General features: G+C 56.5%; 218 protein-coding genes and 1 pseudogene (1 of these 219 running past the window's edge). 115 read left to right on the top strand and 104 right to left on the bottom strand.

Annotation, left to right across the window (positions count from 1 at the left end; genetic code table 11):
• Positions 1-47: 47 nt before the first annotated feature.
• Positions 48-1,643: an ABC transporter substrate-binding protein gene (locus AC6I8C_RS09620; RefSeq protein ID WP_497822316.1), complete on the top strand. Its 1,596-nt coding sequence runs from the start codon at positions 48-50 to the stop codon at positions 1,641-1,643.
• 238 nt (positions 1,644-1,881) lie between these two features.
• Here the strand turns inward: AC6I8C_RS09620 and AC6I8C_RS09615 are convergent, their stop codons facing one another.
• Positions 1,882-2,796: a LysR family transcriptional regulator gene (locus AC6I8C_RS09615; RefSeq protein ID WP_497822315.1), complete on the bottom strand. Its 915-nt coding sequence runs from the start codon at positions 2,794-2,796 to the stop codon at positions 1,882-1,884.
• A gap of 140 nt (positions 2,797-2,936) precedes the next feature.
• On the opposite strand from AC6I8C_RS09615, the gene AC6I8C_RS09610 reads away from it, so the two are divergent.
• Positions 2,937-4,358 carry a M20 family metallopeptidase gene (locus AC6I8C_RS09610; RefSeq protein WP_497822314.1) on the top strand — a complete coding sequence of 474 codons (1,422 nt, stop codon included), beginning with the start codon at positions 2,937-2,939 and terminating at the stop codon, positions 4,356-4,358.
• Positions 4,355-5,623: an MFS transporter gene (locus AC6I8C_RS09605; RefSeq protein ID WP_497822313.1), complete on the top strand. Its 1,269-nt coding sequence runs from the start codon at positions 4,355-4,357 to the stop codon at positions 5,621-5,623. Before AC6I8C_RS09610 ends, AC6I8C_RS09605 begins: the two co-directional genes overlap by 4 nt.
• A 418-nt stretch (positions 5,624-6,041) precedes the next feature.
• On the opposite strand, the gene aldA is transcribed toward AC6I8C_RS09605, so the two are convergent.
• Complete coding sequence (gene aldA, locus AC6I8C_RS09600) at positions 6,042-7,478, bottom strand: aldehyde dehydrogenase (RefSeq protein WP_497822312.1); 1,437 nt, start codon at positions 7,476-7,478, stop codon at positions 6,042-6,044.
• Between the two features lie 196 nt (positions 7,479-7,674).
• On the opposite strand from aldA, the gene AC6I8C_RS09595 reads away from it, so the two are divergent.
• Positions 7,675-7,941, top strand: coding sequence for a DksA/TraR family C4-type zinc finger protein (locus tag AC6I8C_RS09595; protein ID WP_013357929.1), 267 nt, complete (start codon positions 7,675-7,677; stop codon positions 7,939-7,941).
• Positions 7,942-7,944: 3 nt separating this feature from the next.
• Here AC6I8C_RS09595 and AC6I8C_RS09590 read toward each other — a convergent pair whose 3' ends face one another.
• On the bottom strand, positions 7,945-8,043 hold the full coding sequence (locus tag AC6I8C_RS09590) for a YoaK family small membrane protein (RefSeq protein WP_497822311.1): 99 nt from the start codon (positions 8,041-8,043) through the stop codon (positions 7,945-7,947).
• 43 nt (positions 8,044-8,086) lie between these two features.
• Entirely contained in the window at positions 8,087-8,410 is a 324-nt protein-coding gene (locus AC6I8C_RS09585; protein ID WP_497822310.1) for a hypothetical protein, read from the bottom strand.
• A gap of 358 nt (positions 8,411-8,768) precedes the next feature.
• Here AC6I8C_RS09585 and rhaT point away from each other — a divergent pair, with 358 nt between their 5' ends.
• Positions 8,769-9,803 carry an L-rhamnose/proton symporter RhaT gene (rhaT, locus tag AC6I8C_RS09580; protein ID WP_095707163.1) on the top strand — a complete coding sequence of 345 codons (1,035 nt, stop codon included), beginning with the start codon at positions 8,769-8,771 and terminating at the stop codon, positions 9,801-9,803.
• Positions 9,804-10,089: 286 nt separating this feature from the next.
• Here the strand turns inward: rhaT and rhaR are convergent, their stop codons facing one another.
• Positions 10,090-10,956 carry an HTH-type transcriptional activator RhaR gene (gene rhaR / locus AC6I8C_RS09575; RefSeq protein WP_497822309.1) on the bottom strand — a complete coding sequence of 289 codons (867 nt, stop codon included), beginning with the start codon at positions 10,954-10,956 and terminating at the stop codon, positions 10,090-10,092.
• Between the two features lie 11 nt (positions 10,957-10,967).
• Positions 10,968-11,789 carry an HTH-type transcriptional activator RhaS gene (rhaS, locus tag AC6I8C_RS09570; RefSeq protein ID WP_497822308.1) on the bottom strand — a complete coding sequence of 274 codons (822 nt, stop codon included), beginning with the start codon at positions 11,787-11,789 and terminating at the stop codon, positions 10,968-10,970.
• Positions 11,790-12,080: 291 nt separating this feature from the next.
• Here rhaS and rhaB point away from each other — a divergent pair, with 291 nt between their 5' ends.
• Genes rhaB through rhaM form a run of 4 tightly spaced genes read left to right on the top strand, consistent with a single transcriptional unit; the run spans position 12,081 to position 15,959 of the window.
• Complete coding sequence (gene rhaB / locus AC6I8C_RS09565; protein WP_497822307.1) at positions 12,081-13,553, top strand: rhamnulokinase; 1,473 nt, start codon at positions 12,081-12,083, stop codon at positions 13,551-13,553.
• Complete coding sequence (locus AC6I8C_RS09560) at positions 13,546-14,802, top strand: L-rhamnose isomerase (RefSeq protein WP_095707166.1); 1,257 nt, start codon at positions 13,546-13,548, stop codon at positions 14,800-14,802. Before rhaB ends, AC6I8C_RS09560 begins: the two co-directional genes overlap by 8 nt.
• A 10-nt stretch (positions 14,803-14,812) precedes the next feature.
• Positions 14,813-15,655, top strand: a complete 843-nt coding sequence (gene rhaD / locus AC6I8C_RS09555) for a rhamnulose-1-phosphate aldolase (RefSeq protein ID WP_418162110.1) — start codon at positions 14,813-14,815, stop codon at positions 15,653-15,655.
• A complete protein-coding gene (gene rhaM / locus AC6I8C_RS09550) occupies positions 15,645-15,959 on the top strand; it encodes an L-rhamnose mutarotase (protein WP_497823330.1) in 315 nt (104 codons plus the stop codon). The genes rhaD and rhaM overlap by 11 nt, the downstream gene beginning before the upstream one ends.
• A 610-nt stretch (positions 15,960-16,569) precedes the next feature.
• Here the strand turns inward: rhaM and AC6I8C_RS09545 are convergent.
• Complete coding sequence (locus AC6I8C_RS09545; protein ID WP_497822306.1) at positions 16,570-17,220, bottom strand: TetR/AcrR family transcriptional regulator; 651 nt, start codon at positions 17,218-17,220, stop codon at positions 16,570-16,572.
• A 308-nt stretch (positions 17,221-17,528) separates the two neighbouring features.
• Between AC6I8C_RS09545 and bhsA (AC6I8C_RS09540) the strand changes: the two genes are divergently transcribed.
• Together bhsA (AC6I8C_RS09540) and bhsA (AC6I8C_RS09535) are read left to right on the top strand one after the other, a co-directional pair.
• Entirely contained in the window at positions 17,529-17,786 is a 258-nt protein-coding gene (gene bhsA / locus AC6I8C_RS09540) for a multiple stress resistance protein BhsA (RefSeq protein WP_013357919.1), read from the top strand.
• A 37-nt stretch (positions 17,787-17,823) separates the two neighbouring features.
• Positions 17,824-18,081: a multiple stress resistance protein BhsA gene (bhsA, locus tag AC6I8C_RS09535; RefSeq protein ID WP_013357918.1), complete on the top strand. Its 258-nt coding sequence runs from the start codon at positions 17,824-17,826 to the stop codon at positions 18,079-18,081.
• Between the two features lie 78 nt (positions 18,082-18,159).
• On the opposite strand, the gene AC6I8C_RS09530 is transcribed toward bhsA (AC6I8C_RS09535), so the two are convergent.
• From AC6I8C_RS09530 to ynfM, 3 genes are all read right to left on the bottom strand, one after another.
• Positions 18,160-19,344: a sugar transporter gene (locus AC6I8C_RS09530; RefSeq protein ID WP_497822305.1), complete on the bottom strand. Its 1,185-nt coding sequence runs from the start codon at positions 19,342-19,344 to the stop codon at positions 18,160-18,162.
• 286 nt (positions 19,345-19,630) lie between these two features.
• Positions 19,631-19,891 carry a hypothetical protein gene (locus AC6I8C_RS09525; protein WP_497822304.1) on the bottom strand — a complete coding sequence of 87 codons (261 nt, stop codon included), beginning with the start codon at positions 19,889-19,891 and terminating at the stop codon, positions 19,631-19,633.
• A gap of 159 nt (positions 19,892-20,050) precedes the next feature.
• Complete coding sequence (gene ynfM, locus AC6I8C_RS09520; protein ID WP_497822303.1) at positions 20,051-21,301, bottom strand: multidrug efflux MFS transporter YnfM/SxtP(Kp); 1,251 nt, start codon at positions 21,299-21,301, stop codon at positions 20,051-20,053.
• A 95-nt stretch (positions 21,302-21,396) separates the two neighbouring features.
• Here ynfM and AC6I8C_RS09515 point away from each other — a divergent pair, with 95 nt between their 5' ends.
• From AC6I8C_RS09515 to AC6I8C_RS09500, 4 genes are all read left to right on the top strand, one after another.
• Positions 21,397-22,290: a LysR family transcriptional regulator gene (locus tag AC6I8C_RS09515; RefSeq protein ID WP_497822302.1), complete on the top strand. Its 894-nt coding sequence runs from the start codon at positions 21,397-21,399 to the stop codon at positions 22,288-22,290.
• Positions 22,291-22,420: 130 nt separating this feature from the next.
• Complete coding sequence (mlc, locus tag AC6I8C_RS09510; RefSeq protein ID WP_497822301.1) at positions 22,421-23,638, top strand: sugar metabolism global transcriptional regulator Mlc; 1,218 nt, start codon at positions 22,421-22,423, stop codon at positions 23,636-23,638.
• Between the two features lie 113 nt (positions 23,639-23,751).
• Complete coding sequence (gene bioD, locus AC6I8C_RS09505; protein WP_497822300.1) at positions 23,752-24,450, top strand: dethiobiotin synthase; 699 nt, start codon at positions 23,752-23,754, stop codon at positions 24,448-24,450.
• A 180-nt stretch (positions 24,451-24,630) separates the two neighbouring features.
• Entirely contained in the window at positions 24,631-26,007 is a 1,377-nt protein-coding gene (locus AC6I8C_RS09500) for a nucleobase:cation symporter-2 family protein (protein WP_497822299.1), read from the top strand.
• Between the two features lie 271 nt (positions 26,008-26,278).
• Here the strand turns inward: AC6I8C_RS09500 and osmV are convergent, their stop codons facing one another.
• From osmV to AC6I8C_RS09480, 4 genes are read right to left on the bottom strand one after another with little or no spacing between them, the layout of a single operon-like run.
• Positions 26,279-27,415 (bottom strand): osmoprotectant ABC transporter ATP-binding protein OsmV, encoded by a 1,137-nt coding sequence (gene osmV / locus AC6I8C_RS09495; protein ID WP_013357910.1) that lies wholly within the window; start codon positions 27,413-27,415, stop codon positions 26,279-26,281.
• Entirely contained in the window at positions 27,415-28,062 is a 648-nt protein-coding gene (gene osmW, locus AC6I8C_RS09490) for an osmoprotectant ABC transporter permease OsmW (protein WP_497822298.1), read from the bottom strand. The genes osmV and osmW overlap by 1 nt, the downstream gene beginning before the upstream one ends.
• 9 nt (positions 28,063-28,071) lie before the next feature.
• Complete coding sequence (locus AC6I8C_RS09485; RefSeq protein ID WP_497822297.1) at positions 28,072-28,983, bottom strand: glycine betaine ABC transporter substrate-binding protein; 912 nt, start codon at positions 28,981-28,983, stop codon at positions 28,072-28,074.
• A gap of 17 nt (positions 28,984-29,000) precedes the next feature.
• Positions 29,001-29,717 (bottom strand): ABC transporter permease, encoded by a 717-nt coding sequence (locus tag AC6I8C_RS09480; protein ID WP_013357908.1) that lies wholly within the window; start codon positions 29,715-29,717, stop codon positions 29,001-29,003.
• Positions 29,718-30,109: 392 nt separating this feature from the next.
• Between AC6I8C_RS09480 and AC6I8C_RS09475 the strand changes: the two genes are divergently transcribed.
• On the top strand, positions 30,110-31,576 hold the full coding sequence (locus tag AC6I8C_RS09475) for an MDR family MFS transporter (RefSeq protein ID WP_497822296.1): 1,467 nt from the start codon (positions 30,110-30,112) through the stop codon (positions 31,574-31,576).
• A 39-nt stretch (positions 31,577-31,615) separates the two neighbouring features.
• Here AC6I8C_RS09475 and AC6I8C_RS09470 read toward each other — a convergent pair whose 3' ends face one another.
• Entirely contained in the window at positions 31,616-31,912 is a 297-nt protein-coding gene (locus AC6I8C_RS09470; RefSeq protein ID WP_497822295.1) for a DUF1161 domain-containing protein, read from the bottom strand.
• Positions 31,913-31,957: 45 nt separating this feature from the next.
• Positions 31,958-32,281, bottom strand: a complete 324-nt coding sequence (locus AC6I8C_RS09465; RefSeq protein WP_013357904.1) for a DUF1283 family protein — start codon at positions 32,279-32,281, stop codon at positions 31,958-31,960.
• A 133-nt stretch (positions 32,282-32,414) separates the two neighbouring features.
• Here AC6I8C_RS09465 and AC6I8C_RS09460 point away from each other — a divergent pair, with 133 nt between their 5' ends.
• Complete coding sequence (locus tag AC6I8C_RS09460; RefSeq protein ID WP_041457218.1) at positions 32,415-32,741, top strand: YnfA family protein; 327 nt, start codon at positions 32,415-32,417, stop codon at positions 32,739-32,741.
• 31 nt (positions 32,742-32,772) lie between these two features.
• Here AC6I8C_RS09460 and ydfG read toward each other — a convergent pair whose 3' ends face one another.
• Entirely contained in the window at positions 32,773-33,519 is a 747-nt protein-coding gene (ydfG, locus tag AC6I8C_RS09455; RefSeq protein ID WP_033733008.1) for a bifunctional NADP-dependent 3-hydroxy acid dehydrogenase/3-hydroxypropionate dehydrogenase YdfG, read from the bottom strand.
• Between the two features lie 401 nt (positions 33,520-33,920).
• Here ydfG and guaD point away from each other — a divergent pair, with 401 nt between their 5' ends.
• The 5 genes from guaD to dcp are packed head-to-tail and all read left to right on the top strand — an operon-like array spanning position 33,921 to position 41,910.
• Positions 33,921-35,249 carry a guanine deaminase gene (gene guaD / locus AC6I8C_RS09450; RefSeq protein ID WP_497822294.1) on the top strand — a complete coding sequence of 443 codons (1,329 nt, stop codon included), beginning with the start codon at positions 33,921-33,923 and terminating at the stop codon, positions 35,247-35,249.
• Positions 35,246-36,688 carry a xanthine dehydrogenase small subunit gene (gene xdhA / locus AC6I8C_RS09445; RefSeq protein ID WP_497822293.1) on the top strand — a complete coding sequence of 481 codons (1,443 nt, stop codon included), beginning with the start codon at positions 35,246-35,248 and terminating at the stop codon, positions 36,686-36,688. Before guaD ends, xdhA begins: the two co-directional genes overlap by 4 nt.
• Positions 36,678-39,044: a xanthine dehydrogenase molybdopterin binding subunit gene (xdhB, locus tag AC6I8C_RS09440; protein ID WP_497822292.1), complete on the top strand. Its 2,367-nt coding sequence runs from the start codon at positions 36,678-36,680 to the stop codon at positions 39,042-39,044. The genes xdhA and xdhB overlap by 11 nt, the downstream gene beginning before the upstream one ends.
• Positions 39,031-39,807 (top strand): xanthine dehydrogenase accessory protein XdhC, encoded by a 777-nt coding sequence (gene xdhC, locus AC6I8C_RS09435; RefSeq protein WP_266305926.1) that lies wholly within the window; start codon positions 39,031-39,033, stop codon positions 39,805-39,807. The genes xdhB and xdhC overlap by 14 nt, the downstream gene beginning before the upstream one ends.
• Positions 39,808-39,867: 60 nt before the next feature.
• Positions 39,868-41,910 carry a peptidyl-dipeptidase Dcp gene (gene dcp, locus AC6I8C_RS09430; protein ID WP_497822291.1) on the top strand — a complete coding sequence of 681 codons (2,043 nt, stop codon included), beginning with the start codon at positions 39,868-39,870 and terminating at the stop codon, positions 41,908-41,910.
• 43 nt (positions 41,911-41,953) lie between these two features.
• On the opposite strand, the gene hpxO is transcribed toward dcp, so the two are convergent.
• The gene (gene hpxO, locus AC6I8C_RS09425; protein ID WP_033783138.1) at positions 41,954-43,111 is read right to left on the bottom strand and encodes an FAD-dependent urate hydroxylase HpxO; all 1,158 of its coding nucleotides are present in this window, start codon (positions 43,109-43,111) and stop codon (positions 41,954-41,956) included.
• Positions 43,112-43,739: 628 nt separating this feature from the next.
• On the opposite strand from hpxO, the gene AC6I8C_RS09420 reads away from it, so the two are divergent.
• The 5 genes from AC6I8C_RS09420 (at position 43,740) to AC6I8C_RS09400 (ending at position 47,430) form a co-directional block, all read left to right on the top strand.
• Entirely contained in the window at positions 43,740-44,921 is a 1,182-nt protein-coding gene (locus tag AC6I8C_RS09420) for a glycosyltransferase family 4 protein (RefSeq protein WP_497822290.1), read from the top strand.
• A gap of 67 nt (positions 44,922-44,988) precedes the next feature.
• The gene (locus AC6I8C_RS09415) at positions 44,989-45,234 is read left to right on the top strand and encodes a hypothetical protein (protein WP_033783134.1); all 246 of its coding nucleotides are present in this window, start codon (positions 44,989-44,991) and stop codon (positions 45,232-45,234) included.
• 30 nt (positions 45,235-45,264) lie between these two features.
• On the top strand, positions 45,265-46,419 hold the full coding sequence (gene ampC, locus AC6I8C_RS09410; RefSeq protein ID WP_497822289.1) for a class C beta-lactamase: 1,155 nt from the start codon (positions 45,265-45,267) through the stop codon (positions 46,417-46,419).
• 88 nt (positions 46,420-46,507) lie between these two features.
• On the top strand, positions 46,508-46,960 hold the full coding sequence (locus AC6I8C_RS09405; protein WP_013357893.1) for an Xre family toxin-antitoxin system antitoxin: 453 nt from the start codon (positions 46,508-46,510) through the stop codon (positions 46,958-46,960).
• On the top strand, positions 46,960-47,430 hold the full coding sequence (locus AC6I8C_RS09400; protein WP_497822288.1) for an RES family NAD+ phosphorylase: 471 nt from the start codon (positions 46,960-46,962) through the stop codon (positions 47,428-47,430). Before AC6I8C_RS09405 ends, AC6I8C_RS09400 begins: the two co-directional genes overlap by 1 nt.
• Before the next feature lie 34 nt (positions 47,431-47,464).
• Here the strand turns inward: AC6I8C_RS09400 and AC6I8C_RS09395 are convergent, their stop codons facing one another.
• From AC6I8C_RS09395 to AC6I8C_RS09385, 3 genes are all read right to left on the bottom strand, one after another.
• The gene (locus tag AC6I8C_RS09395) at positions 47,465-49,282 is read right to left on the bottom strand and encodes a glycoside hydrolase family 15 protein (RefSeq protein WP_497822287.1); all 1,818 of its coding nucleotides are present in this window, start codon (positions 49,280-49,282) and stop codon (positions 47,465-47,467) included.
• Positions 49,283-49,374: 92 nt separating this feature from the next.
• Positions 49,375-50,268 (bottom strand): SDR family oxidoreductase, encoded by an 894-nt coding sequence (locus AC6I8C_RS09390; protein ID WP_497822286.1) that lies wholly within the window; start codon positions 50,266-50,268, stop codon positions 49,375-49,377.
• A 263-nt stretch (positions 50,269-50,531) separates the two neighbouring features.
• Positions 50,532-51,566, bottom strand: a complete 1,035-nt coding sequence (locus AC6I8C_RS09385; RefSeq protein ID WP_497822285.1) for a LacI family DNA-binding transcriptional regulator — start codon at positions 51,564-51,566, stop codon at positions 50,532-50,534.
• A 222-nt stretch (positions 51,567-51,788) separates the two neighbouring features.
• Between AC6I8C_RS09385 and AC6I8C_RS09380 the strand changes: the two genes are divergently transcribed.
• The 4 genes from AC6I8C_RS09380 to AC6I8C_RS09365 all read left to right on the top strand — a co-directional run bounded on the left by AC6I8C_RS09380 (position 51,789) and on the right by AC6I8C_RS09365 (position 56,998).
• The gene (locus tag AC6I8C_RS09380) at positions 51,789-52,811 is read left to right on the top strand and encodes an ABC transporter substrate-binding protein (RefSeq protein WP_497822284.1); all 1,023 of its coding nucleotides are present in this window, start codon (positions 51,789-51,791) and stop codon (positions 52,809-52,811) included.
• A gap of 88 nt (positions 52,812-52,899) precedes the next feature.
• On the top strand, positions 52,900-55,125 hold the full coding sequence (locus tag AC6I8C_RS09375; RefSeq protein WP_497822283.1) for an ABC transporter permease: 2,226 nt from the start codon (positions 52,900-52,902) through the stop codon (positions 55,123-55,125).
• Complete coding sequence (locus AC6I8C_RS09370; RefSeq protein WP_497822282.1) at positions 55,122-56,183, top strand: ABC transporter ATP-binding protein; 1,062 nt, start codon at positions 55,122-55,124, stop codon at positions 56,181-56,183. Before AC6I8C_RS09375 ends, AC6I8C_RS09370 begins: the two co-directional genes overlap by 4 nt.
• Before the next feature lie 23 nt (positions 56,184-56,206).
• Positions 56,207-56,998 (top strand): inositol monophosphatase family protein, encoded by a 792-nt coding sequence (locus tag AC6I8C_RS09365; protein ID WP_497822281.1) that lies wholly within the window; start codon positions 56,207-56,209, stop codon positions 56,996-56,998.
• 33 nt (positions 56,999-57,031) lie between these two features.
• Here AC6I8C_RS09365 and AC6I8C_RS09360 read toward each other — a convergent pair whose 3' ends face one another.
• Complete coding sequence (locus AC6I8C_RS09360; protein WP_497822280.1) at positions 57,032-57,469, bottom strand: GNAT family N-acetyltransferase; 438 nt, start codon at positions 57,467-57,469, stop codon at positions 57,032-57,034.
• A 180-nt stretch (positions 57,470-57,649) separates the two neighbouring features.
• Here AC6I8C_RS09360 and hipB point away from each other — a divergent pair, with 180 nt between their 5' ends.
• From hipB to AC6I8C_RS09335, 5 genes are all read left to right on the top strand, one after another.
• Positions 57,650-57,898, top strand: coding sequence for a type II toxin-antitoxin system antitoxin HipB (gene hipB, locus AC6I8C_RS09355; RefSeq protein ID WP_497822279.1), 249 nt, complete (start codon positions 57,650-57,652; stop codon positions 57,896-57,898).
• Positions 57,898-59,211 carry a type II toxin-antitoxin system HipA family toxin gene (locus AC6I8C_RS09350; protein WP_497822278.1) on the top strand — a complete coding sequence of 438 codons (1,314 nt, stop codon included), beginning with the start codon at positions 57,898-57,900 and terminating at the stop codon, positions 59,209-59,211. Before hipB ends, AC6I8C_RS09350 begins: the two co-directional genes overlap by 1 nt.
• A gap of 103 nt (positions 59,212-59,314) precedes the next feature.
• Positions 59,315-59,521 (top strand): type II toxin-antitoxin system MqsA family antitoxin, encoded by a 207-nt coding sequence (locus AC6I8C_RS09345; RefSeq protein WP_013357880.1) that lies wholly within the window; start codon positions 59,315-59,317, stop codon positions 59,519-59,521.
• A 221-nt stretch (positions 59,522-59,742) separates the two neighbouring features.
• On the top strand, positions 59,743-61,125 hold the full coding sequence (locus AC6I8C_RS09340; RefSeq protein WP_497822277.1) for a M24 family metallopeptidase: 1,383 nt from the start codon (positions 59,743-59,745) through the stop codon (positions 61,123-61,125).
• 114 nt (positions 61,126-61,239) lie between these two features.
• A complete protein-coding gene (locus tag AC6I8C_RS09335) occupies positions 61,240-63,285 on the top strand; it encodes an FUSC family protein (protein ID WP_497822276.1) in 2,046 nt (681 codons plus the stop codon).
• 344 nt (positions 63,286-63,629) lie between these two features.
• On the opposite strand, the gene AC6I8C_RS09330 is transcribed toward AC6I8C_RS09335, so the two are convergent.
• The 7 genes from AC6I8C_RS09330 to AC6I8C_RS09300 form a co-directional block, all read right to left on the bottom strand.
• Positions 63,630-63,965, bottom strand: coding sequence for a gamma-glutamylcyclotransferase family protein (locus AC6I8C_RS09330; protein ID WP_497822275.1), 336 nt, complete (start codon positions 63,963-63,965; stop codon positions 63,630-63,632).
• A 232-nt stretch (positions 63,966-64,197) separates the two neighbouring features.
• Positions 64,198-64,977: a fimbrial assembly chaperone gene (locus AC6I8C_RS09325; protein WP_230299994.1), complete on the bottom strand. Its 780-nt coding sequence runs from the start codon at positions 64,975-64,977 to the stop codon at positions 64,198-64,200.
• The gene (gene stbD, locus AC6I8C_RS09320; protein ID WP_497823329.1) at positions 64,880-66,232 is read right to left on the bottom strand and encodes a fimbrial usher protein StbD; all 1,353 of its coding nucleotides are present in this window, start codon (positions 66,230-66,232) and stop codon (positions 64,880-64,882) included. Before stbD ends, AC6I8C_RS09325 begins: the two co-directional genes overlap by 98 nt.
• Entirely contained in the window at positions 66,210-68,792 is a 2,583-nt protein-coding gene (locus AC6I8C_RS09315) for a fimbrial outer membrane usher protein (RefSeq protein ID WP_497822274.1), read from the bottom strand. The genes stbD and AC6I8C_RS09315 overlap by 23 nt, the downstream gene beginning before the upstream one ends.
• Positions 68,743-69,474, bottom strand: coding sequence for a fimbria/pilus periplasmic chaperone (locus AC6I8C_RS09310; protein WP_497822273.1), 732 nt, complete (start codon positions 69,472-69,474; stop codon positions 68,743-68,745). The genes AC6I8C_RS09315 and AC6I8C_RS09310 overlap by 50 nt, the downstream gene beginning before the upstream one ends.
• A gap of 71 nt (positions 69,475-69,545) precedes the next feature.
• Positions 69,546-70,091: a fimbrial protein gene (locus AC6I8C_RS09305; protein WP_497822272.1), complete on the bottom strand. Its 546-nt coding sequence runs from the start codon at positions 70,089-70,091 to the stop codon at positions 69,546-69,548.
• A gap of 20 nt (positions 70,092-70,111) precedes the next feature.
• Positions 70,112-70,726 carry a LuxR family transcriptional regulator gene (locus AC6I8C_RS09300; protein WP_497822271.1) on the bottom strand — a complete coding sequence of 205 codons (615 nt, stop codon included), beginning with the start codon at positions 70,724-70,726 and terminating at the stop codon, positions 70,112-70,114.
• A gap of 1,245 nt (positions 70,727-71,971) precedes the next feature.
• On the opposite strand from AC6I8C_RS09300, the gene AC6I8C_RS09295 reads away from it, so the two are divergent.
• Positions 71,972-72,232 (top strand): hypothetical protein, encoded by a 261-nt coding sequence (locus AC6I8C_RS09295; RefSeq protein ID WP_497822270.1) that lies wholly within the window; start codon positions 71,972-71,974, stop codon positions 72,230-72,232.
• Here the strand turns inward: AC6I8C_RS09295 and AC6I8C_RS09290 are convergent.
• Together AC6I8C_RS09290 and AC6I8C_RS09285 are read right to left on the bottom strand one after the other, a co-directional pair.
• Complete coding sequence (locus AC6I8C_RS09290; protein WP_497822269.1) at positions 72,225-72,740, bottom strand: O-acetyl-ADP-ribose deacetylase; 516 nt, start codon at positions 72,738-72,740, stop codon at positions 72,225-72,227. The two genes, AC6I8C_RS09295 and AC6I8C_RS09290, sit on opposite strands and share 8 nt — an antisense overlap.
• Positions 72,741-73,054: 314 nt before the next feature.
• Positions 73,055-74,218 (bottom strand): DsbA family protein, encoded by a 1,164-nt coding sequence (locus AC6I8C_RS09285; protein WP_497822268.1) that lies wholly within the window; start codon positions 74,216-74,218, stop codon positions 73,055-73,057.
• Between the two features lie 365 nt (positions 74,219-74,583).
• On the opposite strand from AC6I8C_RS09285, the gene uraH reads away from it, so the two are divergent.
• Positions 74,584-75,006, top strand: a complete 423-nt coding sequence (uraH, locus tag AC6I8C_RS09280) for a hydroxyisourate hydrolase (RefSeq protein ID WP_033732693.1) — start codon at positions 74,584-74,586, stop codon at positions 75,004-75,006.
• 14 nt (positions 75,007-75,020) lie between these two features.
• On the opposite strand, the gene AC6I8C_RS09275 is transcribed toward uraH, so the two are convergent.
• Positions 75,021-75,944 (bottom strand): LysR family transcriptional regulator, encoded by a 924-nt coding sequence (locus AC6I8C_RS09275; protein WP_497822267.1) that lies wholly within the window; start codon positions 75,942-75,944, stop codon positions 75,021-75,023.
• Between the two features lie 152 nt (positions 75,945-76,096).
• Here AC6I8C_RS09275 and AC6I8C_RS09270 point away from each other — a divergent pair, with 152 nt between their 5' ends.
• Both AC6I8C_RS09270 and AC6I8C_RS09265 read left to right on the top strand, forming a co-directional pair.
• The gene (locus AC6I8C_RS09270) at positions 76,097-76,846 is read left to right on the top strand and encodes an SDR family oxidoreductase (protein ID WP_497822266.1); all 750 of its coding nucleotides are present in this window, start codon (positions 76,097-76,099) and stop codon (positions 76,844-76,846) included.
• 180 nt (positions 76,847-77,026) lie between these two features.
• Entirely contained in the window at positions 77,027-78,127 is a 1,101-nt protein-coding gene (locus tag AC6I8C_RS09265; protein WP_497822265.1) for an NADH:flavin oxidoreductase/NADH oxidase, read from the top strand.
• 42 nt (positions 78,128-78,169) lie between these two features.
• On the opposite strand, the gene AC6I8C_RS09260 is transcribed toward AC6I8C_RS09265, so the two are convergent.
• On the bottom strand, positions 78,170-78,754 hold the full coding sequence (locus AC6I8C_RS09260) for an NUDIX domain-containing protein (protein ID WP_497822264.1): 585 nt from the start codon (positions 78,752-78,754) through the stop codon (positions 78,170-78,172).
• An 83-nt stretch (positions 78,755-78,837) separates the two neighbouring features.
• On the opposite strand from AC6I8C_RS09260, the gene AC6I8C_RS09255 reads away from it, so the two are divergent.
• Complete coding sequence (locus AC6I8C_RS09255; RefSeq protein ID WP_497822263.1) at positions 78,838-79,587, top strand: DeoR/GlpR family DNA-binding transcription regulator; 750 nt, start codon at positions 78,838-78,840, stop codon at positions 79,585-79,587.
• On the opposite strand, the gene AC6I8C_RS09250 is transcribed toward AC6I8C_RS09255, so the two are convergent.
• Positions 79,580-80,248 (bottom strand): glutamate racemase, encoded by a 669-nt coding sequence (locus AC6I8C_RS09250; RefSeq protein ID WP_497822262.1) that lies wholly within the window; start codon positions 80,246-80,248, stop codon positions 79,580-79,582. The two genes, AC6I8C_RS09255 and AC6I8C_RS09250, sit on opposite strands and share 8 nt — an antisense overlap.
• A complete protein-coding gene (locus AC6I8C_RS09245; RefSeq protein ID WP_497822261.1) occupies positions 80,230-80,628 on the bottom strand; it encodes a VOC family protein in 399 nt (132 codons plus the stop codon). The genes AC6I8C_RS09250 and AC6I8C_RS09245 overlap by 19 nt, the downstream gene beginning before the upstream one ends.
• A gap of 408 nt (positions 80,629-81,036) precedes the next feature.
• Between AC6I8C_RS09245 and curA the strand changes: the two genes are divergently transcribed.
• Positions 81,037-82,068, top strand: coding sequence for an NADPH-dependent curcumin/dihydrocurcumin reductase (curA, locus tag AC6I8C_RS09240; RefSeq protein WP_497822260.1), 1,032 nt, complete (start codon positions 81,037-81,039; stop codon positions 82,066-82,068).
• Positions 82,069-82,322: 254 nt separating this feature from the next.
• Here curA and AC6I8C_RS09235 read toward each other — a convergent pair whose 3' ends face one another.
• Positions 82,323-84,680: a membrane-bound PQQ-dependent dehydrogenase, glucose/quinate/shikimate family gene (locus tag AC6I8C_RS09235; protein ID WP_497822259.1), complete on the bottom strand. Its 2,358-nt coding sequence runs from the start codon at positions 84,678-84,680 to the stop codon at positions 82,323-82,325.
• A 665-nt stretch (positions 84,681-85,345) separates the two neighbouring features.
• On the opposite strand from AC6I8C_RS09235, the gene AC6I8C_RS09230 reads away from it, so the two are divergent.
• Together AC6I8C_RS09230 and AC6I8C_RS09225 are read left to right on the top strand one after the other, a co-directional pair.
• Complete coding sequence (locus tag AC6I8C_RS09230; RefSeq protein WP_497822258.1) at positions 85,346-86,350, top strand: GT-D fold domain-containing glycosyltransferase; 1,005 nt, start codon at positions 85,346-85,348, stop codon at positions 86,348-86,350.
• 190 nt (positions 86,351-86,540) lie between these two features.
• Complete coding sequence (locus tag AC6I8C_RS09225) at positions 86,541-87,863, top strand: MFS transporter (RefSeq protein ID WP_497822257.1); 1,323 nt, start codon at positions 86,541-86,543, stop codon at positions 87,861-87,863.
• A 111-nt stretch (positions 87,864-87,974) separates the two neighbouring features.
• On the opposite strand, the gene AC6I8C_RS09220 is transcribed toward AC6I8C_RS09225, so the two are convergent.
• Positions 87,975-89,405: a purine-cytosine permease family protein gene (locus tag AC6I8C_RS09220; RefSeq protein WP_497822256.1), complete on the bottom strand. Its 1,431-nt coding sequence runs from the start codon at positions 89,403-89,405 to the stop codon at positions 87,975-87,977.
• 235 nt (positions 89,406-89,640) lie between these two features.
• A complete protein-coding gene (locus AC6I8C_RS09215; RefSeq protein ID WP_135908821.1) occupies positions 89,641-90,096 on the bottom strand; it encodes a winged helix-turn-helix transcriptional regulator in 456 nt (151 codons plus the stop codon).
• Positions 90,097-90,223: 127 nt separating this feature from the next.
• Here AC6I8C_RS09215 and AC6I8C_RS09210 point away from each other — a divergent pair, with 127 nt between their 5' ends.
• On the top strand, positions 90,224-91,435 hold the full coding sequence (locus tag AC6I8C_RS09210) for an MFS transporter (protein WP_497822255.1): 1,212 nt from the start codon (positions 90,224-90,226) through the stop codon (positions 91,433-91,435).
• Positions 91,432-92,316, top strand: coding sequence for an EamA family transporter (locus AC6I8C_RS09205; protein WP_497822254.1), 885 nt, complete (start codon positions 91,432-91,434; stop codon positions 92,314-92,316). The genes AC6I8C_RS09210 and AC6I8C_RS09205 overlap by 4 nt, the downstream gene beginning before the upstream one ends.
• Positions 92,317-92,327: 11 nt before the next feature.
• Here AC6I8C_RS09205 and AC6I8C_RS09200 read toward each other — a convergent pair whose 3' ends face one another.
• From AC6I8C_RS09200 to AC6I8C_RS09185, 4 genes are all read right to left on the bottom strand, one after another.
• Complete coding sequence (locus tag AC6I8C_RS09200; RefSeq protein ID WP_497822253.1) at positions 92,328-92,960, bottom strand: DapH/DapD/GlmU-related protein; 633 nt, start codon at positions 92,958-92,960, stop codon at positions 92,328-92,330.
• 632 nt (positions 92,961-93,592) lie between these two features.
• Positions 93,593-94,894 carry a PQQ-dependent sugar dehydrogenase gene (locus AC6I8C_RS09195; protein ID WP_013357849.1) on the bottom strand — a complete coding sequence of 434 codons (1,302 nt, stop codon included), beginning with the start codon at positions 94,892-94,894 and terminating at the stop codon, positions 93,593-93,595.
• A 12-nt stretch (positions 94,895-94,906) separates the two neighbouring features.
• The gene (locus AC6I8C_RS09190) at positions 94,907-95,314 is read right to left on the bottom strand and encodes a DUF2231 domain-containing protein (RefSeq protein ID WP_013357848.1); all 408 of its coding nucleotides are present in this window, start codon (positions 95,312-95,314) and stop codon (positions 94,907-94,909) included.
• A gap of 165 nt (positions 95,315-95,479) precedes the next feature.
• On the bottom strand, positions 95,480-96,595 hold the full coding sequence (locus AC6I8C_RS09185) for an ABC transporter substrate-binding protein (RefSeq protein ID WP_497822252.1): 1,116 nt from the start codon (positions 96,593-96,595) through the stop codon (positions 95,480-95,482).
• 347 nt (positions 96,596-96,942) lie between these two features.
• Here AC6I8C_RS09185 and AC6I8C_RS09180 point away from each other — a divergent pair, with 347 nt between their 5' ends.
• The 6 genes and pseudogenes from AC6I8C_RS09180 (at position 96,943) to AC6I8C_RS09155 (ending at position 103,345) form a co-directional block, all read left to right on the top strand.
• Complete coding sequence (locus AC6I8C_RS09180) at positions 96,943-98,097, top strand: mandelate racemase family protein (RefSeq protein WP_497822251.1); 1,155 nt, start codon at positions 96,943-96,945, stop codon at positions 98,095-98,097.
• A gap of 192 nt (positions 98,098-98,289) precedes the next feature.
• Entirely contained in the window at positions 98,290-99,816 is a 1,527-nt protein-coding gene (locus AC6I8C_RS09175) for an ABC transporter substrate-binding protein (protein WP_497823328.1), read from the top strand.
• On the top strand, positions 99,813-100,844 hold the full coding sequence (locus AC6I8C_RS09170; protein ID WP_497822250.1) for an ABC transporter permease: 1,032 nt from the start codon (positions 99,813-99,815) through the stop codon (positions 100,842-100,844). Before AC6I8C_RS09175 ends, AC6I8C_RS09170 begins: the two co-directional genes overlap by 4 nt.
• On the top strand, positions 100,841-101,746 hold the full coding sequence (locus AC6I8C_RS09165; protein WP_497822249.1) for an ABC transporter permease: 906 nt from the start codon (positions 100,841-100,843) through the stop codon (positions 101,744-101,746). The genes AC6I8C_RS09170 and AC6I8C_RS09165 overlap by 4 nt, the downstream gene beginning before the upstream one ends.
• The gene (locus AC6I8C_RS09160; RefSeq protein WP_033784580.1) at positions 101,718-102,584 is read left to right on the top strand and encodes an ABC transporter ATP-binding protein; all 867 of its coding nucleotides are present in this window, start codon (positions 101,718-101,720) and stop codon (positions 102,582-102,584) included. Before AC6I8C_RS09165 ends, AC6I8C_RS09160 begins: the two co-directional genes overlap by 29 nt.
• Before the next feature lie 10 nt (positions 102,585-102,594).
• A pseudogene (locus tag AC6I8C_RS09155) lies at positions 102,595-103,345 on the top strand (ABC transporter ATP-binding protein).
• A 68-nt stretch (positions 103,346-103,413) separates the two neighbouring features.
• Here the strand turns inward: AC6I8C_RS09155 and AC6I8C_RS09150 are convergent.
• Positions 103,414-104,052 carry an RpiB/LacA/LacB family sugar-phosphate isomerase gene (locus AC6I8C_RS09150; protein WP_442798276.1) on the bottom strand — a complete coding sequence of 213 codons (639 nt, stop codon included), beginning with the start codon at positions 104,050-104,052 and terminating at the stop codon, positions 103,414-103,416.
• Positions 104,053-104,191: 139 nt separating this feature from the next.
• Between AC6I8C_RS09150 and AC6I8C_RS09145 the strand changes: the two genes are divergently transcribed.
• From AC6I8C_RS09145 to AC6I8C_RS09135, 3 genes are all read left to right on the top strand, one after another.
• On the top strand, positions 104,192-104,521 hold the full coding sequence (locus AC6I8C_RS09145) for a cupin domain-containing protein (protein WP_497822248.1): 330 nt from the start codon (positions 104,192-104,194) through the stop codon (positions 104,519-104,521).
• Between the two features lie 265 nt (positions 104,522-104,786).
• On the top strand, positions 104,787-105,026 hold the full coding sequence (locus tag AC6I8C_RS09140) for a hypothetical protein (protein WP_497822247.1): 240 nt from the start codon (positions 104,787-104,789) through the stop codon (positions 105,024-105,026).
• A 307-nt stretch (positions 105,027-105,333) separates the two neighbouring features.
• Positions 105,334-105,828: a P-loop nucleotide/nucleoside kinase family protein gene (locus AC6I8C_RS09135; RefSeq protein ID WP_497823327.1), complete on the top strand. Its 495-nt coding sequence runs from the start codon at positions 105,334-105,336 to the stop codon at positions 105,826-105,828.
• 12 nt (positions 105,829-105,840) lie between these two features.
• Here the strand turns inward: AC6I8C_RS09135 and AC6I8C_RS09130 are convergent, their stop codons facing one another.
• Positions 105,841-106,734: a dihydrodipicolinate synthase family protein gene (locus AC6I8C_RS09130; protein WP_497823326.1), complete on the bottom strand. Its 894-nt coding sequence runs from the start codon at positions 106,732-106,734 to the stop codon at positions 105,841-105,843.
• 144 nt (positions 106,735-106,878) lie between these two features.
• Here AC6I8C_RS09130 and AC6I8C_RS09125 point away from each other — a divergent pair, with 144 nt between their 5' ends.
• The 5 genes from AC6I8C_RS09125 (at position 106,879) to AC6I8C_RS09105 (ending at position 110,742) form a co-directional block, all read left to right on the top strand.
• A complete protein-coding gene (locus AC6I8C_RS09125; RefSeq protein WP_497822246.1) occupies positions 106,879-107,193 on the top strand; it encodes an antibiotic biosynthesis monooxygenase family protein in 315 nt (104 codons plus the stop codon).
• Position 107,194: 1 nt separating this feature from the next.
• A complete protein-coding gene (locus AC6I8C_RS09120; protein ID WP_497822245.1) occupies positions 107,195-107,578 on the top strand; it encodes an amino acid-binding protein in 384 nt (127 codons plus the stop codon).
• A gap of 4 nt (positions 107,579-107,582) precedes the next feature.
• On the top strand, positions 107,583-108,293 hold the full coding sequence (locus AC6I8C_RS09115; RefSeq protein WP_497822244.1) for an ArsR/SmtB family transcription factor: 711 nt from the start codon (positions 107,583-107,585) through the stop codon (positions 108,291-108,293).
• 321 nt (positions 108,294-108,614) lie between these two features.
• Positions 108,615-109,922 (top strand): MFS transporter, encoded by a 1,308-nt coding sequence (locus tag AC6I8C_RS09110; protein ID WP_095707729.1) that lies wholly within the window; start codon positions 108,615-108,617, stop codon positions 109,920-109,922.
• A gap of 10 nt (positions 109,923-109,932) precedes the next feature.
• Complete coding sequence (locus AC6I8C_RS09105; RefSeq protein WP_497822243.1) at positions 109,933-110,742, top strand: substrate-binding domain-containing protein; 810 nt, start codon at positions 109,933-109,935, stop codon at positions 110,740-110,742.
• Here the strand turns inward: AC6I8C_RS09105 and psrA are convergent.
• On the bottom strand, positions 110,717-111,616 hold the full coding sequence (gene psrA / locus AC6I8C_RS09100; RefSeq protein ID WP_497822242.1) for an L-proline-binding transcription factor PsrA: 900 nt from the start codon (positions 111,614-111,616) through the stop codon (positions 110,717-110,719). The genes AC6I8C_RS09105 and psrA overlap by 26 nt on opposite strands.
• 14 nt (positions 111,617-111,630) lie before the next feature.
• A complete protein-coding gene (locus AC6I8C_RS09095; protein ID WP_497822241.1) occupies positions 111,631-112,125 on the bottom strand; it encodes a MarR family winged helix-turn-helix transcriptional regulator in 495 nt (164 codons plus the stop codon).
• A gap of 73 nt (positions 112,126-112,198) precedes the next feature.
• Between AC6I8C_RS09095 and AC6I8C_RS09090 the strand changes: the two genes are divergently transcribed.
• Positions 112,199-113,140: a quinone oxidoreductase family protein gene (locus tag AC6I8C_RS09090; protein WP_497822240.1), complete on the top strand. Its 942-nt coding sequence runs from the start codon at positions 112,199-112,201 to the stop codon at positions 113,138-113,140.
• Here AC6I8C_RS09090 and AC6I8C_RS09085 read toward each other — a convergent pair.
• The 8 genes from AC6I8C_RS09085 to AC6I8C_RS09050 all read right to left on the bottom strand — a co-directional run bounded on the left by AC6I8C_RS09085 (position 113,124) and on the right by AC6I8C_RS09050 (position 118,470).
• The gene (locus AC6I8C_RS09085) at positions 113,124-113,576 is read right to left on the bottom strand and encodes a thiol-disulfide oxidoreductase DCC family protein (protein ID WP_497822239.1); all 453 of its coding nucleotides are present in this window, start codon (positions 113,574-113,576) and stop codon (positions 113,124-113,126) included. The two genes, AC6I8C_RS09090 and AC6I8C_RS09085, sit on opposite strands and share 17 nt — an antisense overlap.
• The gene (locus tag AC6I8C_RS09080) at positions 113,545-114,168 is read right to left on the bottom strand and encodes a P-loop nucleotide/nucleoside kinase family protein (RefSeq protein WP_497822238.1); all 624 of its coding nucleotides are present in this window, start codon (positions 114,166-114,168) and stop codon (positions 113,545-113,547) included. The genes AC6I8C_RS09085 and AC6I8C_RS09080 overlap by 32 nt, the downstream gene beginning before the upstream one ends.
• Complete coding sequence (locus tag AC6I8C_RS09075) at positions 114,165-114,602, bottom strand: PTS sugar transporter subunit IIA (protein WP_033783053.1); 438 nt, start codon at positions 114,600-114,602, stop codon at positions 114,165-114,167. The genes AC6I8C_RS09080 and AC6I8C_RS09075 overlap by 4 nt, the downstream gene beginning before the upstream one ends.
• A gap of 9 nt (positions 114,603-114,611) precedes the next feature.
• Entirely contained in the window at positions 114,612-114,881 is a 270-nt protein-coding gene (locus AC6I8C_RS09070) for a hypothetical protein (RefSeq protein ID WP_497822237.1), read from the bottom strand.
• Between the two features lie 94 nt (positions 114,882-114,975).
• On the bottom strand, positions 114,976-115,818 hold the full coding sequence (locus AC6I8C_RS09065) for a class II fructose-bisphosphate aldolase (protein ID WP_497822236.1): 843 nt from the start codon (positions 115,816-115,818) through the stop codon (positions 114,976-114,978).
• A complete protein-coding gene (locus AC6I8C_RS09060) occupies positions 115,805-117,172 on the bottom strand; it encodes a PTS sugar transporter subunit IIC (RefSeq protein WP_033732644.1) in 1,368 nt (455 codons plus the stop codon). Before AC6I8C_RS09060 ends, AC6I8C_RS09065 begins: the two co-directional genes overlap by 14 nt.
• On the bottom strand, positions 117,165-117,479 hold the full coding sequence (locus tag AC6I8C_RS09055) for a PTS sugar transporter subunit IIB (protein ID WP_013357820.1): 315 nt from the start codon (positions 117,477-117,479) through the stop codon (positions 117,165-117,167). The genes AC6I8C_RS09060 and AC6I8C_RS09055 overlap by 8 nt, the downstream gene beginning before the upstream one ends.
• A 10-nt stretch (positions 117,480-117,489) precedes the next feature.
• On the bottom strand, positions 117,490-118,470 hold the full coding sequence (locus tag AC6I8C_RS09050) for a 6-phosphofructokinase (RefSeq protein WP_497822235.1): 981 nt from the start codon (positions 118,468-118,470) through the stop codon (positions 117,490-117,492).
• A gap of 589 nt (positions 118,471-119,059) precedes the next feature.
• Here AC6I8C_RS09050 and AC6I8C_RS09045 point away from each other — a divergent pair.
• The gene (locus AC6I8C_RS09045) at positions 119,060-119,962 is read left to right on the top strand and encodes a pyridoxal-phosphate dependent enzyme (protein ID WP_497822234.1); all 903 of its coding nucleotides are present in this window, start codon (positions 119,060-119,062) and stop codon (positions 119,960-119,962) included.
• 56 nt (positions 119,963-120,018) lie between these two features.
• Here AC6I8C_RS09045 and AC6I8C_RS09040 read toward each other — a convergent pair whose 3' ends face one another.
• The 9 genes from AC6I8C_RS09040 to AC6I8C_RS09000 form a co-directional block, all read right to left on the bottom strand.
• Positions 120,019-120,603, bottom strand: coding sequence for a YceI family protein (locus AC6I8C_RS09040; RefSeq protein WP_013357817.1), 585 nt, complete (start codon positions 120,601-120,603; stop codon positions 120,019-120,021).
• Between the two features lie 116 nt (positions 120,604-120,719).
• Positions 120,720-122,990: a pyrroloquinoline quinone biosynthesis protein PqqF gene (gene pqqF / locus AC6I8C_RS09035; RefSeq protein WP_497822233.1), complete on the bottom strand. Its 2,271-nt coding sequence runs from the start codon at positions 122,988-122,990 to the stop codon at positions 120,720-120,722.
• A complete protein-coding gene (gene pqqE / locus AC6I8C_RS09030; protein ID WP_497822232.1) occupies positions 122,990-124,156 on the bottom strand; it encodes a pyrroloquinoline quinone biosynthesis protein PqqE in 1,167 nt (388 codons plus the stop codon). Before pqqE ends, pqqF begins: the two co-directional genes overlap by 1 nt.
• A complete protein-coding gene (gene pqqD, locus AC6I8C_RS09025; RefSeq protein ID WP_098050560.1) occupies positions 124,119-124,397 on the bottom strand; it encodes a pyrroloquinoline quinone biosynthesis peptide chaperone PqqD in 279 nt (92 codons plus the stop codon). The genes pqqE and pqqD overlap by 38 nt, the downstream gene beginning before the upstream one ends.
• A gap of 3 nt (positions 124,398-124,400) precedes the next feature.
• Complete coding sequence (pqqC, locus tag AC6I8C_RS09020; RefSeq protein WP_010245074.1) at positions 124,401-125,156, bottom strand: pyrroloquinoline-quinone synthase PqqC; 756 nt, start codon at positions 125,154-125,156, stop codon at positions 124,401-124,403.
• A gap of 3 nt (positions 125,157-125,159) precedes the next feature.
• The gene (gene pqqB / locus AC6I8C_RS09015) at positions 125,160-126,077 is read right to left on the bottom strand and encodes a pyrroloquinoline quinone biosynthesis protein PqqB (RefSeq protein ID WP_497822231.1); all 918 of its coding nucleotides are present in this window, start codon (positions 126,075-126,077) and stop codon (positions 125,160-125,162) included.
• Between the two features lie 54 nt (positions 126,078-126,131).
• A complete protein-coding gene (gene pqqA, locus AC6I8C_RS09010; RefSeq protein ID WP_010245082.1) occupies positions 126,132-126,203 on the bottom strand; it encodes a pyrroloquinoline quinone precursor peptide PqqA in 72 nt (23 codons plus the stop codon).
• Positions 126,204-126,346: 143 nt separating this feature from the next.
• The gene (locus tag AC6I8C_RS09005) at positions 126,347-127,363 is read right to left on the bottom strand and encodes a dipeptidase (RefSeq protein ID WP_497822230.1); all 1,017 of its coding nucleotides are present in this window, start codon (positions 127,361-127,363) and stop codon (positions 126,347-126,349) included.
• A 161-nt stretch (positions 127,364-127,524) separates the two neighbouring features.
• Positions 127,525-128,397, bottom strand: coding sequence for an NAD(P)-dependent oxidoreductase (locus AC6I8C_RS09000; RefSeq protein WP_497822229.1), 873 nt, complete (start codon positions 128,395-128,397; stop codon positions 127,525-127,527).
• A 182-nt stretch (positions 128,398-128,579) separates the two neighbouring features.
• Here AC6I8C_RS09000 and pqqU point away from each other — a divergent pair, with 182 nt between their 5' ends.
• Complete coding sequence (gene pqqU / locus AC6I8C_RS08995) at positions 128,580-130,700, top strand: TonB-dependent receptor PqqU (protein ID WP_497822228.1); 2,121 nt, start codon at positions 128,580-128,582, stop codon at positions 130,698-130,700.
• 51 nt (positions 130,701-130,751) lie between these two features.
• Here pqqU and AC6I8C_RS08990 read toward each other — a convergent pair whose 3' ends face one another.
• The 3 genes from AC6I8C_RS08990 to AC6I8C_RS08980 form a co-directional block, all read right to left on the bottom strand.
• Positions 130,752-131,312 carry an isochorismatase family protein gene (locus tag AC6I8C_RS08990; RefSeq protein ID WP_497822227.1) on the bottom strand — a complete coding sequence of 187 codons (561 nt, stop codon included), beginning with the start codon at positions 131,310-131,312 and terminating at the stop codon, positions 130,752-130,754.
• 15 nt (positions 131,313-131,327) lie between these two features.
• Positions 131,328-131,753 carry a MarR family winged helix-turn-helix transcriptional regulator gene (locus AC6I8C_RS08985; RefSeq protein WP_013357804.1) on the bottom strand — a complete coding sequence of 142 codons (426 nt, stop codon included), beginning with the start codon at positions 131,751-131,753 and terminating at the stop codon, positions 131,328-131,330.
• A 66-nt stretch (positions 131,754-131,819) separates the two neighbouring features.
• Positions 131,820-132,377 (bottom strand): helix-turn-helix domain-containing protein, encoded by a 558-nt coding sequence (locus tag AC6I8C_RS08980; RefSeq protein WP_061062426.1) that lies wholly within the window; start codon positions 132,375-132,377, stop codon positions 131,820-131,822.
• Between the two features lie 122 nt (positions 132,378-132,499).
• Here AC6I8C_RS08980 and AC6I8C_RS08975 point away from each other — a divergent pair, with 122 nt between their 5' ends.
• From AC6I8C_RS08975 to AC6I8C_RS08960, 4 genes are all read left to right on the top strand, one after another.
• The gene (locus AC6I8C_RS08975; RefSeq protein WP_497822226.1) at positions 132,500-133,672 is read left to right on the top strand and encodes a benzoate/H(+) symporter BenE family transporter; all 1,173 of its coding nucleotides are present in this window, start codon (positions 132,500-132,502) and stop codon (positions 133,670-133,672) included.
• 171 nt (positions 133,673-133,843) lie between these two features.
• Entirely contained in the window at positions 133,844-135,247 is a 1,404-nt protein-coding gene (locus AC6I8C_RS08970) for an SrfA family protein (RefSeq protein WP_497822225.1), read from the top strand.
• 2 nt (positions 135,248-135,249) lie between these two features.
• Positions 135,250-138,213: a virulence factor SrfB gene (locus AC6I8C_RS08965; RefSeq protein ID WP_497822224.1), complete on the top strand. Its 2,964-nt coding sequence runs from the start codon at positions 135,250-135,252 to the stop codon at positions 138,211-138,213.
• Positions 138,210-140,576: a virulence factor SrfC family protein gene (locus AC6I8C_RS08960; protein WP_497822223.1), complete on the top strand. Its 2,367-nt coding sequence runs from the start codon at positions 138,210-138,212 to the stop codon at positions 140,574-140,576. Before AC6I8C_RS08965 ends, AC6I8C_RS08960 begins: the two co-directional genes overlap by 4 nt.
• Here the strand turns inward: AC6I8C_RS08960 and AC6I8C_RS08955 are convergent.
• The 3 genes from AC6I8C_RS08955 to AC6I8C_RS08945 all read right to left on the bottom strand — a co-directional run bounded on the left by AC6I8C_RS08955 (position 140,573) and on the right by AC6I8C_RS08945 (position 141,701).
• Positions 140,573-140,836, bottom strand: coding sequence for a barstar family protein (locus AC6I8C_RS08955; protein ID WP_013357798.1), 264 nt, complete (start codon positions 140,834-140,836; stop codon positions 140,573-140,575). The genes AC6I8C_RS08960 and AC6I8C_RS08955 overlap by 4 nt on opposite strands.
• A gap of 2 nt (positions 140,837-140,838) precedes the next feature.
• A complete protein-coding gene (locus AC6I8C_RS08950; protein WP_497822222.1) occupies positions 140,839-141,273 on the bottom strand; it encodes a ribonuclease domain-containing protein in 435 nt (144 codons plus the stop codon).
• Positions 141,274-141,359: 86 nt separating this feature from the next.
• Positions 141,360-141,701, bottom strand: a complete 342-nt coding sequence (locus tag AC6I8C_RS08945) for a helix-turn-helix domain-containing protein (protein WP_013357796.1) — start codon at positions 141,699-141,701, stop codon at positions 141,360-141,362.
• Positions 141,702-142,002: 301 nt separating this feature from the next.
• On the opposite strand from AC6I8C_RS08945, the gene AC6I8C_RS08940 reads away from it, so the two are divergent.
• Both AC6I8C_RS08940 and oqxB read left to right on the top strand, forming a co-directional pair.
• Positions 142,003-143,157 carry an efflux RND transporter periplasmic adaptor subunit gene (locus tag AC6I8C_RS08940; protein ID WP_497822221.1) on the top strand — a complete coding sequence of 385 codons (1,155 nt, stop codon included), beginning with the start codon at positions 142,003-142,005 and terminating at the stop codon, positions 143,155-143,157.
• Between the two features lie 12 nt (positions 143,158-143,169).
• Positions 143,170-146,322 carry a multidrug efflux RND transporter permease subunit OqxB gene (gene oqxB, locus AC6I8C_RS08935; RefSeq protein ID WP_497822220.1) on the top strand — a complete coding sequence of 1,051 codons (3,153 nt, stop codon included), beginning with the start codon at positions 143,170-143,172 and terminating at the stop codon, positions 146,320-146,322.
• 68 nt (positions 146,323-146,390) lie between these two features.
• Here oqxB and AC6I8C_RS08930 read toward each other — a convergent pair whose 3' ends face one another.
• The 5 genes from AC6I8C_RS08930 to AC6I8C_RS08910 form a co-directional block, all read right to left on the bottom strand.
• A complete protein-coding gene (locus tag AC6I8C_RS08930) occupies positions 146,391-146,744 on the bottom strand; it encodes a type II toxin-antitoxin system HicB family antitoxin (protein ID WP_497822219.1) in 354 nt (117 codons plus the stop codon).
• A gap of 178 nt (positions 146,745-146,922) precedes the next feature.
• On the bottom strand, positions 146,923-147,348 hold the full coding sequence (locus AC6I8C_RS08925) for a type II toxin-antitoxin system HicB family antitoxin (protein ID WP_497822218.1): 426 nt from the start codon (positions 147,346-147,348) through the stop codon (positions 146,923-146,925).
• A gap of 22 nt (positions 147,349-147,370) precedes the next feature.
• Positions 147,371-147,553 (bottom strand): type II toxin-antitoxin system HicA family toxin, encoded by a 183-nt coding sequence (locus tag AC6I8C_RS08920; RefSeq protein WP_010245321.1) that lies wholly within the window; start codon positions 147,551-147,553, stop codon positions 147,371-147,373.
• Between the two features lie 196 nt (positions 147,554-147,749).
• The gene (locus AC6I8C_RS08915; protein WP_013357792.1) at positions 147,750-148,244 is read right to left on the bottom strand and encodes an RrF2 family transcriptional regulator; all 495 of its coding nucleotides are present in this window, start codon (positions 148,242-148,244) and stop codon (positions 147,750-147,752) included.
• 207 nt (positions 148,245-148,451) lie between these two features.
• Positions 148,452-149,651, bottom strand: coding sequence for an MFS transporter (locus AC6I8C_RS08910; RefSeq protein ID WP_497822217.1), 1,200 nt, complete (start codon positions 149,649-149,651; stop codon positions 148,452-148,454).
• Positions 149,652-149,838: 187 nt separating this feature from the next.
• On the opposite strand from AC6I8C_RS08910, the gene tus reads away from it, so the two are divergent.
• Positions 149,839-150,768: a DNA replication terminus site-binding protein gene (tus, locus tag AC6I8C_RS08905; RefSeq protein WP_497822216.1), complete on the top strand. Its 930-nt coding sequence runs from the start codon at positions 149,839-149,841 to the stop codon at positions 150,766-150,768.
• Between the two features lie 40 nt (positions 150,769-150,808).
• On the opposite strand, the gene fumC is transcribed toward tus, so the two are convergent.
• Positions 150,809-152,206, bottom strand: a complete 1,398-nt coding sequence (gene fumC / locus AC6I8C_RS08900) for a class II fumarate hydratase (RefSeq protein ID WP_061062412.1) — start codon at positions 152,204-152,206, stop codon at positions 150,809-150,811.
• A 195-nt stretch (positions 152,207-152,401) separates the two neighbouring features.
• Here fumC and manA point away from each other — a divergent pair, with 195 nt between their 5' ends.
• From manA to add, 3 genes are all read left to right on the top strand, one after another.
• Entirely contained in the window at positions 152,402-153,577 is a 1,176-nt protein-coding gene (gene manA / locus AC6I8C_RS08895; RefSeq protein WP_497822215.1) for a mannose-6-phosphate isomerase, read from the top strand.
• Positions 153,578-153,709: 132 nt separating this feature from the next.
• Positions 153,710-155,209: a YdgA family protein gene (locus AC6I8C_RS08890; RefSeq protein ID WP_497822214.1), complete on the top strand. Its 1,500-nt coding sequence runs from the start codon at positions 153,710-153,712 to the stop codon at positions 155,207-155,209.
• 180 nt (positions 155,210-155,389) lie between these two features.
• Positions 155,390-156,385 (top strand): adenosine deaminase, encoded by a 996-nt coding sequence (gene add / locus AC6I8C_RS08885; RefSeq protein WP_497822213.1) that lies wholly within the window; start codon positions 155,390-155,392, stop codon positions 156,383-156,385.
• A 373-nt stretch (positions 156,386-156,758) separates the two neighbouring features.
• On the opposite strand, the gene AC6I8C_RS08880 is transcribed toward add, so the two are convergent.
• From AC6I8C_RS08880 to AC6I8C_RS08860, 5 genes are all read right to left on the bottom strand, one after another.
• Positions 156,759-157,805: an oxidoreductase gene (locus tag AC6I8C_RS08880; RefSeq protein WP_497822212.1), complete on the bottom strand. Its 1,047-nt coding sequence runs from the start codon at positions 157,803-157,805 to the stop codon at positions 156,759-156,761.
• 101 nt (positions 157,806-157,906) lie between these two features.
• On the bottom strand, positions 157,907-158,824 hold the full coding sequence (gene araC, locus AC6I8C_RS08875; RefSeq protein ID WP_003853440.1) for an arabinose operon transcriptional regulator AraC: 918 nt from the start codon (positions 158,822-158,824) through the stop codon (positions 157,907-157,909).
• 76 nt (positions 158,825-158,900) lie between these two features.
• Positions 158,901-159,884: an L-arabinose ABC transporter permease AraH gene (araH, locus tag AC6I8C_RS08870; protein ID WP_013357784.1), complete on the bottom strand. Its 984-nt coding sequence runs from the start codon at positions 159,882-159,884 to the stop codon at positions 158,901-158,903.
• A gap of 12 nt (positions 159,885-159,896) precedes the next feature.
• Positions 159,897-161,417, bottom strand: a complete 1,521-nt coding sequence (araG, locus tag AC6I8C_RS08865; RefSeq protein ID WP_033783010.1) for an L-arabinose ABC transporter ATP-binding protein AraG — start codon at positions 161,415-161,417, stop codon at positions 159,897-159,899.
• Positions 161,418-161,516: 99 nt separating this feature from the next.
• Positions 161,517-162,500: an arabinose ABC transporter substrate-binding protein gene (locus AC6I8C_RS08860; RefSeq protein WP_013357782.1), complete on the bottom strand. Its 984-nt coding sequence runs from the start codon at positions 162,498-162,500 to the stop codon at positions 161,517-161,519.
• 365 nt (positions 162,501-162,865) lie between these two features.
• On the opposite strand from AC6I8C_RS08860, the gene AC6I8C_RS08855 reads away from it, so the two are divergent.
• From AC6I8C_RS08855 to AC6I8C_RS08845, 3 genes are all read left to right on the top strand, one after another.
• On the top strand, positions 162,866-164,551 hold the full coding sequence (locus tag AC6I8C_RS08855; protein ID WP_497822211.1) for a ribulokinase: 1,686 nt from the start codon (positions 162,866-162,868) through the stop codon (positions 164,549-164,551).
• Between the two features lie 8 nt (positions 164,552-164,559).
• The gene (gene araA / locus AC6I8C_RS08850; RefSeq protein WP_497822210.1) at positions 164,560-166,059 is read left to right on the top strand and encodes an L-arabinose isomerase; all 1,500 of its coding nucleotides are present in this window, start codon (positions 164,560-164,562) and stop codon (positions 166,057-166,059) included.
• A 595-nt stretch (positions 166,060-166,654) separates the two neighbouring features.
• Complete coding sequence (locus tag AC6I8C_RS08845; RefSeq protein ID WP_497822209.1) at positions 166,655-167,122, top strand: GNAT family N-acetyltransferase; 468 nt, start codon at positions 166,655-166,657, stop codon at positions 167,120-167,122.
• Between the two features lie 36 nt (positions 167,123-167,158).
• Here the strand turns inward: AC6I8C_RS08845 and yjfF are convergent, their stop codons facing one another.
• The 4 genes from yjfF to ytfQ form a co-directional block, all read right to left on the bottom strand.
• The gene (gene yjfF / locus AC6I8C_RS08840; RefSeq protein WP_150009964.1) at positions 167,159-168,145 is read right to left on the bottom strand and encodes a galactofuranose ABC transporter, permease protein YjfF; all 987 of its coding nucleotides are present in this window, start codon (positions 168,143-168,145) and stop codon (positions 167,159-167,161) included.
• Positions 168,142-169,158, bottom strand: a complete 1,017-nt coding sequence (ytfT, locus tag AC6I8C_RS08835; RefSeq protein ID WP_497822208.1) for a galactofuranose ABC transporter, ATP-binding protein YtfT — start codon at positions 169,156-169,158, stop codon at positions 168,142-168,144. The genes yjfF and ytfT overlap by 4 nt, the downstream gene beginning before the upstream one ends.
• Positions 169,151-170,671, bottom strand: coding sequence for a sugar ABC transporter ATP-binding protein (locus AC6I8C_RS08830; RefSeq protein WP_497822207.1), 1,521 nt, complete (start codon positions 170,669-170,671; stop codon positions 169,151-169,153). The genes ytfT and AC6I8C_RS08830 overlap by 8 nt, the downstream gene beginning before the upstream one ends.
• A gap of 76 nt (positions 170,672-170,747) precedes the next feature.
• Positions 170,748-171,704, bottom strand: a complete 957-nt coding sequence (gene ytfQ / locus AC6I8C_RS08825) for a galactofuranose ABC transporter, galactofuranose-binding protein YtfQ (RefSeq protein ID WP_497822206.1) — start codon at positions 171,702-171,704, stop codon at positions 170,748-170,750.
• 684 nt (positions 171,705-172,388) lie between these two features.
• Between ytfQ and ydgT the strand changes: the two genes are divergently transcribed.
• The 12 genes from ydgT to AC6I8C_RS08765 all read left to right on the top strand — a co-directional run bounded on the left by ydgT (position 172,389) and on the right by AC6I8C_RS08765 (position 183,891).
• On the top strand, positions 172,389-172,604 hold the full coding sequence (ydgT, locus tag AC6I8C_RS08820) for a transcription modulator YdgT (RefSeq protein WP_033782999.1): 216 nt from the start codon (positions 172,389-172,391) through the stop codon (positions 172,602-172,604).
• Positions 172,605-172,714: 110 nt separating this feature from the next.
• Positions 172,715-173,158 carry a DUF2569 domain-containing protein gene (locus AC6I8C_RS08815; protein ID WP_497822205.1) on the top strand — a complete coding sequence of 148 codons (444 nt, stop codon included), beginning with the start codon at positions 172,715-172,717 and terminating at the stop codon, positions 173,156-173,158.
• Positions 173,159-173,281: 123 nt separating this feature from the next.
• Positions 173,282-173,863: an electron transport complex subunit RsxA gene (gene rsxA, locus AC6I8C_RS08810; protein ID WP_003853423.1), complete on the top strand. Its 582-nt coding sequence runs from the start codon at positions 173,282-173,284 to the stop codon at positions 173,861-173,863.
• Positions 173,863-174,441: an electron transport complex subunit RsxB gene (gene rsxB, locus AC6I8C_RS08805; protein WP_010245386.1), complete on the top strand. Its 579-nt coding sequence runs from the start codon at positions 173,863-173,865 to the stop codon at positions 174,439-174,441. Before rsxA ends, rsxB begins: the two co-directional genes overlap by 1 nt.
• Positions 174,434-177,037, top strand: coding sequence for an electron transport complex subunit RsxC (rsxC, locus tag AC6I8C_RS08800; protein WP_497822204.1), 2,604 nt, complete (start codon positions 174,434-174,436; stop codon positions 177,035-177,037). Before rsxB ends, rsxC begins: the two co-directional genes overlap by 8 nt.
• Complete coding sequence (gene rsxD / locus AC6I8C_RS08795) at positions 177,038-178,096, top strand: electron transport complex subunit RsxD (protein WP_135908924.1); 1,059 nt, start codon at positions 177,038-177,040, stop codon at positions 178,094-178,096. It abuts the gene before it with no gap.
• A 3-nt stretch (positions 178,097-178,099) separates the two neighbouring features.
• A complete protein-coding gene (gene rsxG / locus AC6I8C_RS08790; RefSeq protein ID WP_497822203.1) occupies positions 178,100-178,732 on the top strand; it encodes an electron transport complex subunit RsxG in 633 nt (210 codons plus the stop codon).
• Positions 178,725-179,429: an electron transport complex subunit E gene (locus AC6I8C_RS08785; protein WP_497822202.1), complete on the top strand. Its 705-nt coding sequence runs from the start codon at positions 178,725-178,727 to the stop codon at positions 179,427-179,429. The genes rsxG and AC6I8C_RS08785 overlap by 8 nt, the downstream gene beginning before the upstream one ends.
• Positions 179,426-180,058 (top strand): endonuclease III, encoded by a 633-nt coding sequence (nth, locus tag AC6I8C_RS08780; protein ID WP_003849001.1) that lies wholly within the window; start codon positions 179,426-179,428, stop codon positions 180,056-180,058. Before AC6I8C_RS08785 ends, nth begins: the two co-directional genes overlap by 4 nt.
• A gap of 208 nt (positions 180,059-180,266) precedes the next feature.
• Positions 180,267-180,986: an HPP family protein gene (locus AC6I8C_RS08775; protein WP_497822201.1), complete on the top strand. Its 720-nt coding sequence runs from the start codon at positions 180,267-180,269 to the stop codon at positions 180,984-180,986.
• A gap of 240 nt (positions 180,987-181,226) precedes the next feature.
• Positions 181,227-182,570, top strand: a complete 1,344-nt coding sequence (locus tag AC6I8C_RS08770; protein WP_497822200.1) for an MFS transporter — start codon at positions 181,227-181,229, stop codon at positions 182,568-182,570.
• Positions 182,548-183,891 carry an enolase C-terminal domain-like protein gene (locus AC6I8C_RS08765; RefSeq protein ID WP_497822199.1) on the top strand — a complete coding sequence of 448 codons (1,344 nt, stop codon included), beginning with the start codon at positions 182,548-182,550 and terminating at the stop codon, positions 183,889-183,891. The genes AC6I8C_RS08770 and AC6I8C_RS08765 overlap by 23 nt, the downstream gene beginning before the upstream one ends.
• Positions 183,892-183,931: 40 nt before the next feature.
• Here the strand turns inward: AC6I8C_RS08765 and AC6I8C_RS08760 are convergent, their stop codons facing one another.
• Positions 183,932-184,627 carry a CTP synthase C-terminal region-related (seleno)protein gene (locus AC6I8C_RS08760; RefSeq protein WP_497822198.1) on the bottom strand — a complete coding sequence of 232 codons (696 nt, stop codon included), beginning with the start codon at positions 184,625-184,627 and terminating at the stop codon, positions 183,932-183,934.
• A 678-nt stretch (positions 184,628-185,305) separates the two neighbouring features.
• Here AC6I8C_RS08760 and dtpA point away from each other — a divergent pair.
• Positions 185,306-186,787, top strand: a complete 1,482-nt coding sequence (dtpA, locus tag AC6I8C_RS08755) for a dipeptide/tripeptide permease DtpA (protein ID WP_497822197.1) — start codon at positions 185,306-185,308, stop codon at positions 186,785-186,787.
• A gap of 161 nt (positions 186,788-186,948) precedes the next feature.
• Positions 186,949-187,554, top strand: coding sequence for a glutathione transferase GstA (gene gstA / locus AC6I8C_RS08750; RefSeq protein ID WP_013357762.1), 606 nt, complete (start codon positions 186,949-186,951; stop codon positions 187,552-187,554).
• A 32-nt stretch (positions 187,555-187,586) separates the two neighbouring features.
• Here gstA and pdxY read toward each other — a convergent pair whose 3' ends face one another.
• From pdxY to AC6I8C_RS08730, 4 genes are all read right to left on the bottom strand, one after another.
• The gene (gene pdxY, locus AC6I8C_RS08745; protein WP_497822196.1) at positions 187,587-188,447 is read right to left on the bottom strand and encodes a pyridoxal kinase PdxY; all 861 of its coding nucleotides are present in this window, start codon (positions 188,445-188,447) and stop codon (positions 187,587-187,589) included.
• A 56-nt stretch (positions 188,448-188,503) separates the two neighbouring features.
• A complete protein-coding gene (tyrS, locus tag AC6I8C_RS08740; RefSeq protein ID WP_497822195.1) occupies positions 188,504-189,778 on the bottom strand; it encodes a tyrosine--tRNA ligase in 1,275 nt (424 codons plus the stop codon).
• 140 nt (positions 189,779-189,918) lie between these two features.
• Positions 189,919-190,575: a pyridoxamine 5'-phosphate oxidase gene (gene pdxH / locus AC6I8C_RS08735; protein WP_013357759.1), complete on the bottom strand. Its 657-nt coding sequence runs from the start codon at positions 190,573-190,575 to the stop codon at positions 189,919-189,921.
• Positions 190,576-190,600: 25 nt separating this feature from the next.
• Positions 190,601-190,915 carry an MliC family protein gene (locus AC6I8C_RS08730; RefSeq protein WP_497822194.1) on the bottom strand — a complete coding sequence of 105 codons (315 nt, stop codon included), beginning with the start codon at positions 190,913-190,915 and terminating at the stop codon, positions 190,601-190,603.
• Positions 190,916-191,105: 190 nt separating this feature from the next.
• Here AC6I8C_RS08730 and AC6I8C_RS08725 point away from each other — a divergent pair, with 190 nt between their 5' ends.
• The 4 genes from AC6I8C_RS08725 (at position 191,106) to AC6I8C_RS08710 (ending at position 192,851) form a co-directional block, all read left to right on the top strand.
• Positions 191,106-191,309 carry a hypothetical protein gene (locus AC6I8C_RS08725; RefSeq protein WP_013357757.1) on the top strand — a complete coding sequence of 68 codons (204 nt, stop codon included), beginning with the start codon at positions 191,106-191,108 and terminating at the stop codon, positions 191,307-191,309.
• 370 nt (positions 191,310-191,679) lie between these two features.
• Positions 191,680-191,913 carry a YgdI/YgdR family lipoprotein gene (locus tag AC6I8C_RS08720; protein WP_010245442.1) on the top strand — a complete coding sequence of 78 codons (234 nt, stop codon included), beginning with the start codon at positions 191,680-191,682 and terminating at the stop codon, positions 191,911-191,913.
• A 15-nt stretch (positions 191,914-191,928) separates the two neighbouring features.
• The gene (locus tag AC6I8C_RS08715; RefSeq protein WP_010245445.1) at positions 191,929-192,159 is read left to right on the top strand and encodes a YgdI/YgdR family lipoprotein; all 231 of its coding nucleotides are present in this window, start codon (positions 191,929-191,931) and stop codon (positions 192,157-192,159) included.
• 419 nt (positions 192,160-192,578) lie between these two features.
• Positions 192,579-192,851, top strand: a complete 273-nt coding sequence (locus tag AC6I8C_RS08710) for a hypothetical protein (protein ID WP_497822193.1) — start codon at positions 192,579-192,581, stop codon at positions 192,849-192,851.
• Here AC6I8C_RS08710 and AC6I8C_RS08705 read toward each other — a convergent pair.
• Positions 192,848-193,081, bottom strand: a complete 234-nt coding sequence (locus AC6I8C_RS08705) for a hypothetical protein (protein WP_497822192.1) — start codon at positions 193,079-193,081, stop codon at positions 192,848-192,850. The genes AC6I8C_RS08710 and AC6I8C_RS08705 overlap by 4 nt on opposite strands.
• Between AC6I8C_RS08705 and ycgZ the strand changes: the two genes are divergently transcribed.
• Positions 193,080-193,319: a regulatory protein YcgZ gene (gene ycgZ, locus AC6I8C_RS08700; RefSeq protein ID WP_013357752.1), complete on the top strand. Its 240-nt coding sequence runs from the start codon at positions 193,080-193,082 to the stop codon at positions 193,317-193,319. The two genes, AC6I8C_RS08705 and ycgZ, sit on opposite strands and share 2 nt — an antisense overlap.
• A gap of 30 nt (positions 193,320-193,349) precedes the next feature.
• Here ycgZ and AC6I8C_RS08695 read toward each other — a convergent pair whose 3' ends face one another.
• From AC6I8C_RS08695 to umuD, 5 genes are all read right to left on the bottom strand, one after another.
• Entirely contained in the window at positions 193,350-193,490 is a 141-nt protein-coding gene (locus AC6I8C_RS08695) for a hypothetical protein (RefSeq protein WP_230299962.1), read from the bottom strand.
• A gap of 148 nt (positions 193,491-193,638) precedes the next feature.
• A complete protein-coding gene (locus AC6I8C_RS08690; protein ID WP_497822191.1) occupies positions 193,639-194,253 on the bottom strand; it encodes a TetR/AcrR family transcriptional regulator in 615 nt (204 codons plus the stop codon).
• A gap of 197 nt (positions 194,254-194,450) precedes the next feature.
• Positions 194,451-194,714 carry a hypothetical protein gene (locus AC6I8C_RS08685; protein WP_497822190.1) on the bottom strand — a complete coding sequence of 88 codons (264 nt, stop codon included), beginning with the start codon at positions 194,712-194,714 and terminating at the stop codon, positions 194,451-194,453.
• A 150-nt stretch (positions 194,715-194,864) separates the two neighbouring features.
• On the bottom strand, positions 194,865-196,133 hold the full coding sequence (umuC, locus tag AC6I8C_RS08680) for a translesion error-prone DNA polymerase V subunit UmuC (RefSeq protein WP_497822189.1): 1,269 nt from the start codon (positions 196,131-196,133) through the stop codon (positions 194,865-194,867).
• A gap of 2 nt (positions 196,134-196,135) precedes the next feature.
• Positions 196,136-196,555 (bottom strand): translesion error-prone DNA polymerase V autoproteolytic subunit, encoded by a 420-nt coding sequence (umuD, locus tag AC6I8C_RS08675; RefSeq protein WP_061062375.1) that lies wholly within the window; start codon positions 196,553-196,555, stop codon positions 196,136-196,138.
• Between the two features lie 337 nt (positions 196,556-196,892).
• Between umuD and AC6I8C_RS08670 the strand changes: the two genes are divergently transcribed.
• Positions 196,893-197,144, top strand: coding sequence for a hypothetical protein (locus tag AC6I8C_RS08670; RefSeq protein WP_033779254.1), 252 nt, complete (start codon positions 196,893-196,895; stop codon positions 197,142-197,144).
• Between the two features lie 85 nt (positions 197,145-197,229).
• Here the strand turns inward: AC6I8C_RS08670 and AC6I8C_RS08665 are convergent, their stop codons facing one another.
• Entirely contained in the window at positions 197,230-197,454 is a 225-nt protein-coding gene (locus AC6I8C_RS08665) for a hypothetical protein (protein WP_497822188.1), read from the bottom strand.
• Between the two features lie 550 nt (positions 197,455-198,004).
• On the opposite strand from AC6I8C_RS08665, the gene AC6I8C_RS08660 reads away from it, so the two are divergent.
• From AC6I8C_RS08660 to AC6I8C_RS08650, 3 genes are all read left to right on the top strand, one after another.
• Entirely contained in the window at positions 198,005-198,262 is a 258-nt protein-coding gene (locus AC6I8C_RS08660; RefSeq protein WP_497822187.1) for a biofilm development regulator YmgB/AriR family protein, read from the top strand.
• 289 nt (positions 198,263-198,551) lie between these two features.
• Positions 198,552-199,400, top strand: a complete 849-nt coding sequence (locus AC6I8C_RS08655; protein WP_161732501.1) for a manganese catalase family protein — start codon at positions 198,552-198,554, stop codon at positions 199,398-199,400.
• A 64-nt stretch (positions 199,401-199,464) separates the two neighbouring features.
• A complete protein-coding gene (locus AC6I8C_RS08650) occupies positions 199,465-200,328 on the top strand; it encodes a glucose 1-dehydrogenase (RefSeq protein WP_497822186.1) in 864 nt (287 codons plus the stop codon).
• Here the strand turns inward: AC6I8C_RS08650 and AC6I8C_RS08645 are convergent.
• Complete coding sequence (locus AC6I8C_RS08645) at positions 200,321-201,331, bottom strand: apurinic/apyrimidinic endonuclease family protein (RefSeq protein WP_497822185.1); 1,011 nt, start codon at positions 201,329-201,331, stop codon at positions 200,321-200,323. The two genes, AC6I8C_RS08650 and AC6I8C_RS08645, sit on opposite strands and share 8 nt — an antisense overlap.
• 101 nt (positions 201,332-201,432) lie before the next feature.
• On the opposite strand from AC6I8C_RS08645, the gene AC6I8C_RS08640 reads away from it, so the two are divergent.
• Positions 201,433-201,798: an MmcQ/YjbR family DNA-binding protein gene (locus AC6I8C_RS08640; RefSeq protein WP_110331864.1), complete on the top strand. Its 366-nt coding sequence runs from the start codon at positions 201,433-201,435 to the stop codon at positions 201,796-201,798.
• Between the two features lie 65 nt (positions 201,799-201,863).
• Here AC6I8C_RS08640 and zinT read toward each other — a convergent pair whose 3' ends face one another.
• Positions 201,864-202,514: a metal-binding protein ZinT gene (gene zinT, locus AC6I8C_RS08635; RefSeq protein ID WP_497822184.1), complete on the bottom strand. Its 651-nt coding sequence runs from the start codon at positions 202,512-202,514 to the stop codon at positions 201,864-201,866.
• Between the two features lie 387 nt (positions 202,515-202,901).
• Here zinT and katE point away from each other — a divergent pair, with 387 nt between their 5' ends.
• Entirely contained in the window at positions 202,902-205,166 is a 2,265-nt protein-coding gene (katE, locus tag AC6I8C_RS08630; RefSeq protein ID WP_497822183.1) for a catalase HPII, read from the top strand.
• Between the two features lie 251 nt (positions 205,167-205,417).
• On the opposite strand, the gene AC6I8C_RS08625 is transcribed toward katE, so the two are convergent.
• On the bottom strand, positions 205,418-207,076 hold the full coding sequence (locus tag AC6I8C_RS08625; protein ID WP_497822182.1) for a methyl-accepting chemotaxis protein: 1,659 nt from the start codon (positions 207,074-207,076) through the stop codon (positions 205,418-205,420).
• 224 nt (positions 207,077-207,300) lie between these two features.
• On the opposite strand from AC6I8C_RS08625, the gene AC6I8C_RS08620 reads away from it, so the two are divergent.
• A complete protein-coding gene (locus AC6I8C_RS08620) occupies positions 207,301-208,557 on the top strand; it encodes a mechanosensitive ion channel family protein (RefSeq protein ID WP_497822181.1) in 1,257 nt (418 codons plus the stop codon).
• A 58-nt stretch (positions 208,558-208,615) separates the two neighbouring features.
• On the opposite strand, the gene AC6I8C_RS08615 is transcribed toward AC6I8C_RS08620, so the two are convergent.
• On the bottom strand, positions 208,616-208,912 hold the full coding sequence (locus AC6I8C_RS08615) for a hypothetical protein (protein WP_497822180.1): 297 nt from the start codon (positions 208,910-208,912) through the stop codon (positions 208,616-208,618).
• Positions 208,913-209,341: 429 nt separating this feature from the next.
• Here AC6I8C_RS08615 and treZ point away from each other — a divergent pair, with 429 nt between their 5' ends.
• From treZ to budC, 4 genes are all read left to right on the top strand, one after another.
• Positions 209,342-211,126, top strand: coding sequence for a malto-oligosyltrehalose trehalohydrolase (gene treZ / locus AC6I8C_RS08610; protein ID WP_497822179.1), 1,785 nt, complete (start codon positions 209,342-209,344; stop codon positions 211,124-211,126).
• The gene (gene treY / locus AC6I8C_RS08605; protein ID WP_497822178.1) at positions 211,123-213,651 is read left to right on the top strand and encodes a malto-oligosyltrehalose synthase; all 2,529 of its coding nucleotides are present in this window, start codon (positions 211,123-211,125) and stop codon (positions 213,649-213,651) included. The genes treZ and treY overlap by 4 nt, the downstream gene beginning before the upstream one ends.
• A gap of 58 nt (positions 213,652-213,709) precedes the next feature.
• Positions 213,710-215,785 (top strand): glycogen debranching protein GlgX, encoded by a 2,076-nt coding sequence (glgX, locus tag AC6I8C_RS08600; RefSeq protein ID WP_497822177.1) that lies wholly within the window; start codon positions 213,710-213,712, stop codon positions 215,783-215,785.
• A gap of 126 nt (positions 215,786-215,911) precedes the next feature.
• Positions 215,912-216,676: a meso-2,3-butanediol dehydrogenase gene (budC, locus tag AC6I8C_RS08595; protein ID WP_497822176.1), complete on the top strand. Its 765-nt coding sequence runs from the start codon at positions 215,912-215,914 to the stop codon at positions 216,674-216,676.
• Positions 216,677-216,774: 98 nt separating this feature from the next.
• On the opposite strand, the gene AC6I8C_RS08590 is transcribed toward budC, so the two are convergent.
• Positions 216,775-217,050 (bottom strand): hypothetical protein, encoded by a 276-nt coding sequence (locus tag AC6I8C_RS08590; RefSeq protein ID WP_497822175.1) that lies wholly within the window; start codon positions 217,048-217,050, stop codon positions 216,775-216,777.
• 543 nt (positions 217,051-217,593) lie between these two features.
• Here AC6I8C_RS08590 and AC6I8C_RS08585 point away from each other — a divergent pair.
• Complete coding sequence (locus tag AC6I8C_RS08585) at positions 217,594-218,130, top strand: TetR/AcrR family transcriptional regulator (protein WP_497822174.1); 537 nt, start codon at positions 217,594-217,596, stop codon at positions 218,128-218,130.
• Entirely contained in the window at positions 218,130-219,278 is a 1,149-nt protein-coding gene (locus AC6I8C_RS08580; RefSeq protein ID WP_497822173.1) for an MFS transporter, read from the top strand. Before AC6I8C_RS08585 ends, AC6I8C_RS08580 begins: the two co-directional genes overlap by 1 nt.
• 148 nt (positions 219,279-219,426) lie before the next feature.
• Here AC6I8C_RS08580 and AC6I8C_RS08575 read toward each other — a convergent pair whose 3' ends face one another.
• On the bottom strand, positions 219,427-219,660 hold the full coding sequence (locus AC6I8C_RS08575) for a hypothetical protein (RefSeq protein WP_497822172.1): 234 nt from the start codon (positions 219,658-219,660) through the stop codon (positions 219,427-219,429).
• A gap of 286 nt (positions 219,661-219,946) precedes the next feature.
• On the opposite strand from AC6I8C_RS08575, the gene AC6I8C_RS08570 reads away from it, so the two are divergent.
• The 3 genes from AC6I8C_RS08570 to AC6I8C_RS08560 all read left to right on the top strand — a co-directional run bounded on the left by AC6I8C_RS08570 (position 219,947) and on the right by AC6I8C_RS08560 (position 222,246).
• Positions 219,947-220,468 carry a GNAT family N-acetyltransferase gene (locus tag AC6I8C_RS08570; RefSeq protein WP_497823325.1) on the top strand — a complete coding sequence of 174 codons (522 nt, stop codon included), beginning with the start codon at positions 219,947-219,949 and terminating at the stop codon, positions 220,466-220,468.
• Positions 220,469-220,572: 104 nt separating this feature from the next.
• Positions 220,573-221,784 carry a diguanylate phosphodiesterase gene (locus AC6I8C_RS08565; protein WP_497822171.1) on the top strand — a complete coding sequence of 404 codons (1,212 nt, stop codon included), beginning with the start codon at positions 220,573-220,575 and terminating at the stop codon, positions 221,782-221,784.
• Between the two features lie 228 nt (positions 221,785-222,012).
• A complete protein-coding gene (locus AC6I8C_RS08560; protein ID WP_013357724.1) occupies positions 222,013-222,246 on the top strand; it encodes a DUF4060 family protein in 234 nt (77 codons plus the stop codon).
• Positions 222,247-222,294: 48 nt separating this feature from the next.
• Here the strand turns inward: AC6I8C_RS08560 and anmK are convergent, their stop codons facing one another.
• Positions 222,295-223,416 (bottom strand): anhydro-N-acetylmuramic acid kinase, encoded by a 1,122-nt coding sequence (anmK, locus tag AC6I8C_RS08555; RefSeq protein WP_497823324.1) that lies wholly within the window; start codon positions 223,414-223,416, stop codon positions 222,295-222,297.
• A gap of 282 nt (positions 223,417-223,698) precedes the next feature.
• Between anmK and slyB the strand changes: the two genes are divergently transcribed.
• A complete protein-coding gene (gene slyB / locus AC6I8C_RS08550) occupies positions 223,699-224,166 on the top strand; it encodes an outer membrane lipoprotein SlyB (protein ID WP_013357722.1) in 468 nt (155 codons plus the stop codon).
• A 40-nt stretch (positions 224,167-224,206) separates the two neighbouring features.
• On the opposite strand, the gene slyA is transcribed toward slyB, so the two are convergent.
• Positions 224,207-224,644, bottom strand: a complete 438-nt coding sequence (gene slyA, locus AC6I8C_RS08545) for a transcriptional regulator SlyA (protein ID WP_010245551.1) — start codon at positions 224,642-224,644, stop codon at positions 224,207-224,209.
• Positions 224,645-224,794: 150 nt separating this feature from the next.
• Here slyA and AC6I8C_RS08540 point away from each other — a divergent pair, with 150 nt between their 5' ends.
• The 3 genes in view from AC6I8C_RS08540 to AC6I8C_RS08530 are tightly spaced (at most 5 nt apart) and all read left to right on the top strand, a layout consistent with a single transcriptional unit that may run on beyond the window.
• Positions 224,795-225,031: a DUF1656 domain-containing protein gene (locus AC6I8C_RS08540; protein WP_013357721.1), complete on the top strand. Its 237-nt coding sequence runs from the start codon at positions 224,795-224,797 to the stop codon at positions 225,029-225,031.
• A gap of 5 nt (positions 225,032-225,036) precedes the next feature.
• Positions 225,037-225,894, top strand: a complete 858-nt coding sequence (locus AC6I8C_RS08535; RefSeq protein WP_497822170.1) for an efflux RND transporter periplasmic adaptor subunit — start codon at positions 225,037-225,039, stop codon at positions 225,892-225,894.
• A protein-coding gene (locus AC6I8C_RS08530; RefSeq protein WP_497822169.1) for an FUSC family protein crosses the window boundary here: on the top strand, positions 225,891-226,041 show its start. It continues 1,850 nt past the right edge of the window; 151 of the gene's 2,001 nt are visible here — the first part of the coding sequence; its start codon is at positions 225,891-225,893; the stop codon falls past the right edge of the window. The genes AC6I8C_RS08535 and AC6I8C_RS08530 overlap by 4 nt, the downstream gene beginning before the upstream one ends.

Genomic DNA, 226,041 nt, shown 5'->3' with positions numbered 1-226,041 from the left:
ATTTAGATATTGTGATCACCGGAAGTCAATACAAAGCGAGGATGATAATGAAAATCAAGATAGCCACCTTAGCGCTTGTTACGGCTGGGATAGCGCTGGCTGGCAGCGTTAACGCCAAAACGCTGGTCTACTGTTCTGAGGGATCGCCAGAGAATTTTAACCCTCAGCTCTATACCTCGGGAACCAGTGTCGACGCCAGTGCAGTGCCAGTGTTTAACCGGCTGGTGGACTTCACGCCCGGCACCACCGATCTGGTGCCCAGCCTGGCAGAACGCTGGGAGATCAGCCCGGATGGCACCGTCTACACCTTCCATCTGCGCAAAAACGTGAATTTCCAGAGCAACAAACAGTTCAGACCCAGCCGCGACTTCAATGCCGACGATGTGATCTTCTCCTTCATGCGCCAGATGGACCCCAAAAATCCCTACCATAATGTCTCTGGCGGCACCTATTCCAACTTCGAAAGCCTCGAGCTTTCCACGCTGATTAAAAGTATCGACCGGGTGGATGACCACACCGTGCGCTTTACGCTCGCCCATCCTGAAGCGCCGTTCCTTGCCGATCTCGCGTGGTATTTCGCGTCGATTCACTCAGCAGAATATGCCGACGCCATGCTGAAAGCGGGGACGCCGGAGAAGGTCGATATGAACCCGATCGGCACCGGCCCGTTTGAGCTGGTGCAGTACCAGAAAGATTCCCGCATCCTCTACAAAGCGTTCCCGGACTACTGGCAGGGCAAGGCGAAGCTGGATCGCCTGGTGTTCAGCATTACGCCGGATGCTTCCGTGCGTTACGCTAAGCTTGAGAAGAACGAGTGTCAGGTGATGCCATTCCCGAACCCCGCCGATCTCGACAAGATGCGCGCCAACCCGAATATCACCCTGGAACAGAAGGCGGGTCTGAACACCGGCTTCCTGGCGTTTAACACCACTAAAGCGCCAACCGACAACGTTAAAGTGCGTCAGGCGCTGGCGATGGCGATTAACAAACAGGCGATCATCGAGGCGATATTTAAAGGCACCGGCACGGTCGCGAAAAATATCCTGCCGCCTGGCGTCTGGAGTGCGGACAAAGATCTGAAAGATTACGACTACGACCCGGAGCAGGCCAAAGCGTTGCTGCAACAGGCGGGCGTGAAACCCGGCACCGAGATTGCGCTCTGGGCGATGCCGGTTCAGCGGCCTTACAACCCGAATGCACGCCGCATGGCGGAGATGATTCAGTCGGACTGGGCCAAAGTCGGCATTAAAGCCAGTATCGTCAGTTATGAGTGGGGCGAATACCTGAAACGTGTGCGCAGCGGCGAGCATCAGGCGGCGCTGATGGGCTGGACCACCGCGACCGGCGATCCTGACAACTTCTTTGGCCCGCTTTACAGCTGCACCTCTGCGCAGGGCGGTTCTAACTCCTCAAAATGGTGCTACCAGCCTTTCGAGAAGTTAATCACCGAAGCCCGCGCCGAGCCGGATCAGGGAAAACGTACCGCGCTCTATCTGCAGGCGCAGCAGATAATGCATGACCAGATGCCTGCCGTGATGATTGCGCACTCCACCATCTTTGAGCCAGTGAGCAAATCGGTCAGCGGTTATCAGGTCGATCCGTTCGGCAAGCATATCTTCTATCAGGTGGATATTAAGCAGTAAGCGATTGCCACAAACCCAGAGGCCTACTCCGTAGTTAGTCTCTGCTTGTGCACCAAAGTCAGGATAGATCTGACAGCAATAAATAAGCTCAACGCGAAGGGAACACGACCCGATCGGAAAGTCGCAAAAGCCGCCATCCATGGCATGCTCGGCCCACGCCGTCCTGGCGTGGGACGCTTTCCTCTTCGGGTCGTGTTCCCTTCGCCATCACTGTCTTATAGCAAATATTTGCAGACCCTTACCCCATCCTCACCTGCTGATCCATCTCCGTCAGCCGCTGCTGCAAAAACTCCAGAAACAGCGTCAGTGCTGCGTTGCGCTGACGACCCGACACCGTCTGAAGCTGCAACGTACGCTGACTCAGCTGATCCACCCCCAGCGATCTCAATACCAGATTTTGCGACTCGCGCTCAAACAGCAGGGTAAATGCGCTGCAGATGGTCACCGCCTGTGGCGTATGCAGCAAAAAGTGATAGAGCGTGGCGAAATAGTCGCAGGTCAATACCGGTTCAACCACGCAGTCATTCATCTGACAGGAGAGATCAAACAGCTGCCGCACGGTCGTGTGATGGCCCGGCAGCGCCAGCGGCCAGCGATGCAAATCGCCCAGCGTCACCTCGCGTGACGCCAGCGGATGTGACTGATGCATCGCCAGTAACACCGGGGCAGGCCATGAGCCGAGTACCTCGACGCTGCGCTCAGGTTGCAGACTGAACTGCAGCGCCACATCGCATTCACCCGCCCTGACGCATGCCGCCACGCCCTGCGAGTGCGTCACGTTAATCGCAAACAGTGCGCCGGGATTCGCCAGTCGAAACGCCGCCAGCAGGCCAGGCAACAGACTGAACGCCATGCCATCCGTGCAGGCGATGCGGATCAGGCTACGGCGTACCGCTTTCAGGCCCTTAATCTCGGCAAGCGCATACTCCATATCAAGCTGACTTTTACGCACGTGATGCGCAAAAATTTCTCCCGCCTCATTCAGCACCATGCCGCGCGCATGCCGTTCAAACAGCGGCACACCGACCTGCGTTTCCAGCCGCTGAATCTGACGGCTGATCGCCGACACCGCCACGAACAGTTTCTCACTGGCGGCGCTCAGCGAGCCGCTCTCGACGACCGCCAGGAAATAGCGGATCTCGCTGCTTAACATGGTCACTCCAACAAAACGCATCATAAAAGGGCAGCAAAGCCTTGCTTTAAAAGCAACACTCACTCGATAAATTGATAATTGTGGCAAAGATGGAAGTTTGTCAAAGATAAAGCACGATAAAAATAACAGACAGGGCAAACATGACAGAGCAACAGGCAGTTAACCAGGCAATGCACTATTTCGATAGCGGTGAGTTTCAGCAACTGCTGGCACGGCGCGTTGCCTGCGTGACCGAAAGCCAGCACGCCAGCAGACGGACAGAGCTGGACCACTATCTGCAGCAGGAAATTGGCCCGCAGCTGGCGGCGATGGGATTCACGCTACACCCGTTTGACAATCCGCAGTCCGGCAGCCCGCCGTTTCTGATCGCCACCCGTATCGAAGATCCGTCAAAACCCACGCTGCTCTGCTATGGCCACGGCGATGTAGTGTTTGGTGACGATGAAAACTGGCGCGAAGGGTTATCGCCGTGGCAACTCACAGCTGAAGGCGAACGCCTGTATGGACGTGGCAGCGCGGATAATAAAGGCCAGCACTGTGTGAATCTCGCGGCGCTGGAGCAGGTGTGGCAGGCACGCGGCGGTGCGCTGGGCTTCAACTGCAAAATCCTGTTCGAAATGGGTGAAGAGATCAGCTCGCCAGGGCTGGCTGAGATCTGCCAGCAACAGCAGGCGCTGTTAAAGGCCGATCTTTTTATCGCCTCGGATGGCCCACGCCTTAATGCGCTGCGGCCAACACTGTTTCTGGGTTCACGTGGTGCGGCGAACTTTCGTCTGACTATTCGGGCGCGTGACAACGCCTACCACTCCGGTAACTGGGGCGGACTGCTGAGCAACCCTGGTACTCAACTGGCCAGTGCGATCGCCTGCCTGGTGAATGCGCAGGGCGTATTACAGGTTGGCGCGCTGAAACCAGACTCCCTGACCGACGCCGTGCGCGCCATCCTCAGTGATATTGATGTGGGCGGCATGCCAGGCGACCCGGCGCTGGCGGAAGGCTGGGGCGAGCCTGGCCTGACGCCTGCCGAACGCCTTTACGGCTGGAACACCCTGGAGGTGCTGGCCTTTGAAACCGGTAATCCGGCACGACCCATGAACGCCATTCCGGGCAGCGCTTCGGCGGTATGTCAGCTGCGTTTTGTGGTCGGCACCGACTGGGAAAATCTGGTGGGGCATGTCGAACGTCACCTGCATCATCATGGCTTCGATAACGTCAGCGTGGAGTTTCTGCGCGGTTCACCGGCAACACGACTCGATCCGCAGGATCCTCTGGTGGACTGGGCGCTGGATACGCTGGCCCGCAGCAGCGGCAAAAAACCGGCGCTGCTGCCCAATCTCGGCGGTTCACTGCCCAATGAGGTCTTTGCCGATATCCTGGGCCTGCCGACGCTGTGGGTGCCACATTCTTATCCCGCCTGCGGCCAGCATGGCGTTAACGAACATATGCTCACCTCAATTGCACGCGAAGGCCTGGCGATTATGACCCGGCTGTTCTGGCAACTGGGCGAAGAGGGCGAACAGCTAATGACGCGCCACCATCAGTGGCGGAGAGGTGAACAATGAGCAGCATCGCGCAAAGTGCCCCGCAGGTAAAACCGAGCCTGCATAAAACGCTGTTCGCCACCTGCATCGGTAACGCGCTGGAGTGGTTCGACATCGCGGTTTATGGCTTTTTTGCCAGCTACATCGCCCACGTTTTCTTTCCGGTCAGCGATCCGTCGGTGTCGCTGCTGCTGACCTTTGGCAGTTTCGGAATCTCTTTTCTGATCCGCCCGCTGGGTGCCATCGTCCTGGGTAACTATGCCGACCGGCATGGCCGCAAAAAGGCGCTGCTGCTGTCGATTAATCTGATGATGCTGGGCGGGGCGATCATCACGTTTATGCCGGGTTACGCCACCATCGGTCTGGCGGCACCGCTGCTGATTATTCTGGCGCGGCTGATACAGGGCTTTTCTGCCGGTGGTGAATTTGGCAGTTCGACCGCCTTTCTGGTGGAGCATTTTCCCGAGCGCAAAGCGTTCATCGCCAGCTGGCAGTTCGCCACCCAGGGTGCCAGTACGCTGATGGCATCGGCTTTTGGTCTGGGGCTGACACAGTGGCTGAGCGAAAGTGAGATTCAGGCGTGGGGCTGGCGCATCCCGTTTGCTTTCGGTTTGCTGATTGGGCCACTGGGGATTTACATCCGCCGTCATGTGCAGGAACCCGCCAGCTTTGCGTCGCAGGAAAAGGAAGCCGCACCGCTGAAAACGCTGTTCGGGCGGCAGAAAGCGCTGATCACGCTGGCGATTGGCGTGATGGTGATTTCGACCGCAGTCAACTACATGCTCAACTACATCCCGACCTACGCCACTAAAACGCTGCACCTGCCGGGATCCGTCGCCTTCACTGCCACGCTGATAGCGGGGATCATCCTGACGGTGGTGACTCCCATCATGGGGTTGTGGGCGGAGCGGATTGGGCGGTTGCCGCTGATGTGGGGATCGTTGCTGTTGCTGGTGGTCACTATCTATCCCGCGTTTAAATGGATGGTCGATCACACCACGTCCACCACGCTGATCCTGCTGGTGGCCTGGATGGCACTGCTGAAGTCGATCTACTTCTCGACGGTGCCATCGGTAATGGCGGATCTGTTCCCGGCGACCACCCGCGCCAGCGGGATGGCGATCAGTTACAACGTGGCCGTAACGGTATTCGGCGGGTTTGCGCCGCTGATTTGCAGCATGCTTATTGCCGCCAGCGGCAGCAGTCTGGCACCAGGCTACTACCTGATGGCAGTGGCAGTGCTGAGCGGTATCGCGCTGCTGCGCTGCAGTAAGCGGGTGTCATAGCAAATCAGGCCAGTTCATTGGCCTTTTCAGGCAGCTGACATAGTCACATCAGGCTCTGGCAGCAATAAAAAAGCTCAAAGTGCAGGGAACGGGGTCAGAGGAGGAAAGCGTCCCGCCGTCCGGAAAAAAACGCCAGGCGTTTTTGATCAACGCGAAGCGTTGGCCCGACAACGGGCGCACCTCAGGGATGAGGTGCGTACTAAAAACGCCGGGAGCGTTTTTAAACAACGCAACGCGTTGGCCCGACAACGGGCGCACCTCAGGGATGAGGTGCGTAATTGCGCGGGCCGGGCATGCCAGGGATGGCGGATTTTGCGACTTTCCGATCTGACCCTGTTTCCTGCGCAGGCGCGATCTCAACTGTAAAACGAACCAGCCAGAGTTATCAATCTCAGCGGGCCGTTGAACCGACCTGCTTTTAACTGAACTGTAAATAGGCAACATGGGTCTGCAGATACTCCTCCAGACCATGTTTTCCATCGGCTCCGCCGACACCCGACTTACGCCATCCGGCGTGAAAGCCCTGCATCGCCTCAAAGTTCTCACGGTTCACATAGGTTTCGCCAAACTTAAGTTTTCGCAGCGCAATCATGGTGGTATTGAGATTCCGGGTATAAATTGAGGAGGTCAGTCCATACTCGCAATCGTTAGCCAGCGCAATCGCCTCATCCAGCGTTTTAAAGGTCATTACCGGCAGCACCGGGCCAAAAGTCTCCTCCTGCATAATCGCCATCTCCTGACGCACATCGGTCAGCAGCGTAGGCTGGAAGAAAAAGCCTCTCTCTCCGGCGCGCCTGCCGCCCAGAACGACTTTTGCACCTGCGGCAACGGCATCGGCCACTTTCTGCTCGACCCGATCCCGTGCTGCGGCATTAATCAGCGGTCCCATATCGATATCACTGCGTTCGGCGGGATCGCCAAACGTCACCTGCTTAAACGCGGTAGTCAGTGCGCTGATAAACCGATCGTAAATGCCTTCCTGCACATAGACGCGCTCCACGCAGTTACAGACCTGGCCGCTGTTGATCACGCGTGAGCTGATAATGGATCGCACCGCCAGATCCAGGTCGGCATCCTCCATCACGATGGCGGGCGCTTTGCCGCCCAGTTCCAGCGACACTTTAGTCACATTTTTAGCCGCGGCTTCCATGGTGGCGATACCTGCGCCGACGCTGCCCGTCAGACTCACCAGCCCGACCTTTGGATTGGCCGCCAGTTCCTGTCCCACTTCCGGTCCCAGACCATAGACAATGTTAATGACGCCAGCTGGCAGACCCAGCGTCTGGATAATCCCGGCAAACAGTGCGGCATTGTTCGGCGTCAGCTCGCTGGGTTTAATCACAATCGTGTTGCCGGTGATCAGGGCAGGCGCCGCTTTGCGGGCGATCAGGAAAAAGGGAAAGTTCCACGGTAAAATCCCGGTGGTGACGCCAATCGCTTTTTTAAACAGAAAGATGTTTTCGTTGGGCCGGTCGCTGTTGATGATCTCGCCTTCATAACGCCGTGCCCACTCCGCCATATAATCGAGATAGTCGGCGGTGAACAGCACTTCCGTCTTCGCCAGGCCCTGGGTTTTGCCGCCTTCCGCCACGATGGTCGCCGTCAGTTCAGGCTCGCGGTCGCGGATGGCGCTGGCGATTTTGTGCAGCCAGACACCGCGTTCAACCGCAGGCAACGCTTCCCACGCCGGCTGAGCGGCTTCGGCGGCATTGATCGCAAGGCTGGCATCCTGACGGCAGCCTTGCGGAATGCGTGACAGCAACGCTTCAGTGGCCGGATTGATGACTTCAATCCACTGGTCACTCTGATGGGCGACAAACTCGCCATTAATGTAATGTTGATGATGTGTTGTCATTCGCTTGGCTCTCCGCTATCAATACGTTGCAGTAATGTGATAGCAGGGTGAAGCAGATCGCTAAGCGTGACCTTTAGCTTATTGCCAGCTTGCGCGTCCGGCTGGCAGCCAATCACAGATATCGGTGAGTTCTGCGGCAAAAACGTCAATCTGTTGTAGATTTAAAGGGGTGAAATCGTGAAAAAGGGGTTAAATAATGGCAAGCGGATGGGCAGGAGACGGCGCAGTACAAGAACAGATTGATAGCACCGTTAACGACGGGATTGAGCGGGTCAGACAATCGCTCGGGCAGGGCGAAAGCGCCACCGAATGTGAACTCTGCGGCGAACCGATTCCTGAAGCGCGCCGTCAGGCACTCAAAGGGGTGCATTACTGCGTGGCGTGTCAGGAAAAAATCGATAAACAGCAGCAGACCAGCAGCTTATATAATCGTCGGGGCAGTAAAGACAGTCAGCTACGCTAACGCTCAGGAGCCTGGCATCGCCAGGCCGCTGCCAATAAACCACGCCAGAAAGCCCATGCCCGCCACGATGATGGCGATCGGAAACAGAATTCCAATTCTCATATTCAACCTGCTGCAAACAGCGATTTCAGGGAGCGCGATCTTATCATGAGATCTGGAGGACTGCGCGGTGGGTTTTCAGCAGGGTGAAAAGCTGGAACTGGGTTGCCTCGTTCTCCTCACGGAGCACCTCGCCTTTTTTATAAATAATATGGTGAACATGGCCGAGCTGACGCCAGACCACAATCGCTGAGGCGATCAGGGCGCAATGTTGCTCCGCCTGCACACACTCAATGGTGGCATAGTGTGTTTCATCCAGACCATTCACAAACACCTTTATCGCATCTGCAGGTAGTATCGCCCGGAGATCATCCAGCATCACCCGGCTGACTGGCTGCGAAAGAAACAGTGTTAACCACTTCGTTGTCATTCCAATCCCTGTTCCCATCAATTTGCCCCAGTTTATACGACCTTGTCTGCGGTAAAGAAGGCTTCTTTGCCCTTTTGCCACCATACCAGTTTAAATGGCAGTCAGTTTAAAAGTGTGCTGCGCCACACAGCAAAACGATAAAAAAGTCAGAATAATAAGATACTTACCTTATTCATTGTCCGGTTATCTGACAACTGTGAAATTGTGATCCTTAACGTTAATAACGGGTAAATATTGCCACTCCGCTGCGGCTTCCGGCATTTATCCAAAGGCTGAGGAATTCCTGCAAAACGTAGACTGCCTGCTGAACGGAAGCTGACAGGTTTCCGACAGGCCTCAACCTAACCGGGGAATAACAATGAACAGCGCCATTATTGCAGGTATCTTCTGGCATTTTGTCGGTGCTGCCAGCGCCGCATGTTTTTACGCGCCTTTTAAACAGGTGAAAAGATGGTCATGGGAAACCATGTGGTCCATTGGCGGCCTGATGTCGTGGCTTATCCTGCCGTGGGCGGTCAGTGCCATTTTACTGCCAGACTTCAGGGCCTATTACAGCAGTTTTACGCTGTCGCAACTGACGCCGGTTTTTCTCTTTGGCGCGATGTGGGGCATAGGCAATATTAACTACGGCCTGACCATGCGTTACCTTGGCATGTCGATGGGGATCGGTATCGCGATTGGCATTACCCTGGTGGTCGGCACGCTGATGACGCCACTCTTGCAGGGCCGTTTTGGCGAACTGTTTGCTTCGGCAGGGGGCCGGTTAACCCTGCTGGGCGTGCTGGTGGCGCTGATTGGCGTTGGGATTGTGACGCGTGCCGGGCTATTAAAGGAGCGGGCGCTGGGGATAAACGCCGAAGAGTTTAATCTCAGAAAAGGACTGCTGCTGGCGGTGATGTGCGGCATTTTCTCAGCGGGTATGTCCTTTGCGATGGACGCGGCGAAACCGATGCATCAGGCCGCCGCTAATCTGGGCATCGATCCGCTCTATGTGGCTTTACCCAGCTACGTCATCATCATGGGCGGTGGGGCACTGGTGAATCTGGCCTTCTGTTTCTGGCGGCTGGCCACCCGGCCTGAGCTGTCGGTACGTAAAGACTTCTCTGTCGGAAAGTCGCTGCTGATTGCCAATACCGCTTTTGCGGTGCTTGGCGGAACCATGTGGTATCTGCAGTTCTTCTTTTACGCGTGGGGCCATGCCAGAATCCCGGCGCAGTATGACTACGTCAGCTGGATGCTGCACATGAGCCTTTACGTCCTGTGTGGGGGGCTGGTAGGCCTGCTGATGAAAGAGTGGAAGTCAGCAGGGCGTCGCCCGGTGAGCGTGTTATCGATCGGCTGTGTGGTGATTATCATTGCCGCTAACATCGTCGGGCTGGGTATGGCGGCCTGAATGCGAATATAAAGACAGTGTCTTTATAAAGAAGGCCCTTAGAGTTAGCAGAATGGCGGTCAGATCGTGCCCGCTCAGGGAAAACGGTCAGATAGGAAAGACGCAAAAGCCGCCATCCATGGCCTGCTCGGCCCGCGACGTCCTGTCGCGGGACGCTTTCCTGTTCTGGCCGTGTTCCCTGCGCTTTTTAGCATAATCATTGCTGCTAATAATTCATTGGGGGAATTTCAGTGCGCTAAATTGCTTGCCGGAAGGGTGTTGAATGGGCCTGCTATGCAGGCCCTTTTTATTCAGACTCGATACTCTTAAGCGCCTGCCGTGGCGCAATAAATCGCTGACGCCAGGCGGTGGGCGTTAAACCGGTATCGCGGGTGAAGACCACCGAGAAATAGTTACTGTCATCAAAGCCACAGCGGGCGGCGACCTCACTAATCAGGCAATCCTGGGTGCGCAGCAGATATTTTGCCTGGCAGAGCTGCAACTGGCGCAGGTAATGACCAATGGTCATCCCGGTCTGCTGACGAAAAAGCTGCCGCAGCGCCCGCTCGCTGAGCTGATTCTGCTGACAAAATGCCGCCAGATCGAAGGGACGGGCAAGGGCACCCTGTAAGGCTGACATCAGCAGATCAAGCTGTTCACCCTCCGGCAATGCCCAGGGACGATCGGCGGCGTAGCCATGGCGGCGCAGAATCAATGCCAGCTGTAAAAACAGCGCCTCAGAGAGCTGTACTGACAGCGGATCGCTTTTGCGGCTTTCACGCTCCAGCTGGCTGATAACGCCACGGGCCAGTGACATGCCGCGCGTGGTCAGACGCCAGCAGCCGGGCGTGTCCGGTCCCTGTTGAGGCAGCAGCTGATTCCAGTCAAGGCCAAGGCCAAAGCGGTCACGGCAGTAGAGGATATTATCCAGCACCAGATTGTTGACGCTATCGTAGCTATGGCAGTCACTGTCGCGGATATAAAAAACGTCGCCGCAGGTTATCAGCCAGGGACGATCGTTGAGGACATGCAGGCCGTTACCGCGCCAGACAATCACGATTTCACTGAACTCGTGTTGATGGGGCGGAAAGGAGGGTTGGGGCATCCTTTCGGCAACCGCCACCGGTAAACTGGTAGCGGGAAAATAGTCATCCCGACTGAGTATCAATGCCATACGTTGCTCCTTTACAACATCTGCTGGCGCTCCGCTCGCGGTGCGCAGCCAAATTCGCGCCTGAACAGGGTTGAGAAATGGTTACTGTCACCAAATCCACACTGGAAGGCGATATCGGTAATTCGCATATCACTGTGACGCAGCAGATGACGAGCCTGTAACAGCCGCAAACGGTTCAGATAGCGCTGCGGCGTACTGCCGGTTTGCTGCTTCATCTGCCGATGCAGGGTTCGCAGCGACAGGGAGAAACGATCAGCCAGTTCCTCCCAGACAATCTCGTCACTGTAATGGTCGCCAAGCCAGTCGAGCAGGCGATGCAATCGTGCTTCCTGATCCTGACTCTGCCCGTCAATACAGGCTTCCCGCAGCAACACCAGCAACTGCAAAAAGAGCTGTTCCTGGTGCGCCTGTTTCTCCAGCGACCAGGTATCATCCTGCTGCATCTTCGCTGTCACACTCAGCGCCTGCGCCATCACTTTATGATTGATACGCCAGTGAGAGGTGTATTGCCCGTCCTGATCGCAAGGCAACAAAGCCTGCAGCCCGGAGAGAAAGCGAAACGCGACGGGACTGCGATAAAGCACATTGGTCAGGCAAAGATTTTCGGTCTGCTCATAAAGATGACGATCGTGATCGCGCACAAAGCAGACACAGCCCGCACACAGCGTCTGCGGCTGACCATTAAACACATGAATGCCGGAGCCTTGCTCCACCAGTACAATTTCATGAAAATCATGATGATGTTCCGGAAAAGCTGCCTGCGGTATGCGGGGTTCAATCGCTATCGCGTAATCGCCTTCGGGAAAAAAATCTGCACTGTGCAATATGGTCATCGTCGTCTCTCGCTGCTTAACAAAACCGTAACGCAGTCTAATCAGGACGCCGTTACCTTACCTTGAATTTTCAGCTGGACTCAGCAGGAATCATGCTGATTTTTCAAGAAATCCCCGGCAGTTAACAGATTTGCGGCAGGGGTCACATCGCCTCTGCTGCCATCTCTGTGATCTCCCTCACGAAGTTCTTTGCTCATCTGCCAGCCACTTACGCCTGCTGGCATTCTCGGGAAGGTGACGTCCAGGCAAGATTTTTACTCTGTGACCACTTAATCACAGGGAAAAGTCGCCATGACCAGGAGAAACATTGTTGCTATCGATCTCGGCGCATCCAGCGGACGGGTCATGCTCGCCAGCTGGGATGCCGCGCAGCGCCAGCTGGCACTGCGTGAGGTCCGGCGCTTTAAAAACAAGCGCCAGCGTCGTGCCGGTTATGACTGCTGGGATCTGGCTATGCTGGAGCAGGAGATACGCGCCGGGCTGGCTCAGTTAGATGATGAGGGCGTCGTCCCTGACAGTATCGGCATCGACACCTGGGGTGTTGATATGGTGCTGCTGAATGCAGAGGGTGAGCAGGTGGGTGAAGCGGTCAGCTATCGTGATGCGCGCACGCACGGCCTGATGGAGCAGGCACAGCATGAGCTGAGCCTCAGCGCCATTTATGCCCGAACCGGCATTCAGTTTCTGCCGTTCAATACACTCTATCAGATGCGCGCTCTGCATCAGCAGCAGCCAGACTGGCAGGCCCGCGTGGCGCATGCGCTGATGATACCTGACTACCTGCATTATCGCCTGACCGGTAATCTCAACTGGGAATATACCAACGCGACCACCACGCAAATGCTCAATATTCACAGCGGTGAGTGGGATCGCGATTTGCTCGCCTGGGCGGGCGTTGACACGCGGTGGTTCGGTCAGCCGCAGGCACCCGGCAATACCGTCGGTCACTGGATCAATCGCGCGGGCACGGCGGTTCCGGTGATCGCCGTCGCCACTCACGACACTGCCAGCGCAGTTCTTGCAACGCCGCTGATGCAGGACGACGCCGCTTATCTCAGTTCAGGAACCTGGTCGCTGATGGGCTTCGAAAGTCTGCAGCCCTATGCCTGCGATACGGCACTGCGCGCCAACATCACCAACGAAGGTGGCGCTGAGGGGTATCGCGTACTGAAAAACATTATGGGGCTGTGGCTGTTGCAGCGTATCTGCAGCGAACTGCAGATTGACGATCTCCGCATGCTGATTGAAGAGACAGCCCGTCAGCCCGCCTGTTTATCACTCATCAGTCCCAATGATGCGCGCTTCATCAATCCGGACAGCATGGTTAATGAGATTCAGAACGCCTGCGCAGAGCAGGGCATGCAGGTGCCCCAATCTGCCGCTGCGCTGGCTCGCTGCATATTTGACAGCCTCGCGCTGCTCTACCGTGAAGTCATTCACGAACTGGCTCAGTTGCGCGGCAAGCCTTTCAGCCAGTTGCACGTGGTAGGAGGCGGCAGCCAGAACCGCTTTCTTAATCAGCTCTGCGCCGATGCCTGCCAGATCCCGGTACTGGCAGGCCCGATTGAAGCCTCCACGCTGGGTAACGTGGGTTGCCAGCTGATTGCCCTGGGCGAACTGACCGATGTGGCTGATTTCCGCTGCAGCGTCATTAACAACTTCCCACTCGAAAAATTCGAACCGCAAACACACAGCGTCTTCAGTGCCAGTCAGGCACGCTTCGCGACGCTGAGTCAACCCGCTAAGGAACCCGCTTATGACTAAGCAGATTGAACAGGCTTTTGAACTGGCTAAACAACGCTACGCTGATAATGGGGTTGATGTTGAACAGGCCATGCGCCAGCTGGACCGCATTCCGGTCTCCATGCACTGCTGGCAGGGTGATGATGTCCGGGGATTCGAGAACCCACAGGGCGCACTGACCGGCGGCATTCAGGCGACCGGCAACTACCCGGGACGGGCACGGAATGCCAGTGAACTACGCAGTGATATCGACAAGGCTATGTCGCTGATTCCTGGCGCGAAACGTCTGAACCTGCACGCTATCTACCTTGAAAGCGACAAGCCGGTAGACCGGGATGCCATTGAACCTGCCCATTTCGCCAACTGGGTCGCCTGGGCCAAAGAGAATAAGCTGGGCCTCGATTTTAACCCAAGCTGCTTCTCGCATCCAAAAAGCGCGGACGGCTTTACGCTGTCGCACAGTGATAAAACCGTCCGTCAGTTCTGGATCGACCACTGCAAAGCGAGTCGCCGCATCTCTGCCTCATTTGGTGAGCAGCTGGGCACGCCGTCAGTGATGAATATCTGGGTGCCGGACGGCATGAAAGATATCACCGTGGATCGACTGGCCCCGCGTGAGCGCCTGATGAGTGCGCTGGATGAAGTCATCTCAGAAAAACTCAATCCGCAGCATCATATCGATGCGGTTGAGAGCAAGCTTTTTGGCATAGGCGCTGAGAGCTACACCGTAGGCTCTAACGAGTTTTATCTCGGCTATGCCGCCAGTCGCCAGACGGCGCTTTGCCTGGATGCAGGGCATTTCCATCCAACCGAAGTGATCTCCGACAAAATTTCCGCCGCCATGCTCTATGTGCCGCGCCTGCTGCTGCACGTCAGTCGTCCGGTGCGCTGGGACAGCGACCATGTTGTGCTGCTGGATGATGAAACCCAGGCTATCGCCAGTGAGATCGTCCGTCATCAGCTGTTCGACAAAGTGCACATTGGCCTCGACTTCTTCGACGCCTCAATTAACCGGATTGCCGCTTGGGTTATCGGCACCCGTAACACCAAAAAAGCGCTGCTGCGTGCCTTGCTGGAGCCAACCGACCGTTTACGCCAGGCCGAGAACAGTGGCGATTACACCGCACGGCTTACCCTGCTGGAAGAGCAAAAATCACTGCCATGGCAGGCGGTCTGGGAAGCGTGGTGCCTGCGCCATGACGTCCCGGCTGATGCCAGCTGGTTAGGCGATGTCCGTCATTATGAACAACAGATCTTGAGCCAACGTTAAGGATTTCACTATGCAAAGCATTCTTTCTTCCGGGTTTGTTAAGGGAATGGTCAAAGCGACCAGCGACATGTGGCTGAAGGGCTGGGACGAGCGTAACGGCGGTAACGTCAGCCTCCGTCTGCTGGAGGAGGAGGTGAAACCCTTTGCCGCCGATTTCTATAAAGAGCCGCGCTGTATTGAGCTGACCCAGCCTGCGCCAGCGCTGGCAAACGACTGGTTTCTGGTGACCGGGTCAGGAAAATTCATGCGTAACGTCCAGCTCGATCCGGCGGATTGTCTGGCGCTGCTGCAGGTCGATGACAAGGGACTTTCCTATAAAATTCACTGGGGCCTGTCGAATGGTGGTTTGCCGACCTCTGAACTGGCATCACACTTTCAGTCTCACGCAGTACGTAAAGCCGTCAGTAAAGGCGCAGATCGGGTGATTATGCACTGCCATGCGACCAACTTTATGGCTCTGAGCTACGTGGTTGAGATGGACTCTGCCCGCTTTACCCGTTTGCTGTGGGAAGGCAGTACCGAATGTCTGGTGGTCTTCCCGGATGGCGTGGGTGTGTTGCCATGGATGGTTCCTGGCACCGATGAAATCGGCACAGCGACTGCCGGACAGATGCAGTCTCACACCCTGGTGATGTGGCCATTCCACGGCGTCTTTGGCACAGGCCCGACACTCGATGAAACCTTTGGTCTGATTGATACGGCGGAAAAATCGTCAGAAGTGATCGTCAAAGTGCTGTCGATGGGCGGAATTCGTCAGAGCATCACCACCGAACAGCTGATCGCACTGGGTGAGCGCTTTGGCGTGAAGCCGTGGCAACCGGCGCTGGATGTGGGCCCAGCCAATGCTGCGTAAAGCCTTTGTGATGCAGGTGAATGCCGACTGCCATGCAGAGTATGAGCGTCGTCATTCCCCAATCTGGCCTGAACTGGCTGAGACACTGAAGGCACACGGCGCGCATAACTATGCCATCTGGCTGGACGTAGAGCGGAATCTGCTGTTCGCCAGCGTTGAGATTGAATCTGAAGCACGCTGGGAAGCGGTGGCAGAAACGGAGGTGTGTCAGCGCTGGTGGGCGTCAATGAAAGATCTCATGCCGACTAATGCAGATAACAGTCCTGTCAGTCAGCCGTTAAAACCAGTGTTTTTCCTGAACTAGATGACGAAAAGGGCGGCAATGCCGTAATGCTGGTCAGTTAAGCGACAGGTGATAACGCAGACTGGGGCCGGGCAGGGGCTGGCGGTCCTCGCGCCGCTGCGCGGTTCCTTCACTTCATTCGCCTGCCTGACGGACCGCCGGGGATGGCACATCCTGTGCCGCCCCGCCTTTCGCCCGCGTCCTGCGGGCTCTCCTGGCAGACTCATTCTGTTCAGCGCTGCGGATTGCCTGCCCCTGCCCGGCCCCTGCCTGCTCTGAAGCTTCTGGTGCGTATTGTTAAAAAGGGCACGAGAGTGAAGGCCTGAGCGCCTCTGCTGCTGAAAGGGCTATCCGCAGCGCTGAGGCGTGACGGCGGGCCAGAAGTCCACGCCGGGAAGCGTGGACAGTTCGGGGCCGGCCAGGGAAGGCCGATCCCCGAACGGTTCGTCGGCACGACGTCAAAGCCGAAGGTACCGCGTGAGCGGCGCGAGGACGGCCCGGCAGCAGCAGAGGTGCTCAGGCCAGCACTGCGGCTCCCTCGCCCATAAAAAAAGCTGCCACGTCTGACCGTGGCAGCCTTTACAAATCTAATCTTAACAGACCAGCATTACGGCAATGCCGCCCTGTTTTTCTAGCCCCTGGCCTGACACAAGCCGGTCAGCGTTGGCCACATGGCCATCAGCGTATCAATAATACCCTCAAGATCGTCACGCTCTGCGCCTTCACGGGCCCGCACCGACATGCCCTGCAACATACAACCCAGATAACGTGACAGCGCCGGAATATTCACTGCTACACTCAGTTCTCCACGCTGCTGGCGCGCCAGCAGAAAATCACTCAGCACATGCTCCTGCGACTGATGCTGCTGTTGCAGCATGGCGGCAATCTCTGCCGAAGCCGCCGACAGGGCCGTTGAGGTACAGATAAAGAAGCATCCGCCGGGAGAGTCGCGCTCGGTAAAACAGGCCGCAGTAGAGCGGAAATAGGCCTCAATGGCCCGATCCACCGGTAACTGATCATCGCCTAATGCTGCTTCACGCCATGCGCTGAACTTCTCTACATAACGCTCCATCGCTGCGCGAAACAATCCCTCTTTATTCACAAACTCTGCGTAGAGGGTTGGCGCTTTTGCGCCAGTGGCAGCGACCAGATCGGCGAGAGAAGTTCCCTCGTAACCGTGTGTCCAGAACAGGGTCAGAGCTTTATCGAGCGCAGCTTCGCGATCGAACACTTTGGGACGGCCGCGGCATTTCTTTATATCGCAATCCTGAACCTGACTCATACACCCTCACAGACAGTCAAACACCCTATTAAATTACCGATCATTATAAAAATGTGCAAGGCCCACTGGAAATGTCAGCCGCAAGCGTTGTCATTTTGTGCGCCAGCGCATTTTTACCGCCCCTATGGTTAAGTCATAAAAGGGGCTGAAGCCCATAATCACGCCACTTCGCGAATAAAATAACGCTCATTAAATAAATATTGACGACGAACCAGATCGAGGTCTATCATTTATTTAACGGTCGTTAACTAAATAGCGACAACCCAATTCAGACACACCGAATTCAAATACCGAACAGAGAGAATATTATGAAAACCATCAAAACCACCCTGGCAGCACTGGCACTCACTACCCTGGCTTTTGGCGCATCTGCCGCTGATCTCGTCACCAGCGAACCGGCTAATCAGCAGCCCGTTGGCACCATCTCAGTACTGGGTGGCACCAACCTGAGTTCTGTTGAAGCACAGCTGAGTGCCAAAGCGGATGAAGCCGGTGCGAAATCATTCCGCATCACTTCAACCAGCGGTCAGAACAAACTGCACGGCACGGCTGTGATCTATCAGTAACAGGCAGTTCATCAGATAATGTGAGAAGGGGTTCGTTATGAAACGTATCAATATGATGGTGGCGGCGGCGGTGCTAAGTGGCCTCTCCTTTGCCAGCGTGGCGGCCCAACAGGTGAGCAGCACCCCGTTGGATCAGCAAAAAATCGGTGTCATCAGCGCAACGGGCAGTACGAATCTGACCTCGCTGGAGCAGCAATTGTCAGAGAAGGCCAGCGATGTCGGCGCAAAGTCTTTCCGCATCACTTCGACCTCTGGCAGCAACAACCTGCATGGCACAGCCATTCTTTATAAGTAACAGGCGCTATAAATAACCTTAAACAGGCTTCAGATAAACCCACTTATCTGAAGCCTTTTTTATTTGGTTTGGCGCTGATTATCCGTTGCTGCGTAACTGCGGATAGCGCCGGAAAATATAAACACACCACAGCAACGCCACCAGACCAATCATCCCACCGACATTCCCCACTTCCGCCATGCTCAGATGGATACTGACCTGATTGCCCAGCAGCGCGCCCGCGCCAATACCAATATTGTAGATGCCGGACATCAGGGACATCGCGACATCCGTGGCATCCGGTGCCAGCGAGAGCACCCGCACCTGCATACCCAGCCCGATCATCATCATCGCCACTCCCCAGACAACGCACAGCGTGGAGATAGCGGCAGGGCGAACGGCGGCAAAGATCAGCAGGCCCATGCAAAGGGTGATCAGCGCAATGGCGGCAATCAGCAGGGCGGAAGGAAATTTGTTACCCAGCGTACTGAAGAGCAGGCTGCCGACAATGCCCGCTGAACCAAACAGCAGCAGCAGCAGGGTTGTGAAATTGCCGCTGGAGTGGGCAACGGTCTGCATGAATGGCTCGATATAGCTGTAGGCGGTGTAATGTGCGGTCACCACCAGCGTCACCAGTAGGTACATGCTGACCAGCGCCGGACGGCGAAACAGCATCGGCACACTGCTCAGCGAGCCGGTATGCTCACTTGGCAGGCGCGGCAGAATACGCACCAGCATGATCATCAGCACCAGTGCCGACAGACCAATCGCGCCGAAAGTGGTGCGCCAGCCAAGATACTGACCCACCACGCGGCCTATCGGCACGCCCAGCACCATCGCCAGCGCGGTACCCGTCGCCAGCATACTCAGCGCCTGGGTTTTCTTACCCGCCGGGGCAACACGAATCGCCAGCGAGGCGGTGATCGACCAGAACACCGCATGAGACAGGGCGATGCCGACGCGCGACACCATCAGCGACCGGAAATCCCAGGCGACGGTTGAAAGCACGTGGCTGACGATAAATATCAGGAACAGCACGCCCAGCAGCAGCCGTCGCTCAATATTGCGGGTCAGCAGCATCAGCGGCAGTGAAAGCAGCGCGACGACCCAGGCGTAGATGGTCAGCATGATCCCGACATCAGCCGTCTGCATTGAAAAGTCAGCAGCGATATCAGATAACAGGCCAACCGGCACGAACTCGGTGGTATTGAAAACAAATGCGGCGATGGCCAGCAATACCACGCGTAGCCAGGCAGTTTTACGTGAAACAGTTGTTGGTTGCATGAGGAGTCAAGTCAGTCAGTACAGCGAAATCGGATGTGGCAGAAACATCCAGCGAAAGTGACCTGCGTCACAAATTACTGACCATTGTAGTGAATAAAGCGGGAAGCGAAACCTTATAAACGCCTTTTATTGCTGATTTTTTATTATCGCCCTGTGACAGGGCGATAGCCTGAGGTTATCAAGTTCGATGCGGTGCAGACATCATTCAGAGCAGGGGGTTTCCTTCAGGCAGAATGTAATTGAACAGCACAGCGGGAAGCGTTTTACCTCCGGGCTGTCCTGCCGATTAACGCGATGGCGGAGTATGTTTCAGGGCCACGCTGAGCTGACTGGCCTGCGGGTCGCTGTGATTAAGCGGACAGCAGTTTTCGCAGCCGATGGCACCCGCATAATATTTTTTGGCCTGCAGAATAGCGGCATTCACATGATAAAAACTGCCCAGAAACAGTCGGTTATCCATGTCGGGAAGATGGGGGCAGCCCGCAGAATGAACAACATGATTATCGTTATATCCCGATTGTTTATTAACGTAGTAGTAGATAGCCACAGGCGTTCCTTGTTGCCGTGTTAAAAGGCAAAGCAGATGATTTATTACAATAAAAAGGATTATAGCGGGAAAAGCACGATTTGTTTGTTATGGATCTGAAGGGGTTGTTCAGCGTGACAAGCTGCCAGGCCTGCCTGGGCCTGGCATGAGAGAAATCAGTCAGAGTCTTTTACTATGCAGACGCCAGGCAACCAGCAGCGCCAGGATTAACAGGACGCTGATAAACAGCGTGATTCCGCTCCAGCCAAAATTATGCCAGAACAGACCGCCCAGCGTGCCCGCCACGCTGGAACCCACATAGTAGCTGAACAGATAGAGTGACGAAGCCTGCCCACGCGCCCGGCGTGCACGGGGACCAATCCAGCCGCTGGCGACCGCATGGGCGGCAAAAAAGCCGGCGGTGAACAGCATCATTCCGGGCAGAATCAGCCAGAGCGAGTCGAAGGCAGTGACCAGCAAACCCAGCAGCATGATGGCTGTCGCGCCCAGCATCACCGGCCCACGTCCCAGGCGACTGGTCAGCGCACCGGCTTTAGGTGAACTCCACGAGCCGGTGAGATAGACCACCGACAACAAACCCACCACGGCCTGACTGAGATGCCGGGGCGCATCCAGTAAACGGTAGCCAATATAGTTAAACAGGGTGACAAAGGCACCCATCAGCAGAAAGCCCTCGGCAAACAGCCAGGGCAGGCCCGGATCGCGCCAGTGCAGCCGGAAGTTAATCAGCAGATTGCGCGGGCGCAGCGTAATAGGGCGGAAATGACGCGATGCAGGCAGGATTTTCCAGAACATCAGTGCTGAAGCCAGCGAAAAACAGCCAATCACCGCCACGGCGATGCGCCAGGAGAAGAGGTCGGTCAGGACACCGCTTAACAGACGCCCGCTCATCCCGCCAATGGAGTTACCGCTGATATATAACCCCATCGAAAAGGCGACCACACGCGCATCTATCTCTTCGCTAAGATAGGTCATACCGACCGCCGCAACACCGCTGAGCGACAGTCCCATCAGCGCCCGCATAATCAGAATGCCGTGCCAGCCGGTCATGGTGGCGGAGATCAGCGTACAGATGGCCGCCAGCATCAGAGCGGTCACCATCACCGATTTTCGCCCGATGGCATCAGAGAGCGGCCCGGTCACCAGCAGGCCCAGCGCCATCAGGCCGGTAGAGATAGAGAGCGACAGACTGCTGGTCGCTGGAGAAACACCAAACTGCTGTGACAGCACCGGCAGAATCGGTTGCACACAGTAGAGCAGGGCAAATGTCGCCAGCCCGGCAGAGAAAAGCGCCAGCGTGACGCGCATAAAAGCGGGTGTTCCCCGCCGGATATAACCTGCTGCGGCAACGGACGCCTGCGGTTCAGTCACCGCTTTCTCATCCACTGTTGCCTGTATTGAGCGACTCACACATCTTCCTCTCAGTCAGAAAATCTGTCGTCAGCTTAGGAAAGCGGCATTATGCTGTCTAATATATTAATAATCTCAAATAAGACGTTTAAAATATGAATATCGAACTGCGTCATTTGCGCTACTTCATTGCGGTGGCGGAAGAGCTCCATTTCGGGCGGGCAGCCCAGCGTCTGAATATTTCCCAGCCGCCGCTCAGTCAGCAGATTATTCAGCTGGAAGCGGAGACCGGCGCAAGGCTGTTCAATCGCACCAACCGCAGCGTGCAGCTTACCGCTGCCGGACAGCAACTGCTGAGTGATGCCCGCACGATAATCCTGCAGGTTGAGCAGGCCGCCGATCGTGCTGCCCGGCTGCATCGTGGTGAAGAGGGAGAGCTGCGTATCGGCTTTACCTCGTCGGCACCCTTTACCGCTGTCGTTTCTGATGCGCTCTTCCGGTTCCGGCAGCGCTGGCCACAGGTGCATATTCAGATGCAGGAGATTAATACCCGCCAGCAGCTGGCCCCGTTACATGACGGACGGCTCGACCTCGGCGTGATGCGCAACACGCCGCTGCCCGCCGACCTGCGTCATCAGCTGCTGCTGAGCGAGCCGCTCTATGCTGTGGTGCACAAGGCGCATCCGCTGGCTGAGGCTGAAAAGATCGCTGTGGCGGCGCTGGCGGCTGAACCCTTTGTCTTTTTCGATCCTCAGGGCGGAACCGCGCTCTATAGCGACATACTGGCACTGCTGCACCGCTACCACATCAAGCCATACATCACCCAGGAGGTCGGTGAGGCGATGACCATCCTGGGGCTGGTGGCAACCGGTTTAGGCGTTTCCATTCTGCCCGCCTCTTTTCGCCGGGCGCGGCTGGCCGATCTGGTCTGGCTGCCGTTAACGGAAGAGGATGCGATTTCAGAACTCTGGCTGGTCTGGTCAGCCGGACGCGAAATAAATGCACAGATGGAGAATATGATGACGTTGCTGCGGGAAAACCGGGCCTGAAGCGAGCGCGGCACAGCATCAATCTGTGCGATAAATCACATTTCTAATCAAATATTTGACGCTGTCGCCTGATCTGCCTCACCATGGCGCATGTTTATTTAGAAGCGCGAAAATAACCGGGAGCAGGGTTGTGAATCCGGACAGTCAACCTGGCCACATTGACCAGATCAAGCAGACCAATGCAGGTGTCGTATATCGATTAATTGACCGTTACGGTCCCATTTCGCGTATCGAACTTTCCCGCCGTGCTCAGCTTGCTCCGGCCAGCATAACCAAAATTGTGCGTGAGATGCTGGATGCGCATCTGGTGCAGGAGACCGAGTTTCAGGATCCCGGCAGCCGTGGCCGTCCGGCAATTGGCCTGATACTGGATACCGACGCCTGGCACTATCTGGCGATTCGTCTGCATCGCGGCGCCATGACCTTTACGCTGCGCGATCTCAGCAGCCGTGAGCTGGCAGAAGAGAGTCTCCCGCTGCCCGATGAGTCTACACAGCCCTTACTGACCTCGCTGATTGAACAGGTCGATGCTTTCTTTATTCGTCATCAGAAGAAGCTGGAACGTCTCACGGCCATCGCCATTACGCTGCCGGGGTTGATCAATGCTGCGTCAGGCGTGGTGCATCGGCTGCCGGGTTATCAGGTACGCGATATGCCACTGGGTGATGCACTGGCGGCGCGAACCGGCTTGCCGGTGTTTGTACAGCACGACATTTCAGCCTGGACGCTGGCGGAGTCGCTGTTTGGTGCCTCGCGCGGTGCCCAGGATGTGATTCAGATTGTGATTGATGAAACTGTGGGAGCTGGCGTCATCAGTGGCGGTCAGCTGCTGCATAAGAGCGGCCGGGCGCTGGTCGAGATTGGCCATACTCAGATCGACCCTTATGGTCAGCAGTGTTACTGCGGGAATCATGGTTGTCTGGAGACGGTAGCCAGCACCGGCAGTTTGCTGGCGCTGGCGGCGCAGCGTCTGCCTGCCCAGCCTGACAGCCTGCTCAATAACCAGCCGCTGACGCTTCAGTCACTGTGTGCGGCCGCGCAATCGGGCGATCGTCTGGCGCGTGACACTATTGCCAGCGTCGGGCATCACGTTGGGCGGATCCTGGCAATGATGGTCAACATCTTCAATCCACAACATATTCTTATCGGTTCTCCTCTTAATGCCGCCGCTGATGTACTGTTTCCCGCGGTAAGCAACACTATTCTGCAGCAGTCACTGCCTGCCTACAGCGCCGGCATTCAGCTGGCACCCACTGAATTCAGCGAGCCTGGAACGCTGGGCGGTGCCGCGTTGATCAAAGACGCACTCTACAACGGGCACCTGTTAGTGAAACTGTTGCAAGGTTAAGCAGACCTGAACTTGCGCTAACGCAATCCATTCTCATCCTTCATTCCTTAAAATGCCGTTTCGCAGCAAGGTTAATTACCGATTAACCGCAACGGTTCGAGAGGAGAAGTTGTGTGAACAGATTATTTGTTACCGGCACCGACACCGCAGTGGGCAAAACGGTGGTGTCCCGCGCGCTGTTACAAAGTTTTATCCAGACCGGACAGAGTGCTGTGGGCTACAAGCCCGTCGCGCGCTGTGCCATTAAAACCGCTGATGGCCTGCGTAACAAAGATGCACAGGTTCTGCAAAGTTCGTCATCTATCGACTTACCCTATCTGGCGATCAATCCGCTGGCTTTCCAGGAAGAGGAGATCTGCACCCATCCGGGGCAGATTATCGATTACGGATTGCTGACCCGGGGATTAACCAGCCTGACGCAGCAGGCCGCGCGCGTGGTAGTTGAGGGCACAGGCGGCTGGCGCAGCCTGATGAACGACGGACGTCCGCTCTCCTGCTGGGTCGTTGAGCAGCAGCTTCCGGTGGTGCTGGTGGTCGGCATCCAGTCGGGTTGTATCAGTCATGCTCTGCTGACGGCAGAGGCGATAGCGCGGGATGGACTGCCACTGGTGGGCTGGGTTGCGAACCGCATCAATCCGGGACTGGCACAATACAGCGACATTATTGAAGTGCTGCAGGATAAAATTGCTGCGCCACTGCTGGGAGAACTGCCTTATCTGCCACGCGCTGAACAGCGCGATCTCACGTCCTGGGTCGATATTTCACTGCTGGAACAGGATGCTTTGCACGCTCTGAGTGCAAAGATCGCCTGATTAAGAAACAAAACAAACCAACTGAGTCCGGGGTGAGCCTAAAGTTTCAGGCCCATCCCGGACTGTCTGCAACTATTTCTGTTTAAATTTGAAAGACCTGGATCGACTGTCGCGAAACCCTGACGTCATGGCGCAGAAAATGCATTAACTCCGCTTATCACACAGAGCCGGAGCACCACCATGTCGCACTCGCACGAGAAAGGTTTGTTATATGGGCTTGAAGCCCGCATTGGCCCCGTCCCGGCGTTCTTTGCCGCGCTGCAACATCTGCTGGCCAGCGTGGTGGGCATTATCACACCACCGCTGATTATTGGCTCGGTTCTGGGATTGCAGGCCTATATTCCTTATCTGATTAGCATGTCGCTGTTCGTCTCCGGTTTAGGCACGTTTATGCAGGCCCGACGTTTTTATGGCATTGGCGCGGGCATGATCTGTCTGCAGGGAACCAGTTTCGCATTTCTGGGCGTGATTCTCTCCGGTGGCCTGATGGTAAAAGGGCGCGGCGGCTCGCCGGAAGAAATTATGGCGATGCTGTTTGGCTGTAATCTGGTCGCGGCGCTGATCCCGGTTCTGATCAGTCGCTGCGTTGGCACGCTGCGCAAAGTGCTGACGCCGGTGGTGACCGGTACGGTCATTACCCTGATAGGCATCAGCCTGATTAAAGTCAGCATCACTGACTGGGCAGGTGGTCACAACGCCACAGATTTTGGCTCACCGGGGAATCTGACGCTGGGCGCACTGACGCTGCTGGTTATCGTGGCGCTGAACCGCTCACGTAACCGCTGGGCGCGACTGATGGCGGTGGTGGCTGGCATTGCGGTGGGATGTATTACAGCAGCCTTAACGGGTCATCTGCAACTCAGGGCCGCGCCGGAGAGCAGCTGGCTGGTGCTGCCAGCTTTCTTCCGGTTTGGTTTCGACTTTGACTGGACCATTTTTCTGCCGATTGCGCTGGTGTCTGTGATTGCGGTGATTGAAGCGGTCGGGGATCTCACCGCTAACTGCCTGATTTCACAACAGCCGATTACCGGCAAACCTTTTCAGCAGCGGTTGCAGGGCGGCATTGTTGCCGATGGCCTGAGCTGCGTGCTGGCCGCAGTCTTTTCTGCCTTTCCTAACACCACGTTTGCGCAAAACAATGGCGTGATCCAGATGACCGGTGTTGCCAGTCGTTATGTCGGTATGCTGCTGGGGATTATGCTGGCGCTGCTGGGGCTCTTTCCCTATGTCGGGTCGCTGTTGCAGCAGATCCCTCCGCCCGTGCTGGGCGGGGCGACAGTGGTGATGTTTGGCAGTGTAGTCGCTGCCGGTATCCGGGTGATGACGCAGACGCCGCTGGGCCGTCGCGAGATGCTGATTGTCGCGATCTCATTCGGAATTGGACTGGGGGTGGAAGCGGTGCCGGAGGTGCTGAAGCAGTTCCCGCCGCTGATTAACAATTTATTTGGTCACGCGGTGACGACCGGCGGCATTCTGGCGATTGTGCTCAATCTGGTGCTGCCAGACGAGGCACACGTAGTGGACGAGGTTGAGGCGGAAACGCTGACTGAAAGTTAAAAGCAGATAATCAGGAAGTTTAGAAACACAGAAGGATCAATGTATTTCTTACCGACAACACAGAAATTAAAGCGATGGGAGCATACGCCAGTAGCAAAGCATAGCGGGCCAGGGACAAAAATGCCGGGAGCGTTTTTGTCCATGGCGCGGGACGCTTTCCTCTTCTGATCCAGTTCCCTGCGCATTAAACTTTTGTATTGCTGTCAGTTTCACCTAGATTAGGGTTTCTCTGCGATTGAAAGGGCCATGGCGGCCCTTTCGTCTGACTGGACTATGGATTCAGACGACGACGGGTTCGACCCGAGCTTAGATAATCCGCAATATAATCCTGAGAAATCTCCCCACTGTAGCGACCCTCTTCATCGACAATCGGCATCCAGACCGTGTTGTGCTCATAGAGTTTCGACAATACCACACGCAGGTTCTCTTCGGCTTTACCCGTGACCTTAAAGGTGTGCAGCTTCTCTTCACAACGGCCGCTGACGTTACGTGCTTCACGACGCTTCACGAAGCCCAGCGGTTTGCCATCCTCATCGACCACGGTAATCGACCGCATATCGTTCTCATCCATGGTGCCAAAGGCTTCTTCCAGCGGCGTCGAGCGGCGCACGGTAATAGTCGGCTGCTGATCGGTTACGTCGCCCGCCTGCACCAGTAACAGGCGCTTAAGCGTACGGTCCTGACCCACAAACGAGCCGACAAACTCATTGGCCGGGGTAGCCAGCAACTCATCCGGGCTGGCGCACTGCACGATTTTACCCTGACCAAATACTGCGATGCGATCGCCGAGCTTCAGCGCCTCATCAATATCGTGACTCACCAGCATCACGGTTTTCTTAAGCTGACGCTGCATGTCGAGAAACTCATTCTGGATCACTTCACGGTTAATCGGGTCGACAGCACCGAACGGCTCATCCATAAGCAGTACCGGTGGATCCGCGGCCAGTGCACGAATCACGCCGATACGCTGCTGCTGACCGCCGGACATCTCACGTGGATAGCGGTGCAGGAACTTTTTAGGGTCCAGCGCAACCATGCTCATTAACTCTGTAGCACGCTCATGACACTGCTTCTTATTCCAGCCCAGCATGCGCGGCACGACGGTAATGTTCTCCTCGATGGTCATGTTGGGAAACAGACCAATCTGCTGGATCACATAGCCAATGTTGCGGCGCAGGGTGGTTGTGTCCTGCGTACTGGTGTCTTCGCCATTAATCAGGATCCGGCCACTGGTGGCCGGAATCAGCCGGTTAATCATCTTCAGCGTGGTGGTTTTACCGCAGCCCGATGGACCCAGCAGCACGCACATCTCACCGGCTGGCACATGCAGGCTGACGTTATCGACGGCTTTATTGGTGGTGCCGTTTTTCTGAGTAAAGGTTTTCGTCAGGTTTTCCAGCGTAATCATTATCGAATCCCCTTTGGAGTCAGCGCCTGCTGCAAACGATGCAGCAACCAGTCAAGAAAAATAGCCAGCAGACAAATCATCAATGCCCCGGCAATTAACATACGAATATCACTGCCGCTGATGCCATCCAGCAGCAGCTGGCCCAGACCGCCCGCGCCAATCACGGCGGCAATCGCCATCACGCCAACGTTCATCACCACGGCGGTACGGATGCCGCCGAAAATCACCGGCAGCGCCATCGGGATTTCAACCCAGCGCAGACGCTGCCAGAAGGTCATGCCGATGCCGCGACCCGCTTCACGCAGACCGTCCGGCAGATTCTCCAGCGCGGTGTGGGTGTTACGCACAATCGGCAGCAGCGAGTAGAGGAACACGGCGGTAATGGCTGGCAGCGCACCGATGCCCTGACCGATCAGCGAAAACAGCGGGATCATCAGACCAAACAGCGCAATGGTCGGAATAGTCAGTACTACGGTAGCGATACCGAGAATCGGCGTTGCCAGCCATCTGACGCGCACGATCAGAATGCCCAGCGGCACGCCAATTACAATGGCCAGACCAACCGCAACCAGCACCAGCCAGCTGTGCTGCCAGCTCAGGGTGAGCAGGGAGCTCCAGTTATCCATGATGTAGTGAAGGGTATCCACAGTGCCTCCTTACAGCATGTTTTTGGATTGAAGGAAATCACGTGCCACTTTTTCCGGTGACTCATGGTCGATATCGACCCGCTTGTTCAGCTCGGTAATCGCCTCATTGGTGATCTGTGCAGAGAGCTGATTAAGCGCGGGTTCCAGCCCTGGATGGCTCGCCAGCACATCCTGACGCACGACCGGCGTCACGTTGTAGCTCGGGAAGAAGTGTTTATCATCCTCCAGCACTTTCAGATTAAAGCCCTTAACCCGGCCATCGGTGGTGTAGATCAGACCGGCATCCACAAATCCGTCGCGAATGGCGTTATAGACCAGACCCGGATCCATCTGACGGATCTGCGGGCGATCCAGCGCCAGGTTGTAAGTCTTCTGCAGCGGTTTCAGGCCGTCTGAACGCCCCGCGAACTCCAGGTCCAGCCCCAGCCGCCAGTTGTGGTCCGGGTCAGACTGACGAACCTGTTCAACTTTCGCGACCAGCTGTGACATCGTATTGATGCCCTCTTTTTTGGCCCGTTCCTGAGTCATGGCAAAGGCGTAGGTGTTGTTCATCGGCGCCGGGTTCAGCCAGACCAACCCCAGTTTGCCGTCCAGCTGTTTCACCGTCTCATACGCCTGCTGTGAAGACATCGGCTGGCTGATGTGGTTGAAGATAATCAGTGACGTACCGGTATACTCCCAGACCATATCAATCTGCTTATTCAGCAGCGCGTTACGGCCAATGGTGGTGGCGATATTGCGTTTAGGGACCACCTCGAAACCTTTCTTTTGCAACCAGAGTACCGTCATGGCTGACAGGATATGCTGTTCGGTAAAACTCTTGGTTGCCATTACCAGCGGGGCAGCCGCCTGTGCCGTCTGGCTGAGCAGCAGCGTCGCGGTCAGCGCGACAGCGCTTTTCTTAATCCACTTCGTTAGCATTGCAAAGCTCCTTGTGGTCAGGCCGCAGCGTGCGGACTCAGAAAGCGGCCCAGCGCGGCCAGCATCATATCCAGAACCAGTGCCACCAGCGCAGTCGCAACGGCACCCAGAATCAGGGTCGGGAAGTCATTCAGATAGATACCCGGGAAGATCAGCTCGCCAAAACTGCTGGCACCAATCAGGAAGGCCAGTGGCGCGGTGCCAACGTTGATAGCGGTGGCGATACGCACGCCAGAGAGGATCACCGGCATCGCGTTGGGCAGCTCAACCTGACGCAGACGTTGCCATTTGGTCATGCCGATGCCGTTGGCGGCCTCAATCAGCGACGGAGGAACCGCGCTCAGACCCGAGAAGGTATTGCGGACGATGGGCAGCAGCGACGCCAGAAACAGCGCAATCAGCGCCGGACGGTCGCCAATTCCGATAATAACCATCGCCAGTGCCAGCACCGCGAGCGGTGGCAGGGTGTTACCGACATTGAAAATCTGCATCACATACTCGGCCCAGCGACGCGCAAACGGGCGACTAAGCAGGATGCCGCTGGGAATACCGACCAGCAGGGCGAACAGCATTGACCAGAAAACTAAGAAAAGGTGTTGTTGCCCGAGATAAAGCAGATCGACTTTACGTGCGACCAGCTGATCCCAGCCTAAGCCCCAGATCAGCACCGCGATCACCGCGACCACTGCAAGCAGTGCCAGACCGGCGCGTCGGGCCAGTGAAGCATTTTGCATAGGAGAATCTCCCTGATAACGATCTCAATTGTTATAACAACCATAAACAGCCCGACAGGTACGGCAAAAACTGCCGCCGCGCCCAATACCGAAACTGCGATAAAATGTAGATAAAATGACTGTTTATCCACTCTTTTTCAGTGAATACCGAATAAGATGGTGTAATGCTATAGCAGGCCTTTTTTACACAAGCCAGCTTTTAAGCCATATATCAGGTAGATAGGAACAGGTTAAAAGCGTGTTAAAGCCGCGTAGCCGCTGGGCTAATGCGACAATAAAAAAAATTCATCGACTTTATGTTACACCGTCACAGATGGCGCAGAAAAGGCGCACACGTGGGAAACTGCACTGGCTGTTTTTCAGCTAGCCTTGCAGATTAAAAAAGGAACCCTATGACTGACAGCGCACAACTCCAGACCAGACATCGCCACTGGATCTTAATCGCCTGCATGCTGGCGATGTTTATGGCGGCCATTGAAGTCACGATTGTGGCCACCGCGATGCCGACCATCATTGCTGACCTTGGCGGTTTTTCGCAGTTTGGCTGGGTCTTCTCCATCTATCTGTTGACTCAGGCGGTCAGCGTGCCGCTCTATGGGCGGCTGGCGGATATGGTGGGGCGCAAAACGATGTTTTTTGTCGGCACCTCGATTTTCCTGGTGGGATCGGTGCTGTGTGGCTTCGCCCATACCATGACCTGGCTGATTCTTTTCCGGGCCTTTCAGGGCCTTGGCGCGGGTGCCATCATGCCACTCAGCTCCACCATCGTGGCCGACATCTATTCGCCGCGTGAACGCGCCAGCGTGCAGGGCTGGCTCTCCAGTGTCTGGGGTGTGGCGGCGATCGTGGGGCCGCTGACGGGCGCCTGGCTGGTGCAGCACTTTAGCTGGTCGGTGATTTTCTGGGTCAATCTGCCGATTGGCCTGATCAGCATGCTGATGCTGGCACGCTGGTTACCGGCGCATCAGAAAGAGGAGTCATCGCAGCCGCTGAACCTGGCGGGCAGCAGCTGGCTGATGCTTTGCGTGACGGCCCTGTTGATTGCACTGTTGCAGGCGGAACAACTGGGCCTCTGGCTGGTGCCGTTCCTGCTTTTCTCTCTGTTCGCGGGCTGGCAGCTTAAGCGTCACGAGCAGCGTGCTGCGGCACCGTTGTTTCCGCTGGTGATCTGGCGCAGCCGGCTAATTGTGGCAGGCAATGCGGGTAACCTGATTATCGGGGCGGCGATGATGGGCATCAGCGCGTTTCTGCCCACCTGGATTCAGGGGATCAGCGGCGGCTCACCGTTACAGGCGGGCAGTGTGCTGGCAATGATGTCGATTGGCTGGCCGCTGGCCAGCACGCTGAGTGGCAGATTGATGCTGCACACCTCCTACCGCTTTACTGCCCAGCTCGGCGCGCTGCTGCTGGTCGCCGGCAGCGCCCTGTTGCTGTTCCTGCAGCCCGCCAGCTCCCTCTATCAGGCCGGCTTCACGGCGTTTCTGATTGGCACCGGCATGGGGATGACCAGCACCACCTTCCTGGTCTCCGTGCAGAACCAGGCGGACTACCAGATTCGCGGCATCTGTACCGCGTCTATCATGTTCAGCCGGATGATGGGTTCGGCGGTGGGGACGGCGATTATGGGGGCGGTGCTGAATCTTAATCTGCAGTGGCGTCTGCCGCAGGTGCAGGATCCGGTGCAGCAGATTATGTCCGAGCCCAGCCGCCAGCAGTTGCAGCTGGAAAACCTGCAGCAGATGGTGGCGGCGATAGCGACATCACTGCACTGGGTGTTCGTCGTGGCACTGGTGATTGCGCTGTTTGCGGTGGGTGTGGCATGGATGATGCCGCGTCAGCGGCCGGAACAGGCGGACTAGCAGGCAGGGCGACAGGATGTCGCCCTGATTTGAATTTGACTACTGTGCAGGCGCGTCCTGAGAACTGCCGGCACTGGCTGGGACGCTGGCTTCATCGTCACGGCCTGTACGCTTGTAAACAATCTTTTGTGTGTCGTTTTCACAATGTCCGACGACCTGACCGCCCGCCTGATCAACCTGATCGTTGGCGACAACGTCGAGACTAAAACCTGATTCAGGTACACCGTTCTGAATGATTTTCTGGCTGATATCAGCTTTCACCGATTCACAGGATGCCTGTGACATCAGCGGCAGAGCTAAAAACGCCGCGCTTAACAAAACCCTCTGTAGCTTCATCTCGTCTTCCTTATGTTAGTCGTCCGTCATTACTATAGCTCAAATTTACGGCGCTACCGGGCGACCTGAACGGCGATCCAGACAACGCAGGGTGTTAGGTTCCCAGTACGCGTTGAGATTGAGGCTCTGCTCGCACTTGTCGCGGGTGTCAAAGGCGCGATCGGTTTTATCAAACTCTTTTTCGACGCGGGTGTTCACTTTGTTGCGCAGCATACGCGTGTCATTCCATTGCTCTTTGTCCTGACGCGCTGCTTCATTGCTCAGCGCAGAACTGCCATCTTCAATGATCAGACGATTAGTATTCGCAGTGGCAGTCAACGCCGCTGTGGAGAGCAGCACCATCAGCACGGCAGGGATCATTTTTTTCATCACAATTTCCTTTAGTTAACGCAAACATCGCCATCCGGGACGGCTGTTGCAGCGAGTACTCATAGTATATCATCGCCGTTTCTTTGCTCACCAGCGGTGAGTCGTTTGTTTACGTTCAGGAGAGGTAAGGGTGCTGATTAAGACCGCCTTGCTGTTTTTTATTACCGCGCTGGCGGAGATCACCGGCTGCTTTCTGCCGTGGCTATGGCTGAAAAAAGGCGGATCGGCGTGGCTGTTACTGCCCGCCGCGGCGAGTCTGGCGCTGTTTGTCTGGCTGCTGACGCTGCATCCTGCCGCCAGTGGACGGGTCTATGCCGCCTATGGGGGTGTCTATGTGCTGACCGCACTGCTCTGGTTACGGGTGGTGGATGGCGTGAAGTTAAGTGCGTGGGACTGGAGCGGTGCATTGATTGCCTTCAGCGGCATGCTGATCATTGTGCTGGGCTGGGGACGCGGCTAGCGCCAGCCGTGATGGCTGGCGCGGCAGAGGCTTACGGCTTATGCACTTTCAGGCCCGCCAGCGTCTGGCTGACCGGCATCATTTCCAGGCTATTGATATTGACATGCTTAGGCAGTGTGGCGACCCACCAGACCGCTTCAGTCACATCTTCCGGCGTCAGGGCGGTAGCGCCCTCATAGACCTGACCTGCTTTGTCATCATCGCCTTTGAAGCGCACGTTGGAGAACTCAGTGCCACCAACCAGACCCGGCTCAATGTCGGTCACACGCAGCGCGGTGCCGTGTAAATCGGTACGCAGGTTCAGGCTGAACTGACGCACAAAGGCTTTGGTCGCCCCATAAACGTTGCCACCGGCATACGGCCAGCTGCCGGCAATGGAACCGATGTTGATAATATGACCCACATCCCGTTCCACCATCTGAGGCAGCAGGGCGCGGGTCATATAGACCAGCCCCTTGGTGTTGGTGTCGATCATATTTTCCCAGTCTTCGACGTTAGCCTTGTGTGCAGGCTCAATGCCCAGCGCCAGACCGGCGTTGTTAACCAGCACGTCAATATTGCGCCATTCTGCCGGTAACTGTGCCACCGCCTCTTCTATAGCGGCACGGTTACGCACATCCAGCTGCACGGTATAGAGGCTGTCGCCCAGCTCATCCTTCAGCGCTTTCAGACGTTCAGCGCGGCGTCCGGTGGCGATCACTTTATGACCGTTCTCAATAAAGCGGCGGGTGATGCTTTCACCAAAACCGGCGGTCGCGCCTGTGACAAAAATAATCATCTCACTGTTCCTTATGCCATTTTCAGAGTCGATGGCTTCACCATAGCATTTCGTTTCTGCTTCTGCGCGTGGAAAAGCAGACTGGCCTGTAAACGGATTTTAACGGGTATCCCGCTGCGCCTTTTCAGGGCAGCCTGCACCGTAAAAGGGCAGATTGTCGGGTGGCAGGCCATACTCAGGTTAACCTATCGGCGCGATCTCGAATCGCAACCGTTTGCATCGGATCCGCAAACGGTTGCGACGCTGCCGGAGGCCACTTTTGTTGCGCAACGCACTCTTTTTTTATTAATTTACTGATATTTAAGGTTTTTATTTCATTCCAGATCTGGCACGCAGGTTGCAGGGTTTTTAACAGAGATTCCTCTGCAGATAATCAATCGCGCTTTCAGAAAGGACATACCATGCTATCAGCAACCGATACGGCGATACGCGCCAGCTTCTTTGACTTCACTGGCGTGGTGGATCATCCCGACGATTTGACCGGAAAGGCTCGCTATCTGGAGGATGGGGTGTTGCTGCTGCGTGACGGACACGTAATTGGGCTGGATAGCTGGGAGAACAGCGAGGCGAAGCTGGCAGGTCATACCGTGACCGATCTGCGCGGCAAACTGATTGTGCCGGGCTTTGTCGATACCCATATTCACTATCCGCAGACGGAGATGATTGGTGCCTTTGGCGAACAGCTGCTGGAGTGGCTGAATCACTACACTTTCCCGGTTGAAGCGCAGTATCACTGCCCGGATCACGCGGCAAAGATGTCCGCCTTTTTCCTGCATCAGCTGCTCTCCAACGGTACCACCAGCGCGCTGGTGTTTGGCACAGTGCATCCGCAATCCGTCGACGCGCTGTTCAGCGCCGCCGAAGCCCTGAACATGCGGCTGATTGCCGGCAAAGTGATGATGGATCGCAATGCGCCCGACAATCTCATCGAAACCCCGGAACAGAGCTACCAGCAGACGCGAGCGCTGATTGAGCGCTGGCACAAACGTGGACGGCTGAATTATGCGCTGACGCCGCGCTTTGCGCCGACCTCATCCCCGCAGCTGCTGGAAAAAGTGCAGCAGCTGCGTCAGGCGTTCCCGGATACCTGGCTGCACACTCATCTTAGCGAAAACCCGCAGGAGGTTGCCTGGGTGAAAGAACTGTTCCCGGAGCGCGAGGGTTATCTGGATGTTTATCATCATCACCAGCTTACCGGTCGCCGCAGCGTCTTTGCGCACTGCCTTCATCTGGAAGAGCAGGAGTGGCAGTGTCTGCACGATACCAATTCCTCCATTGCCTTCTGTCCCACCTCAAACCTGTTCCTCGGCAGCGGCCTGTTTAACATCAAACGCAGCTGGCAGCAGGGTGTGAAAGTGGGGATCGGCACCGATGTCGGCGCAGGCACCACTTTTAATATGCTGCAGACACTGGGCGAAGCCTACAAGGTGGGCCAGCTGCAGCACTACCGGCTCAGCGCTGCCGAAGCCTTTTATCACGCCACGCTGGGCGGGGCGCGTGCGCTGGATCTCGACCATGAAATCGGTAATTTCAGGGTTGGCAAAGAGGCGGACTTTGTGGTGCTCGATCCGGCGGTTTCTGCGTTGCAGCAACTCCGCATCGGCAACAGCAAAGATATCTGGGAAAAGCTGTTCGTATTAATGACGCTGGGCGACGACCGCAACATTGCCCAGACCTGGGTCGGCGGTCGTCCGGTCTGGCAGCGCGATGCACAGGAGCAAGCCGCATGATCCAGTTTCTGTTAAACAATCAGCTGGTCAGCGAAGACGCGCTCGACCCGAATCTCACCGTGCTTAACTATCTGCGCACCCGTCAGCATCGGCCTGGCACCAAAGAGGGCTGTGCCTCCGGCGACTGCGGTGCCTGCAGCGTCACGCTGGGCAAAGCTATTGAGGGAGAGATGCAGTATGAAACGGTCAACAGCTGCCTGACGCTGGTCTCCGCCTTACAGGGCAAGCAGCTGATCACGGTTGAGGATCTGCGTCACGGTCGCGCAATGCACCCGGCGCAGCAGGCAATGGTTGACTGCCACGGTTCGCAATGCGGGTTCTGTACGCCAGGCTTTGTGATGTCGCTGTTCAGCCTGCAAAAAAAAGCAGCGGGCTGGGATCGGCATCAGGCGGAAACCGCACTGGCCGGCAACCTCTGCCGCTGCACCGGCTACCGGCCAATCATGGCAGCCGCAGAACAGCTCTGCTCGCAGCCGGTCAATGACCAGTTCGATCACAGTGCTGCCAGCACCGTACAGCGGCTCGAGGCGCTGGCCACCCCGGAAATGCAGGAAATAGGCGATGAGGGCCATCGCTGCTTTCTGCCCAAAACCCCGTCCCAGCTGGCGGCAATCTATCAGGCGCATCCCGACGCGAAGCTGATTGCGGGCGGCACCGATCTCAGCCTGCAGATCACCCAGCAGCATAAAAAAATACCGCTGCTGATTGCACTGGAGCAGGTCACTGCGCTGAAAGTCTGCAGCGAATTTGATGATCACTACCTGCTGGGTGCAGGCGCCTCGCTGCAGCAGGTCAGCGAGTTTCTTGCCAGCCGCATTCCCGGCGTCAGTGAGATGCTGCAGCGCTTTGCTTCACTGCAAATCCGTTTACAGGGGACACTCGGCGGCAACATTGGTAACGCCTCTCCGATAGGCGACGCCTCGCCGGTGCTGCTGGCCCTCAATGCCAGCCTGCTATTGCAGCACGGAGAGCAGCAGCGCAGCCTGCCGCTTGACCAGTTCTTTACCGGCTATCGCCAGACGAAGCTGGAAAAAGGGGAGTTTATCCGCGCGATTCGCATCGATAAAGTGACGGTGTCACCTGATTTCGTGGCATGGAAAATCTCGAAGCGGCTGGATGATGATATCTCTGCCGTGTTCGCTGCCTTTAACCTGCAAATGGAACAGGGCATTGTCAGTTCCGCCCGTATCGCCTTTGGCGGCATGGCAGCCACACCGCAACGTGCCCGGCACTGTGAAGAGGCGCTGGTCGGTCAGCCGCTGAATGCCGTGACCGTGTCACGGGCAGCCGCCGCGCTGGCTGAAGATTTCCAGCCGCTTTCTGATTTCCGCGCCAGCAGTGACTACCGCCTTCAGGTGGCACGCAATCTGCTTCGCCGCTACTGGCATCGCCATAACGGCGAAATAACCTGTCTTGAGGTCTCCCGCTATGTCTCATAACCGTCCTGAACTCAACGAAGAGGTGATTAAGGCGCAGTATGCCGCGGATTTACAGAGCGGCGTGGGTCACAGTCACCGTCATGAGAGCGCGGAAAAACATGTCTCCGGCGAAGCGCGTTTTATCGACGACAAGCCTGAACTGCCGGGTCTGCTGCACCTCTGTCCGCGCCTGAGTGAACATGCGCATGCGCGCATCCTGCGCATAGATGTGCAGCCCTGTTATGCCATTCCTGGCGTTGTCAGCGTCTTAACCTGGCAGGATGTGCCGGGCATTAATGATGTTGGCCCGCTGGAGCCGGGCGATCCGCTGCTGGCCCATGACAAGGTGGAGTATCTGGGGCAGATCGTGATCGCTGTGGCGGCGGAATCGCCGGACGCTGCACGTCTTGGCGCAGCCGCGGCGGTGATTGAGTATGAGGTGCTGGAACCGCTGCTGGATGTGGAGCAGGCGCTGGCGCAGGGCAGCTTTGTGCAGGAACCGCACATCCATCAGCGCGGTGACGTGGACGCGGCACTGGCGCGTGCGCCGCATCGGGTCAGCGGATCGTTTCATATTGGCGGTCAGGAGCATTTCTATCTGGAAACCCAGACGGCGATGGTCGTTCCTGGCGAAGATCAGCAGTTGCAGGTTTTCTCCTCGACTCAGAACCCCACCGAAGTGCAGAAGCTGGTGGCGGAAGTAATGGGCATCAGCCTGAATCAGGTAACCATCGATATGCGCCGGATGGGTGGCGGCTTTGGCGGCAAAGAGACGCAGGCAGCGGGGGTTGCCTGCCTCTGCGCTATCGTGGCGCGCCAGACCGGGCGGGCGGCGAAGATGCGACTTTCACGCCGTGACGATATGCGCGTGACCGGCAAACGGCATCCGTTCTTTGTGCGCTACGACGCGGGCGTGGAAGAGGACGGGCGTCTGTGCGGCATCAAAATCGATCTGGCCGGTAACTGCGGCTATTCGCTGGATCTGAGCGGATCCATTGTCGATCGTGCCATGTTCCACGCCGATAACGCCTATTATCTCGGCGATGCGCGGGTAACCGGCTACCGCTGCCGCACCAACACGGCCTCGAACACTGCCTATCGCGGTTTTGGCGGGCCGCAGGGCATGGTGGCGATTGAACAGATTATGGATCATGTCGCCCGCGAGCGTGGGCTGGATCCGCTGGCGCTGCGCAAGCGTAATTATTACGGCAAGCAGGAGCGCAACATCACCCATTACCACCAGCAGGTAGAGGACAATCTGCTGGATGAGATCACTGAACAGCTGGAGCTGAGCAGCGACTATCAGATGCGCCGCGCGGAAATCACGGCGTTTAACGCCCGCAGTCCGCTGCTGAAACGCGGCCTGGCGCTGACGCCGGTAAAATTCGGCATCTCCTTTACCTCCAGCTTCCTCAATCAGGCGGGCGCGCTGATCCTGATCTACACCGATGGCACGGTGCAGCTTAACCACGGCGGCACCGAGATGGGCCAGGGCCTCAACACCAAGGTGATTCAGATTGTCGCCGAAGTGCTGCAGATTGAGACCGATAAAATCCAGATCACCCCCACCGACACCGGCAAAGTGCCCAACACCTCGCCGACGGCGGCCTCCAGCGGCGCTGATCTCAACGGTAAAGCGGCGCAGAATGCCGCGGAAATCCTGCGCGACCGTATGACCGCCATGCTCTGTAAGCTGCATCAGTGCGATGCGTCATCGGTGAGCTTCCGCAACGGAGTAGTGCGGGCTGGCGAAAAGCATTACACCTTTGCCGAGGTAGCAAAGCTGGCCTGGCTCAATCAGGTGCCGCTCTCCGCCACCGGCTACTATCGCGTGCCGGGCATTCATTACGACCGGCTGGCCGGGCGCGGCACGCCGTTCTACTACTACGCCTTTGGGGCTGCCTGCTGCGAGGTGGTGATCGATACCTTAACCGGCGAATCCCGCCTGCTGCGTGCCGATATCCTGCATGACGTCGGCGCCTCGCTGAACCCGGCTATCGACATCGGCCAGGTTGAAGGGGGCTTTGTCCAGGGCGTCGGCTGGCTCACCTGCGAAGAGCTGGTGTGGAGTGACAAAGGACAGCTGCTGACCGATGGTCCGGCGAGCTACAAAATTCCTGCCATCAGCGATGTCCCGGCTGATCTGCGGGTGACGCTGGTGGAGAACCGCAAAAACCCGAAAGACACGGTGTTCCACTCCAAGGCCGTTGGCGAACCGCCGTTTATGTTAGGGATAGCCGCCTGGTGCGCGCTGCAGGATGCGGTCGCCAGCATTGACGATTACCGTCAGCACCCGGGGCTGGATGCGCCTGCTACGCCGGAGCGGATCTTCTGGGGCGTACAGCGCCTGATGGGAGCCATTGATGATCTACCATGACTGGATCGGCGTGCTGCATCAGCTGCGTGAAAAACGCCAGAGCTGCGTATTAATTACCGTGCTCAGTGAGCATGGTTCGGTGCCGCGTGATAGCGGCAGCAAAATGGTTGTCACGCAGCAGGAGAGCTTTCTCACGATCGGGGGCGGTCATCTGGAGTTTGCGTGCATTGCTCAGGCCAGAGCGATGCTGCAAAGTGGAGCAACTGCGCCACACACCGAGGATTACAGTCTCGGCGCGCGGCTCGGACAGTGCTGTGGCGGCAAAACCACGCTGCTGTTTGAGCCGCTGCTACAGGCACAGCCGGAAATCTATCTGTTTGGCGCGGGCCACGTCGGACAGGCGCTGGTGAATCTGCTGGCAACGTTACCCTGTCACATAAACTGGATCGACAGTCGTCCGGATCAGTTCAGCCACGTTCCGTCTGGCGTCGTCACACTGCAGCCGGACGACCCGCTCGACTGTGTCGCCCAGGCGCCTGCGGGCAGTTACTTCATCATTATGACCCATCATCATCCGCTCGACTTTGAACTGTGCGAAGCGGTGCTGAAACGCGGCGACTTTCGCTATGCCGGCGTCATCGGTTCAGCGACGAAAAATCAGCGTTTCCGCTACCGGCTGGCGGGCAAGGGTGTGGCCAGCGAGCCGCTGGCGCGCCTGCGCTGTCCGATTGGCCTGCCGGACGTTAAAGGCAAGCTGCCCGCCGAGATTGCGGTGGCTATTGCCGGTGAAATCATCAGCGTGTATCAGCAGCAAATCGCCTGAGTTGCGCTTTCGCGGCAACCTGTCAGGATAAGACTTTGCGATGCCCATCAGGAGCGAACCATGAACGCCCGTCAGAATCCCTTCTTTAGCGTCAGCACACTGCCTTATCAGGCGCCTCCCTTTGACCAGATTGAGGAGCAGGATTTCCTGCCCGCGCTGCAGGCGGGCATTGAGGAGAAGCGTCAGGACGTTGAGGCGATCGCCCTGAACAGCGAAGCGCCCACCTTTCTCAATACCTTTGAGGCGCTGGAGAAGAGCGGACAGCTCCTCAATCGGGTGAATCTGGTCTTCAGCGCCATGACCTCGGCCCATACCAGCCCTTATCTGCAGCAGGTAGATGAGGAGATTGCGCCGCAGCTTACTGCGCTTAACGACGACATCATGCTGAACCGTCCGCTGTTTTCACGGCTCGATGCGGTTTATCTGCAGCGCGCCAAACTGGATGCCGAATCAAAACGGCTGGTTGAGGTGATCTGGCAGCGTTTCCAGCTGGCGGGGGCCAATCTCCCGGAGGCGCAGAAGCAGCAGCTTAAAGCCCTGAATCAGGAAGCGGCGCGCCTCAGTACCCGTTTCACCAATAAACTGCTGGCCGCCACCAAAGCGGGCGGACTGGTCGTTAATGATCTGCAACAGCTGGCGGGACTGTCACCGGCCGACCTTGCAGTGGCCCAGGCGGAAGCGCAGGCGCGCGGACTGGAAAAAAGCTGGCTGCTGGTGTTGCAGAACACCACGCAGCAACCGGCGCTGCAGAGCCTGGCCGATCGCGCAACCCGGGAAGCGCTGTATAAAGCGGGCGTAACGCGCACGGAAAAAGGCGATGAGAACGATACCCGTGAGCTGGTATTACGGCTGGCGCAGGTCAGGGCGGAGCAGGCCCGGCTGCTGGGTTTTACCAGCTATGCCGAGTGGAAGCTGCAGGATCAGATGGCGAAAACCCCCGATGCGGCGCTGGCCTTTATGCGCAACATCGTGCCCGCCGCGCGCGCCCGTGCGGAACGTGAAGCGGCGGCCATTCAGCAGACCATCGATAAGCAGCAGGGCGATTTTACTCTGCAGGCATGGGACTGGCGTTTTTATGCCGAACAGGTACGGCGTGCCCGCTACGATCTCGATGAGAGCCAGATTAAACCTTACTTTGAGCTGAACTCGGTGCTCCGGAATGGGGTCTTCTGGGCGGCGACGCAGCTTTACGGCATCCGCTTTACACCGCGCCAGGATCTGCCGGTTTATCATTCCGACGTGCAGGTGTATGAGATTTTCGATGCCGACGACACGCCGCTGGCGCTGTTCTATACCGACTTCTTCAAACGCGACAGTAAAGGCGGCGGTGCCTGGATGAGTAACTTCGTCAACCAGTCAACGCTGCTCGACAGCAAACCGGTGATCTACAACGTCTGTAACTACACCAAACCACCCGCCGGGGAACCGGCGCTGCTGAGCTGGGACGACGTCATCACGATGTTTCATGAGTTCGGCCACACGCTGCACGGCCTCTTTGCCAGCCAGCGCTACCCGAGCCTGTCGGGCACGGAAACCCCGCGCGATTTCGTTGAGTTTCCTTCGCAGATCAATGAGCACTGGGCCAGCGAGCCCGCGGTGTTCCGCAACTACGCCCGCCACTATCAGACTCAGGCGTTAATGCCTGCTGAGCTGCATGAAAAGATCGTCCGGGCCGCAACGTTCAACAAAGGCTATGAGATGAGCGAGCTGCTGGCTGCCGCGCTACTGGACCTGCACTGGCACAGCCTTAACCGTGATGCCGCGCCGCAAAGCGTGGAAGGGTTTGAGCAGCAGGCGTTACAGAGCGACAATATCGCGCTGACGGCGGTGCCACCGCGCTATCGGTCCAGCTATTTTCAGCACATCTGGGGCGGTGGCTATGCCGCAGGGTATTATGCCTATATCTGGACGCAGATGCTCGCCGACGATGGCTATCAGTGGTTTGCGGAGCATGGTGGACTGACGCGTGAGAACGGTGACATCTTCCGGCAGAAGATTCTGTCACGAGGTAACAGCAGCGATCTTAAAACGCTGTATGAAAGCTGGCGGGGCGCAGCGCCTCAGTTGGAGCCGATGCTGAAAAATCGCGGTCTGGCGGATTAATAATAAAAAGGGCTGTCGCGATGACAGCCCCTGTTTTTCTGGATTAGCCCAGCGGGCCGCCTTCAATGGTTTCGCACATTCCGGCCAGCACCCGCTCACCGGTTTCGTTTTTCAATGACTGATACCACTCCGCCGTAACCGCCGGGTCGCGCGCATGGGTCACATCACAGCGTTTACGCGCTTTCAGCACCAGATCTTTTACCCGCTCAACCCGTCGAGCCTGATAGCGCAGCAGGGCATCTTCGATGCCCAGCGAATGCGAAGCCAGCGTCGCGGCCAGCACCACGGCATCTTCCATCGCCGCACAGCCACCCTGACCAATATCGGGCGTGGTACTGTGGGCGGCATCGCCAAGCAGCGCTACACGCCCTTTGACAAAGCGGCTGAACGGTTCGATGTCGTGGATCTCCACCCGGTTAGTGGTGTCAGGATGAATTGCCGCAATCAACTGCTGCACTGGCTCCGCCCAGCCCTGGAAGTAGCCAGTTAAGTCCGCTTTCACGGTGCTGCGATCCTGCGGCAGTCCCTTCGGCAGCGGCACATCAAAGAAGAAGTAGAACCGATTGCCGCTGACCGGCATCAGTGAAACTCGCTTGCCGTCACCGACAAAAGTGGTCCACTGATCGGCGGGCGCAATGCGCTCATCAATGGTAACCAGACCGTTCCAGTTAACGTAACCGGCATAACGTCGTTCCAGCTTCTCTTCCAGCACATAGTCGCGGACGACGGAATGAGTGCCATCGGCGGCAATCAGAAAATCGCCGTGCGCCTGACTGTTATCAGAGAAGGTTGCGATGACGCCATTTTCAGTCTGTTCGACCTGGATCACGCGCTTGCCAAACTGCACCCGTTCACGTCCGAAGGTGTCAATCAGCATCGCCTGCAGTTCTGCCCGCGCCACAGGACAGGGATATTCGCCCACCTGCTGTACCAGCGGTGCCATGCTGAAGCGGGTCAGGGGTGTGCCTGTTGCGCCGTCGTGATAGGCCATATAGGCCATATTGCCGCCCAGCTCACGCAGCGCGGTTTTCATTCCCAGCGCATTCAGGCATTTAACACCGTTGGGCCAGATGGAAATGGCCGCGCCGACGGGCTTCATCTCCTGAACGGCTTCAAAGACCTCAACGTCGATTCCGGCTTTCTCCAGCGCAATCGCGCTGCTCATTCCGCCAATACCGCCACCAATTACGATTGCTTTCATAATGCTCTCCTTTCTGCATAGAGAGACTCCTGCAACTTTTGTACCAGCGACATGGCTAAGCTAGATGTAATTATTAAATTCAATAAAAACAACGAATTATAAGTATCCCGGCGAAGTGAGACGAGCATGTCCTTTCTGACGCGATGCACTTAAATGTCGCAAATCAGGGCGCAATAAGGGTGCAAATGTGAGCAGGCTGCATCTTTTGTTTCATCATTTGTTTTATTATTGCTGCCAGGTTTCGGGGGCACTCATCAGCCATTAAGCCCCGTCCTCCCATTATCCCGTGCAGTTAATTACTTTAAAAGTTATTAACTAAAAAACCGCTTCGCTTTGATATCATTGCTGACAAATAATTAAACATAGACATAACAACTGGCGTGAATATTGCCCGGAAATTTCTAGCTCTATTCAACAAGGAGTTAGGGTGACACAATTAAACACACCTGTTAATAAATAACGCAGATTCATAATCAGACACAACTGTGACCGTTTTCTCACCGGTCGAAATCATTAGTAAAACTGTGCAAGCCGCATCAGAAAAGGCTTTTAGGATATTGCTCAAACGTATCAGCCGCGATCGCGTGATATAGATCACTCTGGACATAAAGGACTCTGGAAGACGATCATGAAAATTGGAATTACGAATAACCAGTATCCGGAGCAACGTAATATCTTAGTTAATCCGGATAACGAATATATAAATCTGAAAAAGAGCAATCTGTTCTATTTTATTAATCCTTTACGCACCCGATTACTTAAAAAGAATAAAACCTTTGTCTTTCAGCCTGTGCCTTTTTCCGGGGCATCGCGGGTTGACATCCTTCACCTGTTCAACGAAGTTGCGATTACTCAGCAGAAGTGGGTTGCCTCGTTTGAAACTGAACTGCCGCGCGTGCTGCCGGTGGCGGGTGTTGCCAAGCAGGACAATCCCGAGCTAAAGCGGCTTATTCCTTATCTGTTAAAAGATAACTGTCTGGGGCTGATTGCCATCTCAGACGCCACGCTGAACATCCAGATGAAACTGTTCAAACCGGATGTTGCGCAGCAAATCCGCCGTAAAACCCTGGTGCTGCATCCGCCCCAAAAGCTGTTCGTTCAGCAAAAAACGCCGCGTCAGCCAGGTGTCCTGAAGCTGATCTTTGCCGGCAATGAGTTCTACCGTAAAGGCGGGGCGGAAGTGGTGCTGGCAATCAGTGAGCTGATTGAAGAGCACCGGCTGGATGAGTCGCAACTGGACCTGCAGCTGATTGGCGATCTCACCAAACGTCGCAACGTTGCTCATCGTCAGTTCCAGGATGATGATGCTTTCTGTCGCGACATTGAGAACCGCATCAAGCGCTATCGCTGCATTACGCATCATTCACAGATGGAAAACAGTGCGCTGATGCAGCTGTTCCGTCTGAGCGATGCCGGACTGTTACCGACCTGGCAGGAGACTTACGGTTTCTCTGTGCTGGAGATGCAGGCCAATGGCTGTCCGGTCATCACCAGCAACGTGCGTGCGCTGCCGGAGATCAATCCTGCCAATGCGGGCTGGGTGATTGCGAGTCCGCTGAACGCCGATCGCGAATACAGCATCACCTCGGCAGAGCAAAAATCGCAGCTGCGCCGGTCGCTGGTCGACGGGCTGAAATCGACGCTGCTCGCCATCATTGAACGTCCTGAAATATTGCAGGAGAAAGGGGAAGCGGCCATTCTGCGCATCAAAGAGCATCATGACACCCAGCGTTATATCGCCCGGCTCAACGATATCTACAGTCGTGGCGTGATGAATGTCACTCAACACCCTCCTGTTGTCTCAATTTGATGAGATTTCTCTGACGGCACGCGCCAGACTGGCCATACTTAGTGCTGCGTACCTCAGGAGAAATGTTATGAAAATTATCCTCACTCTGCTGCTGTCCGGATTACTGGGCAGCAGCGCCTTCGCTCAGCCTGCACCGCTTTTTCCGGCCCGCGCGCCGCTGGCGCAGCTGACACCCGTTGCTGACCGCTGCGATCTCTCCACCTGTCAGACCAACTGCTACGTCGAGCAGTCCCACTGCAACACCCGGGATAGCGGTGCCTGTAGCTCAAAGGCTCAGATGTGCGTACAGGCCTGCTCCAGCCAGTGTAAATAATTCGATTCAGTGAAGAACGCTTAGTTAACAATGAAAAAGTCCCTGTTTTACCTTGCTTTATTTTCTCTCTCTGCCAGCTGTGTTGCCGCCGATCTCTCCTCACAGCAGGTCACTTCTCTGGTTAAAGCCGCGATCGAACCGCTGATGGAGCAGCAGGCGATCCCCGGTATGTCGGTGGTGGTGCTTTACAAGGGCCGGGCGCAGTTTGTGAACCTCGGCGTGGCCGATCTTGAGTCACGCCGCCGGGTCACGGAAAACACGCTGTTTGAACTGGGGTCGGTGAGTAAAACCTTTACCGGCACCCTGGCCGGGATCATGATCCGCAACGGCGAAATCCGTCTTAACGATCCGGTACAGAAAGTCTGGCCGCAACTGACCGGTGAGCAGTGGCGTCCGGTGCGGATGCTGCATCTGGCGACCTATACCGCGGGCGGCCTGCCTTTACAGCTGCCCGATGAGGTAACCGATCAGGCTTCGCTGCTCCGCTTTTATCAGAACTGGCAGCCAGAGGCAGCACCAGGTTTGCAGCGCCAGTACTCTAACGCCAGTATCGGTCTGTTTGGCTCGCTGATGGTGAAGGGCGATTATGAGCAGGCGATGGAGCGACACGTGTTTCAGCCACTGCGCCTGACGCGCACTTACATTACCGTGCCGCCGTCGATGATGCTGAATTACGCCTGGGGCTATAAAAGTGGCCAGCCGGTTCGGGTGTCCCCTGGCATGCTGGATGCCGAAGCCTATGGCGTCAAATCCACCGCGCGTGACATGCTGACTTTTATGCAGGCCAATGTCGATCCCAACCGTTTATCGGCGGGCAATGCCGTACTGCGCAATGCCATCCGCACCGCGCAGTCGCGCTATTTTAAAGTCGGGAGTCTCTATCAGGGGCTGGGCTGGGAGATCTACGACTGGCCTGTCGATGCTGAGACGCTGCTCAAAGACAACGATAATGGCATGGCGCTGAAACCGCGTCCGGCGACCCTGATCAATCCGGTCGGGCCGTCGCAGAGCGCCAGCTGGGTGCATAAAACCGGCTCCACTAATGGATTTGGTGCCTATATCGCTTTTATTCCTGAACAGAACAGCGGCATCGTGCTACTTGCCAACAAAAATTACCCCAATCCGCTTCGCATCCGCGTAGCGTGGCAGATTCTGCAGGCGCTTCAGCAGGGTACGGCTGAATAATGTACCTTACGCCTGCTCAGCCCGGAGCAGGCTGGCACCCTCTGTTCATTTGCGCTAGAATAAAAATCAAATGAACAGGAGGGCTGCTATGTCCATCGCCATCTACACACCCGCTCAGCATCAGCATAACCGTTCGCTCCTGCACGCCCTGAATCTGCCGGAAACGCTGCCTGATGCACACCAGCGTATCGCAACAGGATTCAGCAGCGGCGTGCTGAAACGCACCGCGTCATTGTCCACCTTTGACGAGGGCTGGCTCTGCCGTCTGGCGGGCATCGATCGCACCACATACAACCGCAAAGTTAAAGACCCGCAGCAGACCTTTTCGCCCGATCAGAGCGGACGGATCTATATGCTGATCCGCGTTCTTTCTGCCGCCAGCAAACTGTTCCGTGATGACAGAGAGCGGCTGGTACAGTGGCTGGAAACGCCCGCCAAAGCGCTGGGCGGTAAAAAGCCGGCCGAGATGACTACCACGGTGGCCGGTGCAGAAGCGGTGATTAACCTGATTGGTCAGCTTGAGCATGGCGTGATCACCTGATGGCGGTGCCTTTCTTTCGCCTGGTAAAGCGTGAGTATGCGATGACCGCCTTTGATGGGTTTGGTGCCCGCACCTATGGCGGGCGCTGGAATTCTGTGGGAACGGTCTGTGTCTATATGGGATCGAGCCGGGCGCTCTGCGTGCTGGAGGCGCTGGTGCATCTCACCATTCAGGATCTGGCACACGACTACGCAATGCTGGCGGTTAATGTGCCTGAATCGCTGATCACCGAGCTTTCGCTGGCGGCGTTACCTGCTGACTGGCAGGCCGATCCTGCGCCATCGTCCACCCGGCAAATTGGTGATGACTGGCTCGCCAGCCCGGACAACGGGCTGGTGCTGAAGGTGCCGAGCACGCTGACGGGTGAATGGAACGCACTGTTCAATCCCCGTCACCCGGCGGCGGCTGGCATCATCAGTAAAGTGGTGGCAGAACCGTTTTTCTTCGACCCGCGCTTCCGTCTACAGTAGGGCAGTGAGGCGCTGATATCCTCACCTCCTCAGCTCACGCCTGTGATTCTGATAACGCCTGCGCAGCGCAAATCAGCGCCAGATGGCTCAGTCCCTGCGGCATATTGCCGCGCCAGCTCTGACTGCGGACGTCATACATCTCATTGAATATATCGACGTTACCCTTGCCGTTCAGCATCGTCAGAATCTCCTGCATCGCCTGTTCCGCCTGGCCGGTCTCGCCCATCTCAGCCCATGCTTCTACCAGCCAGAAGGCGCAGGCGAGAAAGGTACTTTCTTCCTCTCTGACGCCGCTGTAGCGATAGAGCATGGCGCTGCCATCGCCCAGCTCCAGCTGGATTGCGCGGTAAGTTGAGAGCATCCGTTGCGGATTAACCGCGTTACCATAATTGTGAACCAGCGCCAGCGACGCATCGAGTCCCTCGTCACTGCCGGCGTAGAAGAGATAAGCCTTTTTCTGCTCTGACCAGCAGTGCGACTCAATCCAGTCGCGAATGCGATCACGTTCCCGCTGCCAGCGCCCCAGCCACGTCGGTTCGATATGCTGGCTTTCGGCCAGGGCGACCGCCCGGTCCAGCGCCATCCAGCAGGCCATTTTGGAGTGGGTGTAGTGTTGCAGCTCCGGCAGTTCCCAGATGCCGCAATCTTTCTGCCGCCAGTGATCGGCGCAGCAGTTTGCCAGCTCACCCAGCATGCGCGAGGTGGTGATATCCAGCACGTGTCCCGCTTCAATAAAGTGCTGTGCAGTGACCAGCATGTCGCCATACATGCTGAGCTGCAGCTGGTCGCGGGCATTGTTGCCGACCCGCACCGGCTGAGAGTTTTTATAGCCGCTCAGCGGCGGATAACGCTCGGCGGGCACCTCATCGCCGTTCAGGGCATAGCAGGCCCGCAGCCTGACACCGTGACGCATAATGGTCTGCGACAGCCAGGAAAAGGCCGCCTTACAATCTTCCAGCGCCCCGATATAGACGAACGCTTTAATAATCAGGCAGGCGTCGCGCACCCAGGCGTAGCGGTAATCATAATTTTTCTCGCCGCCGATCCCTTCCGGTAAAGAGGTGGTTGCGGCAGCGGCCAGCGCGCCAGTCGGCGAGTACCAGAGAAACTTCAGTGACAGGGCAGAGCGCTTCACCAGTGCCGGATAGCTGCCCGCGTAGCTCAGGCTTTCCACCCAGCTGGTCCAGCCGGTGTGACTGGTTTCAATCCGCTGATCGATAGCTTCCAGTGGCGGCACCGCCAGCGGCTCTTTTTCGGTTACCAGTAACGCGCAGAGCGATCGGGACCCGGCCGTCGTGCGCAGCGTGGCGCTGACATGCTCATCGTCCAGCTCGGTTATCTGGATATCGACGCTGGTGCGGAACATCGCCATGATCTCCGCGATGTGAAATACCTTGCCTTTCTCATTGTCAGCCACCCAGGGCGAACGGGTTTCGGCGGCAGTGCCGAAGCGCAGGGTGATCGCTAATTCCACCTCACCGCTGACCCCTTCAATGCGACGCGCCAGTTCACACCACGGCAAACGGCCCGCCAGCGTGCTGTTAATTGATTCCGTCAGCAGCACGCTGCCGCTGTCCGTTTCAAAACGGGTCTCCAGCACATTGCTATTGTCACGGTAGCGGCGCGAAACCTGATAGGGCGTACGCGGCACGATCTGAAAGTAGCCACCGAGTCCGGCATCAAGCAGGCGATCAAACAGCGGTTTCGCATCGAGATTAGGCGCGCACCACCAGTCAATCGCCCCATCCGGCGCGATCAGCGCCACCGAGCGGCCTTCACCTATGGCGGCATAATCACCCAGACCCGCAAAGCCATCTTCTCTGACCGGCGAATGAAAGATCGGGTTTTCCATGGTCTGCTTCCTTATTTCACGGTAACGAGAATTCTTCTGTGGGCAAAAGCGGGACAAAAAAATGGCCGCGCTAAGCGGCCATCAGAGTGAAATTACAGCGTGCCGGTGCCGCCATCAGAACACCAGACCTGACCGGAGGAGTAGCTGCTCTCGGTTGAGGCCAGGGTAACGTAGAGCGGGGCGATCTCAACCGGCTGACCGGGACGGCCCATCGGTGAATCGGCACCAAACTGTTTCACTTTTTCCATCGGCTGTCCGCCGCTCGACTGTAGCGGTGTCCAGTATGGGCCAGGTGCTACGGCGTTGACGCGGATACCGTCGCCACCCAGCTGCTTCGCCAGCGATTTGGTGAAGGCAACAATAGAGGCTTTGGTCTGCGCATAGTCGAGCAGAATATCGCTGGGTTTAAAGGCCTGTACTGACGAGGTATTAATAATCGATGCACCGCGAGGCAGATATTCCAGCGCTGCTTTGGTGATCCAGAACATCGCATAAACGTTGGTTTTAAACGTCGCGTCAAAATCTTCCGTACTCAGGGTACGAATCGATTCATTAAATTGCTGACGACCAGCGTTATTAACCAGAATATCCAGACCGCCTAATTTATCCGCAGCCTCTTTCACCAGCTGCTGACAGAATTCTTCAGAACGAATGTCGCCAGGAATAGCGAAAACTTTACGGCCTTCCGCTTCGATTAATTTAATCACTTCATCAGCGTCGGGCTGTTCTTCGGGCAGGTAGTTAATCACTACGTCTGCGCCTTCACGGGCATAAGCGATAGCCACTGCGCGACCAATACCGGAGTCACCGCCCGTAATCAGCGCCTTACGGCCGGTCAGTCGGCCAGTACCGCGGTAGCTGGTTTCACCGTGGTCGGGAACCGGGATCATCTTGCTGGCCAGGCCTGGTGCCTGTTGTGGCTGGTCCTCAAACGGAGGCTTAGGAAAGTGATCCAGATCGAGCGTCTTGTTAGTTGGTGTAGCCATTGTATGCTCCTTGAACAGAGTTATCTGAGACATTAAGCCTGGCACAAATGTGATGTTTGTCACATCTGACTTCTGATTCATTGAGCAGATAAAACCAGAAGAACTTAATAATGCAGATAAAGCGTAGTCAGGAAATCGATATTGTGTGCTGCACTGTCCGATTATTTTCAATGGAGGCAGGTAATAATTAAAGCGAAGCGTAAAACCGGCTGGGGATTATTTCAGTACGTGAAATGTTCCGGCTGAAAATAAAAACAGGGTGGTTAACCACCGCGTACTGAACCGCGCCAGACCACATCAACCGGATATATTCTCCGCTCCTGCTGCTGTTCATTTTTGGGTGTGAGTGTTTCCGGTTGCGCTTCCGTCTTCACCAGCCAGTCAATGGCATCGCGGGCAAACTGCTCCACCGGCTGCGCAAAGGTGGTGAGGTTGTACGAGGACCAGCCCGACTGCGGAATGTTGTCATGTCCCATGATGCAGAGATCCTCCGGAATGCGCAGTGCAAAGCGGTGACGCGCCTCATCCATAAAGCCGCAGGCGAGCAGGTCGGTGGCGCAGTAAACCGCATCCGGACGAATGTTACGCGTCAGCAGACGCTGGGCCAGAATCTGGCCGCTTTCATAGGAGGTCGAGCCGAACCGCTCTACCTGAACCGTGACGCCCGCGTTCTGCGCTGCCGCCAGAAAATCGGCTTCGCGCTTCAGCAGACTCGGCGTGCCCGCCAGCGAATTGACAAAGGCGATGCGATTGCAGCCCGCCCGGACAAAGGCGTTAACCGCCATTTCGGCGGCAGGGCGGGAGTCGAGATTAATATTGAGCGTGCCGGGCAGGGACTCGTCGCGGTTAATCAGCACCAGGTGCTGACCATGTTTGTAGCAGAGCCGGGTAATGCCGCTGTCCGGCATGCCGGAGAGAATGATCGAGGCGTCGGCACGGAAATTAATCGCCTGCTGCAGTGCGTCGGAAACCCGTGCATCCGAGCGATCGGTGTTGATCAGCATAGCCACTTTTCCCGCTTCCTGCAGATACTGGGTCATCCAGCGCACCAGGCTGGCACGGTAGGGCGTGTCCACCTCGGAGGCGATTAAGCAGACAATGCCGCTGCGGTTGCGTACGAGGCCGCGAGCCAGATGATTGACGTGATAGCCCAGCTCTTCAGCCGCTTTCATCACCCGCTGACGGGTAGACTCTGACACGCTGGCCCCTTCTGTAAAGGTGCGTGAGACCGCTGATCGGGAGACGCCCGCCCGGTCAGCCACATCCTGCGCACTCACTACCGCTTTAAGCTGCTGCATCCTGTTTCCTCGCCCCTGAGTTGCCTGCACTGAGTCTGCCTGAATTTGCAAGGCTGTGCAAAGAAAGCCTGCACACCGAATGTTTCAAATTTGTGACAGAGCCTGACAATTGTATAACAACCCAATTGACAGTGCCGCCGGGTCACCGTACTACTTTACTCATACCTTTGCACACATGTGCAAAAGCTGGCGCACCTGCGTCATCCAGCCCAGGAGAACACCATGCGTTATCCCTCTCTGCTCGCTGCTGTCATCGTCTGCCCTGTGGTGCCGTTTGCTGCCCCGGCGGCGGGCCTTAATATGATCTGCTCTGCTGATGTGGTGGTGTGCGAACAGATGACAACGCTGTTCAGCCAGAGTCATCCCGACATCAAACTCAGCATGGTGCGGCTCTCTGCCGGTGAAGCCTATGCCCGTATCCGCAGTGAAGCGCGCAATCCCCGTACCGATATCTGGTGGGCGGGCACCGGTGACCCGCATATGCAGGCCGCCGAAGAGGGCTTAACCCAGGCCTACAAGTCACCCCTGCTCGATCAGCAGCAGCCCTGGTCACAGAAAGTGGCGGAGATCTCCGGGTATCGTACCGTGGGCGTCTATGCCGGTGCGCTGGGCTGGGGCTACAACACGAAACTGCTGGCGGAGAAAAAGCTGAAGGTCCCGGCCTGCTGGGCGGATTTACTCGACCCTGGCTTTAAAGGAGAAATTCAGATCGCCAATCCCAACTCCTCCGGCACGGCCTATAACACCCTGGCGACGCTGGTGCAGATCATGGGTGAAGACAAGGCCTTTGACTACCTGAAGAAGCTCAACGCCAACATCTCGCAATACACCAAGTCCGGCTCTGCACCGGTCAAGGCCGCCGCGCGCGGTGAAACCACCGTCGGCATTGTCTTTATGCATGATGCCGTGGCGATGGAGGTGGATGGCTTCCCGATTAAGCCCGTCGCGCCCTGCGAAGGCACCGGCTATGAGATTGGTTCGATGTCGATCATTAAAGGCGCGCGCAATCTGGCAAACGCCAAAGCCTGGTATGACTGGGCGCTCAGTGCGGAGGCGCAGTCGCACATGAAAGAGGCGAAATCGTTCCAGCTGCCTTCCAACCGCAAGGCGGAGATCTCTGAATACGCGCCGCGCTTCGAGAACATCAAACTGATCGACTACGACTTCAAAACCTATGGCGACTCGGCAAAACGCAAGGCGCTGCTGGGCCGCTGGGATAAAGAGATTGGTGCCAGCGCGCAATAACGGGGGTACCAGCCCGGCCGCCTGAGCCGGGTCTGTGCCAGACCGCGGTGGCGTAAGCCTGATGTCCGCTTCCTGATGGAGGTGATTTATGAATGCGCATAATCGTCGCTTAACCGGTGCGCTGCTGGCAGGTGCCGTCGCGCTGACGCTACTGCCCTGGTATAGCCTGGAGCAGGGCGTCCTCAGTGGTGACTGGCTGTTCAGCTTCTGGCGTGATGAGAACAACGCACCAGCGCTGGGACAGCTGGCGTTGCACAGTTGGCTAGGCATCGCCGTGGCGCTGTGGCTGCTCCCTGCGGCCAGCGTCTTCCTGCCGCCAGGCCGCTCCCGCAGCACGCTGCTGCTGCTATTCAGCGTGGCGGGCCTTCTGTTTCTGGTGCTGGAAGGACATGCCATCGGGTTTAGTGGCTGGAACTGGCTGTGGCTGGAAAATCTCTTTGGCCCGCTCGCCCAAGGGCAACCGGCGATGGGTGCGGGCGCACTGCTGCTGTTGACCGTTTTTCTGCTGATCTTCGCCTTTGCCCTGGCAGAGCGCGGCGTGCTGAAAGGCGATGCCTTTGTGGTGGCGTCGATTGTGCTGCTGGTGGCGCTGGTGGCGACCTTTGTGCTCTATCCGGTGCTGAGCCTGTTTGTCGCCTCAGTGCAGGATAGTGACGGCAGCTTTAAACCGGATGGACTGATTGCCAATATGCAGGACCCCGCCATCTGGAGCCTCGCCTGTTTCATCGGCGGCACCTGCGGCACAGCCTGGCGCACGCTGGGACTGGCGCTGATGACCGCCAGTGGTTCCACGCTGCTGGGACTGGCGTTTGCGCTGGCGGCCACGCGCACGGCGCTGCCATTTAAAAAAGCGCTGCGGATGCTGACCATTCTGCCGATTATCACGCCGCCGTTTGTTATCGGTCTGGCGCTGATCCTGCTGTTTGGCCGCTCTGGCGTGGTGACAGCATTGCTGGCGACGCTGTTCGGCATCGAGCCGGGGCGCTGGCTCTATGGCATGACCGGCATCTGGATTGCCCAGGTGCTGTCGTTTACTCCCATTGCGTTTCTGGTGCTGATTGGCGTGGTTGAGGGGGTCAGTCCGTCACTGGAAGAGGCGTCGCAGACTCTGCGCGCCAGCCGCTGGCGCACCTTCTCCCGCATCTCGCTGCCGCTGATGGCGCCAGGTCTGGCCAACGCGTTCTTAATCAGCTTTATCGAAAGCATGGCCGATTTCGGTAACCCGATGGTGCTGGGTGGCAGTCACGGCGTGCTCTCGACGGAGATCTTCTTCTCCGTGGTTGGCGCTCAGAACGACCCGAGCCGCGCGGCGGTGCTGGCGATGATCCTGCTGGGCTTTACCCTGACTGCATTTCTGGTGCAGCGCGTCTGGCTCTCCGGCAAAAGCTTCGCCACCGTGACCGGCAAGGGCGACGGCGGCCGTCATGTGATGCTGCCGCGTCCGGTACGCTACAGCGTTTATGGCATGGTGATCCCGTGGGGACTCTTCACCCTGGTGATCTACGGCATGATCATGATTGGTGGCTTTGTGCAGTCGTGGGGTCTGAATAACAACCTGACGCTGGAGCACTACATCCGCGCCTTCAGCATCAGCGTGAATCATGGGCAGCTGGTGTGGAGTGGCGTCGCCTGGAACTCCTTCTGGACCACGCTGGAAATCGCCCTGATTGCCGCACCGCTCACCGCCATTGTGGGGCTGCTGACCGCCTGGCTGATCGTGCGGCAGAAGTTTGCCGGCCGTCAGACCTTTGAATTCATGCTGATGCTGAGCTTTGCCATTCCCGGCACGGTGATAGGTGTGAGCTATGTGATGGCCTATAACCTGCCGCCGCTGGATATCACCGGCACCGCGATGATCCTGATCGCCTGTTTTGTCTTCCGTAATATGCCGGTCGGCGTGCGGGGCGGTATCGCAGCGATGAGTCAGCTGGATAAAAGCCTGGATGAAGCGTCTCTGACGCTGGGCGCCAACAGTTTCCGGACGCTGCGCAAAGTGGTGCTGCCGCTGCTCAAACCGGCGATCAGCGCCGCGCTGGTCTACGCCTTTGTGCGGGCGATTACCTCGATCAGCGCGGTGATTTTTCTGGTCAGCGCGCAGTACAACATGGCGACCTCATACATTGTCGGGCTGGTGGAGAACGGAGAGTATGGCGTCGCGATTGCCTACTCCTCGGTCCTGATCGTGGTGATGCTGCTGATCATTGGCCTGTTCCAGCTGCTGGTGGGCGAACGCCGCCTGCGCCGTGCAGCCCAACCGGCGGTGATCGTTGCCGCACCCTCTGTATCCACGCTGACTCAGGAGAGAGCCGTATGACGACCATTAACGCCGGATCGGTGGTGTTTGAACATGTCGCAAAGCGTTTTGCCGGTTTTACTGCGGTGCCGGATCTGTCGTTTACCGTAGAGCCGGGCACGCTGGTCACGCTGCTCGGGCCATCCGGCTGCGGCAAGACCACCACGCTGCGGCTGCTGGCCGGGCTGGAGCATCCCACCTCCGGGCGAATTCTGATTGGCGGCAAAGAGGTGACCCATCTGCCCGCCAACGAGCGCGACGTGGCGATGGTGTTTCAGTCCTACGCGCTGTTTCCGCATATGAACGCCCTCGACAACATTCTGTACGGACTGCTCTCCGGAGGCATGAATAAACGCGAGGCGCAGGACAGGGCGCGCGAAGGGCTGAAGCTGGTGGGGCTGGAGAGTCAGGGCCAGCGGCTGCCGTCCGAACTGTCTGGCGGACAGCAGCAGCGTATTGCGGTGGCGCGTGCGCTGGTGCTGGAACCGCAGGTGCTGCTGCTCGATGAGCCGCTGTCGAACCTTGATGAGCGTCTGCGCCGTCGGGTGCGCACCGACATTCGTGATCTGCAGCAGCGGCTCGGGTTCACTGCTGTCTACGTGACCCATGACCAGGAGGAGGCGCTGGCGGTCTCCGATAAGATTATTGTCATGAAAGAGGGAGATATTGCTCAGCAGGGTGCGCCGGAGACGCTTTACCACTCGCCCAACTCGGTCTTTATCGCGGACTTCATGGGGGAAGCGAACATTCTGCCCTGTGAAGTGGAACAGGTGGATGCGGATGACGCGCTGGTGCGGCTGGGAAATCAGCGCTTCCGGGTGTGGGGTACCGGTGCAAAAACCGGTAGTGCCCAGCTGGCGGTGCGACCGCAGTTTATTACGCTGTCCGGCGACGGTCAGGGCGCGTTGCAGGGTGAAGTGATCCACAGTACCTGGCTGGGCGATCATATCGAATATGAAGTCGCTACCGAGCTTGGCGCGCTGTTCATTATCGATCCGCAGATGGAACAGCGTCTGCCGCTCGCCGCCACGGTTGGCGTCAACTTTAAGTCGCAGGGTTTAGCCCTTATAGCCCGTTAATCTGATTAACCTGAGGAGTTCGCATGGAATCGCAGGAAAGAGTGGCGCGACTGGCGTTAGCGGAAGCTGTGGCCCGCGAAGGTGGCGCGACCGCGCTATCTTACTTCAACCGCCGCGACACGCTGGTGGTAGAGACTAAGTACGATTTGCAGGATGTGGTGTCGATTGCCGACCGTGAAGTCGAGCAGCTGATCGCCAGCCGCATACGGGCTGCGTTTCCCGATGATGGCTTTCTTGGCGAGGAGACGGGACTGCAGACGGGAACCTCTGATTACACCTGGGTGGTCGATCCCATTGATGGCACCAGCCCGTTTCTCAATGGAATGCCGAGCTGGTGTGTGTCGGTTGCGGTGCTGCGTGACGATGTACCGGTCATCGGGGTGATTTTTGCGCCCACCTATGAGGAGTGCTATGTTGCGGCACTGGGGCAGGGCGCGACGCTGAACGGGCGTCGTCTGCAGGTCGATCCTGCGCGCACGCTGCAAAACCACGTCACCGGTTTTGGTGCTAACAGCTATGTCAGTCCACAGCAGGTGGGCGAGATTGTGGCGGCGCTGCTGTCGGCGGGCGGTAACTTCATCCGCATCGGCTCCGGCGCGCTGATGCTGGCCTGGGTGGCGGCTGGTCGGGTCGTGGGTTACTACGAACCCTGTATGCACGCCTGGGATTGCCTGGCGGGTTACTGCCTGGTGAAAGAGGCGGGCGGCTGGTACCACCCGTTTAACATCGAAGGCGACCGCATCACTAAAGGAGCGCAGGTGCTTGCAGTGGCACCCGGCGCCGAAGCGGACCTCCGGCGTATTGCTGGTTTGTAGCTCAGTGACCCTGTCACGCTGGCTGCATCAGGGTCAGCGTGATTCCGCAGGTCGTAGCGTTTTCGTCAGATAGTGGCGCTGCATTCCGTCCTGCGGAAAATCGGGCAAGGACATCTGCTGCTGATAACCCTGTTTCTGATAAAACGGCAGCGCCTGAAAACTGAAGGTATCCACCAGCGCAAACAGACAGCCCAGTTTAACCGCTTCCTGCTCTGCCGCTTTCATCAGCGCACGACCCAGGCCACTGCCACGCAGCATTTCATCCACCCAGAGATAATCAATGCAGAGCCAGTTTCCTTTGCGCGAGGCAATCAATCCACCGCGTAATACACCTTCTGTATCCCGGTGAGAAACCGACAGCGGCCCCCAGTTCTCCCGACTGATAAATTGCCGGTTGTAAGCCCCTAATCCTGCCAGTAACTCTTCCCGGTCGTCGTCGTTTTGCTGATGGGTAAGGTTAAATGTGCTCATCCTGTTCCTCTGCTATCCGCGTATTGTCTTCATCCCTTACAAAGGATAATTCCTGTACTATCCTCTTGAGGGTATAATTTGTATATTATCCCCTGAAGGGTATAGAATGTACTTTATACCCTATCGGGGATAACCCCTCTGCGCTATGCTTACAGCCTGTGATCCTGAAGGAGTCACCCCATGATATACAGCCCGCTACAGCTGGCAAACCGGCTAAAGCTTATCCGGCAGCGCAACGGCTGGACCCAGAGTGAACTGGCAAAAAAGGTGGGCCTGAAACAGGCCACCATCTCTCACTTTGAAAATGCGCCTGACAGTACTTCGCTGGCCACGCTGTTTAAGCTTTTACAGGCGCTGGAAGTGAGTCTGGGCGTAGTGGAAAAAGAGGAGGCCAGTGCGCCTCAGTTGCATGATGAGGATGACTGGTAATGCAAAGGCTGATTGCGTGGATGAACGGTGAGCGGGTAGGCGTGCTTACCCGGCAGCGGAATGGCGCTCATGAGTTTCAGTATGACACCGGCTGGCTGAGTAACCCGCTCTCCAGGCCGCTGTCACTTTCTCTGCCGTTGCAGATTAAGGCGATCACCTCACACGCCGTAATTAACTTCTTCGACAACCTGCTGCCGGATAGCCCGTTGATTCGTGACAGGATCGTGGCGCGTTACCAGATTAAATCCCGCCAGCCGTTTGACCTGTTGCAGGAAGTGGGACGTGACAGCGTCGGGGCGACCATGCTGTTGCCGCCCGATATGCCGCTGCCCGCACTGCAGGCTCGCTATGAGGTGCTGGATGAAGCCCGGCTCGAGAGCGTGCTGTCAGCCTATCAGTCCGATATTCCGCTGGGGATGCTGCGCGAAGAGACCGATTTCCGCATTTCGGTGGCGGGCGCACAGGAGAAAACGGCGCTGCTGCTGACCGAAGAGGGCTGGAGCATTCCTGCCGGCGCCACGCCCACCTCGCACATTATCAAGCTGCCAATCGGTGAGATTAAACAGCCAGCCGCGACGCTGGATATGCGTGAAAGCGTAGAGAACGAATATCTCTGTCTGGCGCTGGCGCGCGCACTGGGTATTGATGTGCCGCAGGCGACGATTATCCGGGCCGGTAAGATGCGCGCTCTGGCCGTTGAGCGCTTTGACCGCCGCTGGTCGCGCGACCGAACCCGGCTGATTCGTCTGCCACAGGAGGATTTCTGTCAGGCGCTGGGGCTGCCATCCTCGACTAAATATGAGTCGGATGGCGGGCCGGGCATCGCAGAAATAATGCAGATACTGATGGGATCGAGCAATGCCATCGAGGATCGCTATCGCTTTATACTGTTTCAGGTATTTCAGTGGCTGATTGGTGCCACCGACGGTCACGCTAAAAACTTCTCACTGTTTATTGAGCGCGGTGGCAGTTACCGCCTGACTCCCTTTTATGATGTGATCTCCGCTTATCCGGTATTGGGCGGAACGGGTCTGAATAAGCGCGCGCTGAAGCTGGCGATGGGGCTGCGTGCCACTAAGGGAAAGAAGACAGAAATCGACAAAATCTTTCCGCGCCATTTTATCGCCACGGCGAAGCAGGTGAATTTTGATCGTGACAGTCTGCAGCAGATCTTTGACTTCTTCGTCCGTGAGTTTCCAAAGGCGGTAGTCTTAGTGCGCGAGGCCTTACCGGCCGATTTCCCGCAGCACATCGCGGATGCAATATTCAGCCATTCACTGATTATGCTGGAGCGGTTACGGCATAACGATTGATGGCGGGTTTGAGCTGGCACTATCCTGAAAAGTCCCTCTCTACTCTCTGGCAAACCGCCTGTCAGCTATGCTTATCTGACAGGCTTATCAAGGGAGTAAGGGTATGAAGTGTCCGGGATGTGAAGGAGAGGCGTTTGTTTATGCCACGCGTGACGTCAGTCTTAATACGGGTAATCCCGATGATGTCGTGCCGGATGTGAAGGGCGATCACTGTATCCGCTGTGGCGCGGTGATTATGAACGCCGGAACGTCGGAGTTGTACCCCGAAAAGGCGGAAGCGCTGGAGAATGCAGGCGTGCCTGTTAAATGATAAAAAGAGCCCGCTTAGTGCGGGCTTTCGTTATCTTGCTCAACGCAGCGGCGCGTCACAAATAAAAAAGCCTGCACAAGGCAGGCAAAATCGTTACAAGGGAATGTCCATCTTTTGATAACACGCAACGAGTAAGTTGTGTGATGGTGGCACCGTACAGGAGAAACATCAGGTTTACCCTGGGAACGGAAATCACATCAATCTGGCTGCTGGAGTGCGTTATGGATGCCAATCGCTATGCCCTGAAAATAATCCCTTCACCGCCGACTTTTCCCGGTGCCGCCAGCCCGGTAATGTCTGATGACACACTGCATCGCCGTCTGGCTGCCATTATTCAGCGGATGCAGCAGCAGCAGATTACGCAGTTGATTATCTATGCCGACAAAGAGCACGGCAGTAACTTTGAGTACCTGGCGGGATTTATTCCGCGTTTTGAGGAGGCGCTGCTGGTGGTGAATCAGCAGGGCGGGCTTACCTATATCATGGGCAATGAGAACCTCAAGCTGGTGCCTTTTGCCCGCAATCCGGGACACTGTCTGCATGCGCCGGTGTTTTCGTTGCCCAATCAGCCGATGCATGGGGAGCAGCCGCTGGATCAGCTGTTGACAGAGGCAGGCATTAAGGCGGGTGAACGCACCGGACTGGTGGGCTGGAAGCTGTTTACCGGCAGTCAGCATGAGTTATTTGATCTGCCGCAGTTCGTTTATACCGCAGCGGCTCAGGCGGCGGGTGGCGATGTGCATCTGGTTAACGCCACCGGATTGTTTATTTCGCCAGACCTCGGTGCGCGTTGCGTTAACTGCGCCGATGAAGTCGCCTTTTATGAGGCGGGCGCCAATCTGGCGTCAACCGCGATGCTGGCAGCGCTGGATAGCGTGCAGCCGGGCGTCACAGAGAAGGCCTTGGGCGCACGGCTGAATGCAGAAGGGCAGTCAAACAGCGTCGTCACTATCGCCGCAACGGGCGATCGTTTCGCCCATGCCCGGCTCTATCCGTCAGACAAACAGATTTCAACTGGCGACAAACTTTCACTGACGGTCGGCTACAAAGGCGGCCTGACCAGCCGCTCTGCGTATGTCGTCAGTGAGGCTCCTGAGTTACAGTGTAACGTTTCTGACTGGTTAACCCGGCTGGCGATCCCCTATTATCATGCAGTAGTCAGCTGGCTGGAGCAGTTGCGAATCGGGATCACCGGCGGCGAACTCTATAGGCTTATCGAAACGGTATTGCCCAAAGCGCAGTATGGCTGGCATCTCAATCCGGGGCATCTGGTGGCTGACGAAGAGTGGCTGAGCTCGCCCATCCATCCCGATTCAGCGGTGACCCTGAAGAGCGGAATGCTGTTGCAGATTGATATCATCCCATCAGTACCGGGTTATGGCGGCTGCAGTATCGAAGATACGGTCGGACTGGCAGATGCGGCATTGCGTGACGAGCTGGCGAGCCGTTTTCCGGAAGTCTGGCAGCGTATGATCCGCCGCAAAGCCTACCTGACAGACGTACTGAAAATCCGGTTGCAGGATGAGGTGATTTTGCTCTCGAACACGGTAGGGTATCTGCGCCCTTTCTTGCTGGATAAGCAGCGTGCGCTGGTGCGGCAGTAGAGGATTAACCGGCCGCCTCAGGCCGGTAATAATTTGTAAAATTTAACTGAGAGTAAAACCCAGGCGCTTCTGTCAGGATACGCGACTAAGAAAGTTCCTGGTTGCTCTCATTCGATGAAATGGTTTACCAAAAACGCGGTTTTGTTTGCCTGCAAAACCTCTCTTGCCGCGTTTATCGCACTCTCTGTGGCGCTGTTACTTAACTTCGAAAAACCGGCCTGGGCGCTGACCACCGTGTTTGTCACCTCACAACTCTATGCCGCCTCGACCGTCTCGAAATCGCTGTTTCGTCTGATGGGCACGCTGCTCGGCGGCATCTTTATTCTGCTGATCTATCCTGAAACCGTGCAGTCGCCGGTGCTGTTCAGCCTCTGTGTGTCGCTGTGGGTGACGGTCTGCCTGTATCTTTCTCTGCATGACCGCACGCCGAAGAGTTACGTCTTTATGCTGGCGGGTTACAGCGCGGCGATTATGGGCTTTCCTGACGTGGATACGCCGTCGGCGATCATCAACACCGTGATTTCACGTATTGAGGAGATCACGCTGGGGATCCTCTGCAGCACGCTGGTTCACCGGCTGGTGTTTCCGGTGTCGATGCACCATCTGCTGGGGCAGAGCGTCAATCTCTGGTTTCAGAACGCGCGCAAACTCTGTGATGAACTGATCAGCGGGATGGCAAAGAACAAATCGCTGGAGCGGGAGGATATCCTGATTCAGATGGCGGGCTATCCGCTGAATGTTGAAACGCTGCTGACCCACTGCGTCTATGAGGGCGAAGCGGCGCGAAATGTCATTCGTCTGGTCAGCGTGCAGTATCAGCATCTGACCTATCTGCTGCCAACCCTGACCGCGATTGAGTCTCGGCTGGGCGTGCTGGCCGAACTGAATATCCGTTTTCCGCAGTGCGTCACCGATGTGTTTCAGGCGTTTCTGCTGTGGCTGCATCACGATCGCATTAACGATATTGCCGGACTGCGTGAGGCGATTGCCGCCAGTCAGACCACCCTGGAAAATCAATGGCGGGCAGGGCAGTTGGCCACCGAAGAGAGCCTGCTGCTGATCGGCCTGCTCGAGCGGATGGCTAACTTTGTCCGTATTGCCGATGCCTTTGAGAACGTCAGTGCGAGAGCCGGGGATCTCTATAGCCACGGGGATGGGGCGGCGATCCGCAATATCCGGGAACACCGGCACATCGATAAGGGGCTGCTGAGACTCTCTGCGCTGACCGCTTTTCTGGCGACCTTTCTCTCCAGTCTGTTCTGGATTGGCAGCGGCTGGGCTGACGGCGCAAATGCGCCTCTGATGGCGGCGATCATCAGTTCATTCTTTGCCGGTGTTGACTCCCCGGTAACACCCATGAAACTGTTCGTGAAAGGGGTGATGGTTGCGCTGGTAGTCAGTCTGTTCTATATCGCTTTCCTGATCCCGCAGGCCAATACTTTGCAAGCGCTGATGATCTGTCTGCTGCCGGGTCTGATGCTGCTGAGTCTGATCATCGCTAATCCGGCGACCAATATGGTGGGGCTGAGTGTCGCTATTCAGATCCCTGGCTTTATCGGCCTGAGCCATCACTATGTCCCGAATCTGATCGTCACTCTGAATGCAGCCATCTCATCGATGGTGGGGATTATGTTTGCGGTGGTGCTGACGGCGCTGATCCGTAACAAACGACCGTCCTGGATTGCCAGAAGAGCGGTGCAGCGGGGACTGCGCGATCTGTTAGGGTTTATCAAAATGGTGGAGCGCAATTCCGCCACGCTGCTGTCACGCCAGCAGTTTATTGCGCGGATGCTCGACAGGGTAAACGTGATTCTGCCGCGCAAACGGCTCGATCCGGTGCCGGATATCGTGGTGGGGGGCTATCTGATTACCGAAACCTGGCTGGGTGCTAACTGCTATGATTTCTATGCGCGCTATCGTGAGGTGCTGGAAGGGCATCGGATTGATAGCGGGCAGATGTTTCACGAGCTGGCGCTTTATCTGAAGCGTAAAATGAAGAGGCTACAGCTAACGCCGCATCAGGATCTGCTGGATGAGCTGGACCTGTTACTGCTGCGGCTGGAGTCGATTGCGCGACAGGAGAGTGTTGCAGTCGCACCGTTAATCCATCTGTTTAATATTCGTGTTTCTCTGTTTCCACATCAGCGCTGGCCGGAGTAAAGCGTAAAAGAGTCGCTGGTGGCGTAGAGAGAGACGTGAACAGCGGCCGGAAGATATTAAGGAAGTGCATTTTAGTTACATCATACATTGGCTACTTAGTTTGAAAAGTAGCAGGCATAGTGCCTGTTTATCTGGTCTGTCAGTAAAAAAGGCAGGGCTGAGGGAAAAAGCAAAGATAACGGCGCGGTTGTTTAACCTGCCATTATACCGATTTAAAATCAGTGTGTTGCATACTATTTCCTGTGAGCAAGACACCGATATTATCCTGGGTATTCAGGTACAACGCGCATCCCGCTGCGCCTGAAGCCAGTAATAAGAGCAGGGCACACATATCTTTGAGCGGGCTAACTGTTTCCCTGTGACTGGAGCTGATAAATCCACGCAGTGTAATGCTGACTATCTTCGGCAGAGACGCGAACTTCGACGCGATCGTAGCCCTCTTCAAACGCATCCAGCATCGGCCAGTGCGCATCCAGCTGGTCAGAGACAAACAGATAGCCCGGCACATCGGGGCCATGCTCATCCAGAACGATGCCAGGGAAATCGGCCGCCGCACCCCAGCCACGCTCATAGAAGGTGCCGTTCACCGAACCGGCCAGCCATTCTCCGCCAATGTTTTCCAGAATATGGGCATTTTCGCGGCCCGGGCAGAGCGTGCCATAGACAAATAAACGTTTCATTTTCTCTCATTGTGGAATCCGTCGAAGCCAGCAACTTTAACGTGCCGTCATCCGGTTGTCTCGCAGAACCTCGATGCTGCCCGACAGAGTCAGCCAGTAGCAATCCCTGGTTAAATTCTGCCAGCTATCAGACACACCTGATGCGCAGAATTCACGTAGCGGCGTCTGTGACAATCGCAAAGTGTGACTTTTGGGTGTTCTGAATGTGTTAGCTGACGGCACTCGCGTGCCATTACTTAAAGACAGTCGCGTAATTAACCGGAATACCCTGGTCATTGATCACCGCATAGCTCACAGAATCCCCGGGTTTCAGCGTGGCGTCACTGTTCAGTTGCAGATCGGACTGTGGGGCAATCATCAGGTTTTTTATAGATTGATGGCCTTTGGGATTGACGTTCATGCTCATAAACCACGGCGTTGGGTTTGTTATCGTGATTTTATTTCCCGACACCGCGAAACGGATCTTTTCCGGATCGATGGTCAGCGGGGCATTGAGTCCTGCAGGTCGGACAAAGATTTTCAGCCGGATTCTCAGCGGCAGCACCACTTTGCGCTCAGCCACGCTTAACGCTTTTTTCAGTGCCGGAATCTGGTAAATATTTAACCAGAAAAGGCTCTCTTTATTTGCGGGTAACGTCTGCCGCGATGTGAGCATCAGACGCAGCGAACGCATTTCTCCGGGAAACATTTTTACCACCGGCGGAATAACAATAATCGGCGTGATGCTGGCATCAGGTGAAAGGGTAAGGTCACCATCGTCTGTCCAGATTTGCAAAAAAGTTTCGTTCTGGCCGCTGTTAATAACATTAATTGACTGGGTCAGATCCGAGGGATTAAAAACGATCCGGGTTTTATCTACATTAACCACCGCCCACACGCTGGTTGAGAGCAGCAGGCCAGATAATACGATGAGATTACTGAAAACTAACCACAACCTGTAATTGTGCATTGACTGTTCCTGCTGTAATCGTTTGTCCACTGATTGCTTCAAGTGAAGCCGTAAAATCGCCACTGTAAATATCGCTGCCGCCTGAAGAGATTTGCGACGTTAGATCTTTATAGGCATACCAGCCACGGCCATTACCTGTGCCGGTCAGGGTTCTGTCAGGCAGTAAATTCAGCACCATATTATGGCTGTCATAAATCTTTATCCCGACGCCGGCGGCGGCAGCGCTGCTGCCATAATGTGAATCCAGCAGCCAGGTTAATCCGCCGCCAGCAGTCGTCAGCCCCAGACTCCTGGCCTGCGTCACCGCATTTGACTGGTTAACGAGAAAGCCCATAGCGACATTTGCCGAGGTGGTTGTCGAGGTCGAGGTGCCGGATAGGGCGCCAGATTCACACTGGATGGTGACGGTAAACGGGGCCTGACTTTTTCCGCCAGCGGCGAGCGTGTTCACGCTTACGGTAGGCAGCAACACCACCGACGGATAATCCAGAACTTCGCACAGCGCACCGCGCACATAGGTGACATTCGAGTAGGTACTCCATGCGGCAGGCCAGTTACGGTACCAGCCATACCAGTATGAGAGACTGTCCTGACCCACCTTCAGATTATTGGTATCCAGGCCCGGCCCCTTAAAAGCAATATAACCGCGAGGTTGTGTCCAGGTGTCCACATAACGATTACTATTGCTGGCGTAATAGCGGGTAGAATCTATTTTAAACATCTCATACAACACATTGCTGAATGCACTGGCCGGAATATAGATATAGGTACCATCGGAATACCAGTCACTGGCCGTCAGCTGCCGGGCTTTCCAGTAGCGACTGTAATACTCACCGGTTGAAAGGTTAGTCAGCCTTACGGCAACGTTGGCGGCCACATCATAATAAGCGCCATCCACTTCAGACGTAATATATTGCCCAGCATAGGGACTGTCGCCATTAGTGGCATACATTTCATACAGACTGTCTGCATCTGCCACGGCGCAGCGATAAAGAATCTGGTTAGCCGAGTAGGAAACATTGCTTGCAGATGTCAGAAAGCTGCCCACTGAACTGGCCAGTAACGTGCCGGAGGGCTGAAAAGTCTTTCCGCTATTGATACTGATCACGGAAGGCAGCCCCACATTACCTGAGCAGGTATCGCAGGCGCCGGTCCAGTAAGCGGCGGTATAGCCTGCCGCAATCGCGCTCTGAGAAAGGGCGGAGGTGGCGGTGACAACACTGCAATTGGCCCAGGCGGAGATAGTAAACAGTAATAAAAAAACAGGCAGAAGTGATTTTTTGATTCTCACACAATTAACCCTTGCGGCAGATGGCATCCAGGCGAACAATATCCTCATTCACCCGACCGGTTATTTGATAATTAACAAAGCAGGTTTTATTGCCTTTGTATTGCCAGTTGATTTTTAAGGTTCCCGAGTCATGCGGAACACGTGCATATAACTGACCACCCTGACCGATAATCCCTATTACGGTATTATCAGCATCAAGAACCTCTGTACCCATTGGCGGAATATCATCATCTTCATTCTTGAGTGCGATCAATACCGCTTTACCCTGCAAGGTGGCGAAATTAATACGTGTAACGGAGCCGGCATAAGGCACAACGCGCTGACTGCCGCCGCTTAATTCAGCATTAGCATTCATATAACGCGTGTCCAGACTGACAGTATTGGCCTGATAAGGGGTCAGTGAAGGCAGGATGGCATAGCCGAACCGATCAATAACGGCACCCTGTCCATTGCGCACGCTGGCTCCCTGAGCGCCTTCCGCATGAATAAGTGCAAAGGTGTCGCTGGTATAGGGCCCGGCAGTGACGCCGCCTGGGTGGATCAGTAACGTACCAGAAAGCCCTAATCCCGCCTGGCGGTAATTGTCACCCTGACCATAATTCGCTCTGATTCCACCCATACGCGTGTTCTGCTGAACATTTCCGCCGAACGAGGCACGGTAACTGCCGCTATTTTGGGTCTGTTCGGTCCCCCCATAGAGAGACCAGGAAAGCTGATTATTCTCGCCAGACGAACCAGTCAGAGAGAGGGTAGAATTACGCGTTTCTTTAGACTGATTGTAATTATAAGCAACTGAGGCCGTGTTATTACCCCAGTTAAGCGGAACCGAGACATTCAGGGCAACGGTATTTTCGGTATATTTTTCCCGCCAGGTGTTATCGCCGTCATCCAGCCTGCCACCATAACGATCGTAGTTCCAGGTTGTGCGCTGTCGGGCGACGTTGAGGCCATAACTGATGTTTTTCCAGCTGTTGTTATAACCAAGCTGAAGCTGAGTAATACGTGAACGGTTATTATAGTAATCCGCCGTGCTGGCGCTCAGGCTGATTAAGCCATAATTCTCCATTGACTGACTCAGGGTCACGGAGAAGTTATTACGCTGATGCAGCGTATCTGAGTAGTAACTGATGCCATTGTCCTGCTGACGCCGGACACCCAGCACATCCTGCAGGTCGCGGTAACCGCTGGTTGAATAACGATAAGCCGCCAGCACAAGGTTGGTTCCGGTCGCAAAGGTTTTACTGTAACTCAGCTCGGCGCGCCATCCTGTGGCGTTGCTGTTTTGAGCGACCCTGGCATCGGAAAAGATGGTGTTCAATCCCACAGCACCCGCCGAAGAGGTCCAGACACCGCCAAGCAGCCAGGCCTGATAGTCCTGAGCCAGTCGCGAACCCGCTGTTGCAGTCAGGCGGTTACTGATACCACGCTGTAAAAGCCCCTCGAAGAACGTGTTATTCACCGAGTAGAACTGACGCACCCGGCCTAATGCCACAGAGTAATGCCAGTTTCCCGGCCTGACCGAGTCAGGAACAGAGGCATAGGGAACGGTAAATGATGACGTTTTTCCATTGGCCTCTGCCACCTCAACATCAAGATCGCCCTGACTGCGGGTGTTATACAAATCATTGATAACAAAAGGACCGGGCGCAACGCTGGTCTCATAGATAACGCGATTCAATTGCCGGACAATAATCCGGGCACTGGACGAGGCCATGCCACGAATCTCGGGCGCATAACCACGCCGGCTCTGGGGACGCATTCTTTCATCGGTGGTGAGTTTAATACCGTTGTAAGCCAGACTGCCAAACTGTGAGCTCTCTGTGTAGCTGTCGCCTAAGGTCAGCAGACTGTCCAGCGGTTCAATGGGGCGCTGCAGCCAGGTTCTGACACTAGTGTAGCGAATATCGCTGCCGGTCACGTTATTGTCGACAAACCGGAGATTGCCCTGGTGTCGCAGTTGCCAGTTATCAATATTGGTACCCGCCGTTATACCACTCCAGAGATACTGATACTGGTAGCCGGATACAGTATTTTTGGTCCAGTTGTAGTTCGTATTGTGCCGGATGAAGAGGGCTGTAATCCCTTTGTCCCATTCGGCGACGGGGATAGTCCCGCGAGGAAGATGGATTAATTCAGCATCCGGAATAGTTAATTGCAGCCGCAGTGAAGCCTGATCGAATTGCCAGTGCGCTGACGATGACCAGTGATTTAAAGGCTGACAACCATCGCTGGCTGTGTATTTTTTTAGTGACCTGAGCCGCAACGATTCTGCCACCGCAGGGGAAAGACAGGGTTCAGCAGGCTGACCATTTTCTTTCGGAAAAAAGGTGAGGGTGATGCCACTTTTAATCAGCTTATTATTAACATAGATATCCACATAATAATTGCCAGGAGTGATATTGTGCTGATTAAATTGATCGATGTTCTGACCAAAGGCAGAACCTTTAAACAGCGAAGGATCAAAATAGTATTTTTCCGCGTGTCCAGACATTGAAAAAGTGAATGATGCACAGAATGGTAAAAAAAGGAGGCGAATATTACCAGGCTGAAATCGGATACTTTTCACTGACTTTTGCTCCCTGGTCATTCATCGCTGAAAGAGAAACCACGCTGTTATTGGATGGAAACTGAATTGCGCTTTTACACCTGACTGTTTTTTTAGAATAAGGGGCAATCATGTCAGCATCGCAGACAATTTCTTTGCCTGCTGTTTTTATTGCAACGTCTGTAAGCGAAAGATACCAGGGTCGAATGTTATTGATCTCAACCCCGTCTTTTTTTATTGCCATCTTAAGTCCTTCGAAAATATTATCGGGCTGACCAATCCCTTTTGGCCGATAAAAAATCTTCATCCGGTTACGTAACATTAAAACCATGCTATTACGGCCTGATTCACCCTGAATATTGGCAGGGGGGATCTGCAGAGAGTTAAACCAGAAGACTGTCTCACGATCCTGGGGCAATGAGGTTTCAGGCATGAACCTGATTCTTAAAACCTGACCGGTAAGAGGCTGAATCCGAAACACCGGGGGTGTCACAATAAAAGGCGCATCACTTTTTTCGCCTGGTTGCGAATCCATATTGCCGTTATCAAACCAAGTCTGAATGACATAAGGAATTTTATCGTTGTTCTTTAACTGAATATCGACGGAGATCGCGTTACCCGGGTAAATTATACGGCTACCAAGAATAGTGACGCTCGCCTGGACTTTATCGGAAATAAACGTGATTAAAAAAATGATAATTACAAATCTTAATGGAAACAACATAATGCGCGAACCATATCGAATATTTCAAGCGTGGCGTGCGTATCCGGTTTATCAGATACGCACGGAAAATATTACTGGTAAGTCACGGCATATTGCAGTGATGCGGTTACCGTCCCTGCAGTGGGTGTGCCTGCGGCGTAGTAGCGGGCAGAGTAGGTGGCTGAGCCTGAAGTTTCGCCCGCCTGTAGCGTCATATCGCCGCTGCCGGCGTAACCACTGGTCAGATTGATGACCGCGTCCTTTGGATCGAGGATTTGTACTTCAACATTTTTTGCTGTGCCGGTATTTGTTAAGTTACCGGCAGAACTGACATTATTTCCGACAAATACCGTCGAGATTTTCGTCGTCTTAGTGCTGTCACCGGTACAACCGCTCACGCCCACGGTGAAGGTGGTATCACCCGCAGTTGCGCCAGACGTTGCAAGGTCCGACGTGCTCACCGTTGGTAGCAGAACGACAGGGGATGCATTATTACCGTTTACCGACACTGAACAGGTTTCAGCGGTGACTTCGCCCTGAAAATTGATGGTGTTATCTGAGGCGGCGAATACGCTTCCCGACACCAGTGCAGAACTGACCAAAGCAGCAAGACTGCGCGATCTGATTTTCATCTTCATGTAACACTCCTTTATCTTCTTTATGCGGAAAACAATTGATTCAGGCTGATGCCCATTTTCCTGCGAATAGCATCTTTGATGTTATAAACGCGCTTCTTTTCAACACCCATTTCACTGGCAATAATCGTCAGTGAAAGCCCGCTTACCGCCAGGTCAAGAAACTGAACTTCATCCTGATTGAGTGGATTAACTCTTTTCCTGATTGCAGCTTTCAGACCGAAATAACAGCCATTGATTTGTTTGCTTATCTCGTCAAGAGACTGGTCTGCACTAATAACAGTTTGTATTCGTAGATCTTCTTTTTGCCAGTACGCCGCAAGCGGTTCCATAAAGCGATCGCTGACGACAATGAGCATTAACCCGGTGTTTTTTAAATATTCAATCCAGTTACTGTTAGTAAAATACCTGACATTTCCCCTGGAGAAGTCAACGAAGACGCATCCTCTGCAAAAGATACTTTCATATTTTCCAGCCACCATATTCAGCAGGGATGAAGAGAAAAAATGATTGCTTCCGGGCCAGGTGGTAATTTTTTGCAACGGACATCGGTTATAAATGTCTGATGCGCGATGGGTGAGATCACAGCCATATTTACAAGTGGCGCAGCGAATTTCCTCTCTGGTTATCTTTTTCATAATATTCTGATGTGGTTGCGAGAGTTGTGATTATTTTATCGATAAAAATCTCCGCATTTCAAGGCGATGAAAATTATCCGCTATTTTGTGCATTCGGATTTTTCTTAAGGAGTAACCTCCATGTCTGAGCGTAAGATTTGTTGAAAATTCGGGACAAAAAAGGATTGCTATCCCTTAGCATCGCTGCGGGACCAGGAATTTTTTACGTCCATTAGGAATATTTGGCAAATAAGGCCACTTTGATCAATAAAAATTCCGCACTCAGAGCTAAATCTGCGTGAGTTTTGACCAGTGCATTTTTTGTATTTAGCAGCCTGCAAACAGGTGCTGTTAAATAAATATAGGGTTAACTTTTCTTGTGCTGCCTCCTTATCTCATTTTCGATGACGCAACATTAATCCGGCTTGATAAAATTTGATGTTGATATTTAATCGCTAACAAATCACTTTAATTAAGAAAACTCCTGGTAAAAATTATGTTAATTGAGCCCTCTGGCATAAATATTGATCTAAATCAGTTAGTTAGCATAAGAATGCATCGCTATTTTTAACTATGTCATTAAAAGAAAAGAGAGATAAAGTTATTTTCTGATCGCGGGGCATTATTCAGGTTTTGTATAAAACAATGGATTGTACCGCGTGAACATTTACGCTTTTATTTACTGACACACTGAAATGAAGCGTGAGCACCGGCTTGATAGTCAGGCAGAGCAGGGACTTTTTGCCTCTTGTTTGCGTGACATTGATAGTGCTGAATCAGTCAGCATGCGACTGCCAACAAAGTCGTTTCCTGGCAGCAAGGTTACACAGGTTTTTTCGATTGTTTCAGGATTTACGTAGCGACCTGCGGAGTAAACAGAGCGTGATTGTGCATCGGCGTGTTTAAGGCCATTTTTTTAACGTTGCCAATGCGAGAGTATGTGGAGACGCATCTACAGCATTTCTGTGACCATCAGCAAGGGTATTGGGCGATAACTTTTGCGTAGCGACGTCATGTTACAAAGGCAAAATGCATTTATAAGATGAAATCGGTGATAACGGTCTGGTACACCAGGCGTTCGAACAGGCAGCAGTCTCTGAATGAGCCTGAGCAATGCATTCGGTCAGTTGCAGAAGGTAAAGCTTGTTGTCGGCCTGCAAATCTCAGGCAGCAGAGAGAACTGATAAGAAGCGCGCGAGGAGTCGTTGCAGAAACTGTGCCGGGAGGAAAGCCAGTAAACCTTATGATCGTCGCGGACCAGAGAGCGTGGCGCTGAATGCTCAGGCGGGTGTCGTGATGCTTTCAGACAGATTTGCTGCAATGTGGCTAACAGCCAGAATCAACAGAAATGGAGAGCGGGCCAGACAAAATACCGCCAGACTTCAGGATGTAACAATCATGCGCATAATGTATATTATGTTAAATAAGGTATTTAATTCCTTCTTTCAGCCTGCATCTCTTCTGGCAGATTTAGATGCTCTGACGAAAGACGCCTCCCCTGACTTTCGCATGCGAATGATCAGTTAAGCAGCTTAAGATAGAGATCGTAATTCTCTGCATCGAAACAGACTAAGTTAACGTTTTCGAGTGTGTGGTTCTCAGCAATGCAATGTTTAATGACATCTAAGGCAATCGCCGCGGCACGTTCTTTAGGAAAACCATAAATCCCCGTGCTGATATTGGGAAACGAGACCGTTTTAATACCGTGATAGTCGACAAGTTTAAAACAGCTCAGGTAAGCACGTTTTAAAAGTGCATCTTCGTCATGTCGTCCATCGCTCCAGCGTGGGCCAACAGTATGGATGACATAATCCGCAGGCAAATTACCTGCGCCAGTTATAACGGCATCACCGACTTTGCACCCACCCTGACGGTTACGGATCAACTGACACTCCGCCAGAATCACAGGTCCGCCTGCGCGATGGATTGCGCCATCTACACCACCGCCGCCCAGCAACGAAGAATTGGCTGCATTAACAATCGCTTCTGCGGAGACCTTAGTGATGTCACCCTGAATTACAGTTATTTTTTTCATCTGATCCCACCTGTTTACTTTAGTTATATGACCGAACCTGCTGACGTTGCATTTCTCTGTCGTCATCACTGAAAATTTGCAACGCATTCGAATATAGCCTGAATCTGCTGAAGCGAGGCCCAGCCAGTTAAGACGATTTTGTCAACAACTCAGGCACGCAACATAACCTGGCAAATTGATTAAGGGATGCATTGCCAGCGGCCTGTCAATGATGCCAAAACTACGCGGGCTTTCTCAGTCAGCAAAAAACGAAAAATAAAAAGATGCCGCAAGGATTATCACCCTCCTTCCGGCATCCTGATGCGGCCAATGATTTAGTCTCCTGCCTGACCAAAGGCTTTATTAATCGCCGACTGCAACATCTCTTCCATCGCACCGCCCGGGTAAATTGTCACCGTCTCTACGGTCGCACCTGACAGAGGCATAACAATCATTGCCGGCGTTCCCTGAAAACCGGTATTTTTCGCCAGGATATCCGTGTGGGATAATGTGCCAAGCATATCATTGCTTTTTAACTTACCGGCACCGGCTGCAGACACTGCCTTAGTGATATCTTTCTGTGTCAGCGCGCCCTCGACATGACCACTGGCAAAAAGCGCATTGTGGTACTTCATATAGGCATCGCCGCCCTTCTGCTGCCAGATTCGTAATCCGGTTTCGGCCGCCTGGAAAGAGGGTTTCCAGCGATAACCAAAAATGGGCCACTCTTTGAAGATAAAGCGTACCTGAGGATTATTTTTCATCAGCGATTGAATGATGGGCGCCTGTCGGGCACAGACGCTGCATTGATAGTCGAAAAATTCGATAACCGCGACTTTCGCGTCCTCCGGCCCGATGGCAGGCACGGTTTTATCATTCAGCAGTTCGTCCTGATGCTGAATGGCTGCTGTGGTCATCGCTTTCATCTGCTCATCATACTGAATTTTCTGTAGTTTCTGATCCACTTCTATCAGTAATTCAGGATGTTTCAACAGATAAGCTTTCGCCAGCTCACCAATACGCGTTTCCTGTTCTGGCGTAAACGGTGGTTCAGCAGCGGGCGTCTGCGCGGATTTTTGCGTGGCATTCCTATCGGTTACTGCTGGCTGTGGCTCACTCTTCTCTGCCACGGAAGCTGCCTCAGCAGGCGGATTAACAGCCGGTGAAGGCAGATTGCTCTCAGGCTGTGGCTGAACCGGCGCAGAAGCCGCAGCTTCCTGCGATACCGGAGCGGCGCTCGCTTCTGGCACAGCCGCATCGGATGGCTGCTCTGCCGAATCCGGATTGGATGGCGGTGTCGCCACAGAATCATCCGCTTGCTGCGATGCCTCATAAGTTGCTGTAACGGCTGGCGCTTCAGAACTGGCAGGCTGCTGATCAGGCTGGATAAGGGTATTCATAGCGGGATCGGCAGCCGCTGATTCTGCCGCTATTGCCATCGAAACACTGGTAGCTCCAGCCAGTAACATCATGGCCAGCGCCAGTTTATTTATAGTCATTAATTTTCGTCCTGAATGTGGGATCGCTCATTTGTGATGGCGATGTCGGCAGCGCCGCGCTGGGTATTTTCATTAGTGGGTTCTGTAACTCATTGACTTACGTCATATAAAACCGATTTAAGCCCGCTGCCGCCCTGCTTTCTTTGTTGGATTTACAGAAAATTCAAACTGGTGCCTTCGTTTTCTGGCTAGCTATCACCGCACGGATGTCGAGTACTCAATTAATAGAATATTTGTATGATGTAACTAATCTCATCTTTCTCAGAAATTTCACATTTCCCTCGACGAATTATCCCTTTGACCTCAGGCACATTACTCTCTCAGCACTGTCAGCCGACCTCAAACAGTCAATAAAGGAAACATTGATGAAAACTTCATATGCTTTGATTGCTACATTACTGATGACCTCTGGCGCATCCGCTATCGCAGCCCAGCCGGCTGCCGCGAAAAACCCGCTGAGCGTGCATGTTCTTAATCTGCAGACGGGCCAGCCAACAGCCGGTATTGAAGTTGAACTGGATCAGAAACAGCAGGATAACTGGGTGAAGCTGGCGTCAGGCGTCACCGATAACAACGGTCGTATCAGCGCCCTGTTCCCGCAGGACAAAACGGCCAGCGCAGGCAGCTACCGCGTCGTATTTAAAACCGGTGACTTCTATAAAAAGAGCAACCAGAAAACCTTCTTCCCGGAGATCCCGGTTGAGTTCAACATGGAAGCGAACGGCGAGCATTACCATATTCCGTTACTGCTGAGCCCATTTGGTTACTCAACCTATCGCGGCAACTGATGACAGTCCGGCACTCAGGTGCCGGATTCCCACTCTCCCGCGACACGTTCCGGAAAACTGGCCACCAGCCAGTCAATGAAGACCCGTAACCGTTGCGTCACGTGCCGGTTTTGCGGATAGACCAGATGAAACGGATAACCCGCGGGACGCCAGTCGCGCAGGATCTCCACCATCTCACCCCGCCGCAGAATCGACGACAGCGAATAGCTGAACGTCTGAATAATCCCCAGCCCTGCCAGTCCCGCGGCCAGATGCCCGTTACTCTCATTGACGCCAATGCGATGCGCACTGGTGATCTCAACTTTCTCTCCCTGCCGTTCGAACCTTAGTGGAAAGGGTTTACCGGTTAGCGGCGAAAGATAACTCACCAGCCGGTGCCCGTTACGCAATTCATCAGGATAGGCAGGCACGCCAGACGCTTTCAGATAGGCGGGTGTCGCGCAGGTGATCAGCGTGGCGTGACCAATCAGTCGGGCGACCAGTGAAGAGTCAGCCAGAGGACCGCCACGGATCACACAGTCAACGTTACCGCTAATCAGGTTAACCGGGCGATCGGAGACGCCAAGGTCGAGCGTAATGTCAGGATAGCGGGCAAAGAAGTCAGGCAACATCGGGATCAGGATATCCCTCGCGGTCGATCCGCCGATATCGACACGTAAATGCCCGCGCGGCTTACTGCGCAGCGCATTGAAGCAGGCATCGATATCCTCCAGATCGTGCAGGATACGCAATGCCTTCTCATAGTATTCCCGCCCCTCCGCGGTAACGGTCACGCGTCGGGTCGTACGCTGCAGGAGCCTGACGGAGAGATGCGCTTCCAGCTCCTGAACCAGCTTGCTCAGCGTGGCTTTCGGCATGTTCAGCGAGTCCGCCGCGCGGGTAAAACTGCCGCTTTCCACTACCCGTGAAAAGGCTTTAATCGCCAGCAGCTGATCCATTTATGTCCCCTATTATCCACCAGCGTGGATAGTCATTTTCATTTTTGCGGATTTATCCGTCAATCCTGCTCTTTTACAGTAGCCATCAGTCCGGCAGCCCCGCTGACCGGTAAGAGATAAATCTGTCAATGCAACCATTCGGAGAAACGCTAATGAACGCAACACTTGCAGGAAAAATTGCGCTGGTAACAGGCGGAACCAGCGGAATTGGCCTGGCCACCGCACGGGAACTGGCGGCACAGGGCGCGCAGGTATTTATTACCGGCCGGCGTCAGGCGGAACTGGATGCTGCGGTCGCTGAAATCGGCGGAACCGTCAGCGGTATCCGGGCCGATGCCTCTCAATTGCACGATCTCGACAACGTTTACTCCCGCATTGCGGCGCAGGCCGGACGGCTGGATATTCTGTTTGCCAACGCCGGAGGCGGCGACATGCTGCCGCTGGGCGCGATTACTGAAGAGCACGTTGATCGGATCTTTGGCACCAACGTGCGCGGCGTGCTCTTTACGGTGCAGAAAGCCCTGCCTCTGCTGGTTGATGGCGCGTCAGTCATTCTGACCGGGTCAACCGCTGCTTCGCAGGGTACAGCGGCCTTTAGCGTCTACAGTGCCAGTAAAGCGGCGGTGCGCAACTTTGCCCGTTCGTGGGCGCTGGATCTGAAAGATCGCGGCATCCGGGTTAATGTCGTCAGTCCCGGCCCGATCCGCACGCCAGGTCTGGGCGATCTGGTGAGTGAAGATCAGCGTCAGGGCCTGTTTGATGCGCTGGCAGCACAGATACCGCTTAGCCGTCTGGGAGAACCACAGGAAGTGGCCAGCACCGTTGCTTTTCTCGCGTCTGATGCCGCCAGCTTTATCAATGCAACAGAGCTGTTTGTCGATGGCGGAATGGCGCAGGTCTGAGTGCTGATAAAAGACCCTGTTGCGACGGCAGCGGGGTCTGCATCCCGCTGGCTAAGCGCAGCGGTGTACTCAGCTAAGCCCAGCCGCAGTCATAAAAAGTCACGTTGCAATCATCCCGCCCGGTCAATCCCCCGCTATAGTTATTGCCTGTCACGTCCGTCATAACACCATGGAGATAACATGAGCCAACTTTTTTCTTCTGTCTCACTGGGCGAACTTACGCTGGATAACCGCATTGTGATTGCGCCGATGTGCCAGTACTCCGCTGAGGCAGGCAATGCCACTGCCTGGCACCGGATCCATCTTGGCCAGCTCTCGTTTTCCGGCGCGGGTTTGATGATTATCGAAGCCACTGCCGTCGAGGACATTGGTCGTATCTCTCCCGGCGATTTGGGCTTATGGAATGATGACAATGAAGCCGCGCTGAAAACGGTGCTGGAAGATGTGCGCCGCTACTCCTCTATTCCGGTGGGTATTCAGCTTGGCCATGCGGGCCGCAAAGCGTCGTGTGCCGTGCCCTGGGAAGGCGGTAAGCAGATTGCGCCGGATGCCGGCGGCTGGCAGACCGTGGCGCCGTCAGCTGTGAGCTACAGCGAGGGTGAAGTAAAACCGCTGGCGATGAGCATTGACGATCTGCAGCGGGTAAAACAGGCCTTTGTCGACAGCGCCCATCGCGCGGTACGCCTGGGCATTGAGCTGATCGAAGTCCATGCCGCACACGGCTATCTGCTGCATCAGTTCCTGTCGCCGCTGTCGAATCAGCGTAGCGACGAATATGGTGGTTCGCTGGAAAACCGTATGCGCTTCCCGCTGGAGGTGTTCAAAGCCGTCCGTGAAGCCGTACCCGCGTCCGTGCCAGTAGGCGTGCGCATTTCCGCTACGGACTGGGTCGAAGGCGGCTGGGAAATCGAGCAGTCGATCGCCTTCTCACGTGAGCTGGAAGCGCTGAACTGCGCCTATATCCACGTCTCAAGTGGGGGGCTGTCGGAAGATCAGAAAATCAGCGTCGGGCCAAACTATCAGGTGCCGTTCTCTCGCGATATCCGTGAACAGGTGTCGATTCCGGTGATTGCGGTTGGCCTGATTACTGAACCGCAGCAGGCGGAAGATGTGCTTCAGCAGGGCGATGCCGATCTGGTCGCTCTGGCGCGTGGTATTCTCTACGATCCGCGCTGGCCGTGGCATGCTGCTGCCGCACTGGATGGTAAAGTTCAGGTTCCGCCGCAGTATCTGCGTTCTGAACCGCACGATGTTAAAGGCATTCTGACGCAGGATCAGTAAGCTTTACGGGCAGAACGCATAAACGGCGCTCTGCCCGCTTTCTTATAAAATGCCTTTGAGGCGCAGATGCTGCAGCAGCATGATGGTCTTAGCATCCACAATCTCACCCTGGTCTATCGCCTGCAACGCCTGGTCTAAACCGATCTCCAGCACCTCGATATCCTCACCCTCTTCCGCTATCCCGCCGCCTTCCCCGCTGCGCTGCTGGTCGTCATACTCAGCAATAAAGAAGTAGAGCTTCTCCGTCACCGAACCGGGGCTCATAAAGGCTTCAAACACCTTCTCAACGCGGCTGACACGAAAACCCGTCTCCTCTTCCGCTTCAGCAACAATGCGCGCTTCCGGTGAGGCGTTATCCAGCAGGCCCGCAGCCGCTTCAATCAGAAAGCCATTATGTCCGTTGAGGAAAACCGGAAAGCGAAACTGCCGGGTCAGCACTACCGTGCGTTTGTCACGGTTGTAGAGCAGGATGACCACGCCGTTTCCCCGGTCATATGCTTCACGGCTCTGCTCCTGCCACTGGCCGTCACGGCGCAGCAGCGAGAAGGTATATTTCTTCAGGGTATACCAGTTATCTGACAGCAACTGCTCACTGATGATGCGCACTCGGGATTGGTTCGGCTGCATGGTGCTCTCCAGGATAAGTAGACAGCCCACACGCTATCATGCACAATCGTGCATATTCAAGAAAAAACACGCAAAGGACAGAGATGCTATCCAGCCAGCGTAAACAGAAAATCCTTGCCCTGCTCGCTCAGGAAAAACAGGTGCAGTCGCGCGACCTCAGCCAGCGTTTTAACCTCTCTGAGGACTCTATCCGCCGTGACTTGCGTGAGCTGGCGGCGGAAGGTTTATTGCAGCGGGTGCATGGCGGTGCACTGCCGGTTTCCGCTGCGCTGGGCACCTTTGAAACACGCAAAAGCGTGCAGACTGCGTCAAAGCAGATCATTGCCCAAAAGGCGGTTTCGCTGATCCAGCCGGGACAGATCGTACTGATTGATGGCGGGACCACCAGCGCGGAACTGGTGCGACAGTTACCCGCAACGCTGAGCTTTACCGCCGTCACCCACAGTCCCAGCGTGGCGCTGGCATTAGCCGATCATCCACTGGTGGAGATCATACTGGTTGGCGGACAGCTCTATAAGCATTCAGTGGTGACCGTGGGCGCGGCGATGCTGGAGTCGATCAACCACATTAATGCCGATCTCTTTTTTATGGGCGTGACCGGTGTGCATCCGGCTGCCGGACTGACTACCGGCAATTTCGAAGAGGCGACGGTGAAGCGTGCGCTGGCAGGACGTGCAGCAGAAACCGTGGTGCTGGCGTCAGCCGAAAAGCTGAATTCTGCCTCAGCTTTTGCCATTGGCGACTTGTCGCTGGCCAGCACGCTGGTTGTAGAAACGCAGCCGGACGACGCGCTGCAACAGGCTCTGAGCAAGCATAACGTAACGATCATCTGAGATCGTAGCAAGCCTGCAAAGCCAGATGCGGACCGGTCAGCGGGCGCCGGGGCGCGGGAAACTGCCGGGCAACAGGCGTCATTGAGCTTTGCGCCAAAGCCACCGCAACGGCGCCCTGCTGATACGCCTGCTCTGCGGCTGCCGCAATCAGGGCAAAATAGCGTGTTGTGTCCCCCGCTTTAAACGCCGCCCATGCGTCCTCCACCAGCGCAATCTCTGTCTGGCTGCCGTGCTGGCAGAAGAGCGCCCGCGTCGCCGCCAGCGTTGATTCTGCCGCACAGAGCGCCACCGTCGGCCCCGTATGACGCTGCAGCGCCGCCGCTAACATGCCGTCGGTGCGCATGACACGATCCTGCACGGAGAAATCATCGGCAACCGGTCCCAGCGTGGAACAGGTAATCAGTACGGCATCAAACTGCGGCAGCATTGCTTTGATCAGTTGCGCGATACGGCAGCGTAACTCCGCCGTCATCCCGCCGCTGCGTTCCGCCTCGGCCACCAGCGAAGGCATCACCAGGTGATTTAGCGGCGAGTTGTCACGTCCTAATGTTGTGGCGGCATCATCAAAGATCGCGATATTGCTGGCAGCGGTGTGGAAGCAAAGAATATTCAGGGTGAGTTCCTTTTCTGATGGGTGCAGGGTCAGCGTGTGGGTTGCCACAAGCCATGCTGGATAACGACACGATAACCATCCTTGTCGATAAATGTCACGCCCCGCTGATCCCAGTAAGGATTAAAGGATGGCACTCTTTGGAAGCCTGCGTCATCCATACAGGTACAACGAAACAGCCAGTCTGGCTGGTGGGGAATGTAAAGCACCAGCAGATCGTCTTCCGTTGGCGCTGGCCGGACGGGATGGGTATGACAGAGTGTGAATTCGAGATGCCAGCCCAATCCCTCCGCGCCCAGCATCACACCACTAAAACCCTCATGATCGGTAAACTCACCGATTTCCTGCAACCCCAGCCCGTGGCAATAGATCTGACTGCTTTGTTTCAGATCAGTCACGGGTCGGGCAATACGCAAATGCTGAATAGTCATGGTTCTCTCCCTGTTCAGTTCACTGATCTTTATCACACTATTCAGCGCTTCCTGTGATCCTGGATGCTAACAACCGCCCAGGCAGTTCCATCAAACGACCGTATTTGCAAATGACGCATTGCTTCCGCTTTACGCTCAGTGGTGTTCACTTCGTACACTCTGTCATGAGGCGGATGCTGTAAAACCCGGTCACAGAATCGTTTTAACTTTTCTGTTTCGGCAATCGCAAAACAGGCCCTTGCCCGGTAAATGTTGTGATGACGCGTAATCAGGAGCTTCAGCCAGCTCATCCGCAAAATCGGCTTACCGCTCACAGCGCTAAACGCAATATCACCGCAGTCATCTACACTTTCCCGGTATTCATACGGCAATGCCCTGTGCATCGCCCGGCTATAAAAGGAAGACAATATGACTGAACAAGCAACCCAGAACCATGCCTGGTTACTGGCTTCACGCCCTCACGGTGAGCCGACCAAAGAGAATTTCCGCCATGTGGCGCAGCCCATCCCGGAAATCAAAGAAGGCGAAGTGCTGCTGAAGACTATCTACCTCTCACTCGATCCCTACATGCGTGGCCGGATGGACGACGGTAAATCTTACGCCGCGCCGGCAGAGCTGGATCAGCCAATGGTCGGTGGCACCGTCTGTCAGGTCGTCGAATCGAAAAACAACGATTTTAAAACCGGTGACTGGGTACTGGCGCAGAGTGGCTGGCAGGAGTATGCCGTCTCCGATGGCAAAGAGATTGCGAAGCTGGGCAACGATCTGCCGCATCCGTCATGGGCGCTGGGCATTCTCGGCATGCCAGGCTTTACCGCCTATATGGGTCTGATGGATATCGGTCAGCCGAAAGCGGGTGAAACCCTGGTCGTCGCCGCGGCAACCGGTCCGGTAGGCGCAACAGTGGGTCAGTTAGGTAAGCAGAAAGGCTGTCGTGTCGTCGGTGTCGCAGGCGGTGAAGAGAAATGCCGTTATGCGGTCGATACGCTGGGCTTTGATGCCTGCCTCGATCACCACAGTGCCGACTTTGAAGAGCAGCTGAAAAACGCCTGCCCGGATGGCATCGATATCTACTTCGAAAACGTCGGTGGCAAAGTGTTTGATGCCGTGTTCCCGCTGCTGAACACCGCGGCGCGCGTGCCGGTCTGTGGCCTGGTCTCCGCTTACAGCCAGCGCGAACTGCCTGAAGGCCCGGACAGAACCTCACTGATCATGGCGGGCATTCTGAAGCGCCGTATCCGTATGCAGGGCTTTATCATCTTCCAGGATTACGGCGACCGTTATCCAGAGTTCCTGGAGGCGATGCGTCCTATGGTGGAGAGCAAAAAAATCCACTATCGCGAGCACATGATTGAAGGGTTAGAGAACGCACCACAGGCGTTTATCGATATGCTGAATGGCAAAAACTTCGGTAAAACCGTGGTGAACGTCGGCGCATAATGGTTAGCGTGCCACGTCACTGACGTGGCACGCTGCGTTGAATGCAGTATCCCTATACCCGCAGTGTGACCTCTCCGGCCTCAGGCCCGCGCGTAGCCCAAAGACTCTCCCGCAAATCAGGCACGCCTGTCGCTGACGACGCTTAGCATTAAATGTATTCAGAAAATAAAAGTGAAGATGTGATATCGCAGGAAAGTTAGCCAGGAGAACGCGTAATAACGCTGAGCGCCAGGGCGGCGCTCAGCAGGTCATAATTACTTCAGACGGAACGCGACAACGCTGTCGCCCGCCGTGGTGCCAAGCGAGCCGTGGCCACCTGCGGCAATCACCACATACTGCTTACCATCTTTGCCCATAAAGGTAGATGGCGTGGCCTGTGCACCCGCGCTCAGTTCCGTCTGCCACAGTAGCTCACCGGTAGTGCTGTCGTAAGCACGGAAGAAGTTATCTGCCGTTGCGCCGTGGAACACCAGATCACCCGCCGTCAGCAGCGGTCCGCCGTGCGCCACCATCCCCATAGGGAAACCGAGCGGGAAGCGGCCAGGCAGGAAGCTGGTCTTGAGGTTTTTGGTGGTGCCAACGCGACGCAGCCATTCGGTTTTGCCGGTGGTCAGATCCACACCCACCATCCGTCCCCACGGTGGCGCGATGCAGGGAATACCCAGACCCGACGCCATCTGCTGAATGTGGATAGCGTAGTCACCGTGGAAATTCTCATTCCAGTACGGTGTGCCATCTTTGGTGAAGGTACGCTGGGTTTCGGTTTCCGGCGTGCGCTTGATCAGGTTGTACTTGTAGGCCAGGCGCACCGGTGCCGCAATCAGCATCTGACGCTGCGGATCAACAGCCACGGAACCCCAGTTAAACACCCCGATATTGCCCGGGAAGATCAGCGAGCCTTTCTCGGTTGGCGGTGTCCACGGGTTACCGTCATAACGCAGCTCACGGAAGGTCGTGCGGCAGGCCATCTGGTCAAACGGCGTAATGCCCCACATCGACTTCTCAGTCAGCGGCTGCGGAATGAAGTTCAGGCTGGAGACCGGCTGGGTCGCCGCGTACTGCTCGCCCTTAATGCCATCGGTAGAGACCTTAACCTGCTCTACCGGGTAAACCGGCTCACCGGTCAGGCGGTTCAGCACAAACAGATTGCCGGTTTTGGTCGGCAGGATCACCGCCGGTTGCGGTTTGCCCTGATAGTTGATGTCTACCAGCGACGGCTGTGATGGGTTATCGCGATCCCACAGGTCGTGGTTCGAACTCTGATAACGCCATTTGAACGCGCCGGTTTTCAGATCCAGTGCCACCAGCGCATCACGGAATTTTTCGGTGTTGCTGGCAGGATCGCGTTCAATCCCCACTTCATCCGGCGAGGCGTTACCAAACGGCACATAAACCAGGCCGTTTTTCAGGTCGGCGCTAAGGGTGGCCCAGGCAACCGGGGTATCCTGCGGATACGTTGCGCCTGCGGCGACCGGTGCGGTGTTATCCGGATTTGCCGGATCGAAGTTCCACACCAGATGACCCGTAACGGCATCATAGGCACGGATCACACCCGATGGGTTGCCGCTGTTGAAGCCGTTATCCATCACCGAACCGCCAACGATCACCAGATTGCCTGCCACCAGTGGCGCGGCAGTCTGCATCAGCGCGTGCGGACGCACCTCGCCCATGTTGGCGCGCAGGTTTACCACGCCGTTGTCACCAAAGTCAGCACACGGCTTGCCGGTGTCGGCATCCAGCGCCAGCAGGCGGGCATCGGTGGTCGCATTAAAGATCCGTTTACGGCAGATAGCCGGGGATGCGCCTGCCTGCTGCTCCGCCTGCTGACCGGCATCAAAGTAGCTCACGCCACGGCAGGTCTGGTGCTGCTGCAGGTAAGAGCGGTTTTTATCCGGCGCTGTTTTCCACTTCACCGCACCGGTTTCCGGATCAAGAGCATGAACCTCGTTATGCGGTGTACAGAGGTAGAGCATGCCGTTGGCTTTCAGCGGCGTCGCCTCAAAGGTGTACTCGGTTGCATCATCACCCTGGCGCAGATCGCCGGTGTGGTAGGTCCAGGCCACTTCCAGATCTTTGACGTTATCTTTAGTGATCTGCTTCAGTGCCGAGAAACGCTGGCCATCGGTGGTCCCGCCATAGGCGTTCCACTCTTCAGCAGCACCGCCGGTCGCGGAACTGTTACGTTGGGTATTGATGGTGCCCTGTTGCGGTAGCGGATCGTAGAAGCAGAGGCCAATCACCAGCAGCACCATCAGCACCACGGAGCCGCCAAGGAAAGGATGGAAGCGACGCTGTCCCTGATAGAGAGGACGAACCACCCACGGCAGAGCCAGCCAGAGACCCAGCACGCCAAACAGGTCGCCGCGTGGGATCCACTGCCACTTATCGAAGCCCACTTCCCAGATCGTCCAGAACAGCGTAACCCACATCAGCAGCGCATACAGCGTCAGTGCACTGCGTTTGTTCATCATCAGCAGAATCGCGCTGAGCACAACGCCCACACCCATCAACGCATAGAACGCGCTGCCTCCTGCAAGCAGAAGTTGTCCTCCCATATAAATCAGGGCGATAGCCAATATCACCATGATTACACTGGTTATTTTATTTATCATGATCCATCCTCGGGTCATTAGCGGTCATCAGAAAGTTAAACTGGAAACATAAATTCAACGAGATCTTAACTTACGTGAGAAATATGTAAAAACGTGTATAAGCGTAACCCATTAAAAATATTTATTAATAATGTCGACTGCAGGGGCGATGAGACCGCTTTATTTACTTTCCTAAGGGGCAAATACGCGATATTCATCACAAAAAATTAACGATAGGCCGTGAGTTATCGCACCTTTTGTTCAAAGACGAAAAATTAACAGACCAGCCGCGCTTCATGAACGCCAGCTTAAGGGTGACCAGACAGGGATAATGAGTGTCAAATAAGCATAATGGTTTATTAACGTCTTGCTGCAACAACTCTTAATGCTAAAATCAGAAAACGTAGTGCGCTGCTGTTTTAAACCGTCCGGTTATCAGTGCTCATGCGGTTTCAATGATTTTCAGATTATTAATTCTGGCAATTGACTTTGCTCTGCCATTATTTTTTAGCGCTGACTTCGGTAAGAAATAGATTAATAATGAAAGAGATCCTGGTGAATAAAACGATTTCAGATATTCCGTAGCCCGACCCGACTTTTATCTGTGATATATATCATCACTCTTATAAAAATTTATCCGGCCAGCAGGCGGGATTTTCACTGGCAGCAATAACCTAAGGATAATTATGTCCGCACTTAATGCTATTTATCGTAAGTTTCGTTTCCCGTTTAAATTTATTAATGCGGCCATTCGCTATCCTGCCGCGCAGGCACGGGTTAAACGTTATTCCGTCATGTCGATAGAAGAAACTATCGATCTGCTATTACGTAAACCGCAATTATCACTGGCCCGTTACGGCGACGGGGAACTGGAGATGACCTGGTATAAAAACATTGGTTTTCAGCCATTTGACCCAAAACTGTCGGCAAGGCTTAAGGCGCTGCTGCAGCAGGCGACCCAGGACAACCCGAACTGTCTGATTTGCCTGCCAGATGCTTTTCGCACCACCCGCAATATGAAAAATGGATCGGCCCTGTTCTGGTTCTTCCATAAATCATTTTACTTTAAACATTATGATGCTCTGCTGAATCATCAGTACCAGTATGGCAATACCTCCGTTACCCGCCCTTATCACGATTATAAAACCAAACAATTATCCAGGACGATATTCGATAAATTTAAACAGCTCTACCAGGGTCGCCGGGTATTAATTGTTGAAGGCAGTGGCACACGTCTGGGATTAGGCAATAATTTACTGGAGGGGGCCAGTGAAATTAAACGCATTACGACGCTGAACCGTAATGCTTTTTCCGTTTATGATCGTCTCTTCGATACGGTATTAGTGAATGCAGTCAACTTTGACCTGGTCTTAATTTCTTTAGGCCCGACGGCAACCGTGCTGGCTTATGATTTAAGTCAGCGCGGAATTCGCTGTATCGATAGCGGCCATGTCGACATTGAATATGAATGGATGCTGGCCAGTGCCACCAGCAAAGTAAAAGTGGCAGGAAAAAATGTTAATGAAGCGGGCGTGCTGCTGAGTGAACAGACAACAGTCGCTGATGCGACGTATCAGCGGCAGATTTTGCAGCACGTTGGTGAAACGCCACAGGATAAAACCATGGCAGAAACGGAAGTGGTGGTTATCCCACTGCCCCACGTCAGCAGCACCCATCATAACGCTGCCTGAGGTTCACCATCGACAGGCAATGACTGCACCGCATTGATGCGCAGGCGAATAATTAGCGGGATCAGTTAACCCGTTAAGCGCAGGCTCAGCAGCCCGCAGCCTCTGTCAGCAATGGTTTTGCCGGATGAACCTCTTTTCCGGCATTAATTTTGCTTCGGCTCTCCTGAGAAACTTAATCAGGAGACGTGAGATGACATCCAGCCGTTACCGTTACACCATATTTTCACTGCTGTTCCTGATCGCCCTGATCAATTACATCGATCGCGGCGCCCTGTCATTTGCGGCCAACGCCATAGCGGCGGAGTACCACTTCAGCAAAGTCCAGCTCGGCGCGGTGCTGGGTTACTTTGGCTTCGGTTATCTGTTTGGTTCGCTGTGTGGCGGCTTCCTTGCCGACCGTATCGGCACGAAGAAAGTCTGGCTGCTGGCTGGTGTGCTCTGGTCGTTGCTGGAGATCGCCACCGCCTGGGCCGGTGAACTGGGCATGGCGCTGTTTGGCGGCTCCGCCATTATGGGCTTTGCGGCCCTGCGCATCCTGTTTGGTTTTTCTGAAGGCCCGGCCTATGCGCTGATGAACAAGGCGATTGCCCACTGGGCACCCGACAATGAGCGTGGCTTCGCGCTGGGTATCGGCCTGCTCTCAACCCAGGTTGGCGCGCTGCTGACCGCCCCGATCGCGGTTGGCCTGCTGCTGCTGACCCATGACTGGCGCATGATGTTTATCCTGCTCGGTGTGTTCTCCCTGCTGGCGATGGCGCTGTTTGCCCGCACCTTCAGCGACAGTCCGGAAAAGAGCCCTCACACCAGCGCGGCTGAACGCGCACTGATCCAGAACGGTCAGCGCCGCAGCACAGGCGACAGCGTCTCCCTGCCCTGGTGGCGCTTTTTTACCAGCCGCACGCTGGTCTGCAACGCGCTGGGCTACTTCTCCTTCCTCTACATCACCTTTACCCTGGTGACCTGGATGCCGAAGTATCTGCAGGATAATTTCCATTACGACCTGCACTCGCTGTGGTACGTGGCGATGATCCCCTGGAGTGGTGCCTGCATCACCGTGCTGCTGGGCGGTCGTATTGCCGATGCTCTGCTGGCCCGCTTCGGCAACCTGCGGCTGGCGCGCAATCTGTTTGCGGCGGTCACGCTGTGCGGCACCGCCTGCTGCTTTATGGCGATCCCCTACGTGCAGTCGGCTGCCGGGATTATCGCACTGATGACGCTGGGCAATGCGCTGAATGCGCTGGTGAATAATGTCTACTGGTCGGTAGTGATTGATGTCACCCCGAAAGCGTCGGTCGGCACCTACAGCGGCATGACGCTGGCCATAGCCAACCTGGCGGCAATTATCTCTCCGATGCTCTGCGGCTGGCTGGCGGAATATTACGGTTACAACGCGATGTTTACCGTCACTGCAGTCATCGCCTTCGGTAGCATGCTGGCGATGACGCTGCTGCAGCCAGAAAAGCCGCTGGTGGCTGAAGCGCAGACTGGCGCGGCCGATGTTTCAGCGGCCTAATCTCAGGCAGGAAGATTCCCTGGCATGACGGATTGCGCCTTAGCCTGACACCCTGCCGATCACACATTCAGCCCGGAACAAAAGCCGCCTTTCATGGCGGCTTTTGCCTTTTTATCTAGCGGTATAGATTGACTGTTCAGGTCTGCCACGGCGATCCCAGCGGCTGGCGAATAGCCATAACAGCGCCGTCGCAAACCAGCCGATGATCCACGAGACATCATTGCCGGCAAAAATCCAGGTCAGCGAGCCATGGTGCAGCGGATTATCAATAAACGGCAGTTGTACCAGCACGCCCAGGAAATAGACGGTGATACCGGCCAGATTCCAGCGTCCATAGCGTCCATCCGGCTGCGACAGTGCCGGGACATCGACCCTGCCTTTAGTGAGCAGATAGAAATCGGTCAGGCTGATCGCGCTCCAGGGCACAAAGAAAGCCAGCAGGAAGAGCAGGAAGTGAGTGAAGGATTTCAGGAAGGCCGGTTCACTGAGCAGAGCAATAACGCAGGCCAGCGCCACCATCAGCACCACAAACAGAATGCGTGCGCCCCGACTCAGCGTGGTTTGCTGCCGGAAGCCAGACACGATGGTCGTCAGTGACATAAAACTGCCGTACGCATTCAGCGTGGTAAAGGTGATTTTCCCGAAGCAAATCGCAAAATAAATCACCATCGCCATGGTTGCCGTGCTGCCCATGCTCACGATGTAACCCACCTCATTACCTGCAAACGCACTACCGGCAATAGCCGCGACGATCACCCCCAGCGTCATTGAAGCCTGGGTGCCAAGCACGGTGCCGAAAAAGACCGCGCTGAACAGTTTCTTTGCAGAGACATCCGCCGGCAGATAGCGTGAATAGTCCGAGACATAGGGACAGAAAGCAATCTGCCATGAGGAAGAAAGGGAGACCGCCAGCAGGAAATTCGCTACGGTAAAGTGCTGATTCTGCCAGACGGCGGATAAATCATGCACAGAAAACAGCGTGATAAACAGATAAGCAAAGGCTAAAACGCCGATAACGCTCGCCACTTTCCCCAGCTGATGGATGACACGATAACCCAGCACCGCAATGATCACGATGAGGATGCTGAACAGGATCATTCCGGCTGAATTGCTGACATGGATAAGTTTAGCCAGCGCCTGTCCCGCTAACACTGTCCCACTGGCTGAAAACCCCACATACATCATGCAGACCAGCACCAGCGGAATAACGGCACCAAACACGCCAAACTGCATACGGCTGGTGATCATCTGCGGTAAACCCAGGCGCGGGCCCTGAATAGCATGTAAAGACATGATCGCTGCACCCAGAATCTGACCCACCAGTAAGCCAATGAGCGACCATACAACGTCGCCACCCAGTACCACGGCCAGTGCACCCGTGACAATGGCCGTGATCTGCAGGTTGCCCCCAAACCAGAGCGTAAACTGGCTAAAGGGATGACCATGGCGTTCGCGCAACGGGATGTAATCAATGGAACGGGTTTCTGACAGGCGCTGTTTCTCTGCGCCTGAATAGTCTGCTGCAGATGTTTTGACCGACATAGATTCCTCGCTGAAACAGTGAGAGACGCGTTAACTGAAAAGGTGAAGTGCCCGGCTCAGGGTTGAAGGTACATGTCTATACAATCAGCGAGAATGTCATGCACGTCGGCAAGTTACAAGGCAACCTGTCATTGGAAAATGTGATGATATCGACAGGCTGACAATCATGATCGGGACGTGTGGAATGTCAGGCCAGCCAGATTCAGAGAGTGCAGAGGCAGAAATCCTCTGACAGTTAACCTTCCGCGACTACCCGCTGGCGATGACAGTCGGCCGGGTCCAGTTTTTGCCCCGTTGAGGAACAGACCTCCAGGCGCGGCAGCGGCTTGCCTTCTGCATTATCCAGCAGCACCGAGTGCGTCTCGCCCTTCTCAAACAGATAGCGCTCGCCCCACTGGCGCATAGCCACTACCACCGGAAACAGCGCACGACCTCTCTCAGTCAGGACATATTCGTTGTAGGCGCTGCCATCGGAGGCTGGCGCAATCTCAAATACCCCCATCTCCACCAGCTGCTTAAGGCGCGACGCCAGGATATTTTTTGCCAGCCCCAGATTGCGCTGAAAATCACTGAATCGGCGGACGTCATCAAAGGCTTCACGCACGATCATCATGCACCAGCGTTCCCCAATTGATTCCAGGGTTCTGGCAACCGGGCACTCGCTGGTTCTCAGGGATTCCTGCTTAGCCATACTCTTCTCTCACTTTGTCTGTCTGATAAAGCCAGCTTAGCCAGACGCAAAAGAAGTTGCAAAAAAAAACCTCTACTGATAATTATGTTGCAACCTGGTTTCAAACAAAAACCACTCAGGCGCTATGATGACCACAACAACTGGCAAGACCTGTCCTTCTGAAGCAAATTCGCCGCCCGCTGCGACGCCGATGCTTACGCCCCGGATGATCGTTTTGTTCTCACTTACCTCTGCGCTGGCGGTCGCCAATGTTTACTCGGCGCAGCCATTGCTGAAGTCGATAGCCGCCAGCCTGAATGTTTCCCCCGGCAGCATTGGCGCTGTGGTGACAGCCACGCAGATCGGTTACGCCATCGGGCTGATCGTTCTGGTGCCGCTGGGCGACTGCGTGAATCGCAAAAAACTGGTGGTTATCCAGCTACTGCTTTCCGTGCTGGCATTAACCGCCGCAGCTTTCGCGCCCGATCTGACGACGCTGCTGGGCGCGATGCTGCTGGTGGGATTGATGGCAGTGGTCACGCAGCTGATGGTGGCCTGGGCCGCCATGCTGGCATCGCCAGAACAGCGCGGGCGGGTGGTCGGCAGCGTGACCAGCGGCATCGTGATCGGCATCCTGCTGGCGCGTTTTATTTCGGGGATGATTGCCGATCTGGCGGGCTGGCGGACGGTCTTTCTGACGGCCGCCTGCCTGTTACTGCTGATCTCGCTGGTACTCATAAAAGTGCTGCCCGCCTCAACCGGCGAGACGCAGCGCACCGCTTACCCGCTGCTGTTACTGTCAGTTTTGCGGCTATTCCATACAGAACCCCAGCTGCGCAAACGTGGCATCCTGGCGCTGCTGATTTTCGCGGCCTTCAGTATGCTCTGGTCCTCGATGGTGCTGCCGCTGACCGCCCTGTCACTGTCACACACTCAGACCGGGATGTTCGGACTGGCAGGCCTGGCCGGTGCGCTGGCGGCCACCAGAGCAGGCGCCTGGGCTGACCGGGGATGGGGCCAGCGTGCCACCGGCTTAGCCCTGGTGCTGCTGACCCTCTCCTGGCTGCCGATAGCCGCGCTTCAGAGCTCAATCCTGCTGCTGGTTTTCGGGGTGATCCTGCTCGATTTTGCTGTTCAGACAGTGCACGTGATTAATCAGAGCCTGCTCGTCACTGCCCGCCCCGAAGCGGCCAGTCGTCTGGTCGGTGCGTACATGTGCTTTTACTCGCTGGGCAGTGCGCTGGGGGCCATTGCGGCGACTCAGCTGTACGCTCACTGGGGATGGCAGGCTGTCTGTTATGCCGGGGCAGCCGTCAGCGCCTCAGCCTTTCTTTGCTGGTATGGAGCACGTCAATCATGAAATTATCGCATCTGCTACTCGCCGTGCTGGTCACCGCCATCTGGGGCGTAAACTTTTCCGTTATCAAACTCGGGCTGCATGCGGTCGATCCCTTTATCCTGGCGGGCATTCGCTTTACGCTCTGCGCCCTGCCCGCGCTGTTCTTTATCCGGAAACCGGACGTGCCGTGGCGCTACCTGATCAGCTACGGCCTTGTCTTCGGCATCGGTCTGTGGGGACTGGTGAATCTGGGGATTAAAACCGGGCTGTCGGCGGGCATCGCCTCGCTGCTGTTGCAGTTCAGCGCCTTTTTCACCCTGCTGCTGGGTGGCTGGGTATTCAGAGAGCGCCTCAGCCGCTATCAGGTTGCCGGATGTCTGCTGGCCTGCGCCGGTCTGCTGAGCATTTTCTTTATTACCGATGGCTCGGTGACCTTCTCCGGTATGCTGCTGGTGCTGGCAGGCGCGATCGCCTGGAGCATTGCTAACATCATCAACAAAAAAGCGGCGACCCGGCAGGTGTTTGCGTTTCTGGTCTGGTCGAGCGCCTTTGCACCCATCCCGCTCTTCCTGCTGGACGGGCTGGTCAATGGCAGCGCAGGCTATCATGCGCTGTTCACGCAGCTGGATATGAAAGCGGTGGTATCGATACTGTTTCAGGTCTATCCCAACACCCTGCTGGGCTACTGGGTGTGGAACTGGCTGCTGAAACAGTATCCGGTCTCCACGGTGGCGCCGCTGTCGCTGCTGGTGCCGGTGTTCGGCATTCTGGGCTCAGTGGCGATATTTGGCGAAACAGTTTCAGCTCAGAAAATCGTCGCGCTGATGCTGATCGTCGCCGGGCTGGCGGTGGGACTTTATGGGCAGCGGATCGTGCGCTTTATCGGCGTGCGAACCGGCTGACGTTGAGATAATTATTCCCCGTGCCGCTGGCAGAACGCGTCGATGTCGCCGTGCTGAAAATCGGGCAGATTCGCGAGCAGTTTCTCCAGTGGCCAGTTCCACCAGGCAATGCGCTGCAGGCGGGCGGCAATCGCGGGCGTAAATCGGACCCGCAATGGCCGGGCCGGAACACCGCCCACAACGCTGTAGGGGGCAACGTTTTTGGTAACTACTGCGCCTGCGGCCAACACCGCACCATCGCCAATAGTCACGCCGGGCAGCACAATCACGCCGTGACCGATCCAGACATCATTGCCTATCACCACCCGATCGGCACGACGGGCAGCAAAGAAACCCTGATCGCGCCGCGCGTCGGGATGGTAATACTCCGGGCAGTATGTAAAGCGATGCTGCGAAGCGCGGTCCATCGGATGATTCGGCGCACCAATCCGCACCTGATTGGCAATGGCGCAGAAACGCCCCACCTGGGTGTCGGCCAGACAGCAGTGCTCACCCACATAGGAGAAGTCACCCAGCTCGCTGTATTCCAGCACGCTGTGCGCCAGGATCTCGCACTGCTGACCTACGGTGGTTTCCCGCATCCGTACACTGTCATCAATCCAGGTATGCATTAATCGGGCGGGCATAACGGCGGCAATGGACATATTGCTCCCTGTCAGGATAAGCAGCACCCCGGCGGCGTGCTTTTGCCGCACCACCTTACCCGCCTTTAATGACAGAGAATTGACACAGAAAAAAGGCGGAGTGGTTAGCTCCGCCTTGTTTCAAGTTCCGGTTAACCTGCGTGACCGGTCAGTTGCATAAGGGCAACGATGATCTGCAAGATGACCCGGATAAGATCCAGAATCAGCTTAGTCAGTTCCATCACTTTCCTTCTCCTTTTTCAGGAGCGCGCTATTCGGCAACCAGGGCTTTGACTCTACCCGCCGGGTGCCTGAGCACATCTTTGTGGAGAGGGCTGAGCGGCACTCATGGTTAAAGCCACAGGCCAGCACCACCTGATGCCTGCCGGGATTTTTAAAACCGTGCCCCTGGGAGCGGCCAGTCGACTATGAGGCGATGCTCAACACTCAACACATGTATAAACATACAGTATTTTGGCGAAACTTGAAATCCTTAGCCGCACATTTTACAATCTTGTTTGTGGAGAGTGCTGAGCACCTCGTTCGCAGCGCGGTTACCAGCCGGGTAGCGAACAAAAAAATAAAGGATTTGGCGCGATGCCAAATCCTTTTTTTATGTCTGTTTTACGGCGATAACTCAATCCGCGCAGTACTCACTTCGCGGCGCTGATACGCCAGACGGTATTCCCTGCGTCGTCAGCGATCAGCACGCCGCCCTGTTTATCGCTGGCGAGACCGACCGGCAAACCACGCACCTGCTTTTCATCGTCCGTCAGGAAGCCCGAAACCACCGTCTGCGGCTGCCCCACCGGCTTGCCATTCTCAAATTTCACCCACACCACTTTGTAGCCATTCAGCGGCGTCCGGTTCCAGCTGCCATGCTCGCTGATAAACGCACCGCCACGGTACTGCGGCATATTATCACCACCGTAGAACAGCAGGCCCAGCGGTGCGACATGCGAACTCAGGGCGTAATCGGGCTTGATCGCCTTCTCAACCAGGTCGGGACGCTGGGGTTCGGCACGGGTATCCACATGCTGACCAAAGTAGCTATAGGGCCAGCCGTAAAAACCTTTATCCTGTACCGAGGTCAGGTAGTCCGGCACCAGATCGGAGCCGATTTCATCACGCTCGTTGACGATAGCCCACAGCTTGCCGCTCTGCGGTTCCCACTGCAGGCCGGTCGGATTGCGCAGACCGCTGGCGTAAATACGGCTGGCACCGCTGGCCGCATCCACTTCCAGTACCGCTGCCCGGCGATACTCTGCGCCAATGCCGTTTTCGGTGACGTTACTGTTGGAGCCAACGCCCACATAGAGTTTGCTACCATCGGGGCTGGCTAACAGCGCCTTGGTCCAGTGGTGGTTAATCGGTCCGCCCGGCAGCTCCGTTACCTCTTCAGGAGCAGTACGGATCTCCGTGTCCCCTTCGCGATAGGGGAACTTCACCAGGCTGTCAGCATTCGCCACGTAGAGCGTATTCCCAATCAGCTGGATACCAAACGGCGAGTGCAGATTCTCAATAAAGCGATGCTGCTCCCATTTGCCATTAACGTTACGCAGCAGCGTAATGCGGTTGCCGCCTGCGCCGCCCTTGCCTGACGCTTTCTGCACGATACCCATAATCAGCTGTTTAGGCCGGGTGGTCGGTTTTGGCGGGCCATTGGATTCCGCGACCAGCACATCATTGTTTGGCAGCACGTAGACCTGACGCGGATGCTGCAGATTCTCAGCAATCTTCTCAATCTTCAGGCCATCAGCCACTTTTGGCATTTCACCGGCTTTCCAGGGCGTGCCTTCCGGCACCTGCATCGGCGGCATAAAGAAATTCTGCGCCTGCGGCAGTTCGGGATTGGGTCCGATCTGCTTTTGCGGATCGACCAGCGCACCATCATCACAGCCTGCCAGCAGCGTGGTCAGGGTCAGCGCGAGCAGCGTTTTATGCGGTATGTTCATGGTGGCTCCTCCTTAAGCGCTACGCTGACGTAACGCAAGTTGCACATTCGCCAGCAGCAGCAGCGCTACCACCAGCGTCGAGAGCGTTACGCCCAGCGGGATCACCGCGGCGGCATCACGGCTGTGAATAAACGCATTGACGATAGCGATGATGATGGCCACCAGCCAGAGCCAGAAATGGCCCTTTTCCGCGCTGTCACTGCCGCGAAACAGATAAACCAGTGCAATAAGGCGTGGCACGATGGCCAGTATCAGTCCCAGCGCAATCAGCCAGCCTGCGGCATCCGTCCAGAACTGCACAAAGGTCTGCATGTAGAGAATGTCAAACAGCCAGGCCGCCACAAAAAAGCCCAGCGGCACCGGCTCCAGCAGAGCATACAGCGTCACGGCAAACGCCGATCTTCCCAGGGTATTGCGCATGTTTCTCTCCATTTTTAACGTGAATGCGGACCAGGTCAGATGTCGCGCTGCTCAGAGCAACCGACCCCGCGCCTGTAAAAGATTAGTAAATCTGAAGAGAAACAGAGGGTTTATTCGGAGGGAATTGCAAATCAGGCGGATGACGTCCCTGTCATCGCCGGTCAGTCAGGGCTTATCAGCGGGCAAGGTAACCCAGTAGCCTGGCTGGTAAGGCAGCGGCAGGAACTTCTCGTGGAACGCGCGGAAGGTGGCATCCGGATCGACATCGGCAAACAGATCGGGATGCAGCCATTTCGCCAGCGCCTGAATCGCCACAAACTGATACGGGCTGTCGTAGAACTGATGCCAGATGGCGTGGACGTTGCCGTTATGCGCCACCGGCAGGGTTTTAAAGGCATCGCGCATCATCAGTGCCTTAAGACGCGCCGTCGCTTCAGTGACATTTGCACCCGGACCGACGCCGACCCATTTGCCCACGGTGTTGTAGTTCTTCCAGTTTGCGCCGGTCACCACCACCACATCCGGCTGGCTGGCGATAATCTGCTCCGGGTTAACCGTGCCGAAGGTGCCAGGGATCAGGTCTTTCGCGATGTTGCGACCGCCTGCGATCTCCACCATCTGACCAAAGTTCTCATTGCCGAACGACATGCAGCACTCGTCGCTGTAGCCGCCTGCGCGGTCGATCATCACTTTCGGGCGATAGCCGGTGAAGTTCTTCAGGCGCGAGGTCACAAGGTCAATCTGCTGCTGGCGGAAGGTGATGATCTCCTGCGCGCGTTCCGGTTTGTTTACCAGTTCGCCCATGATGCGGATACTTTTCTCCGCGTTCACCATCGGCGCTTCACGGAAATCGATAAACACTACCGGCACACCCACGGCCTGCAGTTTTTCAATCAGCTTGCCTTCATCGGTCGCCGCTTTCGACTCCAGATTCATCAGCACCAGATCGGGCTTCAGGGTTAGTGCCTGCTCGACGTTAAAGGTGCCATCTTTTGCGCCGCCGAAGGTCGGTAATTTTTTAATTTCCGGATAACGCTTCTCATAGGCCTGATAACCGTCCCAGTCCGCCTTGTGAAGGTCATCACGCCAGCCAATCACCCGCCTGAACGGGGCGTCGGTGTCAAATGCGGCCAGCAGATAGATCTGACGGCCCTCACCCAGAATGATGCGCTTAGCCTCCTGCGGCACCTCGACCTGACGGCCTGCGACATCGGTAATCATTTTGGCCGAAGCCGTCCCTGCCAGCGTGAGCAGCCCCAACGCTAAAAACCATTTTTTCATTATGAAAACCCGCACAAATGATAATGAGAACTATTAATGTAAGGCGGCGTTACTATCACCTAAAACGACGTTCAGGGGAAGTCATCCGGTTAAATGTTTTTTGCGGCGAGGTTAATGGGTTAATTGCCCATTAACAGGGCTGTTAATCAGCGAACAAGCGCAGCGTGTTGCTGCTCACAAAACGGACAGCTTTCGTGAATATGCTCACAACACCCTGGGCGGCTGCACACATATTAGCCATTAATCGTATCGATTTGGCCAATGCGTTAATGAATTGTGAACGCTAGATTAAAAATGAAACAGCGTTTTAATAATCCATCGGAAAAGTCAGCCTCAGGAGTATAACCGTGAAGATCAGCGCCATAGATGTCACCCTCTTTACCTATCCTACCCGGCGCGTTGCCGACAGCGCCGGCCACTCCCATCCCTGCCCGGAAAATGATGCGCAGATGGCGCTGTTGACCCTGACCAGCGAGGATGGCGATTGCGGTTACGCCTTTGCGCCGCCGGAAGTGGTGCGGGCGCATGTGGTTAATGCCTTCTTTCGCAAGGTGCTGATCGGTCAGAACGCCTTTGACCGCGAGCGTCTGTGGCAGGATCTGGTGCACTGGCAGCGCGGCAGCGCCCACCAGCTTACCGAGCGTGCGCTCTCCGCTGTTGAGCAGGCGCTTTGGGACCTGATTGGGCGCAGGCTGAAACAGCCGGTGCACAAGCTGCTGGGCGGCTATCGCGAGAAGATCCCGGCTTACGGCAGCACCATGTGCGGCGACGAACTCAGCGGCGGTTTATCGACGCCGGATGAGTATGCACAGTTCGCGGAAAAGCTGGTGGCACGGGGCTATCGGGCGATCAAGCTGCACACCTGGATGCCGCCGGTCGCCTTTGCGCCCAGCCCGGCCATGGACATTAAAGCCTGCGCCGCGGTGCGTGAAGCGGTTGGCCTGGATATCGCACTGATGCTGGATGGCTACCACTGGTACAGCCGCAGTGACGCGCTGACCATTGGCAAGGCGCTAGAGAAGCTTAACTTCACCTGGTTCGAGGAGCCGATGGAGGAAGAGAGCATGGCCTCTTACGCCTGGCTGGCGGACAACCTCTCTATCGACGTGCTCGGCCCGGAGAGCCTGGGCGGTAAACATCACAGCCGCGCCGACTGGGTCCGTGCCGGTGCCTGCGACATTCTGCGTGCCGGGGCCAATGGCGTAGGCGGCATCTCCGCCACGATGAAAGTGGCCAGTCTGGCGGAAGCTTTCGGCATGGATTGCGAAGTTCACGGCAACGGCGCAGCCAGCCTGGCAGTCGTCGGAGCAATCCGTAACTGCCGCTGGTATGAGCGCGGCCTGCTGCATCCTTTCCTGGATTATGAGACGCCGCCTGCGTATCTCAACAGCCTGATTGACCCAATGGACGATCGGGGCTTTGTCACCCTGCCCACCCGCAGCGGGCTGGGAGAGGATATCAACTTCAGCTGGATTGAGACCCACACGCTGAACCGCTGGTAATGAAGTACGGCAAACAATAATAACCCCGTTGCCGCGCAGCCCTGATGACGGGGTAAACGGGAAAAACCTCTGACCTGCTGGACTTTACCTATGACCCTGACACAACGATGTGGCGCGTGGCTGATCACGCTGCTGGTGCTCACGAGCGCGTCAATCCAGGCAAGGACCCCGGATGACCAGCTGATCGTCGGCATGAATATGAACAACCTGCTCACCCTGGATCCGGCCGCGATGACCGGCAACGAGGTGGTCGGTATTGTGGTGAATCTCTATGACGGCCTGGTGGAGCTGAATCCGCAGCAGCTCACCGAGGTGCGCCCGGCGCTGGCGGAACACTGGTCAGTCAGTCCGGATAACCGCACCCTGACCTTTCACCTGCGCAACAACGTCAGGTTTCACTCCGGCAATCCGCTCACCAGCGCCGATGCAGTCTGGTCGATGCGGCGGGTGCTGCATCTGAATCTGGCGCAGGCATCCGTGTGGAAGTCCTACGGTTTCAGCCGCGACAATGTGGACCAGATGATCACCGCCCCCGACGACCGCACGCTGGTGATCACCCTGCCTAAACCCAACGATCCGCAGCTGGTGATCTACTCGCTGGCGGCGCTGGGCAGCATGGTGGTGCTGGACCGAAAAACGGTACAGCAGCATGAGGTCGATGGCGATTGGGGCAACCGCTGGCTCACCACCCATGAAGCGGGTTCCGGCCCGTTCCGGCTGGATGTCTGGCAGGCAAAAGATGTGCTGCGGATGAGTCGCTCGGCAGACTACTGGCGCGGTGAGGCGAAGATGTCGCGGGTGGTCTTCCGCCACCTGCAGGAGTCGCAAACCCTGCGGCTGATGATGGAGAAAGGCGATCTCGATATCGCCAGCAATATGGCGATCCCCGATGTGCGCGCCCTGCGTCACGATCCCGATCTCACCATCGACGCCGTCAGAAAAGGGACAATCTACTACCTGGCGATGAGCATGAACGATCCGCGCTTTGACAATATTAAGGTGCGTGAGGCGGTCCGCTATCTGGTCGATTATCAGGGTATTAATAAGAGCCTGATGACCGGCTATGGCGAACTGCACCAGCGCCCGATTCAGGCGGGAATGCCCGCCACGCTGCCCGACCCCGGTTACCGGCTCGATGTGCCGCGCGCCCGTGCGCTGCTGGCTGAAGCGGGTTATCCGGATGGCTTTGACACCACGCTGCGGGTGCTGGCCGATCAGCCGTTCCTGAATATTGCCATCGCCATTCAGTCAACGCTGCTGCAGGGCGGCATCCGGGCAAAAATCATTACCGGCACCGGCAACCAGATTTATGGCGCGATGCGCGATCGCCAGTTCAGCCTGCTGGTCGGACGCGGCGGCAGCGGCGTCGAGCCACACCCCCACTCCAGCCTGCGCGCGCTGGTCTACAACCCGAACAATGCCGACAGCGCCCGGCTGACCAACTTCCAGGGCTGGCGAACCGGTTTCTACGACGCCCAGCTCAACCGCATGATCGACCTGGCGCTGGTGGAACGCGACAAAAAACGCCAGCAGCAGGCCTATTTCGCCATCCAGCAACGCTATGACCAGCTGGTGCCTGCGCTGATGCCGATTTCACAAATGCTCGACTCCGTGGTGGTCAGTAACCGTGTGCAGGCGTATCAGCCGCATCCTTCTGCAACGACCTTCCTGCGCGACGTCTGGAAAACGCCTGAAGCCCTGGCGGGAGGCACACCATGATACTGACCCTGACACGAAATCAGTGCCGCCGCATCAGCCATCGCGCGGTGCAGGTGTTAATTACGCTGTTCGGCCTGCTGCTGCTGACCTTTTTTATTGGCCGGGTGATGCCGCTGGATCCGGTGCTGGCGATAGTCGGTCCCGATGCCGACCAGGCCACTTATCAGCAGGTCTACCACCAGCTTGGCTTTGATAAACCGCTGTGGGTGCAGTTTGGCCTCTATCTTAATGCCCTGCTGCATGGCGACCTGGGCCACGCGCTGCTCACCGGCCAGCCGGTGGTGCATGACATCCTGCGCGTCTTTCCCGCCACGGTTGAGCTGGCCACGCTGGCAATTGTAATTGGCGCAGGGCTGGGTGTACCGCTGGGTGTGCTGGCGGCGGCGCGGCGAAACAGCGTCATCGACTACGTGGTGCGGATGCTCAGCCTGGCCGGTTACTCCACCCCGATATTCTGGGTCGGCATGATGGGCCTGCTGCTGTTCTATGCCCATCTCGGCTGGGTCGGCGGCGCTGGCCGCGTGGACTTCAGCCTGGATGGCATCGTGCCGCGTCGCACTGGTTTTATGCTGATTGATGCCCTGCTGGCGGGCAACGGCCAGGTGTTCCGGAATGCACTTAATCATCTGGTGCTGCCTGCCTCGCTGCTCGGCTTTCACTCCATGGCCTACATCAGCCGGATGACGCGCAGCTTTATGCTGGCACAGCTGTCGCAGGAGTTCATTCTCACCGCGCGGGTCAAAGGCCTGACCGAGTGGCAGGTGATCTGGCAGCACGCGTTTCGCAATATCCTGGTTCAGCTGCTGACCGTGGTGGCGCTGGCCTATGGCTCGCTGCTGGAAGGTGCCGTGCTGATTGAAACCGTCTTCTCCTGGCCCGGTTTTGGCTCCTATCTCACGGGCAGCCTGATGCTGGGCGATATGAATGCGGTGATGGGCTGCGTGCTGGTGGTCGGCCTGATCTTTGTGCTGCTTAACCTGTTCGCCGACCTGCTCTATCAGGTGTTCGATCCGAGGACCAAAGTATGACGATCTCCTATGACACCCCTTCTGCCGATCACACCCGCGAGCGGCTGGCGCGCTGTCGGCGATTTGCTGCCCGCTGCGGGTCTTTCCTCTGGCGCATGGCCTGTAATCCCCTGACCGCCATTGGCGGTGGCATTGTACTGCTGCTCTGTATCGTGGCGCTGTTTGCCCCCTGGATCGCACCGTATCACCCGCTGATTCAGGATCTGGACAATGCCCTGATGCCGCCCGGTGCGGCTCACTGGTTCGGCACCGATGAGTTTGGCCGGGATATCTTCAGTCGGCTGGTGTGGGGCGCGCGCATCACGCTCTACATCGTGCTGCTGGTCTCAGTGACCGTCGGCCCGCTGGGCCTGCTGTTGGGCGTTACCGCGGGTTACTTCGGCGGCAAAGTCGATAGCGTGCTGATGCGCGTCACCGATATCTTCATCTCCTTTCCCAGCCTGGTGCTGGCGCTGGCATTTGTGGCGGCGCTGGGGCCGGGTCTGGAGCATGTGGTGATCGCCATTACCCTTACCGCCTGGCCACCCATTGCCCGTCTGGCGCGCGCCGAAACGCTGTCGCTGCGTCAGGCGGACTTTATTTCGGCGGTGCGCTTACAGGGCGCGTCGCCGCTGCGGGTACTGTGGAAACACATTATTCCCCTCTGCCTGCCGTCGGTGATTATCCGCATCACCATGAATATGGCGGGCATTATCCTTACCGCCGCCGGGCTGGGATTTCTCGGGCTGGGCGCGCAGCCGCCGGATCCGGAATGGGGCGCGATGATCGCCAGCGGCCGTACCTACATGCTGGAGTGCTGGTGGGTGGTTACCGTGCCCGGTCTGGCGATCCTGATTAACAGCCTGGCATTTAACTTCTTAGGAGATGGCCTACGTGACCTGCTCGATCCCCGCAGTGAGTAACGCCTTGCCGTTGCTCGACGTGCGCGATTTGCACGTGAACTTTGTTAACGGACGCCAGATCACCCCGGCGGTGCGCGGCGTCTCCTTTCAGCTCGGTCAGGAGAAGCTGGCGATTGTCGGCGAGTCCGGCTCCGGTAAATCGACCGTGGGCCGCGCCCTGCTGCAGCTGCATCCGGCCAGGGCGCGCATCGAGGCGAGCCGGATGCAGTTTGGTGATATCGACCTGCTGCACGCCAGCCCGGCGCAGATGCGCGCCATTCGCGGCAAACGCATCTCCATGATTATGCAGGACCCGAAATATTCCCTGAACCCGGTGATTCGGGTGGGCGAGCAGATCGCCGAAGCCTGGCGCAGTCATCATCGCGGTCAGAAAGCGGCGGCACGTCAGCGAACGCTGGCGATGCTGGAGGAGGTGCAGATCCGCGATCCCGAACGGGTCTATCAGCTCTATCCGCATGAAATTTCCGGCGGTCAGGGGCAGCGGGTGATGATCGCCATGATGCTAATCACCGAGCCGGAACTGGTGATTGCCGATGAGCCGACCTCTGCGCTGGATGTCTCGGTGCGCCTGCAGGTGCTGGCGCTGCTGGACGATCTGGTGAAGGCGCGCGGGCTGGGGCTGATTTTTATCAGCCACGATATCAGTCTGGTGCGCAGCTTCTGCGATCGGGTGCTGGTGATGTACGCCGGACGCGTGGTGGAGTCGCTGGCCGCCAGCGAGCTTGACCACGCGCAGCATCCCTATACCCAGGGATTGCTGGCGGCACTGCCCGACCTTGATCACCGTCGTACACGCCTGCCTGTATTACAACGTCATGCCAGTTGGTTGACGAACTAAGGAGTTCGCGATGATTGATGTGAAAAATCTCAGCCTGAGTTTTGGTGACGACGACCGCCGGAGTCAGGTGCTGTTCGACGTAAATCTGCAGGTGAAACAGGGTGAAATTTTCGGGCTGGTAGGCGAGTCGGGTTCGGGTAAAACCACGGTGCTGAAGTGCCTGGCGGGTTTATTTACTCACTGGCAGGGAGAGCTGAGCATTGATAACCTGCCGCTGACGCACCGCATCGATCGGGCGCGCTGTCGTCAGGTGCAGATGGTGTTTCAGGACCCTTACGGTTCGCTGCATCCGCGTCACATGCTGGGTGACATCCTGGAAGAGCCGTTGCAGATTCAGGGTATCGGGCAGCGCCAGCAGCGGGTAGTGGCGATGCTGGATAAGGTCGGGCTGAATCGCGCCTGGCAGACGCGCTATCCCCACCAGCTTTCCGGTGGGCAGCGTCAGCGCGTAGCGATTGCAAGAGCGCTGATTCTGGAGCCGCGCGTACTGCTGCTGGATGAGCCGACTTCTGCTTTGGATGTTTCGGTACAGGCGGAGATCCTGAACCTGCTCAGCGATCTGCAGCAGCAGGAGAACCTGACCTATCTGCTGGTGACGCACGATCTCGGCGTGGTGGCGCATCTCTGCCATCGCGTGGCGGTCATGCAACAGGGTAAGGTGCTGGAGACGCTGGACGTGCCGACGCTGGTGGCCGATCGCGCCGCGATGCCCTACCCGGATGCTGGTAAAGGCGAGTCGCCACACTCACGCGGCAGGCTGAAAATTAGCGGAGGTCAGAAGAGAGAATAAAAAAAGGCCGGTCAGACCGGCCTCGTGAAATCGGAGGACTTAGTGCGTCAGCTGACGCACAAAGGCAACGATCTCCTGATTTTTGCCATGTTCAGACAGGCACTGCTGGAAACGCGGGCCGCTGACGGCGGTACGCACCAGTTCAGGATCGATAGCGCGCAGCGTGTCGAGATAGTTATCTTTGATCACCGCAGCCTTAACCTGGTTCAGCAGACCGGCATTGCGCACCTGCGGCTCTTTACGCTCTGGCGGATAGCCATTGCCCTTCTCGCCGGTGAATGCTTTTTCAAAGATAAAGCGCAGATTGAGTTCTGCGCCCCAGCCAAACCCTTTAGCAAATGGCAGGGATAAGGCATTGCCGTTGTTGATCTGTGCAAACAGGTAAGCATCCGCCGGATCGATACAGTAGCCGCAGACCACGCCCGGATGGATATTCAGCGACATCAGCGCGCCCTGGCCGGTGCCGCAGCCCGCGACCACGAAATCCACTGCCTGGCTGTTGAGCAGTATGCTTGCCTGAATACCGAGGTGAATGTAAGTCAGATGGTGATCCTGCTCATCGCTCATCCCGACGTTGAAGACCTGATGGCCCAGCGGCTTTGCGACGCCTTCCAGTTCTTTCAGCACGGTAACGTTTTTAGCGGCCTGGCTGTTTTCCATCATTAATGCGATTTTCATGATCTACCCTTATAAATTAATTGAAACACCGTTTCATTTTAATGAAAAAGCACTAAAGTGCATGGGCTAATTCACCTGCGCGCTGTGAGAGCCATCACAAAACGGCCATTGCAGTGCCTGTTACCGCATGAGGATTCCGATGTTTATCTATCATAAAGACCAGCCACTGGACGATCTGGGTGATGGCGTGACCCGCCGCGTGCTGGCACATGGCGGCACCATGATGGCGGTTGAAGTGCGTTTTGAAAAAGGGGCGACTGGCCCGCTGCATCACCATCCCCATGAGCAGCTGACCTATGTACTGAGCGGACGCTTTGCTTTCACCATTGAGGGTGAAACGCGGGAAGTGGGTCCGGGGGATACACTCTACAAAGCCCCTGATGTGGTTCATGGCTGCGTTTGTCTGGAGGAGGGTGTGCTGCTGGATACCTTTACGCCGCAACGCGAAGATTTTCTCGCCGCTAAATAAACCACGCGGCCCGGTGGGCCGCTTGCCGAACTGAACTGATGTTGTCTCTTTTCCCTGGCCGCCGGATTTGACTTAAAACCGGTGCAATTTTTCTGAAATTCCCTTCACTTCTAACTTAATGATTAGCCAGTACTTCATCTGGAACCGCGCTACGCTTAGCGCCGGCTTAAAAATCATTCAGGCATATTTCTGTACAAAATTCGGATCGTTGTATAAGTTTAATAGCAGCACCAGTGCGTTTTTTAACCCGAAAGAGGACAATAATATGCCAATGCAAAACACGCTGACCCTGCCGGTGAACCATACCATCCCGGTCAAAAATGAGTTCATATCATCCTTTGCCGCTTCGGAGCAGGACAAACTCAATTTTCTGATTGAGGAGTTACTGGAAGCAGGCAAAGAAAAAAGCTGTATGGAACTGCTGCGTCATCTGGCCTCTGCGGACAGCGCAGAAGAAGAAGCGTGCTGCCGTGAACTGCTGACGCTGCTGATGGCACAAAAATGAAGCCTGTGGCTGGCGGTTTAGCGCTGATTCACTACGCTTCAGGACCTTTATTATTACTCCGGACATTCGCCTGACCGCACTTCGCCGTTCAGGCGTATTCATGTTCATCTAAAAATTACCTGCTGTTCCCAATACCCTATTGCCTGTAGCAACGGATGCTGATCCGGGTGGTCAATGCAGGTTTGCTTACAATCCCCCAGCCTCTCATTGCTTATCCCTCTACGCTTTTGTTAGCCTGAATCGCACATCGACGAGACGCGCCCTACACTGGCCGCACGGTTTATTACCCGTTTGTTGAAGGAGTGACATATTTATGACCTCTGCACCTGCCACACTGCATCTGCTGTGTGGAAAAATGGCTTCGGGGAAATCGACGCTGGCGGCTCAACTGGGTGCGTTGCCCGGTTACGTCATCATCAGCGAGGATCAGTGGCTGGCCGCGCTCTGGCAGGACGAGATGCATTCAGTGGCCGATTACGTGCGCGTTGCAGCAAAACTCAGGAAGGCGATGACGCCCCACCTGGTGGCGCTGCTTAAGGCAGGTGTATCGGTGGTGCTCGATTTCCCGGCCAACACCCGAGCGAATCGTGACTGGATGCGCTCGGTGATAGAGGCGTCTTCTGCCGATCATCGCCTGCATTATCTGGACGTGCCAGACGCGCTGTGTAAATCGCGTCTGCACGCCCGTAATCAGGGCGGCGAACACGCCTTTGCCGCCACTGACGCGCAGTTCGCACTGATTACCCGCTATTTTGAACCGCCGCAGGAGGAAGAAGGCTTTCACCTGGTGCGCCACGGTTAACGTCTTCTGCTATCAGGAGAGATCGAGAGCGGCCAGCACGTCAGCAATCTCCCGACAATCGGCAGCCGTAAGCGGCAACAGCGGACGCGGTACACAGTCGCGTTCGGTCAGCCCCAGCAGCCCTGCCGCAGCGCTGATTACCCGGAAACTGCCGCCGTGCTGGCGGAACAGTGCCCACAACGGCTCAAGACGATCGGACTGTGCTCTGACGCTCGCATAATCACCTGCGGCGGCTGCCTCGGTCATCGCTTTTGCAACGCGCGGAAACAGCCCGCCGCACACCGAATACCAGCCATCACAGCCCGCAATCAACCCGTTGCCAGCAGAGGCATCACCGCTAACGCCAATCGATACGGAAGCAGGCAGCGTGTTGCGCAGTTGCGCGAGGCGATCATTCGCTGCGGACTGCTCCGCCGGTACACCCGGAATTTTGACTGAACCCACGCCAGGCAGTTGAGCGATCCGGCCCAGCAGCGCATCAGAAAACGTAAAATGGGTCGTGCCCGGATTGTCATAGACGCAGATCGGCACCGAGGCGTGACGCGTCACGGTCTCATAAAGCGCGAACACTTCCTCCTCTTTCAATGCCTGATAACCCAGCGGCGGCAGCAGTAATGCGGCAGCACCCGCCTGCTGCGCATCTTCAGTCAGCGCCAGCACCTCATCGGTGCTCACCGCACCCACGCAGATCATCACCGGAATCGAATCTGCATGTTCAACCGCCAGCGTTGCGATGCGCCTGCGCTGCGTGCGGGTCAGATACGCATAGCTGCCGGTTGATCCCAGCACGCCAAGGGAGTCGACTTTTGCCTCCGTCAGCCTGCTCAGCAGCCGCAGAAAGGCGGCTTCATCGGGTCTGCCCTCTGCAAAGGGAGTAAGGGGAAAGGCACTGAGTCCGCTGAACATATCGTCTGCTCCATTGTAAGAATGCGTTACCTGGCTGACGTTCGTCCGTACAGCCATATTTCGGTTCCGGCCGAAGCATCGGTTCGCTCCGCCCGCTATTTTTGTGCCATCACCCTCTTTACTCTCGTTTAAAGGAAGATAGCGATGATTGCCGTACTGTTTGAAGCTGAAGCCCGCCCCGAACACCAGATGCGTTATCTGCAACTGGCCGCCGACCTGATTCCGCTGTTAAAGGACATTGATGGATTTATCTCTATTGAGCGCTTTCAGAGCCTGGGTGATAAGAAAAAAATCCTCTCGCTCTCCTGGTGGCGCGATGACGCCGCGGTACAGGCCTGGAAACGTAACCTCTGCCACCAGGCCGCGCAGCGTGAAGGTCGTGAAACCCTTTTTGCTGGTTATCGCATTCGCATCGCCGCGCTAGTCAGAGAATATGCCTCACCACAGGGAGTAAATTAACATGTTCGATATTCATGTGATCCTGCAAAATAGTCCAGGCACACTTTCCCGGCTCACCACGCTGCTGGGCCGTCATGGGATTGGACTGGAAGGCGGCGGCCTGTTCTCGTCTGGTGCGCAGAGCTACGCCCATTTTCTGGTTGCGGAAGGCGAACGGGCGCGTGCCGTGCTGGAAGCGGAGGGAATCACCGTCGAGGCCGTAAATGTCCCGTTGATTCGCAGGCTACCGCAGCAGGGTCCTGGCGAACTGGGGGCGATCACGACACGCCTGGCTGATGCCGGGATCAACATTCTGGTGCAATACAGCGATCACGCTAACCAGCTAATCCTGATCACCGATAACAATCAATCAGCCGCTGGGCTGACGACAGAATGGGCTCCATAAGCTAATGGCTAAACCGCAATTGCAAAACGCAACGGACGACAGCGACGCGCTTGAGCACGCAATTGTGAGCGTCGCCGCCGCGATGGCCGATTCGTCTCGGGTAAAGATGCTGTCAGCGCTGATGGATGGACGCGCCTGGACGGCTACGGAACTTAGCGCCGTCACCGACGTGGCCCCCTCCACCGCCAGCGCGCATCTTAACCGGTTGATTAACAGCGGCCTGATCGTCTGTCTGGCACAGGGCCGTCACCGCTATTACCGGCTGACAGGTAGTGACATCGCAACGCTGATTGAGAACATGATGGGAGTGTCGTGGCGACGGGTCGCTGCGCCGCAGAGCACGACGCCGACATCATTGCGCACTGCCCGCACCTGCTACGACCATCTGGCGGGTGAAGTCGCGGTGCAGATCTACGCCGTAATGGCACAACAGGGCTGGATCACGCCGGAGGGCAGCGCGCTCACCCTTTATGGACAACAGCAGTTTGCGGCGTTGCGAATTGATCTGTCGCAGCCCGGACGCCGCAAAGCGTGCTGTGGCTGTCTCGACTGGAGTGAGCGCCGGTTTCATCTCGGCGGCTATGCGGGCGCAGCGCTGTTAACCGCCTTTGAGGTGCAGGGCTGGCTCACCCGACAGCCCGGCTACCGTGAAGTGACGTTTACTGCGGTGGGCGCCAGGCATTTACGTCAGGTTTTCGATATCACACTTCGCTGACACAGCACGCCTGAGTTCAGAGCCCATTTGCTGCGAGGCTCTGCACGGGCGGCCTCGGACTGCCTGAAATCCCCTGATCAGCCCATAACAGGCTTATGAATTCTGTCACATTTCCGCAAACTCACCTCAGAGCCGATAACACGCCGACAAAATCGACAGGTGTCTATAACCTTATGAATCAGAATGCTTTTAAATGATAACGCCAGGAAATCATGCGGCGCACACATTAATCATTGTCATTTTTGCACTTATTCAGCGCCGGGCGCTGATCCACTCTTCAGTTACAGGCGCGGCAAAAAGCGTCATACCTTACTGGAGTTACTGATGCAGACAACCTCACCCATGACTCACCGCGCCAGGATTGGCGCTATATTTCGTGTTACCTCGGGCAATTTCCTCGAACAGTTTGATTTCTTCCTGTTCGGTTTTTATGCCACCTATATCGCTCATACTTTTTTCCCGGCCAGCAGTGAGTTTGCCTCACTGATGATGACCTTTGCCGTCTTTGGTGCAGGCTTCCTGATGCGCCCTATCGGCGCAGTGGTGCTGGGGGCGTACATCGATAAGGTCGGCCGTCGCAAGGGGCTGATCGTCACGCTCTCCATCATGGCGGCGGGCACCTTTATGATCGTGCTCATCCCCTCTTACCAGAGCATTGGCCTGTGGGCACCGCTGCTGGTGCTGATCGGCCGGCTGCTGCAGGGCTTCTCCGCCGGTGCAGAGCTGGGCGGGGTGTCGGTTTATCTGGCCGAGATCGCGACGCCAGGCCGCAAAGGCTTCTATACCAGCTGGCAGTCGGGCAGTCAGCAGGTCGCGATTATGGTGGCGGCGGCGATGGGCTTTATCCTCAACGCCGTGCTGGAAGAGAGCGCTATCCGCGAATGGGGCTGGCGTATTCCGTTCCTGTTTGGCTGCCTGATTGTGCCGTTTATCTTCGTGCTGCGTCGCAAGCTGGAAGAGACGCAGGAGTTCAGCAATCGCCGCAGTCATCCTGATGTGAAACAGGTGTTCCGCATCCTGCTCAGTAACTGGCAGGTGGTGATTGCCGGGATGCTGATGGTCGCGATGACCACCACGGCGTTTTACCTGATTACGGTTTATGCCCCGACCTTTGGCAAGAAAGTCCTGCTGCTGAGCGCCTCGGACAGCCTGCTGGTGACGCTGCTGGTGGCGGTGTCGAACTTCATCTGGCTGCCGATTGGCGGCGCGATCTCCGACCGCTTTGGCCGTAAACCTGTCCTGGTTGCCATGACCCTGCTGGCGATCGCCACCAGCTATCCGGCCCTGAGCCTGCTGGCAGCGGCACCGGGCTTCTCTATGATGCTGGGCGTGCTGCTGTGGCTTTCGATGATTTACGGCCTCTACAATGGCGCAATGATCCCGGCGCTGACCGAAATCATGCCAGGGGAAGTCCGCGTGGCAGGCTTCTCGCTGGCCTACAGCCTGGCAACGGCGGTGTTTGGTGGCTTTACCCCGGTAATGTCGACCGGCCTGATCGAGCTGACCGGCGACAAAGCCTCGCCTGGCTACTGGATGAGTTTTGCGGCTGTTTGCGCGCTGGGCGCAACCCTGTATCTCTATCGTCGCACCCGCAGTGCCGTATTACCTGCCCATAAAACCGTTAGCTGAGGAACTGAAGATGAAACTGAAAACGATGTCGCTCTACGCTGCCCTGCTGTTCAGCGTGGCGGGCAGCACCACGGCGCAGGCCAAAGAGCTGACGGTAATGATCTCCGGCGGATTTAAAGCGGCATGGGATACGCTTTCGCCACGCTTTGCCGAGCGTGAAGGGATCACCATTAACACGGTTGCCGGTCCGTCGATGGGCAAGACGCCACAGGCGATTCCGGCGCGGCTGGCGCGTGGTGAACCGGCTGATGTGGTGATTATGGTTGGCGATGCGTTAAGCGACCTGCAAAAAAAGGGCGCAACGCTGCCGGGTTCACGTGTTGAGCTGGCGGACTCGCGCATCGGTGCAGTGATAAAACAAGGTGCCACACCGGTGAAAATCGGCAGCGAGAGCGAGCTGCGCACTGCCCTGCTGAACGCCTCTTCCATCGCCTATTCCGATAGCGCCAGCGGTAAATATGTCAGCAGCCAGCTCTTCAACCGACTGGGCATTGAGGATCAGGTGAAGGCAAAAGCGGTGAAAGTTGAGCGCATCCCGGTGGCCTCCGAGGTCGCGGCGGGAAAATACGCTATCGGCTTTCAGCAGGTCAGTGAACTGCTGCCGGTCTCCGGCGTAACGTTCATTGGCGAACTGCCGGACACGCTGCAGTACACCACCCGCTTCGCCGGTGCCGTAGTACGCAGGTCAGCGCAGCCGGACGAGGCGGCGAAGCTGCTGCACTGGCTCGCTTCGTCTGAGGCACAGCAGGCCGTGCACGCCAGCGGCCTGCACAGCGTGAAGGCATCAAAACCGGCTAAAGTCGCTGATACTGTTCAATAATCAGGTTTTCGAGTTCGCCCGCGATGTGTGAGAGCATCCGGCCATTTTTACGCAACAGTCCGACGGTGCGTTTCACCTGCGGATCGGTTAACGGCACCGCCATCAGCAGGGCGTGATCGTAGCCGGGCATCGACATAGCGGGGACGGCAGCAATGCCCAGCCCCGCCTCAACCATCCCCAGCATGGTGGTCACGTGCCGGGTTTCACAGACACAGGGCTTCTCCGGCATGATCGCCTGCAACGCCTGATCCAGCAGGTTGCGATTGCCGGAGGTTTTATCCAGCCCAACCCACTCATACTGATAAAACGCCTGCCAGCTCAGACTCTTTTTGCCGGCTATCGGATGGTCACGCCGACAGGCCGCCACGTAAGGATCATCCATTAGCGGCTGGAAATGGACATCCGGCTGTGACCGGCTGGAAAAACTGATGCCGAAATCGGCCTGACCGCCAATCACCGCGTCATAGACGTTGGCCGCACTGCTGTCGACCAGCTTGACCCGCACCTTTGGATAGCGCGCCTGAAACAGCCGGATGATGTTGGGCATAAAGTAGTAAGCGGCTGACGGCACGCAGGCGACGGTGATCAGGCCGGTGCGGGCTAAGCTCACTTCACTCAGATCGGCCATCACCTCTTCAAAATCCGCCAGCAGCTTTTCCGAGCGCTGCGCAAACGCATGCCCTTTCAGCGTCAGCGTAACGCGGCGCGTGGTCCGCTCAAAGAGTTTGATCCCCAGCGTGGTTTCCAGCTTATCGATGCGGCGGCTCAGTGCCGACTGTGAAAGGCAGATCGATTCCGCCGCCAGGCGAAAATTGCCAAACTCCACCAGCGCGCGAAACGCGTAGAGATCGTTGAGATCGAAATTAACCGGCATACATTCCTCTTCCCCTAAACCGCATCAGGCTTGTCATCATCATTTTCATCGCCTTCCGTCTGGCTGAAATCGCTAACGAATTTGCTGAGCAGCTGTTCCAGCATCTCGCGGTCGCTCTCTGGCCAGTGGAGGAAAATGCGCTGATAAACCTGCACCCGTTGCGCATCGATTTTATCGGTCATCGCCCTGCCAGCCGCGGTAATTGCGGCTTCGTTGATCCTTTTGTCCTGACGGTTTTTCTGCCGAACGACCAGCCCGGTCTCCTCTAATTTCGCTACCTGACGGCTGACCGTGGTGTAATCACGACCCACCCGATCGGCGAGCTCGCCCACGCCGATCGGCCCGAACCGGCTGACCTGAACCAGCAGTGGAAACAGTGCCCGATCCAGCTCAATACCCGCCGCTTTAATCATCGCCATATCGCGCTGAGGCCGGTTAAGCGCGCCCGCAATTGTCAGCAGACAATCATGCAGCGCATCGTATTTATGTGTATTTTGCACGCTTTTCATTGACGCCATCCAGAGGCAGGAATAATGTGTGTACTTTACACCCATCAACTCCTGAACAGAAGGATGATAAACAATGAAAGCAGCAATAATCGGGCAGGCAGGCGCACAACCCCACTACGGCGACATGCCGGAGCCCCAGCCCGGTGAGCATCAGCAGCGGGTGACGGTCAACGCTGCGGCACTCAGCCAGCTGGCAAAGGCCCGCGCGGCAGGCACCCACTACAGCTCTGTAGCGCACTATCCGTTTATTCCCGGCATTGACGGTACCGGATATCTCGACACTGGCGAGCCGGTCTATTTTCTGACGTTTAACGCCGCGGCGGGCAGCATGGCCGAGCGAACTGTGGTCAACAGTGAACATATTATTCCACTGCCTGCCGGTCTGGATCTGGTACTGGCTGCCGCTCTCGCGAATCCGGGCATGTCCTCCTGGGCGGCGCTGACCCGTCGGGCGGCACTACGTCCTGGCGAGACCGTGCTGATCAATGGAGCCACCGGCACCTCAGGACGTCTGGCGATCCGCATTGCCCGTGCGCTGGGCGCAGGCAGAATCATTGCCACAGGCCGTAACCGGGAGACTCTGGAACAGCTACAGAGTGAGGGTGCTGATATCACCCTGACGCTGGATGCATTATCGGCAGAGCTTCCTTCTCTGATGGCAGAAGGCGTTGATGTGGTGCTGGATTATCTGTGGGGTGAAAGTGCACTGGCGATCATGACGGCGGCGGTACGCGGTGGTGACAAGGTGGTTCGCTTTGTCCAGATTGGTTCGCTGAGCGGACAGGAGATTTCACTGCACAGTAAACTGCTGCGTTCATCCGGCTTAACGCTGATGGGAAGCGGGCTGGGCAGCGTGCCAGACCGTGAGCTGATCGCCTCAATAGGGGAAATGCTGCAGGCCGCCGCGTCACATGGATTTTCCATCCCCTTCCAGTCGCGGCCACTCAGTGAGGTCGCTGAGGCCTGGCAGAGCGACGACAGCCGCTACCGCACGGTCTTTACCCTTCCGGCGTAACGGACGGCTCCACCTTATGCAGAAATCGACCAGGATAATCGGGTTGGATGGCGTGCTGACTGCTGTAGCGGCCAAACAGTTTGTAGCGGTTTAACGCGATGCGGTCATAGGCAAAATTACCGATCGCATCGGGAAAGTGGCGCAGCACCGCCAGCCCGCGCCACGGGGCAGGCAGATGCTGCATCACGCGGAACACCGCCTGCGCCCGCAGCCAGTGCTGATTGTCAGCGATATAGACAATGGTGCTGACGTTTTCTTCCGGCAGTCCGGCCCAGCGCAGCAACGCTTTGCCCTGCTCGCTCTGCACCGAGGCAAAACGAACCTGCCGCGCCAGATGGTGACGCAGCAGAAACTGAACCCAGCCGTTACACAGTTTACAGACGCCGTCATAGAGCACGGCGCTTTCACCGGTTTGCAGATACGGGGGTGATGACATCCTGCAACTCCTCACTCATCTGATGATGAGCTGAAGTGTAGCGGGTTCTGGTCAGTTGCTGGTGCAGCCAGTGGATAACGGCCGCATGATCCTGGTTGCAGGCATCCACTTCGCACACCGGCCCCAGCGCCATCGGCCGGGCCTGTTGCGCCAGCTGGCGCAACTCCGGCAGATACTCAGCGCCCGGATGGCCAGGCAGCCGCTGCGACAGCCGCGCCTGATAGCGCGCCACCGCCACCTCCGGCGCGATCCTCAGCCACAGCTCCAGCGCCTCTTCGACGCCCGCCTGTTTCAGTCCCTGCTCAAGCAGCGTGCGCGGCTGAAAGCCAAACCAGGCGTCGATCAGCAAGATCTGACTGGCGGGTGCCTGGCCGACAATGTTCCAGATCGCCTGATAAGCCGCGCAGCCCAGTTGCCGGTTACGCTGGCGATCGACCGGCGCAAAAGCGTGCATAAACGGCTCTTTCAGGCTGTCGAGGGTCAGCACCGGCCAGCTAAAGTGCTGCGACAGCGCGTGCGTCAGGGTGCTCTTTCCCGACGCCGGAATGCCATTAACCAGCACCACACGTTTGGGGGGGATGTTTTGCGTCATAGAATGTCGATAACCTCCGCCACGCTGCTGGCCTGACGTAACCGGACCAGCGTCTCCTCATCCTCCAGCAGCGACACAATCGCGCGGATCCCCTCTTCGATATGCGCGTTGCTGTCGCGTGCGCCAAACATAATCACAATGTCCGCCTTATCACTGCCCTCAAATGAGATCGGCTCATTCAGCAGGATCAGACTAAAACAGTCACGGAGCACCCCCGCTTCCGGTCGCGCATGAGGAATGGCGATCCCCTCCTCAAACACATAATAAGCGCCGTGAGCCAGTGTATTGGCGATCACGGCATCAGGATAGGTGGCATCAAGATAACCGCCGCTGACCAGCGGTTCGGCGGCCAGCGCGATAACCTGACGCCAGTCCGTGGCGTCGATGCCAATCTGAATGGCATTGGCCTCCTGCAATAACTGCTTAATCGTCATCAGCTCTCCTTAAATCGACTGGCGAACCACATTGCGTAATTCATCGATTTTGACAAACAGCGCATCAATTTCATTGCGGTAGCGACGGCTTTTCGCAAATAAGCTTAATGCCCGGTTATATTCCAGCATTAATTGTTTTTGCGTTTCGCCATCACACGGATTAATCGCCAGCTGCTGCTCCAGCTGCGTTATTTTCTCGCGACTTAATTCCGCCAGATGATCCTGCTGCTGCTCGCTGGGTGGTTCCACAGCCGGAGACTTTTTGAGGAATCCAAACATAGGCTCTCCTGCCCCGCATAATATTGGGGTGGCTAATATAAACAGTGAATAAAAGATCGTTAACGCATTAACCCGGTGATGGCGGCGCGGGTAATTATCGGAATAACTGCATCTTCTCTACCAGCACATTCGTGACCGCATCATTGGCTGGCACCAGGAAATTACGTACGCTGTCATTAACCTTGCCTTTTTCAAAGGTTGATTTGCACTGCGTTACCCACTGCACATTCATTTCGGTGCCGACATTCACTTTCTCAATCCCGCTGCTGACCGCCAGCCGCATATCCTCATCGCTGACGCCGGTACCGCCGTGCAGGACCAGTGGCGTGTGGGTTGCCGCCGTAATATCTGCCAGCCGCTGATGCTGAATATGGGCTTTACCGGTATAAAGCCCGTGCACGGTGCCGATGGAGATCGCCAGCATATCGACGCCGGTCTCTGCGACGAAGCGGCGTGCATCTTCCACGGGCGTGAACGCTATCGCCTCCATCTCTACGCATTTACCATCTTCCGACCCGCCGATGGCACCCAGCTCCGCCTCTACTGAAACATGATGTGGTCGCGCCATATCAATCACCCGACGGGTATTCGCAATATTCTCATCAATGGGCAGATGTGAGCCGTCGTACATAACAGAACTGAATCCGGCATCAATCGCCGTCTGTATCGCCGCTAAATCGGAACAGTGATCGAGATGCAGGCAGGTCGGCACGTTCGTACTCTCTGACAGCGATTTAATCGCATCGACCAGCAGTTTATGGCCAAGATATTTCGCCGTGCCGGTGGAGATCTGAATCATTAACGGGCTGTTGGTTTTCTCTGCCGCTTTAAAATAGGCGGGCAGCATCTCCAGACAGTGAAGATTAAACGAACCGACCGCTTTGAAGTCACGCTGTTTAGCCAGCTGTAACAGATCGGCGAAGTTATAAAGTTTCATGGATTTTTTCCTCCTGAGGTTTGGTCGATTTGCCATTAACAAACCAGGCAAGCGCGGTAATAAAGGCGATAAACAGGGCGACAAACAGCCAGTTATTCTGGAAGGCGTGGCCGAGCACCAGGCCGGTACTGATCACGTCGGAATCGCTGAAGGTGACGCCGGTGAAGCCGTAGCTCTCCAGCATCGGCACCAGGATGGCGGGCAGAATGGTAATAAAGAGTCCGTGGACGAAGCCGCCGATCATCGCGCCGCGCCGTCCGCCCATGGCATTACCAAATACTCCGGCGGTGCCACCGGCAAAGAAGTTGGTCAGCAGGCCAGGCAGGATCATCGCCAGACCAAACATCGGGAAGACCAGCATGCCGACGATGGAACCTAGCGTGGTGGCGAGGAAGCCGACAATCACCGCGTTCGGGGCGTACGGAAACATCACCGGGCAATCCAGCGCCGGTTTCGCATCCGGTACCACACGCATCGCGATACCCCGGAAGGCTGGCACCAGTTCGTTCAGCAGCAGGCGGACGCCGCTGTAAAGCACGAAGACCCCTGCCACGAACTGAATCGACTGCATAAAGGCGTACATCAGGTAGTTCATGCCGTTGCTGTACTGCGCGATAAACGCCGGGCCGGCTGCCACAGCGGGGATCAGGTACATCGGGACCATCACCAGCGCCATCGACAGATAGGTATCCTGCAGAAACTTGAAGTTATCGGGCAGCTTCAGGTCTTCGGTGGAGCGCGATCCTTTGCCGACGACTTTGGCGACTGCCGCCGTGACCAGATAACCGATGGTGCAGAAGTGACCCAGCGCGACATCGTCCGAGTCGGTAATCCGCCGCACCACCGGCTGCGCCAGCGCAGGCATGACCACCGCCATAATTCCGCCAAAGATGCCGCCGGTCAGAATCAGCGGCAGGCCGGTCAGCCCTGCTTTGTAGCCGATCACCGCGCCAATGGTCGCCATCCACAGCAACGCCTGGCCGGTCAGGAAGATGTACTTAAATGGCGTCAGTCGCGCGATGATGATGTTGACGATAAAAATCACCAACAGGGTCAGCGCCACTTCAGACCCCAGCTCACGGTTAGCCAGCCCGGCAATAGCGGCCACATCGGTGATATAGCCGCGCATGCCAAAGCCATGGGTAAAAATGGTATTGAGGAACGTCAGGGTGCCCACAATAATATTGATACCCGCCATCATAATTAAAAAGCCGAGCAGCGTTTTAAAGGTGCCTTCCACCACCTTGCCTGCCGATTTTTTTTGCAGCAGCAGACCAATCAGGGCAATAAAGGCGATCAGAATCGATGCCTGCCCCAGCAGATCTTTTACCAGGAAGTCGATCACACTATTCATGGGCGGCGACCTTCTGGTTGCGTTCTTTTAAAAAGGCCAGGATCTTCTGCTCTATTTCCGCTTTATCGGTGAGCCGGTTAAGGATAATGACCCGTTTAATCTGTTCCGGACTGGCGTCGGCGTTTAAAACATCGGCAAACGCTTTTTGCGTCAGGATCATATCTGACTTAAAGGCATTCGCTTCTGAAATGGTGGTGTGATCGATGTCGGCCTCAATCTCCAGTTTTTTTAATACCGCTTTTGCGCTCATCTCAATCGCAAAACTGGAACCTAATCCACAACCACAGACACATAATATTTTCAGCATGGTTTTTTCCTCACACTATATTGAGTTGTTTAGCGAGTTTGTAATGGTGCCCGTCAATATCGACCAGGCGTTTTTGCATGCTTATTAAATCAATCGGGATCGGTTTATTGCTGCCATTAATAATGACCGCTTTATTCCGCATGCCTGACTGAATACAACGCACCACTTCACTGGCCATAATGGTGCCCTGAAAGATCTCTTCGCAGGTGGGATCACCATTGCGCAGCCCGTAACCCAGGATGGTTTTACGGATGCGCACGCCAATAAGGGGTTCAAGCTGTTTGATTAAGGTGTCGATCGCCCCCTGAAAACCGGGCGAATATTCACGGGTGTAGCCTTCCGAACAGAGGATGACCACGCTGTTCTGCTCTGCCAGTCGCCCGGTGATGCGCTGCGCCAGTTGTGGCAGCGGGATCTGGCACTCCGGAATTAACGCAATATCTGCGTTAGATTTAATCGCGGACTGCAGCGTTAATTCGCCGCAATAGCCGCCGAGTAATTCCAGCATAAAAACCCGGCCCGGTAAGGCGCGGCCGGTATTACGCAGTTTGGCCACCTCTTTTAATACCTGCTCGCAGGCGGTGGAAAATCCCAGCGTGTAGTCGCTGCCGAAAACATCATTATCGATGGTCATGCCGACGCCGAAACAATTTACGCCATACGCCGACAGGGTATGGAGAAATTGCAGCGACCCGTCTCCGCCCGCCATAATTAATATGTCAATCCGGGCGCTTTTCAGCTGGCGGGCAATTAACTCATATTCGCTGCGCACCAGTTTCTTTTCAGTGCGTCCCGATTGCATAACCGGAATAGAGGCGATGGAAAAGTCGAGCAGATCGCGCTGACTGATCTCACGATGATTATTTTCCAACAGGCCGGGAATACCGCCGTCAAATATCACCATCGTCGCCTGTGCCATGCGCCCAATCTGGAAGACAAAATTATTAATGCCGGTCACGTCACCGCCACTGATCACCATTCCAATTCGCATCACCCTCACCTCGCTGGCTTATTCTGCTGAAGAGTATTCTTCCGGTTAGCGGGGTTGCTATTTGCAGAGGAGATCACAGTTACGCGCGGTTTTTCTCAGGCGGGGATATTGACAGTGCTATTAACATCGCTTTATTTGTGATTTGTCTCACACTATTCCAACTTATTGCGCTTAAAGCGAATCGATATAAATCATTGGGTTAGCAGATGGCGCGGGTGAACTGGCCAGAAAGCGGGAGGAGGTAAAATCGGCCATTAGAGCGGCGTTGCAGATTTGTGACTTTCACCTCATTTTTCCCGGTTTCGCAGAGCAAAAACCGCAATTAAGGTGCAAAAAAGTAAATGCGCAGGCAGATGTTAATCAGATTCAGCATCTCTGTTGCGAACGAGTAGCATTCTTCGGTATAACCTTTCAATGCCCACAGAGAACACAGCCTGACGATAATGATTTCTAAGGAAAAACCTCCACGCTCTTTGTGAGGGGTGACTTTCTCTTCTGCACCCGACGCCGTTATTTCGCACGGCAAAACCAATGTTCTCCGTGATGACAAACCGGTTCCCTGTGACCACATTTGACCAGGATCATACGCATGGAAATAGCTATCCGTACCCCTCTCGTTCACTCCCTGCCACTGAGTCAGCTCAGCGGCAGCAATGTCTGGCTGAAAATGGAATCAGCGCAGCCAACCGGATCGTTTAAGCTCAGAAGCGCAGGCCATATCTGTCAATACTACGCTGCACAGGGCGCTAAGGCGTTTGTCAGCTCCTCCGGCGGCAATGCGGGTATTGCCGTGGCGCACAGCGGCCGCAGACTGGGGCTACCGGTCACGGTGGTGGTGCCTGAAACCACCTCGTCGCGCGCCAGACAGCTTATCGAACAGGAAGGTGCGAGGCTGATCGTACACGGCAACGTCTGGAGTGAGGCCAATGCGTACGCGTTATCGCTGGCGTCGCACGAACATATCTACATCCATCCCTTTGACAATCCGCTGCTGTGGGACGGCATCAGCACGCTGGTTGATGAAGTGATCAGTGAGGGGTTGCGGCCGGATGCGGTAATCCTCTCCGTGGGCGGCGGCAGTCTGCTCTCCGGCATTGTCCAGGGTCTGGAAAGGCATCAGCTGAGCCATATACCGATTTATGCGGTTGAAACTGAGGGAACCGCGTCGCTTAACGCCGCACTGGAAGCCGGTGAGCGGGTCACGCTGGACCGGGTCAGCGGTATCGCCACTACGCTGGCAGCCAGTCAGGTGTGTGAAAATGCATTTAACGTGGCACGCCGGGCAGATGTCCGGGGAAAGGTTGTGAGCGATGATGAAGCTGTGAATGCCTGCCGCCGCTTCCTGGACGATCATCGTGTTCTGACAGAGCCAGCCTGTGGCGTCTCATTATCGATGCTGTATGACGGGAAAATTGGCTTTAAACCGGATGATAACGTGCTGGTTATCGTCTGTGGCGGGGCGTCTGTTACCCTGGCGAGTCTGCAGGGCTGACGAGAGCAAAGTCAGGGAAAAAGTGGCGCAGCTAGAGGAGCTGCGCCTGTCGCCGGTTACTTCGCGTAAGCTTCAGTAGACAGCGTCAGCGTAACGTCATCGCTGACTGCCGGGACATATTTGTCCAGCTTAAAGTCAGAACGCTTGATGGTGCCGGTGGCGTCAAAACCAATCGCCTGCTTCTTCACCATCGGATGCTCGCCCTGCTTGTTCAGCGTCGCGTGCAGCGTCACTGGCTTAGTGATGCCTTTCAGGGTCAGGTTGCCTTCAACGTCAAATTTGTTATCGCCCTTCGCAACGACTTTGGTGCTGTGGAAGGTCGCAGTCGGGTATTTGGCGGTATCGAAGTATTCAGCACCTTTGAACTCTTTGGTCAGCGCGGCAACGTGGCTGTCGATTTTGCTGACTGGCAGGGTCACGTCAACGCGTGAGGCCTCCGGATGATCTTTATCAAACACCAGCGTACCGGTTGCATCCGGGATATCCGCGGTAGGATTTGAGAAGCCAAAGTGGTTCCAGGCAACAATTACCGACGTATGCTCAGGGTTCAGCTGGTAGTGCATCGCCTCGGCCTGAGATAACGGAGCGTAGAGGGTAGCAGCGGCTAACAGGGGCAGTGCAATACGTTTGAAGTTCTTCACGGTCAATTCCTTATGCGGACAAAAGTGAATTGAGTGTGGTCCAGTTTTCCCGGAATAGACAGTGAAGAGATTTGTCGGTAATTTTCAAATAAATTCAGCAACCTTAAAACCGGTCACTACGCATTCGCGCCGGTGAACAGCACCCGCCAGCGGCGGCGATCCTGAATCAGCGTGCGGTGCAATTGCTGTAAATCTGCAAGGGTCAGCGCCGCAATCTGCGCCGCGTCCGGTTCTGCCAGGCTATTTTCACGGCGCAACAGGGCCAGTGGCTGCTCAGCCTGCTGGCTCAGCAGTCGCGCTTTCAGGGCCACCAGATCACATCCCGCCAGCGTCTCGTTCAGTGACCGCAGAAAGTTACGGCAGTAGCGTAATAGCGAAAGCGCGCTGTAGTCGGGCGACTGCAGTGCAAATAACACTCCTTCTTCATCGGCACAGCGCATATAGCGGCTGCTGACCACGTAACCTATCGGCTGCTCAACGCGGTAGCGCTGGAAAAAGCGTGGCTCGTAGATCAGTGCCAGCGCGCGCAATGCCGCCAGCTGTTCAGGACGCTGCAGCGGAATAAACAGCAGCAGCGCGTTGTCGGCACTGGCGTGCGGCAGGCGCGTCATGCCGGTCTGCGTGGTCATACGCGTGGGCGGCGTAACAGGGTTAACCGGCAGCGACAGCGCGCTCAGCCGCCGGGCAATCACTGAGTGCAGCATCGCATCGCCGCCCTTCAGCGCCGCCCGCCAGCATCCTGGCGTAACGTTGGCTGCCAGCTGATAAGGCAACTGTCGCAGCAGCGCGCGGATAGCGATGCTCTCCACAGGCGCCGGCCGGTTTGCCTCAACGGGTAATATCAGGGCGGAGACAATCTGGCTCAGCGCCTGGTCAGCGACCGCCTGATCCGATAGCCGGACCGTCAGTTGCCACACACCTTCCACTTCCTGCCAGCTGCCGTAACCGCCCTGATGACGCAGCGCCGCAAACAGCGGACGCAACCGACGGCCCAGCGCTTCGCCCGCCTCCGCAGTAAAGGTTGACCAGAACTCCGGCCGCAGGATCAGCGTTGGCTGCGGGTCATCTGACGGATAATGCGGCATTGCCACCGCCTGAGCGGGCAGCGGTGCAGGCGTCGCAGTGATGTCGAGCGGATAGAAGGTGAAACGGGCAGCGGGCAGCGCCTCAGCCGGGGCGGGCTCACAGGCCGTCAGCGCCAGAGTGAAGCCCTGCGTAACGATGTGTTCCCTTGCCGGTTGCGATGAACAGAACAGTAGTGTTCCGGGCGCACTGGCGAGATTTTCCAGCAGCGGCTGCAACGCAGGCAGGTTTTTGTCAGGTGCGAAACCGATAGCGCGCTGACGCAACTGCTCCATCGGTGACAACGTCACAAATTGCTGACTGGCCAGCTGATGATAGTGCTGATGCTGCTCTTCATTCGTCTGGCGCAGCGCAGCAATGTAACCGTTAACCAGATGATTTACCCTTGCAGGCTCACTGGTGTCGATACCCAGCGCCAGCCAGTACGCGTCTTCAGCCTGATAAATCCATTTCAGCTCTAGCGCCTCCGCCAGCCCCTGCTCACGCAGAGTTGCCAGCAGCGAGCCGGGCGCTTCATCGAGCAGAAATTCACGCCATAACGTGACACCGTCACTGCTATCCAGCAGCCAGCTGCGCCATAGCGCTGCCTGGGCTGTCTCCGCCAGCTGCCAGCCGGTATCGCTATTGAGCTGCGGCGGTATCAGCTCCTGCCGCCACTGACCGGCAGGCAGTGCGTCAGCAAACTTACGCGCCAGCTGTTCCAGCTCATCCAGCGATTGCGGTCCCTGCAGCCAGAACCGCATATTGCTGGCGACGTAGTAGCGCTGGTGAAACTGCCGCAATGCCCGTTGCAGCGCAGAGAGCTCGTCGCCAAAGCTCGCCCGGCTACCAATAAGGAAGCGCTGAAATTCAGCGGGGGTGGCAGCGGCGTGCAGTAATGCCGCTTCGATGCGGGATGGCTCATGACGCTGCAACAACTGATATTCCGCGTCGATGACCGCCACTTCCTGCGCGATCGCCTGATTATCGAGCAGCGGAGAGACCAGCATATCCTGCAGTCTTGCCAGCCCGTCTGCCAGCAGCGACGGCGTGACCTCGAAAAAGTACGCGCTACGCCGGGCCAGCGTGGTGGCGTTAACCTTCCCGCCCTGCGTCTGGATCCAGCTCATCAGCCGGCCCTCATCGGGCCAGCCGCTGCTGCCAGTGAACAACAAATGCTCCAGCAGATGGGCCAGTCCGGGCCAGCGATCCGGCTCGTCGTGACTTCCGGCCCCGACCTGAATCAGGGCGGCGGCCTGGCTGGCATCGGGCTGATGCACCAGTTCAACGATAAGACCCTCTATCTGCAGGCCGCGCGTGTTCATCAGAGGTTCCGGGTTTTGTAGATCAGTTGCGAGTTGCTGCGGTTGCGGAACTGCAGCTGACCAATTTTAATGTCGCTGCAATCCGCCTCCCGCCGGGCTTCGAGAATTTTGCCGTGATGCGGTGATTTGCTACACACCGGATCGGTGTTGTCAGCATTGCCGGTCAGCATAAACGCCTGACAGCGACAGCCGCCAAAATCTTTCTCTTTCTCATCACAGGAGCGGCACGGCTCCGGCATCCAGTCAAAACCGCGATAGCGGTTGAAGCCGAACGAGTTATACCAGATATCGTCCAGGCGCTGCGTCAGTACCGACGGAAACTCGACCGGCAGCTGGCGCGCACTGTGGCACGGCAGCGCGGTGCCCTCTGGAGTGACGCTCAGGAAGATTGCCCCCCAGCCGCCCATACAGGGCTTAGGTCGCTCTTCATAGTAGTCTGGCGTCACAAACAGCAGATTGGTGAGATTGCCGCTGTCGCTCATCCGCTCACGATAGCGGCTGACCACCGCTTCCGCCTGAGCGATCTGCTCACGCGTCGGCAGCAGGCCTTCGCGGTTGAGCTGCGCCCAGCCGTAGAACTGACAGGTCGCCAGCTCAACGTCATCCGCTTCCAGCTCAATGCAGAGGTCGATGATCTTATCGATCTGGTCGATGTTATGGCGATGCAGCACAAAGTTCAGCACCATCGGATAGCCGTGCGCTTTTACCGCTTTCGCCATCTCCAGCTTCTGCTGAAACGCTTTCTTCGACCCGGCCAGCGCCGCATTCAGGGTTTCGTCACTCGCCTGGAAACTGATCTGGATATGATCCAGACCCGCCTCGCTGAACGCATCCAGCTTCTTCTCCGTCAGGCCGATGCCTGAAGTGATCAGGTTGGTATAGAAGCCGAGATCGCGCGCCGCTTTGATCAGCTCCGGCAGATCTTTACGCACCAGCGGTTCGCCGCCGGAGAATCCGAGCTGGACGCTGCCCATGGCGCGTGCCTGACGAAACACCTCAATCCACTGCTCCGTGGTCAGCTCCTTCTCCTGCTGCGCGAAATCCAGCGGGTTGGAGCAGTAGGGACACTGCAGCGGACAGCGATAGGTCAGCTCGGCCAGCAGCCAGAGCGGCGGATTCACGTCAGGTTTATGCGGGGTCACGGAACTGTATCCACTTCTGTTCATAGGCTGACTGCAGGAACTCCAAAACGTCCGGCCCCACGCCGCCCGCCTCCGGGAAACGGCTATCCAGCGTCGCGATAATCGCGGCGATATCCTGTTTGCCATCCACCAGCTCAAGAATGGCGGCGGCGGTTTCGTTCAGCTTCGCCATACCTTCGGGATAGAGCACCACATGGGTATCCTGAGCAGCTTCCCACTGCATACGGTAACCGCGACGAAACACGGCAATCGAGTTTTCATTCATCTGTTATACCAGTCGGGTGGTGTGCCACGCCGCCTTGTCGGTGACGGTGTGATAAGGCGGACGTTTCAGCTCGTAAGCCATGGTCATGGCGTCCAGCATGCTCCATAAAATATCGAGCTTAAACTGCAAAATTTCCAGCATCCGGTTCTGCGTTTCCGCGGTGGTAAAGTACTCCAGCGCCAGCGCCAGGCCATGCTCTACATCGCGGTTCGCCTGACCCAGGCGGCTGCGGAAGTAGAAGTAGCCCTCTTCTTTGATCCACGGATAGTGCTGCGGCCAGCTGTCGAGCCGCGACTGGTGGATCTGCGGGGCGAACAGCTCGGTGAGTGAGCTGCAGGCCGCCTCCTGCCAGTTGGCACGGCGGGCGAAGTTGATATAGGCATCGACGGCAAAACGCACGCCCGGCAGCACATGCTGCTCTGACAATAATTCTTCGCGCGTCAGCCCGACCGCCTCGCCCAGCCGCAGCCAGGCCTCAATGCCGCCCTCTTCGCCGTTGCTGCCGTCGTGGTCGAGGATGCGCTGCACCCATTTACGTCGGGTGGCCGGATCCGGGCAGTTAGCCATAATCGCCGCATCTTTCAGCGGAATGGTGGTCTGGTAATAGAAGCGGTTCGCCACCCAGCCCTGAATCTGCTCCCGCGTGGCCTGACCGTTATGCATCGCGATGTGATACGGGTGATGAATGTGGTAGTAAGCGCCTTTGTCGCGCAGGGCCTGTTCAAAAGCCTGCGGCGACAGCGTGTCAGTAATCTGCATGATTTAGCCCTGAAGATGAATCGCCATTCCGTCCCAGCTCACCTCTATTCCCTGCTCCGTCAGAAACTGACGCTGGGGTGACTGCTCATTAAGGATCGGATTGGTGTTGTTGATGTGGATCAGAATTTTGCGTTTAGCCGGCAGCGACGCCAGCAGCGCCATCAGCCCCTGCTCTTCCGCCAGCGCCAGATGGCCCATCGCCTTGCCGGTGTTGTGACCCACGCCGGTAGTCAGCAGCTCATCATCCTGCCAGACGGTGCCGTCAATCAGCAGGCAATCCGCTTTTTGCAGCCACGGCAGGATCACCGCATCCGGCTCGCCCAGACCTGGCGCGTAGAGTAGCGCCTGGCCATTCGCCCGGTTTTCAATAAACAGCGCCACGTTATGGCCCGGCAACGGCCGATCGCGATAGGGCGAGTAAGGCGGTGCATTACTGATGATAGGAATCGCGGTGAACTGCAAATCGGTGCAGACATCGACGCTGAACGGCGTCAGGGGCGCAATTGGCCGGTGCTGTAAACCGCCGTTCCAGTGGGTGAGCATCGGAAAGATCGGGAAGCCGGTGCTGAGATCCGCATGCACTTCCGGCGTGCACCACACCTGATGCGGGCAGCCCTCACGCAGGCTCAGCAGCCCGGTGGTGTGATCGATCTGGCTGTCGGTGAGGATAATTCCCCCGATCGCCGTGCCGCGCAGTACGCCCTTGCGGGTCAGTTCTGGCGTGTGCAGGATCTGCTGGCCGATGTCGGGTGACGCGTTACATAACACCCAGTCTTCACCGTTATCGCTGAGGATAATCGACGATTGCGTGCGTGCCTGAGCCTGAATGGTGCCATTACGCACGCCGTGGCAGTTGGCGCAGTTACAGTTCCACTGCGGAAACCCGCCACCCGCGGCTGAGCCGAGGATTTTGATAAACATAGAGGAAAACCAGAAGTTGAAAAAAAATGCCCGCTCAGAGGGCGGGCAGAACGATTAACGGTTGGAGATGTAAAGAGTTACTTCCAGACCGAGACGCATATCAACGAAAGTTGGTTTTTTCCACATGAGTTACTTCCTCTTGGTTAACAGTAAATGTGCTGTCTGAAATGGACGTGACGGCTGTTAAATGAGAGCACCGTCACAATTTCCAGGCAGATGTTGCGCCAATGGCGCGTCGGGATCAAGCCCGGAACGTAAGGAAATTGTTATCACAGCCCGGTCAGATGTAAAACCCGCTGCCAGTTTCCCCATGCCAGCTTCTCTGTCAGTCTCTGATCATAGCCCGCTTCCTGAAAAGCGGCGAGCAATCGCGGCATTCCGCTGACATCGCCCAGCGCGGCCGGAGGGGTAATCCCGTCGAAATCAGAGCCAAAGGCCACATGGTCGCTGCCCATTATCTTCATCAGGTGATCACAATGCTTAACAATTTCTGTTAATGGCGTGTCAGCGTCGCGTTTTCCATCGGCGCGCAGAAACGCATTGCCGAAATTAATGCCAACCAGACCGCCGCTGTCGCGGATCGCCACCAATTGATCATCGGTCAGATTGCGCGGCTGCGGACAGAGCGCGTGCGCGTTGGAGTGGCTGGCGACCAGCGGCGCACGGGAAAGCCGGGCGGTCTCCCAGAACGTCTTACTGTTCATGTGCGACACGTCGATCATCATCTTCAGCTCACCCGCCTGCTGAATCAGCTTTTCACCGGCGGCGGTCAGCCCCGGTCCGGTATCGGGCGTGCCGGGAAACGAGCCGCTGACGCCTTCACCAAAGCGGCTGCGCAGATTCCAGAATGGCCCGATACTCCGCACCCCCGCCTGCCAGAAGGCGTGCAGCTGCTCGCCCTCCTCGTCCAGCGCGTCGGCACCTTCAATGTGCGCCACCATCGCCAGCACGCCTTCCGCGCGGCAGGCGGCAATCTCGTCACTGCTGCGGCAGAGTCGCGCCCGTCCGCCTGACGCATCGGCCAGCTGTTGCAGGATATCGAGCTGCTGCCACATGATTTGCAGCGGTTCATACGGCTCATCGGCGCGGGCCGGAACCGTGCTGGCGATGTACGCCTGCGGCGGCACAAAAATCGCAAACAGCCCACCGCCCATCTCGCCATGCTGAATGCGCGGAAAGTCGAGATGGCCCCGTTCAATCCCCTGATAAAATGCCTGCGCGGGCGCATTGCGATGATGCAGCCAGAGGTTGAGCAGCAGGTCGTTGTGGCCGTCAAAAATAAGCATAAGTGTTCACCCGGATAAACAGGTGACCATGCTAACCCTGCCTGGCGGATTCATCAAACAGGCGCGCACGCAGGGTGTGGCTCAGCGTGCGCTGGCACCTTGCAGGTAGTCGTGCGCCAGTGGCACCCGCGGGCGCGTGCTGAAGTCAAACGGCTGCTGACTCATTGCGCCTTCAGATAGCGGTAGATGACCGCCAGATCCTCTTCACCGAGTCCGGCGTCCACCGCCTGCTGCCAGAGCTGAGCGATGTTCTCCAGCGCCGGCAGTGGCGTTTCAGCCGCATCCAGCGCCAGGCGGGCATCTTTCAGCGCCCAGATCAGATGCATCTGCGGCGTGTAGTCGTCGCTGGCGATCATCCCAAGCTTCATCTTCGCATACGGCGCGGCCAGCGGACCGCCCTCCAGCACCTGCCAGAGATCGTCGGTGGAAAAGCCGAAATCCTCCGCCAGCCGGGTGCTCTCCGCCAGGCTCTGCATCATGCCGATCAGCCAGCTGTTGATGACCAGCTTCATCCGGGTGCTTTTGCCCGCCTCGCCCAGCCACTTTGTTCCTTTGCTGATGGCGGCAAACACCGCTTCTGCTGCCTGGGCACGGCTCTGATCGCCGCTGGCCAGCACCAGAATCTGTGCGTTTTCTGCGGGTGCTTTGGTGCCGGAAACCGGCGCGTCAATGAACAGCAGATCCGGTCGTTCTGCTGCGAAAAAGGCGATCAGCGCGTCGATTTTTTCCACGCCGATGGTGCCCATCTGACACAGCGTCGCACCCTGCTTCAATGCCGCTTTAGCCTGATGCAGCACCTGCTCTGTGGTGTCGCCGTCGGAGAGCATGGCGATGACCACATCGGCTTCACGCACCGCCTCTTCCGGTGAATCAGCCAGCTGCAATCCGGCGTCCAGCAAATCTTCGCCGCGCGCGCGGGTGCGGTTCCAGCCGTGTACGCGAAAGCCTTTTTTCAGCAGGTTGGCGGCAAATGCGTGCCCCATTGCGCCTAATCCCAGAACCGCCACTTCAGGTTGTTTCATGCTGACTCCCATAAGTTTGTGTCTGCATCCGTCAACGCTGGATGCCTTATTACTGCAAAAGATGGATTCCAGCCTGGCGGTAAACAGCGAAAAAATCCAGCGTGAAACGGTGTACCCCGACACCCCGAAGCCTTACCATATGCGGCAATTGTTCCACATGGTTCATTTACGCTTCTTTTTTCAGGCCTCTGATAATGAAAATACTCTCTCTGCGTCAGGCGACGCTGCTGATGTTGCCTGCCATTTTGCCGCTGCCGCTGCTGGCGGCAGACAATGACAATACCCTGGTCGTGACGGCTGCCCCGCCGGAAACGGGCCTTAACGAGCTTGATACCCCCGCCGCCCTGAGTGTGGTCAGCGGCGACGATATGCGTCAGGCGGCGCCGCGCGTAAATCTGTCGGAAAATCTCAGCAGCGTGCCGGGACTGCAGATCCAGAACCGGCAAAATTACGCCCAGGACTTGCAGCTGTCGATGCGCGGCTTTGGCTCCCGCTCAACCTACGGCGTGCGCGGTCTGCGCATCTATGTGGACGGGATTCCGGCCACCATGCCGGACGGTCAGGCACAGACCTCCAATATCGATATCGGCTCGATTGATCATGTCGAGGTGCTGCGCGGCCCCTTTTCTGCGCTCTACGGCAACGCCTCGGGCGGCGTCATCAATGTGACCACCCGGCAGGGTCAGCAGCCAACCACGCTGGAAGCAGGCAGCTGGTACGGCAGTTACGGCAGCTGGCGCAACAGCGTCAAAGCCAGCGGTGCCACCGGTGACGGCAGTCACGCCGGGGATGTGAACTACACCGTCTCCGCTTCCCGCTTCACCACTCACGGCTATCGCGATCACAGCGAAGCACAGAAGAACCTCGGCAACGCGCGGGTGGGTGTGCGGATTGATGATGTCAGCACCCTGACGCTGCTGTTTAACAGCGTGCACATCGACGCCCAGGATCCCGGCGGCTTAACCGAGGCGCAGTGGCGTGACAATCCGCGCCAGGTGGTCAGCAACGTTACGCTCTACAACACCCGTAAAACGGTGGATCAGACCCAGGGCGGCCTGCGTTATCAGCGCCAGATGAGTGAAAACGACGACCTCAGCGTGATGCTCTACGCGGGGATGCGCGAAACCACCCAATTCCAGTCGATTCCCGCCGCCGTGCAGCGCAATCCGTCTCATCCCGGTGGCGTGATCGCCCTGACCCGCCACTATCAGGGCGTCGATACCCGCTGGACCCATCGCGACACGCTGCTGTCGATGCCGGTGGCGGTGACCGGTGGCCTCGACTACGAAACCATGACCGAGCGCCGCAAGGGCTATGAAAACTACACCGTCAGCAACGGCGTCACGCAACTGGGCGAACAGGGCAATCTGCGCCGCAACGAGCGCAACCTGATGTGGACGCTCGATCCTTATGTGCAGACCAACTGGCAGCTCACCGATAAACTGTCGCTGGATGCAGGCGTGCGCTTCAGCACCGTCAACTTTGACTCCAATGACTTATATATCCGGCCAGGTAACGGCGACGACAGCGGTGAGGCGCGCTATCACAAGTGGCTGCCCGCGGCGGCGCTGAAGTACGCCTTTGATCCCAGCTGGAACGCGTGGATCTCGGCCGGTCGCGGCTTTGAAACCCCGACCATTAATGAGCTTTCATACCGTTCAGATGGCGCAACGGGCCTGAATCTGGGGCTGAAACCGGCCACCAGCGACACGCTGGAGATCGGCAGCAAAAAACGTATCGGCAATGGCCTGGTCAGCGCGGCGCTGTTCCAGACAGATACCCGCGATGAGATTGTGGCGGATGCCAGCAGCGGCGGACGGACTACCTATAAAAATGCCGGTCAGACCCGTCGCCGCGGTCTGGAGTTAAGCCTGGATCAGCAGTTTGCCTGGGACTGGCGGCTGAAGATGTCCTATACGCTGCTGGATGCACGCTATCGCAGCAACGCCTGCGGCAGCGACAGCTGCGACGGCAACCGTATTCCGGGCATCGCCCGCAATATGGCGTATGCCGGACTCGGTTATCTGCCGGAACAGGGCTTTTACGCAGGCAGTGAAGTGCGTTATCTGAGCCAGATCGCCGCTGAAGATCAGAACAACGTGAATACCCCGTCCTATACCGTGGCGGCGGTGAATAGTGGCTATAAGTGGCTGGTCGATAACTGGACGCTGGATCTGTTTGGCCGGGTCGATAATCTGTTTGACCGGCATTACGTGGGTTCAGTGATTGTGAATGAGAGCAATGGCCGCTACTTTGAATCTGCGCCGGGCCGCAACTACAGCGTCGGTGTGACGCTGGGTTACGCCTTCCGCTAAACCTATCCGGGCCACCATTGCGGTGGCCCGAATCTTACTGTCACCCGTTTATCAGGCGCGGGATTTCAGCTGCGCCACAATATCTTCACAGCTGCCGGTTTCACCCAGGCGCGGGAAAATCAACTTCACACTATTGTTGTGCGTATCCATATTGAGATCGGTCATCGCATCGGTCGCCAGCGTGACGTTGTAACCCAATTCATACGCCTGACGTGCCGTTGACTCCACGCCGATGCTGGTCGCGATACCGCAAATCACCACCTGAGTGATGCCGCGCTTTTGCAGTTCCTCATGCAGTGACGTGTTATGAAACGCCCCCCAGGTTTTCTTGGTGACGGTGAGATCATTCTGCTGCGGCGTCATCGCCGGCACCAGCGTGGCCCAGTCGGCAGGCAGGTCGCCGCTGTGACGCGCCTGCTCGTTACGGCCCGGTGCCCCACCGGCCACGTTAACCAACACCACCGGCAGGTCGTGCGCGCGAAAAGCCTCAGCCAGACCGGCACAGCGTTCGATCACCGGCTGCGGTTCATGGGTCAGCGGCAGCGCTACGATGCCGTGTTGCAGGTCGATAACAATCAGCGCAGTTTTTGCATCAAGTGTGGTTACAGCCATGTTGGATCCTCAGGTTTAATAATCAGTGAGTCGTTGCAGCAGAGGGAGAACGTCAGTCAGTTGCTGCTGCTCTGCCGGGCTGAGCCGCGCGTCCAGCGTCCGGACCAGCCAGTCATCGCGCATTGCGCGACTCGACGTAATCACCGCCAGGCTCGACGCGGTGGGCAGATAGCGGGTTTTACGGCCATCATGGGGATCGGGCTCGCCCGTGATTAATTCTGCCGCCACTAATCCGGCGACGGTCGTCCCCATCGACTGGGTGCGCACGCCCTCGGCGGCGGCCAGTTGCGTCACCGTCATCGCCCCATCGCGCACCAGATGCCCCAGCACTGCCACCTGCGACCAGGTGAGTTCGCCAGGCGGTGCCGACTCACGCAACCGGCGGCCCAGCTTGCCCACCAGCATGCGCAGCGTGGCAGCAGATTCAGTCAGATCGCGCATTTCCCGTCTCCATCGATAAGCGAAAGTATAAAGATACGAAGGTAAACTGTGTAGTTTGCTGCGGTATCAATTTGTAACGTCCGGGCGCTGCAGATAGTGAATCAGGCTGTGAAAGCGCAGCGGCGTGCTAAGCGGGTTGCGGTAGCTGTGCGGCACGTCGGCACTGAACTGAAACGCCTCGCCTTTTAGCAGACGCCGCCAGCGATCGTTGACCCCCAGCAGCAGTTCACCCTCGATAACCACCACCTGCTCCACGCAGCCCGCTTCATGTGGCGAGGAATGGCTCTGCGCGCCCGCGGCCAGCTCCACCGCCAGCAGGTCAAACCGCAGTTGCGGATCGTAAGGCAGCACGGAGCGCACCGACATATCAGCATTGGGCTGACTGAATCCGGGTATTGTGCCGGCAGGTAACGCGCTCCCGTCGATAAAAAAGGAAAAGGGAACGTTGAACCCGGTGGCAATCTTCCACAGCGTCGCCACTGTCGGACTGGATTCACCCCGTTCAATCTGCCCCAGCATCGCTTTACTGACGCCGGTGCGCTCCGCCGTCAGCGTCAGGCTCCAGCCGTTGGCCTGGCGCAACTGTCTGAGCGCACCGCTCAGGTGTTGCTGAAAATCTGCCATTTTTTCTCCTGAGTTCTCGTCACCCTGGCAGGTGACGTTATGCCGACAGTGTAACACTTGTGCGTTATAGCGCACTATGCGAACATGTGCGCTATAACGCACACCTTTAAATGAGTCTGACCATGACGAGAGCCGAGCCGTCCCGTTTTACCCTGCCGATGCTGGTCTCCGGCTTTGTTGCTGTGCTGGTGGGCTACAGCAGCAGCGGCGCGATTATTTATCAGATGTTTCAGGCGGCAGGCGCCTCACCGGCGCAGATTGGCGGCTGGCTGTCAGTGCTGGGTCTGGCGCAGGGGATGGTCTCGCTGGGTCTTTCACTGCGCTACCGCATGCCGGTGCTGGCCGCCTGGTCCACGCCGGGTGCCGCGCTGCTGGCGACCAGCTTTCACGGCGTTTCGCTGAATGAAGCAGTGGGCGTGTTTGTTTTCGCCAACCTGCTGATTGTGGTGTGCGGCGTGACTGGCCTGTTTGCCCGGCTGATGAACCATATTCCCGCCTCGCTGGCGGCGGCGATGCTGGCGGGGATTCTGCTGCGCTTCGGGCTACAGACCTTTGCCGATTTGCAGAGCAACGTTGTGCTGTGTGGCAGCATGTGCCTCGCCTGGCTGCTGGCCCGTCGCTGGCTGGCACGCTATGCCATTCTGGTGACGCTGATGGTGGGGATTGCCGTGGCAATGGCCCAGCATGCCATCCACTTTCCGCCGCAGTCGATGATGCTGGCGCTGCCGGAGCCGGTAATGCCGCACTTTACCCTGACCACGCTGCTGGGGATCGGCGTGCCCTATTTCCTGGTAACGATGGCGTCGCAGAATGCCCCCGGTATCGCGACATTACAGGCACACGGCTACCGTCCGCCGGTCTCTTCTCTGATGAGCTGGACCGGGGTTACGGCACTGCTGTTGTCGCCGTTTGGCGGCTTTTCGGTCTGCGTGGCGGCGATTACAGCGGCGATCTGCATGAGCGATGAGGTCGATGCAAATCCTCAGCAACGCTGGCGTGCCGCAGCGCTGGCCGGAGTCTTTTATCTGCTAGCGGGCGCGTCCGGTGCGCTGATCGCCGTGCTGTTCAGTGCCCTGCCCGCCGTGCTGATTGAAGCGCTGGCGGGTCTGGCTCTGCTGGCCACGCTGGGCGGCAGCCTGCATCGCGCACTCGATGTGCCTGCCGAACGCGACAGCGCCCTGATCACGTTTCTGATTACCGCATCAGGCGTCACTTTACTTGGCATTGGCCCTGCCTTCTGGGGATTGATCGGTGGCGTTATCGCTCACCTGCTGCTGGTGCGTAAAAACGCCTGATTGCGTGATAGCTGCTGAAATATCGGTTATTTTTCCGTCCGGCGGTGAAAAAAACACTGGATTTACCTCCTTTTCTGCCGTTTGATTTGTCATTGCCCCGCGTAAAATCAACCTAATCGTCGATAACACGCGATTTTCTGCCTCAGACAACGACCGATAAGGGCCCAACAGGTGGCAAAAACTTTTCTGCGCAGCGGTAATTTAGATGCAGTTCTGGCATTAGGTGAAAATGGCCAGCCGGTCTACGCCTCAGCACTGCAAATTCGTGAAACCCTGCGCCTGCGCCGTCAGAGCGCACTGGCAGATTGCCTGGCCATTCCTCAGGCCAACGAACGGGGCGATCGCCTCGACTGGTATGCCCCTTTCAGCGGCCGGGTGAAATCCTGGCTGGGCGCCAGCGATCATGAACGTCGGGCGGCGCTGCAGCAGCTCACCGCCTGCCAGCAGGATATGCAGGATCTCAGTACGCGCGCGCGCGCGGCAGAGAACCCGTCGATGCGGCTGTTTGGTGCGCTGCTGAGCAAAACCCTGCAATTTCCCGACCAGCAGTATGTTTATCTGGTTGATGGCAAACCGGTCATTACCTTCTGGGGCTTTGTCGATGCCCAGGCACGCAGCCGCGACGATGCGCTGGCCTGCCTGCGTGACACCCTGGAGGAGAATCTGCCGGTGGCGCTGGTTGAACCGCTGCCAGAGCTGCCTGCCGCACCGGTTGCCGCCGAACCGGTCATCGTCGCTGAGCCTGAACCTGCACCTGAACCTGAAGAGGAGCCGCTGCCGGTCGCGACAGCCGCTGAGCCTGAGCCGGTTGCACCCGTGGCGGCTCGTCGCCGTTTCCGCGTCTGGTATCTGTTACCGCCGGTGGCGATTGCTGCCGCCGTAACGGTGGCCGTGTTGCTGCATCGTCCTGAGCCTGTCGCCACGCCAGTGGCATCATCAACGAAGCCAGCAGCAGCACCTGCGGCTGTTTCAGCGCCCGCCGCGGTTTCCACCCCAACACCTGCGGCGAGTCAGGCCCCGGCGGCGACCACACCTGTTGCTACACCGTCAGCGACGACACCGGCGGAGACAGCAACAGCTGAAAAACAACCGGAGTCGCAGCCGCAGAAACCAGCCAGTGCTGGCACGACCGAAGCCGCACCTGCCGCTGCATCTGCTACCCTTGCCAGTGTGGTGACCCCGCCGGTTCCGGCTAAACCTGATGATTTGATTGTCACGCCGGACGCCGTGCGCGAAGGTCAGGTACAGGTGATTGATGGTCGCTGGCGTGTGACTATCGACCAGATGCCGACGCCGACCGGTAAGCCGCCGGTGATGCGCTTCCAGTTCAAAAATGGTAAAGGCAGCGTGCAGGTCGCGCAGGGTAATACCAGCTGTAAAGCGGATGTCAGCGCCGCTATGACCAGCGCCGGTAACCTGGTGATTGAGAGCCGCTACACGGCGAAGTGCCAGAACAATTCGCGCTACCGTATGCCGCTGCTGGTCTGCCATGCGAGTATGGGCGCCGCCGTGTGTGAAGCACAGTATGCTGAAGACCGGGTCTTCCCGATGACGATTAAGCGTGAGAGTAAATAACGATGCTGGCTCCCCTGATCGATGACAAACAAAAAATTTCGCTGATTGAAAACAGCGGTGTGCAGTTTCTGGATTTTGGCCTGCAACTCTCAGCTACCCAGGCGCGCCGTCAGTTTGTGCGCCAGACCGCGAACGGCCCGCTGCTGCGCCTGAATGTTGATGGCAACAGCGGTAAATTCATGCTCTACCCGGAAGATGGGGGGACTGCTGAAGTGGTGCGCCCGGAGTCCGATATCGCCCTGGCAGACTCGCTCACTCTGCTGGCCGCCTGCTGGCTGCCGCTGCCGATGCTGCGCTGCGCCAGTGGCCGTCGTTTTATCGGCGGCCCGGAAAACTGGGCGCGGATGCGTCTGGTTGCCCTGCCCGCGCCCGATGCGGCAGGCAATACCCATCGCGTTACCCTGGCCTTTGATACCCGCTGTGTCGCGGAACAGGATGGCGGCGAACAGCTCGGCCTTAGCGCAGCTGATGCGCAGAACGGCGTGACATTTGCGCTGGCCTGGCACAACTACGAGCTGGGTGACTTTCTGGACCTGACCTGGGTCGACGGCTGGCTGCGCGAATCCTTTACCGATCGCGTTTCCGATCGCCGCGAACAGGCGATTAATCAGGCGCTGCGCGAGTTTGAGTATCAGGCGCACTACCTCAATCTGCTTGAGCTGCTGGGCGAACAGCTTGATCTGAGCGAAATCCACATTCAGGCCGCCACGCTGCAGACCCCGGCGGTCAACGTCGATATCATTCTGGATGTCGGCAACTCCCATACCTGCGGCATTCTGGTGGAAGATCACCCGGAAGAGAGTAACGGCCTGAAGCAGACCTATGAACTGCAGTTGCGCGATCTCTCACAGCCGCATCAGGTTTACAACGAGCTGTTTGACAGCCGTCTGGAGTTTGCTGAGACGCGTTTCGGCAAAGCGAACTTCTCGCTGGAGAGCGGGCGTGAGCAGGCCTTTATGTGGCCGTCTCTGACGCGCGTGGGACGCGAAGCGAGCCGTCTGGCCCTGCAGCGTGTGGGTCTGGAAGGCAGCACCGGCCTCTCCAGCCCGCGCCGTTATCTGTGGGATGAAGCCCGTTATCAGCCAGGCTGGCGTTTTAACACGCCTGGCGATCAGGCTGAACCCCTGGCTTATGCCGCCCCCTTTACCACCCTGCTGAACGACGAAGGCCAGCCGCTCTCTTCTCTGGCACCCGACGATCGTCTGCCGGTCTTTTCACCGCACTACAGCCGCAGTTCGCTGATGACCTTTATGCTGTGCGAGCTGCTGGCGCAGGCGCTGATGCAGATGAACAGTGCAGCACAGCGTCAACGTATGCCGCAGAGCCACGCGCCGCGTCAGCTGCGCCATGTGATCCTGACGCTGCCATCAGCGATGCCGAAGCCGGAGCGCGAAATTTTCCGCCGCCGGATGCAGGAAGCGCTGGCGCTGGTCTGGAAAGCCGAGGGCTGGCTGGCGGACGACGATGATCTGTCGCCTTCGCTGCCGCGTCAGAACCCGAAACCGCTGCCGGATGTGCAGATGGAGTGGGATGAAGCAACCTGTGGTCAGATGGTCTGGCTGTTCAATGAAACCCAGGTCAATTTTGCCGGTCGCGCCGAAGACTTTTTCAGCAGCATGGCCCGTCCCGATCGTCCGCGCGAGGCCGACGAACTGCCAGGCAAAAGCCTGCGGATCGCCTCGATTGATATCGGCGGCGGCACCACCGACCTCGCCATCACGCAGTATCGTCTGGATGATGGTCAGGGCAACAACGTCAAAATCACCCCGAGGCTGCTGTTCCGTGAAGGCTTTAAAGTGGCGGGCGACGACATCCTTCTGGATGTGATTCAGCTGTGGATTTTACCGGCGCTGCAACAGCATCTGCAGAAAGCAGGCCTGACCCTGGCAGAACCGCTGATGAACAAGCTGTTTGGTCACGACAGCCGCATGGACGGTCAGGCGACGCTGCGTCAGCAGGTCACCTTACAGCTGTTTATTCCGCTGGCGCAGGCGGTGCTTGAGCGTTACGAAAACTGGGATCCGCTGGAGAGCCACGCCGAGATCAACGCGCTGTTTGGCGAGCTGGTCGATCAGCCACCGGGCGAGGCGGTGCTGGCGTTTGTTAACGGCGAAATTCAGCGCGAACTGGGCGGTAACAGCCGCATTGACCTGTTGCAGGTGCCGCTGGTGGTGAGCCTGTCGCAGCTGCACGGCGAATTTATGCAGCACCGCATGGCGATTATTCCGGCGCTGCGCTCCATGTGTGAAGTCGTGTCGCTCTATCAGTGCGACGTGCTGCTGCTGACCGGTCGTCCGTCGCGCTTCCCGGGCATTCAGGCGCTGGTGCGCCATCTGCAGCCGTTGCCGGGTAGCCGTATTCTGTCGCTGGAGGGCTACCACACCAGCGACTGGTATCCGTTTAACAAACATGGCCGCATCGATAACCCGAAATCCACCGCGGCGGTCGGCGCGATGCTCTGCCTGCTGGCGCTGGATCTGCGACTCAGCAGCTTCTGGTTCCGTGCCGGGGATTTTGAACCCTATTCGACTATTCGCTACCTTGGCATGCTCGATGAAAACCAGGCGCTGACGGACGAGAATCTTTGCTACAGCGAAATTGACCTCGACGATCCCGGCTATGCGCTGGATAAAAAAAGCAGTTTCCGTATTCGCGGCAACGTCTGTCTCGGTTTCCGTCAGCTGGATAATGAACGCTGGCCCGCCTCGCCGCTCTATAGCCTGACGCTGAACGACGCCACGCTGGCGCGCAAAGTAGCCGGTGAAAGCGTGCTGCGCATTCGTCTGGCCGTCAAAGCCGGTCCCGACGCCGCCGGCCCGGAAAGTCTGGTGCTGAGCGATGCGCGCCTGGACGATGGCACCCGCGTGCCGCTGGAGCAGTTAAGTCTGAAGCTGAATACCCTGTCGGCGACCGGCAATGCCAATGCGCAATACTGGATTGACAGCGGGAGCGTGTGTAAACGATGAAAGCGTTAAAACCCCGTCAGCCACAAACGCTGGCAAAACGTCTTAGCCTGTTGCAGGACGCACTGAATAACAGCCTGAACTGGATTGAGGCCACCCGTGAGCAGTCGCCGCGGCTGGCGCTGGAAGCAGAAACCCTGACGCTGCAACTGCGCCAGGCGCGCGTGCAGACTCAGGCGCTGGCACAGCAGGTAGCGCGTCCGGTCACGCTGGCGCTGTTTGGTCAGTCCCAGGCGGGTAAAGCCTGGCTGCTGAACGAAATGGTGGCCGATGCCCAGGGCCAGTTAGTGACCCGGATGGGCGATAAACAGCTGAGCTGGTTCCAGCATATCAATCCCGGCAACCTCGATTTTGCGACCGCCACCCGCTTCAGCCATCAGCGCGAACCGCTGTCTGGCGAATGGCCGGTTGAACTGACGCTGCTGAGCGAAGCAGAACTGGTGCGGCTGATGGTCGCCTGTGCCAGAGCTTCCACGCCCGACACCGCACAGATCGACAGCACACTGCAGCGCCTGCAGCGTCATCGCCTCACCACGCCGCTGGCCGGTCTGGAAGGCGACGCGCTGGTGACCCTCTGGTCCTGGTGCCGCCGCCGTCCGCACCACGATGCGCGACTGGATCGCCATTTCTGGCCGCAGGCCGTTGAGCTGGCACCCTGGCTCAGCGTTGACGACCGGGTGCAGCTCTTTTCACTGCTGTGGCCTGCTCAGCCTGACCTGAATGAGATGCTGCGTACCCTGCTGCACCTGCGTCATCAGCTGCGTAACAGCAGCCGGGTACTCGTGCCGCTGAGCCTGCTGACCGACGCGTCACTGCTGCCCGCCGAGCAGCTGATTGTGCCAGGCAGTGAACAGGATCAGCAGCAGTCAGTGGAAGTCTGCCCGATGAACGGTAATCGCATCGGCAAGGCGCAGAACGTGCCGCTGGGATTACTGGCGCTGCTGACCCTGGAGGTGCTGGTCCCGCTGAGTTCCACACCGCGAACCGCGCTTTATGATGATGCCGATATGCTGGAGCTGCCTGCGCCGGGTCAGTCCAGTGATGCGGCAACGCAGGAAGATCGTCAGCGCCTGCAGCAGCAGGATCCGCTGCGTGCTCAGCTGCTGGAACAGAAACGCGCCCTGCTGCCTGGCTTTTACGCCGCGCGGCAGGCGATTGATTTGCTGCTGGTCTGCACCGCAGCCAGCCACCGTCAGGATGCCGATCTTGCCAGCGAAACGCTGCGCGAATGGCAGCGTCACCAGCCTGCCCAGGAATCCGCTGAGAAACCGCGTCTGATCTGGGCGATTACCCCGTTCGATGCCCGTCATCAGCAGGTCAACGTAGATGAGGCGGTTCAGCGTCAGATGGGACAGCCCGGTCAGCACTGGGGATCGATGCTGGCGCTGGATCGCGCAGGCGTCGACCGCATGGCAAGCTGGTTGCTGGAGGAGATGCAGCCGGAAGCCCGCCGCGACATGTTGCTGGCTCAGCTGGCGCAGATTCAGCACACCGTGGTGGAGCGGCGTCTGCTTCCCTGGACCGAAGCGGGTGCCAGCCCGGAGCAGGCGGCACGCAAACAGAATATTGCCGACACGCTGCTGAAGTGTTTACAGCATCGCACCGGCCTGCATGGTGAGCTGCTGGAGCGCCTGCAGCCGCCGCGTGAAGCGCTGCGCCAGCTCTGGCTCAATCAGTCAGCCCTGCCAGGCAGCAAACCGGCCACGATTCAGGCACCGGAAAATCAGTTTGGTATCGGCTTTGAATTTGACCTGTTCAGCGAGAGTCCGGCGGAAGCGCCGGTTCAGCCGCGTCAGAGTCTGCAGAGCACCCAGCAGTATCCGCGTCAGGTGCTGCTGCTGTGGCTGGATCATCTGCGTCAGCTGCCGGAAAACCGCAGCCTGCTGGCGTTACTGAATGTGGACAAGGCGACGATGGAGTGGCTGGTTGAAGAGTTAATCACGGCCGGTTTCCGCACCGATATCGCGCAGAAACTGCAGCAGGCGCTGCATGAGCCGGATACCCAGAGCGTCAGCCATGAATCCCGCGCCGATCGTCAGGTGACGCGGGCGATGACGGTGCTGGGGGATTTTGTGGCCTGGCTCGGCTTTTTACAGCGTCCTGAATCAGAACGTCCGGCCAGCCGGGTTAACCGGGGTCAGGCGATTTTCTCCCGTCCGCCGGCGCCCAGCGTCAGCTTTAGTGCCGGTCAGCGCCTGACCAGACTCTCTGCTGCACCAGCCAACCACACTGCCTACTATATCTACGACTGGCTGGTGGGGCTGAATCAGGTGATTATTGAAAACAATGGTTACACCGGCGGCGGCGATCTGCCGCTGGCGGCCCGCGAAGCGCTGATTGCGCTGCTTAAGCCCCTGCGCACTTAATCGATAATCAGGCGCAGTTCGCCCTCCAGCGACTGCGCCGCCTCTTCCAGCAGCGCCAGCACCGGCGCTAAATCGGCCTGATGCGCAGCATAGTGCTGCAGCCACATCGTGGCAGGCAGCGCCATTCCGCCCGTCAGCCAGTCCCACAATGCATCCAGGTTATGTCCGAAGCTCTGCGGGCAGCCACTCTGCTCCGCAAACTGCTGATAAAAGGCCGCACGCGTGGTGAGCTGACGCAGGTCAAAGGTCAGGTTAAGCATGTTCAGGGCACCTGTCTGAAGCTGCGGTAGTGATCGGTGGAGAGAAACACCAGCCCGTCAGAGGAGTAGACCAGGCGATCGGCATCGCGATGCCCGCAGCGATAATTCACATCCGCTTCATACCACTGGCGGCCGGCACGCGTGGGCAGACGCTTCTCACGGTTGGTAAAGCGGTCGCCACCGATGGCTCTGCCTGGCAGCACCTCGCACAGATTCCCTTTGGCCGGATTCCAGCCACGCTTACGCGCATCACTTTTAGTGAGGTAGTAGTCCGGTAATTGCTGATGCTGCAACACCCAGCGCGCCACGGTATGGGCGTCAGTCAGGGTGGCGATATCCGCCTGCGCAGGGGCTGAAACGGTATTCAGATAAGGTTTAAGGCCGTAGAAACAGGCCGCGAGGACAAGAAAAAGTCCAATCCAGAGTTTTTTTGACATGATGGCATCCGTGACGACAGGACGCAGATGATACCAGTTTTGCGCGCAGAGAAAAGCGCGGGCCAGGCAAGCTGGCCCTGGCGAGGTTATGCGGCGTGCGATTCCCCGCTGTGACGACGCCATGCACCCGGCGCGACACCATACTGACGTTTGAAGCTGCGGTTAAAAGATTGCTGAGAGTCGAAGCCTAACGAGATCGCCACATTGAGAATCGGTTCATCGGTGCTGGTCAGACGATCGGCTGATTTCTTCAGCTTCTTAACCCGGATGTATTCACCCAATGGGTAGCCGGTATGTTCTTTGAACATACGCTGCAGGTGCCATTTGGAGTAACCGGCGCGTTCTGAAACCGTATCCAGGTCCAGACGTGCTTCAATGTTGTTATCAATCCAGTCGATTAAATCGTGAATAAAGGCGTCACTCATCATTCCAGTCTCTCCCGTCGCTGTAGCGAAAAGTATTAGTATCAGTTGCAGTTACACTTAAAGGTGGCTGACTATGCCATTTAATGCAAGTTTTATTAGTACATTAAATGCCGCACTGTTTGTAGGGTTTTAGCGCAACTGGTCAGGCTTTCAACGCTCTGCCCAAAACCGCACATAAAGTGTATCTGTTATTCTTGCAGTTGTCCGCGACGCAAGCCTACACTCCCTGCGATTAATTGCAATATTAAAAGTTGCAAATATTGGCCTGCAGGTCGTCTTTTATATCTATCGCGGAATAACAACAATGATTACGAACCGGGTTCGTCAGGGTTTAACCCTCTTAGGGATGGTACTGCTCATCACGCAACTGAGCGGCTGCGATAAAGGTGTGGCGCAAAACGCCCCGCCGCCACCGCCGGAGGTGAGTGCCGCGCCGGTGCTGATCAAGCCGGTCAGCCAGTGGGACAATTTCAATGGCCGGGTGGAAGCGGTGCAGAGCGTACAGCTGCGGCCACGCGTCTCGGGCTATATCGACGCCGTTAACTATCGCGAAGGCGATGAGGTCAGAAAAGGTCAGGTGCTGTTTACCATTGATGACCGTAGCTACCGCGCGGCGCTGGAGCAGGCCAAAGCGGAACTGGCACGGGCGCGCAGTCAGGCCAGTCTGGCCCGCAGCGAATCGGGCCGCAGCGAGAAACTGATTGGCACCCAGGCGATTTCCCGCGAGGCGTGGGAACAGCGTCGTTCTGCAGCCAGCCAGGCGCAGGCCGATGTGCTGGCCGCTGAAGCCGCGGTCGACATGGCGCAGCTGAACCTCGACTTCACCCGCGTCACTGCGCCGATCGATGGCCGCGCCAGCCGGGCGATGATCACCGCCGGTAACCTGGTGACCGCTGGTGACAGCGCCAGTGTGCTGACCACGCTGGTATCGCAGCAGCAAATGTATGTCTACTTCGATGTCGATGAAAACACCTTCCTCAACTATCAGGCGATGGCGCGTCAGGGCCAGCAGCGCCATGCCCTGCCCGCTGAGATTGGCCTGGTCGGCGAACAGGGTTTTCCGCATCAGGGCAGGATCGACTTCATGGATAACCAGCTGACCGCCAGTACCGGCACCATTCGTATGCGTGCCCTGCTCGACAATCAGCAGCGTCAGTTCACCCCGGGTCTGTTTGCCCGTGTGCGTCTGCCCGGCAGCGCGCAGTTTGAGGCGGTGCTGATTGACGATAAAGCCGTCCTGACCGATCAGGATCGCAAATATGTCTACGTGGTGGACGGTGAAGGTAAAGCGCAGCGGCGCGATATCCAGCCAGGCGCGATGGTGGATGGCCTGCGTATCGTAAAATCGGGTCTGCAAGCCGGTGACAGGGTCATCATTGCCGGTCTGCAAAAAGTATTTATGCCCGGCATGCCGGTCACTGCTCAGCAGGTCGCCATGCGTGCGGCAGCCGCTCAATAATTCGAGGCCGCTATGGACTTTTCCCGCTTTTTTATCGACCGGCCTATTTTTGCTGCGGTGCTGTCGATTCTGATTTTCGTCACCGGCATGATTGCCATTCCGCTGTTGCCGATCAGTGAATATCCCGACGTTGTGCCACCCAGCGTGCAGGTGCGCGCCGAGTATCCTGGCGCTAACCCGAAAGTGATTGCGGATTCCGTGGCGACGCCGCTGGAAGAGGCGATTAACGGCGTCGAAAACATGATGTACATGAAGTCAGTGGCCGGTTCGGATGGCGTGCTGGTGACGACCGTGACTTTCCGTCCGGGCACCGATCCCGATCAGGCACAGGTGCAGGTACAGAATCGCGTGGCGCAGGCGGAAGCCCGTCTGCCGGAAGATGTGCGTCGGCTGGGGGTGACAACCCAGAAGATGTCACCGACGCTGACGCTGGTCGTGCACATGTTCTCACCGAACAGTACCTATGATTCGCTCTATCTGCGTAACTACGCCACGCTTAAGGTGAAAGATGAGCTGGCGCGCCTGCCGGGTGTCGGTCAGATCCAGATTTTTGGCGCAGGTGAATATGCGATGCGCGTCTGGCTTGATCCCAACAAAGTCGCGGCGCGCGGCCTGACGGCCTCTGACGTGGTGACGGCGATGCAGGAGCAGAACGTGCAGGTCTCTGCCGGTCAGCTGGGCGCGGAGCCGCTGAAAAAGCAGAGCGACTTCCTGCTGTCGATCAACACTCAGGGACGACTGGAGAGCGAGCAGCAGTTTGGCGATATCATCCTGAAAACCTCTGAAGATGGTTCGCTGGTGCGGCTGCGCGATGTGGCGCGGATTGAGATGGGATCAGGCAGCTATGCCCTGCGCTCCCAGCTGAATAACAAAGATGCGGTCGGTATCGGCATCTTCCAGGCGCCTGGCGCTAACGCCATCGACCTCTCCAATGCGGTTCGCGCCAAAATGGATGAGCTGGCAACCCGCTTCCCTAACGATGTGAAATGGGCTGCGCCTTACGATCCGACCGTGTTTGTCCGCGACTCCATTAAAGCGGTAGTGCAGACCCTGCTGGAGGCGGTGATTCTGGTGGTGCTGGTGGTGATTCTGTTCCTGCAGACCTGGCGCGCCTCGATTATTCCGCTGCTGGCGGTGCCGGTTTCGGTGGTGGGTACCTTCAGCGTGCTCTATCTGCTTGGCTTCTCGCTTAACACGCTGAGCCTGTTCGGGCTGGTACTGGCGATCGGTATCGTGGTGGATGACGCCATTGTGGTAGTGGAGAACGTCGAACGTAACATCGAGATGGGACTGTCGCCGCGCGCCGCCGCGCATCAGGCGATGCGCGAGGTCTCCGGGCCGATCATCGCCATTGCGCTGGTGCTGTGCGCGGTGTTTGTGCCGATGGCGTTTCTTTCCGGCGTGACCGGGCAGTTTTACAAGCAGTTCGCCACCACTATCGCTATCTCTACGGTGATTTCGGCCATTAACTCACTGACGCTCTCGCCCGCGCTGGCGGCGATGCTGCTGAAAGGACATGATGCGCCAAAAGATCGGCTGACGCGGATCATTGATGCCCTGTTCGGCTGGCTGTTCCGTCCGTTTAACCGTTTCTTCCAGCGCAGTGCGCACGGCTATGAGTCGCTGGTTGGCCGCACGCTGCGTCGCCGTGGCGCGGTATTTGGCGTCTATATCCTGCTGCTGGCCGGTGCCGGCTTTATGTTCAACACCGTGCCGGGTGGCTTTATCCCGACCCAGGATAAGCTTTATCTGATTGGCGGCGTGAAGATGCCGGAAGGCTCCTCACTGGCGCGCACCGATGAAGTGATTCGTAAGATGAGCGAAATCGGTATGCAGACCGATGGCGTCGCCTATGCGGTGGCCTTCCCCGGCCTGAATGCGCTGCAGTTCACCAACACCCCGAACAGCGGAACGGTGTTCTTCGGCCTGAAGCCGTTTAATGAGCGCAAGCACACAGCAGCGGAGATTAACGCAGAGATCAACGCGAAAATCGCGCAGATCCAGCAGGGCTTTGGCTTCTCGATTATGCCGCCGCCGATTCTGGGGCTGGGTCAGGGTTCGGGCTATTCGCTCTATGTGCAGGATCGTGCCGGTCTGGGCTATGGCGCATTGCAGACGGCGATTAATACGCTGTCGGGCAGCATCATGCAGACGCCAGGCATGCACTTCCCTATCTCCTCCTATCAGGCCAACGTTCCACAGCTTGATGTGCAGGTTGACCGGGATAAAGCCAAAGCTCAGGGCGTGTCGCTGACCGCGCTGTTCAGCACGCTGCAGACCTATCTCGGCTCGTCGTACGTGAATGACTTTAACCGCTTTGGGCGCACCTGGCGCGTCATGGCGCAGGCGGATGGGGAGTTCCGCGACAGCGTTGAGGATATTGCCAACCTGCGTACCCGCAACGACCGCGGTGAGATGGTGCCGATTGGCAGCATGGTGAACATCACCACTACCTACGGCCCCGATCCGGTGATCCGTTATAACGGCTATCCGGCGGCGGATTTGATTGGCGATGCCGATCCGCGCGTGCTCTCTTCGGCGCAGGCGATGAGTCAGCTGGAAGCGATGTCCGGTCAGCTGTTGCCGAACGGCATGAACATCGAGTGGACCGACCTGAGTTATCAGCAGTCAACCCAGGGTAATACCGCGCTGATTGTCTTCCCGATGGCCGTCCTGCTGGCGTTCCTGGTGCTGGCGGCGCTGTATGAGAGCTGGACGCTGCCGCTGGCGGTGATCCTGATTGTGCCGATGACGATGCTCTCTGCGCTGTTTGGCGTCTGGCTGACTGGCGGAGACAACAACGTCTTCGTGCAGGTCGGACTGGTGGTGCTGATGGGCCTCGCCTGTAAGAACGCGATTCTTATCGTGGAATTTGCGCGTGAGCTTGAGATTCAGGGCAAAGGAATTATCGAAGCGGCGCTGGAAGCGTGTCGCCTGCGTCTGCGTCCGATTGTGATGACCTCCATCGCCTTTATCGCCGGTACCATCCCGTTGATTCTGGGTGAAGGTGCGGGTGCAGAAGTGCGCGGCGTGACCGGTATTACCGTCTTCTCCGGCATGCTTGGCGTGACACTCTTCGGCCTGTTCCTGACGCCGGTGTTCTATGTGGCCCTGCGCAAGCTGGTGACACGCCGGTCAGGTAACGCGGAATCAGTGACGGCGTAAATCGTAAACGTTAACAGGGGCGATCGGGTGATCGCCCCTTTTTTTGTCTGAGATTGGCAGCATGTTCATTAGCGCTGCTTTAATTTTTCATTCAGCGTTTCAATGATAAACGCATTCAGCGAGGTTTCATTTTGCGCAGCAGCCTGCGAGAGCCGCACGCCCAGCGATTCAGGATAGCGCAGCGTAAAGGTCTTGATTTTTTCCTGCTCCGCATAGGGATTAATGCCGGAGGCAGCGCAATCTTCCGGGTATTCGCGCAGTGAAATATCCCCTTCTTTGTACAGACCCTGCACGCTGTCAGAGACAAAATCACAGTAGCCTGACAGGCCGGTAAAGCGTCCACGGAACAGGTTGATTTCGGGAACGTAGGTGATGACTGCGGGTTGCCCGGCGACGTTTGCCAAATTTAAATGATTATCCATCTTTGACCTCCTGCATTCTGATTACCTGAATATCAGGAATGGATTTTTATAAATTTTATCAATTTTTCAGACTTTAGATCTCCTGAAAGCTAGAAAACAGGTAACAAAGAAGATACAAATCGTGAGATTAATACGCTAATAACATTGCTTTAGGGGTTAACGTTAGTTGCGCCGATAATCAGGTGCGAATCTCAATTTGGGCTTTTCGTCCCAGCTGCGCCAGCGCCATCTCCACTTTTTCAACTTTCGATGAGTGCTCAACATCCAGCAGTCGATCAACCTGTGGTCCATTCACACCCAGCTGGCGTGCCAGATCGACTTTACGGGTGCCGGTTTCAATCATTGCGTTATAAAGTGCCGCTTTCATCGCCACCAGCACAGGTACGGAGACAATGTATTCACCTTCCAGCGGTTTACTGGCGACCGGAATCGGACGACGGGTATCCATCTCAAGAGAGATAGCCGTCACCAGTCCATCTTCGGCTTCTGACAGTGCTTCCTCAACGGTGGCGCCGACGGAATGCAGTAACGGCAAATCACGACACGAGACCTCATAGGTATCGGTTTTGGCGTCATGGGTTAAGCTGAAGGCATAATTAAACATAGGGTTACCTCTCTGATCGGGCTCACAGGCCCAGATCTTTTAAAATTTTTCTGCGCGTACCTTCAGGCATTTCTTTCGCTCCATGATCCGGAAAAATGGATTGCCTGTCGCCCAGGAAGACCTTGAAATGGCTGCTTCCACTGCGGTGCTTCGTCAAAATAGCGCCCTGCTGAATGAGCCAGCGCCTGAATTCACTGTACTTCATCGCGTTCCCTCGCTGTGTATAACAGCAAGAATAACATTGGTGGTACTTAAGGCAACAATAATGTTGGGTTCCTGACTGAGTTTTCAAACAATTTATTACGTTTATCGCGATGACCGAACTCAGAAAGATGGGTATTGATTCATGACGGATTTGAGGCAGGACGATACTGATCAGCAGGCATAAAAAAAGCCGCTCATCAGCGGCTCTTTTTGCAGAGTTCTTCACTCTCTTCGGGTTCAGGTTCCGGTACGGCGGTGCAGTTGCTGGTGTCGCGTTTCTTCAACTCGTTCAGCGCATCGGCCACAGTGCGTTTTGCCAGCACATCCAGCGACGCCTGCTCGGCTTCGTCGGCTATCGACTTGAAGTACCAGCAGAGGTTGGCACTGACCAGACAGCGCGGCGCGACATCGGGACGCGCGGCCCAGATCTTTTTGTCTTCGATCACGGAGACATAGATATCCCGCAGGGTAATGTCCGCAGCAGGACGGCCGAGATGAATCGAACCGGTACGGCCCAGCGTAGAGACAATAATGCCGTCACGTGTCAGCGGGACCATTAATTTTCGAATGAAACTGGGATTCGCTTCCAGCCCGTAGGCCAGAATCGCGCTGGTAGAGCGTTTACCCATTTGCTCCGCCATCGCTACGCTCAGAACCATTTGCAAAGCTGTCGGGAAGCGGTAATCAAGCATTTCTTTATCCTGAGTTGCGGTGCATCTTATTGTTTTATTGCCGCATAAGTGAACAATCAATGAGCAATAAATATAACAAACACTGTTGCTTTTTTGAAGCAAACCGGCACTGACAAGGCACGTATTCACCAAAGGCGGAGGCCTGATAGCACAAGGTGCTTACCCTGCTCCTCATCCTTATCCTGCCGGACATGGTGAGCAGTTCGGTCATGCGGTGGTGACCGCTGCCGCCGGTAATCGCTGCTTCAGCGCCATAACCAGTAACACGTTAAAGACTGCTAAAGCGCAAAGCAACCACAGCGTCGCCGACGCGCCCATCTTTTCAAACACATATCCACCCATCAGCGGCGTCAGCGCCTGTCCCATTAGCGCCGGGCGGGCCATTTTCCCCACCACAATCGCGTAAGACTCTGGTTTGACCATCGCCAGCGGTAAAGTTCCACGCACGACGGCGCGTAAGCCGTTTCCTGCGCCATACAGCACCATGCTCAGCAGCGCCAACTGTGGAAAAAGTGCCAGCAGCAGCAGGCCCAGCGCCACCAGCCCGACAGAAAAAAAGGTAGTGCGGATCGGATGACTGCGTTTGAAAACAATATCGACGATGCGCGAGCCTACCTGACATGGGCCAAGCACCGCGCTGATCGCCAGCGCCGACGTCAGCGTATGGCCACTCGCCTGCAACAGCGCGATAAGCTGCACGGAAATCGCCGTCATGATCACCGATACGAGAGTAAAAATGGCGCACAGCAGCCAGAACAGCGCAGGTTCAATCTCCGGCGTGGCAGAGTGTTTAACCGCCCTTTTCGCAGGCGGCTTAGCATGGCTCGCCGGTAAGGCAAACAGATAGGCAGGCAGCACGCAGACCACCATTATTGCCGCAATAATCAGTGACGCATCCCGCCAGCCGAATCCATGAATCAGCAACGCCGTTCCCGGCCAGACCAGCGTGGTGCAGAAGCCTGAAATCAGCGTAATACTGGTGATCGCTGAACGTGCCTGACCGCCATAACAGGTGCCGAGTGTGGCGAACAGCGCATCATAAAGGCCCATCGCCATTCCGATGCCAATAATCACCCAGGCAAACAGAAACAGCGGCAGCGAGAAGCTGTACGCCATCATCACCAGCCCCACCGCCATCACCAGACCGCTCAGCGCCAGCAGCAGACGACCGCCGGTTCGGGCGATAATCCTGCCCGCCAGCGGTGACAGCAGGCCCGACACCAGAATCCCGGTCGAGAGCGCGCCATAAATCCATTGCTGTGACCAGCCTGTCTCAGCTGCAATCGGGTTCGCCATCACCGCCATCAGGTAGAATGACCCTCCCCATGAGAGGATTTGCACCAGACCCAGGGTGAAAATGGCGGCGATACCGGGTTTGTTGTTCTGACTCACAGGCGATCTCTTCATTAGCAGGCGAACCGTTTTTATAACATGTTCTGCGATAAGGCAAAATGCGTGACGCCCTTTTCGCTGGATGACCTGGCAGACCGCACGTTTTTAATGGAATCACTATGCGTATGTTGTAACTATATGCGGCTTGCATCCTCGCCGGGCTTCTGCCACATTGTGGACGTTGTAACTATGGAGGCACAACATGACGCGCTACGACTTAGTGGCTGATATGCATCAGTGTGTAAACGACCTGGAACTGGCGCTGGGCGAACTGCGTCAGCAGATTGAGGCGCAGCCTTTGCTGATCGCCCGCGTCTTCAGCCTGCCGCCGGTAGTGAAAGGCCGCGAACATGAAGCGATTACTCAGATTGCCGTTGAGCAGCATCTCGGCGAGAGCGCGTTGAAGATGGCGCTCGACCACTACTGCCGCCTGTTTATGCAGCATCAGTCTGAACAGCTGAGCACCAAGGCTGCCGTTCGCTTACCCGGCGCACTCTGCATCGAATGCGATGCGCAGCGCGAAGCAGAGATCGGCTCGCTGGTCGACCTCATCAATCAGCTGAAAGCCCGGCTGGAGCAGCTGATCACGGTGGACTCGGGCCTGCCGAGCGAAGCGCGTTTTGAGTTCGTCCACCAGCATTTACGCGGCCTGATTACGCTGAATGCCTACCGCACGATCACCCTGCTCAGCGCCCCTGACAGCCTGCGTTTCGGCTGGGCCAACAAGCACATCATTAAAAACCTCAAGCGCGAAGAGGTGATCGCCCAGCTGGAAAAAAGCCTGAAGTCGGGACGCGCGAAAGCACCGTGGTCACGGGAACAGTGGGCGGAAAAAGTACAGGAGGAGCTGGCAAGCGTGCGCGCCCTGCCCGCCTCAGCACGGCTGAAAATTAAGCGTCCGGTGAAAGTCCAGCCGGTGGCACGCGTCTGGCGCGCGGATGAACAAAAGCAGACCCAGCTGGCCTGCCCGTCACCGATACTGGTGATCTGCCGCGATCGCAGTCAGGTTCCGGTGCTGGGCGAGCTGCTTAATTACGACGCCGATAACATTACGCATCGGCATAAACCCGCCGCTGAACCGCTGAATCTGCTGATACCCCGACTGCATCTGTGGGTTGATTGCCCGATATAAAAAAGGCCAGCATCCGCTGGCCTCTTGCTCATCGCTGAGCTTACGACTTCATGCTGCCGACCATCTCTTCCGGCCGGACCCAGGCATCAAATTCTTCTTCAGTGAGATAACCCAGCTTCAGCGCCGAACCCTTCAGCGTCAGCCCCTCTTTGTGCGCCTTCTTGGCAATTTCAGCCGCTTTGTCATAGCCGATGTGGGTGTTCAGCGCGGTCACCAGCATCAGTGATTCGTTGAGCAGTTGATCGATGCGCTCACGCACCGGCTCAATGCCGACGGCGCAATGATGGTTGAAGCTGTCCATGCCGTCCGCCAGCAGGCGAATCGATTGCAGGAAGTTATGGATCACCATCGGACGGAAGACGTTAAGCTCAAAGTTACCCGACGCGCCGCCCATGTTGATCGCCACGTCGTTACCCATCACCTGACAGCAAAGCATGGTCATCGCTTCACACTGCGTTGGGTTAACTTTGCCCGGCATAATGGAACTGCCAGGTTCGTTTTCCGGAATGGCGATTTCGCCGATGCCGCAGCGCGGGCCGGAAGAGAGCCAGCGTACGTCGTTGGCGATTTTCATCAGCGAGGCGGCCAGCCCTTTCAGCGCGCCATGCGCATGCACCAGCGCATCACAGGTTGCCAGTGCCTCAAACTTATTTGGTGCGGTGACAAATGGCTGCTGCGTCAGATCGGCAAGCGCCTTCGCCACGCGCACCGCATATTCCGGATGGGTATTCAGACCGGTGCCCACCGCGGTTCCGCCCAGCGCCAGCTCCGCCACGTGCGGAATGCTCTGTTCGATATGCTTGAGGTTGTGCTCCAGCATTGCCACCCAGCCGGAAATCTCCTGGCCCAGCGTCAGCGGCGTCGCATCCTGCAGGTGAGTACGACCAATCTTAACGATGTCTTTAAAGGCGTCAGACTTCTGGCTGAGCGTGTTTTTCAGTACCTGAATCTGAGGGATTAACTGTTCGCGCAGCGCGATCACGGCGGCAACATGCATCGCCGTCGGGAAGACGTCGTTGGAGCTCTGGCTCTTGTTCACATCGTCGTTGGGATGGACCAGGCGCGACATCCCGCGTTCCCCGCCGAGGATTTCACTCGCGCGGTTTGCCAGCACCTCATTCATGTTCATGTTGGTCTGGGTGCCGGAACCGGTCTGCCAGATTGCCAGCGGGAACTCGTCCGCATGCTTATCCGCCAGCACTTCATCCGCCGCGCTGACAATCGCATCTGCGCGGTCAGCGGGCAGCAGTCCCAGATCGCGGTTAACGCTGGCCGCGGCGCGCTTAGTCAGTGCCAGCGCATGCACCAGCGCGGTCGGCATTTTTTCGGTTGAGATACGGAAGTGTTCCAGCGAGCGCTGCGTCTGCGCGCCCCAGAGTTTGTCTGCCGGTACATCGATGGGGCCCATTGAATCTTTCTCAATGCGGTTGCCTGCCATGAATACGTCTCCTTCACCTTGTTTTTAAAAGAATGACCGCCAGGTTGTTGCAATCAACTGTCGGACAGTCAGGATAGTAATACACAATAATTTAACATTATCAGAGCTTAGCGTCCTTTTGCGCTGGATATGTATTTTTACCGGTAGTTTCTGCTTTAATAGCCGCAATAATTTCCCGTGATAAAGGGTTATACAATGCAAAAAATGAACAATTCGCTGCAAAATTACGCATGGGGCAGCAAAACGGCGTTGACTGAGCTTTACGGGATTGCCAATCCCGAGGGTCTGCCGATGGCAGAGCTGTGGATGGGCGCACATCCGAAAAGTCCTTCTACCGTGATGGATCAGGGCCGCGAGCGTTCGTTACGCGACGTTATTGATGCAGCGCCCGCCGCAATGCTGGGCGACGCGGTGTCACAGCGCTTTGGTGAACTGCCGTTCCTGTTCAAAGTGCTGTGTGCCGATCAGCCGCTGTCGATTCAGGTCCATCCCAGCAAACGTGCGGCCGAAGTGGGCTTTGCCCGTGAGAATGCGGCGGGAATTTCGCTGACGGCCGCCGAGCGCAACTATAAAGATGCAAACCACAAGCCGGAGCTGGTCTATGCGCTGACGCCGTTCCAGGCAATGAATGGCTTTCGCACGCTGACGCAGATGGTCTCCCTGCTGGAGCCGGTTGCAGGTGCACATCCTCAGATTGCCCATTTTTTGCAACATCCCGATCAGGAGACGCTTGCTGCGCTGTTCTCTACCCTGCTGTCACTGGAGGGTGAAGCGAAATCGCTGGCGCTGGGCGTACTGAAATCCGCGCTTGATGCGCAGCAGGGCGAGCCGTGGGAAACCATCCGCATGATTGCGGCTGAATACCCTGACGACAGCGGCCTGTTTTCACCGCTGCTGCTGAATGTGATCACCCTGCAGCCCGGCGAGGCGATGTTCCTCTACGCGGAAACCCCGCACGCGTATCTGAAAGGCGTGGCGCTGGAGGTGATGGCCAACTCTGATAACGTATTGCGGGCCGGTTTAACCCCGAAATATATCGATATCGACGAGCTGATGGCCAACCTGAAGTTTGATGAAAAACCTGCCAGCTCGCTGCTGACGGAGCCAGAGCAACAGGGTCATGCGCTGCGCTTCCCGATTCCGGTCGAAGATTTTGCCTTTGCCATCCATAGCCTGAACGCAGAACCGCAATCGCTGGCGCAGCAGAGCGCCGCCCTGCTGTTCTGCATCGAAGGCCAGGCGGTTATCGCCAAAGACGATCAGCAACTGACGCTGAAACCGGGTGAATCCTGCTTCATTGCCGCCAGCGAATCGCCGGTAACGGTCGCCGGTACGGGCCGGCTGGCGCGGGTATTTAACGACTTAGGGTAGAGCGGCTGACGGAATCTCTGTTAACTGCTATTATTTCAACCTATTAGCTTTTAAACGCCTGCGGGCGTTTTTCTTCGGTCGCTGGGGTAAACCTGCGGCATAAGCGGACTCAAGGATAAGGACGAATCAGCAATGAAAAAGACCAATGTTGCCGTAGGTATCATCATCGCACTGGGCGTAGTCTGGACTGGCGCGGCGTGGTTCACCGGCAAGCAAATTGAAAGCCACAGGGATGAGCTGGTGCAGAACGCCAATGCACAGCTGAACGCTTATGCCCCTAACAGCCGACTGAAGATCAGCTATCAGGACTATCAACGCGGCGTGTTTAGCAGCAAGGTGAATCTGGTGGTTCAGGCGAATTCGCAGACGGAAGATAACCCGCTGCTGAAGCCGGGTCAGAGCATCATCCTGAATGAAACCATCGATCATGGCCCTTTCCCGTTTGCGCAGCTCAAGCATTTCAACCTGATCCCGAGCATGGCATCCGTTCATACCGAGCTGGCTAACACCGATGCGGTGAAGAAGCTGTTTGAGCTGACCGGCAATAAATCGCTGATTAACGCAGATACCCGCATCGGTTACAGCGGTGCCACCGATACCGCGCTGCGTGTCCTGCCGGTTGACTATCAGAATGCGCAAACCGGCGAGCGTTTTGCCACCAATGGCGGCACCTTCAACGTCAGCGCCGATAATAAAGGCGATAAAGTGTCGCTGGACAGCGATGTGGATAGCCTCGCGCTGACCAGTAAAAATGAGATGGGCCAGCCGGTACTGTTCACTGTTAATGGTCTGAAGCTGAGCGGTAACACGCATCTCAGCCCGGAAGGCGTGCGCATCGGCGATCAGTCGGTGGACATTGAGAAGGTGAATGCCAGCATCAATGGTCAGGACGCCCTGACACTGCACAAAATGAAAGGCACCTCTTCTTTCGATAACAGCGCCGGTAAAATTGGCGGCGATATTGATTACAAAGTGGAAAGCGTTCAGCTGCAGAAGCAGGACTTCGGTCAGGCTGCGCTGAAGATGAAGCTGTCACAGTTTGATGCGCAGGCGGTCAAAGCCTTCTCAGACCGTTACAACGCGCAGATGCAGGAGCTGCTGACCCAGCCTGGCGTTGCGGAAGATCCTATCCGCTATCAGGCAGGCGTGCATCAGATTCTGATGGCCAATCTGCCGATGCTGCTGAAAGGCTCGCCATCCCTCAGCATTGCTCCGCTGAGCTGGAAGAATGACAAAGGTGAAAGCACCTTTAATCTGACGGCCAGCTTCAACGATCCTTCTGCCGTCACCGGTGAAGCCCAGACGCTGAGCGCTATGGTTGACCGGGTACTGAAAAGCCTGGACAGCAAGCTGGTGATCAATATGCCGATGGCAACCGAAACCATGCACAAAGTGGGTCTGGCTGAGGGTTATCAGGCGGATGACGCCCAGAAGCTGGCGGATCAGCAGGTGAAAGGTCTGGCGGCGATGGGTCAGATGTTCCGCCTGACCCAGCAGCAGGATAACAACATCGTGACCAGCCTGCAGTACACCAACGGTCAGGTGAACATGAACGGCGACAAGATGACGCTGGAACAGTTTATGTCCCGCTACATGCTGGGTATGCCGACCAGCGAAGGCATGCCGCAGTAAGCGCTGTCTTCCATCTATAGCGACCTTAGGGTCGCTTTTTTTATGCCTGAACGCTGATTTGCCCACCGGTTATGGGTAATTAAGCAGCATCCGGCGCGGCTGTTGCGCAAATAGCTGGCGCTGTTGCGCAAGATATTTTTATAATGCTCTGCACTTCACCGACAACTCAGCGAGTGCGCCATGATCGATTCTAAAATTCCTCTGACTGATATTCACCGCCACCTTGATGGCAACATTCGTGCACAAACCATTCTCGATTTAGGCCGCCAGTTTAATCTCGCCCTGCCCGCCTCAACGCTGGAGACGCTGCGTCCGCATGTGCAGGTCGGCCAGAATGAACCTGATCTGGTGAGCTTCCTGCAAAAACTCGACTGGGGCGTGAAAGTGCTGGGCGATCTGGAGGCCTGCCGCCGCATTGCGCAGGAAAATGTTGAAGATGCCGCGCGCGCGGGCATTCATTACGCTGAACTGCGTTTTTCGCCCGGTTATATGGCGATGACCCACAACCTGCCGATTGCTGGTGTGGTTGAAGCAGTCATTGACGGCGTTCGCGCTGGCCGTCAGCAGCACGATATCGACGTGCGTCTGATTGGCATTATGAGCCGTACCTTTGGCGAAGATGCCTGCCTTGCCGAACTGGAAGGTTTACTGGCCCATCGCGATCACATTACCGCGGTCGATCTGGCGGGTGATGAGCTGGGCTTCCCGGGCAGCGAGTTCCTGAGCCACTTTACCCAGGCGCGCGATGCCGGTTTCCGGGTTACCGTGCATGCGGGCGAAGCGGCCGGTCCGGAGAGCATCTGGCAGGCGATTCGTGAGCTCGGTGCTGAGCGTATCGGTCACGGCGTGAAAGCGATTGAAGATCGTGCGCTGATGGATTTCCTGGCGGAGCACCGGATTGGTATTGAATCCTGCCTGACGTCTAACATCCAGACCAGCACCGTGCCATCCTTGGCGCAGCATCCGCTGAAAACCTTCCTGGAGCATGGCATTCTGGCGACCATCAATACTGATGATCCCGCGGTTCAGGGCATTGAACTGGCGCATGAGTATCATCATGCCGCACCGACTGCTGGCCTGAGTGCCGCGCAGATCCGTCAGGCGCAGGAAAATGGTCTGACCATTGCCTTCCTCAGCGACGCTGAGAAAGCGGCTATTCGCGCCCGCGTGCAGTAATCTGCCGCATCAGGAATAAAAAACGGGCCAGAAATCCGGCCCGTTACTTTGCTGCCAAAACCCAGCCCCGGAAGTTCTGACAGCTACGCAAAGGCTTAACGCGCAGGAAACAGGGTCAGAGGAGGAAAGCGTCCCGCGCCAGGGACAAAAACGCCGGGAGCGTTTTTGAACAACGCAACGCGTTGGCCCGGCTACGGGCGCGCCTCAGGGATGAGGTGCGTAATCGCGCGGGCCGAGCAAGCCAGGGATGGCGGCTTTTGCGGCTTTCCGATCTGACCCTGTTCCCTTCGCTGGCTCGATCTTACCGCTGATTCCGCGAACATTGCGGGCCGGATATCCGGCCCGTTCTGCTTTTGCATTATACACTCACCAATCAGACGCGCTTCAGCGACATCGTCTGGCGTTTCTCGGCGGATTGCAGACCCAGCTCGATCAGCTCCATCACCTGAATAGCCTCTTCCGCCGTCACCGGATTATTACCGCGTCCGGCAATGGCATCGCGGATGCCCGCATAGTAAGCCGGATAGTTGCCCGGCTGGGTCAGTTGCGTGGTTTCAGTCAGGGCGTCGCCATCAACCAGCGTCAGCGTGCCGTCGCGCATGTCATAGCCCCAGTCCTCCTGCGGCGGGAAGTCACCCGACTTGAGGCGATCTTCCTGCGGATCCAGACCATATTTAACGTAGCTGCCGCGCGTGCCGTGGACAGTGTAACGGGCGGATTCTGCCGCCACCAGCATGCTGGCGTGCAGCACCACGCGGCGCTGCGGATAGGTCAGCGTGGCGTGGAAGTAGTCGGTGGTCTGCGCGCCCGGACGCATTTCGGCCAGATCAACATTGATGGCGACCGGCGGGCCAAACAGCTGCAACGCCTGGTCCAGCAGATGCGGCCCCAGGTCATACCAGATTCCGCTGCCTGCACCCTTCATTTCACGCCAGCGATTGCGCACTTCCAGACGGAAACGGTCAAAATGCGATTCGAAGTAACGCACTTCACCCAGTGAGCCCGCTTCAAGCAGGGATTTCAGCGTCAGGAAATCGCTGTCCCAGCGGCGATTATGGAACACCGACAGCAGCAACCCTTTAGCTTTCGCCAGCGCATCCAGCTCGCGTGCCTGTGACAACGTCACGGTAAATGGCTTATCGACCACCACATGTTTACCGGCATTCAGCGCCGCTTTAGCCAGCGGGAAGTGGGTGTCATTAGGGGTAGGAATAACAATCAATTGCAGAGTCGGGTCGTCCAGCAGCGCCTGAGGATCGGCCACCACCTTCACGGCAGGCCAGTCGGCGTGGACTTTGCTGGCGTCGCTACTGGAAATGGCGGCCAGTTCGACGTCCGGCGTTCCCGCAATCAGCGGAGCATGAAACGTTTTACTGGCAAAGCCGTAGCCGATCAGACCAACACGTAATTTATCGCTCATTTGGATTCCTCTCAGAGCCTGCCTGGCAGGCTCTTAGTTGATAACCTGATTGATTTAAGACTATTAACCAGGTGAGGACAAGGCGGAATCCCCCGAAAAAACTAAGAGATAGCACTTCGCGCCAGGGGCCAGGCCGTCTGCGCCGCCAGGCTGTCATGCGCGTCCTGATTGCGGCGGCGGAAGTCGCTGGGACTGACGCCAACACGCTTGCGGAATACCCGTGAGAAGTAAAGCTGGTCGTCGTAACCCACTTCACGCCCTACCGAGGCGATGGGTTCCTGGGTGGTCTGCAGCAGCAGTTTGGCGCGGATAACGCGCTGATCTTCACGCCAGCGCAGCAGGTTCACACCCATCTGCTCGCGGAACAGGTGCGCCAGTCGCGACGGTGACAGGCAGACGTGGCGCGCCACCTCTTCAATCTTGACCTCGCTGGCGAGATGGTTGGTGACATACTGACAGGCTTCGATGACGCGCGGGTCGCGGATCAACTGATGGCTGCGCGGATCTTCTTCAACGGCACGCAGCAGCAGCCGTTCCAGCAGATTCATTGCCAGCTCTTCCGCAAAGCGTCGGCCGGAGTTGTGGGTCTGTTCGATACTGGCAAACAGGCGGTCGAACTCGCCGCGCAGGGATTCCGGCAGCAGCAGACGTCCCACGCCCTCCTGCTCATCCTGCCAGCGCAGCCAGTCGTGCCAGTAGGCGCGCGGACGGAAATAGACCCAGCGGTGGAACCACTGCGGGCTGTCCGGCGCGCGGCCATAGTAGTGAGCGGTTTTTGGCTGAAACAGCAGCATTTCGCCCGGTTCGCAGTCAAATGCCCGCTCGCCGTCGAATACCCGCCCTTTGCCTTTAATGGTGAGGTTCAGAATGTAACCTTTCATGCCGTGCGGGCGATCGATAAAGAAATCGAGCGGGCCATCAGCGGTGATGGGCGTCAGCCCCGCCACCAGCCAGGCATTGAATGAATAGCCCGGCAACAAGGGGTTTTGCTGCTCGGCCGGTAATTCGCGGTGATACATAGCGACCTCACTCAGTCTGTTAGTGTTCGGATAGCCCGCAGAGGCGTTTGCTTCTGCGGGCCAACGGCTCGATCAGTCAGGCTTTTTTCTGTTTGTAACGGTCAAAAATCACCGCAGCTAACAGTATCAGACCACGCACCACATACTGTGAGAATGGCGAGATATTCAATAAATTCATCGCATTCTCGACGGTGCCGAGAATTAATACCCCTGCAACCACGTAGGAAATTTTGCCGATGCCGCCCTTGAGCGACACGCCGCCCAGTACGCAGGCAGAAATCACCACCAGCTCATAGCCAATAGAGGTCATTGGCTGACCGCTGGTCATACGTGACGCCAGGATGATGCCCGCCGCCGCCGAAACCAGCCCGGAGAGAATGAAGATAATGATACGGGTACGCACCACCGGCACACCGGCCAGTCGCGCCGCCTCTTCATTACCGCCAATCGCCAGGGTATTACGGCCAAAGGTGGTTTTGTTGAGCAGGAAGCCGAAGATCAGCATGGTCGCCAGGGTCAGCCAGATGGGCGCAGGCACGCCAAGCCAGTTGGCAAAGCCCAGCTCAAAGAAGCGCTCATCTTCAATTCCTACGGCTTTACCGTCCGAGAAGATATAAGCCAGGCCGCGCACGATCTGCATGGTCGCCAGCGTGGTGATCAGCGCATTGATCTTGAGGCGGGCAATCACAAAGCCGTTGATAAAGCCGGTGATCATGCCGAGCACCAGACCGGCTGCCACGCCAATCCACAGGCTTTCGGTCATGTTAATCACCACGGCGGTCACCACTCCCGCACAGGCGATAACTGACGCAACCGACAGGTCGAAATCCCCGGAGGCCAGACAGAACAGCATGCCGCAGGCGACCATGCCGGACATCGACATCGCCAGCCCTAAGCCTTTCATATTGATAAATGAGCCAAAGTTCGGCACAAAAATCGCACAGACAATAAACAGCAGCGCAAAGACAACCAGCATGCCGAAGTTGTCCCAGATGCGACCTAACTGCAGGCCACCGCGTGAAGCGGGCTGCGGCGTATTTGAGGTCGTGGATGAAGCCATGATGATCTCCTGTCAGGCCACGGCGGCCGCTTGAGTGGTTTTGGGCATCGCCAGGCTCAGCGTCTGCTGCTCCGTGGCGTCGTCGTGCAGCAGTTCACCGGCAATGGCACCTTCACGCATCACCACGATGCGATCGGCCAGGCCCATCACTTCCGGTAAATCGCTGGAGGCGAACAGCACCGCAATGCCCCGGTTCGCCAGCTGATAAATCAGGTTATAAATTTCATGTTTGGCACCGACATCGATGCCGCGCGTGGGCTCATCCAGCAGGATCACTTTCATATCCTCAGAGAGCCAGCGTCCCAGAATCGCCTTCTGCTGGTTACCGCCGGAGAGGTTCATGATCAGTTGATCGGCGCTGGGCGTTTTGATGTTCAGCGAGCGGATATGACTGTCGGCGTTTTTGTTTTCCCAGCCATTTTTAATCAGGCAACCGGCGGTAAGATTGTGACGACGGGCGCTGATGTTGATGTTGTCGCGCACCGAATGCACCGGAATAATGCCCTCGGCTTTGCGGTCTTCCGGGCAAAGCATTATGCCCGCACGGATAGCGTCGATGGGTTCACGCAGCGGCAGCGGTTTACCGTCCAGGATTACCTGACCGCCACGCAGACGCGTGCCGCCAAATAACCCTTTCAGCAGTTCACTGCGTCCGGCTCCGACCAGGCCAAACAGCCCGACGATTTCACCGGCATGGACTTTCAGCGAAATTGGCGTCCGCACGCCCTTCGCTTCGACCTTGTCCAGCTCAAGCCGCACGTCGCCTTTAGCGCGTGGTGAGTAGCCATAGATATCACCCAGGTTACGTCCCACCATCGCCTGCACCAGATCGTCGTGATGGGTGTTAGCCATGTCAGTAAAGGTCCGCACGTAGCGGCCATCTTTGAAGACGGTGATGGCGTCACTGAGGGCGAAGATTTCCTCCATGCGGTGTGAAACGTAGAGTACCACCCGGCCCTCCTCGCGGAGCTGACGGATAACGCGGAACAGGTTGTCGATCTCACGCGCCGACAGCGAGCTGGTTGGCTCATCAAAGGCGATAATGCGCGCGTTACGCGCCAGCGCTTTGGCAATCTCGACCATCTGCCACTGTCCCAGCGACAGGTATTTCAGCGGCATATCAGGGTCAATATCCATGCCGAGATTTTTCAGCTGCAGGCCCGCCTCAAAGCGCATCAGCTTACGATTGACCAGCCCATGTTTGTGCGGAATCTGACCGAGGTAGATGTTCTCCGCCACGCTCATTTCCGGCACCAGATGCAGTTCCTGGTAAATAATGGCGACGCCCGCGTCCAGCGCATCTGTGGTGCGCTGAAAGCTCATCGGCTTGCCTTTAATACGAATCTCACCGCCGCTCGGCTGATAACTGCCGCTGAGTATTTTTAACAGCGTCGATTTGCCTGCGCCGTTCTCGCCCATCAGCGCATGGACTTCACCGCCCCGGCAGTCGAAGGAGATATCCTGCAACGCTTTCACGCCAGGGAAGGTTTTACTGATGCCATGAAACGACAGAAATGCTGAATCAGTGTTCATGTTGGTCCTCACTCTTTCGCGCCACCGGCCTGTTACGGCGGGCGGCGCGAAATCGGCTATGAAGGATGCCGGGCTGCAGACAGCCCGACAGGCTCAGGGTTACATCAGTCCTTTTTTCGCCAGTTCAGTTTTGAAGTTGTCACGGGTGATCAGCACTACATCGGTAACTTCGGTGAATTTCGGTGGCTCTTCACCTTTGCTGACCCAGTTGTAGAGCATCTGGCTGCTTTTATAGCCGTGGATATCCGGGCTTGGCAGCAGCGAACCGTAGAAGCCGGTCGCCTTGTCTTTCGACAGTTCACTGATGGCATCGACGCCGTTGATGCCGATACCGATGACGTCAGCCGCTTTGAAGCCCTGTCCTTCGGTGGCACGCACGCCGCCCAGCACGGTGTTGTCGTTCATGCCGACAACCAGCCAGTGTTTGACTTCAGGATGCTGAACCAGCAGGGAGTTACCGGCGTCAAATGCGCCAGGGATATCGTTAGATTTGGTGGGAACCTGGTAGATCTGGGCTGCCGGGAAGCCTGCGGCTTTGATGGCATCCATTGAGCCGCCGGTACGACGACGTGCGGTGTCGAGTTCGTTCGCGGTAATCGCCATCACGCCGGTGGTTTTTACATCCCAGCCGCGTTTCTGCATCTCTTTATAGAGTTCCTGCCCCTGACGCTCACCAATTTTGGTGGCCGCCATCATCACCAGCGGCACGGTGTCCATTGGCTTGCCTTTGGCGGTGACGAACTGATCATCCACGGCGATGACTTTCAGACCGTAGCCGCGTGCCTTCGCCATGATGGCCGAGCCGAGTTTCGGATCGGGAGTACAGATAACAAAACCTTTCGCGCCGTTGGCCGCCAGGCTGTCGATGGCATTCAGGGTTTTTTCACCATCCGGCACGGCAATTTTGATGACATCAAAGCCAAGATCTTTGCCCGCTTTGTCGGCGAATTTCCATTCAGTCTGGAACCAGGGTTCCTCTGGTTGCTTGACTAAAAAACCCAGCTTCATGGTCTCGGCGATAGCGGATTGTGACATAACCGCTGCCAGGCCGATGGCCGCGAATGCTTTAGTGAATTTATGCATGATGCTCTCCGGTACCAGGTTATTTTTCGCTGCTAATAACGAATCGGTGTAAACGCTACCAGTTAATTTTCTTATGTGGGTACAGCCATAAATCAGTGCGTTAGGCTGGCATGTGCTGACAGACTGTCCAGACGCTGGGCTAGTTTTAGCGGTATTAGCGAAGAAAAATGTAGAGCGGTATCACACATTAAAATCACGACAAAATGATCCATATATTCAGCAAATTTAACCGGAGCGTAACTTTTGCAATGGATCACAAAATCACTGCCGATGACAGAAAAGTGCATATTGTCAGCCAGCGATGACTAACTGTTCCGGCGCGCCGAACCCAGGATACAGGAGTTAACTAACTACAGGAGATTCCGATGCGTGCTGGAGCCATCACCCTTGGGCTGGACTTTGGTAGTGATTCGGTGCGTGCGCTGGCCGTGGATTGTCATAGCGGCAAAGAGCTGCAGAGTGCGGTGTGCAGCTACCCGCGCTGGCAGCAGGGCTTATACAGCGATCCGCACACGAACCGTTTTCGTCACCATCCACAGGATTACATCGACGCCATGGAGCAGGCGCTGCTCGGCGTGCTGAATGCACTGAGCGACGATCAGCGCAACGCCGTAGCCGGCATTGGTGTTGACAGCACCGGTTCAACCCCGGCGCCCATCGACCGCGACGGCAACGTGCTGGCGCTGCGCCCGGAGTTCGCGGATAACCCCAACGCGATGTTTGTGTTGTGGAAAGATCACACGGCGATAGAGGAAGCCGAAGAGATTAATCAGCTGTGCCACAGCGGCCGCTTCCAGGATTACAGCCGCTATATCGGCGGCATTTACTCCTCGGAGTGGTTCTGGGCGAAGATTCTGCACGTGTCACGTGAAGATGCGGCCGTGCGTGAGGCCGCCGTTTCCTGGGTCGAGCTGTGCGACTGGGTACCTGCCCTGTTAAGCGGCACGACCGCGCCAGATAAGCTGCGCCGTGGTCGCTGTGCGGCCGGGCATAAAGCGCTGTGGCACGGCGACTGGAACGGCCTGCCCGATGTCGATTTCCTTAATGCACTCGACCCGCTGTTGACGCAGCAGCTCGACTCGCCTCTGTTTACGGATACCTGGACTGCAGATCTGCCGGTCGGCACGCTCAGCCCGGAGTGGGCGCAGCGTCTGGGCCTGACGCAGACCGTCACGCTTTCTGGTGGCGCGTTTGACTGTCATATGGGCGCAGTCGGTGGCGGAGCTAAACCTTATACGCTGGTGAAAGTGATCGGCACATCCACCTGCGACATCCTGATTGCTGACGCAGAAAAAGTTGGCAATCGCGATATTAAAGGCATCTGTGGTCAGGTCGATGGCAGCGTCGTGCCGGGCGCTATCGGGCTGGAGGCCGGTCAGTCTGCCTTTGGTGATATTTATGCCTGGTTCAGCCGTTTACTGGGCTGGCCGTTGCAGCTGGCGGCGCAGCAGCATCCGGAGCTGAAGCCTCAGCTGGCTGAGATGCAGAAAAACCTGATTAAAGATCTGACCGAAGCCTGGACCGCCAATCCGCAGCTCGACCATCTGCCGGTGGTGCTGGACTGGTTTAACGGTCGCCGCACACCGAATGCTAATCAGCGTCTGAAAGGGGTGATTACCGACCTGAATCTGGGCACCGATGCGCCCGCGCTGTTTGGCGGTCTGGTCGCTGCCACCGCGTTTGGCGCACGCGCCATTATGGAGTGCTTCGAGCAGCAGCAGATCCCGGTCGAGAGCATTCTTACCCTCGGTGGCATCGCACGGAAATCTCCGGCGATTATGCAGGCCTGCTGCGATGTGATGAACCGGCCACTGGATATCGTCGCCTCTGACGAGTGCTGTGCGCTGGGTGCAGCCATTTTCGCCGCCGTCGCCGCCGGTGTTCACGCCAGCGTGCCCGATGCACAGCAGGTCATGGCCAGCCCGATTGCCGTGACGCTGCAGCCCGATCCGGCGCGCGTCGCACGCTATCAACAACTTTATCAACGCTATCAACAATGGTGCGTGACGGCGGAACCGCAATACGCCGCCCGCCCCGCTTCCGCTAAGTAAGGAGTCTTATGGAACAGTCAAACAGCTACAGCGTGTGGTTTGTCATCGGCACGCAGCACCTCTACGGGCCGGAGACGTTACGCCAGGTTGAACAGAATGCACGTCAGGTCGTCGAAGGGTTGAATCAGGCCGGCTTACCCGTGGATCTGGAGCTGAAACCGCTGGTGAAGTCACCGGATGAAGCCCTGGCCCTGTGCCGCGACGCCAACTATGACAAGCAGTGCGTCGGGATCATTACCTGGCTGCACACCTTTTCTCCGGCCAAAATGTGGATTGGCGGTCTGAGCGTGCTGAATAAGCCGCTGCTGCAATTCCATACCCAGTTCAATGCGGAGATCCCATGGGACAGCATGGACATGGACTTTATGAACCTGAACCAGACCGCGCACGGCGGCCGTGAGTTCGGTTTCATCGGAGCGCGCATGGGCCTCCAGCACAGCGTGGTGACCGGTCACTGGAAAGACAGCGCCAGTCAGCAGCGTCTGGGGAACTGGATGCGTGCAGCGCTGGCAAAACAGGCCAGCCAGCAGCTGAAAGTCGCGCGTTTTGGCGACAACATGCGTGAAGTGGCCGTGACCGAAGGCGATAAGGTCGCCGCACAGATTCAGTTCGGCTATTCAGTGAATGGCTGGGGTGTAGGCGATCTGGTTGAGGTGATCAATGGCGTCAGCGATGGCGACGTAAATGCGCTGATCGACGAGTACGAAAGCCTGTATCGCTTTACCGATGTTGCTGCATCTGGCGGCGAAAAACGTCAGAACGTGCTGGATGCCGCGCGCATTGAGCTGGGTCTGAAGCGCTTCCTGGAAGCGGAGGGCTGCCACGCCTTTACCACTAACTTCCAGACGCTGCACGGCATGACACAGTTGCCCGGTCTGGCGGTTCAGCGTCTGATGGGTCAGGGTTATGGCTTCGCCGGCGAAGGTGACTGGAAAACCGCTGCGCTGCTGCGCATTTTCAAAGTGCTGGCTGGCGATCGTAAAGGTGGCACCTCATTTATGGAGGATTACACCTATCACTTCTCACCGGGCAACGATCTGGTGCTGGGCTCGCACATGCTGGAAGTCTGTCCGTCGATCGCCATTGAAGAGAAACCGTTGATTGATGTGCAGTTCCTGGGCATTGGCGATAAAGCCGATCCGGCACGCATGATTTTCTCCACGCCAGCGGGCCGTGCGGTTAACGCCAGCGTGATTGATATGGGTGATCGTTTCCGTTTGCTGGTTAACGTGGTGGATGCTATCGAGCAGCCAAAACCGCTGCCGAAGTTGCCGGTTGCCCGCGCACTGTGGAAAGCGCAGCCTTCACTGGCGACCGCTTCAGAAGCGTGGATGCTGGGCGGCGGTGCGCACCATACGGTGTTCAGTCAGGCGCTGACGCTCGACGATATGTATCTGTACGGTGAGATGAACGATATCGAAGTGCTGGTGATTGATGAGCACACCACCTTGCCAGCATTTAAAGATGCGTTGCGCTGGAATGAAGCGTATTACCGGTTGAAACGTTAATTAGCGATCATTGGCGCCTTGGGACTCTTTAAAAGATAGTTTCTGGAAGGTAAGGCGCCGTTTGGTAGAGAATCAGTGCAATTCAGTCGGAAATGGCGGGCGTTGCGTAAAGTCGCCGTAAATACATCCCTGTAGGCTCGGCCGCCGCATCCATGCGGCGGACGCTTTACTCCACTGCCCGCCATCCCCTCCTTTTTGTGATACCTGAGCGAAAATTTTCAAAGTTCAAAACATCTAGCCTGTAAGCAAAACCTCATGCGGCGGACGCCTTACTCCACTGCCCGTCATCCCCTCCTTCCTCACAATTCCGCACGAATTTCTAACAGCAATGATGAAGCCCAACCGGGAAGGAATGGTATGCCTGAAGAGCAAAGCGTCCGCGCCAGGGATGGCGCGGCCGATCCGCATGGATGCGGGAATTCTTTGCGATCAGGCATACCTTTCCTGACCTTGCACACAAATCCCATAGCGATTGTATTTCCGGACATACAAAAGAGCGTTTTAGTCTTTGTTATAACCCTACTCTTTCATCATCTTGCACTTTCCTCCATCAGCCTGTATTGCTACATACCTGATAAAACAAGATTAAAGCGCCATGCAAATTGCCGATCTGAACCAGCATCCCGACTACGCCTCACAAACTGCACAACTGCTGCACACCGAATGGTCACATCTTCCTGCCTGGTCGGATCAGCCCACTATCCTTACGCGTTTAACAAAACGGAATCAGACCGGCTCGTCGGAATTTACCCTCGTCGCCACATCGGACGGTGAAACGGTTATCGCGACCTGTAGCGTCATCCGTTTTGAACTGGACGATATCGCGGCAAGGGAGTACTGGATTGGTGAAGTGGTGACGGACAAGAAATACCGGGGCCAGGGCGTGGCAAAAGCCCTGATCCAGCAGGCGATTGCACGAGCAAAACAACAGCAGATGGGTGAACTCTGGCTCTATACCCCCGATCAACAGGCGTACTATCAGCGTTCAGGATGGCGGGCGGTGGAACAGCGGCAGGTAGCGGGTGAAGGCGTCACGGTGATGGTGCTGCATCTGGCACAATAAATGGCGGCTACTGAGAGCCGCCATTCAGCCATTTATTCAAGTAGGGATTCGCTTAACCGGCGCGTTCTGCTGACGATCCCAGATCACCGTCAGTAACCGCTGCAGCGCGATAAACGCAAACAGCAGGACCCCGATGGCGATCTTGGTCCACCACGAACTCAGCGTGCCGTCGAAATTAATCCAGGTCTGGATCAGCCCCTGAATCAGCACGCCAAACAGCGTACCCAGCACCGTCCCCACACCACCCGACAGCAGCGTGCCGCCGATCACCACCGACGCAATCGCATCCAGCTCCACACCCAACCCGGCCAGCGCATAACCTGCCGAGGTATAGATCGAGAACACGATGCCAGCCAGCGTCGCCAGCGTGGTGGAAAGCATATAAATCTTAATGGTGGTGGCTCGGGTTGAAACCCCCATCAGCTGAGCCGACGTCATATTGCCGCCGATGGCGTAAACCCGGTTACCAAACCGCGTGCGGTGCGCCAGAATAATCCCGCCCAATACCACCACCAGCATAATCACCGCCAGCAGACTAAGACGCCCTCCGCCCGGCACTTTCCACGCCAGGCTGGACAGCAGGGTGTAAAACGGATGATCGATGGGAATCGAATTCTCGGACACCAGATAAGAACAGCCGCGCAGGAAAAACATCCCCGCCAGCGTAATGATAAAGGCCGGGATCTTCAGGGCATCAATCAGCCAGCCCATCATGGCACCGAACAGCGCACCCAGTGACAGAATCAGTGCAAACGCCAGCAACGGATCGATATGAAAATCACCAATTGCCCGCGCCAGAAAAACGCCGGTAAAGGCGATCACCGCGCCGACAGACAGATCGATACCCCCCGACAAAATCACAAAGGTCATGCCGACGGCAATAATGCCGAGGAACGCATTATCGGTCAGGATATTGCAGATGACCCGGGTTGAGGCAAAGCCCGGGAACTGACTCAGACAAAACAGGTAACCCGCCACAAACACCAGCAGCGTGATCATCAGCGGAAGATGACGTTTAATCATGTCGGGCGTCTCCGTTTCAACATCGCAATAAACCGCGGTGACTGCAGCAACAGCACACACATCACCACCACCGCTTTCACCACCTGATTCAGCTCCGGCGGGAAGCCGGAGAGCAGAATCCCGGTATTCATCGCCTGAATAATCAGCGCGCCAATCAGCGACAACACCAGATTAAAGCGGCCACCCATCAGCGATGCACCACCAATCACCACGGCGAGAATCGCATCCAGCTCCAGCCATAAACCGGCATTATTGGCATCAGCGCCGCGAATATCCGCCGCGACAATCAGCCCGGCCACAGCGGCACAGACGCCACTGATCGCATAAGTCGACATCACCACCAGCCAGCCGGTTACCCCCGCGTTGCGGGCCGCACGCAGGTTAATCCCCACCGCTTCAATAAACAGACCCAGCGCGGTCTTGCGCGTCAGCAGCCAGACCGCCAGCGCCACCACCAGCGTGATCCAGACCGGCACCGGCAACATCCACAGCGAGCCGTTACCAAACCAGCCAAGGCTGTCACTGTCGAACGTCACAATCTGCCCCTGCGTAATCAGCTGCGCGATACCGCGCCCGGCGACCATCAGAATCAGCGTGGCAACAAACGGCTGAATACGCAGCAGCGCCACCAGCACCCCATTCCACAAACCACAGGCTAAACCGGTTCCCAGCGTGCAGAGAATAATAAACGGCACACCGTGTCCGGCGACGGTCAGTGTGGCGGCGGTCGCGCCCGCTATCGCCATCACTGCGCCCACGGAAAGATCGATGCCGCCAGTAGCGATCACCAGCGTCATGCCAATTGCCAGCAGGGCAACCGGAGCCGCACGGTTAAGAATATCTATCGGGCTGCCGAACAAACGGCCATCCTGCAGGTGTACGGCAAAAAAGTTATTGGCTACCAGACTGTCGATCAGCAGCACCAGCAGCAGCGCGGCGATTTGCGGCATCCCTGGCGGGAATTTCAGCTTACGACGTGGCATTTTTTCAGTTGTCATAGAGGAATCAGGCATGTTTTGCCCCTCCGTCCGCAATAGCATTGACGATCGACGCCACCGAAAGCTGCTCCAGCGGAATTTCGGCCACCTGCTTCAGATCGCGCATGATCAGCACCCGATCGGCATAACCGACCAGCTCTTCGAGTTCAGAGGAGATCACCAGCAGCGCCAGACCATCGGCGCACAGGGATTCAATTAAACGGATAATCTCGGCGTGTGCGCCTACATCAATGCCGCGCGTCGGTTCGTCGAGGATTAAAAACTGCGGTTTAGTCACCAGCCAGCGCGACAGCAGCACCTTCTGCTGGTTACCGCCCGATAACAGCTCTACTGGCTGCTCGGCGTGCGGCGTGCGAATACCCAGGCTCTTAATAAAACGATCGGCAATCGCCTGCTGCTCGCGCTTCTTAATCGGCCGTAGCCAGCCGCGCTGCGCCTGCAAGGCCAGAATAATATTTTCGCGAACGGAGGCCGCGCCGATAATCCCATCCGTCTTCCGATCTTCCGGGCAAAACCCCATGCCGAGCTGCGAGGCTCTCGCCGGATTAGCAATCTTCTGCACTTTCCCTTTGATCGTTGCAGTCCCGCGATCGGCCCGACGAATACCAAAGAGCACTTCGGCGGTCTCAGTGCGGCCCGAACCCAATAGACCGGCCAGGCCGACGACTTCACCGGGACGCACCGCCAGGTTAAAGGGTTCGATAGTGCCCTTCCTGCCGTAATCTTCAAACGACACCACCGGCTGATTACTGCGCAGCGTGCTGCCCTGACGCTGTAATGCAGTCTCCAGCAATTCACGACCCAGCATCAGCTTAATCAGTTCAATCTGCGGCAGCGTGGCGGTATCGCGAGTGGCGATAAACTGCCCGTTACGCAGCACGGTAATCCGGTCAGTAATGCGGTACACCTGGTCGAGAAAGTGGGTCACAAAAATCAGGCTCATCCCTTTGGCTTTCAGCTGCGCCATCAGGGTAAACAGCATTTCGACTTCGCTGGCATCCAGGCTGGCTGTCGGCTCATCGAGGATCAGCACCTGGGCCGAAAGATCCACCGCGCGGCAGATGGCAACAATCTGCTGCATCGCCACCGAGTAGTGGCCCAGCGGGCGCGTCACATCGAGCGAAAAACCGTAGTTTCGCATCAGCGCATCGGCATCACGCACCATGCGGCGACGGTCGATCATGCCAAAGCGACGCGGCTCTCGACCAATATAGAGGTTATCTGCCACCGACATGTTCGGCAGCATATTCACTTCCTGATAAACGGTCCCGATGCCCATCTCCTGCGCCTGCGCGGTGTTATGCGGGGTAATCGGCTCACCATTCAGGGTAATCGTGCCGGCATCCCGGCTGTAAACGCCAGTCAGCACCTTAATCAGGGTCGATTTGCCAGCACCGTTTTCCCCCAGCAGCGCCATAATCTCCCCTTTGCGGATATCAAAGGAAACATTGCTCAGCGCTTTAACGCCGGGAAACCCTTTGCTGACGCCGCTGATGGATAACAGCGGTATTTCATTTTGCGTCGTCATTATGCTCACTCCGCCTTACGTCATGAAAAACCGCCCCGGGGGGCGGTCTGCGGCTGGTCTGGGGCGGGTCTGTGGATCAGTAACCCATACCCTTTTTCTTATCCAGCTCCGTCTGCGCGTCAGCAGGCAGGAACAGCTTTGACTCGGTCTTGATGACTTTAGGCGGCAGCGTGCCATCTTTTTTGAATTTCTCAAGGGCATCAAACGCCGGGCCAGCCATGTTCGGCGTCAGCTCCACGTTGGCGTTGGCTTCACCTGCCAGCATCGCTTTGTAGATATCCGGCACACCATCAATCGAGCCGGTCAGAATGTCTTTGCCCGGTTTCAGGCCCGCTTCTTTAATCGCCTGAATGGCACCGATCGCCATATCATCGTTATGTGCGTAAACCATGCAGATGTTTTTGCCGTTGTTCTCAGCCTTGATAAAGCTCTCCATCACCTCTTTACCCTTGCTGCGGGTAAAGTCACCGGACTGCGAGCGGATCACTTTAATGTTTGGATGGTTGCTGATCGCTTCAGCAAAGCCTTTCTTACGATCGATCGCCACGCTGGCCCCGACGGTGCCCTGCAGTTCCACCACGTTACACTGCTTGTCGCCCACGGTTTTCACCAGCCAGTCGCCAATCAGTTTGCCTTCCAGAACGTTGTCCGCCGTCACCACGGCCTGATAGAGCGATTTGTCTTTCACCACGATAGCGCGGTCCAGCAGGTAAACCGGGATTTTGGCGTCTTTGGCTTCTTCCAGCACCGGCTCCCAGCCGGTCTGTACGACTGGCGCGATGAAAATGGCATCAACGCCCTGGGCAATAAACGAACGTACTGCCTTAATCTGATTCTCTTGTTTCTGCTGCCCGTCGGCGATTTTCAGGGTGATTCCGCGTTTTTTGGCTTCGCTTTTCGCCACGCTGGTCTCTGCCGAACGCCAGCCAGATTCCGAACCGACCTGCGAGAAGCCGACCGTCATATTTGCAGCGAGCACCGGGCCGGTTAACGCGGCGCTGACCAGCGTGGTCAGAAGTAAACGTTTCCACATAGTTTTTAATCCTCTGAAAGGCGTTTGCTGTTTAGGGTAGAGAGCCTGCTTAGACTGGACTAAAAAAGCGTGCATAATGGCGACACACTTCACAAAACAGAGCAATTTAAAGGAGTTACGTGCAGTCGGACGGGTTCGCTGGCCGCCGCGTTATGGATAAAACGGCTGAGTAATAAAACAATGCCCGTTAAATAATTGTAATAAACAGAATCGCTTATGCTTAACGTCACTGGAAACGATTACAGACAGGCGTACAAAATGGGTTATCCGGTCTGCGATGAACAAAAAATGGGTTTTGTGATTGGCCGCACAGTCGTTCACGCGTGCTGATTGGGCGCGAAACGTTTCTATGCGTGTGGTTTTAAAAGGATTAATTATTCTGCCCTGAAAATGTCACAAAGAAGGCATTGACGCGGCGGCTCGTATGAAGGGACGTAAAATGATATGTAAGATGCGCGTTTAACGCTGCATTCCGGCATGATTGTCTGTGTGCTGACACCCTGTTTAAAAGCATCGCGCGGGCAGGCTGGCAGAGACAGCATTGAAAATAGCAGATTTGGACTTTTAGCGGCTGATAAGGTGATTTAGTCTGATTTTCGCTTTTTTTAACCCGCCCGATCTGGACAGCCCTGGCTTGCCCCCTATACTGAGCACTCCTTTGTACTTCTATCTGTTATGGCAATGATGACTGCGCACGATTACCTGCTTAAATTCCGCAAAGTAAATAATTCAGACAGTCTGGAAAAGCTTTTCGATCACCTTAACTACTCCCTTACAAATGATATGGAAATCATCAATATGTATCGGGCTGCCGATCATCGTCGTGCCGAACTGGTTTCTGGCGGACGGTTATATGATCTTGGCTGTGTCCCTAAAACGGTGTGGCGCTACGTGGTCTGATTTCCGGCTGATTAATCGCTCTCTTTACCTCTGACCTTGTCCGGATGGGCGTGCCCCTCTGGACATGTTATTCTGCTGCGCTTCGACTCCCCGAGACAGGAATAACCACGATGAATGAACAGGTTGCTGCGCCGCGTATTGGTGGCTGGCTTTTGCTGCCGCTGGCCTGGCTGATAATGACCCTGTTAACCACCGTTCTGGTGCTGGCGATGTATCTGACCCCCCTCTTTAATCCGGAATGGCGTGTGGCGCTGTTTTCACACGGCAGCACCCTGCTCTCTTACTGGGCCATTTCGCTGCTTACCGCCGTGGCGGTCTGGGCCTACAGCCTCTGGATCAGCTGGCTTTTCTTTAAGCGCTCGCGCCGTTTGCCGCGCCACTATCTGCTCTGGCTGCTGATCACCGTGCTGCTGGCGCTGAAAACCTTCGCTTTTACGCCGGTTACCGATAGCCGTGCTCTCCAGACGTTACTGCTGTCACTGCTCGCGGCGGCGATATTTGTGCCCTATTTCAAACGCTCAAAGCGGGTAAAAACCACCTTTATCGCGCCGTAACGCTGTGAGTTATGTCAGGAATTTAATTCTGAGTGCGGTCTGCCGCCTTGCGGGAGGCGCGGGTGTTGAGATACGCCGCGCTATCAATGATAATAAGCCGCTTTCCGGCTCCCAGGCGAAAAAATGACCGATTATCTGCTTCTCTTTGTTGGCACCGTGCTGGTGAATAACTTCGTCTTAGTGAAGTTTCTCGGCCTCTGTCCTTTTATGGGCGTTTCCAAAAAACTGGAAACGGCGATTGGCATGGGCCTCGCCACGACATTCGTGATCACCCTGGCCTCTATCTGCGCGTGGCTGGTCAACCATCTGATCCTGTTGCCGCTGGATCTGGTCTATCTGCGCACCATGGCCTATATCCTGGTGATCGCTGTCGTCGTGCAGTTCACCGAAATGGTGGTGCGTAAAACCAGTCCGTCGCTCTATCGTCTGCTGGGTATCTTCCTGCCGCTGATCACCACCAACTGTGCGGTGCTGGGCGTACCTCTGCTGAGCGTTAACCTCAACCACACCTTTATGCAGGCCGCGCTGTATGGTTTCAGTGCCTCTATCGGCTTCTCGCTGGTGATGGTGCTGTTCGCCGGGATGCGTGAGCGTCTGGTGCTGGCCAACGTGCCTGCCCCGTTTAAAGGCAACTCCATTGCCCTGATTACCGCGGGCCTGATGGCGCTGGCGTTCATGGGCTTCAGCGGTCTGGTGAAATTCTGATGACCGCGATCTGGATTGCTGTTGCCGTATTAAGTGCGCTGAGCCTGGTATTCGGCGCCCTGCTGGGTTACGCCTCGCGCCGCTTTGAGGTCGAAGAAGACCCTATCGTTGAGCAGATTGATGCCATTCTGCCGCAGAGCCAGTGTGGCCAGTGCGGCTACCCTGGCTGCCGTCCCTACGCTGATGCGGTGGGCAACAACGGTGAAGCAATCAATAAATGTGCGCCGGGCGGTGAACAGACCATGCTCAAGCTGGCTGCGCTGCTTAACGTTGAACCGCAGCCGATTGATGGCGATGAAACGGCAAAAGAGCCGGTGCGCACCGTGGCGTTTATCGACGAAGCCAACTGCATTGGCTGCACCAAATGTATTCAGGCCTGTCCGGTGGATGCAATTGTCGGCGCAACCCGCGCCATGCACACCGTGCTGAGCGATGTCTGCACCGGCTGCGATCTCTGTGTCGCACCCTGCCCGACTGATTGTATTGAAATGCGTCCGGTCGCCACCACGCCAGCTAACTGGAAGTGGGATTTGAATACCATTCCTGTACGGGTGATCCCGGTAGAAACTCATGCTTAATCTGTTTAACTTCCTGAAAAAAGAGAAGGTCTGGGATTTTGAGGGCGGTATTCATCCGCCGGAAATGAAAACCCAGTCCAACGGCACGCCGCTCAGCGAACTGCCGCTGCCGCACCGTTTTATTATCCCGCTGAAACAGCATATCGGCCATGAAGGTGAAATCTGCGTTGCGCCCGGCGAGAAAGTGCTTCGCGGTCAGCCCCTGACCTTTGGTACCGGCCGTATGTTACCGGTCCATGCGCCCACCTCTGGCGTGATTGAGGATATCGGTCAGCATATGACCGCGCACCCGTCGGGTCTGTCCGAACTTTGCATCTTCCTGACGCCGGATGGTGAAGACCGCTGGATGCCGCTCGATCCGCTGCCAGACTACCGTCAGCATCCGCGCGCCGACATCGTGCAGCGAATTCACGATGCGGGCATTGCGGGTCTGGGCGGCGCGGGCTTCCCGACCGCCACCAAACTGAAAGGCGGCCTGCGCGGGGTTAAAACCCTGATTATCAATGCGGCAGAGTGTGAACCTTACATCACCGCTGACGATCGCCTGATGCAGGATTACGCCGCCGAAGTGCTGGAAGGCAGCCGCATTCTCGCCTGGGTGTTACAGGCTGAGCGGGTGCTGATTGGCATTGAAGATAATAAACCTGAAGCGATCGCCGCGCTGAAACAGGCGCTGGGTAGCGAGCGCGATCTGCAAATCCGGGTGATCCCGACCAAATATCCTTCCGGCGGTGCCAAGCAGCTGACCCGCATTCTGACCGGCATGGAAGTGCCGCACGGCGGACGCTCAACCGATATCGGCGTGCTGATGCAGAACGTCGGTACCGCCTGGGCGGTTAAGCGGGCCATCATCAACGGTGAACCGATTACCGAACGCGTCGTGACGCTGACCGGCGAGGCGATTGCCCAGCCGCGTAACGTCTGGAGTCGTCTCGGTACCCCAATCAGCCATCTGCTGCATCAGGTCGGATTTACGCCTGCACCGCGTCAGATGGTAATTATGGGCGGTCCGCTGATGGGCTTTACCCTGCCATCGCTGGATGTGCCGGTGGTGAAGATCACCAACTGTATTCTTGCGCCCTCTGCCAGTGAGATGGGCAACAATGACGAAGAGCAGTCCTGCATTCGCTGTTCCGCCTGTGCCGATGCCTGTCCGGCCAAACTGCTGCCGCAGCAGCTTTACTGGTACAGCCAGGGCGGCGATCATGATAAAGCGCGTGCGCACCATATCGATGACTGCATCGAATGCGGTGCCTGCGCCTATGTCTGCCCAAGTAATATTCCGCTGGTGCAATATTACCGTCAGGAAAAAGCGGAACTGCGCGCCATCGATCTGGAAGCGAAACGTACACTGGAAGCTAAAGCCCGCTTCGAAGCGCGTCAGGCGCGCCTGGAGCGTGAAAAACAGGCCCGTGAAGCGCGTCATGAAGAGGCGAAACAGCGAGTTGCCCGCACCGATACCAGTGAGCTGGCGGCAGCCAAAGCGCGGGTGAAAGCCCGTCAGGCCGCTGAACCGGATGAAGCGACGCTAGAAGCGCAGCGTGAAGCGCGCCATGCGCAGGCACGTCTGCGTCAGGCTGAGGCGCAGGCTGAAACCCAGCCGGTAACGCGTCAGTCAGTCGATCCGCGTAAAGCGGCGGTTGAAGCCGCGATTGCCAGGGCAAAAGCGAAGAAAGTCTCACCGGCTGATACAGCAGCTGACGCCAGTGTCGATCCGCGTAAAGCCGCCGTCGAGGCCGCTGTAGCGCGCGCTAAAGCGAAGAAAGCGGCTCAGGCGGAAGGCGCTGATGTGACGGCTACGGCTGCATCGGAGAGCGTTGCAGAAGCTGCACCAGACGCCACTGCTGAAACCGACCCGCGTAAAGCCGCGGTTCAGGCCGCTATCGCCCGTGCCAAAGCGAAGAAAGCGGCACAGGCTGAAGGCGCTGATGTGACGGCTATGGCTGCATCGGACAACGTTACTGACGCCGTACCAGACGCTGCCACTGAAACTGACCCGCGTAAAGCCGCGGTTCAGGCCGCTATCGCCCGTGCCAAAGCGAAGAAAGCGGCTCAGGCGGAAGGCGCTGATGCGACGGCTATAGCTGCATCGGAGAGTCTTTCAGAAGCCGCACCAGACGCCACTGCTGAAACCGACCCACGTAAAGCCGCGGTTCAGGCCGCTATCGCCCGCGCTAAAGCGAAGAAAGCGGCACAGGCTGAAGGTGCTGATGTGACGGCTATGGCTGCATCGGACAACGTTACTGACGCCGTTCCGGACGCTGCTGCTGAAGCTACACCGGACGCCGCCGTGGAAACCGACCCACGCAAAGCCGCGGTTCAGGCCGCTATCGCCCGTGCCAAAGCGAAGAAAGCGGCACAGGCTGAAAGTGACGCCGATGCCGCTTCCCGTGATGCCGCAGCGCTCGCCACCGCCGCACACTTTGCAGTAGAGAAAGCGGAACAGGCGCAGGAGCAGGCAAATAACGCCAATGCTGAACCTGAACAGGCACCTGAACTGAATCAACCCGATGATGCGCGCAAGGCCGCTATTGCTGCCGCCATCGCCCGTGCCAAAGCGCGTAAAGCGCAGTCGTCTACGACGCTTGAGGATTAAATGGCTTTTCGTATCGCAAGTTCTCCTTATACCCATAACCGCCGCAGTACCGGCAACATCATGCTGCTGGTGGTGCTGGCGGCGGTGCCAGGTTTTGCTGCACAGTGTTATTTCTTTGGCTACGGCACCGTTTTACAGGTCTTACTGGCGACCCTTACCGCCTGGCTGACCGAGGCGGCGATCCTGCGTCTGCGTAAAGCACCGGTTGCCAGCACGCTGGCAGATAATTCAGCATTGCTGACCGCCATCCTGATCGGTATCAGCCTGCCGCCGCTGGCCCCCTGGTGGCTGGTGGTGATTGGTACCCTGTTTGCGGTGGTCATTGCTAAACAGCTCTATGGCGGACTGGGCCAGAACCCGTTTAACCCGGCGATGGTTGGCTATGTGGTGCTGCTGATCTCCTTCCCGGTGCAGATGACCAGCTGGCTGCCGCCTGATACGCTACAGGCGATAAAACCCGGCCTGATGGACAGTCTGAGCATGGTGTTCCAGGGCCACACGCTGGCGGGTGACACTATGCAGCAGTTGCAGATGGGTGTGGATGGCATCAGCCAAGCGACGCCGCTGGATACCTTTAAAACCGGCTTACGTGCCGGTCACAGTGCCGAACATCTGCTGGCGCAGCCGATTTACAGCGGCGTGCTGGCCGGGCTCGGCTGGCAGTGGGTGAACGTCGGTTATCTGGCGGGCGGCCTGTTCCTGCTGTGGAAGAGTGCGATTCGCTGGCACATCCCGGCCGCTATGCTGCTGTCACTGGCGTTCTGCGCCACGCTGGGCTGGTTCTTCTCACCGGAATCGCTGAACAGCCCGCTGATTCATCTTTTCTCCGGTGCCACCATGCTGGGGGCGTTCTTTATCGCTACCGACCCGGTAACCGCGTCGACCACCAATCGTGGTCGTCTGGTCTACGGCGCGCTGATCGGCCTGCTGGTCTGGCTGATCCGCAGCTTTGGCGGCTATCCTGACGGCGTGGCGTTTGCTGTGCTGCTGGCCAACATCTGCGTGCCGCTCATTGATTACTACACCCAGCCGCGCGTTTACGGCCATCAGAAGGATTAAGCGATGCTGGAGACGATTCGCAAAAATGGCGTCACGCTGGCGATTTTCGCCGCGATTACCACGGCCGCTACCGCTGTGGTGAATACGGTCACCAAACCGACGGTAGAGCATCAGACTCAGTTACAGCAGAAAAATCTGCTGGATCAGGTGGTACCTGTCGAGCTGTATGACAACAACATCCAGCAGGATTGTTACGTTGTCACAGATGCAGCGCTGGGTAACAGTGCCCCGCATCATCTCTTCCTGGCGCGTAAAGGCGGCAAGCCCGTCGCGGCGGCACTGGAGACAACGGCGCCTGACGGCTATTCTGGTGCGATACAGATGCTGGTCGGTGCCGATTTCCAGGGTAAAGTACTGGGCGTGCGCGTAATCGAACACCATGAAACGCCTGGCCTGGGCGATAAGATCGAACTGCGCATCTCTGACTGGATCAACAGCTTTACTGGCAAAGTGGTTCAGGGTCCGTCTGATAAAGCCTTTGCGGTTAAAAAAGATGGCGGCGACTTCGATCAGTTTACCGGCGCCACCATTACCCCACGCGCGGTGGTCAATGCGACGAAACGCACCGCGCTGTTGATGAAAGCGCTTCCGGAGAGACTCTCTTCGTTACCGGCATGTGGAGACAAAAATGAGTGAAGCTAAAAGTTTGCTGGTTGGTGGACTGTGGAAGAACAACTCGGCACTGGTGCAGCTGCTGGGTCTCTGTCCGCTGCTGGCGGTCACCGCGACCGCCACTAACGCGCTGGGTTTAGGCCTTGCCACCACGCTGGTGCTGACCCTGACCAACAGTTTTATTTCCGCCTCGCGCCGCTGGGTGCCGTCGGAAATCCGTATCCCGATTTATGTGATGATCATCGCCTCGGTGGTGAGCTGCGTGCAGATGCTGATCAACGCCTATGCCTACGGTCTCTATCAGTCGCTGGGGATTTTTATCCCGCTGATCGTGACCAACTGCATCGTGGTTGGCCGTGCTGAAGCTGTCGCCTCTAAGAGCAGCATCCCGCTTGCCGCACTGGATGGTTTTGCCATCGGCATGGGCGCGACCTGCGCCATGGTGGTGCTGGGTTCGCTACGTGAAATTATCGGCAGCGGCACGTTGTTTAACGGTGCCGATCAGCTGCTTGGTCCGTGGGCGAAATCGCTGCGTATCGAAGTGGTTCATTTCGACTCGCCGATGCTGCTGGCCATGCTGCCGCCTGGCGCGTTTATCGGGCTGGGCATGATGCTGGCGTGCAAATACCTGATCGATCAGAAGATGAAACAGCGTGCAGCGCTGCGTGCTCAGGCGGCTGAAACCGCTGCGCCTCAGAACGCCATCGGGAAGCCGGTGTGAATCAGACCAAACGCACCGAAATCCTCCACCGGTTGCAGCAGAACAATCCGCATCCGACCACCGAGCTGAACTTCAGCTCGCCGTTTGAGCTGCTGATTGCGGTGCTGCTCTCGGCGCAGGCGACCGATGTCAGCGTGAACAAAGCCACCGCGAAGCTCTATCCGGTGGCCAACACGCCCGCCGCGATGCTGGCGCTGGGTGTGGATGGCGTAAAGGAGTACATCAAAACCATCGGCCTGTTTAATAGCAAAGCGGAGAATGTGATTAAGACCTGCCGCATTCTGCTGGAGCAGCACAACGGCGAAGTGCCGGAAGATCGTGCGGCGCTGGAAGCCCTGCCCGGTGTAGGTCGTAAAACCGCTAATGTGGTGCTCAATACCGCCTTTGGCTGGCCGACGATCGCTGTTGATACCCATATATTTCGCGTCAGTAACCGCACGAAATTTGCGCCAGGTAAGAATGTGGAAGAGGTGGAACAGAAGCTGCTGAAGGTGGTTCCGGCCGCGTATAAAGTTGACTGTCACCACTGGCTGATTCTGCACGGCCGCTACACCTGCGTGGCGCGTAAACCGCGCTGCGGCTCCTGCCTGATTGAAGACCTCTGCGAGTATCCCGACAAAGTCGAGTGATCCCACTGATAACTGACCCGCTGCGGCGGGTTTTTTATTGTCTGCCTGTGCCCGCTGCGTGACGTCTTCTGCGCGATCCCCCCTTTTCACCACGCTTTCTGACGCGCAGGAATACCGGCACAGTTTGTCGGGTTGTTACATTGATATTGATGATGGAAAATCGCCGCCCCTGACGATAAGAAAATGTTATGACACGGTGAATAACGTAATGAAGAAAAGCCCTTCTGCTGGAAGGCATCCTCTGCGCCTGTTTCTGGCGCGCCTCTGGCCGCATCCGCTGGCGGTAAGTAAAAAGCATATCGTGATCGCCGGAGTCGGTGCGGGCATTGGCCTGGTGCTAACCAGCCTGCTGAGCCACTGGATGCTGGGCGAACTGAACCTGTGGTTTGTCGCCCCGGTTGGCGCATCAGCCGTCCTGCTCTTTGGTTTGCCTGCCAGTCCGCTGGCGCAGCCGTGGGCAATTGTTGGCGGCAACAGCCTGTCAGCGCTGGCAGGCGTCACCGTCAGCCAGCTGATACCCGATCCGGCCATCGCCTGTGGCGTCGCGGCCTGTGTGGCGATCCTGCTAATGTTCCAGCTGCGCTGTCTGCATCCGCCCGGCGGCGCGGTAGCGCTGACCGCTATTCTGGGCGGGTCATCGGTGCAGCAGCTGGGTTATCACTTTGTCCTGACGCCAGTCCTGCTCAACTCACTGACGCTGGCGCTGCTGGCCCTGCTGTTTAACAATCTGGCCGGTCGCCGCTATCCGCATCCGCTGGCCCCTGAAGAAGTCAAACCCGAGCCGGTCGCCATGCCGGTTCCGCTCACGCGTGCCGATCTGCATCAGGCTTTACAGGGCGGCGAACTGCTGGATATTGACGAAGATGATTTGCAGGCATTGCTGCTGCGTGCGGAAGAGATTGCCCAGCGTCGTCAGTTTAGCGGCTGAAGCCTGCCTGCTGCTGACGCGTCCTGTTCTGCCGGCACGCTCCGCGTGGCCGAATGACACACACAAAGTTGATCGCTGCCACAGTTTTGCTCAGCCGCTTCGCCTCGCCTTTCCGGTAACATCTTGATAACACAACCCCCCAGGCCGGACGCCCATCCGGTCCTGGGCGGATGCCTATAGAGCCCGCCTTTTCAGCGCCCTACACTTTGCTCTTCTTTACGTTTCTTATGAGGAAGAACGATGGATAGCGCCTTGTCCCCGCAGCACGATGAGCTGATCGCCTCCGCCATCAAAAAATTCTTCACCCATATCATCCCGATGCTGGTGGTGATGCTGATCATTAATCAGATCGACCGCGCCAACATTGGCTTTATTAAAACCGAGCTGCGTACCGATGCCGGGATCAGCGCCGCCGCCTTTGGTCTGGGTGCGGGCCTCTTTTTCATTGGTTATGCGCTGTTTGAAGTGCCGAGCAATCTGATGATGAAGCGCTTTGGGGCACGCGTCTGGCTGACACGCATCATGATTACCTGGGGATTGGTGGTGGTCCTGACCGGATTCGTCACCTCACCCATCCAGTTTTACCTGCTGCGCTTCTTGCTCGGCGTCGCCGAAGCGGGCTTCTTTCCCGGCGTGCTGTTCTATTTCCGTCAGTGGGTGCCGAATGCCTGGCGCGGCCGGGCTACCGCGATGGTCCTGAGCGCCACGGCTGGCGCCTTTCTCTTCTCCGGGCCGATCACGGGTGCCATCCTGATGATGCACAATTTTCTGGGAATAGCGGGCTGGAAATGGGTGATGTTCCTTGAAGGCGGCGCCTCGGTGCTGGTCGGGATCCTCGCCGCCTGGGTGCTGGTATCGCGTCCTGCTGATGCGCGCTGGCTGAGTGATGCAGAGAAACAGGCACTGGTGCAGCAGCTGAACAGTGAAGAGGCACAGCGTGACGCGCTTAATCGCGAGCCGGGCAAAATGTTGCTGTTACGCAATCGCAGCCTGCTGTTCTTCTGCGCAATCTTCTTCACCATGACCATGACCGGTTATACGCTGGTGTTCTGGCTGCCGCAGATTATTCAGCGCATTCAGGGGTTCAGCAGTTTTGGCATCGGGATCCTCACCGCTGTGCCATGGCTGTGCGCCATTATCGCCATCAACCTGCTGAGCCGCTTTTCAGACCGCCACCGTGACAGACTCGATAAAGCGCTGGGCGTCGCCATGCTGGTCGCCGCCTGTGGCACCTTTATGGCGACGCTGGGTTCCCCGTGGTTTGGTTTCCTGGCGATGATCGTGGCCTGTATCGGGTCCAAAGTCAGCGCCACCTTTTTCTGGCCGATGCCGCAGGGAGAGCTGCCCGCCTCGATTGTCGCACCGGGCATTGCGCTGGTGAATTCTGTTGGCAATCTTGGCGGCTTCTTCGCACCGACGGTGTTTGGCTATCTGGAGATGAAGACCGGTTCTACTACCGGCGGCCTCTATGCGCTGACCAGCGTTTCGCTGCTGACCGGGCTGTGGCTGCTGCTGCGCCGCAGGCCATCCCCGCCTTCCCTTGATCCTATGGAGAATCACCATGTCAGACAGTCCAGTCATTAAAACAATGCGGGTAGTGCCGGTCGCCGGGTATGACAGCATGCTGCTGAACATTGGTGGCGCGCATAATTGCTACTTTACCCGCATCCTGGTGATCCTGACCGATTCCGCAGGCCGAACTGGCGTTGGCGAAAGTCCCTGTCACGCTTCGACGCTGGCGCTGCTGGCACGTTTTCGATCGCAGATTGAGGGCAGCGAACTGCTGCGGCTGAATGCGACAATCGCCACGCTGTTTGCCAGTGACGCACGCCATCAGCAGACCGCGCATACCGATGACATCCACATTCCGCAGATGAACCCGGAGAAGTTCTACAACGCCACCGCGGCGATTGAAGCTGCTCTGCTTGATCTATTGGGTCAGCACCTGAATCTGCCGGTTGCCGAATTACTTGCCAGCGGCAGGCAGCGCGATCGGGTGCCGGTGCTCGGCTATCTGTTCTATATCGCCGACCGCAACCTGACCAGCATGAACTATCAGGCAGGCCAGTCTGGCGGTGATGCCTGGCTGCAACTGCGCCATGAAAAAGCGATGGATGCGCAAGGCGTCGTGCGGCTGGCTGAGGCCGCAGCGGAACGCTATGGCTTCCGCGACTTCAAACTCAAGGGCGGCGTACACCACGGCGAAGTGGAGGTAGAGACGGTCAACGCCCTGCTGCAACGCTTTCCGCAGGCTCGCGTCACGGTCGACCCCAACGCCAGCTGGTCGCTGGACGAAGCCATTTATTATGGTAAACAGCTGGCGGGCCGCATTCCCTATCTGGAAGATCCCTGCGGCGCGGAACAGGGCTACTCCGGCCGGGAAACGCTGGCCGAGTTTAAACGCGCCACCGGTATTCCGGTCGCCACCAATATGATCGCCAATGACTGGCGACAGTTGCAGCATGCGTTACAGCTCAATGCTATCGACATTCCGCTGGCCGATCCGCACTTCTGGACGATGCGCAATGCGCATACCGTGGCACAGCTCTGTCAGGAGTGGGGGCTGACCACCGGCTGCCATTCAAATAACCACTTTGATGTGTCTCTGGCGATGGTGGCGCATCTGGGGGCGGCTGCACCCGGCGATCGTCTGACGGCCTTTGATACGCACTGGATCTGGCAGGATGGACAACAGCTGACGCAGCATGCACCGCAGATTCGGGATGGGCATCTTGAACTGCCAGAGGGGCCAGGGCTGGGCGTCACCCTGGATATGACGCGGGTTGAAGCGGCACACGCCCTCTACAATTCGCTGCCGGATAAAAATCGTAACGATGCGCTGGGCATGCAGTTTCTGATTGATAACTGGTCGTTTAACGCCAAACGCCCGGCGCTGCTGCGCTGAAGAACAGCAGCCTGTGACAGTGTCACAGGCTGCTCACTTTTTAGCGCTGCGCCAGCGCCGCCTGCATCCAGGCAACGACCAGCGGAGACTCTTTTTCCTGCAGCGCAGCACGTTCTGACTGGAACAGGGTGGCAACAAAGAAAGGATGATCCAGTAGCTCCACACCGCGTACGTCCCCCGCTTCATCCCAGGCAGTAATACGCAGGGTGTTATCGCCCAGCGCCGCACTGAATTCCGGGTTGACGCCAAAGTTACAGTGATAGCCTTCATCGCTGTCCAGCGTGCCGTAGGCCGCAGCAATACGTGAACCGGGTTCGAACCTGACCGCGCCGCGCTGCTCCACCAGCGAGCAGCTCAGCGGAGCTATGACCATGCGCCCGCCGGTGTCGGTTTCGGCATGACTCGCATCGTGCCAGCCCAGTACATTGCGCGCATACTCGATGACCGCATACTGGAATCCCCCGCACGACCCCAGGAAAGGCTTTCCGCTTTCCCGCGCCCAGCGAATGGTGTCAAAAACGGCCTCATCATTATGGTAGGGACTGCCAGGCACGACCCAGACCGCGTCACTGCGCCTGAGGTCGGATTCAGCGAGTTTTTCGCTGGCAATCCATTCAGCTTCAACCGTAATGTTCAGCCAGCGGGCAGCACGTTCAATAGCAAGAGGAATGGCCTGATGGGCAACCGCATCGGCGCGGTAGTCACCAGCCAGAGATAAACGCAGGGGGGACGACATAAACAGATCCTTCTCGGGGAAATTGAGAGGTTACAGGAATGTTAATTTCAAGTCGAGCATCCTGAACGCCGCGCCATCATGCTGCCACTCAGTACAGGGAGCATCCCCTTCACCAGAGCCTGCGCCCCATTTTCTTCTGCGGAAATTTTTTGCCGGTTTATGCTGCCGACAGGCTTTTCAGCCTTCCTGCCAGCAACGCACTCGGTTTCTTGTTTTTCTTTCTGAATTAAATCGCGGGTTTGTGCTCTCGATCAGCAATTGTATGCTTTGCCGCCAAAGGAGACGCGTTAACGTTTACTTTTTCGTCATATTGCCTGGATAATGGCCTGAAACCTCCTGTAAATGCTGCTGATAAAATCAGCGGCAAACGTTTCATCTGAATTATTGTCCATTAGCAGTTAATGTTAAATTCATCCAGCGCCTCGCTCGCATTCAGTTGATTTATACTGATATGCTCTTTGTCATCAAAATTAAAATCTGATCAACAGTTTGTTATAAGGTTTTTAACCCTGGATTATCAGCTCAGGCCGGTTGTCAGAAAATTCTTGCCCTGCCGCCCGTAATCAGCCAAATTAGTCGCCGCTTTTCCCTTCTAATAACAATCTCGCGCATGAAAAACTCACATGACGCGGACTTAATTGCTGTCCCGAAACAGGGTATGAAAAAACTGAGGTACATGTGTCAACTGCAAACAAACACACTGATGAGGCTGTCAGTCTCAATGCGTTTAAACAGCCGAAGGCGTTCTACTTAATCTTCTCGATTGAGTTATGGGAACGTTTTGGCTTCTATGGCCTGCAGGCCATTATGGCGGTTTACCTGGTGAAGCAACTGGGATTGTCTGAATCAGACTCCATCACCCTGTTCTCTTCATTCAGCGCGCTGGTTTATGGACTCGTCGCCATTGGCGGCTGGCTCGGCGATAAAGTGCTGGGCACCAAACGTGTGATTGTGCTGGGCGTGCTGGTACTGGCACTGGGTTATGCGCTGGTAGCATTCTCCGGTCATAACGTCAGCATCGTCTATATCGGTATGGCGACCATCGCCGTGGGCAGCGGACTGTTCAAAGCGAACCCCTCTTCGCTGCTCTCCACCTGCTACGACAAAGATGATCCACGTATCGATGGTGCCTTCACCATGTTCTATATGTCGATCAACATCGGTTCACTGTTTTCGATGATGCTCACCCCGTGGTTAGCGGCGAAATATGGTTACAGCGTCGCCTTCTCGCTGTGCGTTATCGGTCTGATCATCACCCTGTTTAACTTCCTGCTCTGCAAACGCATGGTCAAGGATTACGGTTCTAAGCCCGACTTTGCACCGCTGCAGGTCGGAAAACTGCTGATGACGCTGGTTGGCGTCGTAGTGCTGGTAGCGCTGGCAAACTGGATGCTGCATCATCAGGTCATTGCACGCCTGGTGCTGGCTGTGATTGCGCTGGGTATCGTACTGGTGTTTGCTAAAGAGGCATTTGCACTGCAGGGCGCGGCGCGTCGTAAAATGATTGTGGCCTTCCTGCTGATGGTCGAAGCGATTCTGTTCTTCGTGCTCTATATGCAGATGCCAACGTCACTCAACTTCTTTGCTATCCGCAACGTTGAGCACACGATTCTCGGCATTACCTTTGCGCCCGAGCAGTTCCAGGCGCTGAACCCGTTCTGGATCATGCTGGCCAGTCCGCTGCTGGCGGCGCTCTACAACAAGCTGGGCGATAAGCTGCCGATGCCGCACAAGTTTGCCTTCGGTATGGTGCTCTGCTCCGCTGCGTTCCTGGTGCTGCCGGTGGGCGCTAAGTTTGCCAGCGATGCCGGTATCGTTTCTGTTAACTGGCTGATCCTGAGCTATGCGCTGCAGAGTATCGGTGAACTGATGATCTCCGGCCTCGGTCTGGCAATGGTGGCACAGCTGGTGCCTCAGCGTCTGATGGGCTTTATCATGGGCTCCTGGTTCCTGACCACCGCAGGCGCGGCGGTCATTGCCGGTAAAGTGGCCAACCTGATGGCGGTGCCTGAAAACGTGACCGACCCGCTGATTTCGCTGGCGACCTACAGCCGCGTATTCCAGCAGATTGGTATCGTGACCGCTGTCATCGCTCTGCTGATGCTTATTACGGCGCCGTTGCTGAACCGTATGACGCAGGATCCTGACGCGAAAAAATAACGTGCAGGCGTCATCGCTGCCGTGACACGAGACAGCCGGGCTCTGCCCGGCTTTTTTTATTGCCGCCCTTTCCCCTCATCGATCCCTGATCCTTATCACTGGTAATTCCACCCTGAGCCTTTACTATGCTGTGATCCCATTGCAACAAGGAGTACATGGTCATGAAACTGTTTTGCAAAGCAGGAGCCTGCTCTCTTTCTCCCCACATTGTTATGCGCGAATGCGGGCTGGACTTCACGCAGGTGAGTGTTGATCTGGCCACAAAACTCACTGAACGGGGCGATGATTTCCGCCAGATTAACCCTAAAGGCCAGGTGCCCGCGCTGCAGCTCAGCGACGGCTCCGTGCTGACGGAAGGTGTTGCCATTGTGCAGTACCTGGCAGATCTCAAGCCCGATCGCCATCTGCTGGCACCGGTCGGCAGCCTGACGCGTTATCACACCGTGGAGTGGCTCAGCTACATCAGCAGCGAACTGCACAAAAGCTTTGGGCCGCTGTTTCGTCCCGGTTACTCCGATGAGGTGAAAGCACAGACGCGCAGCCAGCTGGAAGCGAAATTCCGCTATGTCGATGCGTCACTGCGCGACAGACAGTGGCTGATGGGGCTGCATTTCAGCGTGGCGGATGCGTATCTGTTTGTGGTGACGCGCTGGGCAAAAGCACTGGGACTGGATCTGTCCGGCTTTACGGCGCTGGAGGCGTGGTTTGATCGCGTTGCCGAACGTCCTGCGGTGCAGGCGGCGCTGAAAGCGGAAGGCTTAGCCTGAGTGAACAGGGCCGGTTAACCGGCCCTTTTACATTACAGCTTTTCTGCCGCGAAGTGCTGCGTCGGACTGGCGATGGCATCCTGGGCCGCCACCAGCTGCAGCTCATACTCGCCCATCTGATGGGTTTTCAGCATCACCTCATAGACCGCCGCAGTGACGTGCTCCAGTGCATCCTGCAATGATTTGCCGTGCAGCAGATTCACCAGCAGCAGACCGCTGGTGAGATCGCCCACGCCGACCGGCTGACGCACACCAAAATCGACCAGCGGACGGCTGATGTGCCAGGCGTCTTCTGCCGTTACCAGCAGCATCTCAAAGCGATCGCTGCGACGACCGGCGCGCGCCAGGTGCTTCACCAGTACCACGCGTGGTCCCTGGGCAATCAGCGCCCGCGCAGCGTCGACTGCCGCGTCGACGTCGGTAACGGTGCGTTCGCTCAGCATCTCCAGCTCAAGCAGATTCGGGGCGATAATGTCGCTGGCCGGCATCGCCATTCTGCAGTGAAACTCCGCCACGCCGGGTGCCACAATGCAGCCTTTCTCGGGGTGACCCATCACCGGATCGCAGAAGTACCAGGCATTCGGGTTAGCTGCTTTGACCTGCCGAACAATCTGCAGAATCTGCTCGCCCTGCTCTGCCGAACCCAGATAGCCGCTCAGCACCGCGTCACAGGTCTTCAGGCGGTCAATATCCGCAATACCTTTAACGATGTCGGTTAAATGCGTTGCAGGCATCACCGTGCCGGTCCAGTGGCCATATTGCGTATGGTTGGAAAACTGCACGGTATTCAGCGGCCAGACGTTTGCCCCCAGGCGACGCATTGGAAACTCAGCCGCCGCGTTACCGGCGTGACCAAAAACAACGTGCGACTGAATCGCTAAAATATTTTTCACTTGTTTGCCCTGTCCTGCCTTGCCATAAAAAAGGGCCGGAAACCGGCCCTGAAATCTTACTGCCAGTTAATCAGGCAGTAATGTTTCTTGCCGCGACGCAGCAGCGTAAAGCGGTTAAACAGTTTGTCGCTGTCGCTGAAGCGGTATTCCGCATCAGACTGCTTTTCACCATTCAGAGAAACGGCATTGGAGCCGATCATGGTGCGTGCCTGACCGCGAGACGGTACCAGCTCAGCTTTTACCAGCGCCTGCTGCAGATCGTCGTCAGCGCCCAGCACGATAGTGGGCATACCATCCTGCGCCAGCTGTTCAAAATCGGCTTCAGTCATGTCGCTTACGGCGCCTGAGAAGAGGCTGGCCGTGATGCGTTTTGCCGCCGACAGACCTGCTTCGCCATGCACCAGACGCGTTACCTGCTCAGCCAGCACATACTGCGCACGTGGCGCGGTGCCGCTGTTTTTGTCCTCTTCTTCCAGCGCGTTGATCTCTTCAATGCTCAGGAAAGTGAAGAACTTCAGGAAGCGATAGACATCGGCATCCGCGGTATTGATCCAGAACTGATAGAACTTATACGGGCTGGTTTTCTTCGCATCCAGCCAGACTGCGCCGCCTTCAGTTTTACCGAATTTGGTGCCGTCAGACTTAGTGATCAGCGGAACGGTCAGGCCAAAGACCTGGTTCTGATGCAGACGACGGGTCAGGTCGATACCGGAGGTGATGTTCCCCCACTGATCGGAACCGCCAATCTGCAGCGATACGCCGTGACGCTCGTTCAGGCAGGCAAAGTCATAGCCCTGCAGCAGATTGTAGGAGAACTCGGTAAAGGAGATACCCTGATCGTCACGGTTCAGACGCTGCTTCACCGCTTCTTTATTGATCATCTGATTAACGGAGAAGTGTTTGCCGATATCCCGCAGGAAGGTCAGCACGTTCATGCTGCCAAACCAGTCGTAGTTATTGGCGGCGATGGCGCTGTTGCTGCCGCAATCGAAGTCGAGGAATGGCGCCACCTGCTGGCGGATCTTCTCAACCCATTCGTTGACGGTGTCACTGGTATTAAGTTTACGCTCTGCGGCTTTGAAGCTCGGGTCGCCAATCAGACCGGTTGCACCCCCGACCAGCGCCACCGGCTGATGGCCGGCATCCTGAAAACGCTTCAGGCAGAGCAGCGGTACCAGATGGCCCAAATGCAAGCTGTCAGCAGTGGGGTCAAAGCCGCAATAGAGCGAAATTGGCCCCTGCGCCAGTTTCTCTGTTAACGCGTCTTCATCCGTCACCTGGGCGATAAGGCCCCTCTCCTGCAATTGTTGTATCAGGTTACTGCTGGTCATTACTGACTCCAAATTGATCAGACTGCACCTATGCTGGTACACAGCTTTCCGCTGAGTTGCGGAATCGAAAAAAATGAGGGCTATAGCATAAAGCGCTGACGCCTTCTGTGCCAGCGCTGATAGGGGGAAATGATGCAGATTCAGGGTGCCAGACGGTCGATTTTCCAGCCGTCGTGATCGCGCTGATAGATGAAACGATCGTGCAGACGATGTTCGCCTCCCTGCCAGAACTCCACGGTGTGAAATTTCACCCGGTAGCCACCCCAGAAGCTGGGCAGCGGCACGTCGCCCTGCTGGAACTTCTGCTTAAGCTCAAGGAACTTTCCTTCCAGAATGCCACGGGCCGAAATCCGGCTCGACTGCTTCGACACCCAGGCCCCAATCTGGCTGTCGCGCGGACGGCTGTGGAAATACTTCAGCACCTCCAGCGGCGACAGTTTCTCCACTTCGCCCAGAACCATCACCTGACGCTCCAGGTAGTGCCACGGGAAGTGCAGGCAAATGCGCGGATTGTGCGCCAGCTGCAAGGCTTTGCGGCTGCCAAGGTTGGTGTAAAACACCATGCCCTGCGCATCGAAATGTTTCAGCAGCACGATGCGCTGCCACGGCTGGCCCTGCTCATCCACGGTGGCCACAGTCATCGCCGTAGGATCGGGCAGTTTTGCTTCACACGCCTGGCTCAGCCACTGTTCAAACAGGGCTATCGGATCATCCGGCAGATCCTTACGACGTAATCCGCCGCGGGTATATTCGCGCCGCAGATGGGCAATGGTGTGTAGCGTTTCGCTGTCGCTCATAATGCTCGCCTATTCAGATAAAGAGTCAGCTGGCAGGTTGCAGCTCACAATCGTTCACGACGATTTTATCGTTACGTTCGATAAATGCGCCGTTTCCTTTGGACCAGAACACATAGGTGTTGTCGCTGTAGCGCGCGCCGGAAGCGGATACCGTCTGCTTCAGCGTCAGGGGCTGGCCATCCATAATGAAGCTCACCTGCTCTTTCGCCTCATCCAGCGTCACGGTCAGGGGCAGGGTTCCGCAGCGATAGTGCAGGGTCTGCGGCGACGGAGGCTGTTTATGCATCAGGCTACAGCCCGACAGCAGCAGCACCGTGGCAACGGTTAATCCTTTCAACATAAGCGGGTCTCCTTCATGAGTGAAGCTGGCATTATAAGAAGGATTTGGCGCGAAGTAAGTGGGAATCCACGCCAATCTGGTGGATGCTGTCAGGCAGCCTGAATTATTGCGCGTTTTCAGGCGGTTGTCTGAATGCACAGGCCGCGTTCTCAGGCTACGCTCTATAGATTATTAAGCGAGGAAAACAAACATGAAATTTGATAACGAAGATGCATTTAAGCTGGCCGTGGCGTTTATGAACCACAAAGAGAATGCCACCGTCGCCAGCAGCTACTTTAAAACCTTTATCGACACCTACCAGAAATTTGACCGCTGGCTGAGCGCATCCGATCCGGTCAGCGCTATGAAAGCGGAAAAAGCGGCAGCCAAAGCCGGCGAAGACTCCCTTCTTTGATCCCTTTCCTCACTGGCCCGATAGTCACCAGGATATCGGGCCTGCGGACATGATCAGCTGTTAACGCGGGTACAGACGATTACCCCTGGGGCGACTCTGGCTTTAACAAACAATATCTGCTCCGGCTGCCGTGCTTATTTCCTGCATTGGCGTCACGTCTATTCCGGCCCGGTAATGCCGCTGTTAAAACAGCATAAACAGCTGTGCACATTTGCAATAAATGCTATTCCCTGCCGTCATTCGCGTAAATAATCGCTACACCCCCGCTTTTTTGCCTAAAAAAACGGCAGCGAAGCGTGGCAGGACCAGCAAACTCTATAAAGCCGTCTATGCTGTAAACGTCTGGTTATACTTCATGGAGTTGAAAAAAATGAAAATGAAATCCCTGTCAGCCATTGCTTTGCTGGCTCTTTCTTTAGGTACGCTGGCAGGCTGCGCCTCGAATCAGTCGATTAAGACCACTGATGGCCGCACCATTGTCACTGATGGTAAACCGCAGATCGATTCAGATACTGGCCTGGTTTCTTATCGCGATGCTCAGACAGGAAAAACTGAGCAGATCAATCGCAATGAGATCAGTAATATGAGTGAACTCGACAACTAATATAAGGTGAATAAGATGAAAAAAGCGCTGATTTTACCTCTCGCCGCATTGATTGGTATGACCGTATTAACCGGCTGCACCCGTACCAGTTATGCGATTCAGACTAACGATGGACGCACCATTATTAGTGATGGCAAGCCTTCTGAGTCAGATGCTGGCCTGCTGGCCTACACCGACGCCAATGGCGTGAAGCAACAGATTAATAAAGCGGACGTTAAAGCGGTCTCTGAAGTACCGAAGAAATAAACCGGGCATGCTCGTCCAGTTAATAAAGCCGCCCGTGGGCGGCTTTATTTTTGCCTGTGCTTAGCACGACATGTGGTACGACCGAATTTCCCTGACCCCGGCCGATTCTAATCAGAAATATCCGTTATGCTTTGGCCATAATATGGCAGGCAGCATAACAACAACCGAGATTTACCCGCCCGTTACTTATCTGAATTTCAGGCAAACCCTACCCTTTTTAACCAGCTTAATAGCTCAGGCTGCTTTACCCGTAAAAAAGACGTCTTTTTTATTGTTTTTTATTAGAGACTTATCGCTTCGCTTAAAGGTTCAGTTTATTTTTAAAAAATTAAACCGCGTTTATAGGCGGTTTCCGATCTTTTAGTCCGGATTGGCTTTAACTAAACTATATATATCATTATTCAATCAGGAGGTCGCTGATGGTTTACCATGATAAAATAATCGGTCATAGGATTCTTGGTGAAGCTGCAATCAATCTGGCGTTTGAAGAGCAGGAGATTACGCTGGTATCACTGATTCGCCAGCTGGGTGAGATGGCTGAAAACGAACGCAGCGATGAGCGCGTCGCGCAGATTGCTGATGCACGCAACTGGCTCAAAGGCTTTATCGAGGCCTCGACGCGCGACCGCGCCGAATTAAACTGGCTGGTCGAGACCGGACAGGCGCCGGTTTTCCTTAAAGATTATCGTTAATGTGCTGAAAGATGACGCCGTCGGTTCAGGGTGTCAGGCCTCGCCTGGTGCCCTTCAGCATTTCCCGGCTCCACGCCAGTTTTGTATTTTCCCTGTTTATCGCTGAATGCTTTGTAAATAGCACAAAAACCTCCCTCTTCTGCGCCGAAATAGCTATACAGGCTCGTTTTTTTTGTATAACTTTGCCGCGAACCGATCGTTTTTCCATCACCTGACAGGAAATCACCCATGTACCCGAACCAGAGACTGCCGCGGACGGCAGACGATATTGCCCGTTATTTTAATGCGGCAAGCCTGCCCTCACAGCAGGAAACGCTGGGCCAGGTGGTGGTGGAAATTCTGCATGCGGGCGGGAACGTAAACCGTAAAGCGATCTGCACCAAACTTCTTCGTCGGCTGGAAACAGCGTCTACGCTGGAAGATGAGCGTCACTACCGTGCTCTGATCAGCCTGCTGTTTGGCCGTTAAGCAGCAAACGCTCTCTGCCAGCGACTTCCGTTAGTGCGTCAGCGGTTCCCCGCTTTCCGTCACCTGCTGTTGCAGCGGATGTTTCGCTGCGCGGGTTTCAAATCCCCCCTCGGCAGCAAAAACAGAGCAGCCAATAGCGGCTACGAGTGTCAGTAAGATTGAGGTTTTCACGAAGCAGGCCTTAATTATTACGCTACAGAATAAAACGTAAAAGCCTGGCACATAAACAGCGTCGGGAAAAGCGCACTGCAGACTTTCTCTGTCCGACAAAACGCAGGCGGAGAAATGCCGGTTTATTGATTGACCTGCCCCGTAACGATTACCCCAGTACTTTTAATGCCAGTGCCAGCGTCTGCTGTTCGTTGGTCACATCGCTGACCTTGCCTGCAACCCGCATACCGTAAGCAATGCAGAGGATTAAACCGGCTGCCGCTTCACTATCCAGCGTGTTATCGATTGAACCATCCCGTTGCCCCAGCTCCAGCAGCGAGACCAGGAAGCGCTGATTACGCCGGACTACCTCATCAATACGCTGCGCCAGCGCCTGATCCATCGTCTGCAGTGCAATGGCGCTGGCAACGACCAGACAGCCGCGCCGCCCTTCGATAGCTCGCGCCGAGTCGAGATAGAACTGTAACAGCTCGGTTATTTTTCCCCGTCCGCTAGTACAGGGTGCCAGACGACGGCGCAGCTCGGTATTTCTGAGCAACAGATAACGTTCAAACACCCGCAGAAAGAGCGAGCGCTTATCTTTAAAGGCCTTATAGATGCTGCCTGCGGAGAGGTTCATCGCCTCACCCAGATCGCTTATTGATGTGGCGTGATACCCTTTTTGGCGGAAAACGATCATGGCGTGATCCAGAGCCTGTTCAATATCGAACTCTCTGGGACGCCCCCGCTCTTTGTTTTTATGCGCTGTCGCTGTCGTGATCATTGTTACCGGTCTGGGAGGTACGTTCCTGTCAGAATCAGCCCGGATTCTATCCCAGGCACGGGTAACAAGTATAGATAGCGGCAATCGGCCAGCGGCCTGACACTGACGGATGTCCGTTTCTGTCGCCTGATGATCAAGGGAAATAACCGGTTGTGTCCTGAAACCCGACACAGGTTACAGGACAAACCGGTCACGACTCACTCAGATAATAACGCGGTCTCTTTGCGGCGCTCTGCCCGTTGCTGGGCGTTTATTTTGATTAGCCATAACATAAACTGCTTAATGAGCAGACTGGCGTGGTGCTCATTGTCAGCAAAGCATAAAAAAAGTCGGGTTTTGATATTGCTGTTGTCGTCGACCGCATAAATCTCATAGTCGTCGTGGTGGCGGGATTGAATGATTGCTGTGAAATGTATTGCAGGCCAGAGCATTACTCTGGCTTCAAACTCTCTGAAATCCATTATATTTACCTGGTAATTTTTTTAAAATGCCAGATGAAAAACTACACATCTGGCCAGGCAAAGCATAACTTCCTGTCACTTTCATCGCGTGATAAAAAAAGCTTTTAGCAGACGCTGCTACGTCAGTAACAGAGGAGGCCGGACCCGCACCTACTTAACCGCCGCCACCGGCAAATCCGCTACCCGTGTGGTATAGGCAGGTGACAGCATCTCGCGCTTCATCGCCCAGGCCTTATTAATCCCCTGCCCGGCAAACCAGAGTTTTCCGCTGCCGGTTTTGTTAATTTTATCCATCAGCTGCATCAGCTCCTGGCTGTTGCGGCGCGGCTGATGCTCATCAAACAGATCAAGCTGGGCCACGCCCTGGCTGAAAAAATCCCCCAGCACGATGCCCGCCTTGATATAGCGATATCCCTTAATCCAGATGTTATCCAGACACGCCATTGCAACGTTGATGATGTCGCGGGTGTCCTGCGTCGGGATCAGCAACGTCTCTATAGACTGATTGCCATAAAAGGGTTCGTCAGTTGCGTGCGGGCTGGTACGCAAAAATACCCCTATCTGACGGCAATACTGGTTCTCACGACGCAGTTTCTCTGCCGCGCGCTCCGCATAGGCACAGACGGCTTCACGCATCTGGTCATAATCGGAGATGCGGTTGCCAAACGAACGCGAACACATGATTTGCTGCTTATCCGGTGTCACTGACTCCAGTTCCAGGCAGGATTCGCCCCGCAGTTCTCTGACGGTACGCTCCATCACCACGCTGAACTGTTTGCGAATGGATTCGGTGCTTTGATCGGCCAGATCTTTCGCCGTCATAACGCCCATGGCATTGAGTCGTTTGCCGATCCGGTGCCCCACGCCCCAGACGTCAGCCACATCGATCAGTGCGAGCAGCTTTCTCTGTCGTTCGGGGTCCGATAAATCAACAATGCCGCCGGTTTTGCTCCACTTTTTGGCCGCAAAATTCGCCAGCTTGGCCAGCGTTTTGGTCTGTGCAATGCCGACGCCGACGGTCAGATGGGTCTCTTTGCGGATCCGTTCTTTGACCTGACGGCCAAAGGTCTCCAGCGCCATGCAGTTCTGCACGCCGGTGAGATCCATAAACGCCTCGTCGATCGAGTAGATTTCTACCGAGGGAGCCATTTCTTCGAGGATGGTCATCACCCGATGGCTCATGTCGGCATAGAGCGCGTAATTTGAGCTGAAGACCTGTACCGCGTGACGCGTCAGCTCTTCGCGCATTTTAAAATAGGGCGCGCCCATTTTAATACCGGCTTTCTTTGCCTCGGCGCTGCGCGCAATCACACAGCCGTCATTGTTGGACAGCACAACCACCGGTTTGCCTTTCAGATCGGGCCGGAAAACGGTTTCGCACGACGCATAAAAGCAGTTCACATCGACCAGCGCGAACATGGTCAGTGCGTCGATTTAATAACAAAGGTCACAACACCAAACACCTCCAGCACATCTTCGGTCTGGATAGCGATCGGTTTAAATTTGGTATTCATCGGCATCAGTTGCAGGCAGGGATGAAGCTGAAGACGTTTAACGGTAAATTCACCGTCGACGGCAGCCACCACGATATCGCCGTGTGAGGCGGTGAGCGAGCTGTCGACCACCAGCATGTCACCATCGTTAATGCCCGCCTCAATCATCGACTCGCCGCTGACGCGGACAAAATAGGTGGCGCTGGGGTGCTGCACCATCAGCGCATTGAGATCGATACGTTGTTCGACATAATCCTGCGCCGGGGAGGGAAATCCGCACGGCACACGTTCGATATAAAGCGGTAAAGGCATAACGGCGCGAATGTCCGCAGGTTTAATGAATTCCACAATTTCACTCCTTTCTCAGATTACTGTATATAAATACAGTAATAGCTAATCCCCCTTTTAATCAAGTGACACGGAACATTTTTAAGCAAAGGAGTTGATGGTAATGCACTTTTTTAACCCTCTTTTTTCTCACTGCTGTGAGAGTAAGCAGAAACGGGTTACTTTTGCCGCAGCACGGGAATATCAGCGTTTTTTTCTTTCAGTAACTAATCTTATAAATTCACCCGCTGATTATTTTTACTTAAGGAAAATCTGACAACGTCTCTGTGGCATTCGCTGAGGTTTGAATATTCAGCGCGGGCTGGTTATTCTGCCTTTTTTAAGGCCTGGAGGGGTTATGGCAGACGACGATCGAATTAAACATCTGGAAGAGGCAGTTGCGCAGTTAACAGTTGAGACCACGGTATTAAAAGCGATACTCGGTCAGCAAATTGCGCTGAATAATCTCAATTACAAAGGGAAGTTTGACGATGTGCTGGCCGCCCTGGCAAAAGAATATGCCGAACGCGGTCTGGAGGAAGGCAACAATCAGGCAATCCACGACGCCCTGCGTCAGTATATTAAATATGAGCCACCCGCAATGGAATAGGACTTTCCGGCAGCGTCCGCTCACCGGACGTTACCGGCTCCTGAACACTGCCATCCCCTGACCTGCCCCATCCCCGGATTAGGGTTTACGCCTGACCATCACTCTCCAGCGCATCCTGAATCGCATCAGCCAGATTACCAATTTCATTCGCCACGGCCTGCAGGTCCCAGGAGGCTTTTGAGCCGGTTGCTGACGTTGAAGCGCTGACGGACTCCTTTGCCACTGACAGCGCCGCTGCTACAGCCACTGAACGTTTATGTTGTTCCTGCGTCACGCCCGCAGGCGGAATCGCAAAATAGTCGTGAACCATGATCATTTCCTTGTGATGAATAAGGGCTCAACCTTAGCCTTCTGCATCAGGTGTGGGAAGTGAATTATGTGGCATGACCTGTCAGGCGAACAGGATTGCAGCAGTCGTGTTGCGTTGTCCGTTTTTCCTGCGCAAAAAACCTGTACGGCCTGTACAGGTTTTTGGCTGAAATGTCTGGCTGAACGGCTATTGTATCGTTTTCGCACGGCGGAAAAAGAGAGGCGTTACGCACCAGTGGACCCTATCATCCTGCGAAAAAAATACTTTAACACCCTGAATTAACTCAGATAAAGACTAAAAACCCGACACGCTCCCGTTGTCTGCCTGCCCCTCAACACCTCTGACCAGTGATTTTTTGTCAAATTTTATTGTACAACTTTGTCATTCTTGTATAACTTTGTCTCGTGATGTTAAATCACTTGTAACGAGTGTGCTTTGCACCGCATCTGAAGGTGTTGTGGATTTCCACCTTCAGATGCAATTTTTTTACGTCAGCCGGTTACCGGATCTGAATCAACGCATACTCCCCCAATTTCTTATGAGGCCTGACATGCAAACAACGATGAATACAGAGTCTCAGATTTCTGATTACTTCATGAACTCTGGTACAGCGCTGACGACTGAAAAACAGGTTATCGCCGCGGTCCATGCTGAACTCGCACGAGCCAAAGCCCATGTCTCCGATAAAGACATCGTGCGGGGCCTTATTCACCACCTGGAGAGCGAGCGCGACGTGGTTAAGCAGGATATTTACCGTCAGGCTCTTGAACATGTTCTGCAGCGTGCAACGGCTACCAGCGAAAGCTAAAAACCTGTGTCTGTTATGACGGAACGCGAATTAGCACGGATGCTTTTCCACTACGGAATCGGCCCCTTTTAAAGGGGCTTTTTTATTGCTGCTGCACTGCACCACCCGCCTCTTTTTTACCTCCCGCATTGCCTTCCCTGCCGGACCACATATAGCGCTACTATTTACCGTTTTTGCCGCTTATTTCACCTTGAATTGCGATTAATTGCTCTCGGTTCGCTTTATTTATCCAATATCTGTGTCCAGGCTTTTTCTGCATCCACTGCAAACACAGACGAGGAAAATAATCATGTTTCATCATTCATCAAAACTTCAATTCCCGGTTCGTGTAGAGAAGCCCGATCCAGAGTTTGCCATGCTGTTACAGCAGGCCATCGGCGGCGTCGAAGGTGAGATTCGTGTAGCGATGCAATACTTTTTCCAGGCGATGGGCGCGCGAGGTGATGTGCGGATTCGGGATCTGCTGATCTCCACCGCCACCGAAGAGCTGAGCCATATCGAAATGCTGGGCTACGCCGTGGCGCTGAACCTTGAAGGCGCACCGCTCTCTTACCAGGAAGCGTCAGCCAAAGATCCGGTGGTTAATGCGATTCTGGGCGGCATGAATCCGCGCCATATTCTCTCTTCCGGCCTGGCTGCGATGCCGGTAAACGCCAACGGCATGCCGTTCGACATGAGCCACATCTACGCCTCCGGCAACGTGGCCGCCGATATGCTGGCTAACGTCACCGCGGAAGCCACTGGCCGCGTCCTGGCTACCCGCCTCTACAACATGACCGAAGACAAAGGCATGAAGGATTTCCTCTCCTTCCTGATCGCCCGTGACACCATGCACCAGCAGCAGTGGCTGGCCGTAATCGAAGAGATGGGCGGACTGAACGCGTCGCTGCCGATCCCGAACAGCTTCCCGCAGGAACATGAGGCGCAGGAGCACTCTTACTACTGCCTGAATACCTCGCTGGATAAACCGCTGCCGGAAGGACGCTGGAGCAGTGGCCCGGCTTACGATGGTCATGGTCAGTTCAGCGCGAAACAGCAGCCCGAGATTCTGGGTGATGAGCCGCTGCTCGGCAATGCCCGTCCCGGCTCCGGTGCGCAGTCAGAGCAGATTGACGGCGTTACGCCACCGAAACCTTAATGGCCCGCCTGTCAGGGATCGATGCCCTGACAGGTTTTTCCCATCTTTTTATGGAGGAGACGTCATGTTATCCACTCAGCGTCCACAACCCCCTTTCGAAGAGCAGCAGCAGACGTGGCCCGGCAGTACCGCCGCGATGCAGCCACAGCCCGATCATGGTGAAGAGAGTTATCAGGGTTCAGGCCGTCTGGCGGGTAAAAAAGCGATTATTACCGGCGGCGATTCCGGCATTGGTCGGGCCGTGGCGATTGCTTTTGCCCGGGAAGGGGCTGACGTGCTGATCTCTTATCTTGATGAGCATGAGGATGCGCAGGATACCGCCCGACTGGTTGAGGCCGCCGGTCAGAAAGCCGTCCTGGTGCCCGGTGACATTACCGATGCGTCACACTGCAACGCGCTGGTCGATAAGGCCGTGGAAGCCTTTGGTGAAATTAACATTGTGGTGAATAACGCGGCGTATCAGATGACGCGCGAATCGCTGGATGAGATCGGCGACGACGAGTTTGATCGGACGATGAAGACTAACCTGTACGCGATGTTTTACATCACCAAAGCGGCCACAAAACATATGCCTGCAGGCGGGTCGATCATTAATACGGCCTCGATCAATGCTGACCAGCCGAAACCGAAACTGCTCGCCTATTCCGCGACTAAAGCCGCCATCGTTAACTTCTCTGGCGGCCTGGCCGCCCTGCTGGCGGAGAAAGGCATCCGTGCCAATGCGGTCGCACCCGGTCCCATCTGGACACCGCTGATCCCATCGACCATGCCGGTTGAACAGGTGAAAAACTTTGGCAGTGAAGTACCGCTGCAGCGTGCCGGTCAGCCTGCTGAGCTGGCACCCACCTATGTGATGCTGGCCAGTGATGAAGCCAGCTACATTTCCGGGGCCACCATTGCCGTTACGGGCGGCGTCGCGATTATTTAACGTCCGCCGACTCCCTGGCCCCTTCGGCCAGGGGATCCTTTAGCAGCTTCTGCGTTATTCCCCACTGATAAAGCGGCTCCCGCGCCAGATTCTTCATTTTCACTTCACACATAATGTCGAAATCCCGGAACGACAGCGCCCAGCCATTCAGCGTCGGATTAAAGAAGTAGTCGGAGTGCGCCCGCAGTTTGCTTTTGCTCGCGCCCAGCTGCTGCTGATCGGGCCAGCCCTCCTGCGGAATAATCCCCTCCTGCGAAATCGAATAGTGCAGCACCGGCCGCACGCCGCGCCACGACTCAATGACCCGGGCAACACGCGCATCATCCGGCTGAATAAACTCACTCTCTTTGACCCAGTGATGGTGGATATCCAGCACCACCGGACAGAGCGGTGCCGCCTGCAGCACATCATCCAGCGAGCAGGAGATCTCATCATTCTCCACCGTCAGCATCCGTCGCGCTTCCGGGCTGAGCTGATTAAACGACCGTTTAAAGCCGTCGAATCCCGCTTTGCCGTTCATGTGGATGTTGATTTTAAAATCCTGGAAGGTCTTGCCGTAGCCCATCAGACAGGCGCAGAGCGTGTGATACTCCACATCCTCCAGCGCGCGCACCACCACATCGGGATTGTCGGAGGCCAGCACGGTATATTGTCCCGGATGGAAGGAGAGCCGGATATCATGCGCCCGTGCCAGCTCGCCACAGCGGGCAAACAGCGGATAAAGCTCAGGCAGGAATTCCGCAAACAGCGGCGTCGCTTCGGGCACGGTGTAGAGTGGCAGCAGATCGCTGCCGATACGCATCATCCTGAGTGGCTCCGGTAAAGTGGCCAGATGTTCAAGCGTCAGGTAGAGATTATTAAGGTTGGTAACGGTGATCTCATGAACCAGCTGATGACGTTCAGCCTGCGGTAAACTCAGAAATCGTTTACGGGTCGTCGCGCGAAACGGGAAAAACTGTTTGCCATCGCTATTGAGATACTTACATGCAAAGCCTAATTTCATGACTGCTCCTGATTAATGCTTATCAGAAGTGTAACAGGCCTCTGGCGACCAGCCAGTCGCGGGCCACAGCGACAGACTGAATAATGACAGGGAGAGAGACTATGCAGGGTCACGCGATCCAGCGCATCGCTATCGACGCGGCTGAACGGCTGCCCGCCGCCGAATCAGGCTATCCATTCGGGCCGGAACATCAGGTTTATAAAGTGTGTGGAAAAGTGTTTTTACTGCTGACCGAACTGCGGGGCGTGCCGATTATCACCCTGAAATGCGAACCGCAGCAGGCGGAGCTGCACCGGGTGATCTATCCCTCGATCACTGCCGGTTACCATATGAATAAGCGCCACTGGATTACGGTGTATCCCGGCGACGGTCTCTCGCCTGGCCTGATTCAGCAACTGGTTGAAGAGTCATATCAGCGGGTGGTGCGCGGCATCCCCGCCTCACGCCGCCCGGTGTGGGTGGGATAAAGGCGGCGAAAGGTAATAATGAAAACCCGCTGTGACCAGCGGGTCATCCGATCCCGCCCCGGCACTCAGTGGCGCAGCATCTCATCCACCACCTGTGCATTCGTCATCTGGTAAGGGTAATAGGTTGGCCAGTTGTCCATCTCCGCCAGCAGGGCCTGCTGAGACTGGTTGCCCATAAAGATATGGAAATGGGCGGACTGACGCGGCCCGATGGTGTGGTCGCTGAACTGCACATATTTCGGTGCCTGACTGCTGGCGTCCTGGCACTCGAACAGGTAGCGCACCCCTTTCTTCCCGGACGTGTAAGTCAGGATTTTGTGGCCTGCATAGTGATAGTGGCAGGCGCTGACCTTATCGCCGACGTGGAACTCCATCACGCCATTTTCGATCCCAATGGTTTCGACGTCGGTAGCGTAGCCTTTGCGATAATAGGCCTTGTACTGTTCTGCCGTTTTACTGTTGTCCTGCTGCGCTTTCTTCTGCCAGACCGGGTCCAGTTCGCCGCTCTGCAGCAGCGGATAGACCGACTGCCAGATTCCGTCCCAGTCAGAGAGCGGGCGATCTTTCACATCGCTGTCAGCGAAAACCCCTTCAGCCGCCTTCTGCTCCATCGCTGACAGCGGTTTTCCATGGGCATGCGTACCATGTGCCAGCGCCTGCTGACTGATTAACAGCGCGCCGACGATTCCCATCCATTTACCTGCATGATTTTTCAAAGCCTGATCCCCGATTAATGTAACAGCCAGAAATGTTATGATATAACATTTCACAATTCAACCCTGATGAGCACTTCCCGGTATTAATTTTATTTAATGGTCAGGGACCTCTTCCGGGACATCACGCCCGCCAGTGACGAGCGAACCTGTCGTGACACAAAAGTGGGTTGTCACTATAGCGGGCGCGGACTGAGAGGCCGCTAAGCCAGACGGCACAAGGCGTGAATAAGCGAAGCGATAATGAGAGCTGAGAGATAAGCGCGCGTTTTGAACCCGATAAAAAAGGCGCTGCGGGGTGGTTTAAATCGCGGATTTAACCTCAGCATTGTTCAGGTTGTTCTATATTTAGTGTCGCCGAACGTAAAATAACAGCTGGAGCATGGATTAATGTCGAAAGAAACCGAGAAGAAACCCCTGAGCGAACGCGCGCCGACCACCGGCCCGGAATCATCAGAGCCGGGGCTGGGATCGCTGGCACCCAAAGATGGTTCGCATCAGCCCCCAGCCGAACCGACCCCGCCAGGCAAACAGCCTACCGCCCCGGGCAGCCTGAAAGCACCCCAGACACACAACGCCAAACTTGACCAGCTTGAAGCCAGCCGCAAAAACGGCACCGACCGCCCTCTGACTACCAACCAGGGCACACGCATCGCCAACGATCAGAACTCACTGCGTGCCGGTTCGCGTGGTCCAACGCTGCTGGAAGACTTTATTATGCGTGAGAAGATCACGCACTTTGACCATGAGCGTATCCCGGAGCGTATCGTGCACGCCCGTGGTTCTGCCGCACACGGCTATTTCCAGCCTTATCGCTCCCTGAAAGATCTGACCAAAGCGCAGTTCCTCAGCGATCCCGAGCAGACCACCCCCGTCTTCGTGCGTTTCTCCACGGTTCAGGGCGGAGCAGGTTCTGCCGATACCGTGCGTGATATCCGCGGTTTCGCCGCCAAGTTCTACACCGAAGAGGGTGTGTTTGACCTGGTCGGCAACAACACGCCCGTGTTCTTTATTCAGGATGCGCACAAATTCCCTGACTTTGTGCACGCCGTGAAGCCAGAGCCGCACAACGAAATCCCGCAGGGCCAGAGCGCCCATGACACCTTCTGGGATTACGTCTCTCTGCAGCCGGAAACCATGCATAACGTCATCTGGGCGATGTCTGACCGCGGCATTCCGCGCAGCTATCGCACCATGGAAGGCTTTGGTATCCACACCTTCCGCCTGATTAACGCCGAAGGCAAAGCGACCTTTGTCCGATTCCACTGGAAGCCGGTGGCCGGTAAAGCCTCGCTGCTGTGGGATGAGTCGCAGAAACTGACCGGTCGCGATCCCGATTTCCATCGTCGCGATCTGTGGGAAGCGATTGAAGCGGGTGACTTTCCGGAATATGAACTGGGTCTGCAGCTGATCCCGGAAGAAGATGAGTTCAAATTCGACTTCGATATTCTGGATGCCACCAAGCTGATCCCGGAAGCGCTGGTGCCGGTTGAGATCGTCGGCAAGATGGTGCTTAACCGTAACCCGGACAACTTCTTTGCCGAAACCGAGCAGGTGGCGTTCCACCCGGGTCATATCGTGCCGGGTCTGGATTTCTCCAACGATCCGCTGCTGCAGGGTCGTCTCTTCTCCTATACCGACACGCAGATCAGTCGTCTGGGCGGACCGAACTTCCATGAGATCCCGATCAACCGTCCGACCTGCCCGTACCATAACTTCCAGCGTCAGGGCATGCATCGTCAGGATATCGACACCAATCCGGCTAACTACGAGCCGAACTCGATCAACGACAACTGGCCGCGCGAGACCCCACCTGCTGCAACCGGTGGCGGCTTCGAGAGCTATCAGGAGCGGGTTGAAGGCCACAAAGTTCGCGAGCGCAGCCCGTCGTTCGGTGAATATTATGCGCAGCCGCGCCTGTTCTGGAACAGCCAGACAGACGTTGAGCAGCAGCACATTATTGGTGCCTACTCGTTTGAGCTGAGTAAAGTGGGTCGCGCCTATATCCGTGAGCGCGTGGTCGATCATCTGGCACGCATCCATACTAAGCTGGCGCAGGGCGTGGCGGATAACCTTGGACTCGCCCTGACCGATGAGCAGCTTAATATCCAGCCGCCAGCGGCGGTCAACGGCCTGACCAAAGATGACAGCCTGAGTCTTTATGCCATCCCGGATGGTGAGATCAAAGGTCGTCAGGTAGCACTACTGCTGAGCGATGGCGTGAAAGCGGCTGATGTGCTGGCGATTCTGCAGGCGCTGAAAGCGGAAGGTGTGCACACCAAACTGCTGGCACCGCATATGGGCCAGGTCCGCGCGGATGACGGTTCAGTGCTGCCGGTTGATGCCACCTTTGCCGGTCTGCCTTCTCTGACCTTTGATGCGGTCATCGTGCCGAATGGCAATATCGATGCCCTGCTGTTAAGCGGCGATGCCCGTTACTTCCTGCTGGAAGCCTATAAACACCTCAAGGTGATTGGTCTGGTGGGCGACGCGCGTCGCTTTAAAGCGCAGTTCGGCCTGGAAGATGCCGATCAGGAAGAAGGCATTGTGCAGGGCGACTCCGCTGAGATCGCGCTGATGTCGGCGTTCACGCAGGCGATGAAAGCGCACCGCGTCTGGTCCCGTAGCCAGAAGGCACAGTCCGTTCCGGCCTGATGCGTTGAGTGAATAAAAAACCGCCTCCAGGGGCGGTTTTTTTATGGCTGCTGATAAACCTGAATCAGGGTAAATCTGGCAGCAACGGCCAGACTCAACGCGCTGGGAACACGGACAGAAGAGGAAAGCGTCCCGCGTCAAGGACGGCGCGGGCCGAGCAGTCATGGATGACATCTTTTGCGTCTTTCCGATCTGACCGTGTTCCCAGTGCAGGCACGGTCTCACAGCCAGAAATCGGTTCACCCTTATTATCAGAAGGTCTGCCAGTTCTCATTGTCTGTCACAGCGACAGGCTGACGTTTTGGCACAGCAATCGCCTTCGCAACCGGCGCGGCAGAGAACGCTGCGTGCAGCGTGCCGGTTTTGAATACCGACACCGTTTTACGCAGGTAGCTCGCCTGCTCTTCCAGCGAGGCGGCGGCAGTGGCGGATTCCTCCACCAGCGCGGCGTTCTGCTGCGTCACGCCATCCATTTCCGACACCGCAATGCAGACCTGCTCAATGCCCCGCGTCTGTTCGGTCGAGGAGGCGGCGATCTCTTCAATCAGCTGCGTCACACGACTCACCGACCTCACAATGCTCTCCATCGCGGTGCCCGCCTGCGCAGCATGACCGGCACCGGTTTTGATGCGCTCTGCTGAGCGGTCAATCAGTCCACGAATTTCCTGTGCGGCGCTGGCGCTGCGTCCGGCCAGCGAGCGCACCTCACCCGCCACCACCGCAAATCCACGCCCCTGTTCACCGGCACGCGCGGCTTCAACCGCAGCGTTCAGCGCCAGAATATTGGTCTGGAAGGCGATGCTGTCGATAATGGCGATAATACCGGCGATCTGATTCGAGCTTTCGCTGATCTGATCCATGTTGGCAATCACCCGGGCAACGGTCTCACCACCCTGCAGTGCCGTAGCTGACGCCTCTTTCGACACCGTGGTCGCCTGCTGTGCATTGTCTGCGTTGAGCTTCACCGTGGAGGTGAGCTGCTCCATGCTGGCGGCGGTCTGTTCCAGCGCGGCGGCCTGCTGCTCGGTACGGGAGGAGAGATCGGTGCTGCCGGCAGAAATTTCCGCGGCACCGGTGAAGATTGAGCGAGTGGCGTCATCGACCGAAGTAATGGTCTCGACCAGCGCATCACGCATCTGCTGCAACTCCTGAATCAGCTGGCCCATCTCGTTGCGGCCCTCATGCTGAATCGCAGAGGTTAAATCCCCGGCCGAGATAGCGCGCATATGAGCGGTCAGTCTGGCCAGCGGGTTAATCAGCAGCTTCTGCAGTCCCATCCAGACTGCCACCCCAATCACGCCGGTGATCAGGCCGATGGCCAGCAGCGCCCAGAGTGCATCCGTCAGGCTGCGCTGGTTGTGCAGAGAAGTATCTTTCATCAACTGGATGTTCACTGCACGCCAGGCCTCATAGGCCGTGTCGAGCTGATCCTGTGCCGCCTGCGCTTCAAGGTTGCCATAGGCCGGGTAGTTGCCCTGCTTCAGAAAGGTGACAGAGGCCAGCATGGTGTCACGCATCTGCTGATAAGCAGTCTGAACCTGCGTCGACTGGGCTTCACTCTGTCCTGCTTTACGCGGCATCGCCTGCCACGCTTTAAAATCTGCATCCGCCTTTTCCGCTGACTGACCCGCCTGCTCCAGCAGCGCCGCCATCGCCGCCAGCGATTTAGGGTCCTGCTGATTTTTCAGGAAACGGATCGCCACGCGGTTGATGGTGACGCGGGTTTTAATCAGGGTTTTCACCGCATCACTCAGGTGCTGCTGCTGCAGCGTCAGCTGCTCGGCCGCCACGAAGTTTTTGTCGGCTTTTGACACGCCGTTGTAGAACAGAAATCCGGTCAGGGTCAGTAACGTAATAAAGACGGCAAGCACCGCCAGAATACCGTGAGTTATTTTAAGATTTTTAAGCATGTCCGCAGACTCATATCAGAGAAGATAAAGCTGTTATCGGCCAGCGAGGAATTTATCTGAGCGCAGTCGCAGAGAAGCCTGCTCTCTGCACCACGCCGGATGCAGCCAGCTCGTCGTACTGCACTGAAAAAAGGGTGTGACGCCGTCTGAACGCATTCGGCGCTTAACAAGCGCCCCCGTGCTGTGGTTGAATTCGCCCCTTACATTTTTCGCACGTGGTTAACATGCATTACATTCAGAGTCTGATGAGTTTTATAGAGGGAAACCGGGTGCTGTCGATTGGCTTCAGCCTGCTGCTGCTGATTATGGCCGGGATGGTCACTCACCTGATCTGCAAATTTTTCATCGTCAAAGTGATCAGGAAGGTCTTTTTCAGCAGTCATAAAAAAGACGTTCCGCTGGATAAAGATGTCCGCCTCTCTCAGAAGCTGTCAAATTTTGTGCCGGTGATTGTGGTCTACAATTTCCTGCAATTTATGCCGGGCCTGCCTGAAAATCTGAAAGTGGCGATTCAGACCATCTGCGGCATCCTGTTTTTTGTCTATCTGTCGATCTTCTTCAACGAAGTGCTGGAGATTGTTAACAACTCCTACTCGCGCAAATCGAAGCGCAAGAATCACTCGATCAAGGGCTACATCCAGATTGGCAAAATCCTGGTGCATATCATCGCCGCGATCATGATTCTGGCGATTATGTCCAACAAGTCACCCGCGATTATTATCTCCTCGCTGGGTGCGGTCGCCGCGGTACTGATGCTGATCTTCCAGCATACGCTGCTGTCGCTGGTGGCGAATATTCAGCTCTCCTCCAACGATGTCCTTCAACTGGGCGACTGGATTGAGATGCCGGACAGGAATATCAGCGGCGAGGTGATCGATATTGCGCTGCATACCATCACCATCCGCAACTGGGATAACACCATTTCGCGCATCCCGACCAAGAACTTCCTGACCGAAACCTACACCAACTGGCAGGCGATGTTCTCCTCAGGCGCGCGCCGCATCATGCGCAGCTTTTATCTTGATCAGAAGTCGATCACCTTTGTGAATCAGGAGATGCTGCAGGCGATGAGCCAGATCCGCCTCGCGGGCGAAACGATCACTGAGCTGCTGGATGGACGGGATATCAATGCCGTCGGCGACCGCTGGTTTATGGAGAACGGTATCACCAACCTGATGGTGTTCCGTAAATTCCTGAGTGCCTGGCTGGCCCAGCGCGATGACATTATGAAAGAGATGTATATCGTGGTGCGGCCGCTGAAGCCGTCGCCGGATGGACTGCCGGTGGAGATCTACTGCTTCACCTCATCCATTTTCTGGGCCGATTATGAGAATACCCAGGCGGCGATTTTTGAGTATATCTATGCCATGGCCCGGTTCTTTGAACTGCAGATTTACCAGCATCCGGCCGGGTCTGATTTCGCCCGTCTGGCGCAGCCGCGTGCCGTCAGCGGGGATGCAGAGCCAAACGGCATGCCGTAACCCGTGATCTGCTGTGGCGGTCCCGCACCGCCACGGTAGCTCACTGTGGCTCAGATCATTAACTCTTACTCAGCGCATAGTTCAGCACTTTGTCATTCTTCATCTGCACGGTCAGCGTCTGCCCTTCGGTAGTGTTCAGGGTGCGCGCCTCACTGTAGGTCCACTTCAGCAACTGCTGCCCGTCCGGGTAAGGCGTCTCACTGTCAGGCTGACCAAACAGCGCAATCAGCTGGGCTTTGGTCGTCTGACCGGCATGAATGTGCTGCAGATTACGGTTGTCCAGCCGGTGTCCGACCCGGTTAGAACAGGCGGAAATCAACAGCAGCAGCGTGACTAACAGAACGCGTTTCCTCACGTAGTATCCTTTTGAAATGTTCAGCGCCGCAGATCCTCCAGCGTGACCTGCGCGATCGCGCTTAAGCTTATAGCGAATCCGCGCCATCCGGCAGGGTTTTCTGGGCCTGACCCCCATGATTTCCCCCCTGCCAGAGGCCGATTCCAGGCAATTAACGCAAATTAATGCGCCTGAACCGCCTGCCGCCCTGCGACTGCAACATCTTAGTCTATGATTACTCTCTGTATGCTGCGTGGAAGCGGTCTCACTTTTCCCTTCCCGCCGCATCACGCTGAATACCAGTACAGCTTCCTGGCTGAAGAGGCGCGCCAGCCCACCTGGCATCCGGGTCTCACTGATTGCTTTACGAATTTTTGACGCTTACGTCATCGACATCCTATTCGCGCGGTGGTCACCATCGCGTATTTCCAGGCTAAATGAGGCAACTGAATGGAATCCAAATCTTTTTCTAAAAGTTGGGGCGCTGAACGGGTTGCCAGTGACGAGGTGCGTTTCCGCCTCTGGGCAACCGGTCAGCAACGCGTGACGCTGCGTCTCGCCGGTAAAGACATTGAGATGACACCGCAGGCTGACGGCTGGTTTGAAGCCCAGGTCGCCGGTGTGGCTGCGAATGCCGAATATGATTTTGTGCTGGCGGATGGCACGGCAGTGCCCGATCCCGCCGCCCGCGCCCAGAAAGCGGAGGTCAACGGTCCCTCACTGGTGATCGATCCTGACGCGTATCAGTGGCAGAACACGGGCTGGAAGGGGCGTCCGTGGACAGAGTCAGTGGTCTATGAACTGCACATCGGCACCTTTACCCAGGAAGGCACCTTCCGGGCGGCGATTGAGAAACTGCCAATGCTGGCCGAAACCGGCATTACCATGATTGAAGTGCTGCCGGTATCGCAGTTTGGCGGCAATCGTGGCTGGGGCTACGATGGCGTGCTGCTCTATGCCCCGCATGCCGCCTACGGCTCACCCGATGATTTCAAAGCCTTTATCGATGCGGCGCACGGTCACGGCCTGTCGGTGGTGCTGGATATCGTGCTGAACCATTTCGGCCCGGAGGGCAACTATCTGCCGCTGCTCGCGCCAGACTTCTTCCATAAAGAGCGTCAGACGCCGTGGGGCGCCGGTATCGCCTATGACGTTGATGCGGTACGCCGCTATATCGTGGAAGCACCGCTCTACTGGCTGCAGGAGTTTAATCTGGATGGCCTGCGCTTTGATGCCATCGATCAGATTGATGACCCGAGCGAAAAGCATGTGCTGGTTGAGATTGCCGAGCGCATCCGCGCCACCATTACCGACCGCCCCATTCATCTCACCACCGAAGATTGCCGAAACGTCACCTTCCTGCATCCGCGCGACGAGAACGGAGATGCTCCGCTGTTTACCAGCGAATGGAACGATGACTTCCATAACGCCGTACATGTGCTGGCAACTGGTGAAACCCACGCTTACTACCAGGATTTCGCTGACCAGCCGGCGCAGCGGGTGGCGCGGGCGCTGGCAGAAGGCTTTGTCTATCAGGGCGAAGTCTCAGCACAGTCGGGCGAGCCGCGCGGCGTGAAGAGCAGCAGTCAGCCGCCGGTCGCCTTTGTCGACTTCATCCAGAACCATGACCAGACGGGCAACCGTGCGCAGGGCGAAAGACTGGTCTCACTGGCAGGTGCAGAGCGGACGCAGGTGCTGCTGGCCATGCTGCTGGTCTCGCCACACATTCCGCTGCTGTTTATGGGCGAAGAGTATGGCGAAACCCGACCATTCCTGTTCTTCACGGATTTCCACGGCGATCTGGCTAAAGCGGTGCGTGAAGGTCGCGCCCGGGAGTTTGAAGGCCATGCCGGTCACGGCGAAACGGTGCCGGATCCTAACGATGTGACCACCTTTGAACAGTCGAAACTCGACTGGCAGCGCACAGAAACGCCGGAAGGTCAGCAGTGGCTGGCGCTGACGCGTCATCTGCTGGCGCTGCGTCAGGAACATATCGTGCCGCTGCTGCAGACCGCCGGCGGTGATGCCGGTCAGGTGGTGAAAACCGCAGACGATTTCCTGGCGGTGCGCTGGGACTTCCCGCAGGGCACACTGTCACTGGCGCTGAACGTCGGCGACAGCACGCAGCCGATTCCCGATTTGCCGGGTGAAACGCTGTTTGCCTGGCCGCAGACCGCAACCGAACTGATTCCCAACGCTATCGTGGTACGTCTGGCTAAGAGAGAAGCAGAATGACTATTCCAACCGCAACGTACCGCATCCAGTTCCGCAACGGCATGACCTTTGACCGCGCGGCGGCGCTGGTGCCCTACCTGAAACAGCTGGGCATCAGCCATCTTTACGCCTCGCCGATCTTCAGCGCCACCGCTGAATCAACCCACGGCTATGACGTGACCGACGTTAACCAGATCGAGCCATCGATTGGTGGCCGGGAAGGTTTTGACCGCATGGTGGCCGCGCTGAAAGCGGCCGGGCTGGAGCTGATCCTCGACATCGTGCCGAATCATATGGCCGCCTCGCTGGAGAACCCCTGGTGGCGCGACGTCATTGAACATGGCGAACAGAGTCGCTATGCCACTTATTTCGATATCGACTGGTCTCGCTGCCTGACGCTGCCGTTTCTCGGTGACACCTTTGAGGCAGTGCTGGCTGAAGGTGATATCAGCGTGCAGCGCGATCCGCAGACCGGCAAACCGGCGCTGGCCTACTTTGACAACTTCTATCCGCTGAAACCTGACACCTGGCAGGATCGCGAAGAGGCGGTGCTCGCCCTGCGCGATGCCGCAGAGATCGCCGAACTGCACGACCAGCAGCCGTGGCGACTGATGTCCTGGCGCGACGCGCCCAACGACCTCTCCTACCGCCGTTTCTTTGAAGTAACCGGTCTGGTGGGCGTGCGCGTGGAAGACAAAGCCGTCTTTGATGCCGCCCATCAGCTGATCCTCGAACTGGTTCACAGCGGCGCGGTGCAGGGATTGCGCGTCGACCACGTAGATGGCCTGGCCGATCCGCGCGGCTATCTGGAGCAGTTACGCCAGGCCGCCGGTCCCGGGTGCTATCTCACCGTGGAGAAGATCCTCGGCGACAATGAACAACTGCCTGACGAGTGGCCGGTTTCCGGCACCACCGGCTATGAGTTTATGGCCGCGCTCGCCAATCTGCTGGTCGACAGCGATCGCCTGAGCGGACTGCGTAAAGCCTATCAGGCCGTGATTGGCAAAACCGTCGACATGAAAGCGGAGCTGCGTGCCGCCAAGCTGCTGATGGCGAACCGCAACTTTGCCGGTGAATTTAACCGCTTACTGCAACTGGCACTGAAAATTGCCGATGCAGAGGACACGACTCAGCCGGAAGCAGAGCTGAAAAATGCGCTGCGTGAGCTGCTGGTCGCGTTCCCGGTTTACCGCACTTATGGCACGCCGCAGGGCCTGACCCCCGCCGATACCGCGCTGCTGGACCAGGTGGTCAGCGAAGTGAAAGCCAGCGACCATGCGCCGGACACGCAGGCGCTGGACTTCCTGACCCGCATTCTGCGTGCAGAGGTGGGCGATTCCGCCCGTGACGATGCCACGCAGTTCCGCACCCGCTTCCAGCAGCTGACTGGTCCGCTGATGGCGAAATCGGTCGAGGACACCCTCTTCTTCCGCCAGCACATGGCGCTGGCGCTGAATGAAGTCGGCGCTGAACCGCTGGCACGTCATTTCTCGCTGGATCAGTTCCATGCAGAGATGCAGGCGCGGCGTGAGCATCAGCCCGATGCGCTGTCGGGCACCTCAACGCATGACACCAAGCGTGGCGAAGATGCCCGTGCGCGGCTCTATACCCTGACCGAAGCGCCACAGCGCTGGGCGGAGTGCGTGAGCCGCTGGCGGGAGATGAACGAGGATCACGTCGTACGCCTGAAAGATGGCCCGGCACCGGAACCGGCCGTGGAATGGATGCTGTACGAAGCGCTGGCCGGCGTCTGGCCGACCACCCTGCAGCCGCAGGATGCGGAAGGTCTGGCGGCGCTGGAAGCCCGTTTTGTGGTCTATGTTGAGAAAGCGATGCGTGAAGCCAAACTGCGCACCGACTGGGCCGACAATAACGATGACTATGAAGAGGCGGTGCTGAGCTATGCCCGTCATCTGCTTGCGCCTGGCAACAGCGCCTTCCTGAATGATTTCTGCCAGTCGCTGCAACCCTTTATGCGCGCCGGCCTGGTCAACAGCCTGACCCAGACCGTAGTGAAGCTTACCGCACCAGGCGTACCCGACATTTATCAGGGCAGTGAGGCGCTGGACTTCAGCCTGGTCGATCCCGATAACCGCCGCGAACCCGATTTTGATGCGCTGGCGGCGATGCTTAACGCGCCGCAGCAGGACGGCAGTGAGGCGCACTGGTTGCGCGGTCAGGTCAATCAGCAGGCGATTGTGAAGCTGTTAACGCTGCGTCAGCAGCAGCCAGAGCTGTTCCGCCACGGTGACTATCTGGCGCTGTCGACAGAGGGGGAGCATCAGGACAAGGTGCTCGCCTTTGCCCGCACCCGCGAGGATCAGGCGGTCATCGTGATTGTCTCGCGCCGGGTCTTTAACTCACTGCCGGAGAATCTCGATCAGCCGCCCGAGGCGCGCTGGGCTGATACGCATATCGCCATGCCCGCCGCACTCGGCCACCGCCGCTATCAGGATGTGCTGAGCGGTAAAACCCTTGATGCAGGCGACAAGCTGCCGCTGACAGAACTGGCGTCGCAGTGGTGCGCCGTGCTGGTGGCACAGTGAAGTCGGGAAGAATTTAGCTTATTACGCGTCAATCTGTTCACTGAATAACGAGGCATAAATGTCAAACAGTCAGCGTTTTGAAATTACGGCGGGTTACAGCCATTTGCTGGGGGCCAATTTTGATGGCCAGGGCGTGAACTTCGCCCTGTTCAGCGCCCACGCCGAGCGGGTTGAACTCTGTCTGTACGATCCCAGCGGCAAAACGGAAATTGCCCGGCTGGAGCTGCCGGAATATACCCACGAAGTGTGGCACGGCTATATTCCGGGCCTGAAGCCCGGCGCGCTCTATGGCTATCGCGTCTATGGACCTTATGACCCGGAAAATGGTCACCGTTTTAACCCGAACAAGCTGCTGCTCGACCCGTACGCCCGTGAACTGGCGGGCGACATCGCGTGGAACGAGGCGCACTTCGCGTACGATCTCTACCATGACGATAAAGATCTGACGTTCGACACCCGTGACAGCGCCCCGTTTACGCCTAAGTGCCGGGTGATCGACCCGAATGAATTCGACTGGCAGGATAAAAACCGCCCGAATGTGCCGTGGCCGAAAACCGTCATTTATGAAACGCACGTGAAAGGCTTTACGCAGCTCAACACCGCACTGCCGCCGGAACTACGCGGCACCTTTGACGGTATGGGTCACAAAGCAACCGTCGACTACATCAAAAGCCTGGGCATTACCTCCGTCGAGCTGCTGCCGGTGCACTGGTTCCCGGACGATCAGCATCTGCTGGATAAGGGGCTGAAAAACTTCTGGGGCTACAACACGCTGGGCTTCTTTGCGCCCGCGACCCGCTACTTCGGGCCACGCGGTATTCAGGGCTTCCGTGACATGGTGCGCGCCTTCCACGATGCCGGTATTGAGGTCATCCTCGACGTGGTCTACAACCACACCGCCGAGGGTAATGAGCTGGGTCCGACGCTGTCATTCAAAGGCATCGATAACTTCTCCTATTACCGTACGATGCCCGACCAGCATCGTTACTACATCAACGATACCGGCACCGGCAATACCGTGAATACCTCGCATCCGCGCGTGCTGCAGATGGTGCTAGATTCGCTGCGTTACTGGTCAGAGTCGATGCATATCGACGGCTTCCGTTTCGATCTCGGCACGATTCTGGGGCGCGAACCGGATGGTTTCGACCCGCGCGGCGGCTTCTTCGATGCCGTGATGCAGGATCCCATTCTGTCGCAGAAAAAACTGATTGGCGAACCCTGGGATATTGGTCCGGGTGGCTATCAGGTAGGCAGCTTCCCGCCAAGCTGGGCAGAATGGAACGATCAGTATCGCGACACGGTGCGTGACTACTGGAAAGGCAACAACGTCTCCACCGACTTCGCCGCCCGCCTGCTGGGTTCCGGCGATCTCTACGATCAGCACGGTCGGCGTCCGTGGGCCAGCGTCAACTTCATTACCGCTCACGACGGCTTCACGCTCAACGATCTGGTGTCGTACAACGACAAACATAACGATGAGAATGGTGAAGACAACAACGACGGTCACAACGACAACCGCTCCTATAACTACGGCGTTGAAGGCCCGACCGATGACGAAGGCATTAACGCGGTGCGCGAGCGTCAGAAGCGTAACTTCCTCGCCACGCTGATCTTCTCCCACGGCACGCCGATGCTGCTGGCAGGCGACGAGTTTGGCCGCAGCCAGATGGGCAACAACAACGGCTACTGCCAGGACAGCGAAATCTCCTGGGTACACTGGGATAACCTGCCAGAGTCCGCGGAGGCGCTGCGCGAGTTCACCCGTCAGATTCTGACATTGCGTGCTCAGCAGCCGTTGCTGCGCCGTGAAAACTGGCGTGACGGCATGGATATCAAGTGGTTTAACGCCGGTGGCGGCTTCCAGCAGAGTGAGCAGTGGGATGAAGGCTCAACGCTGGGCGTCTATATCGGCCGGCCGGATCTGCAGACCGAGGAAGGCATCTGGCATGACGTTCTGATGCTGCTTAACCCGTTCGAAGGCAATGTGCCCTTCCGCATTCCGCAGTTTGGCGAAGGTGGCTGGGTGCTGGAGCTGACCACCAGCGATGTGGCGAAGCGGGGTCTGGTGATCACTAAAGAGAAGGATTTCGAGCTGGAAGGACGCAGCTTCGCCCTGTTCAGACGTCCCTAGTCGCTGAACAGGTTAACCATCAGGCATCAGGCGCAGCGCATTCCGCGCTGCGCTTGTTTTTTTGCCGATCGCTGCCAGGCTTAACCGGTTGTTAACAGTAAGAATTGATGCTGATAAGGAGGCATAATGTCCAGATTTACACAGAAAGTTGTGGTTGTGACAGGTGCCGGATCCGGCATTGGCGAAGCCAGCGCAAAGCATTTCGCTGAAGAAGGGGCATCCGTGGTGCTGGCAGGACGCACCCGACAGAAACTGGAAGAGACGCTGGCTGAAATGACGGCGGGCGATCATCTGGTGGCGGCCTGCGACGTCTCAGAGGCCGAACAGGTTAAACAGCTGTCAGAAACGGTGCTGAAGAAGTATGGCCGTGTAGACGTGCTGGTGAATAATGCGGGCGTTATCGTGCAGGGCCGCATTCATGAAGTCGACCTCGACGCATGGAAAACCCTGATGAAAACTGACCTTGATGGCGTTTTCCACGGTGTTCACTACTTCATGCCAGCGCTGCTGAAGAGCAAAGGTAACGTCGTCAACATTTCCTCCGTTTCCGGCTTAGGCGGTGACTGGGGTATGAGCATCTACAACGCCGCTAAAGGGGCGATTACCAACTTCACCCGTGCGCTGGCGATGGATTACGGTGCGGATGGCGTGCGGGTCAATGCAATCTGCCCCGGCTTCACCTTTACCGATCTGACCGAAGATGCCAAACAGGATCAGGAACTGCTGGAGCGTTTTTACGATCGTATTCCGCTGCGCCGTGCCGGTGAAGCGGATGATATTGCTCGTGCGATTCTCTTTATTGCCAGCGATGAAGCCAGTTATATTACCGGCGTCAATCTGCCGGTTGATGGCGGAATTACCGCCTCAAATGGCCAGCCTAAACAGGCATAAGTATCAGGGCAGCGTATTACGCTGCCTTTTTTATTGTGAACGCCCCGCCCTGTTAATTCCCTTTATTCTCTTTTGCTGCTGCCATTTAATTTCAGTAATTAATGTTTTGGCGTGTGACGGGTTGGTGTTGCCGCCCGGGCCGGTTTAATTGCCGTGCTGGTACTGGTCGGGCAAATAAAGGTGCTCAGGCAGGCATTACACAATATGGCATTAGCGTGATGGACTTTCGCCACCGCCAGCGCCTGCTGTCGGGTATAAAGCGAACCAATAAAAACGCGTTTATCGTTCTTTAACAGATTAACGCAACCTTCTTTGTGTAAAATCCATCCACCCATGGGACGCGGGCACAGATAATAATAGCTGGCTTTGAGCATGGTAGTCATCCTGATAGTTGCTGTATGTATCGTAAAAAACGAACCAAAATTCGTAAGAGGTTTTATTTGTAATCTGAAGCTTTATTAAACTAACTGAGAATTATCCCTAAAACCACTTTATTGCATAACTCAAACCGACTTTGAGAATATGCCCTTTTCAGCCACGATTATCGCTTCAGTCATTCAGCGCGCCTGGACTTCCCGCCCCGCCTTACAGCCCCGCTTTCATTTAGGGTTCTAATGCATCAACAAAAAACCACAAATAAAAATAAGCATTATAAAACAGCTACTTATCTTAATTTTTACTATAACACGCCTGATATGTCACGGCCGTTATGATTAGAGTTACAACAAACGATATTAACCGCCGCAGGGGTACTTATGAGTATTGATAAACTGAGGCTGAAAAAGCGTGAAAGCGGCAGAGCGCCTTTCTTTTAGCGAAGCGCTGAGATAGGCAGAGTCGGGGGTTTATCAATACCAGCGGGCGTAATTAACCGTAACTGGCTTGAAAAAGTAAAACGATCGGTTTACTTTTAAAGAATGAAAAAGAGAGACGATATCCTTCAGGCCGCCGAGCAGCTCTTCTATACCCATGGCTTCCACGCCACCAGTACCGATCAGCTCTGTCGCGAAGCGGGCGTCTCAACACGCACGCTTTATCATCATTTCGACTCTCGCGAAGCACTTACCGCCGCGGTGCTTAACGCCCGTGAGCAGCGCTTTATGGCGGCGCTGCTGCCAGCGCAACAGCCTGAGGCAATCGCGCATCTGTTTACGGTGCTGGTTGAGTGGACGACGTTAAACGGCGCGCGTGGCTGCTTCTTTCTGAAAGCCTGGGGAGAGTATGCCGAGCGGGATAGTGAGCTGGCATCCCAGGCTCTGGCCTTTCGCGCCACGATGCGTGCTTACATTACGCAATGCGTGACGCATCTGCGCGGCGATGTTAATCAGCAGCTGAGTGATGCCATCTGGATACTGTTTGAGGGGGCGATTACCACAGCGCTGATTACCGGTCCTGCCGCTGTGCGGCAGGCGGAACAGGTCGCCAGCCAGTTATTGCAGAGTGGTGCGGCCTGATGAGGTCATCCGCCGCGCTGGCGCTGACCGGCTTTAGCCTGATTGCTGTGACTTACGGCATGGCGCGCTTCTCCTGGGGGTTGATGCTGCCTTCGATCTCAGCCGATATCCCGTTCAGCCCGCAGCAGGCAGGCTTGCTGTCAGCCTGCAGCTTTGTGGCCTACTGCCTCACTATTCTCACCGCAGCCGCACTGGCAGACCGCTATGGTGCCCGACTGACTGCGCTGCTGGCCGCCCTGAGTGCCGCATCGGGGCTGCTGCTGCTTGCCTGCGCCTCCTCACCGCTACTGCTGGCGACTGGACTGTTTGTTGCCGGATTGAGTTCAGGGCTGGCCTCGCCTGCTCTGGCCGCGGCTGTCAGTAACCGGATTGCGGCTGCCGATCAGCCGCGCATCAATACCCTGATCAACGCTGGCACCAGCGCAGGTATCATTCTGACCGTGGTGATCCTCAGCATGCTACCTGGCGGATGGCGGACCGCCTGCCTGCTGTTCGCCCTGCTGTCCCTGGCCTGTCTGCTGCCGGTGATGCGCGTGCTTTCGGTGCATGCGGCTGGTCGCGCCGCCCGCGTCAGCCGCTGGCACCAGCGTCTGTACCGTCGCGCTATGCGCCGGCTGATGGGCATAGCGCTGGTTTCAGGTCTGGTCAGTGCGGCCTGGTGGAGCTTTGGGTCGGCGCTGCTGCGCCAGCATGTCGGTGTCGATGCAGAGACCGCCTGTTTACTCTGGCTCGTTGCCGGAGGTGCAGGCATCGCGGGTGCAGCAACCGGCCCGGTCGCTGCCCGTATCGGGCTGAACGCGGTTTACCGGCTATCGTTGTGCGGGATGGCATTGCCACTGCTGGTTCTGGCCTTCAGTCACGGTGAATCTGCCGGTTTACTGATTGCGGTGGCCTGCTGCGGCGCAGGTTACGTCACGCTGTCGGGCGTCTTGCTGGTATGGGGAGCACAGGCCACGGCGGAAGAGCCGGCGACAGGCGTGGGTATCCTGTTCTTTATGCTGGCAGTCGGTCAGGTTGCGGGATCGCTGCTGTTTGGTCAGCTTTACGCCGCGCTGGGTGCCATTACAGCATTAACGCTGTTTGGACTCAGTGCCCTGCTCCTGCTGTTTATTACACCGTCGCAGAATAGTGACGCCTCAGATAAATAAGCCGTAAATAACAAACAGCGTCGTAAAGCGTGGCGGTAATTAACTGATAATGTTATTTACCAGACAGCGTGAAACAGAACTGCCCGGCTCATCAGAAATAATCATGTCATTTTTATAATTAAATGGATAAAGGCAGCTCCGAAGTTTTTCAGATCGCGCGGATATTTTTAATCCGCGGATTCACCTTTTGCTGAAGTAAATCTTCAGCGGGCCCCAGATAATAAGGCACCGCACACTGCTTACCATCTTTGGTAAAAATAATCTGGTTATCCTGCAGGAATAACGCCGTAAAATGGCCCAGCACGACCCCATTTAATTCGAAGCAGTGATTTCGTGCTGCACGCAGCCCCTGCTTACTCTTCATAAAATCAACAAATCGCATCACGCTGCGCCTCCCATCAATTAATTCACCCAATCGGAACGGCACAGATAATAGCCTTAACTCCGGAGCGGATCATCCGGCTGACGCTGTTTTCAGAATAGGCTTAACCGCCATTCAGAAGCGGGACACACCGGCGAGGATAACTATTCCCTTTTCACCAGGAATAGTCCTGGAGGAAGCGCCAGTAATAAAATTGCTGACGCGCACGAGATTTATATTGCGTGCTCTGAGCGCCCGCTATACCGTTGTTTTTCAACAGGTGCAGACGATCAGGGCAAACCTCATGATGGAAATTTATGATGCAGATGAACGCCACATCCCGGCGATTCAGCAGATTTACGCCTGGCATGTCCTTAACGGCACCGGCTCATTTGAGACCGTGCCCCCTGACGCTGCAGAGATGGGCGAGCGAATGCGTAAGATACAGCAGGCGGGGCTGCCGTGGTTCATCGCTGTCAGCGACGGCGACGTACGTGGATTTTGCTATCTGGCACCTTACCGCCCGCGCCACGCCTACCGCCATACGCTGGAAGACTCGATTTATATTGATCCTGGCTTTCAGAAGCGCGGTGCCGGTTCACGTCTGCTGGAGCATGTGATCCAATGGGCGGAGCAGAAAGGCTACCGCCAGCTGATCGCCAACGTCGGCGACAGCGAGAACCGGGGGTCGATTGCCGTGCACCAGGCAGCAGGTTTTGAGATGACAGGTATCCTGCGTTCGGTGGGTTTCAAACAGGGCCGCTGGCTGGATACCGTTTTCATGCAACGTTCTCTGGGAACCGGCGATACCACGCCGCCAGTTGATTAAAATAATAGCGTCATAATAAGAAAGTCATACTGGCCCTCGTTTTCCCCAGGAGAAGCTTCTGGTAAGGTGCCTTAACAAAAAGATAAAAAATTCCGGAACCCTTAATGTTGTCGACAATCATCTATCGCAGCCACATCACTGAACATGTGCAGCTCGAGACCCTGAATGATTTGGCGCGAAAAGCGAATAAAATCAACAAATCGTCCGATGTCACCGGAATTTTACTATTCAATGGCACGCATTTTTTCCAGCTTCTGGAAGGCCCGGAGGCGGCAGTAAAGGCGGTGTATAGCCGGATTTGCCAGGATCCGCGCCACCACAATCTGGTCGAACTGCTGCGCGATTACGCCCCGGCGCGACGTTTTGGTCATGTGGGTATGGAGCTCTTCGATCTGCGTCTGCACGATCAGGAAACCGTGCTGGAGTCAGTGCTGGAAAAATGCACCACGAAATATCAGATGACCTATGCCGATCGCGCACTGCAGTTCCTGCGCACCTTTGTTGAAGCTCGCGAAAAAGAGAACTATTTCGAGATACCTGCCGCCAGCGGCTGGACGTTTATTCGTAATGAGACAGAGCAGCGCGAAGGCGATGCGGCGCTGGTGGCTACGGATGAAGTCAGCTTTGCGTTTCAGCCTATTGTTGATCCCTTCGCCTGCGAGATCGTTTCACTGGAAGCACTGCTGCGCGGTCCGCAGGGAGAATCGCCGCTCGACTACTTTGCCCGACTGACACGCGAGCAGCTTTATCAGGTCGATCTGCAGTCGAAAAAGATCGCTTTTGCGCAGGCGAAGAAGCTGGGGATTGAGGGGATGACCCTGTCGATCAATCTGCTGCCGATGACGCTGGTAGAAGTGCCTGACGCCGTCCCCTTTTTGCTGGATGAGATTGCTGCCCAGGGGCTGGTGCCCGAGCAGGTCATGGTTGAGTTCACCGAGAATGAAATCATCTCGCAGCCGGAAGCGTTTGAAGCCGCCATCAGGCAGCTGAAAGCGGCCGGCATCAGCCTGGCGCTGGATGATTTTGGTGCCGGTTTTGCCGGGCTGTCGCTACTGACCCGCATTCAGCCCGACAAAATTAAGATCGATCGCGCCATCATCTCTGACGTGCATAAAAGTGGGCCGAAACAGGCGATCATCCACGCCATTCTGAAATGCTGCGCCTCACTGGAGATCGGTGTGATCGCCGAAGGCATTGAACAACCGGAAGAGTGGATGTGGCTGGAAGCCGCGGGCGTGACCCAGTTCCAGGGATTCCTGTTCTCTGAGCCTGAACTGAATGGCGTTGCGGCCGTGGCCTGGCCGGAGCTGATTTAACCTCCTGCGATTTGGATGATTTTACGCTTCCCTGCCTTGCTGGATCACCCGGCGGCTGCTAAATAATTTACAGCGCCGGAGGATCATCTTTCTGTCATCTCTCCGCGTCACAGTCAGTCATGAACCCATCAGTGATTAAATGTTTAGCAGTCAGATGTTCAGTGTTTAGGCCAGCGCTACGCGCCATTACGTGCGACGTGACTCCAGGGACAGCATTTGAGGAACTGAATGAAGCAAATCATCCGCGGTGATAAAGAACCCTCCCATATCCTGGCAGCGACCCGTGCGCTCGAAGCGCATTACGCCCGCTACGGAGAAGGGAATAAGTACCATCCCATCATCTATTCCATCGCCTACCGCAGCCGGTTTTATCAGGTTGAGGTCATTACCCGACGTGAAACCATGGTTGCCACGGTGATTACCGGGGTTCGTAATCTGACGCATCTCTCCGGCGCCGCCTGACGGCCGCCTGCTCGCCTGCGGGGGCAAACTGTCCCCCGCATCCCCCGCTTAACGCCGGTAGAGGGAATTGGCCGGATAAATTGCGCCTATCACGCTTTTCTCTCGTGCGCCCGTCACCGCAGGCAGATTGCCCGGCAGACCGGAGAGCGTACGGAACGCCAGCCAGGCAAACGCCAGCGCTTCCATGTCATCACCACTGATACCCGCCGCATCGGTGGTCGCCACTTCCGTTCCGGGAAGGTGTGCTGCCAGCCGCGCCATCAGCAGCGGATTGCGACTGCCGCCGCCGCACACCAGCAGACGATCGCAGCCATCATTGAGTAACACCTGCTGTGTAATAGTGATGGCGGTCAGCTCCACCAGCGAGGCCTGCACATCCTGCGGTGCCAGACCGGGGAAATAGCGCAGATGCTGCTCCAGCCAGCCCAGATTGAAGTGTTCGCGCCCGGTGCTCTTCGGCGGCGGCAACGCAAACCAGGGTTCGCGCAACAGCGCCTCCAGCAGAGCCGGGATCACCGAGCCGCTGCGCGCCCACTGCGCATCATTATCATAAGGCTGACCCTGATTGCGCCATATCCAGGCGTCCATCAGCATATTGCCGGGACCAGTATCGAAGCCGCGCACCGCCTGTCCAGGGATCAGCAGCGAGAGATTGGCGATGCCACCAATATTCAGCACCATGCGGCGTTCTGCGGCATCCATCAGCAGCGCCTGATGAAAAGCAGGCACCAGCGGCGCGCCCTGCCCGCCCAGCGCCATGTCACGGCGGCGAAAATCGCCCACCACGGTGACGCCAGTTGCCGCGACAATCTGATTATTGTCACCAATCTGCAGCGTATTTGGCGCGTCACTCTGGGGCTCATGCCAGACGGTCTGACCATGACAGCCAATCGCCGTGATATCGCTGGCCTCCAGCGATTCGCGCTTCATCAATGTCACGACGGCTTCAGCGAAGAGCTGGCCGAGGCGGGTATCAAGCTGACCGAGCTGTGACAGGGTCAGGGATTGCCCCTGGCAAATCCCCAGAATGGCCTGACGCAGCGCAGGTGGCATCGGATGGCAGTAACTTGCCTGCTGCGCCACCATATTCTCATCAATGGCGGCCAGCACCACATCCACGCCATCCAGGCTGGTGCCTGACATTACCCCGATATAGCGTCCTGATTTCATAACCATTCCTTACTTCCGGCGGGAAGTGCGATTCATCTGCGGTTAGCCTGACAAATAATGATCGCTAATTCTATGATTAAATTCTTTTTATCCGATCGTGCTGACCAGTAACGTGACGGGACTATTTTTAGACGACGATTGAATTATTGTTGATCTTACATAGTCTATGCTTCGTCCAACCGTGTTTTATTCGGACAGGGATTAATTTGCCAGTTTTGTGTCTTATACTGTGTGCAGGATATAGCGATAAACGTGGCGCCTTCTCGACTAAAGGAGTTTCAAATGATTAAGCGTGTAATTGTGGTCGCTCTGGCCGGTGCGATGCTGGCAGGTTGTAGCAATACCAGTACGCTGTCGGGTGATACCTACAGTGCCAGTGAAGCCAAGCAGGTGCAGAGCGTGTCGTACGGTACTCTGGTCTCTGTGCGTCCGGTGAAAATCCAGGGCGGTGATGAAAGCAACGTCATCGGTGCAATCGGTGGTGCGGTGCTGGGTGGCTTCCTGGGTAATACCATTGGTGGCGGCACCGGACGTAGCCTGGCAACAGCCGGTGGTGCGGTTCTGGGTGGCGTAGCAGGCCAGGGTGTTCAGGGCGCAATCAATAAAACCGATGGCGTTGAGCTGGAAATCCGTAAGGATGATGGCAACACCATCATGGTGGTTCAGAAACAGGCCGCCTCGCGTTACTCCGTTGGCCAGCGTGTTGTTATGGCGTCCAACGGCAGCCAGGTGACGGTTTCACCTCGCTAAGGCTGCAAAACAAAAAACCGACGCCCGGGCGTCGGTTTTTTTATTTCTCTTTGTGCTGAAGTTCGAGAATGTTTTTCTCAAGCCGGGCGATCAGCGTCACCATCTGACTAATTTCTTCCCGACTGATGCCGGACAGAATGTCATCCCGCGTCTCATCAATCACACTCTCAACCTGTTCGATAATCGGCTCCGCCTGCTGCGTCAGCTTAATGCGCTTGGCGCGACGATCGTTGGCGCAGGTCGAACGGGTAATTAATCCTTTCTCTTCCAGTTGATCCAGCGTCCGCACCAGCGAAGGCTGTTCAATACCAATCGCCTTGGCTAACTGAATCTGCGACTGTTCGGGCGGCAGTTGATGAATATTGTGCAACGTCACCCAGTGAGTCTGAGTCAGCTCAAGCGGCTTGAGCCGCTGATCAATCAACGCGCGCCAGATGCGCACCAGGCGAGATAAATCCGTTCCGAGGGGCGTATCCATTTCATCTCCTTATAATTAGCTTGCTAGCTATCAAGCCAGATTTTACACTATTCTGCGAGTTTACAGGACAAATTACAAATCCCGGACCAGGCTACGATTACGCGGCAGCGCGTTCAGTCTGCCGTTTGGGTTAACGAAGGATGTTATCACGTGCTCACTCCTGCTTTTTCAGGTGCGAAACCGCTAACCGATCTGGTCGTGGGCGCCTCGCTTTTTTTCCCGCCGATATTCAAAGCGGTGTTGCTCGGCTTCTTTTTCTGGCTGCTGATTCACCCGCTGGTACGCGGCTGGATCTACTCCGGCGACGTCTGGCATCCCACCCTGTTTGATCTCTCCCTGTTTGTGCTGTGCGTTACCGCCGCACTCTGGCTCATCGGTCACGGATAATCGATATGAAATTTAACGCGGTAAAATACTTTTCAACGCTGATTGTGTTTGCGCTGGCGCTGCTGGCCGGTGGCTGGCTGTGGAACTACTACATGCAGTCACCCTGGACGCGTGACGGAAAAGTGCGGGCAGAGCTGGTGGATATTACGCCTCAGGTGTCGGGCCGGATTACGCAACTGAAGGTCAGAGACAATCAGTTCGTGCATCAGGGCCAGTTGCTGTTAACGCTGGACCCGGTGCCATGGCAGATTGCACTCGACAACGCTGCCGCCCAGCTCAGCAAAGCGCAGGCGGACCTGGCGAAAGCGCAGCATGAATATCACCGGCGCAGCAGTCTGCCGCGTAACATCATCTCCGCAGAGGATCTGGATGCGGCACGCTTAAGCGCAGAAGCCGCCGCCGCCAGTGCCAAAGCCGCGCAGGCGGAGCTGGAACGGGCACGCTGGAATCTGCAGCAGACGACGCTGAGCGCACCGACAGATGGCTGGATCACGAATCTGACGCTTCGTCCCGGCAACTATGCGACAGCGGGGTCGCCCCTGTTTGCGCTGGTCGACAGCCACTCTTACTACGTTATGGGCTATTTTGAAGAGACCAAGCTGCGCCATATTCACGCTGGTGCGGCGGCTCAGGTGGTGCTCTACAGCAATGGCATGCGGCTGCAGGGCCAGGTGGACAGCATTGGCCGCGCTATCTATGACCAGAGCATTGAGACCGACAGCGGTCTGGTGCCCGATATCAAACCCAACGTGCCCTGGGTGCGGCTGGCGCAGCGGGTGCCGGTGCGCATTCGTCTCGATCCGCTCCCGGCGGATACCAGTCTGGTTGCTGGCACCAGCTGTACCATCACCATCCAGCCATGAATGTTCAGTGGCTGGCCTGGAATCAACTGCCCTGGATTAAGGCGAACGGCGGTCAGTGGCGCTATGCGTTGCGTAATGCTATCGCGATGTGTCTGGCGCTGAGCATCGCCTATGGCCTGGATCTTGATGAGCCTTACTGGGCGATGA

It is taken from the genome of Pantoea sp. X-Soil-YNGN-844, from assembly GCF_059730595.1.
This window is presented reverse-complemented; position numbering and strand designations above follow the sequence as displayed.

Excerpts from the sequence above, each read along its gene's own strand:
- AC6I8C_RS09620 (WP_497822316.1), top strand. The coding sequence starts at position 48 with ATGAAAATCAAGATAGCCACCTTAGCGCTTGTTACGGCTGGGATAGCG.
- AC6I8C_RS09615 (WP_497822315.1), bottom strand. The coding sequence starts at position 2,796 with ATGTTAAGCAGCGAGATCCGCTATTTCCTGGCGGTCGTCGAGAGCGGC.
- AC6I8C_RS09610 (WP_497822314.1), top strand. The coding sequence starts at position 2,937 with ATGACAGAGCAACAGGCAGTTAACCAGGCAATGCACTATTTCGATAGC.
- AC6I8C_RS09605 (WP_497822313.1), top strand. The coding sequence starts at position 4,355 with ATGAGCAGCATCGCGCAAAGTGCCCCGCAGGTAAAACCGAGCCTGCAT.
- aldA (WP_497822312.1), bottom strand. The coding sequence starts at position 7,478 with ATGACAACACATCATCAACATTACATTAATGGCGAGTTTGTCGCCCAT.
- AC6I8C_RS09595 (WP_013357929.1), top strand. The coding sequence starts at position 7,675 with ATGGCAAGCGGATGGGCAGGAGACGGCGCAGTACAAGAACAGATTGAT.
- AC6I8C_RS09590 (WP_497822311.1), bottom strand. The coding sequence starts at position 8,043 with ATGAGAATTGGAATTCTGTTTCCGATCGCCATCATCGTGGCGGGCATG.
- AC6I8C_RS09585 (WP_497822310.1), bottom strand. The coding sequence starts at position 8,410 with ATGACAACGAAGTGGTTAACACTGTTTCTTTCGCAGCCAGTCAGCCGG.
- rhaT (WP_095707163.1), top strand. The coding sequence starts at position 8,769 with ATGAACAGCGCCATTATTGCAGGTATCTTCTGGCATTTTGTCGGTGCT.
- rhaR (WP_497822309.1), bottom strand. The coding sequence starts at position 10,956 with ATGGCATTGATACTCAGTCGGGATGACTATTTTCCCGCTACCAGTTTA.
- rhaS (WP_497822308.1), bottom strand. The coding sequence starts at position 11,789 with ATGACCATATTGCACAGTGCAGATTTTTTTCCCGAAGGCGATTACGCG.
- rhaB (WP_497822307.1), top strand. The coding sequence starts at position 12,081 with ATGACCAGGAGAAACATTGTTGCTATCGATCTCGGCGCATCCAGCGGA.
- AC6I8C_RS09560 (WP_095707166.1), top strand. The coding sequence starts at position 13,546 with ATGACTAAGCAGATTGAACAGGCTTTTGAACTGGCTAAACAACGCTAC.
- rhaD (WP_418162110.1), top strand. The coding sequence starts at position 14,813 with ATGCAAAGCATTCTTTCTTCCGGGTTTGTTAAGGGAATGGTCAAAGCG.
- rhaM (WP_497823330.1), top strand. The coding sequence starts at position 15,645 with ATGCTGCGTAAAGCCTTTGTGATGCAGGTGAATGCCGACTGCCATGCA.
- AC6I8C_RS09545 (WP_497822306.1), bottom strand. The coding sequence starts at position 17,220 with ATGAGTCAGGTTCAGGATTGCGATATAAAGAAATGCCGCGGCCGTCCC.
- bhsA (WP_013357919.1), top strand. The coding sequence starts at position 17,529 with ATGAAAACCATCAAAACCACCCTGGCAGCACTGGCACTCACTACCCTG.
- bhsA (WP_013357918.1), top strand. The coding sequence starts at position 17,824 with ATGAAACGTATCAATATGATGGTGGCGGCGGCGGTGCTAAGTGGCCTC.
- AC6I8C_RS09530 (WP_497822305.1), bottom strand. The coding sequence starts at position 19,344 with ATGCAACCAACAACTGTTTCACGTAAAACTGCCTGGCTACGCGTGGTA.
- AC6I8C_RS09515 (WP_497822302.1), top strand. The coding sequence starts at position 21,397 with ATGAATATCGAACTGCGTCATTTGCGCTACTTCATTGCGGTGGCGGAA.
- AC6I8C_RS09500 (WP_497822299.1), top strand. The coding sequence starts at position 24,631 with ATGTCGCACTCGCACGAGAAAGGTTTGTTATATGGGCTTGAAGCCCGC.
- osmV (WP_013357910.1), bottom strand. The coding sequence starts at position 27,415 with ATGATTACGCTGGAAAACCTGACGAAAACCTTTACTCAGAAAAACGGC.
- AC6I8C_RS09485 (WP_497822297.1), bottom strand. The coding sequence starts at position 28,983 with ATGCTAACGAAGTGGATTAAGAAAAGCGCTGTCGCGCTGACCGCGACG.
- AC6I8C_RS09480 (WP_013357908.1), bottom strand. The coding sequence starts at position 29,717 with ATGCAAAATGCTTCACTGGCCCGACGCGCCGGTCTGGCACTGCTTGCA.
- AC6I8C_RS09475 (WP_497822296.1), top strand. The coding sequence starts at position 30,110 with ATGACTGACAGCGCACAACTCCAGACCAGACATCGCCACTGGATCTTA.
- AC6I8C_RS09470 (WP_497822295.1), bottom strand. The coding sequence starts at position 31,912 with ATGAAGCTACAGAGGGTTTTGTTAAGCGCGGCGTTTTTAGCTCTGCCG.
- AC6I8C_RS09465 (WP_013357904.1), bottom strand. The coding sequence starts at position 32,281 with ATGAAAAAAATGATCCCTGCCGTGCTGATGGTGCTGCTCTCCACAGCG.
- ydfG (WP_033733008.1), bottom strand. The coding sequence starts at position 33,519 with ATGATTATTTTTGTCACAGGCGCGACCGCCGGTTTTGGTGAAAGCATC.
- guaD (WP_497822294.1), top strand. The coding sequence starts at position 33,921 with ATGCTATCAGCAACCGATACGGCGATACGCGCCAGCTTCTTTGACTTC.
- xdhA (WP_497822293.1), top strand. The coding sequence starts at position 35,246 with ATGATCCAGTTTCTGTTAAACAATCAGCTGGTCAGCGAAGACGCGCTC.
- xdhB (WP_497822292.1), top strand. The coding sequence starts at position 36,678 with ATGTCTCATAACCGTCCTGAACTCAACGAAGAGGTGATTAAGGCGCAG.
- xdhC (WP_266305926.1), top strand. The coding sequence starts at position 39,031 with ATGATCTACCATGACTGGATCGGCGTGCTGCATCAGCTGCGTGAAAAA.
- dcp (WP_497822291.1), top strand. The coding sequence starts at position 39,868 with ATGAACGCCCGTCAGAATCCCTTCTTTAGCGTCAGCACACTGCCTTAT.
- hpxO (WP_033783138.1), bottom strand. The coding sequence starts at position 43,111 with ATGAAAGCAATCGTAATTGGTGGCGGTATTGGCGGAATGAGCAGCGCG.
- AC6I8C_RS09420 (WP_497822290.1), top strand. The coding sequence starts at position 43,740 with ATGAAAATTGGAATTACGAATAACCAGTATCCGGAGCAACGTAATATC.
- AC6I8C_RS09415 (WP_033783134.1), top strand. The coding sequence starts at position 44,989 with ATGAAAATTATCCTCACTCTGCTGCTGTCCGGATTACTGGGCAGCAGC.
- ampC (WP_497822289.1), top strand. The coding sequence starts at position 45,265 with ATGAAAAAGTCCCTGTTTTACCTTGCTTTATTTTCTCTCTCTGCCAGC.
- AC6I8C_RS09405 (WP_013357893.1), top strand. The coding sequence starts at position 46,508 with ATGTCCATCGCCATCTACACACCCGCTCAGCATCAGCATAACCGTTCG.
- AC6I8C_RS09400 (WP_497822288.1), top strand. The coding sequence starts at position 46,960 with ATGGCGGTGCCTTTCTTTCGCCTGGTAAAGCGTGAGTATGCGATGACC.
- AC6I8C_RS09395 (WP_497822287.1), bottom strand. The coding sequence starts at position 49,282 with ATGGAAAACCCGATCTTTCATTCGCCGGTCAGAGAAGATGGCTTTGCG.
- AC6I8C_RS09390 (WP_497822286.1), bottom strand. The coding sequence starts at position 50,268 with ATGGCTACACCAACTAACAAGACGCTCGATCTGGATCACTTTCCTAAG.
- AC6I8C_RS09385 (WP_497822285.1), bottom strand. The coding sequence starts at position 51,566 with ATGCAGCAGCTTAAAGCGGTAGTGAGTGCGCAGGATGTGGCTGACCGG.
- AC6I8C_RS09380 (WP_497822284.1), top strand. The coding sequence starts at position 51,789 with ATGCGTTATCCCTCTCTGCTCGCTGCTGTCATCGTCTGCCCTGTGGTG.
- AC6I8C_RS09375 (WP_497822283.1), top strand. The coding sequence starts at position 52,900 with ATGAATGCGCATAATCGTCGCTTAACCGGTGCGCTGCTGGCAGGTGCC.
- AC6I8C_RS09370 (WP_497822282.1), top strand. The coding sequence starts at position 55,122 with ATGACGACCATTAACGCCGGATCGGTGGTGTTTGAACATGTCGCAAAG.
- AC6I8C_RS09365 (WP_497822281.1), top strand. The coding sequence starts at position 56,207 with ATGGAATCGCAGGAAAGAGTGGCGCGACTGGCGTTAGCGGAAGCTGTG.
- AC6I8C_RS09360 (WP_497822280.1), bottom strand. The coding sequence starts at position 57,469 with ATGAGCACATTTAACCTTACCCATCAGCAAAACGACGACGACCGGGAA.
- hipB (WP_497822279.1), top strand. The coding sequence starts at position 57,650 with ATGATATACAGCCCGCTACAGCTGGCAAACCGGCTAAAGCTTATCCGG.
- AC6I8C_RS09350 (WP_497822278.1), top strand. The coding sequence starts at position 57,898 with ATGCAAAGGCTGATTGCGTGGATGAACGGTGAGCGGGTAGGCGTGCTT.
- AC6I8C_RS09345 (WP_013357880.1), top strand. The coding sequence starts at position 59,315 with ATGAAGTGTCCGGGATGTGAAGGAGAGGCGTTTGTTTATGCCACGCGT.
- AC6I8C_RS09340 (WP_497822277.1), top strand. The coding sequence starts at position 59,743 with ATGGATGCCAATCGCTATGCCCTGAAAATAATCCCTTCACCGCCGACT.
- AC6I8C_RS09335 (WP_497822276.1), top strand. The coding sequence starts at position 61,240 with ATGAAATGGTTTACCAAAAACGCGGTTTTGTTTGCCTGCAAAACCTCT.
- AC6I8C_RS09330 (WP_497822275.1), bottom strand. The coding sequence starts at position 63,965 with ATGAAACGTTTATTTGTCTATGGCACGCTCTGCCCGGGCCGCGAAAAT.
- stbD (WP_497823329.1), bottom strand. The coding sequence starts at position 66,232 with ATGCCATCTGCCGCAAGGGTTAATTGTGTGAGAATCAAAAAATCACTT.
- AC6I8C_RS09315 (WP_497822274.1), bottom strand. The coding sequence starts at position 68,792 with ATGACCAGGGAGCAAAAGTCAGTGAAAAGTATCCGATTTCAGCCTGGT.
- AC6I8C_RS09310 (WP_497822273.1), bottom strand. The coding sequence starts at position 69,474 with ATGTTGTTTCCATTAAGATTTGTAATTATCATTTTTTTAATCACGTTT.
- AC6I8C_RS09305 (WP_497822272.1), bottom strand. The coding sequence starts at position 70,091 with ATGAAGATGAAAATCAGATCGCGCAGTCTTGCTGCTTTGGTCAGTTCT.
- AC6I8C_RS09300 (WP_497822271.1), bottom strand. The coding sequence starts at position 70,726 with ATGAAAAAGATAACCAGAGAGGAAATTCGCTGCGCCACTTGTAAATAT.
- AC6I8C_RS09290 (WP_497822269.1), bottom strand. The coding sequence starts at position 72,740 with ATGAAAAAAATAACTGTAATTCAGGGTGACATCACTAAGGTCTCCGCA.
- AC6I8C_RS09285 (WP_497822268.1), bottom strand. The coding sequence starts at position 74,218 with ATGACTATAAATAAACTGGCGCTGGCCATGATGTTACTGGCTGGAGCT.
- uraH (WP_033732693.1), top strand. The coding sequence starts at position 74,584 with ATGAAAACTTCATATGCTTTGATTGCTACATTACTGATGACCTCTGGC.
- AC6I8C_RS09275 (WP_497822267.1), bottom strand. The coding sequence starts at position 75,944 with ATGGATCAGCTGCTGGCGATTAAAGCCTTTTCACGGGTAGTGGAAAGC.
- AC6I8C_RS09270 (WP_497822266.1), top strand. The coding sequence starts at position 76,097 with ATGAACGCAACACTTGCAGGAAAAATTGCGCTGGTAACAGGCGGAACC.
- AC6I8C_RS09265 (WP_497822265.1), top strand. The coding sequence starts at position 77,027 with ATGAGCCAACTTTTTTCTTCTGTCTCACTGGGCGAACTTACGCTGGAT.
- AC6I8C_RS09260 (WP_497822264.1), bottom strand. The coding sequence starts at position 78,754 with ATGCAGCCGAACCAATCCCGAGTGCGCATCATCAGTGAGCAGTTGCTG.
- AC6I8C_RS09255 (WP_497822263.1), top strand. The coding sequence starts at position 78,838 with ATGCTATCCAGCCAGCGTAAACAGAAAATCCTTGCCCTGCTCGCTCAG.
- AC6I8C_RS09245 (WP_497822261.1), bottom strand. The coding sequence starts at position 80,628 with ATGACTATTCAGCATTTGCGTATTGCCCGACCCGTGACTGATCTGAAA.
- curA (WP_497822260.1), top strand. The coding sequence starts at position 81,037 with ATGACTGAACAAGCAACCCAGAACCATGCCTGGTTACTGGCTTCACGC.
- AC6I8C_RS09235 (WP_497822259.1), bottom strand. The coding sequence starts at position 84,680 with ATGATAAATAAAATAACCAGTGTAATCATGGTGATATTGGCTATCGCC.
- AC6I8C_RS09230 (WP_497822258.1), top strand. The coding sequence starts at position 85,346 with ATGTCCGCACTTAATGCTATTTATCGTAAGTTTCGTTTCCCGTTTAAA.
- AC6I8C_RS09225 (WP_497822257.1), top strand. The coding sequence starts at position 86,541 with ATGACATCCAGCCGTTACCGTTACACCATATTTTCACTGCTGTTCCTG.
- AC6I8C_RS09220 (WP_497822256.1), bottom strand. The coding sequence starts at position 89,405 with ATGTCGGTCAAAACATCTGCAGCAGACTATTCAGGCGCAGAGAAACAG.
- AC6I8C_RS09215 (WP_135908821.1), bottom strand. The coding sequence starts at position 90,096 with ATGGCTAAGCAGGAATCCCTGAGAACCAGCGAGTGCCCGGTTGCCAGA.
- AC6I8C_RS09210 (WP_497822255.1), top strand. The coding sequence starts at position 90,224 with ATGACCACAACAACTGGCAAGACCTGTCCTTCTGAAGCAAATTCGCCG.
- AC6I8C_RS09205 (WP_497822254.1), top strand. The coding sequence starts at position 91,432 with ATGAAATTATCGCATCTGCTACTCGCCGTGCTGGTCACCGCCATCTGG.
- AC6I8C_RS09200 (WP_497822253.1), bottom strand. The coding sequence starts at position 92,960 with ATGTCCATTGCCGCCGTTATGCCCGCCCGATTAATGCATACCTGGATT.
- AC6I8C_RS09195 (WP_013357849.1), bottom strand. The coding sequence starts at position 94,894 with ATGAACATACCGCATAAAACGCTGCTCGCGCTGACCCTGACCACGCTG.
- AC6I8C_RS09190 (WP_013357848.1), bottom strand. The coding sequence starts at position 95,314 with ATGCGCAATACCCTGGGAAGATCGGCGTTTGCCGTGACGCTGTATGCT.
- AC6I8C_RS09185 (WP_497822252.1), bottom strand. The coding sequence starts at position 96,595 with ATGAAAAAATGGTTTTTAGCGTTGGGGCTGCTCACGCTGGCAGGGACG.
- AC6I8C_RS09175 (WP_497823328.1), top strand. The coding sequence starts at position 98,290 with ATGAATATGAACAACCTGCTCACCCTGGATCCGGCCGCGATGACCGGC.
- AC6I8C_RS09170 (WP_497822250.1), top strand. The coding sequence starts at position 99,813 with ATGATACTGACCCTGACACGAAATCAGTGCCGCCGCATCAGCCATCGC.
- AC6I8C_RS09165 (WP_497822249.1), top strand. The coding sequence starts at position 100,841 with ATGACGATCTCCTATGACACCCCTTCTGCCGATCACACCCGCGAGCGG.
- AC6I8C_RS09150 (WP_442798276.1), bottom strand. The coding sequence starts at position 104,052 with ATGAAAATCGCATTAATGATGGAAAACAGCCAGGCCGCTAAAAACGTT.
- AC6I8C_RS09145 (WP_497822248.1), top strand. The coding sequence starts at position 104,192 with ATGTTTATCTATCATAAAGACCAGCCACTGGACGATCTGGGTGATGGC.
- AC6I8C_RS09140 (WP_497822247.1), top strand. The coding sequence starts at position 104,787 with ATGCCAATGCAAAACACGCTGACCCTGCCGGTGAACCATACCATCCCG.
- AC6I8C_RS09130 (WP_497823326.1), bottom strand. The coding sequence starts at position 106,734 with ATGTTCAGCGGACTCAGTGCCTTTCCCCTTACTCCCTTTGCAGAGGGC.
- AC6I8C_RS09125 (WP_497822246.1), top strand. The coding sequence starts at position 106,879 with ATGATTGCCGTACTGTTTGAAGCTGAAGCCCGCCCCGAACACCAGATG.
- AC6I8C_RS09120 (WP_497822245.1), top strand. The coding sequence starts at position 107,195 with ATGTTCGATATTCATGTGATCCTGCAAAATAGTCCAGGCACACTTTCC.
- AC6I8C_RS09115 (WP_497822244.1), top strand. The coding sequence starts at position 107,583 with ATGGCTAAACCGCAATTGCAAAACGCAACGGACGACAGCGACGCGCTT.
- AC6I8C_RS09105 (WP_497822243.1), top strand. The coding sequence starts at position 109,933 with ATGAAACTGAAAACGATGTCGCTCTACGCTGCCCTGCTGTTCAGCGTG.
- psrA (WP_497822242.1), bottom strand. The coding sequence starts at position 111,616 with ATGCCGGTTAATTTCGATCTCAACGATCTCTACGCGTTTCGCGCGCTG.
- AC6I8C_RS09095 (WP_497822241.1), bottom strand. The coding sequence starts at position 112,125 with ATGAAAAGCGTGCAAAATACACATAAATACGATGCGCTGCATGATTGT.
- AC6I8C_RS09090 (WP_497822240.1), top strand. The coding sequence starts at position 112,199 with ATGAAAGCAGCAATAATCGGGCAGGCAGGCGCACAACCCCACTACGGC.
- AC6I8C_RS09085 (WP_497822239.1), bottom strand. The coding sequence starts at position 113,576 with ATGTCATCACCCCCGTATCTGCAAACCGGTGAAAGCGCCGTGCTCTAT.
- AC6I8C_RS09080 (WP_497822238.1), bottom strand. The coding sequence starts at position 114,168 with ATGACGCAAAACATCCCCCCCAAACGTGTGGTGCTGGTTAATGGCATT.
- AC6I8C_RS09075 (WP_033783053.1), bottom strand. The coding sequence starts at position 114,602 with ATGACGATTAAGCAGTTATTGCAGGAGGCCAATGCCATTCAGATTGGC.
- AC6I8C_RS09070 (WP_497822237.1), bottom strand. The coding sequence starts at position 114,881 with ATGTTTGGATTCCTCAAAAAGTCTCCGGCTGTGGAACCACCCAGCGAG.
- AC6I8C_RS09065 (WP_497822236.1), bottom strand. The coding sequence starts at position 115,818 with ATGAAACTTTATAACTTCGCCGATCTGTTACAGCTGGCTAAACAGCGT.
- AC6I8C_RS09060 (WP_033732644.1), bottom strand. The coding sequence starts at position 117,172 with ATGAATAGTGTGATCGACTTCCTGGTAAAAGATCTGCTGGGGCAGGCA.
- AC6I8C_RS09055 (WP_013357820.1), bottom strand. The coding sequence starts at position 117,479 with ATGCTGAAAATATTATGTGTCTGTGGTTGTGGATTAGGTTCCAGTTTT.
- AC6I8C_RS09050 (WP_497822235.1), bottom strand. The coding sequence starts at position 118,470 with ATGCGAATTGGAATGGTGATCAGTGGCGGTGACGTGACCGGCATTAAT.
- AC6I8C_RS09045 (WP_497822234.1), top strand. The coding sequence starts at position 119,060 with ATGGAAATAGCTATCCGTACCCCTCTCGTTCACTCCCTGCCACTGAGT.
- pqqF (WP_497822233.1), bottom strand. The coding sequence starts at position 122,990 with ATGAACACGCGCGGCCTGCAGATAGAGGGTCTTATCGTTGAACTGGTG.
- pqqE (WP_497822232.1), bottom strand. The coding sequence starts at position 124,156 with ATGAACAGAAGTGGATACAGTTCCGTGACCCCGCATAAACCTGACGTG.
- pqqD (WP_098050560.1), bottom strand. The coding sequence starts at position 124,397 with ATGAATGAAAACTCGATTGCCGTGTTTCGTCGCGGTTACCGTATGCAG.
- pqqC (WP_010245074.1), bottom strand. The coding sequence starts at position 125,156 with ATGCAGATTACTGACACGCTGTCGCCGCAGGCTTTTGAACAGGCCCTG.
- pqqB (WP_497822231.1), bottom strand. The coding sequence starts at position 126,077 with ATGTTTATCAAAATCCTCGGCTCAGCCGCGGGTGGCGGGTTTCCGCAG.
- AC6I8C_RS09005 (WP_497822230.1), bottom strand. The coding sequence starts at position 127,363 with ATGCTTATTTTTGACGGCCACAACGACCTGCTGCTCAACCTCTGGCTG.
- AC6I8C_RS09000 (WP_497822229.1), bottom strand. The coding sequence starts at position 128,397 with ATGGGAGTCAGCATGAAACAACCTGAAGTGGCGGTTCTGGGATTAGGC.
- pqqU (WP_497822228.1), top strand. The coding sequence starts at position 128,580 with ATGAAAATACTCTCTCTGCGTCAGGCGACGCTGCTGATGTTGCCTGCC.
- AC6I8C_RS08990 (WP_497822227.1), bottom strand. The coding sequence starts at position 131,312 with ATGGCTGTAACCACACTTGATGCAAAAACTGCGCTGATTGTTATCGAC.
- AC6I8C_RS08985 (WP_013357804.1), bottom strand. The coding sequence starts at position 131,753 with ATGCGCGATCTGACTGAATCTGCTGCCACGCTGCGCATGCTGGTGGGC.
- AC6I8C_RS08980 (WP_061062426.1), bottom strand. The coding sequence starts at position 132,377 with ATGGCAGATTTTCAGCAACACCTGAGCGGTGCGCTCAGACAGTTGCGC.
- AC6I8C_RS08975 (WP_497822226.1), top strand. The coding sequence starts at position 132,500 with ATGACGAGAGCCGAGCCGTCCCGTTTTACCCTGCCGATGCTGGTCTCC.
- AC6I8C_RS08965 (WP_497822224.1), top strand. The coding sequence starts at position 135,250 with ATGCTGGCTCCCCTGATCGATGACAAACAAAAAATTTCGCTGATTGAA.
- AC6I8C_RS08960 (WP_497822223.1), top strand. The coding sequence starts at position 138,210 with ATGAAAGCGTTAAAACCCCGTCAGCCACAAACGCTGGCAAAACGTCTT.
- AC6I8C_RS08955 (WP_013357798.1), bottom strand. The coding sequence starts at position 140,836 with ATGCTTAACCTGACCTTTGACCTGCGTCAGCTCACCACGCGTGCGGCC.
- AC6I8C_RS08950 (WP_497822222.1), bottom strand. The coding sequence starts at position 141,273 with ATGTCAAAAAAACTCTGGATTGGACTTTTTCTTGTCCTCGCGGCCTGT.
- AC6I8C_RS08945 (WP_013357796.1), bottom strand. The coding sequence starts at position 141,701 with ATGATGAGTGACGCCTTTATTCACGATTTAATCGACTGGATTGATAAC.
- AC6I8C_RS08940 (WP_497822221.1), top strand. The coding sequence starts at position 142,003 with ATGATTACGAACCGGGTTCGTCAGGGTTTAACCCTCTTAGGGATGGTA.
- oqxB (WP_497822220.1), top strand. The coding sequence starts at position 143,170 with ATGGACTTTTCCCGCTTTTTTATCGACCGGCCTATTTTTGCTGCGGTG.
- AC6I8C_RS08930 (WP_497822219.1), bottom strand. The coding sequence starts at position 146,744 with ATGGATAATCATTTAAATTTGGCAAACGTCGCCGGGCAACCCGCAGTC.
- AC6I8C_RS08925 (WP_497822218.1), bottom strand. The coding sequence starts at position 147,348 with ATGTTTAATTATGCCTTCAGCTTAACCCATGACGCCAAAACCGATACC.
- AC6I8C_RS08920 (WP_010245321.1), bottom strand. The coding sequence starts at position 147,553 with ATGAAGTACAGTGAATTCAGGCGCTGGCTCATTCAGCAGGGCGCTATT.
- AC6I8C_RS08915 (WP_013357792.1), bottom strand. The coding sequence starts at position 148,244 with ATGCTTGATTACCGCTTCCCGACAGCTTTGCAAATGGTTCTGAGCGTA.
- AC6I8C_RS08910 (WP_497822217.1), bottom strand. The coding sequence starts at position 149,651 with ATGAAGAGATCGCCTGTGAGTCAGAACAACAAACCCGGTATCGCCGCC.
- tus (WP_497822216.1), top strand. The coding sequence starts at position 149,839 with ATGACGCGCTACGACTTAGTGGCTGATATGCATCAGTGTGTAAACGAC.
- fumC (WP_061062412.1), bottom strand. The coding sequence starts at position 152,206 with ATGGCAGGCAACCGCATTGAGAAAGATTCAATGGGCCCCATCGATGTA.
- manA (WP_497822215.1), top strand. The coding sequence starts at position 152,402 with ATGCAAAAAATGAACAATTCGCTGCAAAATTACGCATGGGGCAGCAAA.
- AC6I8C_RS08890 (WP_497822214.1), top strand. The coding sequence starts at position 153,710 with ATGAAAAAGACCAATGTTGCCGTAGGTATCATCATCGCACTGGGCGTA.
- add (WP_497822213.1), top strand. The coding sequence starts at position 155,390 with ATGATCGATTCTAAAATTCCTCTGACTGATATTCACCGCCACCTTGAT.
- AC6I8C_RS08880 (WP_497822212.1), bottom strand. The coding sequence starts at position 157,805 with ATGAGCGATAAATTACGTGTTGGTCTGATCGGCTACGGCTTTGCCAGT.
- araC (WP_003853440.1), bottom strand. The coding sequence starts at position 158,824 with ATGTATCACCGCGAATTACCGGCCGAGCAGCAAAACCCCTTGTTGCCG.
- araH (WP_013357784.1), bottom strand. The coding sequence starts at position 159,884 with ATGGCTTCATCCACGACCTCAAATACGCCGCAGCCCGCTTCACGCGGT.
- araG (WP_033783010.1), bottom strand. The coding sequence starts at position 161,417 with ATGAACACTGATTCAGCATTTCTGTCGTTTCATGGCATCAGTAAAACC.
- AC6I8C_RS08860 (WP_013357782.1), bottom strand. The coding sequence starts at position 162,500 with ATGCATAAATTCACTAAAGCATTCGCGGCCATCGGCCTGGCAGCGGTT.
- AC6I8C_RS08855 (WP_497822211.1), top strand. The coding sequence starts at position 162,866 with ATGCGTGCTGGAGCCATCACCCTTGGGCTGGACTTTGGTAGTGATTCG.
- araA (WP_497822210.1), top strand. The coding sequence starts at position 164,560 with ATGGAACAGTCAAACAGCTACAGCGTGTGGTTTGTCATCGGCACGCAG.
- AC6I8C_RS08845 (WP_497822209.1), top strand. The coding sequence starts at position 166,655 with ATGCAAATTGCCGATCTGAACCAGCATCCCGACTACGCCTCACAAACT.
- yjfF (WP_150009964.1), bottom strand. The coding sequence starts at position 168,145 with ATGATTAAACGTCATCTTCCGCTGATGATCACGCTGCTGGTGTTTGTG.
- ytfT (WP_497822208.1), bottom strand. The coding sequence starts at position 169,158 with ATGCCTGATTCCTCTATGACAACTGAAAAAATGCCACGTCGTAAGCTG.
- AC6I8C_RS08830 (WP_497822207.1), bottom strand. The coding sequence starts at position 170,671 with ATGACGACGCAAAATGAAATACCGCTGTTATCCATCAGCGGCGTCAGC.
- ytfQ (WP_497822206.1), bottom strand. The coding sequence starts at position 171,704 with ATGTGGAAACGTTTACTTCTGACCACGCTGGTCAGCGCCGCGTTAACC.
- ydgT (WP_033782999.1), top strand. The coding sequence starts at position 172,389 with ATGACTGCGCACGATTACCTGCTTAAATTCCGCAAAGTAAATAATTCA.
- AC6I8C_RS08815 (WP_497822205.1), top strand. The coding sequence starts at position 172,715 with ATGAATGAACAGGTTGCTGCGCCGCGTATTGGTGGCTGGCTTTTGCTG.
- rsxA (WP_003853423.1), top strand. The coding sequence starts at position 173,282 with ATGACCGATTATCTGCTTCTCTTTGTTGGCACCGTGCTGGTGAATAAC.
- rsxB (WP_010245386.1), top strand. The coding sequence starts at position 173,863 with ATGACCGCGATCTGGATTGCTGTTGCCGTATTAAGTGCGCTGAGCCTG.
- rsxC (WP_497822204.1), top strand. The coding sequence starts at position 174,434 with ATGCTTAATCTGTTTAACTTCCTGAAAAAAGAGAAGGTCTGGGATTTT.
- rsxD (WP_135908924.1), top strand. The coding sequence starts at position 177,038 with ATGGCTTTTCGTATCGCAAGTTCTCCTTATACCCATAACCGCCGCAGT.
- rsxG (WP_497822203.1), top strand. The coding sequence starts at position 178,100 with ATGCTGGAGACGATTCGCAAAAATGGCGTCACGCTGGCGATTTTCGCC.
- AC6I8C_RS08785 (WP_497822202.1), top strand. The coding sequence starts at position 178,725 with ATGAGTGAAGCTAAAAGTTTGCTGGTTGGTGGACTGTGGAAGAACAAC.
- AC6I8C_RS08775 (WP_497822201.1), top strand. The coding sequence starts at position 180,267 with ATGAAGAAAAGCCCTTCTGCTGGAAGGCATCCTCTGCGCCTGTTTCTG.
- AC6I8C_RS08770 (WP_497822200.1), top strand. The coding sequence starts at position 181,227 with ATGGATAGCGCCTTGTCCCCGCAGCACGATGAGCTGATCGCCTCCGCC.
- AC6I8C_RS08765 (WP_497822199.1), top strand. The coding sequence starts at position 182,548 with ATGTCAGACAGTCCAGTCATTAAAACAATGCGGGTAGTGCCGGTCGCC.
- AC6I8C_RS08760 (WP_497822198.1), bottom strand. The coding sequence starts at position 184,627 with ATGTCGTCCCCCCTGCGTTTATCTCTGGCTGGTGACTACCGCGCCGAT.
- gstA (WP_013357762.1), top strand. The coding sequence starts at position 186,949 with ATGAAACTGTTTTGCAAAGCAGGAGCCTGCTCTCTTTCTCCCCACATT.
- tyrS (WP_497822195.1), bottom strand. The coding sequence starts at position 189,778 with ATGACCAGCAGTAACCTGATACAACAATTGCAGGAGAGGGGCCTTATC.
- pdxH (WP_013357759.1), bottom strand. The coding sequence starts at position 190,575 with ATGAGCGACAGCGAAACGCTACACACCATTGCCCATCTGCGGCGCGAA.
- AC6I8C_RS08730 (WP_497822194.1), bottom strand. The coding sequence starts at position 190,915 with ATGTTGAAAGGATTAACCGTTGCCACGGTGCTGCTGCTGTCGGGCTGT.
- AC6I8C_RS08725 (WP_013357757.1), top strand. The coding sequence starts at position 191,106 with ATGAAATTTGATAACGAAGATGCATTTAAGCTGGCCGTGGCGTTTATG.
- AC6I8C_RS08720 (WP_010245442.1), top strand. The coding sequence starts at position 191,680 with ATGAAAATGAAATCCCTGTCAGCCATTGCTTTGCTGGCTCTTTCTTTA.
- AC6I8C_RS08715 (WP_010245445.1), top strand. The coding sequence starts at position 191,929 with ATGAAAAAAGCGCTGATTTTACCTCTCGCCGCATTGATTGGTATGACC.
- AC6I8C_RS08710 (WP_497822193.1), top strand. The coding sequence starts at position 192,579 with ATGGTTTACCATGATAAAATAATCGGTCATAGGATTCTTGGTGAAGCT.
- ycgZ (WP_013357752.1), top strand. The coding sequence starts at position 193,080 with ATGTACCCGAACCAGAGACTGCCGCGGACGGCAGACGATATTGCCCGT.
- AC6I8C_RS08705 (WP_497822192.1), bottom strand. The coding sequence starts at position 193,081 with ATGGGTGATTTCCTGTCAGGTGATGGAAAAACGATCGGTTCGCGGCAA.
- AC6I8C_RS08690 (WP_497822191.1), bottom strand. The coding sequence starts at position 194,253 with ATGATCACGACAGCGACAGCGCATAAAAACAAAGAGCGGGGGCGTCCC.
- AC6I8C_RS08685 (WP_497822190.1), bottom strand. The coding sequence starts at position 194,714 with ATGGATTTCAGAGAGTTTGAAGCCAGAGTAATGCTCTGGCCTGCAATA.
- umuC (WP_497822189.1), bottom strand. The coding sequence starts at position 196,133 with ATGTTCGCGCTGGTCGATGTGAACTGCTTTTATGCGTCGTGCGAAACC.
- AC6I8C_RS08670 (WP_033779254.1), top strand. The coding sequence starts at position 196,893 with ATGGCAGACGACGATCGAATTAAACATCTGGAAGAGGCAGTTGCGCAG.
- AC6I8C_RS08665 (WP_497822188.1), bottom strand. The coding sequence starts at position 197,454 with ATGGTTCACGACTATTTTGCGATTCCGCCTGCGGGCGTGACGCAGGAA.
- AC6I8C_RS08660 (WP_497822187.1), top strand. The coding sequence starts at position 198,005 with ATGCAAACAACGATGAATACAGAGTCTCAGATTTCTGATTACTTCATG.
- AC6I8C_RS08655 (WP_161732501.1), top strand. The coding sequence starts at position 198,552 with ATGTTTCATCATTCATCAAAACTTCAATTCCCGGTTCGTGTAGAGAAG.
- AC6I8C_RS08650 (WP_497822186.1), top strand. The coding sequence starts at position 199,465 with ATGTTATCCACTCAGCGTCCACAACCCCCTTTCGAAGAGCAGCAGCAG.
- AC6I8C_RS08645 (WP_497822185.1), bottom strand. The coding sequence starts at position 201,331 with ATGAAATTAGGCTTTGCATGTAAGTATCTCAATAGCGATGGCAAACAG.
- AC6I8C_RS08640 (WP_110331864.1), top strand. The coding sequence starts at position 201,433 with ATGCAGGGTCACGCGATCCAGCGCATCGCTATCGACGCGGCTGAACGG.
- katE (WP_497822183.1), top strand. The coding sequence starts at position 202,902 with ATGTCGAAAGAAACCGAGAAGAAACCCCTGAGCGAACGCGCGCCGACC.
- AC6I8C_RS08625 (WP_497822182.1), bottom strand. The coding sequence starts at position 207,076 with ATGCTTAAAAATCTTAAAATAACTCACGGTATTCTGGCGGTGCTTGCC.
- AC6I8C_RS08620 (WP_497822181.1), top strand. The coding sequence starts at position 207,301 with ATGCATTACATTCAGAGTCTGATGAGTTTTATAGAGGGAAACCGGGTG.
- treZ (WP_497822179.1), top strand. The coding sequence starts at position 209,342 with ATGGAATCCAAATCTTTTTCTAAAAGTTGGGGCGCTGAACGGGTTGCC.
- treY (WP_497822178.1), top strand. The coding sequence starts at position 211,123 with ATGACTATTCCAACCGCAACGTACCGCATCCAGTTCCGCAACGGCATG.
- glgX (WP_497822177.1), top strand. The coding sequence starts at position 213,710 with ATGTCAAACAGTCAGCGTTTTGAAATTACGGCGGGTTACAGCCATTTG.
- budC (WP_497822176.1), top strand. The coding sequence starts at position 215,912 with ATGTCCAGATTTACACAGAAAGTTGTGGTTGTGACAGGTGCCGGATCC.
- AC6I8C_RS08590 (WP_497822175.1), bottom strand. The coding sequence starts at position 217,050 with ATGCTCAAAGCCAGCTATTATTATCTGTGCCCGCGTCCCATGGGTGGA.
- AC6I8C_RS08585 (WP_497822174.1), top strand. The coding sequence starts at position 217,594 with ATGAAAAAGAGAGACGATATCCTTCAGGCCGCCGAGCAGCTCTTCTAT.
- AC6I8C_RS08580 (WP_497822173.1), top strand. The coding sequence starts at position 218,130 with ATGAGGTCATCCGCCGCGCTGGCGCTGACCGGCTTTAGCCTGATTGCT.
- AC6I8C_RS08575 (WP_497822172.1), bottom strand. The coding sequence starts at position 219,660 with ATGCGATTTGTTGATTTTATGAAGAGTAAGCAGGGGCTGCGTGCAGCA.
- AC6I8C_RS08570 (WP_497823325.1), top strand. The coding sequence starts at position 219,947 with ATGGAAATTTATGATGCAGATGAACGCCACATCCCGGCGATTCAGCAG.
- AC6I8C_RS08565 (WP_497822171.1), top strand. The coding sequence starts at position 220,573 with ATGTTGTCGACAATCATCTATCGCAGCCACATCACTGAACATGTGCAG.
- AC6I8C_RS08560 (WP_013357724.1), top strand. The coding sequence starts at position 222,013 with ATGAAGCAAATCATCCGCGGTGATAAAGAACCCTCCCATATCCTGGCA.
- anmK (WP_497823324.1), bottom strand. The coding sequence starts at position 223,416 with ATGAAATCAGGACGCTATATCGGGGTAATGTCAGGCACCAGCCTGGAT.
- slyB (WP_013357722.1), top strand. The coding sequence starts at position 223,699 with ATGATTAAGCGTGTAATTGTGGTCGCTCTGGCCGGTGCGATGCTGGCA.
- slyA (WP_010245551.1), bottom strand. The coding sequence starts at position 224,644 with ATGGATACGCCCCTCGGAACGGATTTATCTCGCCTGGTGCGCATCTGG.
- AC6I8C_RS08535 (WP_497822170.1), top strand. The coding sequence starts at position 225,037 with ATGAAATTTAACGCGGTAAAATACTTTTCAACGCTGATTGTGTTTGCG.